This window comes from Mycolicibacterium flavescens, assembly GCF_001722335.1.
Lineage (GTDB): Bacteria > Actinomycetota > Actinomycetes > Mycobacteriales > Mycobacteriaceae > Mycobacterium > Mycobacterium flavescens.
In genome coordinates, this window is the sequence record NZ_MIHA01000009.1 from 1 (window position 1) to 228790 (window position 228790).

Consider the following 228790-nt stretch of genomic DNA (forward strand, 5'->3'; position numbering starts at 1 on the left):
GGGGGCGGGTCGGGCAGCGGGCGGGTCGCGCGGCGCGGCGGGGGAGCGGCCGGCCCGCGCGGTCCCGGCGTGCTCACGTCGCACCGCCGTCGCGTCCGGGACGGTCCCGCCCGCCCCGGCTGAGCACGGGATCGCCGCTGTCGTCGTAGCGCAGCGCGACGTCGAGCGGATCGGGGCGGTCGAGGTCGGCGGGATCGGGTTGGCCGCGGAACCGGTGCCACAGCCGGCGCCCGGCCAGCAGCACCAGCACCGCACCCGCCGACAGCGTGATGAAGAACAGCACCTTGCCGTAGGCGTTGGAATGCACCGACAGGCGCACGGATTCGCCGAGCGGCAACCCGTCGGCGGTGCGCAGCGACACGTCGACCGCGAACCGCTGGGTGAAATGCACCTCGATCGGGACGCGCAGCGGCAAAAAGCCCGGCGGCAGCTCGATCTCGCCCATGTCGGTCACCGTCATCCCGGGCGGGGCGCTCACGTCGAGCCGCACCCGGATCGGCACCGGCAGATCGTTGCGCAGCGCCAGCGGCAGCGGGCTGCGCTCGGTGGCCAGCGTGTAGGAACCGCCGGGGTTGACGATCGTCACCGCGTTGAACATGTCGTCGACGGTGCGCCCGACCGTCGTGAGCCGTTGCTGCGCAATGCCGTTGCGGGTGTCGGGCGGCACGGACTGGCTCAGCGCCCGCAGCATGTCCTCGCGCAGCGGCGCGGTGTAGCCGATCCCGGTCAGGCCGGTGCGCGCGTCGGTGGTCAGCGCCGACGTCAGGCCCCACAGCCGACCGGTGACCGCGGCGATGCCCGACACCACCGCGTCGTCGAACCGGGCGGAGGGATCACCGACCTCGTCGCCGGGCAGCGCCGAGGTCTCGTCCGGCGGCACCGCGTTGCCCTCGGCGATGACGGCGGTCAGCGGGCGCGGCTGCGCGAGTCCGGCGTTGATCGCGGTGGCGACGGCGGAGAACATCGCCCCGGCGTCGTCGGGGCGCAGGTTCCAGGCCAGCGGCGGCACCACGATCTGGGTGCGCGGGGCGACGTCGGGGTTGAGGCCGCGCCACAGCAGCGCGCCGAGTGCGCTCTGCCTGCGCGCGGCCTCCGACTCCGGTCGCAGCGGGATGTCGAGCGCCGGGTCGAGGTAGCCGGGGGTGCTCGGCTCGGCGCCCGCCCCGGCCAGCGCGGCCCCGACGGCGGGGTCGAAGGGGGCGGCCACCAGGTTCGGTGTGTAGCGCACCGGCGCGGTGTCGGCGGTGGACGCGGTGTCGGATCCGTCGGCGTTCGTGTGGCCGGCCGCGATGGCCACGGTCGGGCCCTGCGCGGAGAGCAGGCGCACCGCGGGCCCGGTCAGCGGGCCGTCGGCGATCAGGGTGGCACCGCGCACCGAGGCGATTCCGAGGATCTGGTCGACGATGTCGCCGGCGATGTTGGTGGCGATGTTGGTCAGCCCCGGATCACCCACCCGGCGCAGCGCGTCGAGATCGGCCTGCGCGTAGGGGGTCGGCGCGGCGCAGATCCGTTTGGCCAGCTCCTTGAGCCGGTTGAGCCAGCCGACCGCGGCCTGCTGACCGGTGCCCGGGCGTGTCGGGGTGCCCGGGCCGGCGTCGGGCCCGTCGTTGACGACGTAGCCGCCGGTCATGGCGTTGACGGTGACCAGCAGATCGGGGTCGATGGCCAGGCAGGTGGCCATCCGGACGCGGCCGTCGGCGTCGACCTCGGGGCGGGTGGCGAACTCCACCGCCGACAGCAGCGTGTCGAGGCGACCACCGGGGGCCAGCGACGTGGCGAGTTCGTCGTCGATGAGTCGGACCGGGGTGGCGCCGCCAGGGGCGCCCGCGGCCAGGCGGGGCCGGTCGGCGATCGGCCACAGCACGGTGAGCTGCACCGGTCGCGACGTGTCCGGGGGTTCGACCGCGGTCACCGTGTCGGCGGACCCGGCGGCCGGGTCCGGGGGCACACCGAGCACCGGCAGCAGGAAGCGGGCGTCGTCGAGGCGGGCCGGGGCGCCGTAGTCGGGGGTGCCGTTGACGTTGACCATCACCGGGTACACCCCGGGCTCCTCGATCGACAGCGACGGCCGCTGCGCCGACCGCAGCGGATAGGACAGCACGAACGGAACCTCTTGTCCGCGAGCAAGTTCCGGTGTCAACGTGACGAAGTCGGCGACCGGCTCGAACTGGTCGACGTTGCCGGCGAGGTTGGTGCGCAGCCCGGTCGTGGTGGTCACGGCGGCGGCGTCCTCGAGCCGCACGACGACGTCGCGCACCGCCCGGTCACCGACGTTGAGCACGGCGCCGGTCACGGTGACGACGGGTTCGCTGGTGGTGGTCACCACGTCGGGGGAGACCGCGTCGATGCGCACCTGCAGGAACGGGGTGGTGGTGCTGGGCTGCGCGGCGGTGGTCGGCGGGACGGCGAGAGGGACGGCGGTCAGCGTCAACAACAGCAGCGCGGCCAGCAGGCGCAGCAGCGCGGTGGGGGTCACGGGCCCTGTCCGCAGCCGTTCGTCCGCCGGCCGGGCTGGGTGTGCCCGCGTTCGTTGCCCTGCCTGTCGGCCTTGCCCCAGCGCTCGGCGCCCAGGGCCGAGTCGTCGGGGCGGCGACGGTTGCGGGTGTGCGAATGCGTCTGGGGTCGCCGCCGCGGTGCGGACCGTGGCAGCGGGGGCAGCGCGGACGGCCCGTCGGTGTGCAGTTTGTCGATCAGCTCGTCGGCGACCTCGGCGAGGCGGCGCTCGTCGGCGTAGGCCAGCCGCGACGGCAGCTCGTGCAGCGGGACCCAGGCCACCTCGGTGACCTCGACGTCCTCATCGGACAGTTCGCCGCCGCGGAACCGCATCAGATAGTGGTGCACGGTCTTGTGCACCCGGCGGCCCTCGGTGACGAACCAGTAGTCGATGCTGCCGAGCGCGGCCAGCACGTCGCCGCGGATGCCGGTCTCCTCGGCGACCTCGCGGATCGCGGTCTGCTCGGCGGTCTCGCCCATCTCGATGTGGCCCTTGGGCAGCGACCACAGCATCCGGCCGCGCCGGTCGATGCGCCCGATCAGCGCGGCGACCTGGTTGTCCTTGGGGCCGTCGATGCCGTCGATGACCAACCCGCCCGCCGAGGTTTCGTGGACGGTGCGCAGCCGGTCCGGTGGCCGGCGCGGCCGCGTCTTCTTGGGCTGACCGGGTTTGGGCTCGGCGCCGTTGACGGGTTTGTGGTGGCTGCCGGGTTTCGGCGTCGGCGCGGACTGGTTGACCTGACCGGCCTGGCTGGTTGAGGCGCTGGTGGAGGGCTCGGGAGGTCCTGCCGAGCGTCGGCCGCGGCGGCGCCCTCGGCGCCGTCGTGGTTTGGCCTGTTCGCCGTCCGACACCCAAGCGATAGTAGCTGCCATGAACATTCGCTCCCGCTGCACTCACCGGTCGTGATACAGCCGTTGCCGACTCGTGCTGAATTGTCGGGCTCCCAACGCGGCCGGGGGCCGCCCGATCGTCGCCCGACTACGCTGTCCGAACGTGCCCGAATCCGCCACCGACGCTGAACTGCTTGCCACCGCGCAGGTCGCGCTGAACCGTCACCGCGATCTGCTGCGTGAGGTCGGCGCCTTGTTCGCTGACGCCGGTCACGAGCTCCATCTCGTGGGCGGCAGCGTGCGCGACGCGCTGCTCGGCCGGCTGACCGAGAAGGCGGACCTCGACTTCACCACCGACGCCCGGCCCGAGCAGATGCAGAAACTGCTGCGCGGCTGGGCCGACGCGCTATGGGACACCGGGATCGAGTTCGGCACGCTCGGTGTCGGCAAGGGCGACCACCGGCTGGAGATCACCACGTTCCGCGCCGACAGCTACGACCAGGTGTCGCGCAACCCGGAGGTCCGCTTCGGCGACACCCTCGACGACGACCTGGTGCGCCGCGACTTCACCGCCAACGCGATGGCCGTGCGGATCACCGCGGCGGGACCTGCCGAGTTCCACGACCCGCTGGGCGGGTTGGCGGCGCTGCGCCGCCGCGAACTCGACACCCCGGCCGCGCCGGAGGTGTCGTTCGGCGACGACCCGCTGCGGATGCTGCGCGCGGCGCGGTTCGTCTCGCAGCTGGAGTTCACGGTCGCGCCCCGGGTGATGGCCGCGCTGGTCGAGATGGCGCCGCAGCTGGGCCGGATCACCGCCGAGCGGGTGGCCGCCGAACTGGACAAGCTGCTGCTGGGCGCCGACCCGGTCGCCGGGATCGACCTGATGGTGCAGACCGGTCTGGGCGATGTGGTGCTGCCCGAGGTCGGGGCGATGCGGATGGCGATCGACGAGCACCACCAGCACAAGGACGTGTACTGGCATTCGCTGACCGTGCTCAAGCAGGCGATCGACCTCGAAGGCGACGAGGGCCCGGATCTGGTGCTGCGCTGGGCGGCGCTGCTGCACGACATCGGCAAGCCCGCGACCCGCAAGCACGAACCCGACGGCGGGGTGAGCTTTCACCACCACGAGGTGGTCGGCGCGAAGATGGCCCGCAAGCGGATGCGGGCGCTGAAGTACTCCAAGCAGATGATCGAGGACGTCTCGCAGCTGGTGTACCTGCACCTGCGGTTCCACGGTTACGGCGGCGGCAAGTGGACCGACTCGGCGGTGCGCCGCTACGTCACCGACGCGGGGCCTCTGCTGTCGCGGCTGCACAAGCTGGTTCGCGCCGACTGCACCACCCGCAACAAGCGTCGGGCGGCGCGGCTGCAGGCCAACTACGACGACCTCGAGCACCGCATCGCCGAGCTCGCCGAGAAGGAGGACCTGGCGCGGGTGCGCCCGGACCTCAACGGCAACGAGATCATGAAGATCCTCGGCATCCCGGCCGGGCCGCAGGTCGGCGAGGCGTGGCAGTACCTCAAGGAGCTGCGCCTGGACCGCGGGCCGCTGTCGCGCGAGGAGGCGGAGGCCGAGCTGCTGGCGTGGTGGAACGCGAAGGGCCAGTCGTCCGTCTGATCAGACATGGACTACTGCCTCGGCGACGGCGACGGTACGGCGACGATGTGGTCGGCGCCCGCGGATGTGGACGTCGACGGGGACGGGTCGCTGGACGCGGTCGGGATCGACTTCGACGGTGACGGGTTGCTCGACGACGCGATGGCCGACCTCGACACCGACGGCACCGCCGACCATCTGGTGCGCGACCACGCGGGCGAGGCCGCGTACTTCACCGACGACGGCACCGGCACGTGGGCGGTCAGCGTGGACCCGGTGCGGGGGCTGCGGTGGTTCGGTCTCGACGGCGTCGAGCAGTTCGGCGGCCCGCTGGTCGACGTCGACGGCGACGGCGCCCCTGATGACCGGTTGCTCGACGCCGACGGTGACGGGGTGGCCGACCGCGCGCTCGGTGACGGGGATGCCTACGTCGACGCCGACGCCGACGGCCGGTGGGACGTCAAGCTGACCGACGCCGACGGTGACGGCCGCGCGGATTCGGCGGGTGAAGTCTGAACCTGTTGTGCGGCAGGGCTATCCGCGGCCGGACCCCGGCGGCCCGGCGAACGCCTGCGCGATGCCGAGCCACCGTTCGGCGTCGTCGCCGACCGCGCGCACATCCAGCGCCGCCCGCGGCCTGCGCTGGGTGACCAGCATGCAGAAGTCCTCGGCGGACCCGCTGACCCGCTGCGCGGCGCCGGCCGGTCCCCAGTCCCACGTCGAGCCGTCGGGTGCGCGCAACTCGACCCGGAACGGCTCCGCCGGCGCCGCCAGGCCGTGGACGGCGAACGCGAAGTCGCGGGTGCGCACCCCGATGTGGGCGATCGAACGCAGCCGCGCGGTCGCGGGCCGTCGCACCCCGAGCGTGTCGGCCACGTCCAGGCCGTGCGCCCAGGTCTCCATGAGCCGGGCGGTGGCCATCGACGGCGCGCTCATCGGCGGCCCGAACCAGGGCAGCTTGCGACCGTCCTCGACGGTCAGCAGGGCGTCGTGCAGCTGATTTCGGGTCGCGCGCCAGTCGGCCAGCAGTTCGGCAGGCGGGGTGCCCGCCAGTTGCTCGGCGCCCTCGTCGACGAAACCGGTCGGGTTCTTGCCCGCCTCCTGTAGCAGCGCCGCGAACGCGGCCTCGTCGGTGACGGCGGTCAGCGCGACCCGGTCGGTCCACAGCAGGTGTGCGATCTGATGGGCGATCGTCCAGCCCGGCGCCGGCGTCGGCTCGGCCCACCGCGCGGCGGGCAGGTCGGCGACCAGCGCGTCGAGGTCGTCGCTCTCGGCCCGCAGATCGGCCACCATCGGCGCGGCACCAGCCATGCCGGTCACCCTAACGCCGATGCCGGGCCAGGCCCGCGTGCGCGCCGAGACCGGCGAGGTAGATACCGACCCCGGCGACCGCCAGCAGCGGTTCGCGGCCGTCGAGCGGGATCACCGCCGCCGCGCCCGACAGCGCGAGGATGAACGACATCCAGAACAACGCGTCCTGCACGGTGAAGACGTGGCCGCGCAGCGCGTCGTCGACGTCGATCTGCATCGCGGAGTCCGCGCACAGCTTGACCACCTGCCCGGCCGCGCCGAGCAGGAAACCGCACACCACCATCAGCGGCACGTACAGGCTCGCCCCGGCCAGCTGGACCGCGACGGCGAAGCCCAGCGCGCCGTTGGCCGCGCCGTAGCGCCCGAAGCGACGGATCAGCGCCGGCGTCGCGATCGTGGCCAGGAAACCGCCCACCCCGCCGGCGCTGAGGAACAGCACCGAGGTGCCCAGCCCCGCGACCACATGCGCGTCGTTGTGCCGCACGATCACCAGCACCAGAAGCGAGTTGATGCCGAACACCATCCGGTGCGCGGCCAGCCCCGACAGCGTCGCCGCCACCGTCGGCACCGCCGCGACGGTACGGATGCCGTGTACCCACCCGGTGGCGACCGCGTAGAGCGCCGAGCCGTGGATCGAGCGTTTGCTCTCGTGCGGGCCGAGCACGTCGGGCGGAAAGCGCACCGACAGCAGCAGCGCCAACGCGACCGGCACCGTGACCAGGAAGATGATCGTCGACGCGCCGGTGTCATCGTCGCCGAACAACGTCCGCGGCAGCAGCATGAACAGGGCGCCGAGGAAGGCCGCGGCCGCCCCGGTCGCGGTGGCCACCGAGTTCATCGCCACCACCCGCTCGCGGGGCACGACGTCGGGCAGCGCCGCCGACAGACCCGACGACACGAACCGGGTGAAGCCGTTGACGATCAACGCCCCCAGAAAGATCGGGAGGTCGGCGGCGCCGGCGGCCAGCATGGCGGCCACCGCGACGACGAGCAGCAGCCGGCCGAGGTTGGCGCCGATCAGCACCACCCGCCGGTCCCAGCGGTCCAGCAGCGCGCCGGCGAACGGGCCGAGCAGCGAGTAGGGCAGGTACAGCACGGCGAACGCGCCGGCGATCGCCCACGGTTCGGCTTCGCGCTCGGGGTTGAACAGGATCGCGCCGGCCAGGCCGGCGGCGAACAGGCCGTCGCCGAACTGGCTGACCGCGCGCAGTTCGAGCAGCCGCCGGAACTCGTGCATACCGCGCAGCGATCGCAACAAGTCGACGAGCGCGCGGGGGTCAGCCACCGGTGAGATCACATTTCTGAGCGAGTGAATCGGGACTGGACCCACAGTACAAATATCGCCGCGGGCCGCGCTTGTCCGCCATGACGGCGGCGGCTGGTGCCATGATGGTGGACGTGGCGCAGTCAGAGGATCCGGAGGATTTCGTCGCTCCTGCAGCGCCGCGCGTCCGGGCCGGAACGCTGTTGCTCGCGAACACCGACCTGCTGGAGCCGACGTTTCGGCGCAGCGTGATCTACGTCGTCGAGCACAACGACGGCGGCACCCTCGGGGTGGTGCTCAACCGGCCCAGCGAGACCGCGGTCTACAACGTGTTGCCGCAGTGGGCCAAGCTGTCGGCCAAACCGAAGACGATGTTCATCGGCGGGCCGGTCAAACGCGACGCGGCGTTGTGCCTGGCGTCGCTGCGGGTCGGCGTGGACGCTGCCGAGGTGCCCGGCCTGCGGCACGTGCAGGGCCGGATGGTGATGGTCGACCTCGACGCGGACCCGGACACCGTCGCACCCGTGGTCGAAGGCGTGCGGATCTTCGCGGGCTACTCGGGGTGGACCATCGGCCAACTTGAGGGCGAGATCGAACGCGACGACTGGATCGTGTTGTCGGCGTTGCCGTCTGACGTGCTGGTCGAGCCGCGGGTGGACTTGTGGTCGCGGGTGCTGCGCCGGCAACCGCTGCCGCTGTCGCTCCTGGCGACCCATCCGATCGACCTCAGCAGGAACTGAACCTCAGCTGCACGACAGCGTGCACGTCGCGCACGCCCCGCCGGCGCAGCCGCCGGTCGCAGGCGCGGCTTCACGGCGCGCGACGGACTTCGCGCTCTGCCAGCAGCCGGCGCCGACGGTGCCCAGCGCGCCGAGCACGCAGATCGCCACGACGAACAGCGCGGTGCGGGAATCGGCGGCCAGCGCGACAGCGCCGCCGGCGGCGAGCATCGCGGCGGCCGCCAGCTGGGTCGGCGCCACCGAGCGCAGCACCTCGCGCACGGGATCCTCCGACTGCGGGCGGCTCAGCAACCACAGGCCGAGGGCCGCGGTCACGACGGCGGCGCCCAGACACAACACCGCGGCGACGAACATGGCCTTCAGCTTACGAGGCCCAGCGAGGTGGTCAGGTTGGGGCGTCCCCCGGGCGCCAGGCTTCGCCCGGGGGACATGTCTAACCCCCTAGGCCCACCGGTTGCGGTGCGGCCTGGGCCGGTGCGGGGGCACCGAGCGCGGACACGTTGGTGGTCGCCGGGGCGGGCGCAGGTGCCGGCGCGACGGGCGCGGGTGCGGGTGCGGCGGGTGCGGCGCCCGGGATGCCGATCCGGAAGCCGTTGACGATCGCGTCGGTGGCGTCGGCGGCCGCGACGGCCTGATCGACGCTGGTGGTCACCGACAGCGACACCAGGTAGCGGTCGGGTCCGGCGGTGGCGATGACGTGGCGGCGCGACGTGTTCAGCGTCATCGAGTTCTCCCGGTAGGTGCCCTCGATGAGCGACGACGGCATACCGCCGTGGTCGGCGAACGACGCCGCCGTGGAGCGCCACGCGGGCAGCTGCTGGCTGTCGATGAAGCCGTGGCTGATGGCCTCCTTCGGGTCGAAGTCGCCGATCAGCTTGTAGACCACGATCTGGGCGTTCGACGTGTAGAGCCCGTTGCCGCCGACCCGGTCGGCGATCACCGCGAACGCGTCCGGCACGTTGGGGTCCGGCACGTGTGACCAGCCGCGCGGCATCGGCAGCACGATGTTGAGCGCGGTGAAATCACGGCTGGCCTGCGGCTCCATCCGCACACCCTTCTCGGCGAAGAACTCGCTGAGCGTGCCGGACGTCGCCGGCTGGATCGCGGGCACCGGCGCCGCGGGCACCGCGACCGGGGGACTGGCGACCGGGGCACCGGCGACCGGGGCACCGGCGACCGGGGCGATGCCGGTGGCCGAACTCACACCGGGCTGGGTGAGCGGTGCGGCATTGGGCCCGACGACCACGGTCTGGGTCACGGTGGCGGGGGCAGGCAGCGGGGGTCGCGGGACGAGCGGCTCGGCCGATGCGGTCGTGCCCGCGACACCGAGGACGCCGGCGGTGGCGGCGGCCACACCTGCGGCCAGAATCCGCCAGCGAGGGGCGATCTCGATCATCTGCGTCGGTCCTTCCGAACAGCACGGGGGTCAGGTCAGGCGCTGACTGTAACCACGCCGAAGCGGCGCCCACCAGGGCCGGAATCGACCTGCAACCGTGTCCTGACTTGCCCGCAACGGAACCGAGACCAACCCGTGGCCGATCGAACCCGATTCGGCGGGCTTATACCCTGTTGACGTGACCGACGCGCCGACCACCGAGACCCCGTCCCACCGTTACACCGCGGAACTGGCCGGGCGGATCGAGCGCGACTGGCAGCAGTGGTGGGACGAGCACGGGACGTTCCACGTGCCGAACCCCGTCGGGTCGCTCGCGCCGTCCGACGGCGCCGAGGTGCCCCCGGACAAGATGTTCGTCCAGGACATGTTCCCCTACCCGTCGGGCGAGGGACTGCACGTCGGGCATCCGCTGGGCTACATCGCCACCGACGTCTACGCCCGGTACTTCCGGATGACCGGCCGCAACGTGTTGCACGCGTTGGGTTTCGACGCGTTCGGGCTGCCTGCCGAGCAGTACGCGATCCAGACCGGGACGCATCCGCGGGTGCGCACCGAGGCCAACATCGTCAACTTCCGTCGCCAGCTGGGCCGGCTCGGGTTCGGCCACGACTCACGGCGCAGCTTCTCCACCACCGACGTCGACTACTACAAGTGGACGCAGTGGATCTTCCTGCAGATCTACAACGCGTGGTTCGACCCCGACGTCAACCGGGCCCGGCCGATCTCCGAGCTGATCGCAGAGTTCGAATCCGGGACAAGGTCTTTGGACGACGGCCGCGACTGGGCGTCGTTGTCGGCGGGCGAGCGCGCCGACGTCGTCGACGGGTTCCGGCTGGTGTACCGCGCCGACTCGCTGGTGAACTGGTGCCCCGGACTGGGCACCGTGCTGGCCAACGAGGAGGTCACCTCCGACGGGCGCAGCGAGCGCGGCAACTTCCCGGTGTTCCGAAAACGGTTGCGGCAGTGGATGATGCGTATCACCGCATACTCGGACCGACTGCTCGACGACCTCGACCTGCTGGACTGGCCGGACAAGGTCAAGGCCATGCAGCGCAACTGGATCGGCCGCTCGACGGGCGCGTCTGTCCTGTTCGCCACCGATGCCGGCGACATCGAGGTGTTCACCACGCGCCCGGACACGCTGTTCGGCGCGACGTACATGGTGCTGGCACCCGAGCACGACCTGGTCGACGAACTGGTCGCCGACCGGTGGCCCGACGGCGTCGACGAACGATGGACCTCCGGCGCCGCGACGCCCGCCGAGGCGGTGGCCGCCTACCGGGCGTCGATCGCGGCCAAGTCCGACCTCGAGCGCCAGGAGAACAAGACCAAGACCGGCGTGTTCACCGGTGCCTACGCCACGAATCCGGCGAACAAACAACAGGTTCCGGTGTTCATCGCCGACTACGTGCTGGCCGGTTACGGCACCGGCGCGATCATGGCGGTGCCGGGGCACGATCTGCGCGACTGGGAGTTCGCCAACGCGTTCGGGCTGCCGATCGTCGAGGTGATCTCCGGCGGTGACGTGTCCGAGGCGGCCTACACCGGTGACGGGGAACTGGTGAACTCCGGTGAGCTCAATGGTTTGAGCGTCACGTCGGCCAAGGAGGCGATCACCAACCGGCTGAGCGCCGAGGGCCGCGGCCGCCCGCGCGTGGAATACAAGCTGCGGGACTGGCTGTTCGCCCGGCAGCGTTACTGGGGCGAACCGTTCCCGATCGTCTACGACGAGGACGGGCGGGCGCACCCGCTGCCCGAATCGGCGCTGCCGGTGGAACTGCCCGACGTGCCCGACTATTCGCCGGTGCTGTTCGATCCCGACGACGCCGACAGCGAGCCGTCGCCGCCGCTGAACAAGGCGACCGACTGGGTCAACGTCGAGCTGGACCTCGGCGACGGGCCCAAGCCCTACACGCGTGACACCAACGTGATGCCGCAGTGGGCGGGCAGCTCCTGGTACGAGCTGCGCTACACCGACCCGTACAACGCAGATGAATTGTGCGCCAAGGAGAACGAGGCGTACTGGATGGGTCCGCGGACCGCCGAGCACGGCGCCGACGACCCGGGCGGCGTGGACCTGTACGTCGGCGGCGTCGAGCACGCGGTGCTGCACCTGCTGTATTCGCGGTTCTGGCACAAGGTGCTCTACGACCTCGGACATGTCACCTCGCGCGAGCCGTACCGCCGGCTGGTGAACCAGGGTTACATCCAGGCGTTCGCGTACACCGACTCCCGCGGGGCGTATGTGCCGGCCGCGGAAGTCGTTGAGCGCGAAGGGAAGTTCTACTGGCGTCCGTCCGATGTCGCCGACGGGTCGGCTCCGGGACCCGACGGTGAGATCGAGGTCTTCCAGGAGTTCGGCAAGATCGGCAAGAGCCTGAAGAACTCGGTGTCGCCCGACGAGATCTGCGACAACTACGGCGCCGACACCCTGCGCGTCTACGAGATGTCGATGGGACCGTTGGAGGCGTCGCGGCCGTGGGCCACCAAGGACGTCGTCGGCGCGCACCGGTTCCTGCAGAGGGTGTGGCGGCTGGTGGTCGACGAGGAGACCGGCGCCAACCGTGTCGCCGAGCACGAGGCGATCGACGACGAGACGCTGAAGTTGTTGCACCGCACCATCGCCGGCGTGTCCGACGACTACACGAACCTGCGCAACAACACCGCTGCGGCCAAGCTCATCGAGTACACCAACCATCTGACCAAGCAGGGTGTGACGGCCCGCGGGGCGTTGGAGCCGCTGGTGCTGATGGTGGCGCCGCTCGCACCGCATCTGGCCGAGGAGCTGTGGCGTCGGCTGGGGCACGACACGTCGCTGGCGCACGGACCGTTCCCGGTGGCCGACCCGCAGTACCTTGTCGAGGACACCGTCGAGTACCCGGTGCAGGTGAACGGCAAGGTGCGCGGGCGGATCACCGTCGCCGCCGACGCCGACGCCGATGCGCTCGAGTCTGCGGCGTTGGCCGACGAGAAGGTGCAGGCGTTCCTCAACGGGGCGACGCCGAAGAAGGTGATCGTGGTCGCCGGCCGCCTCGTCAACATCGTCCTGTGATTTCGGCGCGCTACCTGTCGCCCAGCGATCAGTAGCGCCCCCAAGCCACCCGGCAGGGAACCGACCGGGCAGTCGCGCGCGTCCAACCGTGCGTGCTTTCAGAGTTTCTACGAGCGCAGGACGGCGTCATCACGTCGGCGCAGGCACGTCGCGCCGGCCTCAGTGACCAGTCGGTGCAGCGACGCGTGCGGACCGGGCGATGGCGGCGGTGCTCGAAAGGCGTCTACTTCGTCGACGATCGCGAGTTCACCGACGCGGCGCGAGTGCGTGCGGGCGTCTGGGGCTACGGACCAACTGCGGCTGCCAGCGGTCTGACTGCGGCGTGGTGGCACGGTCTGACCCAGTACGCGCCCGACATCGTGGACGTCACCGCAAGCCGGACCGTACATGGTCGCTGCCACACGGGAACTCGCTTACGGCGCCGGGACCTCGATCCGCGCGACGTTGTGGAGTTGCGAGCGCTGCGAGTCACCGCCAAACCGCTGACTGTGCTCGAGTCGGCAATCGTGCGGCCCGGGGGAGCCAAACTGCTGGACAACGCGTTGCAACGGCACGTCGACCTCCGCGACCTGTGGAGCGCTCAAGTCCGCAACAAGGGTCGCTACGGCTCACCGGTGGCGCGGATGCTCCTACAGGCGGCGGCCGACGGCGCCCGCTCCGCGGCCGAACGGCTTCTCGTCAAGTTGTTGATGAAAGCGGGGATCACCGGCTGGAAGGCGAATTATCCCGTCGGACGTTACAAGGTCGACGTGGGCTTCCCAGAAGCGATGCTCGCGTTGGAGACCGACGGCTGGGCGTTCCACTCCGATGCTGAGGTGTTTCAGACCGACCGTAAGCGGCAGAACGCGATCATCCTGCTCGGCTGGCAGATCCTGCGCTTCACGTGGCTCGACCTGACGGTCTACCCGGACCGGGTGATCACGTCCATTCGCCAGGCGCTTCGGTGCGCTGCCAGTCGCTGAGCGATCGGATGCGCACCGAAATCGCAGATTAGCGGGGGCGGACGATCACCTCGTGGACGTGGGCGTCCGACGGTGAGTGCACCGCCTCGGCGATCACCCGCGCGACGCTCTCGACGCTCAGGAACCGCGACGGGTCGTAGTCCCCGCCTTCGTAGGCCACCAGACCCTCCTGCATCTCGGTGGCGATCCGCCCGGGATGCACCGACGTCACCCGCAGCGACGGTTCGTCGTTGCGCAGGGAGTCGGCGAACGACCGCAGCGCGAACTTGCTCGCCGAGTACGACGCCAGACCCGGCGACGCGTTGATCCCCGAACCGGAGTTCACGAACACCACGTGACCGTCCGCCGCACGCAGCGCCGGCAGCAGCGCGAGCGTGAGCGCAACGGCGCCAATGACATTCACCTCCATGCTGGTGCGCCACTCGTCGACCGTCGACTCGGCCACCCGGCCCGGAAACGCGACACCCGCGTTGTGGATCAGTACGTCGAGTTCGACGATCGGCTCCACCGCAGCGTCGATACTCGAAACGTCGGTCAGATCGACGGGCCACGTCGTCGCGCCGAACCGGCCCGCCACCTCGTCCAGTTGAGCTGACGGCCGCCCGGCCAGAAACAGCGTGTGGGTGGGCGCGAGCGCGGTCGCAATCGCCGCGCCGAGCCCTCGCGAGGCCCCGGTGATCATCGCGGTCGGCATGACTGTGACCGTACACAAGCCCCACCACCCTGCGTTTCGGCCTCGCGGGACGCATCATGGAACGGATGCCACCCGACCACAGCTTCGCGCCCACGCAGCTCGCCGCCCGCGCCGCCTACCTACTGCGCGGCAACGACCTGGGCACCATGACCACCGCGGCCCCGCTGCTGTACCCGCACATGTGGAGCTGGGACGCGGCGTTCGTGGCGATCGGGCTGGCCCCGCTGAGCGTCGAGCGCGCGGTCGTCGAGCTGGACACGCTGCTGTCGGCGCAGTGGAGCAACGGGATGATCCCGCACATCGTGTTCGCCAACGGGGTCGACGGCTACTTCCCGGGCCCGGCGCGGTGGGCCACCTCCGCGCTGGCCGCGCACGCCCCGCGCAACCGGCACACCTCGGGCATCACCCAGCCGCCGGTGCACGCGATCGCCGTGCAGCGCATCCTCGACCACGCCCGCACCCGCGGCCGCTCCACCCGCGCGGTCGCCGAGGCGTTCCTGGACCGCCGCTGGGACGATCTGGTCAATTGGCACCGCTGGCTGGCCGAGGCGCGCGATCCGAACCAGCACGGCCGGGTCACGCTGTACCACGGCTGGGAGTCCGGCATGGACAACTCGCCGCGCTGGGACGGCGCCTACGCCAACGTGATTCCCGGCACGGTGCCCGAATACCAGCGCGAGGACAACACGATCGTCACCGACGCCTCGCAGCGGCCGTCGGACCTGGAGTACGACCGCTACCTGTGGCTGCTCGAAGAGATGAAATCGGCCCGCTACGACGACGATCTGCTGCCGAAGGTGATGAGCTTCGCGGTCGAGGACGTGTTCGTCTCGGCCATTCTCGCGGTGGCGTGCGACGTGCTCGCCGAGATCGGCGAGGACTACCACAGGCCCAAGGCCGACGTCCGCGACCTGTACTCCTGGGGCGAGCGGTTCCGCGCCGGCGTCATCGAATCGACCGATGAAAGAACAGGCGCAGCAAGGGATTACGACGTCCGCGCCGACCAGTGGATCGCCACGGAGACGGTCGCGCAGTTCGCGCCGCTGCTGTGCGGCGGGCTGCCGCACGACCGCGAACGCGCGCTGGTGAAACTGCTGGAGGGGCCGCGGTTCTGCGCGCACCCGGATCTCAAGTACGCCAGCATCCCGTCGACCTCGCCGGTGTCGCGCGATTTCCGGCCCCGCGAGTACTGGCGCGGGCCGGTGTGGCCGGTGATGACGTGGCTGTTCTCCTGGTGTTTCGCCCGGCGCGGCTGGGCCGAGCGGTCCCGGATCCTGCGGCAGGAGGGACTGCGCCAGGCCAGCGACGGCACCTTCGCCGAGTACTACGAACCGTTCACCGGTGAGCCGCTGGGCAGTATGCAGCAGTCGTGGACGGCCGCGGCGGTGCTGGACTGGCTCGGGTAACTACTCGGCCAACCGCTCCAGCGGGGCCAGCGCCTTGGTCAGCGTGTCCAACTCCTCCTGGCTGAGCCGCGACAGCAGCGTCGCCAGATAGCCGCGACGGACCTCGAGCGCCTCCTGATGCTGGGCGCGGCCCTCCGGCGTGATGTCGACGAGCACAGCCCGCAGGTCAGAGGGGTCGCGGGAGCGTTTGACCAGCCCGAGTTTCTCGAGCCGGCGGATCGCGACGGTCGTCGTCGGGGTGCGCACCCGCTCGTGGGCGGCCAGGTCGGTCATCCGCATCGGGCCCTGCTCCAGCAGGGTCAGCAGGATCGACAGCTGGGCCAGGGTGAGGTCACCGGCTTCGGTGCGGTTGGTGTCGCTTCGCCGCAGCACGGAGAACACCCGGGACAGCACACGCTGCAGCTCCCCCGACAGTTCCGCGACCTGCGATTCGACCACATCCGCCATAACTTCGGCAGTCTAACCTGTCGGTCGCTGCCACGATGCGTGACGGCGGCGTAAATGTCAGAGAACTTGCGACAAAAACCGCTGCAGACGCTCGGTTTGCGCGTCGTCGAAGAGCTGCTCGGGCGCGCCGGCCTCGACGACCTTGCCGTGGTCCATGAACACCACCGCGTTCGCGGTCGACCGGGCGAAGCCCATCTCGTGGGTGACCACCACCATCGTCATCCCGTCCGAGCCCAGGTCGGCGATCAGCGCGAGAATCCCCTTGACCAGTTCCGGATCGAGCGCCGAGGTGGCTTCGTCGAAGAACATCACCTGCGGGGCCATCGCCAGCGCGCGGGCGATCGCCACCCGCTGCTGCTGCCCACCGGAGAGCGTGGTCGGCCGCACTTCGGCCTTGTGCCGCAGACCGACCCGGTCCAGCTGTGCCATCCCGAGCTCGCGTGCCTGTTCGGCGCTGAGCCGTTTGAGTTTGCGCGGCGCCAGCGTCACGTTGTCGAGCACGGTGCGGTGCGGAAACAGGTTGAAGTTCTGGAACACCATGCCGATTCGCTGCCGCAGCTCGTCGGGGTTGTCGGCGAGCACGGACCGGCCGTCGAGCAGGATGTCGCCGCTGTCGGGTTCGTACAGTCGGTTCAGGGTGCGCAGCAGCGTGGACTTACCCGACCCCGACGGGCCGATCACCGCGGTGGTGGTGCCCGCCGGCACGTCCAGGTCAACACCGCGCAACACCTTGTTCGGCCCGAACGACAGGTGAAGGTCGTTGGCGCTCAACGACACCGGATCGAAGGCCATCAGATCATCTCCTGGGATGTGGACAGCTGCAGCGGATCCTCCTCGGTGGGTTTTCGGCCGCGCCGCAACCGGTCGTCGATGAAGTTGACCAGATGGGTCAGCGGCACGGTCAGCATCAGGTAGAAGAAGCCGGCGGCCACCAGCGGCGACAGGCTGCCGGTCTGCGCGTTGAGGTCGCGGCCGACCTGGAACAGCTCACGCTGGTTGGCCACCAGACCGAGGAAGTACACCAGCGAGGACGCCTTGAGCAGCGAGATGAACTGGTTCATCAGCGCGGGCAGCACTCGCCGCACGCCCTGCGGCACGACCACCAGCTGCATCGCCGACCGATACGAAAAGCCCAGTGCGCGTGAGGCTTCCAGCTGGCCGGGTTCGACGCTCTGGATGCCGGACCGGAAGATCTCGCCGACGTAGGCCGCGGCCATCAAACCGAGCGCGGCGATGCCCAGCGGGAACGGGTTGTTACCCGTCAATCCGCCGACGATCGGGCCGACACCGAGCCCGATCAGCAGGATGATCACCACCTCGGGCAGCCCGCGGAAGATGTCGGTGTACACCCGCGCCGGCCACCGCAGCCAGCGGCTGCCGGAGATGCCCGCCACCGCGAGCAGCATGCCCAGCACCAACCCGATGACGGCGGCCGACACGGTGAGGATCAGCGTGTTCGGCAGACCGGTCTTGAGCAGATCCGGTATCGCCTGCTTGTACAGATCCCAGTCCAGGAACGCGTCTTTGAGTTGCGACAGCGTCGAGGCCGGCGCGCCGCCACCGGCCGCCGGTGCACCCTGCTGCGCCTGGTTCTCCTCGGCGATCGCGGTGAAGTCCGGCAGCTCGGGCATCGGCGCGGCCTTGGACCCGGGCTTCCAGCCCGGCGGCAGTTCGCGCGGCACCCAGTCGGTGTACAGCCGCGCCCAGGTGCCGTCGGCGATCACCGCGTCCAGTCCCGAGTTCAACGCGTCGATCAGCGGCTGGTTGTCCTTGGCGACCGCCCACGCCACGAAATTGTCCAAGCTGAACGTGTTTTCGATGATCTGCGCGGGATCGCCGGGCTGCACGGTGCCCGAGGCCTGCTGCGAGGGCGCCACCCAGGCGTCGATCTGGCGGGTCTTGAGGCTGGTGTAGACGGTGTTGTAGTCGGGGAAGATCACCGGCTGCAGCCGCAGCGTGTCGACGAGGTAGGACTCCTGCACGGTGCCCTGCACGACGCCGATCCGCTGGCCCGGCGCCAGCTGGTCGAACCCGGTGATCGGCGATCCGGTCGGGACGACGAGCGAGAAGTACCCGAAGTCGTAGCCGTTGGTGAAACCGACGGTGCGGCGGCGGGGTTCGGTGGTGGTGATCGACGAGGAGCCGACGTCGAAGCGGCGCGACGCCACCTGCGCGAGCAGCCCGGAGAACTCGGTGCCGACGAACTCGATCCGCAGCCCGAGCTTGCCGGCGACCGCGCGCAGCAGTTCGTTGTCGAAGCCGGTGAACTGGCCGGCCGAGTTGATGCAGATGCTGGGCGGCGCGTCCGACAGCGTGCCGACGGTCAACGTCCCGGGCGTGCTCAGGTTCAGCGCGCCGATGTCGACCGCGTCGAGCGGTTCGACGTCGGGGGTGGTGTAGCGGTCGGTCTCGGGGCCGGTCGCCGCGGCGGCCAGGTTGGTCGGCAGCGCGCTGGCGCTCTCGACGCCCGGCGGGGCGCACTGGTCGACGTTGGCGCCTGCCGGGCCGGCCAGGACCAGCCCCAGGCCGAGCAGCACCGTCAGCACCATCACGAGCGGTCGGGTCAGCCGCGCGAACGGATTCATGTAAGCAACGTAACCGCGAACGGTCAGAATGCGACGGGCGCGGGACGAATGACGCCGCGACGCACCAGTTCGCCCTGCATGATGCGACCCATCAGCGCGCTGCGTTTCACGCATGCGTCGCTCGCGGCCTGCGCGTCGCCGTGGCGGATTGCCGCCGTCTCGTCGTCGTAGAACGCCAGCAACGCGGCGTGGTTGTCCAGGTAGGTGCTCCAGAATGCGCGCGGCATGAACGCCTGCGAGGAGCGGATCATCGCGGCCAGTCGCGGGCCGGCGTAGGCATCGGTGATCACGCCGCGGAACTCCCAGGCGCCGTCGTGAAAGGCGCGGGTCTCCCGCGCGGCGTGCATGGTGCCCGCCAATGCGGCCAGCGACTCGATCACCTGCGGGTCCCGCGCGGCGGCCGCCCGCGCCGACGCCATTCCGGTGAGCATGCCGTGGATCTCGTGGTGTTCGCGCACGACGGCTTCGTCGAAGCGTTCGACGAACGCGCCGCGGTGATAACGGGTGGACAAAATGCCGTCGTGCTCGAGTTGCACCACGGCTTCTTGGATCGGCACGCGGGACAACCCGAGTTCGTGGGCAATCTCATTGCGGTCGACCCGGTCACCGGACCGGAGTTTGCCAGTCAGAACCAGATTGACCACGTGCGCGACCACAAGGTCTTTTTCCTTGACCCCGTACTTCTTGGGCATGGCGGCGACAGCCTCTCACGCAGACTGCCCCGCCGTGGCGATTTCGACGCTTCAGTGTCCGCCGGCGCGGCGCCGGTCGCGCCAGCGGCACAACGCTTCCGCGTCGGTGAGGTCGTAGTCCGGACCGTTCACGCCGACCGTCAGCACCGTCACCCCGAGATCCGCCAACGCATCGGCCTCGGCGATCAACGCCTCGACTCCTTTGCCGGCAACGCCTGCCGACCGTTCGATCGCCGCCGGGTCGCGGCCGACGGCGGCGCAGTGGCCGGCGAGGATCTCGGCCTTGCGCGGATACTCGCTGCTGTCGGAGAAGCTGTGCCACAACGTCGCGTACTCGGCGACCAGGCGCAGCGTCTTCTTCTCGCCGCCGCCGCCGATGAGGATCGGGATGTCGCGGGTCGGTGCCGGGTTGAGTTTGGCCAGCCGCGACGTGATCCGGGGCATCGCCGCGGCGAGGTCGTCGAGCCGGCTGCCCGCGGTGCCGAACTCGTAGCCGTACTCGTCGTAGTCCTTTTGCTTCCAACCCGATCCGATGCCCAGGATCAGCCGGCCGTCGCTGATGTGGTCGACGGTGCGGGCCATGTCGGCGAGCAGTTCGGGGTTGCGGTAGGAGTTGCAGGTGACCAGGGCGCCGATCTCGATGCGCGAGGTCTGCTCGGCCCACGCGCCGAGCATCGTCCAGCATTCGTAGTGGGCGCCGTCGGGATCGCCGTAGAGCGGGAAGAAGTGATCCCAGTTGAACGCGATGTCGACGCCGATGTCCTCGCAGCGGCGGACCGCGTCGCGGATGTGGCTGTACTTCGGGGAGTGCTGCGGCTGCAGTTGCACGCCGATGCGGATTGGTTGGCTCACGCCGTATAAGTAACCCGGATCACACGCCGATATTCCCGCCGGTCTTCCACACCGCGACCACCGACGGGCGGGCGGTGCCGTCCCCGCCGTCCGGCCAGTGCGACAGCGGGTTGTCGATGGTGTGGTCGTCGTGTTCGCCGGGATGCTGCACGCACACCGTCACCAGATCGTCGGTGACGACGGGTCCGCATGTCTCCGCGCCGACCGGCACGGTGAGGAACTGCTTGGTCTCGCCGCGGTTCGGTCCGTCCAGCGCGACGGCGAACAACCCGTCGTTGGAGTCCAACGCGTTGCCGTCGGTGGAGATCCACAGGTTGCCGTGGCTGTCGAAGGCGAGGTTGTCGGGGCACGAGATCGGGCTGACCTTGGTCTTGTCGAAACCGGCGAAGTACGTGTCGGCGGCGGCCGGGTCCCCGCACACCAGCAGCAGCTCCCAGGTGAACGCGGTGCCGGCGTGGTCGTCGGTGATCTCGAGGATCTGTCCGCTCTTGTTCTCGTTGCGGGGGTTGGCCGCGTCGGCCGCAGGTTCACCCGCGGTGCCGCGCTCGTCGTTGTTGGTCAGCGCGACGTACACCTTGCCGGTCTCGGGGTTGGCTTCGACGTCCTCGGGGCGGTCCATCTTGGTGGCGCCCACCTTGTCGGCGGCGATCCGGGTGAACACCGCGACTTCCTGCGCGGAGATCCCGTCGACCAGCGACTCGGCCTGTCCGTCCGGGCCCGAGCGCAGCAGGGGCAGCCAGGTGCCGGTGCCGGCGAACCGTCCGGTCGACGGCAGCGTGCCCGACCCGTCGAGCTCGCCGGCCGGGATGTCGCTGGACAGCTTGGCGACATAAAGCGTGCCCTCGTCGAGCAGCGTCATGTTGTGCGCCATCGCGGCCGCATCGGTGACCGGTCCGGGCCGCAGTTTCTTGCTCGAGACGAACTTGTACATGTAGTCGAACCGCTCGTCGTCGCCGGTGTAGGCGACGACGGTGCCGTCGTCGGTGACGTGGATGTTGGCGCCCTCGTGTTTGAGCCGGCCCAGCGCCGAGTGCTTGACCGGCGTCGAGGCCGGGTCCCACGGGTTGAGTTCGACGACGTAGCCGAAGCGGTTGGGCTCGTTGGGCGTCTGCACCAGATCGAAGCGCGGGTCGAAGGTCTCCCAGCGCAGCGCGGTCGGTTCGACGGAGATCCCGTACCGGTCGCGGCGGTCGGCGACGACCGGGCCCGGGGCGGGTGACCCTTCGGCGGCGCCGAAGTAGTCCTGGAAGTTCTCCTCACCGGAAAGCACTGTGCCCCAGGGTGTCACGCCGCCTGCGCAGTTGGCGAAGGTACCGGCCACGGTGCGGCCGGTCGGATCGGCGGCGGTCTTGACGAAGTCGGTGCCCGCGGCGGGACCGGTCAGTGTCATCGGGGTGTCGGCGGTGATGCGACGGTTGTAGCGGCCCATGACCGGGGTGAGTCCCTGCGGGGTGCGCTCGACCTCGACCACACCCATGCCGACCGCGGCGATCTCGACCTCGAACTGGTCGCGGGTCGGGTTGTCCTTGTCGTAGCGGGGGAACATGAAGATCGGGTCGACGTACTCGAAGTTCGTCACCAGCAGGAAGCGGTTCGGCGCTCCCGGGATCGGCAGCAGGCCGGCGAAGTCGTTGTTGAACCCGAACTGCCCGCGCTGCGCCGCGCCCGTCTGGTTGTTGACGTCGAACTCCGGCGCGCCGTCGAGAATCGGGTCGCCCCAACGGATCACGACGGCCTGCTGGTAGCCGTCGGGGATGACGACGACGTCCCCGCTGTTGGGCGCCACCGAGGTGAAGTTCATCCCGGGCGGGGTGGCATCCGGCGCCGGGGTGGACGACGGCGCGGCTGCTGGGGGATCGTCGGTGCCGCAGGCGGCCAGCGCCGATCCGGCGCCGACGGCCAGCACCGCGATCCCACTGGCGCGCAGCATCGACCGGCGCGACACCGCCCTGACGACGTCGCCGAAGTACTCGTTGTCACTGCGGTTCGGGACGGGCTTGGAGCAGGCGTCGCCGCACCGGTAGAGGCACGTCAGGTGCTGGCGGCGGGACGTGCCGTCGTGGGAGACAAACAGATTCAGCGGGATGAGGGCCACCGCGGGAACGTACGACAGCCCGGTTAGCAGCTGGCAAGCACGAGATGAACAAGGGGTCGGCGCGCCCGAGCGTTTTGCCGCGGATCTGCCGGGCCCGGGTTAACGTCAGTCCAGTTATTTACGGAGGGAACAATAAATATGGGTCAGAGGCGACGGTGGCTGCAAACCGGCGCGGCATCGGCCGGCATGGGGGCCGCGCTGCTGAGCTTTTCGCTGATGGGTCCGCACAGCGCCATCGCCGTGGCTGAGGAGAACCCGCCGTCGGCGGCGGACGCCCAGGATGGCGCGTCGCCGGGCACCGAGTCGCCCGAGCGCGATGCGCCTGACTCGGACAGCGGCGAGACGCCGGGCCCGTCCCAGAGCCCGCCGGTCACTGTGGGGAACTCGCGTGGGGAGGTCGACGACGACGAAGAGTCCACGGGGCTCGCCGACGACGGCGACGACGAGAACGACGACGAGGACGACGCTGTAGACGGCGCCGACGACACGGTCGTCGACCGGTTGGCCCCCGACGATGAGAGCGCGACCGCGGACCCCCTCGCTTCGCACGAGGATTCTCCGAGCGACCCTCCGAACGACGACCCTCCGAACGACGACCCACCGAACGACGACCTTGTGAACGACACCGCCCACCGCGTGACGCCGACCAACCTGGTGCAGCCCGGTGAATCGACCCCGGCAACCACAACTGCGGCAGCCACGACGCCAGCTATCACGGCCCCGCGGGCGCAGCCGCGCACCTGGACCGCCCTGGTCTCCCTGGCGATCGACAACTGGACCAACGCCTCCCTGCGGTGGATCGAGTCGCTGCCGGTGGACAACACCACCAAGGCCACCCTCGAAGGAGCGCTGTGGACGTTGCGCCGCACGTTCCTCAACCGGGCGCCGTCGGTCGCGCCCGTGCAGATCAGCGGCCAGATCGCCGGACCGATCGACGGCACCGTCGCCGCCGTGGACCCCGAGGGCGACCGCATCTTCTTCGTGATGACCCGCGGGCCTCGCGAAGGCACGGTGAAGCTCAACGGCGACGGCTCCTACACCTACACGCCCGGGGAGACCTTCGACGGCGTGGACACCTTCAGCGTCATGGCCGTCGACGTCGGTCTGCACATGAACCTGCTGGACCCGTTCCGGTCGATCGGCACCAACGCGCGCTCGGTGATCAACCAGGGGGCCATCAAGTTCGCGTTCAACTTCACCACCGGCGCGGAGATCTGGACCGAGGAGCGGCGGGCCGCGCTGCGGAGGTCGGCAGACGAATTGCTGCTCTACCTCGTCGTGCAGGCACCGGTCGTCCTCACCTACAACGTCTCCGGACGCGCCGAGGACACCTCCGTACTCGCCTCGGCCGGCAGCCCGTTGATCAGTGAGGAGCCCGGCTTCTGGCGCACCGTCGTCCAGCACAAGCTGCTCACCGGAAGCGACGCGAACGGCGCCGCGGCCGACGGCTCGATCGACTGGAACTTCTGGGAGGCCTGGGGTCTCGGCGATGCCGACGAGATCACCGCGGACGAGTACGACTTCGTGTCGACCGCGATGCACGAGTTTCTGCACTCGTTCGGGTTCTTGACCTACCTGGAGAGGCCCGGCGAAAACGAGGACTGGACTGCCTGGCCGATCTTCGACAGCTTCATCGGCACCGCAGACGGAGTGCGCCCGATCGGTGCGGATTATTTGTGGAACACCGACTACGACGCGATCCTCGTCGGCGGCGACGGGGGGATGTTCTTCGGGGGGCGTCACGCGACGGCCGCCTACGGCGGGCTAGTGCCGTTGTACACCCCCAATCCGTGGCAGAACGGCAGTTCGGGCAGCCATCTGAACGACGTCGTCTTCGCCGGCGGTGACCAGAAGTTGATGAATGCAGCCACCGGCACGGGCCCGGGGGTGCGGGTGCTGAGCGCATTCGAGGTCGGCATCCTGCGCGACCTCGGCTACCACGCGGTGGTGCCGCAGTCACCGGCCTACAGCGCGGCGTTGCTCGGGTTCCTGCTGCTGCGCCGCAGGCGCGGCACGCTGAAGTCAGCCAAGCGCTGACGGACTACTCCGCCAGCACGGCGCGCAGGATCTCGACCAGCTTGCGCGGCTGATCGCTCTGCACCGAGTGGCCGGCGTCGGCGACGACCTGCACATCCTTGAATCCCGGTGCGGTCCGGGCGAATTCGGCGGCGTCGTCGTCATTGACGAAGAACGAGTTGGCGCCGCGCACCAACGTCGTCGGCACGGTGAGCCGGGGCACGTCGTCCCACAGGCCCTCGAAGCCCTCACCCTTGCGCATCTCGTCGTACCGCCACGTCCAGGTGCCGTCCTCTTGCCGTTTGGCGTTGTGGAACACACCGCGCCGCAACGACTCCCGGTCCCGGTGCGGCGCCGCGGCGATGGTCTTCTCCAGCATCGCCTCAAACGACGGGAAGGTGCGGTCGCCCTGCACCAGCGCGACGGTACCCTTCTGCGCCTCGGTCATCTGGGTGTGCCGTTCTGGCGCCGAGGGGGTCACGTCGACCATCACGAGCCGGGGCACCAACTCGGGCGCGGTGACCGCGAGCCGCAGCGCGGTCAGGCCACCCAGCGACATGCCGACCACCAGTTCGGCCGACGGTGCCAACTCGCGGATGACGGGTTCGACCTCGACGGCGTTCTGCCTGGGTCCGTAGTCGCCGTCCTCGCGCCACGCCGAGCGCCCGTGCCCGGGCAGGTCGACCGCCAGCGCGGGTTCACCCAGCCCGACGATCACGGTGTCCCACGTGTGGGCGTTCTGCCCGCCGCCGTGCAGGAAGACCACCCGGGGGGCGGCGTCGCCGAACTGCAGTGCGCTGATCGGGCCGCGGTCGATGCGGCGGGCCGGCGGCACGGTCGCGACCCCGGCCTGGCGGGCGTTCTCGTCGAGGAAGATGAACTCGTCGAGGGTGGCCAGTTCGTCGTCAGGCGAGATCTCGGTCATTAGGTGACCCTACAAAACGCCGACACCGACGCAATGGCGGTCTGCCTCCGCACAAATCCGCCAAAACGTCGGTATCGACGAAAGAGGGTCAGCCCTCGATGAAGGTCTCGAGCTGGGCGCGGGCCACGTCGTCGGGCAGCTGCTTGGGCGGGCTCTTCATCAGGTAGGCCGAGGCCGCCTCGACGGGGCCGCCGATACCGCGGTCGAGCGCGATCTTCGCCGCCCGCACCGCGTCGATGATCACACCGGCGGAGTTCGGCGAGTCCCACACCTCGAGCTTGTACTCCAGGTTCAGCGGCACGTCGCCGAATGCGCGGCCCTCGAGCCGCACGTAGGCCCACTTGCGGTCGTCGAGCCAGCCGACGTGATCCGACGGGCCGATGTGCACGTCCTTGGTCTTGAACTCGCGCTGCAGGTTGGAGGTGACGGCCTGGGTCTTGGAGATCTTCTTCGACTCCAGCCGCTCACGCTCGAGCATGTTGAGGAAGTCCATGTTGCCGCCGACGTTGAGCTGCATGGTGCGGTCGAGCTGCACGCCGCGGTCCTCGAACAGCTTGGCCATCACGCGGTGGGTGATCGTCGCACCGATCTGGCTCTTGATGTCGTCACCGACGATCGGCACACCGGCGTCGGTGAACTTCTTGGCCCACTCGGGGTCGGAGGCGATGAAGACCGGCAGCGCGTTGACGAACGCCACGCCGGCGTCGATCGCGCACTGGGCGTAGAACTTGTCGGCGTCGTCGGAGCCCACCGGCAGGTAGGACACCAGCACGTCGACCTCGGCGTCCTTGAGGGCCTTGACGACGTCGACGGGATCGGAGTCGGAGACCTCGATGGTGTCGGCGTAGTACTTGCCGATGCCGTCGAGCGTCGGGCCGCGCTGCACGGTGACGTTCAGCGGCGGCACGTCGGCGATCTTGATGGTGTTGTTCTCCGACGCGAAGATCGCCTCGGACAGGTCGAAGCCGACCTTCTTGGCGTCGACGTCGAACGCGGCGACGAACTTGACGTCGCGCACGTGGTACGGGCCGAGCCGCACATGCATCAGGCCGGGTACGGTCGCCGTCTCGTCGGCGTCGTAGTAGTACTGCACGCCCTGTACGAGCGACGACGCGCAGTTGCCCACGCCGACAATCGCGACCCGCACCTCTCCGTTTGATGCCATGACGACTTTCCCTTCGTGATCCCTGTCGTGCTTTGGTTCGGTATTTCTACGGCTGCACTGAGCTGTCCGGGCTTCCTTGCCCCAGACGTTCCGCCGCAATCAACTCGTTGAGCCACTTGACTTCGCGCTCACTGGACTCCAACCCGAGCTGATGGAGCTGCCGGGTGTACCGATCGATTGAGCTGCTGGCCCGCGCAACGGCTTCACGCAGACCCTCACGGCGTTCCTCTACCTGACGACGACGCCCCTCCAAGATCCGCATCCGGGCCTCGGCCGGGGTGCGGTTGAAGAAAGCCAGATGGACGCCGAAACCGTCGTCGGAGAAGTTCTGTGGACCGGTGTCGGCGACCAGTTCCGTGAAGCGCTGCTTGCCCTTCTCGGTGAGCTGGTAGACCCGACGCGCCCGACGCATCTTGGGGGTGCCGTCGGGCGCCGCGTCCTCGACGATCAGCCCGTCGGCCTGCATCCGGCGCAGCGCCGGGTACAGCGAGCCGTAGGAGAACGCGCGGAAGGCGCCCAGCAACCCGGTCAGTCGCTTACGCAGTTCGTAGCCGTGCATGGGAGATTCGTGCAGAAGCCCCAGGATGGCCATTTCCAGCATCGCGGGCGCCTCCTCTCGAAATCCCAGCTCGTCCGTTACGGCGGTCCAACACCTCGCACCATAGTATCGCCCCGATATATTCGGCGCGAACAAAGGGTGACGCCGACGGGAACGACGGCGGTCAGCTGTCGGGGTAGCGAACCTGTTTGACCGAGCCGTCGGCGGCCAGCTCGATGTAGCCGCTGCCGTAGTCGCTGGACAGATAGACGTCGATGGACAGCGCGTTCGGGTCGGTCGGATCGCCCGCGGAGTCCACGCTCAGGTAGGTGTTGGTGATGTCGGCCGGTTTCATGTTCAGGGTCTCCGGCGCCCCGCGCAGGACGCCGACGACGGCCTTCATGTCGAACTTGGCCAGATCGATCAGGACCGGATCGCCGGATTTCGAACTCGTCGTCGGGTCGTCCCAGCCGCCGCGGTAGGAGTAGTTCAGCTCGCGCCGGTCCTCGGTCGGGTCCGGCCGGGTCAGCGACGCGTAGTCGGGGTAGACCACCAGCCGGTAGCCGTCGGTGTCGCCGAAGCGCTGCCTCATCTGCTCGAACAGGCCGGTCAGCCCGCCCAGCGAGTGCAGTTCGCGGGGGGCGGTGAGCACCACCGGGGCGACGCCGTCGGGTTTGGCGCCGGGGTCGGAGGTGAAGTTCAGCGGCGACGGCGTGTTGCCGTACAGGCCCCAGCCGATCGCGATCCCGAGAATCACCAGCACCGCGGCCATCGCCACCCGCAGACCCCAGCCGGCGCGCAGCGCGGGCAGCCTGCGCGGTGTCTTGAGCGTCGGCAGTTTGACCGGCGCGTTGTCGATCTGCAGGTCGCTGATCAGCGCCTGCAGCTCGCCGAGCGTGGTCGCGGTGGTCGCGGCCTTGACCCGCTCACCGTGTTCGGCCATCGACAGCTGACCCTCGCTCAGCGCGCTGTCGAGGATCTGGCACGTGTCGTTGCGGTCGCTGTCTTTCGCCCGCGTCCCGGTTGTCTGCCGTGCAGCCACGCGATGATCGTAGAAGCAAAGACCTGCACCTACTCAGCGGACGAGGCCCTGAGACGTCAGCACCGCCAGCAGTGCGCCGTCGGGACCGCGCAGCGAGCCGTACGCGGTGCACGCGCCGTCGGCCACCGACCCGCGTGCTTCCAGCAGCCGCCACGAGGTCGACGCCAGCAGGTGCGCGCCCGGTTGCCAGACCAGGCTCAGGTCCAGGCTCAGCAGCCAGGTGTCGCCGAACCCGGACACCTTGCCTGGTGCGTCGAACAGGTGCGCGTCGGCGTGCAGCACGTCGACGACCTGCGGGTGCACCTGCGGTTCGTCGGGTGCACAGTCCGCGGCGACCCAGAGCGCCACCTCCGGGTGGTGGCGTCCGAACTCGCGGAGTCCCGACGGATAGTCGACGCCGCGGCGGTGCGCGAACTGCAGCGAGCGGTAGGTCTGGCTGATCCAGTCCAGTGACGGGCTGGACGCGGGGTCGGGGAGTTCGGCGCTCGGGTAGCGCTCGAACGGGATGGGCGCGTCGACCGACGGCGGGTTCAGCCAGCCGTCGGCCAGCCAGCTGGAGGCGATCAGGATCGTGCGCCCGGCCTGGCTGACCGTGGCCTCGTACACCGCGGCCGTGCGGCCGCCACGCAGGGTGCGGACGTCGATCTCGACGGGTCCCGGGGCGCCGCCCTCGACGAACGTCACCGACAGCGACGCCGCCGCGGCCCGCCCGCTGTGCGCGAACACCGCCGCCAGCGCCAGCGCCGAGGTGTACCCGCCGAACGCGCGGCCGTCGAAGCACCAGTGCTCGGGCAGGTCGCGCCCGAAGCGACTGGTGTGCTCACCGGTCGATCCACCGTCGAAAGCGAAGTCACGGCCGTCCAGCATCGGTGTCTCTCCCAGCGTCAGTTCCAGCTCACACACCTTAGAGAAGGGCCCGCCGGGGCAGTCACGCCTCCGCTGCCCGAGCACCGACGTACTCTGGTCTTCGTGCGATTGCAGCGACAGGTGGTGGACTACGCGCTTCGGCGGCGGTCCCTGCTGGCTGAGGTCTATTCGGGCCGCACCGGCGTCTCGGAGGTCTGCGACGCCAACCCCTATCTGCTGCGCGCCGCCAAGTTCCACGGCAAGCCGAGTTCGGTGATGTGCCCGATCTGCCGCAAGGAGCAGCTCACGCTGGTGTCGTGGGTGTTCGGTGATCATCTAGGCCCGGTGTCGGGTTCCGCGCGGACCGCGGAGGAGCTGGTCCTGCTGGCGTCCCGATACGACGAATTCTCAGTACACGTGGTGGAGGTATGCCGCACCTGCAGCTGGAATCATCTGGTCAAGTCGTACGTGCTCGGCGCGGTCCCTCCGACCGGAGGTTCTCGGCGCGGCACTCGAACGGCGCGCAACCGTGCGCGCACGGCCAGTGAATAGCGAAGGGCGCCACGACCGGTCAGTCAACGAGGTCCGTTCCGGACGCGAGGCTGATGGCGTGAGCGCGCCCGGACCCGGCGGCGGCCGACGCCGTCCGCCGGATCAGAACCCGCCGCGGCCCAACCGGCCGCCGGCGGCGCCCGATGACCGGCACACCGCGGTGCTGCCGCCGGTGCGCGAGGCCAGGCCCCCGCATCTGCGTGATCCGGTCGACGTCGTCAAGGCCGCGCTCGACGGCACACCGGCGCCCAAGCCGCCGCCTCCGGGCCCGCCGCCACCGCCGCGGCGTCCACCGGGCGGTGGCGGATCGTCGGGAGGTGGTGGCCCTCGGGGTCCGCGCCGCAGCCTGCGCGACCAGATCAACTGGAAGTGGGTGCGTCGCGGGGCGGTCGCGATGGCCGCCGTGTTCATCGTGCTGCCGCTGATCACGTTCGGGATGGCCTACATGATCGTCGACGTGCCCAAGCCCGGCGACCTCCGCACCAACCAGGTGTCGACGATCCTGGCCAGCGACGGCAGCGAACTGGCGAAAATCGTTCCGCCCGAAGGGAACCGGGTCGACGTCAACATCGATCAGATCCCGGTGCAGGTGCGCAACGCGGTGATGGCCGCCGAAGACCGCGACTTCTACTCCAACCCGGGGTTCTCGTTCACCGGGTTCGCCCGCGCGATCAAGAACAACCTGTTCGGCGGCGACCTGCAGGGCGGGTCGACGATCACCCAGCAGTACGTCAAGAACGCGCTCGTCGGGTCGGAGCGCTCGGGCGTCGGCGGGCTGATCCGAAAAGCCAAGGAGCTGGTCATCTCGACGAAGATGTCCGGCGAGTGGTCCAAAGACCAGGTGCTGCAGTCGTACCTGAACATCATCTACTTCGGCCGCGGCTCCTACGGTGTCGCGGCGGCGGCCAAGGCGTACTTCAACAAGCCGGTCGAGGAACTCAACGTCGCCGAGGGCGCGCTGCTGGCCGCGTTGATCCAGCGGCCCTCGGGTCTGGACCCCGCGGTGAACCTCGAAGGTGCGACGGTGCGCTGGAACTGGGTGCTCGACGGCATGGTCGAGATCGGGGCGCTGTCCCCGGAGGAGCGTGCCGCGCAGGTGTTCCCGCCCACGGTGCCGCCCGATCTGGCCCGCACGCAGAACCAGACGACGGGCCCCAACGGCCTCATCGAACGCCAGGTGCAGCGGGAACTGCTCGAGCTGTTCAACATCAACGAGCAGTCGCTGAACACCGAAGGCCTACAGATCACCACGACGATCGACCCGAAGGCGCAGGCCGCCGCGGAGGAGGCCGCCGCGGAGTACCTCGAGGGTCAGGATCCCGACATGCGGACCGCGATCGTGTCGATCGATCCGCGCACCGGAGGCGTCAAGGCGTACTACGGCGGCACCGACGCCAACGGGTTCGACTTCGCGCAGGCCGGCCTGCCGACGGGGTCGTCGTTCAAGGTGTTCGCCTTGGTGGCGGCGTTGCAGCAGGGCATGGGTCTCGGCACACAGGTGGACAGTTCGCCGTTGGAGGTCAACGGGATCAAGATCTCCAACGTCGAGGGCAACAGTTGCGGCACCTGCAACATCGCCGAGGCACTGAAGCGGTCGCTGAACACCAGCTACTACCGGTTGATGCTCAAGCTCAAGAACGGTCCCGAGGACGTCGCCGAAGCCGCGCACGCCGCCGGTATCGCCGAGAGCATCCCGGGGATCGAGCACACGCTGTCCGAGGACGGCCAGGGCGGCCCGCCGAACAACGGGATCGTGTTGGGGCAGTACCAGTCCCGGGTGATCGACATGGCGTCGGCCTACGCGACGCTGGCCGCGTCGGGTGTCTACCACAAGCCGCACTTCGTGCAGAAGGTCGTCAACTCCGAGGGCGAGGTGCTCTTCGACGCGTCGCAGCAGGACAACTCGGGTGAGCAGCGCATCGAGAAGAAGGTCGCCGACAACGTGACCAGCGCGATGCAGCCGATCGCCGCCTACTCCAACGGCCACGCGCTGGCCGGGGGCCGGCCGTCGGCCGCCAAGACCGGCACCCATCAGCTCGGCGACACCGACAACAACCGCGACGCCTGGATGGTCGGGTACACCCCGTCGTTGTCCACAGCGGTGTGGGTGGGTACCACCGACGGCACCAAGCCGCTGGAAAACAAGTGGGGTTCACCGGTTTACGGTTCCGGTCTTCCGTCGGACATCTGGAAGGCCACGATGGACGGCGCGCTGGAGGGCACCGACGAGGAGTCGTTCCCGAAGCCGGAGGAGATCGGCGGGTACGCGGGCGTCCCGCAGGCCCCGCCGCCGCCCCCGTCGCCGACGACACCGACCGACGCGCCGCCGACGCCGTCGCAGACGGTCATCCAGCCGACCATCGAGGTCGCGCCGGGCATCACGATCCCGTGGGGCCCGCCGACCACGGTCCCCGTCGCTCCACCACCGCCGCCGGGCGCGCCGGTTCCCGGTCCGGCACCGGCGCCGGCACCGGGACCGGTCGGTGCTCCCGTGCCGGTGGCGCCCGGCGCCCCGCCACCGCCCCCGTGACCGACGTGGGGGAGGACGAGCACGGCGAGCCGAAATCGGCCGCGCCGCAGACTGTTTCGCCGGGACTCCTGGTGCACGACCGGCGCAGCTTCGATGAGCGGGACCTGCCCAGCCGCACCGACACGATCGGTGCCGCGCTGGCGGGCACCATCGGCGGGCCGGTCGGCAGGCACGCGCTGATCGGCAGGCAGCGGTTCCTGACGCCGCTGCGGGTGATGCTGATCATCGCGCTGGTGTTCCTGGCGCTGGGGTACTCGACGAAGGCGGCGTGCCTGCAGAGCACCGGCACCGGCACGGCCGATCAGCGGGTCGCCAACTGGGAGAACCAGCGCGCGTACTTTCAGCTGTGCTACTCGGACACGGTTCCGCTCTACACCGCCGAACTGCTCAATCGCGGGAAGTTCCCGTACAAGTCGAGCTGGATCGAGAAGGACTCCAAGGGCGAGCCGCACATCCAGTACGACGGCAACATCGCGGTGCGGTACATGGAGTATCCGGTGCTGACCGGCCTGTACCAGTACATGTCGATGTCGTTGGCCAAGACGTACACGGCGCTGACGAAGCTGGTGTCGGTGCCCGTGATCGCCGAGGTGGTGATGTTCTTCAACCTCGCGGCGTTCGGGTTGGCGCTGGCGTGGCTGATCACGGTGTGGGCGGCGTCGCGGCTGGCCGGCCCCAGACGGGTCTGGGACGCCGCGCTGGTGGCGGCGTCGCCGCTGGTGATCTTCCAGATCTTCACCAACTTCGACGCGCTGGCAACGGCTTTCGCGACCGGCGCGCTGCTGGCGTGGGCGCGGCGCAAACCGGTGCTGGCGGGGGCGCTGATCGGGTTGGGGGTTGCGGCCAAGCTGTACCCGCTGCTGCTGTTGGCGCCGTTGGCGGTGCTGGCGCTGCGGACCGGCAAGCTGCGCGAGGTCGGCAAGACCGCGGCGGCGGCGTTCGTCGCCTGGCTGGTGGTCAACCTGCCGATCATGGTGCTGTTCCCGCGGGGCTGGTCGGAGTTCTTCCGGCTCAACACCCGCCGTGGTGACGACATGGACTCCATCTACAACGTGATCAAGTCGTTCACCGGCTGGCGCGGGTTCGATCCCGACCTCGGGTTCTGGGAGCCGCCGACGGTGACGAACACGGTGTCGGCGATTCTGTTCATATCGTGTTGTATCGCAATCGGATACATCGCGTTGACGGCCAGGCAGCGGCCCCGCGTCGCGCAGATCGCGTTCCTGGTGGTCGCGGCGTTCCTGCTGACGAACAAGGTGTGGAGCCCGCAGTTCTCGCTGTGGCTGGTGCCGCTGGCGGTGCTGGCACTGCCGCACCGGCGAATCCTGCTGGCGTGGATGACGATCGACGCGTTGGTGTGGATACCGCGGATGCTCTACCTCTACGGCGAGGCGAACATGGGCCTGCCGGAGCAGCCGTTCACGATCACGGTGCTGCTGCGCGACATCGCGGTGGTCGGGTTGTGCGTGCTGGTGATCCGGCAGATCTACCGCCCGGAACTGGACCTGGTCCGCGCCCGCGGCGAGGTCGACGACCCGGCGGGCGGGGTGTTCGACCGCGCACCCGACGACCCGCCGCGGTGGCTGCCGGACTGGCTGCGCCCGGACGCGTCGAGACTGCGCACCGAGCGCGAACTGGTCGACCAGACCACCTGACCGCGATTCGGTTCTTGGCGCCGAGAGTCGGACTTCTGCCGCAAAATCGGCCGAAATGCGTCAGAAACCCGACGCTCGGCGCAGGCAGGGCGCCTGGCGGACAGCACGATTTCGCAGATCAGCGCGCTTTCCTGTAGCCTGGGCCGGTTGCCGACGCAGGCGACCCTCCTGCCGCGGACAGTCCGTGGCCGATCAGACCGTAGGAGGTGATGAGGTCTTCATGCGTCCATACGAAATCATGGTCATCCTCGACCCCACCCTTGACGAGCGCACCGTAGCTCCGTCGCTGGAAACATTCCTCAACGTCATCCGCAAGGACGGCGGCACCGTCGACAAGGTCGACATCTGGGGCCGGCGCCGGTTGGCCTACGAGATCGCCAAGCACGCCGAGGGCATCTACGCCGTCGTCGATGTGAAGGCCGAGCCCGCAACGGTGTCCGAACTGGACCGCCAGCTGAACCTGAACGAGTCCGTGCTGCGGACCAAGGTCATGCGGACCGACAAGCACTAGCCGAACGGGATGTGTACGTCGTAGCGCTTCCGTAGGCTCGCCTGCGACTACACCGCCAACTTCCAGGAGGACATCGTGGCTGGTGACACCATCATCACCGTCGTCGGAAACCTGACCGCCGATCCGGAACTGCGGTTCACGCCCTCGGGCGCGGCCGTCGCCAACTTCACCGTGGCGTCGACGCCGCGCATCTACGACCGCCAGAGCGGGGAGTGGAAGGACGGCGAGGCGCTGTTCCTGCGCTGCAACATCTGGCGCGAGGCCGCCGAGAACGTGGCCGAGAGCCTGACCCGCGGATCGCGGGTCATCGTGCAGGGCCGGCTCAAGCAGCGTTCGTTCGAAACCCGCGAGGGTGAGAAGCGCACCGTCGTGGAGCTCGAGGTCGACGAGATCGGCCCGTCGCTGCGCTACGCGACCGCGAAGGTCAACAAGGCCAGCCGCAGTGGCGGTGGCGGCGGTGGCTTCGGTGGTGGCGGCGGCGGTGGCGGGGCGTCCCGGCCGGCCGAGCAGCCGAAGGACGATCCGTGGGGCAGCGCCCCGGTGTCGGGTTCGTTCTCCGGCGCCGACGACGAGCCACCCTTCTGAACAACTGATCAGCGAAGAAGTAAGAAAGAGAAACACACATGGCCAAGTCCTCAACCAAGCGGCGGCCGGCTCCCGAGAAGCCGGTCAAGACCCGCAAGTGCGTGTTCTGCTCCAAGAAGGGGCAGACCATCGATTACAAGGACACCGCGCTGCTGCGCACGTATATCAGCGAGCGCGGCAAGATCCGCGCCCGCCGCGTGACCGGCAACTGCGTTCAGCACCAGCGTGATATCGCGATCGCCGTCAAGAACGCCCGCGAGGTCGCGCTGCTGCCGTTCAGCTCGTCGACGCGATAGGCAGGACACGAAGATGAAACTGATTCTCACCGCCGACGTCGAGCACCTGGGTGTGCAGGGCGACATCGTCGAGGTCAAGGACGGCTACGGCCGCAACTATCTGGTGCCCCGCGGCCTGGCCGTCGTGGCCTACCGCGGCGCCGAGCGCCAGGCCGAACAGATCCGCCGCGCGCGCGAGCAGAAGGCCATCAAGGGCCGCGAGCACGCCGTCGAGCTCAAGAGCGCGATCGAGGGCCTGGGCCCGGTGCAGCTGTCGGTCAAGGCGGCCGGCGACAGCGGCAAGCTGTTCGGCTCGGTGACGTCGGCCGACGTCGTCGCCGCGATCAAGAACGCCGGCGGGCCGAACCTGGACAAGCGCACCGTCCAGCTGCCCAAGGCGCACATCAAGACCACCGGCACCCACCCCGTCGCGGTGCGGTTGCACCCCGAGATCGCTGCGTCGGTGTCGCTGGAAGTCGTCGCCGCGCAGTAACCCCAGCGTCGATACGGCCGGGTGGAGGCATGCTGAGCCTCCACCCGGCCGTTGCTGTCCGGGCTGGCGAACTCATCCCGGGTGTTTGCCGCCAGCGAAGCTTACGAGCTGTTAACCTGCATGGCCCCGAACGGCAACACAACACGCCCGACCACGCAACCTCGGGCGACACGCCGGAGCAATTCTCATGCACAGCGTCTGCACCGGTTTATGGTGCGTCTAACTGCGACGATGTAGTAAGCGGTGTGGTTGATTAACAGGTTGTCCCCAACGACTCAACATGGCTGTCCAGACCTATCCACACTCCATCCACAGGGCTATGAACAGGGCCGGGTTGCACCCTCGCCAGCAACGTCTAGCGTAAGCCGTCGGCGGGGAAGCCCGAGAGTTTGTCGGACACCGTCTTTACAGTCGCGACATGCGGATCGAATGCACGTTCGATAGTGAATAGAGGGGGTGAGACGCTTCGTGGCTGTCGTGGATGACCTGGGTCATTCGGACATGGACGCACCGCCGCCGAACGAGGAGTTCGGGCGCCAGCCTCCGCAGGACCAAGCGGCCGAGCAGGCGGTTCTGGGCGGGATGCTGCTGAGCAAGGACGCCATCGCCGACGTGCTCGAGCGGCTGCGTCCGGGGGACTTCTACCGCCCGGCGCACCAGAACGTCTACGACGCGATTCTCGACCTCTACGGCCGCGGCGAGCCGGCCGACGCGGTGACCGTGGCCGCCGAGCTCGACCGGCGCGGGCTGCTGCGCCGCATCGGCGGTGCGCCGTATCTGCACACGCTGATCTCGACGGTGCCGACGGCGGCCAACGCCGGGTTCTACGCGGGCATCGTCGCGGAGAAGGCGCTGCTGCGCCGACTCGTGGAGGCGGGCACCCGGGTCGTGCAGTACGGCTACGCGGGCGCCGACGGGGCCGACGTCAACGACATCGTCGACCGCGCGCAGTCGGAGATCTACGACGTCACCGAGCGACGTGCGGCCGAGGATTTCGTGGTGCTCGAGGAGATCCTGCAGCCGACGATGGACGAGATCGACGCGATCGCCTCGCAGGGTGGGCTGGCGCGCGGTGTGCCGACCGGGTTCGTCGAACTCGACGAGGTGACCAACGGTCTGCATCCCGGGCAGATGATCATCATCGCGGCGCGCCCCGGTGTGGGGAAGGCGCTGGCGCTCGATACGCCGCTGCCGACGCCGACCGGGTGGACGACGATGGGCGACGTCGCGGTGGGCGATCGGCTGCTCGGCGCCGACGGTGAGCCGACGCAGGTCGTGGCGGCGACGGAGGTCATGCTCGGTCGACCGTGTTATGCGGTGGAATTCGCCGATGGCACAACGTTGGTCGCGGATGCGTTCCATCAGTGGCCGACGGACCGCGGGGTGCAGATCACCACGGCGTTGCGGCCGGGGGTCGACGTCATCAGTGCGGCCAGGGCTCCGGTGTTGGCTGCGGTGGGCGGCCGGCGTCCGGCGGCGTGGGGGATCGAGGCGGTGCGCCGCGTGCCCAGCGTGCCGGTGCGGTGTGTGGAGGTGGCCAACCCCGAGCACTTGTACCTGGCGGGCCGGGAGATGGTGCCGACGCACAACTCGACGCTCGGGTTGGACTTCATGCGGTCGTGCTCGATCAAGCACCAGATGCCGAGCGTGATCTTCTCGCTGGAGATGAGCAAGTCCGAGATCGTGATGCGGTTGCTCTCGGCCGAGGCGAAGATCAAGCTGGCCGACATGCGGTCGGGTCGGATGAGCGACGACGACTGGACGCGGCTGGCGCGCCGGATGAGCGAGATCAGCGAAGCGCCTTTGTATATCGACGATTCGCCGAACCTGACGATGATGGAGATCCGGGCCAAGGCGCGACGGCTGTCGCAGAAAAAGGGCTTGAAGCTGATCGTCGTCGACTACATGCAGCTGATGACGTCGGGCAAGAAGTACGAATCGCGGCAGCAGGAGGTGTCGGACTTCTCGCGAAGCCTCAAGCTGATGGCCAAGGAACTCGATGTTCCGGTGGTGGCGATCAGCCAGCTGAACCGTGGTCCGGAGCAGCGCACCGACAAGAAGCCGATGGTGTCGGACCTGCGTGAGTCGGGCTGTCTGACGGCGAATACGCGGATCCTGCGGGCGGACAACGGCGCCGAGGTGACGTTCGGTGAGTTGATGCGCACCGGCGAGCGACCGCTGGTGTGGTCGATGGACGAGCGCAAGCGGATGGTCGCGCGGCCGATGACGAACGTGTTCTACAGCGGGCACAAGGAAGTGTTCAAGGTGCGGCTGGCGTCGGGGCGTGAGGTCGAGGCGACGGCGAACCATCCGTTCATGACGATGGACGGGTGGACCCCGTTGGGAGAGTTGACCGTTGGTGACCGGGTGGCGGTGCCGCGCCGGGTACCGGAGCCGGTGCGCACCCAGCGGATGGAGGAGTCCGAGATCATCCTGCTGGCGCACATGATCGGCGACGGGTCGTGTGTGAAGCGTCAGCCGATCCGGTACGCGAGCATCGACGAGCAGAACCTGGTGGCGGTGACCAAGGCCGCGGAGCACTTCGGGGTGACGGCGATCCGCGACGAGTACGCCGCGGCGCGGGTGACGACGCTGCGGCTTCCGGCGCCGTACCGGTTGACGCACGGCAAGCGCAATCCGATCGCGGCGTGGCTGGACAAGCTGGGGCTGTTTGACAAACGCAGTTACGAGAAGTTCGTTCCGGCAGAGGTTTTCGCGCTGCCGAATGATCAGATCGCGTTGTTCCTGCGGCATCTGTGGGCGACGGACGGTTCGGTGCGTTGGGACAAGAAGTTCCATCTCGGCCGGATTTACTACGCCACGACGAGCCGTAGGCTCGCCGATGACGTGGCGGCCCTGCTGTTGCGTCTCGGCATCGCCGCGCGGACATATCGTGCCCGCAAGACGGGGTATCGGGACTGTTGGCATGTTCAGATCCCGGGCACCCACAACCAGATGCGATTTCTGCAGACAGTCGACGCACACGGCGAAAAGTTCTTCGCAGCAAGGGAAGTCTTCACAGAGTTGAAGAAGGTCGAAGGTGCGGCCGCCTCGGACACCGTGCCGAAGGCAGTGTGGGGGACGGTGCGACAGGCGCTCGCAGAGAAGCACGTCACGCATCGCGAGTTCGCCGATCTGATGAACACGCGGTTCTGTGGGTCGGCGATGTGGAAGCACAATGTCGGTCGGAGGAGGCTGCATCGAGCCGCGGCGATCCTCGACAACAAGGAGCTTCACGACCTCGCTACCAACGACGTGTTGTGGGACAAGATCGTTGAGATCACGAGCATGGGCGAGCAGGATGTTTACGACGGGACCGTCGACGGAACGCACAATTTCGTTGCAAACTTAGTCAGTCTACATAATTCCCTGGAACAGGATGCCGACATGGTCATCCTCTTGCACCGGCCGGATGCATTCGAGCGGGACGACCCCCGCGGCGGCGAAGCGGACTTGATTCTCGGCAAGCACCGCAACGGTCCGACGAAGACGATTACCGTTGCGCACCAACTGCATTTGTCGCGCTTCGCGAACATGGCCAAGCAATAGTTGGTGCGTGTGACTTCTCATACTTCATGACCAAATCCCATGTGAGATGACCACCGACTGACCAATTGGTCACGAAGCGTGAGACAGATTCGTTGCGGGCGCGTTTAGCAGAGAGCGCCGCGAGAGAGGTACCACCGCCGATGGGTAAAGGGGCTCGGAATCGTGAGAGACGTGAGCGAGAGCGCGAGCGCCAAGCCGCACGAGCGGTGAGCAGTGCTGGCGGCGGCTTGTTCGGCATGCAGCCGGTGGGAGGGCCGTTCGGCGTCGCACCCCCGTGGAAGCAGCCGAGCACGCCCGACGAGGCCATTGACGCGATGAAGCAGTTCATGGAATCGATGCCGCGCCTGATCGTGTGCGGGCGCCTGGGCCTCGACCCGCTCACGGAGACGCAGCGACGCGACATTCTCGCCGGTGTCAATCTTTACAACGCCGTCGAAACCGTTGCCGACCTCCAGAGCCGCTGGGACGTCGCGTTCACCACCACGCAGCGCCCGGACCTCGTCGAGGCTGAATTCCTCGCGGGCGGCAACGGTGATGCGTGCAAGCGGGCCCGCAGACGAGTGACGCAGCATCACGATCTGTTGGTATCGCCGCGGGCCACCGCGCAGTTGCAACGGGAGATCATCGAGAACGCGTCGACGGATGAGGCCGCGCCGTCGATCGAGCGCGACACGCTGGTGCACATCCTGCTGTCGATAACGTCTGAGCAGAACGGCAGCGACGAGTTCGCCGGCGACATGCCGACACCGGACGAGATGGCGAAGCTTCAACGCAAAATACCGCAGATGGGCATGGAAGAAATGCTCGAATACGCCAAGAAGCTCATCCCCGACGAGGTCGCGTCGAACCTCTTCAACATGCCCCAGAAGTACGAAATGCTGCTGTCGAACACCTACGACCTGTGGTTCGAGCCGTGGGCCAAGAGGTCGAAGACGACCGGGCTCGGCGCCACCCCCGCCGAAGCCTTCCAAATCGGCACCGGCGTCGAACTGCTCGACCTGCTGCGGCTCGGAAACCACATCGTCAAGCGCAGCGCCGATGAGCACCGGATTAGATTCGAGCGCGAGGAACTGATCGCCGACGGCGTCTCCGAGGCAGCGATCGACTACCTCGTCGAAAACATGGCGCTGCCGCTGGACAAGTACCAGGCTGCGATGAAAAAGGACCGGGAAGCCGGAAACATTGCGCACCAACGGTTCACCTTCACGCAGTACCCGTTCATTGCCATCGACGACAACACTTTCGTCATGATCCGCCACCAGTGGGCGATGGAACGTGTATGCGGGCCGACGCTGTACCACGAGGCTTGGTTCAGCCTGAAGAACAAGTCGAACGGACTCGGCGATCGCTTCAAGAACGCGATGAACGATGCCTTCGAGGTCTTCGTCGGTGGCATCCTGCACCGCACCGCCCTGAAGGGCAGGGGAATTCAGAAAATCGTCGACGAAGCCGACATGCAGGTCGCATGGAAGGAGCAGAAAAGCACGACGCCGTCTGTGTGCGACTGGATGATGCTCGGCGAAGGCCACTGCGTCGTCATCGACGCCACAAACCATGCAGTGAAAGCCGATGCGGCGCAAGGGCTGGCGACCTTCGACGAGTATGCCGCCGACATCGACAAGATCTACATCGAGGGCAAGTTCGAGCAGCTGCTGTCGACAATCGGCCTCGTGAAGAAGCACGGCGGTTGGGGGGGCGAAGTCGTCGACGGTGACACGAATTTCGTGCCGCTCGTCGTCATGCCCGACACCGGCGTCCCCGCCGGCATCATCACGAACTTCGACATCATCGAACGTGGGCGGAAGATGTTCGAACATCTACAGCCGCACGTCTATCCCGCTGGGCTAATCACTGTCTCAGACGTTCAGCTGCTCGAAGGAATGGCCGATTTCGCCAAGAAGATCCCGTCGGGGCCCAAGGATGACCGCAACATGATGAAGCTGATTGCTGGGTGGCGCCACGCGGTCGTATCGCAGGGCGATTCGTCGCTGCAGGTCTTTTTGCACCGCCGCGGCTTCCCACTGCCGCTCAGCGATCACATCCTCAGCAACAGCTGCGAGATGATAGGGCTGCTCGAAGGCAACAAGGCTTGGCGTAAATCGTTGGCGACGGTCAGCAGACCATATTCAAAGACGGCTGTCGTTAGTGGCGACGCTCCGGCGCTTCGGGATCAATAGTCGGATATGACCCGTCATCCGGTGGGGGGACTCGTTGATCATGCTCGTAGTACTGACTGGAGTCCAGTGAGCGGCTGCAGGTGGGCATTTACGTTCTCGAAAGGTTGAGCAGATGAAGGTTGTGTTCCTGCACGGGATTGGGGATGGGGATCCCAACCGCGTCTGGTTAGGTGCGCTGAACGCGGCGCTGGAGTCGGCAGGGCACCCGCCGATCGACGACAGCCAAGTCGTTGCGCCAAGGTACGACTCGCTTCTCACGATCGACGGCATCTCGGCGAAGATGCCAGATGTCACCTATAAAGTGAAGAACGACGACCGAAGCCGTCGTGAGTTCGAACGTCGCCAGGCGGCCGTATACCGGAGGCTGCAGGACGAGCCGGACGCGGTCCCCTTCGGCTTCAACAGCGTTCCAAAGCCGTGGATGAACGCGGCACACGCCTTCGGTGTCGACAATTTGTCCGCGATGGACCTCCCACAAGTTCGGCGGTACGTGACCAGCGAAGGCCTGCGGGGAGCCATTCTGCGTTACATCCTCGACCAGATTCCAACCAAGGGCGAGATTCTCCTCATCGGACACAGCTTGGGCAGCGTCATCGCGATCGACCTACTCGACCATCTACCCGCCAACCTTCAAGTGCGGCGGTTCATCACGATTGGAAGCCCGGCGAACAGCGAAGCGTTGCACCGCGGCAGCGAGCGGCTGCTGAAGAAGTTCCCCTACGCGACAGTCCTCGACTGGACCAACTTCTTCAGTGCACGGGACATCGTTACAATGGGCCGAGGTCTCACCTCAGTGTTTCCCGGAGCACAAGATTGCGCAGTCAATATCACCGGCTTAGACCAACACGGTGCCGACCGATACCTCAGCCATCCGGCCGTTAGCGGACTGATCGCCAACACCTTGTACCCGTCCAAGGAAGCCGTAGTTGCGTCCCGCGCGCTTGCGACGAGGCTTACTGATGATCAGCTTTTCACTCTGATAAAGCTGCGCTTCGCGTCCTGTGTGGCGAAGAACATCAAGGACACCGACCGGGCCCAGCGCTACGAAGACGCTCTGAATGTCATCCGAGACGACCTCGCCGCCCAACTCGACCAGCTAGCCGCGTCCGGTCAACCGCTGCCGGTCGAGTTGCAAGCAGTTGTGCAGGGCCAAGCGCCAGATCTGCCGAACCGACTCGAACTGCGGGAAGCCGTCGTCACCTTGACCACACTGACAGCGACGAACTTCGTGGAGCCCTACGAGATCGATACAGGGGAAGCTCCAAAGGCGGCATTGAAAGCGATGGTGATCAACCTCGGCTTTCAGCCCGGTGTAGCCACCCATATCGCAGAGGCACTCACTGAGGTGGACGATCTCCTGAAGCGCACCGGAGGGATTCCCTGGGGTCGCATCGGAGTGGCCGCGGCAGGGTTGGCGCTGATCGCCGCCGGGCCGATCGGCCTTGCAATGGCCGCTCCTGCAACGGCATTCGGTGGCGCGGCTATAACTGGTGGCCTGGCAGCACTCGGCCCTGGTGGAATGATGGGCGGAATCGCCACTGTCGGCGCCTTGGCCGCCGGCGGCGCCGGTGTCGTAACCGGAGCAGCGCTGGGCGGTTCAAGCGCCGAGATCTTCGCATTGAACGTTACCCAGCTGACGCTGCGCGTCTCGGCGGAGTACGCGCTCAAACGGCTGAATGCTCCCACTGAGGCGGAACTTTGGCCACAGTTAGTCTCACTCGAAACACAGATATCCGCAGAGCTCAACCGACTCAACGCTTTTAGCGACTCTAAGACGCCGCGGATTCACCAGTTGAAGGCCGCGCAGGACGCCGTGACGAAACTACTGGCGTTCGTCGTTGAAAAGGAAATAGGTGGATCTATTGCGATCGCACCTGCGCAATGAACGCAGGGCAAGGCAGCGACCAAGGTCGCAAGGACCTATCCGTATGCTGTGGCGATCCAATCGATTCGTGATGCGGAGGGATACTGCGGTGACCGTCATCCACACCGCGGTTGACCTACGCGTCCTCCCCGCCGATTGTCGCGGGTGAGATCCTGAAGCGATGGGAGACGCTCAGGTATTGCCACCGGACTGGTCGAGGCTCATGCACATCGGAGCCCATCAGGGAGGCATTCCCTTGCGCCCCGATCTTGACGAATTGGGTCTCGATGAAGTCCACCGTGTGTGCAACCGAGCTTGGGCCTACAGCAGAGCTGACTTCGAACCCCGCATCGACCAGGCTCTTGCCGAGAGCCAATGGCGTGAAACGTGCGCATTGGCCGGCTCCATCGCGGAGTCATTGATGCTCAGTGCAGCGAGCTTCGTGGAAGCAGAGTGGCACCAGCGCGCGATTGAAGCCGGTACCGAGCCGTCGGGGATGGCAATCGCGCAGCGCTATATCGCTGATTCGTCAGTGGACAGCACTGTAAGCGTTGGGCACCGCCTCATGAACTTCGTCGCGCGCGTGGCACGAACGAACCCGGAAACCCGTGAAAGGTTCGCTTCGATCCGCGAACTCGAGGCTCTCTCCGACACCTATATCCCGTTTCGTACTGAGACGCCAAAAGCCTGGCTGCCGCCTGGAAGCTGCCGCTCTCAAGAAGCTGCGTAAAGCGATTCCCGCGGTCCATCAAGGGTCCATCGACGCGCTGCGCGCGCTGGTCGCCAGCACGACATGGCAGAAGCTCACCGCCACCCGAGCGGAGAACTTTCACCGATGGCGCAAGGAACATGAATACGTGCTGGGCATCGACGAGACTTCGGGACACATTTCCGACGTGCTCGACGAGGCGGGGAACGTGGTGGGGAAGCGGTTCTTCGGTAGTCGCCGCGGACACCGAATCAGCGACGGCTTGACGGCGCGCACTACGTATCTGGCAGGTGAGGGGGTCCGCGAAGTAGCCCGTGCGGTTGAGGCCGTCATCACCGACACATTGGACAACCTGCCTCAGCTCACAAACGGCTTCGTGCTTGAGATTGACGCCAATGGGCACACCCGCCGCATGGGCGGCATAAGCATCTGACCTGAGGCAGCTGGCATGCTTACGGTCACGCCGATTACCAAGCCGCTGCGCCACGGCATCACAACCTGGAACTTGGCCGTGCGAGGACGGTAACGCACCAGTCTGAGATGAGCGGACTGCGGATCTGGGAATGCCGGTGTTGTCGACATAAAGTTGCGTTCGCGAGCTGCAGCGCTGACTGACCAGGTCGGCCATTATCGGTCGGGCGGCGGCGGACAGTGGGTCACGAGGCGCCTGCTGTCGGTCGCCAGTCGAGGCGGTAAGCGGTCAGCGTAGCCGAATCGATCGTGATGATGGCGCTGCTCACCGTGATTACCGTGCGTTGCAGCTGATTACGTCCCACAAAGCAATACGAAATTGCGACCGAAGCCTGAACACCAAGCCGTCAGGACGACGTCCTGGGAACGCGTAGCGCAAGCACTCCGTGAAGACCTGTGTCGGCACATACTCGATGTGCTCGCGTCCATCGAGTTTGATCGGCAGAACGATGTCTTCGGCGAACCGCCTCAGGAACAGGACTGTGTCGTAACGCTGAGCGACAAGTGCAGGACAGCGGCCGCGGATCCGCGTAATCCTCCCGTAGCGGGACTCACCTACGAGTGGCCCAAACTCGGCCGGTAGTCAGCCGCCTCGGACTCAGCAGCAAGCAACGCAGCCAATTCGCCCTCCTGCTGGGCAACAAACACACCGATCACTTGGCGGCACACCTCCGGCACGCTCACTCCACGCATATCAGCAATACGTTTCAACCCGATCAGCATCGACGTAGACACGTGAAACTGCACGGCGAATTGACCGCATGAGCCATCCTCGGGCGGCAAACCCGGACCTACCACCACAGGATCATTCGCCTCGAATTCGTCCACCTCGGTACGGCGCGCTCTCTCAACAACCCCACCACCAGCGTCGGCCGCAGTGCAGTCGGCGGAGTCCCGGAACTCCTCATGGCTGAACAAACCCATGCCGCCAACGTTAGACCTCGCAGTACTCCGAAGCCGCCAAGTGAGCGGCGCCGCTTGCCGGGGCTGCCAGAAACGGAGGGGCTGCCGTAGAGCTTTCGCTGCAATGCGGGCGAGAGCTGTACCACGAGTAACCTCGTCATATGCCGCGCAAACTCACTGACGACGAGATCACGGCGCTTCTCGACAGCCGTCCGGGCTGGGCGATTCTGACGACCATCGACAAGGACGGATTCCCACACACCGTGCCGCTGGGATACTTCCGGCTGGGCGGCGATGTTGTCATGGGTGTGCGAGATGGCACGCGCAAAGTAGCCAACATAGAGCGCAACCCGGCCGTGAGCGTCATGCTCGAAGACGGCAGAACCATGGCGGATATCCGCGGGGTGATGTTCCAAGGGCACGCACGCATCGTTCGGGACGCCGCTGAAACGCTGGAGCTCGCACGCCACGGTGCCCGGTCACGCGGCGTGCCGGAGTCCGAGTGGCCCACCGCGCCGAGACCGGGTGCCACCTACATCTACGTGACCCCCGCGCGAACCCTGTCTTGGTACTACGGCGACTCGGCGTCGGACGACGACTAGCCGCGGCGGACCTCCACGTCCGCCGCGGGCATCATTCACCTCAGGGCAGTCCCGCGGCATGAGCTGTCCCGCACACACCATGACCTGAGCCGAGAGCCGTCGGTCGTGATGATCGACAGCGCCGTGGTGAACGTGGCGTTGCCGCAGATCGGTGCCGAACTGGGTGTCGGCTTCGGCGAGCCTTGGCACCCGAAAGCGCTAACGCGACGATGTTTTGTGCGTTCAACGGGTCGGGTCGGTCTTCGTGGGCCGGCCGGTCCCACACCATCAGATCGGCAGCAGCGCCGTAAGTGAACTAGAAGAAGTCCGTCACCGCAGCGTCCGGGTCCTTCGCCCGGCGTGTGAACTCGTACGGCAGCAGATACTGCATTAGCCCGGCGTCGTAGTGCACACCCCGCGGTGCCTGCGGCATCAACGAACCCGGCAGGTACCTCCGAGATGAGCACTGCCAGAGAAGCAATTGACTCGGGCTCATCGGTATTGACCGTCTCTCTGGAGAGTGAACCGCCGCGACATGTCCGGAGACTCCACTCTTGGGAAGGATGGGGTCATGTCAGGTGGTTCGTCGAGGAGGTATCTGCTGCGCCGGGAGAACGCCGAGCTTAAGCGAGCCAACGCGATCTTGAAGACGGCGTCGGCTTTCTTCGCGGCCGAGCTGGACCGGCCACACCACTGATCTGTCGATTCATCGATGGTTTGCGCTGGGGTGTCCAGTCGATCTGCGCCGAGCTCGTCGGGCTCGGTGTGCAGATCGCCCCTTTCGACGTACTACGAGCATCTCGAGCGTGAGCCCAGCCGTCGCGAGGTCCGCGACGAGGCGATCAAAGCTCACATCAACCGTGTTCACGGCGCGAACCACGGCGTCTACCGTGCGCGCAAGGTGTGGCTGGCGCTCAACCGCGAGGGCATCGAGGTGGCCCGCTGCACGGTGGAGCGGCTGAGGGCGACCTCGGTCCGCGCGGTGCGGTGCGGGGTAAGGCCACAGCCACCACGATCGCTGATCCGGGCGCGGTGCGGCCGGCTGATCTGGTCGGGCGCCGCTTCGCCCCGCCGGCGCCGAATCGGCTCTGGGTGGCTGATCTGACCTACGTGTCGACCTGGTCGGGGTTCGCCTTCGTCGCGTTTGTCACCGATGCCTAAGCCCGCCGGATTCTGGGCTGGCGGGTGGCATCGACGATGGCGACCACGATGGTGCTCGACTCGATCGAGCAAGCGATCTGTATACGGCAGCAAGACGGTATCCTTGATTTGAAAGATGTTGTTCACCATACGGATAGAGGCTCGTAGTACATCCATCCGGTTCACCGAGCGGCTCGCTGAGGCAGGTATCCAACCGTCGGTCGGTGCAGTCGGCCGCCAGCTGAGTCCTCAATCAGAAAGTCTCCGGACATGCCATGGCGGTTCACACCGCCATCGTTGAACATCTCTGTGCGCTTGGAAGGACTCCTGGAGGAAGTCCGACAAGTAGTTTCCTACTTGGATTGAGCAGCGGGCAAGCGCTTGGTTGCCGCTTCCAAAAAGCGAAGCGGTTGGTAAACAGGCTGCGATGCAGTTGACGTGAGACCACTCGCAAGTATCCAGGCCAGTGTGCAACCGCATGTGGGCCGTGTAGAAGGCATCACTGTCTTAGGCGCGGAACAGCTAGCCATCGAGGAATGGAACGACCTTGTGCGCCACGAGTTCGAGGTGTGCCATCGCGCGCTCGTGGCCGATGTGCGGGATCCGGTACCAGAACACGACCTGGTGATAGGGCGCGCGAGCACGAATGTCTTTCAGGCGCCGGACGATGTTCTCCGGAGTGTCGACGAGCATGGTCTCGCGTCGCCAGGGCGTATCGGAGTCGGTGTCCACGCCGACCTGTGAGCGGTCCCCGGCCCACGTCGCGTACTGGTTGAACTGGTACTCGATTGCGTCCCGGTAGAAGAGGTTCCAATCCCGTTCGGGATCCTCGGACACCCACAGTGGAACGCAGATGGTGAATCGGAAGTCGTCGAGCGACCGACCGTGTCGCGCCAGGGCAGGCGCAAGTCCGTCCTCCCACAACTCCGCGAATTTGGTTTCGGGAGAGAAGAAGTCGACAGGAATGACCCCGTCGGACAGTCGAACAGCTCGGTCAAGCACCTTCGGCGCACCGCCCCCCAGATAGATCGGGATGTCGTCTTGTACAGGGCGGGGCGGCGCCGCGACGTCGGTTCCGTCGGGGCCGTCGGGCAGCGATCCGTCTCGGAGGCCCTGTCGGATGAACGCGAGTCCCCGTTCCATCAGTTCGCCGCGCCGGCGGAAGTCGACTCCGAACAGGTCGAACTCACGCGCGTAACCACCGGCCGCCACGCCGAGCTCCAGCCGTCCCCCCGACAGAAGATCGGCCACTATCGCTTGTTCGACCACCTGGCGCCACGGATGCAGTGGCAGCAGTAGGGCGTTCGTCATGAAGCGGATTCGCTCCGTGGCCACCCCTAGGCCCGCGATGAGCGGAAGCTGCGCAGGCAAGTAGCCGTCCTCGACGCCGTGCTGTTCGGTCGTGGCAAACGTACGAAAGGGCAACTGATCGGCCAGGCGCACCTCCTCGAGGAGTTCTCCGTAGCGCCTCTCGGCTCGGGGGTCGCCGGGTTCCGGCCGAACGTCGGTCCATACACCGACCGCGGGCGCATGGAGCTTCGCCGCGGCGTGGTCGTCTTCCTTCACGGGGATAACGACGGTTCGACGGTCGCGCCTATTCCACGCATGTCGTCGGGTCGGCCGCGCCTCACTCGGGCGCGACTGACGGCCTCATCAGGTCGGCCAGGCCCGCGGCGTACGCCGCGGGGGTGAGGTCCTCGAAGAACAGCCGTTGCACCATGAAGCCGGGGATCAGCCCGATCAACGTGTGGGCGATCCGCGTCGGATCGGTGTCTCTCGGAAAGTGTCCAGCGGCGATACCGCGCTCGACATAGGTGGCCCACGCCCCGCGGCCGCGGGCACCTTCACGTCGGTAAATCGCCATGATCTCGTTGGACCGAGCGGCCTCGGCCCAGGCCTGGAGCGCCACGCGATGGAGTTCGACGCCGCGCTCCTCGCCCAGGGCGACCACCCGCTCCAGCACCATCGCGAGCACCTGATGCGGCGGCGGAACATCGGCGGCGGCTTGATCCAACACGGCGGACAGTCCCTCGCTGGCCACGAGTTCGGCGATCGCCCGGATCAGGTCGTCCTTGCTCTTGAAGTAGAGATACACCGCGCCTGCTGAGAGGCCGGACTCGGCGACCACTGCCGCCATGGACGTCTTGTGGAAGCCGTCGCGAGCGACGCAGCGCAGCATGGCGTCGATGATCTGCTCGCGGCGGGCGGCCCGATGTTCCTCGTTGACCTTCGGCATCCGTGCATCATCCCAAAACGAACATCCGTTCTTGACAGGCAGGACCGTAACGGCGACCATCGCAATAACGAATGACTGTTCGTTTTAGGCTCGAGAATCCGGAGGTTCGATGGCATCACGGATGACAGGCGCGCGCGTGGACCGGCTCTGGCATTACCCCGTCAAGTCGATGATGGGCGAGGAAGTCCCAGAGGTCACGATGGGACTCGGCGGCGTGGTGGGTGATCGCGCCTATGGCTTCCTGGACGTCGAGACGGGCAAAGTGGCCAGCGCCAAGCGGCCAAAGCGCTACGGCGCGCTGATGCAGTGCCGCGCGCGGTACCTGTCGCCGCCGAGGCCCGACGCGCCGGCTCCGCCGATAGAGGTCGCCTTTCCGGACGGCACGGTGGTGCGCGACGACCTGCCCGAGCTAGCGCGCCGAGTTACGGCGCTGCTTGGTCGCGACGTGTCCCCCCTCACCAGTGCCCCGAAGGGCGCCTCAGCGGAGTTGGCCATGCCGGGCATCGCCGACGCCGATCCAGGCCCACTCAAAGCCCTGTTCCGCGAGGAAGGCGGCGAGCAGGTGCGGGACTTCAACGTCGGAATGGCAGCACCGGGCACCATGTTCGACATCGCTGCGCTACACGTCATCGCCGGAAGCACGCTACACGGGCTCGCGGGCCGATACCCGGCCGGCGATTGGGATCCACGGCGATTGCGGCCGAACATCCTCATCGACGACGGCGGCGAACTTCGCGAGGAAGACGACTGGCTGGGCTGCCACCTCCACATCGGCACCGAAGTCGTTGTCCATGTCTTCATGCCGGTGCCGCGGTGCGTGATGACGACCCTTCCGCAACCCGGTCTGCCGAAGGATCTCGGTGTGCTGAAGACGATCGCTCGATTCGGCCGCAAGCAAATAGGTCCATTGGGTCAAGTCGCCTGCGCCGGAAGCTACGCGAACGTGATCAGACCCGGCGTCGTACGCGCCGGGGACCCGGTCGTCCTCGAACGCGTTGAGCCTCGCGAGGACGCGCTCGCAACGGTAATCGAGAAGATATCTGCGAACAGTGGCGATCAACCGTAGATCGGGGGGCCGATCCCGCGGCGACGACGCCCGCTGTGTAAGCGGCCGATGCGCGGTGACGCCTGGACAACTTCACAGACCGACGGTCGGTCTGTTACGGTCGGTTTAATGGACGAAAGCCGCATGCGACACCGCACGCCGCAGCCGGCCACCGTCGCCGGTCTCGACCACCGGGTATCCAAGGGCGTCCGTGCCAGAGATTTCGATGCGAGCGAAGCTGGCCTGACCGCCGTCGCGGTGCTCGGCGCACAACTCCCCGAAGGCGGCGCGGAATGACGATCGAAGAAGCCGTGCAGTTCTCGTCGGATGGAATCCGATGCAGCGGCTTGCTCTATCGCGCAGCATCCGCGGGGTCCGCGCCGTGCGTCGTCCTCTGCCCGGGTTTCGGCGGCACCCAGGACACCCCATCGATGATCGCCGCCGCGACCGCCTTCGCCGAGAGCGGGCTGACTGCGATGACTTTCGATTACCGCGGCTTCGGCCGTAGCGCAGGGGCCGACCGTCAAGTGGTCGACCTCGCCGGGCAACGCGCCGACATCGGAGCCGCGATCAGGTTCGCCCGCGGCCGACCCGACATCGACGCACGCCGAATCGCGCTGTGGGGAACATCGTTGGGCGGTGGGCACGTCATCACCGTCGCTGCCGAAGACCCGGCCGTCGCGGCGGTCGTCGCACAGGTTCCGTTCAACGGCTTCCCGAAACGGGTCGAGGGCCGCTCGGTGACGACAACGCTGCGGCTTTTGACTGCGATCCTGCGCGACCGAGTCCGAGGCCGGCTCTCGCGGGCCCCGTACTACATCCCTGCGATTGGCGCACGAGGCGACTTGGCAGTGATCTCCAGCGACGAGGCCCGGCAGGCGGTGGCGGACATGAACTCCCCGACGTGGCGCAACGAGGTCGCTCCTCGCGCGCTGCTCGACATGATGACCTACCGGCCCGGGCGGCACGCCTCGCGGTTGGCGATGCCCGTGCTGGTGTGTGTCGGCATTCGTGACCGCGAGACCCGGGGCGGCGAGCAGATCGCCGAACTGGCCCCGCGGGGTGTCCTGCGGCGATACCCGCTCTCCCACTTCGACTTCTACCGTCCCGATCTGCGCCGCCGGGTGCTCGACGACCAGGTGGCGTTCCTTTCCGACGCCCTGAGTGAATCGGAGACATCGAACTCGACCGGAGAATCACGATGAGCGACGTCGACGACGTGGTGATGGTCTTCTCATCCGGCTGGACAGTTACGTGTCACACGTCGACGGGGATCACGATCCACTGCCGCTGCGTCGACACCTCGGCCGAATGTTCGACGAAGAGAAGGGCGACCGGGTGAAGGCCGTTCGTATGACAGGGTTTGGCGGAACCGACGTACTGCAGGTGGCCGACGTGGACACGCCGATGCCCGGACCCGGTGAGGTTCTCATCGAGGTGACGGCCGCCGGCATCGCGTTCGGCGACATCATGAAGCGTCAGGGTGTGTTCGGCACCGACATTCCGCTGCCCAGCGGCTTGGGCCAGGAGGTGGCCGGTGTCGTGGCGGGCTACGGTCAGGGCGTGACGGGAATGCCCGTGGGCACCCGCGTCACCGCGCTCGTCGAGCACGGCTACGCCGAATACGCGGTGGCGCCTGCACATTTCGCGGTGCCGGTGCCCGACGGCATCGACGACGCCGGTGCGGCGGCGCTGTGGATCCACGGGATGACGGCATACCAGACGCTGGTGGACGCAGGCGAGCTGCAACCGGGTTCGACCGTGCTCGTCCACGCGGCTGCCGGGGGCGTGGGAACGCTGGCCCTCCAGATCGCCAAGACGCTGGGCGCCGCAACCGTCATCGGGGCCGTCGGGAGGCCCGAGAAACTCGACCACGTCCGTCGGCATCGGGCCGACGTTGCCGTGGACTACTCCGAGCGCTCCTGGCCGCAACGGGTGCTCGACCACACCGCAGGCCGGGGTGTCGACCTGGTGCTCGACTCGGTCGGCGGTGAGATCGCTCGGCAGAGCCTGGAATGCCTTGCGCCCTTCGGGCGGATAGTGACGTTCGGGGCGGCGAGCGGCACGCCAGGCGACTTGCCCGCCATGGCCCTGATGAACGGTAACGCCACAGTTGTCGGCTACTCGCTCAACGGCTGGCTGCGGGATCGGCCGGAGCGAACCGTACAGACGATGCGGCTGCTGCTCACCTGGGCTGCCCAGGGTGAGATCGAGGTGACGATCGGCGGCCGCTATCCGCTCGACCGGGTGGCCGAAGCCCACCGCGCTATCAGCGACCGGCGCACGGTCGGCAAAAGCGTATTGATCCCTCGAGATTCCACGTCGGCGCGGTGAACAGGCGACACTCACGCTTTGTGCAGCGGCGGGTGCTCGAGCACGCGGGGTCGGTACTCGACCAGCTGGGTGCGCCCGTCAAAGGTGCGGTGCTCGATCATCTCCAGGGCAACGTCCGGATAGCCGTCGTAGATGCGCTCTGCGCCCGTGGCCCCGGTGATCACCGGGAACATCACGACCCGGAAGCGGTCCACCAGTCCCGCTTGAAGCAGGGAACGGCACAGGCTGAGGCTCCCGATCGTGCTGAGCAGTCCGGAGCCACTCGACTTCATCTCGCGGACCGCCGCGACAGCGTCACCGCGCACCAGCGTCGAGTTGGCCCACGTGAGCGGCTCCTCGAGTGTTGAGGAGAACACCACCTTGGTCGCTTGCGTGAGCTCGTCGACGGACTCCTCCTCTTCGGGTCTGAACTCGTCCTGGCCACTCGGAACCTCGCCGGCGGCGAAGCCCGACATCAGCCGGTAGGTGTTGGCTCCCATCAGATAGGTGACCTCCGGCTGCTCGCCGAGCCATGCGAGGTACTCCGGGCCCTCCAAACCCCAGAACCCGGGCCATCCCTCGCCCGATGCGTGCCCGTCGAGGGAGGTGATGAAGTCGACCAGAAGCTCCGCCATGACGGTGTCCTTTCTTTCTACGGTGTCACGAATTTGGACTGCCCCGCGTGCTGGAAGTCATCGCCGCCGGGCTGGTCCGGTGTCCCCGGCGGCACCGCCGCACTGGCGCCGCTGCCCCGTCCGCTGATGCACGCGATCGCGGTGCTCGAGCCCGAGCGCGACAGCAGGTTCATCAAAACCCCACTCGTACTCGGCTATTCGGGGTCACGGCCGATACCCGGCCACAGGACCCGGCTGGCCGGTCTCTAGCAGCGGTCCTGACCGCGTCCGGACCAGACCCGTTTCACTCCAATGGCTCGGGAGTGAAGGTGACGTCGACGTTGCCCACGGTCATCGTGACCTGACCCTCCATCACCATCACCTGCGCCGTGACCCGCCGATCGACGGTCTGAGCGAGTTGCCGCACCGGCGCGTGCGGGATCTGCACCACGGACAGGTTCGGCAGCCCCGCCACCTTGGGTCCCACTGTGCGCCACCAGGTGGCGACTCCGGCGGCGTACGGGAACAGCCGCACCTGATCGGCCTGGCTGACCGATTTGCCCAGGGCGCGCGCATCGGGCTGACCGACGTCGATCCACTCCAGGATCCGGCCGGTGTAATCGGCGAGCTGCAAGTCCGGCACGCCGGGGGTGGACAGGCCGGGCCCGAACGCCAACGCACCGTCGACGTCGACGAGCCGATGCGCGCGCAGCCCAAATGCCAACAACCGCACCACCATCCGCTCGTCGGTCTCACTGGGATGACGGGCCACCGTCAACGTGTGATCGGCGTAGTAACCATGGTCGACATCGGAGACGCCGAGTTCGACTTTGTACACCGTTGCAGAAAGGGCCACGTCATAGTGTCCACCCTGACGGTGTTCCCCGAAGAGTTGGGCCCCGTCAGCGGGAACGGGGGTCGGTGACGATCTCGACGAGCGCAGGCCCCGGATGGGCGAGGGCGCCGGCGATCGCCCCGGAGAGCTCGGCGGGATCCTCCACCCGAACACTGTGAGCACCGCAGTTGCGGGCGAACGCCGCGAAATCAGGGTTGTGCAGCGAGGTCTGCCACACGGCGTACTCGGCGGCCCGCTGTTCGTCGCTGATCTTCGCGAGTTCGCCGTTGTTGAGCAGTATGTGGGTGATGTTCATGCCGTACTTGACCGCCGTGGTGAGCTCGGCGAGGTACTGACCGAAACCGCCGTCGCCGGTGACCGTCACGATGGGCCGGTCGGGGGCGGCCGCCCAGGCACCCATAGCGGCGGGGAATCCGAAGCCGATCGATCCGAGGTAGCCCGACATCAGGACGGATTGCTGTTTCGTTTCGAAGTACCGGCCGAACGAGTAGGCGTGATCGCCGACGTCGACTGTGAGGACCGCGTTGGCCGGAACCAGGTCGTTGAGTGCCTCGATGACGGCCGCCGCGGGTACGCCGCAGTCGGCGCGCGCCGCCGCCCGGCGCACCTTCTCGGTCCGCCAGACGCTCCACCGTTCCGCCACCTCCGGGCGCTGGTCGACCAGATTCGGATGTGGGCGCAGCCGATCAGACAGTGCGGCACAACACATTCCGACATCACCGAGAAGCGGAACCGTCACCGGCTTGAACCGGCCGAGAACCAGTGAGTCGGTGTCGACCTGGATCGTCGGCTTATACGGTGAGATACCGGTGTGGTTGGAGAACGAAGCACCGAAGACGAGCAGTAGATCGGCCTTGTTCATCATCCAGGACGCCACCGGTGTGCCCGAGCGGCCCAGCACACCGCAGGCCAGAGGATGTGCATCGGAAATCTGGCCTTTGGCCTTGAACGTCGTCAGCACGGGGGCGTGCAGGGTCTCGGCGAGTGCGATCACGGCAGCCATGTCGTGTTTCGCGCCGGCACCCACGATCACCACGGGACGGGTCGCTGCGGCGATCTGCTCCACGGCCTGCTGTAACGGTGCGGCCGGGGGACAGATCCGCAGATCCGGCATGCGGCCCTGCGGCCCGGACGCCGGCTGATCGGCCGCCTCCAGGGTCTGCACGTCGTCGGGTACGGCCAGATGACCGACGCCTCGTTCGAGGATCGCGTGCTTGAGCGCGAGCGTCATCAGCTCACCGTGTTCCGAGCCGGCCCACACCATCTTGGAGTAGACCGCCACGTCGGCGAAGGCAGCGAGCAGATCGATGTCCTGGAACGCGCCTTTGCCCGCCACCGAGGAGTCGACGTTGCCCGATAGCGCCAGCACCGGAGCGCGGTCGGATTTCGCGTCGTAGAGCCCGGTCAGCAGGTTCGTCGAACCCGGTCCGGCGATTCCGAGGCACGCCGCTGGTCTGCCGGTGAGCTTCCCGTACGCGGCTGCGGCGAAAGCCGCCGCACCCTCGTGGCGGACACCGAAATACCGCAGCCGACCGTCACTTTCCGCGCGGTGAAGCGCTTCGGCGACACCCAGATTGGAGTGGCCGACCATGCCGAATACGGTGTCCACGCCCCAGTTGAGCATCGTCTCGACGAGAACATCGCTGACGGTCCGGGTGTGCGAGGCCGGCGGTGTGGTGGCGACATACACGCCGTCGTGACGAGCCTGCACCGGATACGTCGGGACGTCGAAGTCGGGCCCGCCCGCTGCCTGGCCGGTGAACGGGTCGAAATCGAAGCCATGCCAGGGGCAGCGGATCTTGTCGTTCTCCACAGTGCCCTGACCGAGTGGTCCGCCCTGGTGCGGACAGCGGTTGTCGATGGCGCCGTAGCGGCCGTGCAACTTGGTCACCGCGACGGTCTTCCGCCCGACCGGACAGACCCGCACTTCGCCGTCGACGAACTCGTGCAGGTCGGCGACCTTGTGCCAGTCCACGTTTGGCTGCTCGCTCCCGGATTCGGTAACGGCGTCGAAGGTGTCATCCGTCGTGGTCAAAGCGGCACCACCCCTGCGTAGGGGACTCCGGTCAGATGCGCGAAGTCCCGGTCGAATGTTGCGAGGTCGTCGAGGTTGAAGTCGGCTAGGCGACGGTGTCCGCAGGCTCGGGCCATCACCACCATCAACTCCACGGCGGAGCGCAGATAGCGATTGAGTCGCTGGGCGGCTGCCGGTACCGGGAGCCGTGCCCGCAGTTGCGGATTCTGCGTCGCGATGCCTGCGGGGCAGGCGTTGGTATGACAAGCCCGCATGCCCACGCACCCGATCGCCTGCAGCGCCGCGTTGGACAGCGCGATGGCGTTGGCGCCCAGTGCCAGGGCCTTGACCATGTCCGCCGGGGTGCGCAGCCCGCCCGTGATCACCAGCGTGACGTGACCGGCATCGGAACGGTCCAGGTGCCGCCGTGCTCGCGCCAGTGCGGGGATGGTGGGTACGGAGATGTGGTCGCGGAAGATGGTCGGCGCGGATCCCGTCCCGCCGCCACGGCCGTCGAGAATCAGGTAGTCCACGCCGATCTCCAATGCGGCGTCGATGTCCTGCTCGATGTGCTGGGCGCTCATCTTGTATCCGACCGGGATGCCGCCGGACTCCTCCCGAACCCGGGCGGCGAAGTCCTTGAACTGCGAGAGCGAGTCCCACTCCGGGAACCGGGCAGGCGAGATGGCAGGCGTCCCCGGAGCCAGCCCGCGGACCTCGGCGATGCGGTCCACCACCTTAGACCCGGGCAGGTGGCCACCGGTGCCGGTCTTGGCGCCTTGGCCGCCCTTGAAGTGGAAAGCCTGCACCTTGCGCAGGTGCTCGAAACTCCAACCGAACCCGCCGGAGGCCAACTCGTAGAAGTATCTGGAGTTGGCCTGTTGTTCTTCCGGAAGCATGCCGCCCTCACCGGAGCAGATGCCCGTGCCGGCCAGTTCCGCCCCGGTGGCGAGGGCGATCTTCGCCTCCTGCGACAGCGCGCCGAAGCTCATATCGCTGACGAACAGCGGGATGTCGAGCAGCAGCGGGCGGGCGGTGCGGGGACCGATCACGGTGTCGGTGCTGACCGGTTCGTCGTCCAACAGCGGTAGCCGCCGCAACTGCGCGGGCAACACCTGAATCGAATCCCAGGAAGGGAGGCGGTCGCGGGGCACCCCCATCGCGGCCACCGGGCCGTGGTGGCCCACCCGGCTCAGTCCGTGTGCGGCGAACTCGTGGATCTGCGTGACGAACGGTTCTTCGGGGGTGTCGGCCGTTTTGATCCAGGTGCCCTGGTAGCCGTCGTCGTCGAACTGTTGCGGGTTGGCCTCGGCGAACGCTGAGACCGCAGACTCGTCGACGTAGACCTCGCCGTCGGTCACCCAGGCGCGGAACTTCGTCAGCCCTACTGAAGGGTTGACCGGCGCGATACCGGTGTTGGTGTCATATCGCCAGCCGTGCAGGTCGCATACCAGGAGGTTCCCCTCGATGTGGCCGTCTGCCATCCGCGCACCACGATGTGCGCAGCGACCGTGCAACGCTGAGATGTCGTTGCCGACCCGGATCAGGACCAGGTCCACCCCCGCGACTTCGACACCGTGCGGGGCGCCCTCGGGGATGGCGGCCAATCCGCCCACGTGTACGGCATTGCCCACCGTAGAGTCCATCAGCCCGTCCGTTCGTTTGTGTTCGACGTTGTCATACCCGTGCGGTCCGTGTAACACCAATAGCGGATTGCGCTGAGCCACAGACCGATTCGCTGGCGGCCGGCGATTACAGTTCGCACGACGTACCCGCTGGTGGGACTTCGAGGTCGATCAGGTAGTCGGCGGCGACGGCGTTGACGCACGGATTCGTCCCCGCGGTGACAATCGTGTGGCCTTCGCCCTCCACGGTGAGCAGTGCGCTGCCGAGGGTTTCGGCCAGGCGGACGCCACCGGCGTGTGGCGTGGTGGGGTCGCCGGTGATCGACACGACCAGTGTCTTCGGCAGATCTGCGATGTCGGTGGCGTAGGGATAGCCGAGCGTCGGTTCGGCCGGCCAGTGTTCGCAGCCGTCCCGCGCGCCGGTCAGGGCGACGCCGGGATCCATGAACGGTGCGACGCGGAACACGTCGGCGCGCAACCGGTTACCGGCAGTTTCACTGAGACGGTCCTCGTCCATACAGTTGATCGCGAAGAGCGCCTCGGTGAAGTTGGTCCAGCGACCCTCGGCGTCCCGGAGTGCGAAATCGTAGTTGAGTTGCAGCAGTTCGTCGCCGCGTCCCTGCTGTAGCTGCGCTATCCCGGCGATGACGCGCGGCCACGCGGCCTCGGTGTACAGGCCGGAGATCACGCCCCCGATCGCTTCGTCGTAGTCGAGATCGGTGGTCAGTGCCGGAAGCGGTGTTTCGTACAGTGGGCGCACGATCCGATGGAACGTCGCGGTGGCGCGGTCCGGGTCGTGCCCGAGTGGGCAGACCGTCTGCGTGGCGCAGAACTCGGCCATCTGCTCGAAGGCGCGCTGAAATCCGGCGAACGCGGCGATCCGGCGCTCCGCTGTGCCCTGGTGCGGATCGATCGCGCCGTCGAGCAGCATCGCGCGGACGTTCTGCGGGAACTGTTCGGCGTACACGGCGCCCAACCGGGTCCCGTAACTCTGGCCCAGGAACGTCAGCTTCTCGTCGCCCAGTACGGCGCGCAGCACGTCGATGTCACGCGCCGCATCGCGCGTACCCACGCCCGCCAGGACGTCGAGCCCACCCGAGCGCTCCGCGCACCGGTCAACGATGGCCTTCGTATCCTGTTGCGTCCATTGCACGGTCGTGCCCTGGGTGGTGAGGACGTAGCCGCCGCGGTCGGCCTCGGCGTCGGTGAAGCAGTCGACAGCAGGCTCCGACTTGCCCACGCCCCGCGGATCGAGACCGACGAGGTCGAAGTGCTCGGTCAGCCGTTCCTCACTCAGTCCCAACGACATTGCCGCCGCGGCGAACAGCCCGGATCCGCCGGGCCCGCCGGGGTTGATGACAAGAGATCCGAGCGATTCGCCGCGGGCGGGGACACGCATCACGGCGAGCTGTGCGGTCCTGCCCGAGGGGTCCTGGTAGTTCAGTGGGACCAGCAGACGACCGCATTCGGCGGTGGAGGCGGCGGAGTACACGGCGCTCTCGATGGACGTCGTGGCGTAATCATCGCATGTCTGCCAGGAGATCGCCTGCTCGTAGAACTCGTCGAGACCGGCGTGCCGGGTACGTGCGGGTGCCGACGTACACGCCGCGAGCAGGATCGCGATGCACAGGACGAAGAATCCGGCCGTCTTCTTCGCCGGGTCTCGAGGATGTCGTCCGTGCCGGGTCACTGCGATCTCCAGGATTGTGTGGGCGGGGGGCTGGCTGTGCTGGGTGATGTCGGCCGATGCTCGACGCTGGAGCTCAGAAGACGTACCAAACCGAACAATACGGAACGGTCCGTCTCGTGACAAGACGAACCGTTGCGTATCGGTGGGCGGGCGTTTCGCAGTAGGGTCACGGGATATGTCCGCAAGTCCCAGAGACCCCAGCCGCCGCAATGAGAACTCGCGTCGCGCGATTCTCGAGGCGGCGATGTCGTTGGTCTGCGAGCTGGGGTATGACAACGTCTCGATCGAGGCGATCGCCCGGCGGGCATGCGTGGGCAAACAGACGATCTACCGCTGGTGGCCATCCAAGGGCGCGGTGATACTCGAAGCCGCCACCCAGAGCCTCGATCCCGTCGTCGTATTCCCGGACAGCGGGGATCTGCAGGCCGACCTGAGGCTCCAGCTCACCGGAATCATCGACTTGGTCACCACCACCGGATTCGGGGCGGCGTACTGCGGCGTGATCGCCGCCTGCCAGTCCGATCCCGTCTTGCAACGCGGTGTCCACGAGCAGGTCATCGAACCGAACATCAAGGGCTTTCGGGCCCGGGCCGTGCTGGCGCAGGAGCGGGGCGAGATTCGCGCCGACGCTGACGTGGCGACTCTGCGGGACATGCTCTACGGGGTCATCGAGTACCGGATGTTTCACGACATGCCGCTCGACCACGCGTACATCGACGCAGTCCTGGAGATCGCGTTCCGCGGGGTGCGCTAGCGGGGTCTTGACCCGACCGTGCGGCGTCGCCGGCGACGGCGTGTGAACTAAAACCGCGACCGGGCGTCATGCGTACACCCTAACCACTCGCACTGCAGCAGAGGGTATTTCGATCCGTCGGAGTGGCAACGTTCGCTACGCGGCACGCGGCGGAAGCGCGACGGTGTCGTCGGCCACGTCGATCGTGACCTTGCCGCGCAGCGCATACGACCGCCTGTTCTCCAGGAGTTCGTGAGCTTCGCCCATTCGAGCGAGCGGAAGAGTCGCGCCGATGACGGGCTTCACGAGCCCCCGTTCGACCAGTGTGGTCAGCGCGTCCAACTTTCCGCGGTTCTGTCGCGTAAAGACGAAGTGGTATGCGGCGTTCCTGCCCCATGCCTCGATGAGATTCTGGGGCTGCGCGATGTCGACGATGCTGACGACGCGACCGAAGTCTTTGAGCAGCAGCGGACTTCGCGTGAGCGCGTCGCCGCCGATCGTGTCGTAGACGACGTCGACCCCCGCGCCGCGGGTCAGCTCCGCCACGGTGTCGACGTAGTCCGTCGAGGTGAAGTCGATCGCCGCGTCCGCTCCGAGGGAGCGCACGAACTCGTGGTCGGCCGCCTTCGCTGTGGTGATCACCTGAGCGCCGATCGCTTTCGCGACCTGGATGGCGATCGTCCCGACCCCGCCCGCGCCGCCGTGGATGAGGATCGTCTCTCCGACGGAGAGTTGAGCCCGTGTCACCAGCGACTCCCAGACGGTGCCACCGACGAGCGTCAGGCTCGCGGCCTCCAGATGACTGAGGTTCTCGGGTTTCCGGCCGACGAGATCGACGTCGGCGACGTGCTGCTCGGCGTAGGAGCCGGGGCCGCCGAAGATCCGGGGCGTGTAGTACACGGCGTCGCCGACGCCGAATTCGGTCACGTGGGACCCGACTTCCTCAACCACACCGGAGATGTCGTGGCCGATGATCGCCGGCAGAGGAACGTGGTCCGCGTAGTCTCCGCGACGGATCTGGTAGTCAAGCGGGTTGAGGGCGGTCGCGTGGACACGCACCCGTACCTGGCGCGGTCCGACGCGCGGTACGGATACCTCGCGCACCTCGAATGCGTCGGACCCTCCGAAACGGGTCAGCACGACGGCTTTCATCGGGTCGGTCATGTCGATGTTCCTCACCACGGTTAGGGATGCGCGACGCGCCGGGACCGGCGGTGCCTACAGTGTCGCCGTCGGGACCACCGATAACCAGGGGCGTGATCGCCAATCCTCGCGAGGATAGTGACACGGCCGTCGCGCGGTGCCCCAAGCGGTGACGTCGGTACCCACCCCTCGAGCAATTGGTCACCCCGCACTGTGCCCGGTTCAGCCGACTGACGGCGACCGAAGCGGCTAGCGTGATTTCATCGCTCGCGGTAGCCGCTTCGAGAGTCAGGAAGGCGCGTCTGGCATGGAGAGAAAAACGGTCGAAAAGCCTGAGGACGCGTCGCTACTGAAGGTCCTCGGCAACTGGGACGTGCTGGCACTGGGCTTCGGCGCGATGATCGGTTTCGGCTGGGTGGTGCTCACCGGGGACTGGATCGGGTCGGCGGGCACCCTCGGGGCAGTGCTGGCCATGACGGCCGGCGGCGTCATCATGGCGATGGTCGGCCTCACGTACGCCGAACTCACCGCAGCCATCCCCAAGGCGGGCGGCGAACACAACTTCCTACTTCGCGGCATGGGGCCGCGGTGGTCGTTCATCGGCTCCTGGGGGATCGTCGGTGGATACGTGACCATCGTGGCGTTCGAGGCCGTGGCCCTGCCCAGAACCGCGTTGTACCTCTTCCCGGACCTCAACCAGGTTCGCTTGTGGGAGGTCGCGGGAAGCGAGGTGTATCTGACCTGGGCGCTGGTCGGCGCGATCGCAGCGGTCATCATCACGACCATCAACATCCTCGGCGTCAAATTAGCCAGCGCGGCACAGACATTCGTCGTTCTGCTGCTGCTGATCATCGCGCTGATGCTGGTCGTCGGCTCCTTCACCGGCGGGTCCACCGACGACATGCAGCCGCTGTTCACCGGCGGCGCGGCAGGGTTCTTCGCGGTCCTCGTCGTGGTGCCGTTCCTCTTCGTCGGATTCGACGTCATCCCGCAGTCCGCAGAGGAGGTGAACGTCCCCGCCCGTCAGGTCGGGCGCCTGGTCGTCATCGCGGTGATCCTCGCGACCATCTTCTACCTCATCACGATCGTCACCACCGCGTCCGCGATGCCCCCTGGCGAACTGGCTGAGATGGACATCGCCACCGCAGACGCATTCGGAGTGCTGTTCGGCAACGACTTCATGGCCAAGGTGCTGATCGCCGGCGGCATCGCCGGAATCCTCACCTCGTGGAACTCGCTGCTGCTCGGCGCATCTCGATTGATGTACTCGATGGCGCGCTCCGGCATGCTGCCGGCCTGGTTCGGCAAGCTCCACCCGAGGTTCCGCACCCCGATCAACGCGCTGCTGTTCATCGGCGGGCTGTCCTTCCTCGCTCCGTTCCTGGGCGAGGCGATGCTGGGGTGGCTCGTCGACTCCGGGTCGCCGAGCATCGTCATCACCTACCTTCTGGTCTCGATCGTGTTCCTGATCCTGCGCCGACGCGAGCCGCAGATGGACCGGCCGCTTCGGGTCGGTGGACGTGGAAAGGCCGGTCTGGCGATCGGCGGCGCGGCCGTCGTGCTCTGTGTCGGGTTGCTGAGCCTCTACCTGCCTGGCATGCCCGCGTTCCTCGACCCGCAGCCGTGGATCCTGTTCGGTGCGTGGTGGCTGCTCGGCGCATACTTCCTGTTCCGCATCCCGACGGGCATCGAACCGGGCGAAGACGCCGAACATCGTCTACTGGAAGCGATCAACCGGCGTGCAGACGAAAGGTGAAGCGACGCGACTCATCTCGATCGACCAGATAGCGGCGGCCGCCGATCGGCTCAGACCGGTGGTGCGACGTACGCCGGTGATCGCCTCGCGGGTGCTCTCGGAGCGAACCGGCCAGCAGGTGTACTTCAAATGCGAGAACCTGCAGCGCACAGGATCGTTCAAACCCCGCGGGGCGTACAACCGGATCGCGAACCTCTCCAGCGACGAGCGGGCCCGCGGCGTGGTCGCTGCCAGCGCCGGCAACCACGCGCAGGGCGTTGCCTGGGCCGCGACCGAGCTCGGGATCGCGTCGACGGTCTTCATGCCGGTCAACGTCGCGCTGCCCAAACTGGCAGCGACCAAGGCCTACGGCGCGCAAGTGCACCTGACCGGCGAGACGATCGACGACGCCCTGGTTGCCGCGCGCGAATACTCCGAACAACACGGTGCAGTCCTGATCCACCCGTTCGATCATGTCGACGTGGTGGCCGGGCAAGGCACCGTCGGCCTGGAGATCGTCGAGCAGATTCCCGATGTCTCCACCATCGTCGTGCCGACCGGCGGAGGTGGTCTGCTCGCCGGAATCGCCTCGGCTGCCCACGCTTTGGCACCTCAGGTCCAGGTGATCGGGGTGCAGGCCGCGAGCGCTGCCGCATGGCCGGGTTCGTTGGCCGCCGGGCATCCCGTGCGGGTGGGGTCCATGCAGACCATGGCCGACGGTATCGCGGTGCGGCTGCCGGGGGACGTTCCCTACGCGCATGTGGCGGAGCTCGCCCAGTCGGTTCTGACGGTCAGCGAAGAGGCACTGTCCCGCGCGCTGCTGCTCTGCATGGAGCGCGCGAAACTGATCGTCGAACCCGCCGGTGCGGCGGCCGTCGCGGCGCTGATGACAGGCGACCTCGACCTCCGCGGCCCGGTGTGCGCCGTCCTGTCCGGCGGCAACATCGATCCGCTGGTGCTCACGCATGTGATCACGCACGGCCTGCGTGCCGCGGGCCGGTATCTGGCGGTGCGAGTGACCATTCCGGACCGCCCCGGCGGGCTGAGCCGGTTGCTCAATGTGGTCAGCGAGACCGGGGCGAGCGTGCTCGACGTGGTGCACTCGCGCACCGCGCCGACGCTGGCTCTGGACGAGGTCGAGGTGATGCTCACCGTCGAGACCCGAAGTGAAGCACATCGACAGGCGGTGCTCGACACCCTCAGCGGTGCGGGGTTCACCGTTGACGCGCAGTCGTGAGCACACCCAGCTGGGATTGCGGCCCGGGATGCGGGTGCATCATCAGGCCGGTGCCGCCTCGCCAGTAGGCTCACCGCGTGACCGGCGAGACCCGCCCCGAGCTCCAGCGCGATGCCGAGCGCACCCGCGCGGAGCTACTCGCCGTGGCCACCGAGGTGTTCGCACAGTCCGGATTCTCGGGCGCGCGGGTCGACGTGATCGCCGCACGCACCCGCACCACCAAGCGGATGATCTATTACTACTTTGGCGGCAAAGAAGGCCTCTACATGGCCGTACTGGAGAATGCCTACCGCGGGATCCGCGACGCCGAACAGCGCCTGCAGGTCGACCACGTCGATCCGGTCATCGCGATGCGTAGCCTGGCGGAACTGACGTTCGATCACCACCTCGACCACCAGGCCTTCATCCGCCTGGTCGCCATCGAGAACATCCATCGCGGGGAGTTCATCAGCCGAATCGGGTCGCTTCGCAGCCTCGCCCGACCGGCGACAACGCTCCTCGATGAAATCTTGCAAAGCGGCCGTGACCACGGCGTTTTCCGCACCGACGTCGACGCGCTCGACGTGCACCTCCTGATCAGTTCGTACTGCGTGTTCCAAGTCGCGAACCGGTACACCTTCGGCTTCCTCTTCGACGTGGACTTCACCGATCCGGTGACGCGAGCCCATACCCGCCGCATGCTCGGCGACATCGTCATCGGCTGGCTGACCGCCATCTGACGAGCGATTCCGCTCACATTCCGACGGTTGACGAGACGGGCGACACAGTGCTCTACTGAGTTAACGAACTAGTTAGTACATTGCGTGGAAGGGTGAGCAGTGAGTTGCAGCCCGTACCTGGTGGGTCTCGTCGGACAGGGCGTCCGCCCGTCCCTGACTCCCGCCCTTCACATGGCCGAGGGCCGAGCCAACGGTCTCGACTACGTGTACCGCACCATCGACCTCAACCACCTCGGTCTCGCGGCCGGGCAGATCGGGGAAATCCTGAGGTGGGCGCGCGCACTGGGCTTCAACGCACTCAACGTCACCCACCCATGCAAGCGGCTGGTGATCCCCCACCTGGATACGATCGTCGACGACGCCGCGGAACTGGGCGCGGTGAACACGGTGGTCTTCGAGTCGGACCGCACCGTCGGCTATAACACCGACGCACCCGGTTTCAGCACGGGGTTCGTCGAAGGCCTGCCCGGGGCGGCCATCGCGAACGTGATCCTGCTGGGCGCGGGGGGCGCGGGAGCGGCCGTCGGACATGCGCTCCTGGCTCTGGGCGCCGAGCACCTGACCGTCGTCGACCTCGACGTCGACCGTGCCGTGGCGCTGGCCGGCGAGCTCGCCGAACGGCACCGGGGCGCCCACGTCGACGCCTCCGCATACGACAAGCTGTCGGTCTTGTTGCCGCACAGCGACGGTGTCGTGCACTGCACACCGACCGGCATGGCGGACCACCCGGGCATGCCGTTCGACGCGGCACTTCTGCACCCGGCCTTGTGGGTGGCCGACATCGTCTACCGCCCACTGAACACCGCGCTGCTCACCGTGGCCCGCAACGTCGGTTGCCGAACGCTCGACGGCGGTTACATGGCCGTCCATCAGGCGACCACCGCATTCGAACTGATCACCGGGATCACTCCGGACGCCGAACGAATGTCGCGGCACTTTCGCCACCTTGCCGGGTGACCGCCCGCTTGACAGACCACTGAAGGAAATGAGGAGGAGCCCATGAGCGAGGCCACGAGCAAACCACTCGACGGTGTGCCCGAACGGACGCCCAAGAAAGCTGCGCTGGCCAGCTTCATGGGAAGTGCGGTCGAGTACTACGACTTCTTTGTCTTCGGTTTCGTTGCCGCACTGGTCTTCCCGGAGGTCTTCTTCCCCGAGGGCAACGACACGGTGGCGTTGGCCCAGTCATTCGCCACGCTGGGCGTTGCCTACATTGCGCGGCCCATCGGCGCCTTCGTGATCGGGCACTTCGGTGACCGGCTCGGGCGCCGCAACGTCCTGATGTTCACGCTGGTGCTCATGGGCGTGTCGACGTTCGCGATCGGCTGTCTGCCCACCTACGAGACCGTCGGAGCGCTCGCGCCCATCCTCCTGGTGACATGCCGTCTGCTGCAGGGCTTCTCCGCCGCAGGTGAGCAGGCGGGCGCCAGTTCGCTGACGCTGGAACACTCCCCTGACCACCAGCGGGCCTTCTTCACCTCCTGGACGCTGACCGGCACCCAGGGCGGTCTGATCCTCGCCTCACTCGTCGTCATCCCGATCGTCGCGTTGCCTGACGACGCTTTGTACTCGTGGGGTTGGCGAGTTCCCTTCTGGCTCAGCGCGGTCGTTGTGGTGGTGGCCTACTTCATCCGTCGCAAGCTGCACGAGACCCCGGAATTCGAAGAGGTCAGGGCCTCGGGCACCATCGCCCGGATGCCGTTGGTACCGCTGATGCGCAGCCACTCGCGGGACGTGCTGCGGGTGTTCTTCTGTGCCTTCATCGCCGCCGTGTCAACGGTGTTCGCCAACCTCGCCATCGCCTATGGCAAGGAGATGGGACTCAACGCCGACGTGACGTTGTGGCTGGTGGTGGTCGCAAACGTGGTGGCCCTGTTGACCCAGCCGTTGTTCGGCAAGCTCGCCGATCGCATCGGACGCAAGCCGGTCTTCATCTATGGCGCGCTGTCCTCGGCGGCGATCATGCCGTTCTACCTGCTGTCGATGAGCGGCGACGACGTGGTGCTGATGTTCGCGCTGGCGGTCGCCACCTTCTCGTTCGGCTACGCCGCGGCCAACGCCGTGTGGCCGTCGTTCTACGGCGAGATGTTCTCCACCCAGGTGCGGTTCTCCGGACTGGCGATCGGTACCCAATTGGGCTTCCTGGTGGCGGGTTTCGCGCCGGCGATCGTCACCGCACTTGGCGGCGTGCAGGAGGGCGGCTGGGTGGTCATCAGCGTCTTCACCGCTGTCGTGTGCCTCATCGCCACGGCCTCGGCTCTCACGGCCAAGGAGACGAAGGACGTCTCGACCGAACTGCTGGGCGCGAAGAGTCCCGGCTCGGCGCGGGTACTCGTCGATCACTGAACACCCGCCGACCGGTTGCGACACCGCCGCACCTGACCTTCTGGAGTCCTCACCGTGCCGAACAAGACTGCCATCCCCGACACCGGTTCCGACACCGCGATCGCCAGCCAAGACGCGATCACGGCTCAGATGGCCGACATCGCGTCCGCCTACCCGCAGGCCGGCGTCGAGGAGACGCAACCGCGTCTCGACTACGCGCCGTACCGCAGCAGCCTGTTGCGCCATCCGACCAAGGACCTACACCAGGCCGACCCGGAGGGTGTCGAATTGTGGGGCCCGTGCTTCTCCGAACGCGACGTCCATCCACTGGAAGCCGATCTCACCGTCCAGCACGGCGGTGAGCCGATCGGTGAACGGACCGTCGTGACGGGCCGGGTGCTCGACGGGGACGGCCGGCCGGTGCGCGGGCAACTCGTCGAGATCTGGCAGGCCAACGCCGGTGGTCGTTACATCCACAAACGCGATCAGCACCCCGCGGCGATCGACCCGAACTTCACGGGGGTCGGCCGCTGCCTGACCGATCACGACGGCACGTACCGGTTCACCACCATCAAGCCCGGGCCGTATCCGTGGAAGAACCACCGCAATGCGTGGCGTCCGGCGCACATCCACTTCTCCTTGTTCGGAACGGAATTCACGCAGCGGATGATCACCCAGATGTACTTCCCGGGCGATCCGCTCTTCGGCCTCGACCCCATTTACCAGTCGATCGTCGATCCGAGGGCGCGCGACCGACTGGTCGCCGTCTACGATCACGACGTCACCACGCACGAGTGGGCCACCGGGTACCGGTGGGACATCGTGCTCACGGGTGCGACGCGCACCCCTTTCGAGATCCCCGACCACGCGGGTGATCACCGATGACGCCGCCGCTGACCGCCACGCCCGGCCAGACCGTCGGACCCTTCTTCGGCTACGCGCTGCCGTTCGAGCGGTCCAACGAACTGGTGCCGCCCGGCTCGCCGGACGCGGTGCAACTGTCGGGAGTGGTCTTCGACGGCCACGGCCGACCCGTGCCCGACGCGCTGTTGGAGATCTGGCAGGCCGACGCCGACGGCAGGATCCCCACCGCCGCAGGCTCACTTCGCCGCGACGGCTTCACCTTCACCGGGTGGGGCCGGGCCGGCACCGGCGATGACGGGCGGTACAGCTTCTCCACCGTCATCCCCGGCGCGACTCGACCCGGGACCCCGCAATTCATTCTCGTCACCGTGTTCGCCCGCGGACTGCTCAACCGGTTGTTCACCCGCGCCTACATTCCGGGGGAGCACCTCGCCGACGACCCGCTGTTGGCTGCACTTCCGGCCGAACGGCGCGAGACCCTCATCGCGAACCGCGACGGACGCGGGCTGCGCTTCGACATCCAATTGCAGGAAGCCGCAGGCAAACCGGAGACCGTCTTCCTGCGCTACCCGGGGCACCCGCGATGACCGACCTGTTCTGGCCCGGTGACCACCTCGCTGGCGACCTGATGAGTGACGGAGCCTTCCTCGAGGCCATGGTGGCCGTGGAGCAGGCGTGGCTCGACGCACTGGTCAGGGCGGGGATCGCCCCACCGGAGGCGCGCGCCGACCTCAGCGGCGTCCTCGCCGACGGCGACCTCGGTGCGGTGGCCCGACGGTCCGACGTGGACGGCAACCCCGTCAGTGCGCTGGTCGCGCTTCTGCGCGAGCGTTCGGACGCGGCCACCGCCCGTTGGCTGCACCGGGGTCTGACGAGTCAGGACGTGCTCGACACAGCGCTGATCGTCTGCGCGCGGGACGCCCTCGAGAAGATCGCCGACGAGGGCGCCGAGCAGGTCCGAACTCTGACCGATCTCGCCGAGAAACACCGAGCCACACCAACGCTCGCACGGACGTTGACCCAGGCTGCCCTTCCGACCACCCTGGGCGCCCGGATCGCCCACTGGCTGGACGGCGTGCTGGACGCCGCCGAGCCGCTGGCGGGGCTGAGGTCGTCGTTGCCGGTACAAGCCGGCGGCGCCGCGGGCACCCTTGCGGCCGCGACCGAACTGGCCGGTTCGGTTGACGGCGCCGTCGCGTTGAGCGACGCATTGGCCGAGCACCTCCATCTGGCACCCGCCTTGCCCTGGCACACCACGCGGTCGGCGATCACTCGCATCGGCGACGCGATGGTGACCTGTTGCGACGCTTGGGGCCACATTGCCTCCGACGTCGCGACGGCGAGTCGGCCCGAGATCGGCGAGATGTGCGAAGGACGCGGTGGCGGGTCGTCGACCATGCCGCACAAGAACAATCCGGTCCGCTCGGTGTTGATCCGCCGCGCGGCGGTCACCGCGGGCCCGTTGGCGGCCACCCTGCACGCCGCGTCGGCCGCGAGCGTTGACGAGCGCTCCGACGGCGCCTGGCACGCGGAATGGGCGACGCTGCGGACGCTGACGCGGCACACCGTTGTCGCCGCGGTGCACACGACTGAACTGGTATCGGGCCTGCAGATCGACGAGGACCGCGCCGCAGCCAATCTCGACGCCGCGCCGGGTTTGCTCTCGGAGCAGCGCGACATGACCGAACTGACCGGGCGTGCCGCGCTCCCCGAATATTCGGGCGCCGTGGACCGCTTGGTCGGCGCGACGCTGAGCAGAGCGCGCCGCTTCGTCAAGGAGTCTTCATGAGCCCGGCCGTGGCCACCGTCGACTTCGGCGGGCCCGAAGAGGGTCCGCTGATCCTGCTCGGCCCGTCGCTCGGCACCTCCGCGGCCACCTTGTGGGGTGCCGTCGCCGAACGGCTCAGCGCGCAGGCCCGCGTCGTCGGCTGGGACCTGCCCGGGCACGGACGAAGCCGACCGGGCGGACCGTCGAGCATCGCCGAACTGGCCGCGGCGGTGGTCGAACTCGCCGACCGGCACGGCGCGGAGACGTTCCACTACGCGGGCGACTCCGTCGGTGGCTGCGTCGGTCTGCAGATCGCCCTCGACGCTTCGGACCGGATGGCAACGGCGACGCTGCTGTGCACCGGTGCGGTGATCGGCACGCCGGACGGTTGGCGCGACCGGGCCGCCGCCGTGCGTGCTGACGGCGTGGCCGCGATGGTCGACGCGGCCCCCGGACGTTGGTTCGCGCCCGGTTTCCCCGAGCAGCACCCCGGCGTGTGCGCCGCGCTCCTGGACAGCCTGAGACACACGGACCCGCAGTCCTATGCGCACATTTGCGAGGCGCTGGCTGACTTCGACGTCGTAGCGCAGTTGCCCGACATCGTCACGCCGGTGCTCGCCGTTGCCGGCAGCGAAGACCTCCCCACCCCACCGGAATCGTTGCAACTCATCGCCGCCGGTGTTCGCGACGGCGAGGTCGTCGTGTTGGACGGAGTGGGGCACCTTGCACCGGCGGAGGCGCCGGACCGCGTCGCCGCCCTCATTGCGCAACGGGCCGGACTTCCGCAACGGCCTGCCACCCAGACCCCCGACGACGTCTACCGGGCCGGGATGGCCGTCCGACGGGAGGTGCTCGGCGACGCCCACGTCGACCGCGCCACCGCGGCCGCCGACGAACTGACCACCGACTTCCAGCGCATGATCACCGAATACGCCTGGGGCGGGATCTGGACCAGGCCGGGTCTGGACCGCCGCAGTCGATCGATGATCACGCTCACCGCGCTGATCGCACGCGGCCATCACGAGGAATTCGCGATGCACCTGCGCGCGGCGCGGCGCAACGGGCTGAGCAATGACGAGATCAAGGAGCTGATCATGCAGACCGCCATCTACTGTGGCGTTCCCGACGCCAACAGCGCCTTCCGCATCGCCTCCGACGTGCTGCCGGACGTCGACCGACGTGGTGATGCGTGATGGTACTGATCACCAATGATGCGCAAGCCGCGGTAGCCGGAATCGAAGACGGCGCAACCGTTCTGGTGGGCGGCTTCGGCATGGCCGGCATGCCGACCGTGTTGATCGACGCACTGATCGCCCAGGGCGCCACCAACCTGACCATCGTCAGCAACAACGCCGGCAACGGCGACACCGGACTGGCGGCGCTGCTGGCTGCCGGCCGGGTCGACCGCATCATCTGCTCGTTCCCGCGGCAAACCGATTCCTACGTGTTCGACGAGCTGTATCGCGCGGGCAGGATCGACCTCGAGGTGGTCCCGCAGGGCAATCTCGCCGAACGCATGCGGGCCGCGGGTGCCGGCATCGGCGCCTTCTACTCGCCGACGGGGTTCGGCACCGACCTCGCGGCGGGTCGCGAATCCCGCACGATCAACGGACGCGACTACGTGTTGGAGTACCCCATCCACGGCGACGTCGCTCTGATCGGCGCCTACCGCAGTGACCGGATGGGCAACCTCGTCTACCGCAAGACGGCGCGCAACTTCGGGCCGGTCATGGCGACGGCGGCCGACCTGACGATCGTCGAGGTGTCCGAGGTCGTCGAGACAGGCGCCATAGACCCGGAATGCGTTGTCACACCGTCGATATACGTCGATCGAGTGCTCGATCTCGAAGCGGCGGGTGTCGGCGTATCGGAGGCGTCATGACCATCGCACTCACCGTGTCGCGCACCGTCGAGCACCTTGACCGGCCGGCGTTGGACCGCGACGAGATCGCCCAAGCCGTCGCCTCCGACATCCCGCGTGGCTCCTTCGTCAACCTGGGCATCGGACAGCCGACGAAAGTTTCGGACTATCTCTCGCCTGAGAGCGGAGTCGTTCTGCACACCGAGAACGGCATGTTGGGAATGGGCCCGGAAGCACACGGCGAGGAGATCGATCCCGACCTGACCAACGCCGGAAAGATGCCGGTGACCGAGTTGCCCGGCGCCGCCTACTTCCACCATGCGGACTCGTTCGCGATGATGCGCGGCGGACACCTCGACGTGTGCGTGATGGGCGCCTTTCAGGTGTCCGCGCACGGCGATCTGGCTAACTGGCACACCGGCGCGCCAGGGTCGATACCCGCGGTCGGGGGTGCCATGGACCTGGCGATCGGCGCCAAGGACGTCTTCGTGATGATGAGCCTGTTCGCGAAGGACGGGACGCCGAAACTCGTTGCAAACTGCACCTATCCGCTCACCGGGTTGTCCTGCGTCAGCCGCGTGTACACCGAATCGGCCACATTCGCCGTCCGGCCCGAGGGCGTGCGAGTCATCGCGACCTACGGGGTGTCCTTCACCGAACTCGTCCACCGACTAGAGGTGCCGCTCAGACGGGTGGAGGAGTAGCAACTGATGCCTACCGTGATCGTCATGAACGGGCCGAACCTCAACCTGCTCGGCACGCGGGAACCCACCCACTACGGTTCGAGCACCCTCGATGACGTCGAGAAGCTCTGCCGGGCGGTCGGCGACGACCTCGCCCTGGACATCGATTTCCTCCAGTCCAATCACGAAGGGGTGTTGATCGACAGGATCCACGCCGCCGGAGCCGACTGGCGGTCGGGAAGTCTGCTCGGCGCAGTGTTCAACCCAGGGGCGTACGCGCACACCTCGATAGCGCTGCGCGACGCGATCAAAGGTGCCGAGCTTCCAGTGATCGAAATGCACGTGTCGAACGTTCACCGGCGCGAAGCCTTCAGACACCATTCCTACATTTCATCGGTCGCCACGGGCGTGATCGTGGGTCTGGGAGTCAAAGGCTACGAATTGGCCATCCGATCCCTCGCCGATCAAGGAGAGCAACCGTGACTTTCAGCGCGAAGCGCCATGCGAAAACCATTGCCACTGTTTGTCTGTCGGGAACACTCGACGACAAGCTCGTCGCTGCAGCGCACGCCGGGTTCGACGGCGTCGAACTGTTCGAACCCGATCTCATCGCATCGACATCCAGCGCGAATCAGGTGCGCGAGCAATGCGAAGACCTCGGATTGGAAATCGTCCTCTATCAGCCGTTCCGAGACCTCGACAGCACCGATCCAGAACAGTTCCGCCGTAATCTGAAACGACTCGATCGCAAGTTCGACGTCATGGCCGAGCTCGGTGCCGGGTTGATCTTGGTGTGCTCCAACGCGTCCGCAGACGCGGTGACCGATTTGGACGAGCTGGCAACACAACTGCGTGCCGCGGGTGATCTCGCGCAGCGTCGCGGAATGCGGATTGCCTACGAGGCGCTGGCATGGGGGAGCACCGTCAATCTGTGGCAGCAGTCCTGGGATGCGGTTAGTAGAGCCGATCACCCGGCTGTCGGCCTGTGCCTGGACAGCTTTCACATCCTGTCGAGATCCTCGGCTCTCGCCAACCTCGACGAGGTTCCGGGCGACAAGATCTTCTTCGTCCAACTCGCCGACGCTCCGCACAAGGACATGGACGTCCTGCAATGGAGTAGGCACTACCGACTGTTTCCCGGGGAAGGCGCGTTCGACCTCACCGCGTTCACCAAGGCCGTATTGAAAGCCGGCTATCGCGGCCCCTTGTCGCTGGAGGTATTCAACGATGTCTTCCGGCAAGCCTCACCCGTCCGCACGGCCATTGACGCGGTTCGCTCGTTGGAAGCCTTGGCAGCCGACCTGGACGAACGCCGGACACCCTCACGGATCCACGCCGCGTTCATCGAATTGAGTGTCACTCCGACGAACCTCGCGAGCGCGGAGCGAGCGCTGACAGCGCTGGGATTCTCGCGCGCGGCGAAACACCGTTCGAAGCCGGTCGCCGTCTGGACGCAGAACGACGCCACCATTCTCGTGAGCGTCTCGACCGACGCCGCAGAGGACGACTCCACATCGATCGCGGCGATCGGGTTCGAAACCGACGACCCGTCCCGGGTGGCTGCGGCCGCAGAAGGGCTGCATGTTGCCGCGCTGCCGCGCGTGGTCCGTCCCGGGGAGGCCGACCTGCCGGCCGTAGCCGCACCCGATGGCGTGTCGGTCTTCTTCGTCTCCGCCGATCGCGATCCGTTGGACTGGCGTAGAGATTTCGAATCCGAACCGTCGATCAACGCCGTCTTCGACGGGGGCATCTCCGGTATCGACCACATTTCAGTGACAGCGCCGTTCGACCGGTACGACGAATGCGTCCTGTTCTATCGATCCGTACTCGGGATGCTCACCGAAGAGGTAGCCGAATATCCCGGCCCTTACGGCCTGGTGCGCAGTCATCTGCTGCGGACGCGAGATTCGAGCGGGTTCGGTGTGGCGCTCGACGGCCCGTTACTGCGGCGCGGTAGGTGGTCACCTGGCGTTCAGACTCCCCAGCACATCGCGTTGACGACCCGGGACATCATCGGCACGGTGTCGAAGATGTCGAGCGATGCGCCGATGCTGCAGATCTCGGCCAACTACTACGACGACCTACAGGCCCGGCTCGACCTGACCGACGAGTTCGTCTCTACGCTGATGCGGCACAACATCCTCTACGACCGGCGGGCGGGCGGCGAGTACCTGCACGCCTACACCACGGTGATCGGCTCTCAGGTCTACTTCGAGATCGTCGAGCGGCGCGGCGACTACCGCGGTCGCCCAGTCGCCGACGCCCCGATCCGGATGGCCGCTCACGTCGCCGCACGCCGGGGTAAGGCGACCTCGAACAGCGTTCCACCTTCAGGATAAGACAGGCAGGGGGTCTTGCGGCAAGGGCGCAGTGGTGCTGCATACTTGCGAACCCCAGCAGCCCGTCCGAAGGATCCGCGTGTCGCAATCGCTTGATGAAGGCCCGTTTTTCCATGGCACCACAGCGCAATTGGGCGCCGGTCAGTTTCTCACCGCGGGTCATCGATCGAACTACCGCCCTGAGATCGTGATGAACCACGTCTACTTCACCGCTCTCGTCGACGGGGCGGGCCTTGCCGCCGAGATCGCCGCAGAACTCGCCGGCAAGGGAGCCGTTCCGAGGGTCTATGAGGTTGAGCCGACCGGGGAGTTCGAGGACGACCCGAACGTGACCGACAAGAAGTTCCCGGGCAACCCGATGCGGTCATACCGCAGTTCGGCGCCGCTACGGGTCGTCGGCGAGATCACCGAATGGACGCGGCTGACACCGGATCAGTTGCAGGAATGGCGGGAACGTCTGTCCGCGCTCCTCTCCGACGAACACGCCGAGATCATCAACTGACGCTGCCGGCGACGGGGGGCGACGTGGCGAATCTCGTTGCCAACAACAGTGGCTCACGCACTTCGGCAGGTATACCCGGCAAACTCAGCCCCTGCCGGGACGCACGTGTCGATTCGGGAAACCTCTTGCAACCTACACCGCACTTTTTGTATCGGTGGAGTCGAGGGAGGTTGCCATGTCCATCACAGAATCGAAGATTACCGCCGTGGTTCTGGTGACAACACTGCTGGCGGTTGGTTGTACGCGCGAAGCTTCCAACCCGGCCACCGAACAGACGGAAGCCTCCGGTACGCCCACGGAACAGTCGAAAGTCACCGGTACCGCAAGCGCCTGCAACGTCGTGTCGGCACCCATGACAGCGGTCCGGAGTCTGGCCAACGAGCCGCAGATCGTCATCCCCCAGCCCGCCGGATGGGAGCGCGATCCAGAGAACGAGTCCGAAGAGCGGCGGTTCGCCATGGCTAACGGAAGCTTGAAGGCGGGCCGCATCGCGTCAGCGACGGTGGCATTGAGGACGCTACAAGGCCACCGCGACCCCGCGACGGAGCTGGAAAGCGTGCGTGTCAGGACCGAAAAAGACCCTGGCAACACACATGTGACCGCCACCGACACCGAGGTGTGCGGTTTCCCCGGCCAGACAGTTCACTTCACGCGGACCAGCGACGGGTTGCCGTCGGCCGACGAGACCCTGCTGGTAGTCGTCGTCCCTGCGGCAGACGAAACCCATCAGGTCGCGGTCACGACCAGAACCACCCACGGCGACGATCCTGAGTACCAGCGTGCGATCGGAACGATCCTTTCCGGAGTCCAGGTGCTGACACCCGCTACTGCCTGACGTCTCCGGCGCCGAACGTGAAGCTATGCGCGAGTTTCGGTTGATTTTTCGCGCACAAGCTCACGTTGGCGCTCTACCTGAAACGCAAACGTCGTCGTCTCGGCGACCGACCGCCGTTCGGGCGGCGGAAGCGGCTCACCCACGGATTGCGGCCCCAGCCGGATCAACGCCTGCGGATACGCGGCGCCGTCGAAAACCTCACACGCCAACGCGATCCGGTCGCGTGAGTTCCGCAGCGGCTCCGTCAACGGACACGTCACCAGCCCGAGGGCTGTCGCAGCCAATGTCAGGTCGCTGAGCGCCTCACCTGCGCGCAGCCGCGCCAGGTCGGTGTCGGAGTCGGTCGCCAGCACCAGCATCGCGGCCTCGTCGTCGTCGTGCGCCGGTGAACCATCTGCGAACCGCAACGCGAACTCGGCGTCGCCCAGCCGGGTCCAGCGAGAGGTCGGCACGACCGACACCTCGACGTCGAACCGCGCCGCGCGGACGACGAGCTGCTCGACGGTGCCCGCGGGCAGCGCGCCGCGATAGGGTCGGCGGTCCGCCCGGCGCCGCGAAATCGCTTCGGCCAGCTCGCGGCTCCCGTCACCGCCGGGCCGCACCTCGAGGTCGATCGACGCCAGCACCCCGTCCTCGGGGAACCGACGGATCCGGCTTCCCCACCCGGCCGCGGCGAAGGCGACGACGCAGTGGTGCAGCACGGCACCGCAACCGAGCAGGACGTCGCTCCGGTCCGAGGGGCTGTCCCCGCGGCGGCGTTGCCAGTCGGCGGACAACTGGACACCGCGGTCGTCGACCAGCCATCGCCAGGGCTGGGCGTTGCCCGCCGACGGGGCCCGCGCCGCGAGGTCGAGAACCCGCTCCAGCGTCGAGGCGTCGGGGAAGGCGGCATCCACGTCGTCCATTGTGACCTGTCCTGGGCGTCAACTCAGAACCGCCGTTCACATAATCTCCACTCCTGCGATAACTTCGACACAGATGCCCTCTGCGAATGGACTCAACACATGACCCTGACCGGCGAACGCCAAGAGATCGCACTCGAGGACGTCGAGTTCAATCGTCGCGACGAGCCTGAGCGGCCGCTGCGGCCCATCCCGCCGGGTCGTGACCACTTCGCCGACCAGTGGCGCCAGATGCGTGAGTTCATCTTCGGCGACTGGATCGACATCGACAAAGAGGTCGAACCCAACACCATCACCCGCCTGCGCGACGACTACTTCTGGCAGGCCGACGAGCACATGATCGGCGTGGTCGACGCGTTCGAGCGGATCGGCCACGAGCGGGGCCGGGCAATGTTCGAACAGGCGCTGACCCAAGGGATCGAGACCCTCGACGATCCTCCGCAGGAGTTCGTCGAACTGTTCGAGCACCTCGACCAGCTGCCGAGCCAGTTCGACCTCGTGGCCGCCGAACGCGGCCGCATGCTGGCGATGTCGGCCACCATGGCGGCGACGATGATCATCCGCGGGTGGGCGTTCTACGAGACCGCGATGACCGGCGACATCTCCGCGGCCACCGGCGCCACCGGCCGGTTCGCCGACGACGGGCCCCGGCGCTTCATCGAGACCGCGCGGGTGTTCGCGGAGTTCACGCTGCCCGACATCTTCGACCGGCACTCGGAGGCCTTCCAGGACGTGGTGCGGGTGCGGTTGATGCACGCGATGGTCAGCCGCGGATTGCGTCGCAAATGGGGCGACGACGTCTATCTCAAGTTCGGCGAACCGATTCCGGTCACGTCGCTGCTCGGCTTCGGGAGTGGCATGCTGCTCGGGCGGCTCGTGGACCACGCCTTCGGGCGCAAGCTGACGCGCCGGGAACTCGAGGACCTCGCCGAGTACTCGTCGTTCTCGGGCCGGCTCTGGGGAGCGCCGGAGCGGCTGCAGTCCGCCGACGGCCTCGAGCTGATCAAGTCGCTGAACTATGTGCTGGCCCGCGGCGGCAATCCGTCACCGTGGCGGGCCCAGCTCGTCGACGCGATCGCCGGCCCGGCGCACCTGATGACGCTGACCGAGACCTTCCCCGGCTGGGCCCGCAAGCTGGTGGCGCGGCACGTCAACCAGCTCACCGCCAGCGTCGCCCTGGTCCCGGCCGGTGTGGTGTTCGGATACCAGCAGATCGAGGCGATGATCGCCGGCACCCTGTTCGAACCGCTGGGCTACAACTTTCAACGGCGGATCCAGGTGTTCGAGAACATCGCCCGCGTCAACGTCGGCATCGCGCGGGTCGCCGACCGGCTGCCGTGGACCAATCCGATCCGCGAGCAGAGGAAGCGGACCGGTGCGGCCGCGCGTGAGCGGATCGCCACGCTGAACAAGATCGCCCGCGGCAAGAACATCCCGCTGACCTACACCCATCACGACCGCTCGACGGCCGGAGAGGGCTTCACCGGATAACCCGGCGAAAGTGGATTACCCGCACGCCAAAAGCGCGAATGGCGTGCGGGTAATCCACGTTCGGCACACAGTCGCCAACTGACCAGTCATGCCTGGTTTGGATGAATCGATGCCAAATATAGCTTGGACAGGTATCGCCAACCCCACCTAGCGTGCTCGTGAGTGACCTGCGCCACGGTCGGACCTTAGGAGACAACTCATGGCGATCATGCACAGCACCCGCTTCCGCACCGGACTGGCGGTCGCCGCCGCGGTCGGCCTCACCGTCACCGGATGTTCAGGTGTGCAGAACACGACCGGAAGCGGGTCGGGGGAATCCTGGCCGTCGGGCACCGTGGAGATGTACGTCGGCGCCTCGCCCGGCGGTTCCAGCGACCTGATCAGCCGCGCCGTGTCGAAAGGCCTCTCCGACAATCTCGGCGCCTCCTTCCCGGTCATCAACCGGGAAGGCGCCAACGGTGCGCTGGCCGCCGCGGAGATCGTCAACGCCGAACCGGACGGCTCCAAGATCGCGATCCAGAACGCGTCGTTGTTCACCATCACCCCGCTCGCCGTCGCGCCGGACGAGGTGACCAACATCGACGATTTCGACGTCGTCCAGGGCGTCTCCCGCGACGACTACGTGTTGGTCACCAACCCCGCCAGCGGATTCCGCACGATCGCCGACATGCAGAACGCGCCCGACCGGGTCGTCCGGTACGGCACCACCGGGGTCGGCACCGGAGCCCAGCTGTCGGCCGCCCTGCTGTTCAAGACCAGCAACATCAACGCGCAGGCCGTGCCGTTCGACGGCGGCGCGCCCGCGCTTGCCGCGGTGCTCGGCAACCAGGTCGACGTCGCCAGCCTGCAGGTCGGCGAGGCGATCGAGAACATCCAGGCCCAAAAGCTGGTCCCGCTGGCCGTTTTCGGCCCCGAGCGCATCGAGTACCTGCCCGACGTGCCGACAGCCAAAGAGCAGGGCCTCGACGTCGAGGTGACGCAGTACCGGTTCATGACGGTCCCCAAGGGCACCCCGCAGGAGGTCAAGGACCGGCTCGTCGAAGGGATGCAAGCCACCTTCGCCACCGAGGAATACAAGCAGTTCAACAAGCAGAACAGCCTGACGCCGATGGAGATCCCCGGCGACGAGGTCCTCGAGCATCTGCGCGAAGACAAGCAACGCTACGCCGACCTGGTCGGCCAGTACGGCATCAGCCTGCGGGAAGAGGGCAGTTCGTGACGGAAACCCACGAAAAGCCGCTCGCACCCGTGGATTCGACACACCGCGCCCCCGGCGACATCCTGCACGAGATCGGGGCCGAGGTCGCCCACGAACTGGAGGAGGACCGTCCTCCCCAGGGTGGTCCGCTCTACCAGACGGTCAGCGCGCTGATCGGGACCGGAATCGGCGTCGTCGGTGCACTGCTGTCGTGGGGTTACGGTCTGGGCTCGCTGCACGAACCCGGTCCGGGCCTGTGGCCGTTCGTCGTCAGCGTGCTGATCACCGTGTTGTCGGTGGTGCTGCTGGCGGTGGGCCGCGGGTTGACCGACAGCGAGGCGTTCACCCGCAGCAGCGCGCTGCCCGCGATCGGCATCGTCACGTTCATCGTGTTCGCCGTCATGCTGCCGATGACCGGATTCGAGATACCGGCCTTGCTGCTGTGCGTGGTGTGGCTGAAGTTCCTCGGCGGTGAGACGTGGCGCAGCACGGCGATCATCAGCGTCGCGACTGTCGCGGCGTTCTACGTCCTGTTCCTGTACGGGCTCGGCATCCCGCTGCCCCACCTGATCGCCCTGTAGCGGAAACCACTCCACCATCATGGATTTCAACGCATTCGTCGAAGGCTTCGCGCTCGTCGCCGAACCGAAGAACATGCTGTACTGCCTCGTCGGAGTGCTGATCGGCATGGTCATCGGGGTGTTGCCCGGCCTCGGTCCGGCAGCGACGATCGCGATCCTGCTGCCGATCACCTACACCATCGACCCGGTTGCCGCGATCATCATGCTCGCCGGCATCTACTACGGCGCGCAGTACGGCGGCACGATCACCTCGGTGCTGCTGCGCCTGCCCGGCGAGGCGTCCTCTGTGGTCACGGTCTTCGACGGTTTCGCCCTCGCCAAGCAGGGCAAGGCGGGCACGGCGCTCGGGATTGCCGCCATCGGATCCTTTGTCGGCGCGACGATCTCGATCATCGGCCTGACGCTGCTGGCGCCCGTCGTCGCCGGGTTCGCCTTGAGCTTCGGGCCACCGGAGTACGCCGCGCTGGCGGCGCTCGGCGTGCTGCTGGTCGCGACCATCGGCAGCGGCAACAAGCTCAAAGCGTTGATCGCCGGGGCGGTGGGCCTGCTGCTGGCGACGGTGGGACGCGACAGCTTCACCGGCGCAGAGCGATTCACGTTCGACAGCCTGCAACTGGCCGACGGGATCGACTTCGTCGTCGTGGCGATGGGTCTCTTCGGTGTCGGCGAGATCCTCTACAACCTCGAGCAGCGGCACCGCAAGGCCACCCCGCCCACGAAGGTCGGCAACGTCTGGCCGTCGCGCAAGGATCTGCGCCAGTCCTCGGGGGCCATCGGCCGCGGATCGCTGATCGGCTTCGTGCTCGGCGTGCTGCCGGGCGGCGGTGCCGTGCTCTCCTCGATCGTCGCGTACGCCACCGAGAAGCGGCGCGCCAAGAATCCCGAGCGGTTCGGTCGCGGCGCGGTCGAGGGTGTCGCGGCACCGGAAACGGCCAACAACGCCGCGGCCACTTCGTCTTTCATCCCACTGCTGACCATCGGCCTGCCCGCGAACGCGTCGATGGCCATGCTGTTCGGCGCGCTGCTGATCATGGGCGTCTCGCCCGGACCCCAGTTGGTCGACGAGCGTCCCGACGTGTTCTGGGGCGTCATCAATTCGATGTACCTCGGCAACCTTCTGTTGCTGATCCTGTCGATCCCCCTTGTCGGACTGTTCGTGCGCATCTTGCGGGTCCGCCCGGCGATCCTGGCGCCCATCACCGCGCTCATCACGATCCTGGGCGTGTACACGATCAACAACTCGGTCTTCGACATCTACCTGATGGTCGCGTTCGGGATCCTCGGCTATTTCATGAAGAAGGCCGGTTTCGACCCCGGCCCGATGGTGCTCGCGTACGTGCTCGGGTCGATCATCGAGTCGAGCACGCGCCGGTCGCTGCTGATCTTCGGGGGTGATCCGACGGGCTTCTTCACCCGCCCGATCTCCGGGACGATCTTCGCGGTGTTCATCGCGCTGCTGTTGCTGCCGCTGATCACGACGGTCATCAGGGCGACCCGGCGCAAGACCGCCGACACCGACGAAAAGGTCGGTGTGTGAGCCGGTCTCAGCCACCGCTGAGGCGCCTGCGGGTGTTGCCCAAGTGCACGCGCATCGCCGCGCGCGCGGTGTCGGGATCGCTTGCGCGGATCGCCGCGGCGATGTCCTCGTGTTCGCGCTGCACTCGTGCCACGTGTCCGGCGTCGGTCATCGAGTACTCGTCGCCCAACCGGGTCCGCGGCAGCATGATCATCATCGGGCCCAGCGAGTCGAGCAGTTCGAGGTGGAACCGGTTGGCGCTGACCTCCGCGACCGCCCGGTGGAACCGGTAGTCGGCCTGCACCGCGTCCTCGGGGGCGGCGCCGACGAACTCCGCCAGCGCCGCGCTGATCGTGCGGCGGCCGCGATCGTCGGCGCGGGCGGCCGCCAGCGCAGCGGCCTCGCTCTCCACGCCGATCCGGAAATCCACCATGTCCAGCACGTCGCGCTGCGTGCGCAGCGCGGCCGACTCCACCATGAACGACGACGGCTGCGGCACCGCCAGGACGAAAGAGCCACGGCCCTGGAAGGTTTCGACCAGTCCCTCGGCGCGCAGCCGGGTCACCGCCTCGCGAACCACGGTCCTCGACACCCCGAACTCGTCGATCAGCTCGGCCTCCGACGGCAGCTTCTCACCGGGCGTAAGCTCGCCGGCGAAGATCTTGTCCTTCAGGCCCGCGACCACCCGCTGCGCCAGTGACTTCTCCGTCATCGCGTACCGACCTCCGCGCTCTCCACGGTGAGGGCGCGCATCCGGTCGCTGAGCGTGAACCCGAGCCCCGGCCGCTCCGGGAGGTACATCCGGCCGTCGCGGATCTCGACGCGCTCGTTGAACAACGGGTTGAGCCACTCGAAGTGCTCGACCCACGGTTCAGTCGGGTAGGCCGCCGCCAGGTGCAGGTGAATCTCCATGGCGTAGTGCGGCGCCAGCGCCAGACCGGCGTGCGCGGCCAGCGTCGAGAACCGCAGGAACGGGGTGATACCGCCGATGCGGGGTGCATCGGGTTGGACGATGCCGCGGTAGCCGGCGTCGACGAGGGACATGTGTTCGCTCACCGACGTCAGCATCTCGCCGGTGGCGATCGGGGTGTCGAAGACGTGGCTGAGGTCGGCGTGTCCGACCGCGTCCCAGGCGTCGAGCGGTTCCTCGATCCAGATCAGGTCGAAGGCCTCGAGCTCGCGGCACATCCGCCGGGCGCGGGCGCGGTCCCACTGCTGGTTGGCGTCGACCATCAGGGGCCGGTCGCCGAGGTGCTCGCGCAGCGCCGCGACACGCTTCAGGTCGGTACGCCAATCCGGTTGGCCCACCTTGATTTTGATCCCGCCGATGCCCGACTCCAGCGACGCGGTGGCCTTCGCCTTGATCTCCTCGACCGAGGCCTGCAGGAACCCGCCGGAAGTGTTGTACACCCGGCATGAGTCACGATGGGCGCCGAGCAACTTGGCCAGCGGCAGCCCTGCGCGGCGGGCCTTGAGATCCCACAGCGCGACGTCGAGCGCGGCGATCGCCTGCGTGGCGGTACCGGAACGGCCAACAGACGCCCCCGCCCACAGCAACGACTGGTAGATCTTGTCGATGTCGGAAGGATCCTGGCCGAGTGCGTTCTCGGCGACCTCGGCCAAGTGGGTGTACTGCGCCCGCCCGCCCGCGCGTTTGGAATAGCTGAAACCCATTCCCTCGTAACCGTCTTCGGTGCGGACCTCGACGAACAGCATCACGGTTTCGGTGAGCGGCTTCTGGCGGCCGGTGAGCACCTTGGCATCGCTGACCGGAGTGTCCAGCGGCAGGACGACGTGGGAGAGCTTCAGATGCCGGATTCGGTCGGCCACGGCCTCCCCTTACTTATACGATGACAGTCGCAACTTATCATACAAGCATTCGGAGGGGTCTCAGCGAGCGGTATCCCCGAAAAGTGCTGTGTGCCAGACATGGATGATCGCCGCCCGCAGCGGGCCGACCGCCTCCGGGCCGTCCGCGGATCGCACATAGCGGTCCAGGACCCGTTCGTTCATGGAGATCAGGGTGTGGGCGAGCGCGCCGACATCGGGGATGTCGATGGTCGGCTGGGTGGTGATGAAGTCGCTGACGAGGTCCTCGTAGCGCTGCAACCACCGGTCCCAGATGGCCGTCGCCTCGGGGTCGGCGTCGCGGGCGTCGAGCATCGCCCGGAACAGGGTCCGGTGGGCCTGCCAGGAGTCGAAGGTCCGGGTCATCGCGTCGACGACGATCTGACGCGGGTCGCCGCCGCCGGCCAGCGATCCCTCGATCGTGAAGACGTCGTCCTGGAAGATGCCGATCAGCAGCTCGGTGACGACTTCGTGTTTGCCCGCGAAGTAGAAGTAGAACGCCGGCCGCTTCAGGCCCGCTGCCCGCGCCAGTTCCGCGACGCTGATCTCCGCGAGCGACCGGGTCTGCAGCTGCTCCTCGAAGGCCTCCAGGATTCGGGCCCGGCTCTCGTCGCCGCGCGGTTGCGGTCGGCGCGCGCTGCGTCGCGACGTCGGCGTCGACTCAGGCGGCACCGGCTGCCTCGCGTGCGCAGCCCGCAAGCCGCACCGGACCGAGCTTCTCGACGCGGCGCCGGCCGGCCGGCAGCTCACGCTTGCGCATGTTGCGTTCGTAATCCCAGTAGTCCACCTGCTGGGTGTGCCGCGGTTTGTCGGCGAAGTGGCCGACGTACTTTCGTTCGTCGGCGGCGATGACGCGCTTCATCTCGGCTTCCGACGGGGGCCGGTACGTCCCGGCGAGATACTCGGCGGCCAACCGGGCCTGGCACTCCACGAAGGGGAACAGCGTCGGCACCGCCTGGGCGAACCCGATGAAGAGCAGGTCGTCGATGCCCGGCTTGAAGATCCGCTTGTACAGCGGGAGCCGGTTGTCGGGCGCCTCGATGAAGCTACGGTCGAAGAACGGGAACGTGATGTTGTAGCCCGTCGCATAGATGATCACGTCGGCCTCGACGGTCGAACCGTCGACGAACACCACCGAACGTCCGTCCAGGCGTTCGATGTTCGGCTTCGCGGTCGCGTCACCGGACCCCAACCGCATGAGCAGTTCGGCGGACTGGGTGGGGTGCGCCTCGAGGAATCGGTGGTTGGGTTTCGGTAGGCCGTAGTTCTCGGGATCACCGAACATCAACCGCGCGAACGGTTGCATCGCGCGCCGCTGCCACGACAGCGGGATCACCGGCAGCGAGCGCGCGACCTTGTCGGCGGTCCTGCCGAAGATGTACTTCGGCACAACCCAGGCTCCCGAGCGCGTCGACAGGTAAACCGTGTTGCGCCAAGACTTCTGGGACAGCTCGGAGACGATGTCGGCCGCGGAGTTGCCGATCCCGACGACGACGATGCGTTTGCCGCGCAGATCGAGTGGTTCGGTCGGGTCGATGTAGGCGTGGGCGTGGATGCTCTCACCGGTGAACTCGCCCGGGAAGTCGGGTGTGCGGGGATCCCAGTGGTGGCCGTTCGCGACGACCAGCGCGTCAAACCGTCGCGTCTGACCGTCCGCCGTGTCGAGTTCCCAACCGCCCTGCGGGAGGCGTCGCGCGTGCTTGACCTCGTTCTGGAACTGGATGCGATCCAACAGGCCGAAGGTTTCGGCGTAGTCGTCCAGGTACTCCTTGACCTGGGAGTGATGCGGGAAGTCGGGGAGGTCCGCGCGCATCGGGAAGTCGCGGAACGACAGGCAATCACGGGAGGTGTCGATGTGCAGTGATCGGTACGCGCTGGAATGCCCGTTCGGATTGCGGAACGCCCAGTTGCCGCCGATGCGGTCGGACGCTTCGAAGCAGTCGTACTCGATCCCGGCGTCGGCGAGGTTCTTCCCGGTGGTCAAACCGCTGATGCCCGCACCGATGATCGCCGTCGTTGGTGATGCCGAGGGTGATGTAGCCATGTCGCCTGCCGTTCCTGTGTAGTGCCTCACTCGCAAGGTATCAGTTTTCTGACACCTGTCAAAGAATCTGCCCGCTTAAGATGCCGGGGTGAATACCGACAGAGCACTGCGCGGTCTCATCGCGGTGTTGAGCACGCTCGCGTTGACTGTCGCGGCGGGGTGTTCGTCGGAGTCCTCGCCGACGAACCTCGCCGCGGATGTGCCGGTGCAGACCGGTCAGCAGAGTGTGCTGTTCGACGCGATCGGCGCCTCGAGCCTGGCCGTCGACGCCAAGAACACGCTGTACATGGGCGGCAGCATCGGGATCCTGACCTACACCCGCGGTGAAGAGAGGCCGAAACCGCTGCCGCACACCCGGTTCGGTGTGTCGACGCTCGCGGTCGCACCCGACGGCGCGCTGTATTTCGTCACCCTCGAACACCAGGTCCAGACGCTGAAACCCGGGTCCACCACGCCCGAACCGCTGCCGTTCGGTGAACTCCGGGAGTGGAGCGGTCTGGCGGTGTCCCGGGACGGGACGGTGTACCTGGGCGACAACTCGCGGGACGTGTTGTTGAAGCTCGCCCCCGGGGCGCAGTCGCCCACCGAGGTTCCGGTCAGCGGCGCGAGTGAACTGGGGCACCTGGTGATCGACGCCGACGACAACCTTTACGCGTCGTCGGAGGGCAAGATCGTCAAGATCGCGAAGGACGCCACGACTGCCGAGGTGGTCGAGGGCGCCCCGGCCGACGCCGGCGGTCTCGCGGTCGACGCCGCTGGCAATCTGTACGCCACCGACGTGAAGGCGGGCACGGTGTCCCGGATGCCTGCGGGCGGTGGGGACTGGGTGCAGTTACCGTTCAACGACATTCAGAGTCCGACGCGGATCGCCGTGGACGGCGACGGTAACGTCTACGTCGTCGCGGCGATCAGGGGTGAGGGCCTCAAGGTCGTCAGCCTCACCGCGAAGTAGCGTCCCGGTCAGCCCAGCGAGATCAACCCGATCGCCGCGGCCGTCAGCATCAGGCCGACTACCTGTGGGCGACTGAGCCTTTCGTGCAGGAAGAGCATCGCCAGCAGCACCGGGATCGCCGGGTAGAGGGCGGCGAGCACGGTGGCCAGCGCGAGTAGCTGCTCCTGGGTGGCCAGGAAGTACAGGACGATCGCAACCGAACCCGCCGCCCCCACGACACACGCGGGCAGCACGAACCGGCGGGGCAGGCGCAGGCGTGCGCCGCTGCGCAGGCCCAGCGGAACGATGGTGACCGCGGCCAGGATCCGTGCGGCCAGAATCGGCCACAGACCGCCCTCGAGGTCGATCCGTGAGATCGCGATGAACTGCAGCGCGAAACCGGCGCCGGCGATCAGACCGTCGAGCGTGCCGGTCTCGGCGTGTGACGACTCCGCCTGGCGGCTGCGCGAAACCAGCCACAACGCGGGTAACGCCGCGGCGACGCCGACCCACGCCAGCGCGGTGGGACGGTCACCGAGCAGTGCCACCCCGACCAGGACCGGCAACGCGACGGCGCCGACATCGCTGACGGGCACCACCACGCTCATCCGGCCGGTGCTCAGGCCGCGGTAGAGAAACGCCACCCCCACACCCGTGCCGACTCCGGACAGCGCCCCCCACGCGATCGACTCGAGAGTCAGCTGCGGCGCCGGCCAGAAGACCGCTGCGGCCGCCACCACGACGACGCCGCCGATCTGCCCGTAGAGCGCTACCGCCCAACTGTCGGCCCGGCGCGCGAGCAGTCCGCTGAAGAAGTGGACGAGCCCGAACACCACGGCGGCGCCGAGCGCCAGGGCTTCAGGCATCAACCGGGTATGGCTGGACGTTTCGCATGCGAACTGCATACCCCTCGACCGGGTGACGGTGGACATCGGCCGTCGTGCAGCGCAAGGTTGGCCCGGGAGGTGTGATGAGCGACCAGCGGCAGGTGCGCGTGCGTCGCATCTACGACGAACCTCGGCCCGACGACGGTGCCCGGGTACTGGTGAACCGGCTCTGGCCGCGCGGGATCAGCAAGGAGAGCGCACACCTCGACGAGTGGTGCAAGGACGTCGCGCCGTCGACCGAGCTGCGGAAGTGGTACCGCCACGACCCGGCGCGCTTCGACGAATTCGCCCACCGGTACCGCGACGAACTGCAGCAACCCGCAGCAGCGGCGGCCTTCGCGCACCTCAAGGAACTGGCGGCCGATCGAGGCCTGACGCTGCTCACCGCGACCAAGGATCCCGATATCAGCGAGGCCGCTGTCCTGTGTCGGCTGCTCACCGGCGGCAACGGCTGACACTTAGCACGGAATCGGCGGGCCGCCAAGGTATGTGCCCGAATTCCGTAATGGTCACCCCGCCTGACTATGTAGGTTGTCATCCAGGCCGTGGCGTGCGCCCGGCGATGTGAGGAGTCGTCAGCAGTGGAGCACGTGGATCCGACCGACCGCCTCGGGCGTGGGATGTTTCGCTACGGCATAGCCGCGCTCGCGCTCACCGCGGGCATCGCGTTCGGCGCGACGCCCGGCGTCGCCTGGGCCGATTCGCCCGATTCCGATTCGGGCACCAGCACCAGCACCAGCACCTCGACCGGTCCGGGCGATTCCAGCCCGGCGCAGGGCACCGACTCCGCCGCGAAGGCCGCGACGACGCCGGACACGTCCGGTCCCGACGACGAGGCCGACGGCGACGACGAGACGACCGACGAGTCCTCCGACACGCGGCTCGACGACACCCCCGTCGAGGCCGACGACGAAGCGGAAGCGGAGATCGAGCCGTCGGCACCCGAGGTCGACGTGCCGACTGACGACGACATCGAGCCGCCGGCGCCGGCGCCGGCTCCGGTTCCGGAGACGACGAAAGCGCGCGGTGGCCAATCCGATCCGGCCACGCCGGAAACGCTTGTCGAGCGTGACACCGCCACGCTCGAGCAGGCGCTGGTCACGTCGAGCCGGCTGAAAGCCGAGCCCGTCAGCGCCACGGTGGCCACGCTCGCCGCGCCGGTCCGCACAGCCGCGGTCGCAGCAGCCGACGTCCCGGTGGCCGCGGTCGAGATTACGACACCTGTTGCGCCGCAACCGTTGTCGCCGATCGCCCAGCTGCTGGAGCTGCCGGGCCGCATCGTCAACATGGTGCTGGAGGTGCTGGACTTCACCTCGTACGCCAACAGCCCGACGCTCCCGATCGGCCTCGGCCCGATCAACGACCTGATCTTCGGCGCCTTCCGCGAGGTGGAGCGTCTGCTGGGCCTGTGGGACACCCCGCCGGTGCAGCCGGTGGTGCCCACGCTGGTCTACGACGGGCCGACCGACAGGGTGACTCCGACGGTCGCGCAGTTCCTGCACGCGGCCTCGGCGGCGTACGTGCTCGGGTCCACGCCGGGGGATCTGCAGCCGTTCGTCGTCGACGGCTTCCAGCTCGCCGAGACCAACATTTTCACGGGCATGGTCGGCAAGGCCTGGGTGACGCCGGAAGGTCAGGTGATCATCGCCTACCAGGGCACGACCGGCGGGACGAACCTGCTGTTCAACCCGCTCATGGTGATCCCGCAGTTGATCGCCGATCTGCAGGTGGTTTTCACGCGAACCACCCCGTGGGCGTTCCACAACGCACTCGACTTCGCGCAGCGGGTCCGGGCCGAGGCGGCGCTGCAGGGTTACCGCGACGAAGACATCTTCGTCACCGGCCACTCGCTCGGCGGCTGGGAGGCGCAGTACGTCTCGCAGCAGATCGGGCTGGCCGGCGTCGGCTTCGAAGCCCCCGGCATCAACACCACGGTCGCGGGCAATGGCGCCGACTCGATGTTCGTCAACATCGGGACCTACGGCAGCACCGCGCCCTACATGGCCACCGACCTGCCCGGGCTGCAACCGTTCATGCCGCCCTATGAGCCCGGCGGCGGCAGCAAGCCGCACTACGGGCCGATCGTGATGATCGGGGACCCGGCCGCCATGACGCCGCTGTACAACGCGTCCACGCTGTGGGGTAAGGGTCTGATCGGTAGCGCGATCTTCGTGCTCGACTTCCTGGTCAACTTCTTCCAGTACCACCTGCCCGCCGTGCAGGCCTACCACCTCGACGTCATCCCCGACCCCGGTGTGGTGCCCTTCCTGGGCACCGCGCGCGGCCCGGTGCACGAGGGCTACGGCGAGCTGACGATCCCCATGCTGCTGGCCCGGGCCTCAGACGACGGCATCCTGTTCCAGCCCTGACGCGTACGCTGTGAATAACATGTGTGTAATTCGCAGTTTGCCCAGTTCAGAGCGGGTGTCGGGCTGTGCATGGACGGTGAGTGCGCGGTCGGCGCGCCCGGCGATCGCGACGCACGGACGAGTGGACATCGTCGTGAGCACTTCGTAACCTGTCCCGGGACGAGAACGCCGGGCCAACATCGGTCCTAGTAGCGAAAGATCGTGACAAACCGAATGAGCCGGGTGCGCCAATACCTTCGACGTAGGGTGTGCGTTTCGGCGGCCGTTGCGCTGACGCTGGCCATCTCGATGGGCCACGTCCACGCCGACCCGGCCGCGGACGCGCTGGCCAGACTCAACGAACTGTCCAGTCAGGCGCTGCAGACCCGCGAGGCGGTCACCGCCGCGCAACGCGACGCCGAGGCACGACGGGCCGAGCAGACCGCGGCCGAGGACCGTCACCGTGCCGACCTGGACGCACTTACCGCCGCCAATGCCCAGCTCGCGCCGTATCAGGCTGCGGTCGACCGGATCGCGGCGATGAACTACATGAGCGGCCGCGACGGTCAGATGGCGGCGCTGCTGACCGCACCCTCACCACAACAACTCATCGACCGGCTGTCACTGCAGCGGGTGGTGGCCGCGACGACGGCCGACCAGATGAAGGCCTACAAGGCGGCCAGCGAGCGCGCGGCCGCCGCCGCCGTCGAATCGGAGAAGTCGGCCGCTGACGCCCGCGCGGCCGCCGAACGGGCCGCGGCCGTCGGCGCCGAACTGCAGGGCAAGTGGAAGGAACTGCTGCGCAAGATCGCCGAAGCCGAGGCGCAGTACGCGGCGTTGACCCCGCAGCAGCAGGCCGTGATCGACAATGCAGTGCCGCCACCGCCCCCGCCCGTCGGGGCGCCCGCACCACCGCCGCCGCCACCCGGCGAGCCCGCGTCGCCGCTGGCCGCTGTCGTGCCCGACAACCTGGAGGCGCTGCCCGTCGGGGTCGCGAACGAGGCCGGACTGCAGCCCAACACGATCATGGCGGCCCGGGCGGTCAGCGCACGGTTCCCGCAGATCGGCGACATCGACGGCGTGCGGCCGGACTCGAAGCCGTGGCACCCCCGCGGCCTGGCGATCGACATCATGATCCCCAACCACCAGAGCCCGGAGGGGATAGCGCTCGGCAACGAGATCCTCGCGTTCGCGATGGCCAACGCCGGACGCTTCGGGCTGCAGGACGTGATCTGGCGGGGCACCTATTACACGCCGGCCGGTCCGCAGGCGTCCGGCTACGGTCACTTCGACCACGTGCACATCACGACGCTGCCGCGCTGACTCCCGCCGTCAGGGATGGAAGTTCCACTGGCCGCAGTCCTGGGCCAGTACGTCGTTGACGTCGACGCGGATGCCGCCGACCACCGGCCCCGGATTCGAGGCCGTGTCGATGATGCGCTGATAGAGCACAGCCGCGGGATAGATCTGGCCGCCCGACCAGGACCGGGTCTGCCACGCCCAGACGTGGCCGGGGGAACCCGACCTGCCGATGACACCGTCGGCGGCCGCCCACTGACACGGCCGGATGCCGGCGTAGATGCCGGTGCGCTGCACGCCGAGCACCGAGTTGATCCCGCGGAACCAGGGCAGCACGGTGCTGTTCCAGGCCTGGCGGTCGATGTCGTCGTCGACGCTGAAGAAGATCGGCGCGGTGCGACCGCCGCCGGCGGCGACGTGATAGTGCCAGGCGGTTTTCGCGTCGGCGACGCCGCCGGGATAGCCGCGGGTGAAGTCCGACGGCGCCGTCCCGCCGGGCTTGCCGTACTGGTAGTTGCTGACGATCACCAGGCCGGCGGCGTTCAACGACCGGGCGTAGGGCAGCGTGATCGGTTTGGCGCCGAACGACGACCCGGGCCGTGAGGTCGACACGTAGTTGATGACGCCGGCGTGCCCGGCGGCCCGGATGTCCTGCGCGGGGATCTGGCGCATCGCGAAGTCGATCAGCGTCGGGCGCGCGGCCGCGGCCGCCGGCGCGGTCCGTCCCACCGATGCGGCACCGAGGCCCGCCAGTGCCGACACCGTGGCGGCGTAGCGCAGCGCGTCGCGCCGGGATACCTGCACGGCGCGAAGTTACCAAAGTGACAGCTGTGAACAGTGGAGGCGAGGGCTGACGATGCCGGTTCGTGTCCGATCCGTTGCCCGGAGCGCCGGGTCACCCGGCCGGGGTAACCTCTAGGCCCGAGCCCTTGATCGACGCCTTGGCCCGACTCTCGGCGCGCACCGACCTCTTGCCGCGCACGTAACCGGTCGCCGAGATCGACGCCGCGAGCAACGCGCTCTCACCCTTGACGAACGGATGGAACCCGACGCCGGCGCCGCCGCGGCCCTTCACCGGGATATCGGCGACTTCGGTGACCTTCCAGCTCTTTTCGGCCAACGACAGGATCGCTTCACCGTTGGCGCACGAGACCGGCAGCGCGGCGATGACCTCGTCGCCGTCGGTGGCCAGCTTCACACCCGCAACGCCGTTGCCCGCCACACCCTGCGGGTTCACCGCGGCCGGATCGATCCGCAGGATCTTGCCGCGCCGGGTCACCAGCGCCAGGTGGAAGCCCTCGGGCAGCACACCCGACCCCAGCAGCTTGGTGATGTCGGGCGCGACCGGAATGTCGCGGATCTTGTACGGCAGACCACCGCCGGTGGTGAATTTGATCCGGCCATCGGTCCACACCGCCCACCCGAGGCCGGACGTCAGCAGCTCGCCGTGCCGGTCGGAGAACACGCCGCGGTCGTCGAGGCGCCAGGCGGTGTTGACCTTGCGTTCGCGCGGGCCGTCCTCGCCGGCGCCGGAGGTGACCGGGGTGGCGTCGAGGTCGAGCACGGTGCGACGGTCGAACTCGGGGCCCTTGAACAGCTTGGCGGTCTCGACGAGTTCCTTGTCGATCACCGTTTTGCGCGCATCGGGATTCGACACCAGTTCGGTGAGCTGGGCGAACTCGGCGTCGAGCCGTTCAGCCTCGGCCTGCAGCTCGATCACATCGAGCTTGGTCAGCCGGCGCAGCTGCAACGCCAGCACGTAGTCGGCCTGCACGGCGTCGATCTTGAAGCGGTCCTGCAGCCCCTGACGGGCCTCGTCGACGGTCTCCGATCCGCGGATCACCGCCACTGCGGCGTCGATGTCGAGGTGGATCGTCATCAGCCCGGCCACCAGATGACGCCTCGCCGTCACCTTCTCCAGCCGGTACTCGCTTCGATGCAGAACCACCGAATCACGCAGCGAGAGAAACGCCTTGATCAGCTCACGCACCGACCACCAGCGCGGCACCCGGTTCTCGTCGAGGGCCACCAGGCTCGCGGCGAACGTCGACTCCAGCGGGGTCAGGGCCAGCAGTTGGTCGCGGATCTGTTCGGCGCTGTGGCCGCGTTTGGCGGTGACGACGATCCGTAACCCGTTGCGGCGGTCGGTGAGATCCGACATGTCGGCGACGCCGGACAGCTCCCCGGACTCCACCAGCGCCCGGATCCGTTCCTGCACAGTGTTGCTCGCGACGCCGGGCGGTAGTTCGGTGATGATGACGTTCTTACCGTCCACCGACAGCGTCCCGCGAACCGTGAAGTGCCCGCGGCCGGTGGTGATGTACTCACGCAGCCCAGCCGTGCCGACGACGCTCGCCCCCGAACCCCAGTCGGGTCCGGGAATCATCTTCACCAGGCGGTCGTCGGTCATGTTCGGGGTCTTCAACAGCGCGCGGCAGGCAGCCATGATTTCGCGCGGATTGTGCGCGGGCACCTTGGTGGCCCATCCCTCGGCGATGCCGACAGCGCCGTTGCACAGCAGCACCGGCCACTGGGCGGGCAGCACCGTGGGTTCGATCCACTCGCCGTCGAAAGTCGACACCATCGGCACCGCGTGGCTGTCGAGTTCGGCGGTCAGCGCGGCGCCCGGCGCGGACAGCCGCATCTCGGTGTAGCGGTCGGCGGCCGGGATGTCGCCCTGGATGCGGGGGAAAGCGCCCTGCCCGTCAATGACTTTCACGCGCTGGAAATCGGCGGCCATCAGCGCCGCGGCCCCGTACATCGACGTACCGCCGTGCGGGTGCAGGTTGCCGGTGACGGCCGAGCAGATCTTCGACGACTTCTGCGGTTTGTTGCCGGGCAGCAGCTTGGACTCGTGCATCTGATAGAGCAGACGCCGCTGACCGGGCTTCAGGCCGTCGTAGGCCGACGGGATCGCGCGGTCACTGACGCTGTACAGCGCGAACGTCAGTTGATAGCGGTTCCAGTAGTCGTCGGCGCTCTGGTCGAGGACCAGATCCGGGTTCTGCTCCGGAACGTCGAGGGTTGCGGTCACGGTGGTCTCCTAGGTCAGGTCGAGGGAATTGGTGTCGACACGGGCGGCGATGTCGGCCATCCATGTCCGCCGGCCCTCGGGCGGTCCACCGAACAACGTGTGATGCAACTTCTTCTCGTCATCGTCAGGAAGTACGCGAATCACCGTGCGGCGCTGCGGATCCAGCACGGTGTTCCAGAAGTCGTCGGCATCCATCTCGCCGAGCCCCTTGTTGCGCTGCACCTCGACCCTGCGCTTGGAGGTCTCCTTCAACTTTGCCACGGCAGCGTCGCGCTCGGACTCGTCCTGGCAGTAGATCCGCTGGGTGCCGTCCTTGACCACGAACAGCGGCGGCAGCGTCACGTAGACCATCCCCGCTTCGACCAGCGGCCGGTAGAAGTCCAGGAACATCGAGATCAGGCTCGAGTTGATGTTCCCGCCGTCGGGGTCGGCGTCGGAGGCGAACAGGATCCGGTCGTAGCGGCACAGTTCCGGGTCGCAGTTGTCCCGCACACCGCAGCCCAGGATGCGTTCGATCGAATCGAACTCGTCCTTCGAGCGGGCTTTGTTCAGCGCGAACCCGTACACGTTGGGCGGCTTGCCTTTCAGCGGGAACGCCGCCTGGAACGTCGCGTCGCGCGCGGCTTTGATGGTGCCCAGCGCCGAATCACCCTCGCAGAGAAACAGTTCCGCACCGGATCCGCGGCCGGTCTCACGGCTGGGAAGCAGCTTGGGCGGCAGTGACAGGTTCGTGCCCAGACCCTTGGCCTTCGACGCGGCGCGCGACCGCGCCTTCGCCCCCTCCGCGCTGCGTCGCGCCCGCGCCGACTCCAGCGCCAGCTTGGTCCACAACGACACGGCGTCGGCGTTGGCGGGGTTGGCCGCCCAGATCGTGACGCTGCGGGCCACGTCCGGGGCCATCGCCACGTTCAACGACCGCGACGACACCGCGGTCTTGGCCTGTGAGTCCCAGGCGACATCGGGTGCCCGGGTGTCCACGGCCAAAGCGGTGACCGCGACGAAATCCTGTGGCTCCGGCCCTTCTTCGCCCTTGGCCAATCCCAGGTCACGCATCCGCGACGCCCGGTCGGCCAGCGCTTCGGAAAGCCCCTTCATCGCGGCGGTCAGGTGGGACCCGCCGCCGGGGGTGCGCACGGTGTTGCAGAAGGCGGCCACCGTCGCCGGTTCGGCCGGGCCCGCGGTCAGCGACCACCGGAACGGGGTCGGGCCCCGGCCGGTGGTGTACTCACCGCGACCCTCCACGACCGCGCGGATGTCGGGCGCGGGTGTGCCGGCGGCGGTGCACATCAGGTCCAGCAGCGTGTCGGTGCCCCACGGGCCGGTGAACGGCTCGAGCAGCGCCGGCGGAACCTCCTCGCCCGGCCAGCCCTCGTCGACGACGGTCAGGTGCACACCCGGCGACAGCCGGGCCGCGGCGTGCGCGCGCAGCAGCACCTCGCCGATGTCGATGCTGGTGTCGGGAACCACGGCAGGGTCGAACAGGATTCGGACGGTGGTGCCGTGCAGGTCGGGTTTGCGGTTGCCGGTGCCGCGCAGCTTCTGCGTGTCGGCGCGGGTGAACGGTGCGTCGGCGTCGAACTCCTTGCCCTCAAAGGTGCCGGGATAGCCGCGCCCGAAGCACTGCACGTAGGTCCTGCCCGCCCGGTGCACCGTGACGTCGGTGCGCGCGGAGATGAAAACCGCTGCGGCGGCGCCGATTCCGTTGAGGCCGGCGCCCGTGCTGGTGGCGTCGGTGTGCGCGGAGAACTTGCCGCCGGCCCGCGCCGTGCCGAGCGTCTTGACGATGCCGTTCTTGCCGGTGCTCGGATCGGTGTCGACGGGCAGGCCGCGGCCGTCGTCGGCCACGCTGACCGATCCGTCGGCGTGCAGGGTGATCGTGACCGTGGAGCCGCCGTGGTCGGGAACGGCGACCTCTTCGATGGCGTTGTCGATCAGCTCACGCAGCGCGGTGTTTAGTACGTCGAGCCCCAGGTTGACCGCCGGCCGCAGGCGGGTGTGCTGGACATCATCGAGTTCGGTGATGTCGGCGGCGGTGTAACTCACTGCTGGTCCTTTGTGTCGATACCGAGAAGGGGGCCGCAGGAATCGTAGACGGCGGGACCGACATCTCCGCGTAACCCGAGCGGCGGTCCAGATCACGATGTCGGCACACCGATTGACAACGTACAACCGATCGGTTGTATATTGTCGTGGTGGCCGATCAGGACGAGGACAGGGCGGACGCGTTCTTCCACGCCTTGGCTGACCGGACTCGACGGGACATCCTCCGTCGGGTGCTGGCCGGCGAGCATTCGGTCACGGCGCTCGCGGCGCAGTACGACATGAGCTTCGCCGCAGTGCAGAAGCATGTCGCCGTATTGGAGAAGGCCGGCCTCATCTCCAAGCGTCGCCAGGGGCGAGAGCAATTGGCGAGTGGTGACATGGAGGCGGTGCGGTCAGTCGCGTCGATGCTCACTGAGCTCGAGGACGTCTGGCGTGGTCGCATCGCTCGCATCGATGACCTACTCAGCGAGGAATAACCATGCCTGTCACCAATACCAGTAAGAACATCGACGACCGCACCTTGACGATCACCGCAGAGTTCGCGGCGCCCGTCGAGCGGGTCTGGCAGATCTACGCCGACCCGCGCCAGCTCGAGAAGATCTGGGGGCCACCGGGTTACCCGGCCACCGTGGTCGAGCATGCGCTGACGCCCGGCGGCACGGTCACGTATTACATGACCGGACCCGACGGTGAGAAGTACGGCGGCTACTGGAAGGTCACGGCTGTCGATGAACCGCGCAGCTTCAGTTTCGAAGACGGGTTCGCCGACGCTGACCTCAAGCCGGCCGGCGATATGCCCGTCGCGCACAGCGTCTACACCTTCGAGGCGATAGGTGACAGCGCGACCAGAGCCACCTACATCAGCACATACGAGTCGGTCGAAGGCTTGCAGAAGGTGCTCGAGATGGGTGTGGAGGAGGGCACGGCTCAGGCGCTCAACCAGATCGACGCGCTGCTAGCCAGCTGACACCGGCAGGGCCGCCGCCGCGATCGTCTCGTCCACTTCCTTCGCACGGGTGGCCATCTCGGCGTGTGCCTTGTCCAGCGCGTCGGCCTGATCCTCGTCGGCCTTCATCAGCGTCTCGATGTCGAAGCTGCCCATGTCGAGGACACCCATATCGCGAAAAGCCTTCTGCACCTTGTCGCCCCACAGCCCGATGTCCTTGACGATCGGCACGATGCGGCTGAACAGATGCGAGCGGAACTGGTTCATCATCGGCGCCGTCTCGACCCACTCGGCACACGCCTTGACGTCGAGCCCCAGGGTCTCGAACACCTCGTCGCCGCGCAGCCGGTCGCGCATCAGGTAGCACGCCTCCACGACGAATTCCTCCCGCTCATCGCGTTCGGCCTCGGTCAGCGCAGCGTAGTAGTCCTTCAGCGAGATCCGGCCGAACGCGACGTGTCGAGCCTCGTCCTGCATGACATAGGCGAGCAGCTGTTTGGCCAGCGAGCCCGGTTGCGCCAGATCGCGCTGCACGCCGAACGCGGCCAGGGCGAGCCCCTCGATGAGGACCTGCATACCGAGATAGGGCATGTCCCAACGGGAGTCGCGCAGGGTGTCGTCGAGCAGAGCGGTCAGGTTCTTGTTGATCGGATAGACCATCCCGACTTTCTCGTGCAGGAACCGCGAGAACGCCTCGACGTGCCTGGCCTCGTCCATCGTCTGGGTGGCGGCATAGAACTTGGCGTCCAGATCCGGGACGACCTCGACGATCTTGGCCGCACACACCATCGCTCCCTGCTCGCCGTGCAGGAACTGGGAGAACTGCCACGCCTGGGAGTGCTGGCGCATCTCGGCGCGGCGTCTGTCGTCGGCGGCGTCCCACATCGGGCTGCCGAACAGAGGATGGAACTCGTCGGGCAACCCGATCGGGTTCATCGGGTCGACGTCGAGGGTCCAGTCGATGCGCGACTGGGCGTCCCACTGCTTGTCCTTGCCCTTCTGGTACAGGGAAAGTAGCCGGGCGCGGCCGTCGTCGTACTCCCAGTTGAAGCGGGCCTCGCCGGCGCTGGGAACTTCCCAGGCGTACGGTGCGGGCACCTCGGTGTACTTGTCCCTGGTGGCCATGGCACGCCCCCTCAACCGGATCTGGCGCCGCTATATGACGCAGATCACAATACTCGCAACCTCCGGTGACGCCGTCAAGGTTGCAGCGCCACAATCGAGCGCGGGCGGTGCGGCGTCGACGCGACGCCGGACCGGCGCCGGTCATTCCGTTTCGGGTTCGGCCGCGGGGGCAACGCTCACAACATGAGCAAGACGGTTCGCAAGCTCGCGGCCGCGGCCGCCTCGACCGTGGCAGCCGTGGCTGCCCGTGACCTCTTCCAGCGAAAGCACGCGCTGCTGCGCAACTATCCGCTGGTCGGCCATGCCCGGTACCTCATCGAGGCGATCGGGCCCGAACTTCGCCAGTACGTGGTGGCGGCCAACGACGAGGAGCGGCCGTTCACCCGCGACCAGCGCCGGTGGGTGTACGCGTCGGCGAAGAACGAGAACAACTACTTCGGGTTCGGCACCGACAACGACATCGAGCACACCACCGGCTACCCGGTGATCAAGCACCGCACCTTCGGCCGGGCCGCCCCGCAGTCGGCGCCGGGTGTTCCGCACGACGGCCCCGTGCCGAGCGCCAAGGTGCTCGGGGCCGCGCGCGGCCGAGCCAAGGCATTCCGGCCCAGTTCGATCGTCAACATCTCGGCGATGAGCTTCGGGTCGCTGTCGGGCAACGCGGTCGAAGCGCTCAACCGAGGCTCGGCGATGGCCGACTGCCTGCACAACACCGGAGAGGGCGGCATCTCGCGCTACCACCGGCACGGCGGCGAACTGATCTTCCAGATCGGCACCGCCTACTTCGGCTGCCGCGACGAGCAGGGCCGGTTCAGCCTCGACAAGCTCAAGAACGTGGTCGCCGGCGCGCCCGTTCGGGCGTTGGAGATCAAACTCAGCCAGGGCGCCAAACCTAGCCTGGGCGGGCTGCTGCCCGCGCCGAAGGTCTCGGCGGAGATCGCCGCCGCACGCGGCGTCCCCGAAGGACGCGACTGTGTCAGCCCCTCGCGGCACGCCGAGTTCTCCGACGCCGACAGCCTGCTGGACTGGGTGGAGATGCTCGCCGCCGAGACCGGGCTGCCGGTCGGCATCAAGGCCGCCGTCGGCGATCTCGAATTCTGGTACGAGCTCACCCACCTCATGCAGACGACCGGCCGCGGCGTCGACTTCGTCACGATCGACGGCGGCGAAGGCGGGACCGGAGCCGCGCCGCTGATCTTCACCGACACCGTGTCGCTGCCCTTTCAGCTCGGCTTCGCGCAGGTGTACCGGATCTTCGCCGAACGCGGCCTGCACGAGGACGTCACCTTCATCGGCGGCGGCAAACTCGGCCTCCCCGACAACGCGGTCGTGGCGTTCGCGCTCGGCTGCGACATGGTCAACGTGGCGCGCGAGACGATGCTGGCCGTCGGCTGCATCCAGGCGCAGAAGTGCCACACCGACACCTGCCCCACCGGCGTCGCCACCCAGAACGCCTGGCTGGCCCGCGGACTGGTGCCCGAACTCAAGGCGGAGCGGGTCGCCAACTACATCAACACCCTGCGCCGCGACTTGGTCAAAGTCGCCGAGGCGTGCGGCGTCGAACACCCCGGGCTGATCGGCACGGACTCGATCGACATCCTCGACGGACGGACCGGTTCCGCGCCGTTGCACGAGGTGTACGGCTACGTCCCCGGTATGGGACTGCCGTCCCCGAGCGATCAGCTCGCGATCATCTCGCTCATGACAAAACAACAGCCGCAGGGCGTCTCGGCGCCGCGTTCGCGCGAGGCGGTCGGCTGAGCGTTAACACCGCGTCCCCGAACACCGATACCTCTGGCATGAGACCGTTGTGCGCCGTCGTCGCGCTTGCCGCATCCCTTGTTTGGGCGGCCCCCGCCCACGCGCAGAGCGCCGCACGACTTCCCGCGGTCCCCGTGGTCGCGTCGCCGACGTGTGCAGGCCAGGTCAGCACCGACGCGCAGGTGGTTCCGGTGCAGAAGGACTACCGCGTCAGCGACGGGGTGCGTGTGGCGATCAGCTACGACGCGGGCGTCTACGACGGCAGCTGTTCGCTGACGGTGACCGCCGACTGGACCAACCTCGACACCGGCGGGTCCGGTCACGAGGACATCACCGCGGTATCGACGATCGACGGACACTACGGCTTCATCGGCTACGCCAACGCCACGTTCGCCCCCGGTCCCGGCACGGTCGTCATCACGCTCAGCTCGCATCCCGGTGACGAGATGCGGCTGACCGTCTGATCACGTTCGCGCGGCGAGCTCGGACAGGATCTCCGCGGTCGGCTTCTCCTGGGCCAGGCGATATCCCGTGCCTGCCCACAGGTGGACGAGATCAGACTTGCCCGCCGCGGCCGCGGCCTTGCGCAGCGGACTCGTCAGATGATGGATCGCGGGATAGCCGAGCGGTGCGCGCGCCTCGAACTCGTCGATGAACCGGTTGCGCAGCCCGCGCGCCGGGCGCCCGGTGAACGCGCGGGTGATGACGGTCTCGGTGAACGCCGCATCGGTCAACGCCGCGCGGTGGGTGGCCGATGCGCCGCTCTCCTCGGCGCGCAACAGTGCGGTGCCCACCGCGACCGCGGCCGCACCGGCCTCAAGGACGTCGGCGACGTCGTCGGTGGCTGCCAGCCCACCGGCCGCGATCACCGGCACCCCGACCGCGTCGGTGACCGCTGCGACGAGGTCGACGAGCGGCACCGGAGTCGGCATCCGGTCGGGCGTGAACGTTCCCGAATGTCCGCCGGCGACCGCGGCCTGCACCGCGAGCATGTCGACGCCCGCCGCTGCGGCCGTATGCGCCTCCTCGACCGTGGTGACCGTCTGCACGACAGTGGTACCCGCCTTCTGCAGACCGCGGAGCACGTCGTCGTCGGGTAGGCCGAACGTGAAGCTCACCACCGGTACCGGGTCGGACAGCAGGAGGTCGACCTTCGCGCGGAACGCGTCGTCGTCGTCCCTCGGATCGGTCGGCAGGCTCAGACCGAATCGGTCCGCCTCCCGCTGAACCGCCTCCGCGTAACGCCGATAGGTGTCACGGTCGATCGGAACCGGATTCGGCGCAAACACGTTGACACCGAACGGAACTGACGCCTCCCGCAGCACCGCGATCTCAGCCCGCACCGCGTCCGGGTTCTTGTATCCGGCCGCCAGGAACCCGAGGCTTCCGGCGCCCGCCGCGGCGATGACCATGTCCGTCGTGGTGGGCCCACCGGCCATCGGAGCGGCGAGCACCGGAAGCGTCACGTTCAGGTTCGCCAGGGGACTGCTCATCGGTTCTCCTCCGGACCTCGGTGGCCTGCGCCGACCACGTTACGGAGCGCTCAGACGTAGCGGGCGCGACCGGCCCGGGCGCCCAGCAGAATCTGCAACACGTAGACCCCCGCGAACATCACCCACGGCACCGTCCAGCCGTGCGTGACGTCGTGCAGCAGACCGAACAGGAACGGGCCGAGTCCGGCGATCAGGTAGCCGAAACCCTGTGCCATTCCGGACAGTTGAGCGGTGTCCTCGGCGTTGCGGGCGCGCAGCGCGATCACCGCGAGTGCGAGCGCGAACACCCCCATGCCGATCCCGATCAACAAACTCCACAGCACCGGTTGCGCGGCGGGCGCGATCATCAGACCGACGGTGCCCGCCAGACCGACGACGCCCAACCCGACGATCCAGCCACTCTGGCTGCGACTGCGCGCCGCCAGCGGTGCGATCACCAGCGCGATCGGCACCCCGATCAGCGACGTCAGCCCGACCAGCAGCCCGGCATGGGTCTTGTCGATGCCGCTGTCGATGAAAACCTCCGGCAGCCAACCCATCACGATGTAGGCCATCATCGACTGGCAGCCGAAGAACAGCGTGACCGTCCACGCCAGTCGGTTGCGCAGCAGCGAACGTCGACCCGACATCGGGGTGGTGTTGGCCGCCCAGGTGCGCCCGTGTCGTCGTGATGCGGGCAGCCACGCGATCAGCGCGATCAACGACACCGCCGCCCACGCGGCCAGCGCCGCCCGCCATCCGCCGAGCGGGTCCTCGAGACCCGGAGTCACCGCCGACCCCAACGCGCCGCCGCTCTGCAGCGCGGCGGTGTAGATCCCGGTCATCAGGCCGACCCGCGTGGGGAACGAGTCCTTGATCACGACGGGGATCAGCACGTTGGCCAACGCGATGCCCGCACACGCCACCAGCGTCGCGGCGATCACCACATGCGGGCCGTCGATGATGCGTCCGAGCAGTCCGACGGTGATCACCGCCAGGGCGACCGAGATGGTGCGGCCCAGGCCGATCCGGGCCGCCAGCCGCGGCGCGGCGAGTCCCGCGGCGGCAAAGCACAGTGTCGGAACGGTGGTCAGCAGGCCCGCCCACGTCGCCGACACCCCGAGGTCGGCTCGCATCTCCCCGAGCAGGGGAGCCACGCTGGTGACGGCGGGGCGCAGGTTCAGTGCGGTCAGGACGACGGCCATCGCGAGCAAACCACCGCCGGCGACGCGGCTCAACGCCGGTGCCACCTCGTGTTCGTCCTGTTGGTCGAGCTGCACCCTGCTAATCTGCCATACATCCCATGATTGGTTGAAAGGATCTTTTAGTGCCCTTGGTCACCGCGCGCCGGTCGGGCCTCGTCGAGCAGGTCATCGACCAGCTCCGGGCGTCGGTCACCTCCGGGGAGTGGGCGGTCGGGCAGCGCATCCCCAATGAGACGGTGCTCGTGACTTCGCTCGGCGTCGGCCGGAACACGGTGCGCGAGGCGGTCCGCGCGCTGGCGCACGCCGGAATCCTCGAGGTGCGGCAGGGCGACGGCACCTACGTCCGCGCCACCAGTGAGGTGTCCGGTGCGCTACGCCGACTGTGTGGCGCCGAGTGGCGCGATGTCCTGCAGGTCCGGCGTGCCCTTGAAGTCGAGGGCGCCCGTGGTGCCGCCGCTCGCCGCACCGACGACGACCTCGCCGAACTTCGGACGCTGCTGGCCCGTCGCGATACCTGCCTGGCCGAGGGTGACACCGACGAATTCGCCCGTGCGGACGCCGAATTCCATCTCGCGGTGGTCCGCAGTTCGCACAACGCCACGCTCACCGAGCTGTACCGAGGGCTGATGGAGGCCATCGTGGCCAGCGTGGCCACCGGCCATGAGGCGACGGTTCACGTTGTCGATCACGGCGCGCTGGTGGACCACATCGCCGCCGGCGACATCGAGCAGGCCGCGCGCACGGCGGCCGCGATCATCGACGCGGTACTCGTCGACGTGCCCTGCTGATTTCGCCTCGGGGTGCCTGTTGCCTCACGTAAAGATGCGCGCATTGGTTGCGCAATTCGTCGCCAACCGTTGGCCGCTCTGAGCGGGGTTTATCCCCAAGTGGGAGTTGATCCACAGCCTCGAGATTTTGGCCCCTGCTTGTCGGGGGTCGAATGTATGTTCGAAGTATGTCGGGGACGGAGTCGCAGGACGCGATGGCCGGGTTGCGCGCCGCGGTGGATCGGTTGGCGGGCTGCGATTTCGACTTGTCGACGGCCCCGGAACTGATCGCCGTTCTCGATGAGCTGGAAACGGTGAAGTGCCGCCTGCCCGCGGTCGAGCACCGCGCGTTGGCGCGCCTGCAGACCGAGACCACCCCGGCGCAGATGGGCGCCACCAACTGGCGGCAGGTGCTGTCGGTGCGGTGGCGGATCTCGACCAGTGAGGCCAACCGGCGCCTGGCCGAGGCTGAGCTGTTGGCCCCGCGCCAAGCATTCACCGGAGAGGTGTTGCCGCCGCGTCTGCCGGCCACCGCCGCCGCCCAAGCTCATGGGTTGATCACCGCCGAGCATGTGCAGGTCATCCGCAAGGCGATGAACAAGGTGCCCGGGTTTGTCGACACCGCGACCCGCGAGAGCTTGGAACTGGATCTGGTGCGTTGTGCGGCCACTGCCGGGCCCAGCGCGGTGCAAGACACCGCGACGTTGCGGTTGTTTTTGATGGATCAGGACGGCCCGGTCCCGGATGAGGCCGAACGCGCCCGCAAGCGCAGCGTGACCAAATCCAAACAAGGCGAAGACGGGATGGTCGAGCTGCGCGCCACGATGACCCCGGAGGCGTGGGCGGTTTGGGAGGTGTTGTTCGCCAAGTTCGCCGCTCCCGGTATGTGCAACCCCGCCGATGAGGAGCCGTGTGTGTCGGGCACGCCCTCGCAGGCGCAGATCGACAACGATCACCGCAGCCTGTCCCAGCGCCAGCATGACGCGATGCTGGTGGTCGGGCGGATCGCGTTGATGAGTGGGGATCTGGGCCAGCTCAACGGGTTGCCGGTCTCGGTGATCATCCGCACCACGCTGCAGGATCTAGAATCCCGTGCCGGGATCGGCACCACCGGCGGAGGCACCGTGGTGCCGATCGATGATGTGGTGCGCATGGCCGCTCACGCCCGTCACTATCTGGCAGTCTTCGACCGGGCCACCGGATCAGCGTTGAACCTGTACCGCGCCAAACGCGTCGCCAGCCGCGCGCAGCGGATCATGCTGATCGCCCGCGACGGGGGCTGCACCAAACCCGGCTGCACCGTCGGCGCTTACGGGTGCCAAGCCCATCACGTCATCGACGACTGGACCGACGGGGGTCAGACCAATGTCGATGAGCTCGGCCTGGCCTGTGGGCCCGATAACCGCAGCGTCAACAACGACGGCGGCTGGACCACCCGGATGAGTGAGCGCCATGACGTGGAATGGCTACCCCCGCCACCACTGGACACCGGACAGGCCCGCCTGAACTACCACCACCGCCCCGAACTACTCCTACGCCCCGACGACGACGAGGAACCCTTCGACCCAGCCGCCGAAGCGGCCAAACGCAACCGCCACCTCCACACCGACACCACCACACCCCCAGCAGGCGCCGCCGACGCGGACCGGGCAGATCCCGTCGACGGGGATGACCGGTATGCCGAGGTGCGCCCGGCGCCGACCGGCCTTGCCGATGAGGCGGGCGCGGCCGACCAACCGGGCGACCCCGTCGACCAAGACGACCGCGAGCCCGATCTGAGCCCACCGCCGGCCGACCCCGCCAACGAACCAGTGGGGACCGCAGAACCGGTCAACCCCGTCGACGACCACGACCGCGAGGCCGGTGCCGACGCCCCACCGACTGCCCCCGGCGACCATCCCGGCGGACCCTCACCCCCGGGCGGCCAAGTGGCCTGACGGGCCCAGACCTCCAACCCGGTGACCAGAGAAAGGGTCATCCGGGCTAGAGGCATGTGCCCGTATGGTTTCCGGGCCGCGCAGAGCCGGACGGCGACGTGGAGAACGAATGCCGCCGCGAGCTACCGAACTTGATACTTGCGCGAGTTCGCGGGAGTGAATGTCCCGAGCTAAGGGGAATCCGAATCCGACACCCTCAGCCGCGACCGGCCAGCCACTTCTGCACTAGCTCGCTGTCGTGCGCATCGACCGACCGCAATTCGGTCAGCGTCGGATGCCCGGCGTCAAGCAGCGCGCTGTCGGTGTCGTGCTCGGGTGCATCGGGCACCTCGACCTCGCTCAGGCGCACCCCGCCGTCGCGGACCTCTTCGACCCGCGTCTGCACGGCCCCGCCCCGCGCCAACCTCGCGTGACGAATTGGACCCACCTGCGCCGCAGGCAGATCCGGCACGTTGAGCGACAGCACAGTGCCGTCCGGTGATTCCAGCAGCAGTTCCAGCACGGGCGCGACGAGTCCGGCGGCCGTCTCCCAGTGCCGATCGCCGCTGGGGTGCAAGTCGACATCAAGCGACACCGCCAACGCGCGGGTGTCGCTGATCTTGGCAGTCAATGCCGCACCCACCGTGCCGGAGTGCAGGATGGCCCGACCGACGTTGGCGCCGTGATTGATTCCCGACAGCACGAGGTCGGGACGCGGGTCGAACCATCCGTTGAGCGCGGCGGCCACGATGTGCCCGGGCTGCGCCTGAACCGCCCACGCCGGGACATCGAGACCGGGCAGATCCCGTTGCTCGACGACCGTGCGGCCGTCCTGGCGTACTGCGGTCAGCGCCGCACTTGCGCCGCTGGCCTGTTCGGCCGGGGCGGCGACGATCACGTCCACCCCCGCATCCAGCGCAGCCCGCACCAGCGTGTGCAGACCGGCGGAGTCGATACCGTCGTCATTTGTCACCAGTGCGAGCGGCACCCGTCACCCTCCCGAATCCCCATGACCGCTACTTCCAATCGCACAGCTCCACCCGTTCGGCGAGCGTCTCGACCGCGCGTGCGCCGCCGGTACCCAGCCCGTGCCGCACGACATTGAGCGCCCCACACGCCGCGCCGATCCGCAGCGCCTCCCGCAGCGGGCGACCGCTCGCCAGCGCGCCGACCATCCCCGCGGTCATCGAGTCACCGGCGCCCGCCGAGTCGGCGGGCTCCAGGGTCGGCATACAGATCTCGACGACGTCGTCGCTGTCGGCCAGCAGCGCCAGGGCCGGCGCCGACCCGGCGCGCGACACCACGACCGTGTTCGCCCCCTCATCGCGCATGGACCGCATCGCCGCGACCAGATCCTTGGCTTCCTCCGACTTGGCCCGACCGTCGTCGAGCAGCTCCTCGTGGCTGACCTTGATCAGATCAGGCTTCCCTGCGAGCACCGCCTCGAGCCGCTCGCCCGCCAGGTCGGCGGCTACCTTGCAGCCGTTGGCGCCGAGGTCGGTGGACAGCCGACGGTAGAGGTCGGCGGGCACCACGTCGTCCTCCTGCGGCCCGGACAGCAGCACCCGGCCGTGGGTCAGCCCCTCGGTCAGCGTGAGCTCGTAGAGCGAGTCGAGTTCGTGGCGGTCCAACGGGCTGCCGGCGGACTCCGCGATGACCTCCCGCTCACCGGAGCGACGGTCGTGCACGTACGAGCCGTTGCGGGCGCTGACGGCAACGGTCCGCACCGTGACGTCATTGACGGGCAGCAGGTGCCCGAGGACGTCGCCGGTCTCCCCACCCAGCGCCGAGCACAGCACGACCGGCACGCCGAGCGACGACATCATCCGCGACTGCCAGACCCCTTGCCCTCCGGCGTGGACGTGGATGTCCGCCGCGCCCGAACGCTGTTCTACGGTCACAGTGAGAACCGGTAGCGGCGCGAAGATGACAACCGCGCAACGGTCATCGGATCCGTCGCCGTCCTTACCGCGGGCCTTGCTGTCTGCCATGGGGCACCGGGTACCCACCTCGACGCGTCTCCACCCGCACAATTGACCCGGCTAGAGTGCGGGCATGACGCTGGCTGCTCAGTTGTGGACGGACAACGCCGATGTGGTGGCCGAGGTGCTGGCCAATCCGTTCGTGCAGGGGATCGGCGACGGTTCCCTGGACCGGGACCTGTTCGCCGGCTACATCGCCCAGGACGCGTTCTTCCTCGAATCCTTCGCCCGTGCATATGGTTTGGCGATCGCCCGCAGCGCGGACACCGACAGCCTGCTGTCGTTCGCCGAGCTGCTCAACGGCGTGCGTGAGGAACTGAGGCTGCACGCGTCCTACGCCGCATCGTGGGGGATCGACATGGCCGGCGTCGTGCCCGCCACGGCCACGCTGGCCTACACCGAGTTCCTGCTGGCCACCGCAGCCACCGCCGACCTCGCGGTGGTGTGCGCGGCGATGACCCCGTGCATGCGGCTCTACGCCCACGTCGGGACCTGCCTGGACGCCGATGCCGCCGGTCCGTATGCCCAGTGGGTGCAGACCTACGCCGACCCCGGCTTCGACGAGGTGGCCTCGGTCCTCGAGAGGCTGCTCGACCGGCTCGGCGACGACACCCCCGCCGTGCGGACGGCCTACCGCCGCGCGATGCGCCTGGAGCTGGCCTTCTTCGACGCGGCCTTCAAAGCGGGAGACTAGGTCCGAGCGGTCCGCTGCCGGCCGCGGCCCAACAGCACCACCAGCACAGCCGCCGCCAGCGACAGCGTTCCCACGACCCACATCGCGACCCGGCTGCTCCCGGTCAGATCGGTGAGCCAACCCGTGATGTACGGCCCGCCGAACCCGCTCAGGTTGCCCAGCGAGTTGATCAGCGCGATCCCACCGGCCGCGGCCGCCCCGGTGAGGAAAGCCGATGGCAGCGACCAGAACACCGGCAGCGCGCACATCACCGCGCAGGTGCAGACCGTGACCGCCAGCATCGCCAGGTAGACATTGGTCATGTAGAGCGCCGCCGGGATCGCGATGCCGCCGACGATCGCGGGAATCGCCACGTGCCAGACCCGTTCACCGGTGCGGTCCGAGTGCCGCGCCCATGGGACCATCACGATCGCCGCCACCACGTAGGGGACCGCGGTGACCAACCCTCGCTCGATGACGTCGAGATGCACCCCGTACTCCTGCTGAAAGCCCGCGACGATGGTGGGCAGAAAGAACCCCACGGCGTAGAGACCGTAGGTGATCCCGAAGTAGATGAACGCCAGCGCCAGGATCCGCGGATGGGTCAGCGCGCGCTTCAGTGGCCAGTGCCCGGCGCGCTCGGCTTCGGCCCGCTCATCGTCCAACGTCGTTTGCAGCCAGGTTTTTTCGTCGTTGTGCAACCACTTCGCCAAGTGCGGGCGGTCGGTGAGATAGAACCAGCAGACCACCCCGAGCACAACCGCTGGCAGCCCTTCGACCAGGAACATGAACCGCCAACCAGCCAGGCCGAACACCCCGTGACCCCACTCGATGATCAGCGACGACATCGTCGCGCCGACCGCGGTGGACACCGGCACCGCCATCATGAACAGCGATACCGCTCGCGAGCGCTGCTTCTCCGGGAACCAGAACGTCAGATAGAGGATGATGCCGGGGAAGAACCCCGCCTCGGCGACGCCGAGGAGGAAGCGCAGCACGATCAGCGTCTCGGCGTTGGGGACGAACGCGATTGCGGCGCTGATGATCCCCCAGCTCAGCATGATCCGCGCCAGCCAACGCCGCCCGCCGAACCGGTGCAGCGCGATGTTGCTGGGCACCTCCAGCAGCAGGTAACCGAGGAAGAAGATGCCCGAGGCGAAGCCGAACAGTTGGGCGCTCATCCCGAAGTCGTCGTTCATCCCGTTGGGACCGGCGAACGCGATGTTCACCCGGTCCAGATAGTTGACGAAGTAGAGCAGGATCAGGAACGGGATCAGCCTGCGGGTGACCTTGGTCAGCGTCCGGCTCTCGAGGCCGGGCTCCGGCAGGTAAGTGCTCATTGCGGCCCTTCTCCAGCGCAAGAATCCAGCGCGATCGCACGAAGGCTAGACGTGTGGGCAACGGTGACGAAAGCGTGTATCGGGTGACCGTCAGGGTAACGCGGCCGTTCTCATCAGGTCTCTCCGCCGAGGACCACCCGCGTGTTCCTTGCCGGTGCCATCAGACGTGCGTGCGGGAACAGTTTGATGATGATTGTGTGAAGATTTCCTGAACGGCCGGGAAGCCCGCGGTTGGGCGGCACGATGGGGTGATGGACAGTGCCTCGCAATCGTCGGCCGGCACTGCGGATTTTGGCTACCGCGCCCTCGTGGTCGATGATGAGGAATCTTTGGCCGAAGTGGTGGCGAGTTATCTCGCTCGGGAGCATTTCGAGGTTACGGTCCGCCACACTGGGGTTGAAGCGCTCGACGTGGCACGTGAGGTCGACCCGGATGTGGTCGTCTTGGATCTGGGATTGCCGGGCATTGACGGGTTAGAGGTTTGCCGTCAGTTGCGGACGTTTTCCGATGCCTATGTGGTGATGCTGACGGCCCGCGACACCGAGGTCGACACGATCGTCGGCCTGTCGGTCGGCGCAGATGATTATGTGACCAAGCCGTTCAGTCCGCGGGAGTTGGTCGCCCGGATCCGGGCCATGCTCCGTCGCCCGCGTACCGTCGGCACGCAGGTTCCGACATCCAATCCGAGTGCCGCCGACGTGCCGAAGCCGCGCGTGTTCGGTCCATTGTCAATCGACGTGGCCGGCAGACAGGTGTATCTCGACACCAAGCCAATCACACTGACTCGCACCGAGTTCGACATTCTCGCTGCACTGTCGTCCCGTCCTGGTGTGGTGTGGAGCCGTCGGCAGCTCATCGACGCGGTCTGGGGAGAACCATGGGTGGGGAACAGCCACCTCGTCGATGTCCACGTCGGGCATGTTCGGCGCAAGCTCGGTGACGACCCCGCCGAGCCGAGATTCGTGTTCACCGTGCGTGGGGTGGGTTACCGGATGGGGACGGGGCGATGAGGGCGCCGGCACGCTCCGGCATGCTCCGCCGGCTGCTGCTGGGACAGGCGTTGGTGTTGCTTACGGTCGGCGTAACCACTTGGGCGGTAGCCTCGTTGGTAGGTCCGCCGTTGTTCCGCGACCACCTCCATCAAGCCGGCGTGCCAGATGACTCCAGTGAACAGTTCCACGCCGAACAGGCGTACTGGCACGCCACCGCCATCTCGATCGCTGTCGCGATCGCGGTGGCTGCCTTGACGGCGTTCGTGGTCACCGTCTATCTGAGCCGGCGCGTACAGCACTCGCTCGCTGAAATATCCGCGGCGGCGATCACCGTCGCCGAGGGCCGCTACGACGTCCAAGTGACGCCGCCTCAACTCGGATCTGAATTCGATGGGTTAGCAGCCGCTTTCAACCAGATGGCGCATCGACTGCGGGCGGTGGAATCGACCCGCCGTCGTTTGTTCGGCGACCTTGCCCACGAAATCCGTACCCCGGTCGCCGTGCTCGACGCCTATCTGGAAGCCGTCGAGGATGGCGTGAAGACTCTCGACGCGCGTACCGTCGCGACGCTGCGTGAGCAAACCGGTCGCCTCGTGCGTTTCTCGGCTGACGCCGCCGCCCTCGCGCAAGCCGAAGAGGCGCACACGGCCATCACATCGGAATGGGTCGACTCCGGGCAGTTGGTCGAGGCGGCAATCGCCGCCGTCGCACATCGCTTCGCCGCCGAAAACGTGGCATTGACTTCCCATGTCGATGAGGCCCCCCGATTGTGGGGTGACAGGCAGCGCTTGGGGCAGGTACTGGGGAACCTACTCGACAACGCCCTTCGTCACACCGCCGCCGGCGGCCACGTCACCCTGGCGGTCGCACGTCACGGCAGCGACGCCGTCTTCACCGTCACCGACGACGGCGTGGGTGTCACCGCCGAACACCTCCCACATCTCTTCGAACGCTTCTACCGCGCAGACGTCGCCCGACATCGTGACCGGGGCGGCGCAGGGATCGGACTCGCGATCGCGAAAGCGCTGACGGAAGCCCATGGCGGCCAAATCGACGCGACCAGTCAGGGGCCGGGGAAGGGAACCACCTTCACCGTCACGTTGCCGATCGAGCCACCAACCGCTGCGCGCAATTTCGACCAGCGGGATCTTCCTGTCTCGTAACGGGAACTCACGACATCATCATGTGTGGGCCGTCCCAGCGGCTACAGCGACTTGAGTATCTCGTTCATCGTGTCGATCTCCTTCTGTTGGCTGCTCACGATCGACTTGGCCAGCGCGACGGCATCGGGGAACTGGCCGTCGTCGATCTCGTTCTGCGCCATGGTGATCGCACCCTGATGGTGCTCGATCATCTGGGAAAGGAACAGCTTGCTGGCCTCAACGCCCTGAGAATTCTGCAAGGCTTGCATTTCGGCCGGCGACAGCATCCCTTCCATCCCTTCCATGCCGGACATGCCTCCCATCCCCGGCATCATCGATCCGCTGGGCATCATTGATCCGCCCGGCATAGGTGATCCGCTTGTATCAGGGCCGTGCATACCCCCGTGGCCGGGTGGCATATTCCCCGGTGTGTGGCTCTGACCTGGCATCCCGCTCGCGCCCGGCATGCCGCTCATCTCGGGCATACCCCACTGGTCGAGCCAACCCTGCATCTGTTTGATCTCTGGTCCCTGCGCATCCTTGATCTGCTTCGCTAGATCGACCACTCGAGGATCGATGCCCTGCTTGGCAAGGATCATGTCGCTCATCTCGATCGCCTGCTGGTGGTGCGGGATCATGTGATGGGCGAACATCACGTCGGCTTGATTGTGCGCCGCGGTCGGGGCCGCAATCGAGGTTTGGGCGTTCGTGGGCGATGCCGACGGCGACTCGTTACTCGCAGAGTTGCTGCAAGCAGCGGTGAGCGATGTCGCGGCCAGGACCGCCGCAGCGGCCACCACATACCTGCTTCTTGTCACCAAACGATCCTTTCGTCGTCATCGCACTTCGATTCACAACCAAGCCTCCTCCGAACGATTCGGGCTGCAGTAGTCGTTCTGTGAAGATTCGATGAAGAAGCGCAAAGCGTTCGGACTGACGAAGCAGCGCCGTGACCGGCGATAGCCCACGCTAGACAGCCCTCGACGCCGCTGTCGCGAGGCGGTAACGAGATGGCGTCAAGTCCTCGCGCCGCCGAACCAGCCGATGCGGCGCTGCTACAGTCGGCCGCATTGTGAGGTACACGGTGGCCGTCCCTGCGACACGGGTCCGTGCGGTAATCGCGCTGGCCCTGGCGTTTTGGGTCGTCGCCGTCGCCACCCAGTGGACGCTGCCGGTCGACGACGTCGCCCCGCCGCACGGACCGCATGCGGTTGCGTCCGCTTCCGTAGGGGAACATCCCGTTGTCATCGACCATCCACACATCGGTGATGCGCCGACTCCGCTGCCTCCCGACGCGTTCGCTGAGGCCGTTCTCCCGCGGGCGTCCACCTCGCTCATCGCCCTGGGGTTGACCGCCGCCCTCGCGGTGGTAGCTGTGTGGTGGCGGCAACCTGCATTGGCCGCGATCCGTGGGCCGCCTCGAGCACAGTCGACTGTTCTCTCAGGTCGGGTGATTCTCACTCGGCTCTGCATCGCTCGACGCTGATCCGGTGGCGCCAGACCATGCCGCTTGTTGCGGTTCGGTCGGTGATCGTCGTCCCTTTCAGCTGCCGCGCGCAACCGTCCGCGGCTCAACGCAGAATCGATGCATCTCGATGAATCACGTTCTGACTGTTCACACTCTTGACTTGCATGCCCCGAACCAGAGCTGCCTCGGTCGCTACGAGCGGCCGGGCACCATGGTCGGTCACACTCCGGTGCTGCGTATCGCGGAACCGTTCACGTCGGCGCACCGAGGGTTTTGGGCCAAGCTCGAAGGCTTCAGCCCCGGCGGCATGAAAGATCGTCCGGCCATGTTCATGGTGGAACGGGCACGCGCCAGCGGCGTCCTCCCTCCCGGTGGCCGTATAGTCGAATCCACCAGCGGCACCTTGGGTTTGGGCCTAGCGCTCGCAGGCACCGTCTACCGGCACCCAGTAACTCTCGTCACCGACCCCGGCATGGAGCCGATCATTCAGCGGATGCTGAGGGCGTACGGCGCCGATGTGGATTTGGTGACCGAGCCGCATCCTGACGGTGGTTGGCAGCAGGCACGTCGTGACCGGGTGATGCAGATTCTGGCCGCCGATGAGCACGCGTGGTATCCGGATCAGTACAACAATCCCGACAATGTCGACGCGTACCGCGGACTGGCGTTGGAGTTACAGGCTCAACTCGGCAAAGTCGATCTGCTGGTGTGCTCCGTCGGCACCGGAGGCCACTCGTCGGGAGTGGCTCGGGTATTGCGAGAGTTCAACCCAGACCTGCAATTGATCGGTGTCGACACGGTGGGCTCCACCATTTTCGGACAACCGGCAACAGCACGGCTCATGCGCGGTCTCGGGTCAAGCATTTATCCGAGGAACGTCGATTACGACGCTTTCAACGAGGTTCACTGGGTTGCCCCCGCCGAAGCGGTATGGGCGTGCCGGACATTGGCTGCCACGCACTATGCCAGCGGGGGATGGAGCGTCGGGGCGGTGGCGCTGGTCGCGGGCTGGGCAGCCCGCACCTATCCATCGGATATGACGATCGCTGCGATCTTCCCCGACGGCCCGCAGCGCTACTTCGACACTGTCTACAACGACGATTTCTGCCGCCAGCACGGCGTCCTGGGCGGACCGCCTCCCACCGAACCGGCGGTCATCGACGAACCCACGCGACGTGTGGTGTCCTCATGGACGCGGTGCACAACGGTGGTGGATCCGGTGAGGACAATGCGATGAGGAGCGTCGTCAACGAATTCCGCACCTTCGGCTGGCCGAGCCGGCTGCTGATGATCAATCAATTCGGCATCAACCTCGGCTTCTACATGCTGATGCCCTATCTGGCCGGTTACCTGGCCGGACCTCTCGGGCTGGCCGCGTGGGCCATCGGCCTGGTCCTGGGAGTACGTAATTTCTCCCAGCAGGGCATGTTCATCGTCGGTGGAACATTGGCCGACCGCGTCGGGTACAAGCCGCTCATTGTCGCTGGGTGCCTGCTGCGGACTGTGGGCTTCGGCCTGCTGGTCATTGCCGGCTCACTACCCGCCATTCTGATCGCCTCAGCAGCAACGGGATTCGCCGGAGCGCTGTTCAATCCGGCTGTGCGCGCCTACCTCGCCGCCGACGCGGGACCGCGCCGCGTCGAGGCTTTCGCGCTGTTCAACGTCTTCTACCAGGGGGGGATTCTCGCCGGCCCGCTGGTGGGTCTGGCTCTGATGCTTCTCGACTTCCGCATCGCTGCGACGGCGGCCGCTGCCGTCTTCGCAGTGTTGACGATTGCGCAACTCTTCGCTCTCCCGCAGCACGATGCCACCCGGGACCAAGACGGCTCGTCGATATTGGACGACTGGAGGAGGGTCGTAGCCAATCGCCCCTTCCTGCTCTTCGCAGCGGCCATGATCGGCTCCTACGTGTTGTCTTTCCAGGTCTATCTCGCGTTACCGCTTCAGGCCAAGGAACTGATGCCGGATGCCGAAGCGCCGGTGGTTGCGGGTGTTTTCGTCATCTCCGGGTTGATCGCGGTCGCGGGGCAGCTGAAGATAACCCAATGGTTCACCAAACGGTGGGGGCCTGGGCATTCGCTGGTGATCGGCGTGCTGATTCTCGCGTCGTCGTTCATACCGATGGCCGCGCTGCCCGACGGCCGCCGTGCTGGCGAGATCGCAGCGCTGGTCGCGCTTTTCACCGGTGCTGCGGTATTGGCGGTCGGATCGGCCGCGGTGTTCCCATTCGAGATGGACACGGTGGTCTCGCTGGCCGGTGGCCGCTTGGTGGGAACGCATTACGGGTTCTACAACACGATCGTCGGAATCGGGATCCTCGCCGGCAATCTTGGCACAGGAACACTGATGCAGAAGGCAACCGAGGCGGGAAGACCAGAGCTGACATGGATCGTGTTGACCGTCATCGGTGTGACGGCGGCGTCAGCGCTCTACCGACTGGACCGGGGCGGCCGCCTTCAACCGCGGGTGTCGCTCAACGCGAACGAAACTCAGTAGCACGCCACGCCGCAACGAAACCGGGGTCAGATGTCGATCACCTCTCGACCTTCGTCTATTTCGAGGTCTCGATGCTCGACATCACCAATTGGAGATACGGGCGGTAGAGGTCTTCGCCGTCCAGATGACTGTCCAGGGTGATCCCCTCGTTCGCGGCCAGAATCACTCGAGCCAGGGTGTCGGCCTCCATCGTGAGCGTTCCACCGATCCGAGCGACGTTCTTGCTGATGAACTCGCCGAGTGCGCGGATCGTCTCGAGGCGCTGAGCGGCGACGCGTTTTCTGGCATCGGGGTTGCGCAGCAGGAACAGCTTCAGCTCCAAACCCAGTGCCGCCCGGTCCGTTCCGCTGCTGAGTTGACGCCACCGGCTGGCCAGCTCGTCGATATCGACGTCGTCGAGGCGGTGGAACGACATCATCACCTCGATGAACCCGTCGAGGAAGCGCTGCCGCTGACGGTCCACGACCTCCAGGAACAGGTTCTCCTTGGCGCCGAACTGCGAGTAGATGGCACCGCGAGTGAATCCGGCGGCATCGGCGATCTCCTCCAGCGCAGCGCCGGTCAGCCCCTTACGCGCGAAGACCTCCTCCGCGGCGTCCAACAGAATCTGTCGGGTGTGCTCGGTACGCCGCTCTTTCGTCCACCGCTCGGCCATGGGCTCATCCTCCCACCAGATTGGGCGACGGTGAGCGGTCCTCAGACTCGATGACGCGGATCTGCGAGCCGAACATCAGGTCGGCGTGGAGGTCGACGACGACGCGCCATCCCGCACGAACGCGGTCGAACATCAGCCCGCCGGCGTAACGCACCGCCTCGGCGACGGTGGCGCTGGCCACGTCGAGTCGGTAGTTGCTCACGTATGGCCTCCTCAGGCACTGGAGAATGTGACCCCGACCGCCTTTATACATAGTTGTATCTACAATACGTCTGTGTATATGGTGAGTCACGTCACACGCGGCGGATGCTCGGATCCATCCCACAGCCAAGACAGCGCCCCGCGTGCTCTCGCCGACTGAGGAGGACTGCCTTGATGCCAGCAACGCGACCAGGAGAATGGCTCGACCCGGACTCCGGGCTTGGACTCGGACTGGAAGACATCCAGCCGGACACGTTCAACACGACGATCCGAACCGACCGCTACACCTGTCCCGATTACGCTGCGCGTGAGAGGGAAGCGATCTGGACGCGGACGTGGCAGATCGCGGGCCGTGTCGAGGACCTGCCGAAGCCCGGTGACTGGAAGAAGTACGAGATCCTCGATCAGTCCTTCATCATCGTGCGCGGAAAAGACGAGAAGCTGCGGGGTTTCGTCAACGCGTGCCGACACCGCGGCAACGCGCTGTGCGTCACCGAGACCGGAAATGCCAAGCGCGGGTTCCTGTGCCAGTACCACCTCTGGTCGTACGACCTCGACGGCAGGCTCAAGGGGATGCTGCGCGAGAACCTCGCCGGGCCGATCGACAAAACCGAGAACTCGCTGCTCGCGGTATCGGTCGACACCTTCGCCGGCTTCATCTTCCTCAACCCCGATCCCGAGGCCCAACCGCTGCGGGAGTACCTGGGTGAAGACGTGGTCACATTGCTCGAGCCCTACAACATCGACAAGTTCACCACCGTCATGGACGTCACCGAGGCCATCGAGTGCAACTGGAAGGTCGTCATGGACGCCTTCGAGGAGGGCTACCACATCAACGGCATCCATCCCCAGTTGTTGCAGGTGCTGCACATCAATCCCAGGACGGCGCGTTACCGGTTCTTCGAAAACCACAGTGTCGCAATGGCTCCGTTCGAGGTCACGGGCGCCAGTGCACAGGAACAGGTCGAAGGAATGCTGGCGTTGCCGGAGACCTTCCCGGGGACCGTCGCGGTGATCCCGCGGTTCCAAGAACTCCTCGCGCCCTATCAGGACGAGGACGGAAAGGTCACGTTCCCCGACGACGTCACCCCTCGCCTGCTGCTGCAACAGGCCACCCGCGAGGTGTTGACCGGCATGGGTCTCGACGTCAGCGGTCTGACTGACAGCCAGATGGTCGACAACCAGGGCTGGGTACTGTTCCCCAACTACTTCATGACCGTCCGTGCCGGCGAATGCCACGTGATCATGTCGAGACCGCATCCCGACGGCGACCCCAACCGCTGCATCTGGCATGTGGCCAGCTACATGTACGTGCCGGAAGAGTTCCGCGACGCCGTGCGCGCCGAGGCGATCGTCGTCGACCCACCCGGCAGCCACAAGTACTTCGAGGCGCTCCAGCAGGACTACGAGCAGATGCCGCGCCAGCAGAAGGGGCTGCGCAACGACCGCCTCGACCACATGTCGCTGGTGAAGGAGGAAGTCGTTATCGCGCACTTCCATTCGGTGATCGACCGCTACATGGGCGGGGTGAAGGCATGACGACGGTTGCAGATGTCCTGGCGACAGCGACAGGGCGGACCCGGACCGTACTCGAGTACAGTCAGGTCACCAAGCGACTGGTGGACAGTGCCAAGCAGCCCGGCTTCACCGCCGAAAGCTGGGCGCCGCTCGGAGACCTGATCGCCATCGACGAGTTCGTCCGTATCGGCCCGTTCAAGGAGGTGATGAACTGGGCCGAATACACGGAATTCCTGACGAACTGGGCGAAGTCGTCGGACTGGAACTGTTCTTTCCAAAGAATCACCGAGACAACAGATCTGGTGTTCCTGGAACTCGAAGAACATAGCCGCATCGGCGACTTCAGCAACGTGGTCAACACGCTGTCGGTCTACGAGTTCGACGCCGACCACAAAGTTCGGCGCATCGCCGTCTATCTGCAGATGGAGATGCCCGGCACCGGCGCGGTGCCGAGCTTCGACGGTTGAGCGGAGTGACCCGCTGACATGCCGTTCGAAGACACCACCGCCATCGTCACAGGCGGAGCCGCGGGCCTCGGCCTGGCCATCACCGAGGCGCTCGCTGCGCGCGGCGCGAAGGTCGCGATATTCGACATCACCGCCGATGAGATCGCGACACAAGTCGATCGCCTGCGCGGCGAAGGTGCGAAAGTCGCCGGCTATGTCGTCGACGTGTCCAACCGCGCCGCGGTGGAAGACGCCGTCGCGCAGGTCCGCGCCGACCTCGGCCCCGTGCTGATCCTGATCAACAACGCGGGCATCGAGCAATTCGGCAAGTTCGCCGAGATCACCGACGAGCAATGGGACCGGGTGATGGCGGTGAACCTGCGCGGGCCGTTCATCTGCGCCCAGGTGGTGCTGCCCGACATGCTCGAGGCGCAGTGGGGACGCATCGTCAACATCTCCTCCTCGAGCGCCCAGGGCGGGCAGTCCCGGATGGCTGCCTACGTCAGTTCCAACGCCGGGGTGATCGGGTTCACCAAGAGCCTCGCATTGGAACTCGGACCGAAAGGGATCACGGTCAACACGATTCCGCCCGGCATGGTGGTCACCCCGATGCTCGAGAAGGCAATCGCCGAAGGCCGGTTCACCGCATCTTTGGAGCATTTCGCCAAGATCACGCCGGTCCGGCGAGCCGGTAGACCCGAGGACATCGCCAATGCGGCGATCTTCCTGTGCCAGGACGAATCCTCCTACATCACCGGTCAGATCATCCCTGTCAACGGAGGGCGGCGCACGTGAGTGGCTCCGATGGCTCGCTCCTTGCACCGCTGACGGCCGGCGAATGGGGAGACGACGAGTACGCCGCGTTCGGTGCGTTGATGGCCCTGCCGGGCGAGAAGGTGCCGCGCGCCGGTTCCGGTCATGCCGCCGACCCACTCAAGTTCGACATCATCGGGCTGCTCGCACGCCACCCGAAGATGGCCCGGCGGTTCCTGACCTTCAACGGTTGGCTGCTCCAGCGCGGCGAGCTGCCGCTGCGCCTGCGGGAACTGGCGGTACTGCGGGTGGCGATCACCCGGCGGTCCGCATTCTTCTGGGGTGAGCATTTCAAGGTCGCGACGGAAGGCGGGGTGCCCGAGGAAGACATCGCACGCCTCGCCAAGGGCAACGACGGTTTCGTCGGTGTCGACCGGTTGGTGCTCGACGCCACCGACGAATTGATCCGTCACGGCCGCGCCGAGGAATCGACCTGGCGACGCCTCACCGAGGAACTCGGCACACATCAGGCGATGGAGCTGATCTTCGTCGTCGGCACCTACGCGATGCTGGCGATGGCGTTCGACACCTGGCGTCTGGCCCCGCCCGCAGGCAGTGCGCCTCTGCCCGCCCCACCCGCAACTAACACGGTTCCGCTGTAGTCGCCGCGTTCGGAAAACGTTTCAATCGGCTCCGCATGGGAAACCAGCCGCCCCGAGTAGGCCTGCCGTCGATGGCGGCATTGGAACAGTCGGGGATAGGGAGATTTTCATGGCGGATGACCGCGCACCCAAGGAAGCCGTTAAGGGCATGGTCGAGGAGGCCAAGGGCAAGGCCAAGGAGGCCGCCGGGACCCTGATCGGCAATGAAGAGCTCAAACGCCAGGGCCAGGCCGAACAGCACAATCCGTCCTACATTCCGGGTGCGCCCGGCCCGGAGGCGCCGTCACTCGACGAGCCGACGGCTCCGCGCGACCCGCTGCCGCCGAAGGCCGATCAGGTCGCGCCGAAACTGCGCACGGCCACCGGCACTCCCGCCGAGGGACCGATGACCGCCCGCGGACAGCAGGGCGCGTACCTCACCACCGCGCAAGGTGCGAGGCTGTACGACACCGATCACTCCCTGAAAGCCGGCGAGCGCGGGCCGACCCTGCTGCAGGACCACCACCTTCGCGAGAAGATCACGCACTTCGACCACGAACGCATCCCGGAGCGGGTGGTGCACGCCCGCGGCGCCGGCGCGCACGGCGTGTTCCGCGGCAACGGTGCCGCCGAGAAGATCTGCAAGGCACAGTTTTTGAAGTCCGGCGAGGAAACCGAGGTCTTCGTCCGTTTCTCGACGGTGCTCGGCAACCGCGGATCCGCCGACACGGTGCGCGACACCCGCGGGTTCGCGACCAAGTTCTACACGCAGGAAGGCACCTTCGACCTCGTCGGCAACAACATTCCGGTGTTCTTCATCCAGGACGGAATCAAGTTCCCCGACGTCGTGCACGCCGCCAAGCCGCATCCGGACCGCGAGATCCCGCAGGCCCAAAGCGCACACGACACCTTCTGGGACTTCGTGTCGCTGCACACCGAAGCCCAGGCGCACACCATGTGGAACATGTCCGACCGGGGGATTCCACGGTCGTACCGGATGATTGAGGGCTTCGGCGTGCACACGTTCCGGCTCGTCGGGCCGGACGGATCGACGTCGCTGGTGAAGTTCCACTGGAAGCCGCGACTCGGCGTGCATTCGCAGGTCTGGGAAGAAGCGCAGATCACCGGCGGGGTCGATCCCGACTTCCATCGCCGCGACCTCGCGGACGCGATCGAGAAGGGCGTCTACCCCGAGTGGGACCTCGGTGTGCAGGTCTTCCCGGACACCCCGGAGCAGATGTTCGAGGGCATCGACCTGCTCGACCCCACGAAGATCGTGCCGGAGGAACTGGCCCCGGTGGAGGTCATCGGAACGATGCAACTCAACCGCAACGTGACGAACTTCTTCGCCGAGACCGAGCAGGTCGCCTTCCATCCCGGCCACCTGGTGCCCGGTATCGACATCACCGACGACCCGCTGCTGCAGGCGCGGCTGTTCTCGTACCTCGACACGCAGATCACCCGGCTGGCGGGTCCGAACTTCAGCCACATCCCGATCAACCGGCCGCACGCTCCGGTCAACGACATGTTCCGCGACGGGTACCACCAGTCCGGTGTGCATCCCGGCGTGGCGCCGTACAAGCCGAATTCCCTAGACGGCGGTTGCCCGTTCCTCGCCGGCGCGGACACCGGCGCGTTCATCGAGGTGCCCACCGTCGTTCCCGAATCGACGAAACGCCGCGACGCACCGGCCACCTACGACGACCACTTCAGCCAGGTGACCTTGTTCTACCGCAGCCTGAGCGCGGCCGAACAGGAACACGTCGCCGAGGCGTACACGTTCGAACTCGGCAAGTGCTACGAGCAGGCGATCAAGGAGCGCCAGCTGGTGGCGCTGGCGAACATCGACCCCGACCTGTGCGCGAAGGTCGCCGAGGGTCTGGGCCTCGAGGCGCCGGCGCCCACCGTCGTCCCCGCGGACCCGGAGGTCCTCAGTCCCGCCCTGTCGCAGGTCGGACAGGAATGGCCCGTCGAGGGCCGTCAGATCGGCATCCTGACGGGTCCGGAGTCCGACCTCGCCGGCGTGGCGGCCGCTGTCACGGCGATCGCGAACGCCAAGAACGTGCCGTTCGTGGTCGCCACACACGGCGGCACCCTCGAGCACGACGGCGGCGCCATCCCGGTGTCGCGCACCTACGCGACCGCCCGTTCGGTGGAGTTCGACGCGATCCTCATCGCGGGGTCGCCGGCGAACGCCAAGGCGAAGACGATCGTCGACGAGATGTACCGGCACCACAAGGCGATCGCGATGCTGCCCGAGGGAACCGGGCTGGCCGCCGTGGCAGCGGTTCCGACCGACGGGCCGGGGCTGTTCTCCGGTGACAGCGCGACGACCCTCGTTCAGTCGCTGCTCGACGCGCTCGGCCAACACCGGGTCTGGGACCGGGTCGTCGCCGCCTGACGTGCTGTCCTGACGGTCGACGGCGGCGTCACCGCACCAGCGTGGCGCCGCCGTCGAGCCGGATCTGCTGGCCGGTCATGAAGCGCGACTCGTCGGCGAGCAGATACAGCGCGGCGTAGGCCGATTCCCACACCGTGGCGCGGCCCATCTTGAGCTTGACGACCTCGTTGTGCCTCTCCGTCGCCTCATCGGCGTCAAGCCCGAACAGCGACTGTGAATCCCGGTTGGCCAGCACGGAATTGATCGGTCCGAGCATCAGGGTGTTGACGCGGATACCGAACTCGGCGTACTGCACCGCGGCGATCTCGGTGATCTGATTGAGCCCGGACTTGCCCAACGCGTAGGGCATGATGCCGATGTTGAGCCCGATCTCGTTCTTGACGCTGGCGATCGACGAGATGTTGACGATGCTCCCGGTCGTGTCGCCGTCGTTCTTCTCCATGCATTGCGCGGCAAAGAGATTGCAGTAGTAGCAGCCGAGCATGTTGACGTTGATGCCGTAGTTGAAGTTCTCGACGGTCATCGAGTTCGATTCGAAGTCGAAAGGCGGGTTTGTCGCCACGCTGTAGACCATGCCGTCCACGCGGCCGCTGGTCGCCATTGCCGTGTCGAAAATGCGTTGGCAGTCGTCTTTTTCGGCGACGTTCGCCTCGACGGCGTACGCGCTGCCGCCCTCGGCGCTGATCATCTCGACGGTCTCCTTGACCGCCGCGACGTTCACGTCGACCGCCACTACCTGCGCGCCGTGACGGGCGGCCAGGATCGAGATGGCCCGCCCGTTGCCCAGACCGGGGCCGGGACTCTGACCCGCGCCGACCACGACCACGACCTTGCCGGACAGGTCGAAAGCCTTGCGGTCTTTGCGGTCGAAGTCAGTGGACATGGTTCTCCTCGAGTTTGTGAACGGTAGTTGCGGCGAAGCTCTTCATCACTGTGTCCGCACGTGCAGGTCGACCAGGCCGCGCAGAATGTAGGTCGGCACATAGGTGTAGCGCCGGTCGCCTGCCGGACCGTGCGCGGCGTCGTCGATCCCGATGCCGGTGGTGCGTTCGAGCAGCCGCTCGAGAAGCACCCGCCCCTCGGCGCGGGCCAAGGGGGCGCCGATGCAGCTGTGCACGCCGCGCCCGAATCCGATGTGGCGCCGCGCATTCGGTCGGGCCGGATCGAACGAGTCGGGGTTCTCGAACTGGCGCGGGTCGCGGTTGGCCGCGCCGTAGTGAACCATCAGCGTGGTGCCCGCGGGGACGTGCACGCCGCCGACCGTGGAATCGGCACACGCGAGCCGGAAGTCGCCTTTGATCGGGCTCTCGAACCGCAGCGCCTCTTCGATGAAGTTGGGCAGGGCATCGGATGCGTCGCGCAGCCGCGCCTGCAGCTGCTGGTCCTCGCCGAGCAGTTGAACGGCGGTGGACAGCAGCCGCACCGTGGTCTCCTGGCCCGCCGAGAAGAGGTTGGCCGCCACGCGAACGACATCGATGACCTCGGGGGTCGAGCCGTCCGGGAACGTCGCCAGCGCCATCTCGGTCATCACGTCATCGCGCGGGGTTTCGCGCCGGTCCCCGATGTAGTCGGTGAAGCGCGCGTACAGAAACTCCAGCGGAGAGTGCGCCACGGTGGCGTCGTCACCCGTATTGCCCAGTGCCACATCGCCTGTCAGTTGCGCGGTCAGTTCGTCGTGGTCCTCTTCGGGCACACCCAACAGGTCGGCGATGACCAGCAGTGCGAACGGGCTGGCGACTGCGCCGATGAACTCTCCACCGCCGCCGGCCAGGAACGGGTCGAGGACCCGGTCGGCCAGCCGCCACATGAAGTCCTCATTCTCTTTGAGCCGCTTGGGCGTGATCAGGCGGGAGAGCAGCGAGCGGTGCGCGGTGTGCTTGGGAGGGTCGAACGACGGGAGTTGGTCGCTGAACGGCAGCGCGTCGCGGTGCTCGTCGATCAGCGCCCGCACGCGGGCTTCGTCGAGACCTTCGAGCGCGACCGGGAACTCGGCCAGGAAGCCGGTCGTGGAGGTGCACGAGGAGTACGTGTCGGGATCGCCGACGACGGTGAGAACCTCGTCGTAACCGGTGACGACCATGACGCCGTGTACGGGTTCGCGCAGCACCGGGCTGGTCTCGCGCATACGGCGGAGCACCGGGTACGGGTCGGCGACCAACGCGTCGGGGTGAAAGAAGTCGAGCGCATCCAGGGTCGTCACAGCAGTCCTTCCAGACCAAACGTACAGGGAACTACTGACCAAACGTACAGGACAAAACTGTACGAATGGTCAGCTAAAGTGTGAATGTCAGCAAGCCCACAGGAATGAGGCGCCAGATGAGCACCCACCCGGTCGAGGTCGGCGGACCGACGCGGCAGCGCCTCATCGACGTCGCGATCGAGCTGTTCAAACAGCACAGCGTGGCCGGTACTTCGCTGCAGATGATCTCGGACGAACTGGGCCTGACCAAGTCGGCGATCTATCACCACTTCCGCACCCGCGACGAACTGCTGACCGCGGTGATGGAACCGCTCATCGGTGAAGTGGGCGCGCTCGTCGTCGCCGCCGAGAAGCACCGCGGACCGCGCGCCCGCGCCGATCATCTGCTGCAGGGTTATGCGGCGCTGGCCGCGGCGAACCGTGAGCTGATCCCGTTGTTCACCGGCGACCCGAGCGTCGCTGCACTGCTGCAGGCCCGACCCGACTGGGCGGCGGTCGTCGAGCGGCAGATGATGCTGCTCGCCGCCGTGGAGCCCGGACTCGGGGGCCAGGTGAAGGCCACCCTCGTCATGTCGGGCATCGCCTCAGCCGCGGGTGTCGACTACGGCGACGTCGACGAAGCGACGTTGCGCGACCAGTTGCTCGCGGCCGGCCGGCGCACGCTGGGGCTGCGCGTGCGGTAGGGACGTACGCTGATCGGCGATGCCAGAGGATCCGAGCGGTGAGCAGGAACCGGACTACCGGTTCACGCTGGCCAACGAGCGCACGTTTCTGGCCTGGATCCGCACCGCGCTGGCGCTGATCGCCGGCGGCATCGCGGTCGTGCAGTTCGTGCCGTCCTTCGGGATTCCGGGGGTGCGTCACGGTCTCGGCCTCGCGCTGACCGCGGGCGGGGGTGCGCTGGCGGCGCTGGCGGTGCGGCGTTGGCGACAGGTGCAGTCGGCGATGCGTCGCGACGAGGATCTGCCGCCGACCCGCGTGCCTGCGCTGCTCGGCGGGGCGTTGTTCGTGGTGACCGTCGCGGTGCTGATCGTGCTGATCACCTGGCCGGCCTGAGATGAGTCGACGCGCACCCTCGAAGCCGGGGCTGGCTGCCGAACGCACTCTGTTGTCCTGGGAGAGAAGCTCATTCGGGTTCCTCGTCGGCGGAGCGTTGGTGATGCTGCGCCAGCACGGCCCGCTGGGTCCGGCGCGGACGGCGTTGGCGGTCCTCGCGGTCTCGCTGGCCCTGCTGGTACTCGCGCTGGGGGTGCGGCGGTCACGCCGGTTCCGGATCGTCGGCGACGGGCTGGTCACCTCGGCTCCGCACCTGGAGGTGGTGGCGATCGGTGCAGCGACCGTCGCGTTCGCGACTGCCGTCGTCGTGGTGCTGCTCTCCTGAACTGCGCGGCGAGTGGCCAGTTAACCAGCGCGGCGGGGCGGATTGCGCGCGATAAGTGGCCACTCGCGACAGGAGACAAGGCCAGTCGTTGTTTGCTGAATCCACCTCGGGCGAACGCTGGCCGTCCTACCATCGGGGCACGCACCAGGCAGCTGATCCGGTGGAGGTTCGCATGCTCAAGCTCACGTGCGCGGCGGCCGCGGCCGCTGTCGCTGCCATCGTGTCCGCCCCCGGCGCGGCGGCCCAGGAAGACGACTATCTCGCCGGCCTGGAGGACCGCTACCGGTTCCTCACCGCCGAGCAGATGTTGACCGAGGGCTACCGGGTCTGCGCGCTCACCAGCGCCGGCGCGCTGTCACCGGACGCCGCCGCGATGGTGATGCGCGACCTGGAGGTATCGGTGGGCCCGGCCATGGACATCGTCAGCGGCGCCGTCCTCAATCTCTGCTGACCAGGCCGCAGCCGGCCGTCGTCAGCGGAAGCGCACGTTCAGGGTGGCCAGACCGAAGATCTTCTTGCCCGCGGACTTCGCGCCGACGATGACGACGCCGGAGCGGGTTTCGGGATCCAGCGACTTGACCTTGCCGCTGAACTCGATGTCGGCGCCCTCCTTGGCCGACACGATCGCGGGCTGAGACAGCCGCACCGCGTAGCGCGTCACCGCGCCCGGATCACCCGACCACGTCGAGACGAACCCGGCGCCCAAACCCATGGTGAGCATGCCGTGGGCGATCACGTCGGGCAGGCCCGCGAGCTTGGCGATCTCCTCGTCCCAGTGGATCGGATTGGCGTCGCCGGCGACGCCCGCGTAGTTCACCAGGTCACCGCGGGAGAGCCGGGTGTGGTGGACCGGAAGTACGTCGCCGACCTTCACCTCGTCGAACGACGGCGTTCCCGGCGTGCGGCTCAGTCCACCCTCGGAGACAGTGATCGCCCCCTCGGGACGCACCGTCTTCTCGTACGCCTCGGGGTTGCTGCCGATGTCGAGGATGTTCATGTCGTGCATCATGGCGTTCTGCACGGCGACCTTGACCCCGGCGTCGATGTCCTCGGCCGTCACACCGACGACGGTCGTGTGCAGCGTGTGCACCCGCTCACCGGCGGCGTCGGTGAAGGTGTTGGTGACGGTGATGAAGTCGCGGCCCGCCGTGCGACGCACCGACGACAACTCGACGTCGATGACCAGTTCGTCCCCGGCGACGATCGGGCGGTGCTGTTCGAAGACCTCTTCGGTCTGCAGGTAGGTGTCGTAGCCGACCACGATCTCCTCGAACATGCGGCGGTTGCACTGCATACCCGGGGCCGAGGTGAACGTCAGCGGCGCCACGACGTCGGAGTAGCCCAGCTTGGCCGCGGCGTCGACGTCCCAGTGCGCGGGATGGTAATCCTGCACGGCACGGGCGTATTCGCGCACCTTCTCGCGGCCGACCAGGTAGGTGCCGTCCATCTGGTAGTGGTGGCCGACCCGCGCTTCCAACGCCGAGGTCTCTGCGGAAGCTGTCATAACTGTGCTCAACTCTTCTGCCGGCTTGTCGCGGAGGCCGACCCAAGCACAGTAACGCCCACACGACCGGTCCAGACAATCCGCTCCGCGTTGCCGTGCGGTCAGGCCGACCCGGCGGGTGACGAAAAACCCTGCCGTCGCTGCGACATCCGGCCCGGGTTTGGGAGGGCAGCGGCGGGGTAAAGCAGTGTCCGCCGAGTCTTTCAGAGCGCAGAGACGTATCGGGTGACCGGCCACCCCGATGCTGATCGGCGCGCTCGACCGGCAGTCCGACGTTCACAAGGAGACCCCGTTGCTCCGCATTGCTTCTGTGCCCGCTTCGCACGTTTACGTGCGGCACCTCGGCGATCCGCAGGGGCGCGACGACGTGGTCCGCCTGGCCGACCCGGTACCTGCCGACGGCAGGACCGTACCGGGCGGGTGGTGGCCACCGCTGATGCTCGAGCCCGGGTGGGTCACCGCCAACCACCACCGGTTCGACGTCTTCCACGTCCATTTCGGATTCGACGCCGTCGGCGCCGATGTGCTGACCGCGGTGGTGCAAGGGCTCAAGGCCTTCGACAAGCCGCTGGTGTACACCGTGCACGACCTGCGCAACCCGCACCACCACGAACCCGACCAGCACACGGTGCAGCAGGACGTGCTCGTCGCCGCGGCGGACGCTCTGATCACGCTCACCCCCGGCGCCGCCCGCGAGATCAACCGGCGCTGGGACCGGCGGACCCAGGTGCTGGCCCACCCGCACGTCCTGGACAAGTCGCACATCGAGCGGCCCCGCCGCGCTGCGGACCGCTTCGTCGTAGGGGTGCACGCCAAGAGTCTGCGCGCGAACATGGACACCGTCCCGGTGGTGGCGGCGCTCACCGAGATCCTCGCCGACCTGCCGAACACGTTGCTGCGCATCAATATTCACGATGAGGTCTTCGACCCGGACAACTACTGGTACTCGCCGGATGTGGGTGCGGCACTGTCGGAATTCAATCGGCACGAGCACGTCGACGTCTGTGTGCACCCCTACTTCACCGAGGACGAGCTGTGGGACTACCTGGCCGGACTGTCGGTGTCGGTACTGCCCTACCGGTTCGGCACACACTCCGGGTGGCTCGAGGCGTGCTTCGATCTGGGCACCGCGGTGATAGCCCCGAGCTGCGGCTTCTATGCCGAGCAACGGGAATGCGGAGTGTTCACGTTCGACGAGCACGAGTTCGACAGCGGCACGCTACGCGCAGCGGTGTCGGCCGCGTACGCGCGGTGGCGGAGCGGTCAGCCTGCACCCCGCAGCACGTGGTCGGGTCGGCTGGCCGAACGGACCAGCCTGGCCGAGGCTCACCGCGCGGTGTACGAATCGGTGCTGCGATGACGCGACCACTGCGAATCGCGTTGATCGCGTCGTGCCGATTCCCCATCCGGCAGCCGTTCGCCGGCGGACTGGAAGCACACGTCTGGCATCTGGCCACCGCGCTGGCCGAGCACGGGCACGACGTCGCGCTGTTCGCGGCCCCCGGTTCGGACGTGTCGCTGGGATGCAGCTCACTGAAGGTGTGCGAACTCGAACTCTCAGCAGCCGCCCGCGCCGACGTATCGATGCCCGCGCAGGGCTTCATGGACGATCACCATGCGTACCTGTCGCTGATGGTGCAGCTGGCCGGGTCGCACCGCGACAGCTTCGACGTGATCCACAATCACAGCCTGCATTACCTGCCGGTGGCGATGGCGCCAACGCTGTCCACACCGATGCTCACCACCGTGCACACCCCGCCGACGCCGTGGCTGGAGTCGGCCGTCAAAGCCACCGGCGGCCGCGGGACCCGGTTCGCCGCGGTCTCCGAGCACACCCGGGCGGCGTGGGCTCCGGTCCACGACTCGTTCACGGTGGTCCCAAACGGAATCGACGCTCGGCGTTGGCCTCTGGGCGACGGCGGCGAAAGCGCGGTGTGGTTCGGCCGGATCACACCGGAGAAGGCACCGCATCTGGCGGTCGCGGCCGCGCGCCTGGCCGGTCGCGCGATCAAGCTGGCCGGCCCCATCTCCGATGCCGCGTACTTCGCGACGCAGATCCAGCCCCTGCTCGGCGACGACGTCCGCTACGTCGGTCACCTGACCCAGCAGCGGTTGGCCGACCTCGTCGGCAGGTCCGCGGTGGCGCTGGTGACCCCGGAGTGGGACGAACCTTACGGACTGGTGGTCGCCGAGGCGATGTCCTGCGGCACACCGGTGGTCGCGTTCGGCCGCGGTGGAATCCCGGAACTCGTCACGCCCGAGTCCGGGTGTCTGGTGCCGCCCGGAGACGTGCAGGCGCTCGCCGCAGCCATCCCCGCCGCCGCCCGCCTGTCCCGGCGCCGGGTCCATGAGCACGCCGTCGCGCACTGCTCGGCGACGGCGATGCTGCACGCGTACCTGGCCCTGTACCGACAGATGATCTCAGCCGAAGGCGAACCCGATGATCGGTTACTACATCCACCACCACGGCTACGGCCACCTCGCACGGGCGGTCAGCATCACCTCGCACTTGCGCAGGCCGGTGACAGCCATGACCTCAGCGGTTGTGCCACCTCAGCATCCGTTCTCGGCGGTCGTCACGCTACCGCGTGACGACGAGGCTGAGGAGGTCCACGAGCCGACCGCCAACGGGGCGCTGCACTGGGCGCCGCATCTCGACCGCGGCTACAGCCGGCGGATGCAGCGCATCGCGGCGTGGGTGGCCGACGCCCAACCCGAGGCTGTCGTGGTCGATGTGTCGGTGGAGGTTGCGGTCTTGGTGCGGTTGCTGGGGGTTCCCACCGTCGTGGTGGCGCTGCCCGGTGAACGGACCGACGCCGCGCATCGGTTCGTCCACCAGCTGGCCGACCACATTCTGGCTGCCTGGCCCGCCGAGTTGAACACCCCATCCTGGCTCAAACCCCATGGGAGCAAGGTCAGTTACGTCGGGGGCATCAGCCGTTTCGAACACCGCACACCGAAAGCCCCCTCCGGTGGCGCGCGGCCCCTGGTGCTGGGTGGCGCGGCCGGACCTTTCGGGACGGACTGGGGCGATCTGACCGTCCTCGGCGGCTCGTCAGGCGTCTGGACCGACGATCCCTGGCCGTATCTGTGCGACGCCGACCTCGTGATCAGTCACGCCGGTCAGAACAGCATCGCCGATATCGCCGCCGCGCGCCGACCCGCGGTGATCCTGCCGCAACCCAGACCGTTCGACGAACAGCTCGCCACCGCAACGGTTCTCGATCGGCATGGGCTGGCGGCGGTTTCGGCTCGGTGGCCGTCGGTCGAGGGTTGGCCGGCGCTGCTGCAGCGCGCCCGGTCGATCGATCCGAACCGGTGGAGGCGCTGGCGGGTTGACGGCGCCGCGGCCAGGGCGGCTGCGGCGATCGAATCGACAGCGGCGCGATGCCGCAACCGCCTGGTGCGCAGCGCATGAAGACCGCGGTGATCACCACGGTGCACGGACGACATGTGCACCTGCGCAACCAGATTCGCGGATTACGCTACGCCGACTCTGACTGGGACCACCATGTCGTGGTGGCCCTGGGTGACCCCGGGGTCGGGCGGGAGGCGCGTCGGGACGGACACCGGGTGGAGGTCGTCGAGCTGGCGGCGACATCCCCGCTGCCGTTGGCCAAGGCGCGCAACGCCGGTGCACGCTGCGCGCTGGCCGCCGATGCGGAACTGCTGGTGTTTCTCGACGTCGACTGCATACCCGCCGCGGGCATGATCGCCCGTTACCGCCGGGTGGCAGAGCTTTCCGAGCACCGCGACGCGCTGCTGTGCGGGCCCGTCACCTACCTGCCGCCGGCGGGACCCGGTGGATACAACGTCACCACCCTCGACCGGCAGACGCGTCCGCATCCGGCCCGTCCCGCGCCCGCGGACGGCACGGTCCTGTCCACCACCGACTACGCGTTGTTCTGGTCGCTGTCCTTCGCGGTTCGACGCGCGACCTGGGAGCGCATCGGCGGCTTCTGCGAGGAGTATGTCGGTTACGGGGGAGAAGACACCGACTTCGGGCAGACGGCGGCGGCGCTGGGCGTGCCGATGCGCTGGGTGGGCGGCGCGCACGCCTACCACCAGTACCACCCGGTCGAGAATCCCCCCGTCCGCCATCGCAGTGACATCGTGCGCAACGCACGAATCTTCCATCGCCGCTGGGGAATATGGCCGATGGAAGGATGGCTGACGGAGTTCGCAGAGCGCGGCGTGATCACCCGCGACGCCGACGGCACCCCGCGGCTCACCGGTTAGGCCAACGCGTCGCCGACCTTGTTCAGAAGGTCGGTCAGCCGGCTCTTCTCGGCGGCGCTGAGCCCTGCGAACATCTCCTGTGCGGCGGCGCTGTACTGCGCCCGCCAGCTCCTGGCCTGCTTGCCGCCATCCTTGGTGGTCGTCAACCGCACTGCGCGACGGTCAATTTCGTCCTGCTCGCGGAGCACGAGCCCGTCGCGCACCAGCGCATCGACCAGGGTGGACGCGGTGGCCTGGGTGATACCGACAGCGCGCGCGACGTCGGCTGAGCGGACCGGCTGCATGCGCTCGATCTCGGAGAGCAGCTTCGCGCGCGGGGTCGAGACTTCCCGCCCGCCGAGACGCTCGTCGAAGGCTCGCACGATCGACTTGGCGGCCCGGCCGAAGGCGTCGGCAAGTTCCACGGCAGCCCGCTTTTCGTCCACGGCGAAATCTCCTCCGATCGGTTGACCCAGATTATCAGCCGCCGTATATTTCGACGCACGATAGTTAGACATCTAATGAAAGGTTCTCGATGTCGTCTACATTCCCACTCGGACCGTTCACCGTTCGGCGCATCGGCTTCGGTGCGATGCAGCTGCCCGGGCCCGGAGTGTTCGGCCCGCCCCGCGATCACGACCAGGCCATCGCCGTGCTGCGGCGCGCCGTCGAACTCGGCGTCGACCACATCGACACCGCCCAGATCTACGGGCCCGACGTCGCCAACGAACTGATCAGGGAGGCGCTGCACCCCTATCCCGAGAATCTCAAGCTGGTCAGCAAGGTCGGCGGCCGGCGCGACGAACACGCGAACTGGCTGCCGGCCCAGGATCCCGACGACCTGCGCCGCGACATCGAGACCAACCTGCGCACACTCGGCGTCGACCGGCTGGCCGCGGTGAACCTGCGGATCTTCGGCCCCGACGACGGCGGCGACGCCTACGAGCCAGGCCTGTTCGGGCGCCAACTCGACGCGATGATCGCCGCCCGCGACGAGGGCCTGATCGCCGGGATCGGTCTGAGCAACATCACCCGCCAGCACCTTGAGGTCGCGCTGGAGCACACCGAGATCGTCTGCGTGCAGAACGCCTACAACCTCGCCGAGCGCAGGTCGCAGCCCGTGCTCGACCTGTGCACCGAGCGCGGCATCGCGTTCGTGCCGTTCTTTCCGCTGGGGTCGGCGTTCTTCCCGGACAACCCGGTGCTCGGGCATCCGGCGATCAAGAAGGCGGCGACCGAGCTCGGCCGCACCCCGGCCCAGATCGCGCTGGCATGGACACTCAACGTCGCGCCCAACGTGCTGCTGATCCCGGGCACGTCTTCGGTGGCCCACCTCGAGGAGAACATGGCCGTCGCCGACATCGAGCTGCCCGCGGACCTCGAGATCTGACCGGCCGTGCGCCGACTGTGAATCTGTGGCGAAAATCCGGCCGAAAACTCGCAACCACTTCACAGTCGGCGCGGTAACGGTCGTGAACCCGGATTGGCGCTGGATACCGCGACCCGTTAGTTTCCGTCAGGTGATGTCCTCAGCTGCACGCGTGCTCGCGCGGTGGATTGCCCCCGTTATCGCCGTGGCCGCCGTCGCGGCGCCGGGCCTGGCCCTCGATCCGACGCCGGCCGATCCGGCGGTGCGCCTGACGACTGAGGCCAACCCGTTTGCGGGCAAGCCGTTCTACGTCAACCCGTCGTCGAAGGCGATGCGCGCGGCGCAGGCCGCGGACCCGCCGATCCCCGCGCTGACCGCCGTCGCCAACACCCCGCAGGCCTACTGGCTGGTGCCGGGGTCGTCGGCTTCGACGGTGGCGAAGTACGCCGGCGACGCGCAGGCCGCCGGTGCCACGCCGGTGTTCGCGATCTACGGGATCCCGCACCGCGACTGCGGAAGCTTCGCCGCCGGTGGGCACAGTTCCGGCGCGGCGTACCGCCAGTGGATCGACGGCATCGCCGCCGACATCGGCCCGGCACCCGCGGCGGTGATCCTCGAACCCGACGCGCTGGCGATGGCCGACTGCCTCTCGGGTGATCAGCGTCAGGAACGTTTCGACCTGATCAGCTACGCGGTCGACTCGCTGGGCCGCAACCCGGCCACCGCCGTCTACGTCGACGCCGGTCACCTGCGCTGGCACAGCGCCGAGGAGATGTCGGCACGGCTCAAGCAGGCCGGTGTCGACCGGGCCCGCGGGTTCAGCCTCAACGTCGCGAACTTCTTCACCACCGAGGACGAAATCGCTTACGGCGAAGCCATTTCCGGTCTCACCGGCGGCAAGCACTACGTCATCGACACGTCGCGCAACGGTGCCGGGCCGGCCGAAGGTGAGATGTACTGGTGCAACCCGAGCGGGCGGGCGTTGGGCGTAGCGCCCACCGCGGTGACCGCGGGCCCGCACGCCGACGCCTACCTGTGGGTCAAACGCCCCGGCGAGTCCGACGGCACCTGCAACAAGGGCGACCCGCCGGCCGGGGAGTTCATCAACCAGTACGTCATCGACCTGGCGCGCAACGCCGGCTACTGACAGTCAATCGATCTGCTCGTCCTCGTCGGCTTCGGTCGGCAGGGCTTCGGCGCCGGGCGTGGCCGGGGTGGTCAGGATCTCTTCGGTCTCACTCGGGCGGTTCTCCGGTGACATCGGGTCTCCTCACGTGGTTCGCGCGCGACAATCGCGGGCGGATCTGTAACGGTGCCCCCGGTTCGTACCCAGCTCACCGCGGTTTCAAGCAGGCGTTCGTTTGAGCGTCGGCGTCGCTGGAAATGAACGAGTCATGATCAGAGCGACAACCGCGGGAGTTCTCGCGCTCGGCGTCCTGACGCTGCCCGGATGCGCAGCGCTGGAGAACCAGGACGCCAACAGCGCCGCGACCACGAGCACCCGCGCCCCGGTGACAAACCCCCGCACCGAACCGCTGACCGCCGCCTCCAACCCGCCGCCGTCGAACGAACGGACCCCACCGATCGGGGACGTCTCGCTGGCGGTCGAGGACCGCGGCGACCTCGGCGAGATCATCGTCGACAGCAGCGGCCGCACCCTTTACACGTTCTCGAAGGACGCGCCGAACGAGCCGACCTGTTACGGCGAGTGCGCCGACACCTGGCTGCCGCTGCTGTCCGACAGCGACCCGGCCGGGGGTATCGGCATCGACGTGGCGTCGGCGAAGACCACCCCGCGGCGCGAGGGCAGAGACCAGGTGACCTACCGGGGGATGCCGCTGTACCGGTACGCGGGTGACAAGCTCGACATCGACGCCAAAGGACAGGGTCTCGACATGTTCGGCGGGGAGTGGCGCGTCCTGACCAAGGCCGGCGAACCGCTGAACTGAGGAATAGCGCCGGACCCACCGGTGTTGTCCGGCCGAGGGCAACCACAGTTAGGTTTGGGCATGGAATTCGGCATATCGACGTTCGTCAACGACGACACCATCGACACCGTCTCGTTGGCGAAGGCGATCGAGGAGCGTGGATTCTCCGCGCTGGCCATCGCCGAACACACCCACATCCCCGCCAGCCGGGAGTCGGCCTACCCCATGGGCGGTGATCTCCCGAGCATCTACTACCGCACGCTGGACCCGTTCGTCACCCTGGCCGCCGCAGCGGTCGTCACCTCCCGCATCGAGCTGATCACCGGGATCGCCCTGCTCATCCAGCGCGACCCGATCATCACCGCCAAGGAAGCGGCCAGCATCGACCTGCTCTCGGGCGGCCGGTTCGTGTTCGGCGTCGGCGCCGGCTGGAACCTCGAGGAGATGCGCCACCACGGCACCGACCCGAAGACCCGCGGCGCGCTGCTCGACGAACGCATCGAGGCCATCAAAGTGCTGTGGACCGACGAACCCGCCGAGTACCACGGCCAATTCGTCGACTTCGATCCCTCCTATGTGCGGCCCAAGCCGGTTCAGAAGCCCCACCCGCCGATCGTCATCGGCGGTGATTCCGACGCGACGGTCAAGCGGGTGATCCGGCACCGGGCGGGCTGGATGTCGAACCCGCTGCCGGTGCCGCGGCTGGCCAAGCGCATCGAGGCGATGCGCGCCGGCGCCGATCACGACGTCCCGCTCACCACTTTCGGAACTCCGGTGGACCCCGGCTACTGGGACGAGTTGCAGAAGCTCGGCTACCGGCAGGCCAACCTGTTGCTGCCGACCAAACCCCTCGACGAATCACTGCGCAAGCTCGACGAGTATGCCGAGAGGGTCGCCGAGTACCGCGGCTAGCACCTCTACTGTGGGCGTATGAGCAACGCTGCTGACGCCGAACGGGTCGCCGAACTGGCGCGCGAGGTCGTCGACCGGCACGACCCCAAGACGGTGCCCATCCCCGAATTTCTCGGTGCCTGTTACGACGCGGGCCTGTCGTGGGTGCACTTCCCCGATGGTCTCGGCGGCCTCAACGTCTCCCGCGGGCTGCAGGCGGTCGCCGACCGCATCCTGCAGGGCGCCGGCGGCCCGGTCCCGCTCGGCCTGAACCCGATGGGCTACGGGATGGCGGCCCCGACCATCCGCGAACACGCGCAGACCGAGGACGTCAAACGGCAGTGGCTGCGGCCGCTGGCCACCACCGAAGACCTGTGGTGTCAGCTGTTCTCCGAACCCGGCGCCGGATCCGACCTGGCAGGGCTGGCCACCTCCGCCGTCCGCGACGGCGACCAGTGGGTGATCAACGGCCAGAAGGTGTGGACCAGCCTCGCGCACCGCGCCCGGTGGGGGCTGCTGTTGGCGCGCACCGACCCCGACGTGCCCAAGCACAAAGGGCTGACCTACTTCGTCATCGACATGCACGGCGACGGGGTCGAGACCCGCCCGCTGCGGCAGATGACCGGGCAGGCCGAGTTCAACGAGGTCTACTTCACCGACGCCCGCATCCCCGACCAGCACCGCCTCGGCGACGTCGGCAACGGCTGGAACGTCGCGATGACGACACTGATGAACGAACGTACCGCGTTGGGCGGCAGCGGAAGTCGCCGCGGAGCAGGCACCATCGCCGACGCCACCGGGCTGTGGGCGTCGCGGCCCGAGCGCCGGACCGCGGTGCTGCGCGACCGGCTGACCCAGCTGTGGCTGCGCTCGGAGGCGCAGCGGCTGACCTCCGAGCGGTCCCGCGCGGCCGCGACCGTCGGCGGACCCGGCCCCGAGGGGTCGGTCGGCAAGCTGGTGGGCGCGGAGCTCAACCAGGACATCTACCAGTGGTGCATGGACTTCCTCGGGCCCGAAGGCCTGCTGTACCACGGCTACGACCCGGGCTCCCGCAGCGACGACGGCGACTGGCAGGGTCCCATCCAGCAGCGGTTCCTGCGCAGCCGCGCCAACACCATCGAGGGCGGCACCTCCGAGGTGATGCGCAACATCCTCGGCGAACGCATCCTCGGGTTGCCCGGCGATCTGCGTGCCGATGCCGGTATGGCGTGGAAGGAGGTGCCCCGTGGCTGAGGAGCTTGCGGATCAGCCCGACAAAGGGGCTGAGGAGCTTGCGGACACATCTGAGTACAAGTTCACCGAAGAGCAGGGCCAATTACGGGCAGCCGTAAGGAAATTCAGCGCCGACCACTTCTCCGAGGAGAAGGTCCGCGCGCAGATGGAGTCCGACCCGCCTTTCGACGCGAAGGTGTGGGCGCGGCTTGGCGCCGAGTTGGGTGTGCTCGGGTTGGCGGTGCCCGAAGCCGACGGTGGCGCCGGCGGGACGCTGGTCGACCAGGCGGTGGCCGTCGAGGAACTCGGCGCGCGGCTGGCGTGCGGACCGCTGTTCGGCACCGTGTACCTCGCGATCCCTGCGCTGGTCGCCGCCCCCGCCGGTGAGGTGCGCGACGAACTTCTCGCCGACCTCGTGGAGGGTCGCCGCACCGCGGCGGTCGTGGTGCCGGACCGGGCCGGTGTGTTCGACCCCGACGCGGTGACGGTCGAGGTCGCGGGGGAGACGTTGTCGGGCACGGCAACTCAGGTGGTCGACGGCGGAGTCGCCGACGTCCTGCTGGTCGCGGCGCGCGGGCCGCAGGGAGTCGGCCTGTACGCCGTCGACGCCGCACAGGTGCAGCGCAGCCCGCTGGCCACCCTCGACCTCACCCGCCCGCAGGCCGACGTCGTGTTCGCCGATGCGGCGGCACGGCTGGTGGCCGGTGCGGAGGAGGCGCCGCGAGTGCTCGAGCACGCGCTGCAGGTCGGTGCGGCGCTGCTGGCTGTCGAACAGGTCGGCGCCGCCCAGCATCTGCTCGACCTGTCCGTCGACTACGCCAAGACCCGGTGGCAGTTCGGCAGGCCGATCGGCTCCTTCCAGGCCGTCAAGCACCGGCTGGCGAACCTGCTGGTCGACGTGGAGCACGCCAGATCGACTGCGTATCACGCGATTTGGGCGCTCTCCGACGGGTCCGACGACCCGGCGCTGGCGACGAGCATCGCGCAGGCGGTGTGCTCGGCGGCACTCACCCACGTGGCGACCGACACGATCCAGGTGCACGGCGGCATCGGTTTCACGTGGGAACACCAGGCGCACCTGTACTACAAGCGCGCCACGACCGACGCCGTGCTGCTGGGCAGCGCCGAGCAGCACCGCGATCGCATCGCGGCGATGGTGCTCGACGCTGCCGATGCGGACCGGGTGCCGCGGGTCGCCGACGGCCGCCCGGCCTGACCGACCGCCCAGACACTTTTAGTGAAGGGCACTTCACTGTATGGTGGCGGGCGTCACCTAGTTCACTAGGTGAAACAGATGGTCGAACGCGCGGGAGGGCCGAATGGACGTCACCACGGATCGGCCCGCCGGCTCCCGGTTGGGCGGCGCGGCGCGGACCGGTCAGGCACTCGTCGAGGCGGCGGCCGCGGTGCTACCGCTGCGGTGGGTGCGTGCCGACTTCCCGCTGACCGCGTCCGACGTCGACCCCGGTTTTCTCACCCGTGCGCTCAGCGGTGTCGCCGCACCGGCGTCGGTGCTGTCCGCCCGCCCGGTCGGCGGTACCAACGGCACGACCGACCGCGCCCGCCTCGAACTGACCTGGGACCGCGACGGCGACCTGCCCCGGCACGTGTTCATCAAGAGCACGCCGTCGAGCGCGAAGAACCGGACCATGGTCGCCGCGTTGGCGCTGGCCCGCAACGAGGCGCTGTTCTACCGGCACGCCCGCGCCGCGCTGAGTGACCGGATCGCCCCCCGCTGCTTCGCCGCCCATGCGGGCATGGGCGCCCGCCATCTGCTGGTGCTCGAAGACGTCACCGACCGCGGCGGCGACCCGAAGGCGCTGTGCGACGACATCGACTTCGGCTATGCGCGGGCGATGATGGTCGCGCTGGGGGAACTGCACGCCGCGTTCTGGGAGTCGCCGCGACTGCACGGCGATCTGCGGTTCGTCCGCCCCGAACGGGACCGCCCGGGATTTCCGTTGCTGCTCCGGCAGTTCCGGCAAGTGCGGTCCAAGCTGCTGAAGTCCGACGAGTACCGGCTGCCGCCGGAAGTGCGCGAGATGGCGGCGTTCGTCAACGCCAACGACTGGGCGCTGCACGCGAATTGGGAGAAGGGGCCGCAGACCGTGATCCACGGTGACACCCACCTGGGAAACACGTTCGGGCTCGACGACGATGGGGTGGGTCTGCTGGACTGGCAGGTGCTCTACCGCGCGCCGGGCATCCGCGACGTCGCCTACTTCCTCGTGACGTCGGTGCCCGTCGAGGTGCGCCGCGCGCACACCGACGAACTGCTGCAGACCTATCTCGACGCGCTCGCAGCCAACGGCGTCGCCGATGCGCCGACCCCGCAGCAGGCGTGGGATGCGCTGCGGCTGTTCGCGTTCGACGCCTGGGACTCGTGTGCGATCACGCTGGTGTGGCCGGGCCTGCAGGCCCCGGAGAACGTGGAGAAAAGTGTCGAACGCGCGAACGCCGCGATTGTCGACCTCGACGTCATGCCGGTGCTTCGCCGGAGCGTCTGAATTGTCAGTGACCCGTAGAGGAGAATCCTGGTGAAGACAGATCGTCAACGAGCGCGCCGGGTGATCGGCTGGACCCGTATCGGCCTGGGCGCCGCGCTGTTCGCGGTGCCGCGCGTGGCGGCCCGCTCGTGGCTCGGGCCCGACGGCGACAACGCGGGCGTCGGCCTGCTGTTTCGCAGCATCGGGGCACGCGACCTGGCGCTGGGCGCGGGACTGCTGGCGGCCCCGGACGGTGACAAGTCGTGGTCGCGCGCCGGGGTGGTGGCCGATATCGGCGACGTGGCCGGTTCGCTCGTCGCGCTCGGTCCCGTGCCGACGCGCCGACTGCTGCCGGGCACGCTGCTCGCGGTGGCGTTCGTCGCCGCCGGCATCTGGCTCGAGTCCGAGGACTGAGCCCGCCCCGGCCGTCTTCGCTATCGTGAGCGTTGCGATGGCGTGAGGTGGCGGGTGGCAAGCATCAAGGACGTGGCCGCGGCGGCGGGTGTGTCACCGACGACGGTTTCGCACGCCTTGAACAACCGCGGCCGCATCGCCGAAGAGACCCGAGTCAAGGTCCTCGAGGCCGCCACGCAACTGGGCTACCAGGCCAACGCCCATGCCCAGCAGCTGGTCACCCGGCGCAGCCGCATCATCGCGATCCAGATGCCGGACGTCGGCGACGAGCCCGGTCCCGCGCTGCCGCTGTCGGCGTACTTCCTCGAACTCATCAACGGTGCGGCCGCGGCTTCCGACCGCGCGGGTTACGCACTGGTGGTCACGCCGTCCGGCGGCAAAGCCACCATCCTGAACAGCTTTTCGATCGACGGCGCCATCGTGGTGGACCCGCAGGGCGGTGAAGCGGTGTTCAGCACCGGGGCCCCGGTGGTCACCGTCGGGGTTCCGCCGAGCACCACCCACCACGTCCTCGCGGTCGACAACGACCACGCGGGCGCGGCGCGCGTCGTGCTGGAGCACTTCGCCGGCCTCGGCTACCGGCGGCCCGCGCTGGTCGCCGACGACTCGCGGCGGTCCTACGTCGACGATGTGCTGTCGGGCTACCGGGCGTGGGTGGCCGAGCACGGCGTCGCCGACACCGTGGTCACCATGGGCTCGGCCGACAAGGACACCGCCGACGACGTCGTCGCGCAGTTGCGCGAGGCGCAGGTCGACGCCGTGTACGCCAGTTCCGACGACCTGGCGCTCGCCCTGCTCGACGCCGCCTCGCGCGCCGGCCTGGCCATCCCCGGCGAGTTGGCCGTCGCGTCGGCCGTGGACAGCCGGTCGCTCACGCTCACCTCGCCGCAGATCTCGGCGACCAACCTGTTCCCGTATCTGACGGGTTCGACCGCGGCCGAACTGCTGATCGAGCGGTTGGACAAGGGCTCCACGGTCGTCGGCACGCGGATGATCCCGACCGGTTTCGTGGCCCGGGCGTCGACCGCCGCGCTCGCGGTCTGAACACGTCGTGACATGCGTCTTCGTGTGATGTGCTTGACACGTACGTCAACTCGTGACTACGGTCACACCCGTACTGCCAAAACCCTTTGGCAACCGTAGACAGCTAGCCTCCGGAATCACACAACGAGCTCCCGCAGGCACATTCGTATCGGTGCCAAAACGTTTTTGCGAAGGAAGGTTCCCATGCCCAACGGTCCGGACGCCCGAGCCCGCGCCAATCGTGCCGCCGTCGACGCGCTGCTCGCCGCGGACCCGGTCCTGACCGGGGTCGAGAGCGCAGCGTCCGCGATGGGGCTCCCGTCGACCACGATCCTGACCTCCGGACCGACGATGCCGTTCGCGTCGTACACCGGCGGTCAGCGCGCCGCGGTCATCGGCGGAGCACTGTACGAAGGACTGGCCCCCGACGCGGACGCGGCGGTCGCGGCTTTCGAGAGCGGGGCCATCCAGGTGCGCGGCTGTCAGGAGTTCGGCTGCGTCGGATCGCTGGCCGGGGTGACGACCGCGTCGATGCCGGTCGCCGTGGTCACCGATGCGCGTACCGGTGAGCGCGCGTACTGCACCCTGTACGAAGGCGACAGCGCCGACCGGCTCAACTACGGCACCTACACCGACGCGACCCGGCGCAACCTCGAGGATTTGCGACTGCGCGTGGCCCCCGCCATTGACGGTCTGGTAAAAGCACAGACAGAGGCGCTGCGGCTCAAACCGATCATGACCCGCGCCCTCACGATGGGAGACGAGCTGCACAGTCGCAACGCCGCCGCGACCCTTCTGTTCCTCAGGAGGCTGCTCGTGGGCGCGAAGGAGCTGGGGCCCGACATCGACGCCGCCCTCGAGTCGCTGTGCGACGACTACTTCTTCCTGCGCCTGTCGATGGCCGCGAGCAAGGTGATGGCCAACGCGATGCGCGGCTTCGAAGGCTCGAGCGTGGTCACCGCGATGGCCTTCTCATGCGCTCAGTTCGGCATCCAGACCTCCGGCACCGGCGACACCTGGTTCACCGGCCCGCTGCCCACCTTCGAGGACTACCGGATCGAGGACGGCTTCGGCCCCGACGACATGGAGTTCATGGGCGGGGAGAGCATCATCACCGAGGTCATCGGGCTCGGCGGGCTGTCGCAGGCCGCCGGCCTGCCGCTGCTGCGCTCCAGCGGCCGCGACGTGTCGCGGATGATCGCCCGCACCACTGCGATGTACGACATCACCGTCGCCGAGAGCCCCGAGTTCCTGATCCCGGTGCTGAACTACCGCGGTGCCCCGCTGGGCCTCGACGTCGAAAAGATCGTCTCCCGCCCGGATGTGACGCCGTACCTCGACATCGGCATCGCCGGGCGCTCGGGCAGACAGATCGGCGGCGGCGTCGCCCGTGCACCGGTCGAACCATTCCAGAAAGCCTGGGACTCGCTGGTCGCGAGCTGAGCCCGAGAGAACCACCTGATGCGCAACCACATTCCGGTCACGACGGCGGGTCACCTTCGTGGCGCACACCGAGCGGTCCCGCCGGTGAACCTCTAACCCCCCTCACGAGATTCGGTGAAGCGAAGGAAACCCAAGATGGATCAACTGGCGCACGACACGGCGGCCGCGCCGACAAAGGTCGACGCCGTCGGCAAGGTCGAGAGTTACGGGATCGAGTACATCCCCGACGAAGACCGGCACTCGCGGCCGCGAAACCTGCTGTGGATTCTGTTCGGCGGCAGCATGACGTTCGGGATCATCGTGATCGGCTGGGTGCCGGTCTCGCTGGGCCTGGGCTGGTGGGCGTCGGCGAGCGCGATCGTGGTGGGCTCGGCGATCGGCGCGACCCTGATGGCGCCGATGTCGCTGCTCGGCCTGCGCAGCGGCAGCAACAACCCCGTCGCCAGCGGCGCGCACTTCGGCGCGCTGGGGCGAATGATCGGCTCGGCACTGGGCATCACCGCAGACATCGTCTTCGCCGCACTGTGTATATGGGCGGCCGGAGAGGTGCTGGCGCGCAGCGTGGTTCGTATCTTCGGCATCGAAGACCAGGCCACCACGATCGCGTTGCTGATCGTTGCCTACACCCTGGTCGCGATCGTCATGACCGTGATCGCGGTGATGGGCCACGCGAACATGGTGTCGTTCACCAAGTGGATGGTGCCCACCGCCGGCCCGATCATGCTCCTCTACTGCTTCGTGGCCGCTCCGAACTTCGACCCGAACTACGCCGGCGGCGACTACGTGCTCGGCAGCTTCTGGCCGACCTGGATCCTGGGCATGCTGGCCTGTGCGGGCACGATCAACTCCTACGGTCCGTACGTCGGTGACTGGACCCGGCACATCTCCACCAAGAAGTTCCGGCCCCGCGACTCGGTCGGCGCGGCCTGGATCGGCGGATTCTTCGGCATGGGTGGCGCGTTCATGTTCGGCGCCTACACCGCGGTGACGTTCAAGGACCCGATCAACGCCTATGCCACCGAGTTCGCCAACAACGTGCCGTTCTGGTTCCTGTTCTTCGCCCTGTACCTCGCGTTCATCCCGGGCACCGCGCAGGCCGTGATCAACATCTACAACATGGGCCTGGACTTCTCGTCGATCGTCCCGGGCCTGAGCCGGGTGCGGGCCACGGTGTACCTGTCGATCGTTTCGACCGTGCTGGTGTTCATCGGCGCGTTCTACCAACAACTCTCGGCGATCGTGAGCTCCTACCTGGCGATCCTGATCGTGCTGGGCGCGCCGTGGAGCGTCATCAACCTGATCGGCTACTTCAACAACCGCGGGTTCTACGACCCGGACTCGCTGCAGGTGTACAACCGCGGCCAGATGGGCGGCCGGTACTGGTCGTCGGTGGGCCTGAACCACCGCGCCGTGATCGCCTGGCTGGCGGCGGTCTGCATCGGGATGCTGTTCATCAACACCGGCTGGTACGCGGGACCGGGCACCAAACTGTTCGAGGGCGCCGACATCGGGTTCGTGGTCAGCACCCTGGTCGCCGCGGTCGTGTACGTGGCATTCCTGAAGTTCAATCCCGAGCCGGCGTACGTGTTCGGGCCCCGCGGCGCCCGGATAGCGAGCGCCCCGCCGGAACGCTACGGCGACTTCATGCCCATCCAGGAGATGGACATGAGCAAGGTGCGTTGGCGTCTGGGGTGACCCCCGCCTCCACCACTCCCATACCGAAATCAACGACGTATCAACGAAGAAAAGGCAATACAACATGGACACGCTCAAGTCACTGGACCCTGCCCACAACGACATCGCCAAGGACCTGGCCGACACCGGGGTCCGCTACGTCACGGCCTCGTGGGTGGACATCCTCGGCAGGTCGCGGGCCAAGAGCCATCCGGTGGAGCTGCTGCCCGAACTGCTGGCCGGCTTCGCCCGGTACACGCCGCGCGGCATCAACGGAATCGGTGTGATGAACCCGGTCGAAGAAGAGGTCACCGCGATCCCCGACCTCGACACGCTCACGGTGCTGCCGTGGGACACCCGCTTCGCCTGGATGGCTGCGGACATGTGGTCCGACCGCGGCGAGCCGTTCCCGTCGTGCCCGCGGTCCATCCTGAAGCGCCAGATCCAGCGCGCCGCGGACCAGGGTTACCAGTGCACGCTGGGCATCGAACCCGAGTTCTACGTCTACCGGCCCGAGAACCTGCACTCCGGCGGCTTCGGTGACCTGACCGCGACCGGGGCGATCGAGCCGAGCCCCGCCTACGACGTGGAAACCACCTACGACGTCGCGGATTTCCTCGACGACGCGGTCGCCACGATGGAGAAGATCGGGCTCAAGGCGTTCGCGCTGGGCGCCGAAGGCGGAGTCAACCAGTTCGAGATCGACTTCTACTACAAGGATCTGCTCGAGATGGCCGACCGCGTCACGCTGTTCCGGCTGATGATGCACCAGGTCGCCAAGCGGCACGGGTTGGCCGTCAGCTTCATGCCGAAGCCGTTCGCCAACCTGTGGGGCTCGGGAGCCCACTTCAACCTCGGTCTCTACGAATACGGCAAGCCGGAGGAAAGTGTGCTGCGCATCGGCGGGTCCAGCGTCGCCGGTGAAGACGAGTGGTCCAAGGAGTCGAAGTACTTCGTCGGCGGGCTGCTCAAGCACGCCCGCGCCCTGACCGCGATCACCAACCCGCTGGTCAACTCCTACAAGCGGTTGACCCCGCGGCTCGTCGACGGCTCGGTGTCCTGGGCGCCGATCAAGATCGCGTACGGACCGAACAACCGCTCCTGCATGATCCGGCTGCCCGAGAACCGTCCGGCCATCGAGGTCCGCAACCCCGACGCGTCGGCCAACGTGTACCTCGCGGGTGCGTTCCTGCTCGCCGCCGGCCTCGACGGCATCGCCAACGAGATCGACCCCGGCCCGGAGATGACCGAATTGGCCTCGGAGCGAGACGAAATCGAGCGCCTGCCCCGCACGCTGCTGGAAGCGGTGGAAGCCTTCGAGGAAGACGAGCTGACCCATGAGGTGTTCAGCGAGGACTTCATCAAGGACTACACGGCGACCAAGCGTGACGAGTGGGAGAAGGACCACCTGCCCGTCGGCGACGCCGAGCGGACAGATCACCTGGTCTACTTCTAGCCCCCCGGTACGTCCGGTCGGGTTCGGTCAGCAGCGGACCCCTCGTCGCGCTGGCACCGAGCCCGGCCGGACCCCCAAGGAGATGACGGCAATGACGGTGACGGCAGAGAACTGGCTCGAAGGGCTGGTCGACGAGATCCGGCCGGCGCTGTACGGCGGCGCGGTGTCGGGATACCTACCCGAATTCGAGGCCGCCCGCGTCGACGACCTGGCGATCGCCATCGACTACGGCGCAGACGGCATTCTCACTGCGGGACAATGTCACTCGCTGTTCACCGCGCAGAGCGTGGTGAAGGTGTTCACGCTGCTGCTGGCGCTGCACCACCGCGGCGAGGACTACGTGTTCGAGCGCGTCGGATGCGATCAGGGCATCGGCTCGTACAACTCGCTGGAGACGTTCATCCGGGGCTCCGGTGTGCCCGTCAACCCGTTCGTCAACGCCGGTGCCCTCGTGGTCGTCGACATGCTGCCCGGCTCCGACCCCGACAGCCGGGTCCGAAACGTCGTCGACTTCATCCGCGCCCTGTCGGGCAACACCTCGATAGGCGTCAACACCGGTGTCGCGCGTTCGGAACACACGCTGGCCGACCGCAACCGGGCGCTGGGCTACTTCCTGCGCAGCCACCGGCTGATCTCAACCGACGTCGAGGAACTGCTGTGGGCGTACTGCCAGATGTGCGCGATCGAGGTCGATGTCGTCGACCTGGCGCGCGCGGCCCGGGTGCTGGCGCAGGCCCGCGACGTCGTGGTCGAAGGCCAGGTGCTGCGCGCGGCCCATCTGCGCCTGGTCCGGCGGCTGATGCTGTTCGCCGGGATGTACGAGGCGTCCGGCCAGTATGCGTGCGACGTCGGGATACCCGCGAAGTGCGGGGTGTCCGGCGCCACGATCGGCGTGGTCTACCAGCGCATGGGCATCGGCGTCTACGGGCCGGCGCTGGACCGGTCCGGAAACAGCGTCGGCGGCCTGCGGGTGCTGCGGCAGCTGTCGGGCACCCTCGACTTCGACTGACGACGCCGGTTCACTTGCCGAAGCCGGCCTTACGCAGCGCGTCGGCCATCGACCCGGTCGGTGCCGCGGCCCGGCGGCCGGCGTCCTTGTCGCGACGCGGCGGCTGCGTGCGGCGCGGTGCCGGCCCGCGGTCCGGGCGCTTGTTCTTGGCGGGCTGCGGGGTGTCGTTCAGGCGCAGGCTCAGCCCGATCCGCTGGCGGTCGACGTCGACGTCGACGACCTTGACGCGGACCACCTGACCGGAGCGCACCACCTCGTGCGGGTCGGCGACGAACCGGTCGGACATCGCCGAAACGTGCACGAGGCCGTCCTGGTGGACACCGACGTCGACGAACGCGCCGAACGCCGCGACGTTGGTGACCACGCCCTCGAGCACCATGCCCACCTTCAGGTCGGCGATCTTCTCGACACCGGCGGCGAACGTGGCGGTGGTGAACGCCGGCCGCGGGTCCCGGCCGGGCTTCTCCAACTCGGCGAGGATGTCGGTGACCGTGGGCACGCCGAACCGGTCGTCGGCGAACTCGGCGGGTTTCAGCGTCCGCAGCGCCCGCTCGTTGCCGATCAGCTCGGCCAGCGTGATGCCGGACCGGTCCAGGATGCGCCGGACGACGGGATAGGCCTCGGGGTGCACACCGGAGGCGTCGATCGGATCGTCGCCGCCGCGGATCCGCAGGAACCCCGCGCACTGCTCGAAGGCCTTGGCGCCCAGCCGCGGAACCTCCAGCAGCGCTTGGCGATTGCGGAACGGACCGGATTTGTCGCGGTGCGTGACGATGGCCTCGGCGAGGCTCTCCGACACCCCCGACACACGGGACAACAGCGGCACCGAGGCGGTGTTGAGATCGACGCCGACCGCGTTGACGGCGTCCTCGACCACGGCGTCGAGGCTGCGGGCCAGGGTGCCCGGTGTCACGTCGTGCTGGTACTGGCCGACCCCGATCGACTTCGGGTCGATCTTGACCAGTTCGGCCAGCGGGTCCTGCAGGCGCCGCGCGATCGACACCGCGCCGCGCAGGGTCACGTCGAGGTTCGGGAGTTCGTGCGCGGCGTACGCCGATGCCGAGTACACCGAGGCGCCCGCCTCGCTGACCATCGCCTTGGCCGGCGCGTCGGCGCCTGCGGCGCGGATGTCGGCGATCAGTTCGGTGGCCAGCGCGTCGGTCTCCCGCGACGCGGTCCCGTTGCCGACCGCGATCAGCTCGACACCGTGGCGGGAGACCAGCGCGGCCAGCACCGCCTTCGCCGAATCCCATTGCCGCTGAGGCTGATGCGGGAAGATCGTGGTGGTGTCGACGACCTTGCCGGTGCCGTCGACGACGGCGACCTTCACCCCGGTCCGGTAACCGGGGTCCAGGCCGAGGGTGGTGCGGTTACCGGCCGGTGCGGCCAGCAGCAGGTCCTTGAGGTTCTTGGCGAACACCGCGACCGCCTCCTCCTCAGCGCGCCTGCGCAACCGGACCCGCGCGTCGACCCGCGCCGAGATCATCAGCTTGGTGCGCCAGGCCCACTCCACGGTGCCCACCAGCCACGGCGTCGCGGCGGCCGTCGAGGTCATGTCGACCCCGAGGGTCTCGGCGATCATCACGTGGTAGCCGGCGTCGTCACCGCCGTCGAAGGTCAGCGCCAGCACCTCCTCCTTCTCACCGCGCATGACCGCGAGCACCCGGTGCGACGGCATGCTCTCCAGCGGCTCGCTGAACTCGAAGTAGTCCCGGAACTTCTGTGCTGCCGGGGTTTTGGCGACCTCGTCGCTGAGCGGGCCGGTCCGCAGCGAGCCACCGTTCCAGAATTTCTCGCGGACGGCGCCGACCAGTTCGGCGTCCTCGGCGACCCGCTCGGTCAGGATGTGCCGGGCGCCGTCGAGTGCGGCCTCGGCGGTGGCGACCTCACCGGTGACGAACTCGGCGGCCACCTCCAGCGGGGCGCGGGTCGGGTCGGCCAGCAGGCGGTCGGCCAGCGGCTCCAAACCGGCCTCGCGGGCGATCTGCGCCTTGGTCCGGCGTTTCGGCTTGTAGGGCAGGTAGATGTCCTCGACCCGCGACTTGGTCTCCGCGGCCAGCAGCGCGGCCCGCAGCTCGTCGGTGAGTTTTCCCTGCTCGTCGATCGAGGCGAGCACCGCAGCCCGCCGGGTGTCGAGTTCCCGCAGGTACTGCAGCCGCTCCTCGAGCGTGCGCAACTGGCCGTCGTCGAGGCTGCCGGTCACTTCCTTGCGGTACCGGGCGATGAACGGAACCGTCGCACCCTCGTCGAGCAGCCGGACGGCGGCCGTGACCTGGGCCTCGTCGACCGCCAATTCCTCAGCAAGGCGGGCATTTACAGATTTCTGCGGTGAGCTCTGGAGCACGGGAAGACTCTACAGGTCGGCCGGCTCAACGACGCAACGGAACCGCGGCCTGGAAGGCCGCCGCCTTGCCGTCCGACTGCCACCGCAGCCAGTTCTCCCACCGTCGCAGGTTGGACCGCTGCCACCGCGCATCCACCCTTGGCGACACCCGCCGCGCGAGTTCCAGCGCAAGGACGACGGGTGCCCGCGCCAGCAGCAACAGAACTCCGGGAACCGCCGAGGGCAGCCGGTAGCGCCTGCGGTTCCACGGCAACATGTACAGGCCGAGATAACCGGCCTGCACGCGGTAGTGGTATTCGGCGCGCAGCCGGGCCAGCCCACGATGCTGGGGCGCCGGCCTGAACGCGGGCACGAACGACTCCACCAACTCGACGCCGCTGTGACCGCTGTCGTAACTGCGCGCCGCGTCGGCCATGAACAGGATGCGCCAGGCGTCGGCGACGGTCTCGGGAAAGTAGCCGTCGCAACGCACCCCGACCAGGTACCCGCAGTAGCGGTTGAAGTGCAGCACCGCGCGCATCTCGCGCCGCGACGTGAGGTGGCCCAGCGGGTAGAGCCCGAGCGCCGGGGCGACGCTTCCGCCCAGCAGGGTCAACAGCATCGCCGACTGGCTGATCGGCAACCCCCACCGTGCGGTGTTCCACTCCGGGTGACGCCGCACCCGGTCGCGGACGCTGACGTGCATGATGCGTACGTGCAGTGAGATGTTGCGGCCTTCCGAGCCCGGCGTGAGGATCGCACCGGGCCGGCACACCTCGATCCACCACCGCGAGGTCTCCAGGTAGCGGTGCAGCGCACGTTCACCCGCGTAGCCGCCCGACAGCGAGAGCGGCACGGCGAGCCAGCCCTCGGTGTAGGTGTCGTTGGTGCCGGCGTTGCCAAGGGCGCCCAAGGCATAAGCCCACCGCCGCCACACCGCTGCGCCCTGCTCGACGAGGTCGGGGTCGACCCACTCGGGCACCTGCTCGAACTCCTCGAACAGCGCTCGCATCGATTCGGGCGCCTCGGGTACCGCATCGATACCGTCGCGCTGCGCAGCCTCGACCAGGTCGCGGGCTCTCCGCGCGCCGAGGTCACCGTGGTAGGTCTCGGCGACGAACCGCTCCGCGACCGGGTCGCCTTCGGTGAGCCCGGCGATGAAGGCGCGAGCGACGTCGTCGGAGGGATACAGGTCGATGCCGGTGAGCCGCTTGACCAGAGCGCGCTGCCGCCGGCGACGGTCGCTCAACTGCGGATACCGAAAAGCGGTGGGGGAGGACGCCGGCATGTGTTCAGTCTTAGCGCATGACGCCGCTCCGTAGGCTGGAGTCGTGTTCTTCTTCCTGTTCGGATACGGCGTCAAGCAGAAGTATCTGGGCGCCGGTCAGGTCCGGACCTGCCCGCGCTGCCACAACACGACGCAGTGGAGCAGGATGCGCGAGTTCAAGCAGTTCTCGCTGTTCTTCATTCCGGTCGCGCGGTGGCGGCGCCGGGAGTTCGAGGTGTGCGGGATCTGCGGAGCGGCCCTTGCAGGTTGAGCAGTTGCGCCACCGCGACCACCGCGGCCCCGGCCAGCGACGCGACAAGCACCGACGTGGTCTCGTTGAGCCGCACGGCGATCCCGACCAGCGCCCAGATGATCACCAGTGCGTAGGCTAAATCCTTGTGCCGCAACGTCATCACGACGCCGAGCGCAGCCGCGACGAGGATCATGATCACACCCCACGTCGGCTCTGAGATGCCGAACCCGTTCCAGCCGGCGTCGTCGAGCGTGATCGTCGCGTTGGCGATCGTGGCCACCGAGATCCAGCCCAGGTACACCCGGAACGGGATGTGCACGGTCCACCGCTCGAGCGTCGACGTCGCCGGGCGGGCCACCTGCAGGCGGTAGATCACGATCAGCGCGCTCAGCAGCACCACCATCAGCAGCATGCTCAGCGGGAACATGTTGTGGTGCCAGGCGAACAGCCAGCAGCAGTTGGCCAGCGCGGTCAGCAGATACCACGGGGCGATCGCGCCGGCGGCGCCGCTGTCGGGGCGACCCTTGACCGCCGCGACGACGAGATACGCGCTGTAGGCGATCAACCCCAGATAGATCAGGCTCCAGATGGAGAACACGTAGCCGGCGGGCACGAAGGACACCTCGACGCGGCGGGTGACGTCGCCCGTGGTCTGTCCGTTGATCGGGAGGCTGTTGGCCAGATAGTTGACGAACAACGTGGCCGCTGTGGCCAGGCAGACCGCCACCGGCAGCACCAGCGACGAGGTCGGACGACGGACGGTGGTGCTGGTCATCACTACTCCTCTGGGCCAGGTCTGCGGTATATGCCCGCTAACCGTTAGTCCGAACCCTGTCCGTCATCGGTGACAGTGAGGCCGAGTTTCACCGCATTGTCGAACTCGTCGTCGACGAGGACGACATCGCGCCCGGCCCGGTCGAGGAACGAGGCCGCGATCGAAGACCGGTAGCCCGACGCGCAGTGCACCCAGACCGTCGAGGACGGGACCTCGTGGAGCCGTGTCGGCAGTTCGTGCAGCGGAACGTTGAGCGCGTCCGGGATGTGCTCGGCGCCGTATTCGTGGTTCTGCCGAACATCGAGGACTTCCACCGATTTCGCCTCGCGCTCGTGGGCCAGCCGAGTGAAGTCGACGACCGGATACGAGCCGAGCGCACTTCCGTCACGGAGCTCGTCCATGTCGCCGGCGGCGGCACCAGTCAAGCGGTCCACTCCGATGCGCACCAGTTCCCTTTTGGCGTCGGCGATCTGGTCGGGTGTCTCACCGATCAACGTCACCGGCGCGTCCCACTCGTAGAGCCACCCGAAGTAGCTGACGAAGGAGCCGGACAACTCGAACCCCAAGGTACCCCGAATATGTCCGGCAGCGAATGCGGTCCGGTTACGGAGATCGACAACCCATTCACCGGCCTCCAGGCGGCGGCGCAACTCAGTCGGGTCGATCGGCTGGGGTGGCGTAAGATCCACCGGTGGCGGTCCTTCGCTGTTGATAGCCCCCATGTGCGCGTAGTACGAGGGGTAGGCCGACAATCCCGCAAGCAGTTCCTCGACGAAGCTCTGTTCGTCCTGGGTGAGTGCGGGGTTGTCGCGCCGCTGCTCGCCGATCGTGGATTCATCGCCGGAAGCCGGTGTGGCCGAACAGAAGCTGCCGAATCCGTGGGTGGGATAAACCGGGGTCTCGGGCGGCAGCTGCGCGGCGAGCCTACGAACGGAAAGAAATTGCGCCCGGGTGAGTTCTTCGGTGTCATCCGGGCTGATCAGATCGGTCCGTCCGGTGGTGCCGAACAACATCGAACCTCCCGTGAAGACGCCGAGAACCTCGTCGGCGTCGTCGCGGAGCACATAGCTGACGTGATGGTGAGTGTGGCCCGGCGTGTGCATCACCTCCAACCGGATGGGCCCGGCGTCGATGATGTCACCATCGCTGACGGCGCGACGGGCGTAGCGGACGTCGTCGCCGGCCGGCACCACGTACTCGGCGTCGACCGTGCGCGATAGTTCGAGCCCTCCGGTCACATAGTCGTTGTGCAGGTGCGTTTCCAATACATGTGTGATGCGGACCTTGCTGTCGTGCGCCAGCGAGAGCACCCGGTCGATGTCGCGCTGCGGGTCCACCACCACGGCGATGTCGTCGTGGGTGATCAGATAGCTGCGGTCACCGAGGCCGGATGTTTCGATGATCGAGACGTTCATGATTTTCCTTTCTGTGGTCAACGTAGGACTACGGTGTCGACGAGCACGTATGCGGCGACGACGAATACGAGGTAGGCGAACCAGCGCTGCAGACGGTCGGTGTCGACTCGGGCGCCGAAGTATCCGGCGACCAGCGAGGCGGCCATCGCGGTGGCGACGAACGCCGCGGTGAGTGACCAGTCGACGCTGACCCCCTGGAGGTGCGAGAAGATGCCGGCTGCGGAGTTGGCGACGATGATCACAAGTGAAGTGCCGATGGCGGTGGACATTTCGACCCCGAGCACTACCACCAGGGCAGGAATGATGAGGAAGCCGCCGCCGACGCCGAACAAACCGGTCAGCACGCCGACCACCAGGCCGGCCCCGATCGACCGCGGCGCGCAGCGTCGCCAGTTGACCTGACCGGATCTGACTTCGCATGCGGTGCCGGTGTTGGCCTGGTCGGTCAGCATACGCAGGCCGGCGACGACCATCACCACCGCGAATCCGATCAGCACTGCAGACTCGGGCAGGTGTCTGCTGACGGTGCTGCCGACAACGGTGGCCGGGACCCCGGCCGTCGCGAAGATTGCGGCCATTCGCCATCGAACCTGTCCGGCGCGGATTTTCGGTAGCACTCCGACCGCCGAGGCAGCGGCGACGACGATCAGCGAGACCGGGATGGCCTCTTCGACGCCCAGACCCAACCCGTAGACCAGCGCCGGGACCGCGAGAATCGATCCCCCGCCGCCGAGCAGGCCCAACAGGACGCCGATCAGCGCACCGAGGGTCAGGCCGATCCCCAAGCTCATGAATGCCCTGTACCCCGCTACCGACGCCACAACCTGCGCGTGGCCCGGCGCGGCGGTTCGGACGCCCGTCGACAACGGCATTGCTGGGGGGCCGGCACGGCGCGCATCACGTCATCGACGTGCCGGCCGCAACCGTCCCACGTCGTCTTATTGCAGGACGGGCATCGAATCGCGTAGCACATGCTGATGTTCCCTTCGTGACGTGGTGTCAGACCGCGGCATGGGTGTGCGCCCACGCGTTGTACCCGCCGAGCAGATCGGAGACCTGATCAAAGCCGTTGGCGCGCAGGAGTGATGCGGCCACGCTGGAGCGCCAGCCCCCCGCGCAGTGCAGGACGATCGGCCTGTCGGTCGGTACTTCGCCCATGCGGGTCCGCAGTTGTGCCAGCGGGATGTGCATCGAGCCTCCGATGGCGCCGGCTTCGCGCTCTCCCGGGTTGCGAACATCGATCACTGTCACGCTGTTCTCGCCCACCGACTCTTCCAGTTCGGCAACCGTGGTCCGAGATGCGGGCTGCAGCAGGTCGGCCAGTCCGTCAGGGAAATGTCCGTCGTGGCCGACGTTGAGGTATCCGATGGCATTGTCCGATCCGATTCTGGCCAGCCGTAGCGCGGCCGCCTGCTCCTGCCCCGGGTAGGTGATCAGCGCGACCGGCTCGCCGACCTCGGCCACCATGCCCGCGGTCTCGGCGAATCGGCCGTCGAAGCCCACGTTCACCGACCCGCGCAGGTGCATCGCGGCGAAGTCATCGACGCTGCGGGCGTCGAGCACCCGCACACCGGCGGCCAGCGCGGCGCGAATCTGACCGGACGATATCTCGGGTACAGTCCGCCCCTGCTGCAGCAGCGGGTGGATCCGCTTGTTCATGGCGGCATCGGAGGCGAAGTATGCGGGCGCGGCGGGCTGACCCCGCGTGATCATGGTGACGAACGCTTCTTCGCTCATCGGTTGCACCGACGGATTGCTCCTTCGCTGTTCGCCGATCGTCGATGTGAGCTCTGACGACAGGTTCTTCCCGCATGACGAGCCGGCGCCGTGTGCCGGCAGCACGCGTACGTGGTCGGGCAGCTTCAGTAGCTTGTCGTGGATGGTATGAAACATCGCCCGCGCCAGGTCGCTGGTCGAGCTGTCCCCGATGTTGACCAGATCCGGTCTGCCGACGTCACCGATGAACAACGAGTCCCCTGTCAGCACGGCCGTCGGCTCGGCGCCGGCGCGCTCGCGGACCAGCACACTGATCGACTCCCAGGTGTGTCCGGGTGTCGCCAGGATCTCCAGATCGACATCGCCCAGTGACAGGTGTTCGTTGTCGGCCAGTCGGCGAATCGGGTAATCGGTGTCGGCAGACTCGCCGAAGCCGATCCAGGAGCCGGTCGCATCGACGAGCTCGAGGTGGCCGGAGACGAAGTCGGCGTGGAAGTGGGTGTTGATCACGCCCTCGATCGTGAGCCCGTACCGGTGTGCGTCGGCCAGGTATTCGCTGATGTCGCGGCGCGGATCCACCACGATCGCGCGTCCGGTCGACTCGTCACCGATCAGGTACGACGCATGTGACAGGCATTCGATGTAGTACTGCTCGAGGATCATGTCCGAGCCCCTTTCAATAATCAGGCGATGAGGCCGAATACCCCTATGGGTATATTGGACAATACCCCATGGGGTATATATTCCGCATGTGACGCGGAGTCAGGAGAAGTGGAGGAAACGTGGTTGGTGACCAGGAAGCCATCGCCGCCGTGCTCAACCGGCTGCGGCGTGCCCAAGGACAACTGGCCGGCGTGATCGCGATGATCGAGCAGGGCCGCGAATGCAAAGACGTGGTAACTCAGCTCGCGGCGGTGTCGCGGGCGCTCGATCGCGCCGGCTTCAAGATCGTCGCCACGGGTTTACGCGAATGCGTGACCGGCGACCCGGAGGGTAATGAGAAGCCCATGACCGAGGCTGAACTGGAGAAGCTCTTCCTCGCTCTGGCCTGACCGTCCCAGACAGACAAACCAGACAGACAAAGGAGTCATCATGAGTATTGCCCTGGCCACCCACCTCAGGGCGTCCTTCGACGATGCCGTGGCGCTTACCCGTGAGGCACTGGCCGACCAAGGATTCGGTGTGCTGACCGAGATCGACGTGAAGGCGACGCTGAAGAACAAACTCGACGAGGACATGGAGAACTACCTCATCCTCGGCGCATGCAACCCGCCGCTCGCGCACCGGGCGATCGACGTGCAGCGTCAGATCGGGCTACTGCTGCCGTGCAACGTCGTCGTACGCACCGATCCGGGTGACCCGGAGACGACGCTCGTCGAGGCGATGAACCCGCAGCTGCTGGTCGACGTCACCGAGGAACCGGGGCTCAAGCCGATTGCCGATGAGGTCGGAAGCAAGCTGAAAGCGGCGATCGACGCCTTGTCTCGGTGAGGGGCGAGCCGAGCGTTCGCAAAAGCCACACCGTCGCGACCTAGGCGAGCGCTGCCAGCGCGGTCTCAGGGTCGTAGCCACCGAACCCGCTCAATTCGCCACCGCGCAGCCGATTCGCCCAGCCCGGGTCGGCGAGCAGCGCGCGTCCGATCGCCACGATGTCGAATTCGTCGGCGTCGAACTGCGCGACCAGGTGGTCCACCGGGGCGGGCGCGATCACCTGGCCCCGCTTCTCGCTGCGGAACTGCGTCGCCAGTCCGACCGAACCGACCGTGATCACCGGTAGCCCGGTCACCTTCCTGGTCCACCCGGCCAGGCTGGCCTCGCCATGTTCGGGGAACGCGGGCGTGTAGTGCCTGCGGGTCGAGGGATGCAGGACGTCGACGCCGGCGTCGGCCAGCGGAGCGAGCAATTCCTGCAACTGGCGCGGGTCCTCGGCGATGGTGGCGGTGTAGTCGGCGCCCTTCCACTGCGAGAACCGGAAGATGATCGGATAGTCCGGGCCCACCGCGGCGCGGACGGCGGCCACCACCTCGGCCGGGAACCGGGTCCGCGCGGCCAGCGAGCCACCGTAGCCGTCGGTCCGCAGATTGGTGCGCTCCCAGAAAAACTCGTCGAGCAGGTACCCGTGCGCACCGTGCAGTTCGACGGCGTCGAAGCCGATCTCCCTGGCAGTGCGGGCAGCATCGGCGTACATCGCGGCGACTCCGGGAAGTTCGTCGGTCTCCAGAGCGCGCCCCTTCGGCTTGCCGAGCCCGTCGACGCCAGAGGGGCTGACGGGGTCAACACCGTCGGCGTCCGCGCGTTCAGCGCCCTGATGCCACAGCTGCGCGGCGATCCGGCCGCCCTCCTGGTGCACACCGTCGACGACGCGCCGCCAGCCGGCGAGCACTTCGTCACCGGCGAGCGTCGGGATGCTGAACGGGTAACCGGCCGCCGGATCCGGTAACCGGACCCCCTCGGTGATGATCAGACCGACCCCGCCGGCGGCCCGGCGCCGGTAGTACTCGGCGACGTCAGCGCCCGGAACCCCGCCGGGCGACGCCTGACGGGTCATCGGCGCCATCGCGAACCGGTTGGGCACCGTCAGAGAGCGCACGGTGAGGGGTCGGAAGAGGTCGTCAATCGCCACGAACCGATCCAACGCGACGCCGACGCCGGTGATTCCATCGCCCGGGGAGGGGCCGACTCAGCGGTCGACGAGCAGGGCCTCGAACGCGACCCGGTCACCGCGGTACAGCGCCCGCACCAGTTCGATCGGCTCGTCGTGTTGGTCGACCGTGCGGCGGTTGAGCAGCAGCACCGGCATCGCGGTCGTGGTGCCCAGCAGCAGCGCCTCGCGCGGGGACGGCAGCGCGGTCTCGATCCGCTCGAGCGCGGCGCCGAACGTCACGCCGGATTCCCGCAACGCCGAATACAGCGACGTGCCCGGATCGAATGTCGTTCGCAGCCAACCGAACCGGGACACCGCAAGATAAGTGCTCTCCAGCCCGATGCGTTCCCCGTCGGCCAGCAGCACCCGCTCGAGCCGCATCACCTTCGCGCCGCGCCGGATGCCCAGTGCGCGTGCCGATTCCTCGTCGGCGCGCACATCGTCCCAACTGATGAGCTGCCGACCCGGAACCCGGCCCATCCGCTCTGCGCCCTCGGTGTAGGACCGCAGCGACAGCGGCTGCACGAGTTTCGGCCGCGACACGACCGTGCCTCGACCGCGACGTTCGATGCGCCCCTCGACCAGCAGTTCGTGCAACGCCTGGCGCACGGTCTCGCGGGCGACGTCGAAACGAGCCGCCAGCTCCCGCTCCGCGGGCACCGGGTCACCGACATCGAGCCCGGCGAGCAGATCGTCGAGCTCCGTGCGGACCCGGTACGCCTTCGACGTGCGCGTCGCCCCGGTCATCGGCCCGCGGCGACGGCGAGGCGTTCGGCGATGCCGATGAGCGCGTCGAGCTCGATGCCCGGCGCGCCGGGCTGTTTGGCGGCATCGTCATATGCCCGCAGCCGCAACGCATCCGGCCACCACGGATGCCGGGCGAACTCCACGTCGGCGGCCGCGCCGCCCTGGCATGCCAGCGACGCGACCGACACCGCCGACAGCGTCTGCCCGTAACCCGGCCGGGTCGCGACGAGATAGCGCTTGGCGGCGACGTGCGCACCGGCCAGCCATCCGACGCGCGCGCCGAACCGCGGCGCCAGCCAGTCGCGGGCGATCACGTCGTGGGCCCGCGACCCGTCGGCCAACAACGGGCTGTGCCCGACGTCGTGCAGGGCCGCGGCCAGCACGAGCCCGTCGTCGGCGCCGTCGGCCACCGCCAGCGCCGCCGACTGGCACGCATGGTCGAACTCGTCGACGGCGTCCTCGTCCCAGACCCCGCGCAGCGACTCGAGCACCGCCACCACCTGATCGCTTCCGCTCACGCGCGGAAACCTACCAGAAATTGGTCTATACCAATCGTTCATCGTGCGTTTTTCCGGACGTCAGCGGCCGGTCGCCGCGGGGTCGTCCGCCCGCGTCATTGTCCGGCTGTGCGACTCATCATCATCGGCGGCGGAATCCTCGGCACGGCACACGCTTTCGAGGCGGTCCGGCGCGGGCACGAGGTCGTGCACCTCGAACGCGAGGCAGAGGCGCGCGGCGCCACGGTCCGCAACTTCGGCCTGGTCTGGGTGTCCGGCCGGGCCTCCGAGGAACTCGAGATCACGCTGCGGTCGCGGCAACTCTGGGAGGAGATCGGCGCCGACGTGCCCGGCGTGGGTTTCCGGGCCAACGGATCGCTGACCCTGCTGCGCACGCCCGCCGAAATCGCGGTCGCCCACGAGGTTGCCGAACGCCCGGACGCTCCCGCCCGCGGCTTCACCGTTCTCGACCCCGACGAGGCGCGCGCTCTGAACCCGGCGCTGCGCGGCAAGTTCCTGGCGGCGCTGCACTGCTCGCGCGACGCCACGGTCGAGTCGCGCCAGGCGATGCCCGCGCTGCGTGCCCACCTCGAGGCGACCGGCCGGTACATCTTCCTGCCCGGTGTCGAGGCCCGCGCCGTGGACGGCACCCGGGTCCGCGACGACCACGGGCGACTGCACGACGGTGACCTCGTCGTGTTGTGCACCGGCGCCGCCCACAGCGGGCTGGTCCGCGAACTGGCCGGTGAACTGCCGGTGCGGCGGGTGCGCCTGCAGATGATGCAGACCGCCGCGCTCGGCGAACCGCTGACCACTTCCATCGCCGACGGCGACAGCCTGCGCTACTACCCGGGATTCGCCGGTGAGGCGCTCGACGGGCTCAACCGCACCCAGCCGCAGGATGTCGTCGCCGAGCAGCACCACATGCAGCTGCTGTGCGTGCAGCGCCTCGGCGGCGGCCTGACCATCGGCGACACCCACGAGTACCGCGAACCGTTCCCGTTCGACGTCGGCGAAGGCCCCTACGACTACCTGGTCGCCCTGGTCGAGGAACTGCTCGGCCGGCGCCTGCCACCGGTGCACCGGCGGTGGGCCGGCGTCTACAGCCAGAGCACCGACGCCGGCCAGATCGTTTGTCGCCGAACCCCGGCCGAGGGCGTGCACCTGGTGACCGGGCCCGGCGGCCGCGGGATGACGTTGGGGCCGGCGCTGGCCGAGCAGACCGCCGACCTGATCGGCCTGTGAGTGATTGGCCTAGACCAGATGGATGTCCGCTGTTCATCCGGAATTCCGTTCTCCGGAACCCTGCGGTCCGGCCCGCACCCGAAGGTGAGTACATGCGAATCGAACTAGCCGTCTTCGACATGGCCGGCACCGTGGTCAGCGACGACGGGCTGGTGCTGCGGTCGTTCGAGGAGGCCGCCACCGCGGTCGGCGTCCCCGCCGAAGGAGCGGAGCGCGACGCCGCCCGCCGATACGTCCTCGACACCATGGGCCAGTCCAAGATCGCGGTGTTCACCCACCTTTTCGGCGGCCGCGCCGAGGAAGCCAACGCGGCGTTCGAGAAGGCCTACGAGAGCCTCATCGACGGCGGTGTGCGCCCGATCGCCGGTGCCGCCGAGACGTTCTCGTCGTTGCGCGACGCCGGCGTGCGCATCGCGCTGACCACCGGGTTCAGCTCCGCGACGCAGCACCGCATCCTCGACGCTCTCGGCTGGCAGGACGTCGCCGACGTCGTGCTCGCGCCCGGCGCCGGCGTGCGCGGGCGGCCGAGCCCGGATCTCGTGCTGACCGCGCTGATGCGCGCCGGTGTCGACGACGTCCGCCACGTCGCGGTCGCCGGCGACACCGCCAGCGACATCGCCACCGGCCTGAAGGCGGGCGCCGGCGTCGTCGCCGGGGTGCTCACCGGAGCGCACGACGCGCAGACCCTGCGCGAAGCGGGCGCGACCCACGTACTGGACTCCGTCGCCGACCTGCCCCCGATCCTCCTGAGTTGACGTAACCGAAGCCGAAAAGGATTGTTCGACATGCCATCACACCACGTATCCCGCATCGCCACCGCCGCCGCCTGCGTGGCGCTCACCCTTGCCGGATGTTCGAGCGACGACTCCGGAGCCGGCGCCGCCAACGAGGCCGGCTTCCCCGACACCATCACCCTGGCGGCCATCCCCGCCGAGAACTCCACCGACATGCGGGCCAGTTATGAGCCGCTGATCAAGATGCTGGAGCAGGAGACCGGATCGACGATCGAGTTCGTCCAGGCCTCCGACTACGCCGGTGTGGTCGAGGGCATGATCGCCGACAACGTCGACCTCGCGTTCTTCGGCCCCTTCGCCTACGTCGTCGCCACGGTCAACGGCGCCAAGATCACCCCGCTGGGCGCGGTCATCGAAGAAGAGGGAGCCGAGCCCGGGTACCAGTCCTACGGCCTGGCCCGCTCCGACAACGCGGCGGTCAACGGCCTGCCCGACTTCGCAGGCAAGAAGGTGTGTTTCGTCGATCCCGGTTCCACGTCGGGCTTCCTCTACCCGTCGGCGGGCCTCATCGAGGCCGGGGTGATCAAATCGGGCTCTGAGGCCGACATCTCGGCCGCGATGACCCCGATCTACGCCGGCGGCCACGACGCCTCGGCGCTGGCCATCAAGAACGGCGACTGCGACGCCGGCTTCGCCTTCGACAGCATGGTCGACGAAACCATGGTCGCCAAGGGTGATCTGGCGCCCGGTGACCTCAAGACCGTGTGGAAGTCGGAGATGATCACCGGTTCGGTGTTCGCGGCCAACGAATCGCTGGGCGCCGAGGCCATCGACAAGCTGTCGGCGATCTTCACCGAAAAAGCCAACGCGAAGGCGTTCGAAGAGGCCGGCTTCTGCACCGGCGACGACTGCCTGATCACCGACGAACGCGCCTGGGGGGTGGTGCCGGTCGACGACTCGGCCTACGACGGCGTGCGCAAGGTCTGCGAGGTCACCGGCTCCGAAAAGTGCAAGGGCTGACCGCCATGGACGTCGTCGACCCCGCCCATGCGGTCGCAGGCGACGATGTGGTGGTCGCGGTGCGCAACCTCACCAAACGATTCGGTGACACGGTGGCACTCGACGACGTCTCGCTCGACGTGCACCGCAGCGAACTGCTGGTGCTGCTGGGCTTGTCCGGATCGGGCAAGTCGACATTGTTGCGGTGCCTCAACGGTTTACACCCCGTCGACGCCGGTCAGGTCAACGTCGGCGGCACCCGGGTGGACCGGGCGTCGGCCGCCGAACTGCGCGCGCTGCGCCGCCGGGTGGGCTTCGTGTTCCAGCAGTTCAACCTCGTCGGCCGGCTCAGTTGCCTGGAGAACGTGCTGATCGGCGGGCTCGGCCGGCTGTCGCTGCCGCGTTACGGCGCGCTGACCTACCCGCGCGGCATGCGCGCCGAGGCCCTGACCCACCTCGACCGGGTCGGGCTCGCCGACTTCGCCTCGCGGCGCGCCGACACGCTCTCCGGTGGCCAGCAGCAGCGGGTCGCGGTCGCCCGGACACTGATGCAGCGGCCGGCGCTGCTGCTCGCCGACGAGCCGGTCGCCTCGCTGGATCCCGAGAACGCCGGCGTCGTCATGGATCTGCTGTTCCGGATCTGCATCGAAGAGAAGCTGACCGTGGTGTGCACACTGCACCAGGTCGACCTCGCGCTCGGCTGGGCACACCGACTGATCGGGCTGCGCAACGGCTGCAAGGTCCTGGACCGGCCCGCGGTGGGCTTGAACCGCGACGACGTGATGGGCATCTACCGGCGTGTCGAACCCGAGGTAACCCGCACACCGTGAACACGTCGCTGGCGCAGCGCCCGCCGGCCTCCGGCGCCCCGCGCATCCGGCCCGGTGCCCTGCACATGGTCGCGGTCGCCGCGCTGGTCGTGACGCTGGTCTCGGCGTGGTTCATCGACTTCCTGCCCGCGAACCTGATCGGCGGTGCCGATGAGGTCGTGGCGCTGATCGAGCGCATGCTGCCGCCGAGGCTCGACGATCCCGGCCGGATCGGGACACTGGCCGTCGAGACGCTTCTGATGGCGGTGCTGGGCACCGTGCTGGCCGCGATCGCGTCGGTGCCGTTGGCGTTCCTGGCCGCTCGCAACACCACGCCGCACCCGTTCGTGTACACGGTGGCGCGGGCGGTCATCACGTTCTGCCGGGCGATGCCGGATCTGCTGTTCGCGGTGCTGTTCGTGCGCGCCTTGGGTATCGGTGTGCTGCCCGGCATCCTGGCGCTGGGGCTGCACTCGATCGGCATGCTCGGCAAGCTGTTCGCCGACGCCATCGAGGCCAGCGACGCCGGCCCGCGGGAAGCGTTGCGCAGCACCGGGGTCGGCTACTTCCGGGAGATGCTGAACGCCGTCGTCCCGCAGGTGGTGCCGGCCTGGATCGGGGCGTTCGTCTACCGCATCGACATCAACCTGCGGATGTCGGTGGTGCTCGGGTTCGTCGGCGCCGGCGGGATCGGGTTCGCGCTGCAGGACGCGCTGCGCGGGCTGATCTATCCGCGGGCGCTCGGCATCGTGCTGGTGATCCTCGCCATCATCGTCGCGATGGAACTGGCCGCGATCGGTATCCGCCGGATCCTGTTGACCCCGTCGGCCTCTGATCCGCGGCGGGACCGCGCGGCACGGTTCGGGTTGTCGCTGACCCTGATCGCGGCGACGGTGGCCTCGCTGATCGTCCTGAAGATCAACCCGGTGTCGTTGTTCACCTGGGTCGGCCCGTCGGTCGAGGTGTTCGCCCGGATGGTGCCGCCGAACTTCGACGCGCTGGGCGTCGACCTGTTCGACGCCGCACTGCAGACCATCGCGATCGGCGTGGTGTCGACGGCCATCGGCGTCGTGCTGTCCATTCCGGTCGGAATCCTCGCGGCGCGCAACGTCGCACCGAACGGCCTGTGCTACTGGGTGGCTCGCGGGTGGATCCTGGCGGTCCGCGCGGTGCCGGAGTTGATCCTGGCCGTGGTGTTCGTCGCTGCGCTGGGCCTCGGCCCGATCGCGGGCACCTGCGCGCTGGCGATCGGATCGGTCGGGTTCCTGGCCAAACTGGTCGCCGACGCGGTCGAGGAGATCGACCCCGGCCCGATGGAGGCGGTGCGCTCGGTCGGCGGCGGCTGGTGGAAGACGTTGACCGCCGCGGTGATTCCGCAGTCGATCCCGGCGATGGTCGGTTCGAGCCTGTATCTGCTCGACGTCAACGTGCGGACGTCGACGATCCTGGGCATCGTCGGCGCCGGCGGTATCGGGTATCTGCTGTTCGAGTCGATCCGCACCCTGAACTTCGACGTGGCCGGCGCGATCGTGCTGGTGATCTTCGTCATCGTCTACAGCATCGAGAGGCTGTCGGGGTGGATCCGGTCGCAACTGGTCTGAGCCGCGCCGCGGTGTGGACCGGCACCGGCGTCGAAATGCGCGACGTGCAACTGCCGGACGGCGAGACCGTGGTCCGCATCCGGCTCGCCACCGTGTGCGGGAGCGACCTGCACACCGTCGCGGGCCGGCGCGCCGGACCGTGCCCGAGTGTGCTCGGCCACGAGGCGGTCGGCGAGGTGGTGGCCATCGGGCCGCGCACGGAGCTCTCCGTGGGGGAGCGGGTGGTGTGGTCGGTCACCTCGAGCTGCGGCGCCTGCGCACGCTGCCGATCGGGGCGCACCGCGAAATGTCACGCGGTTCGCAAGGTCGGCCACGAGCCGTTCGACGGTGACTGGCCGCTGTCCGGCAGCTACGCCGAGCACATCGTGTTACCGACAGGCGTTGCGGTGCAACGGGTTCCGTGCAGGCTCGACGACCGGGTGGTGGTGCCCGCGGCGTGTGCGACGGCGACCGTGATGGCGACGTTGGAGGCCGCGGGTGCATTGCGGGGTCGTCGGGTTCTCGTCGTGGGGGCCGGCATGCTCGGGGTCACCGCCGCCGCGGCGAGCACCGAGGCCGGCGCCGAGGTGACGATCGTCGACGTCGACGAGGTGCGGGTCCGGTCGGCGCAGAGATTCGGCGCTGCCGCTGATGCCGGCGGGGTCGTCGACGTCGCGATCGACTTCTCCGGGTCGTCGGCCGCCGCGGCCGCCGCGCTCGGGCGCCTCGACGTCGGCGGCACGCTGGTGCTCGCCGGCGCCGTCCTGCCCGGTGCGCCGCTGCCGGTCGACCCGGAATCGGTGGTGCGCAACTGGTGGACGATCACCGGCGTGCACAACTACGAGCCCCACCACCTCGAGCAGGCCGTCGCGTTCCTGCACCGGACCGATGAGCTTTATCCGTGGGCGTCCCTGGTGGCCGATCCGGTCGGCCTCGACGCCACGGGATCCGTGCTCGCCGCGGCGCCGGTCGGGGCGCTGCGGGCCTCGATCGCCCCGTGAGAATCGTGCCGAGTGTGGGCTCGTGTCACGCGAACTCGCGAAAAGCGTGACGCAATCGCACGCTCGGCGGGACCCGGGTCAGCCGGCGTTGGACGCCAGCAGGGGCGGCGCCGGCGGGGTCGTGGGCTGCGCCGAGCGGTCCCCGGCCCGGCGGGCCAGCTTCTCGAGGTTCTTGATCAGCACGCTCTTACCGTCGATGCGCAGCCAGCCGCGGTGCGCGAAGTCGGCGAGCGCCTTGTTCACGGTCTCGCGCGAGGCGCCGACGAGCTGGGCGAGCTCCTCCTGGGTCAGGTCGTGGGCCACCCGCAGCCCGGCCCCCTCCTGCTGCCCGAACCGCTGGGCGAGGGCGAGCAGCTGCTTGGCGACCCGGCCGGGCACGTCGGTGAAGATCATGTCCGTGTAGGTGTCCTGGGTGCGACGCAAGCGGCGGGCCAGCACCCGCAGCAGCTGCTCGGAGATGCCCGGCGAGTCCGCGATCCACGTGCGCAGGGCACCACGGTCCATGGACACCGCCTGCACCGCGGTGACGGCGATGGCACTCGAGGTGCGCGGACCCGGGTCGAAGATCGCCAGCTCGCCGAACATGTCCGACGGGCCCATGATCGCCAGCAGGCTCGAGCGGCCGTCGGGGGTGCGCTGGCCGATCTTCACCTTGCCGTCGACGACGATGAACAACCGGTCGCCGGGTGCGCCCTGTGCGAAGATCTCCTCACCGCGCCGGAACTGGATCGGACGCAGGTGTTCCATCAGCGACGCGACGGCTGCGGGCTCGACGCCCTGGAAGATCCCCGCTCTGGCGAGGATGGCGTCGGTGCTGGCGAGAGGCATGGCGGTCCTGATCTGTAGAGATGATTGACGCCGATGATACCTCTATTTGTTTAGCTGTATCGGTGTTCCGGTCCAGCTGGTTGAGCGTCAGTCGAGCCGGCCCGCGTCCACCAACCGCAGCACCGCCGCACCCGCCTCGTCGGACTCGGCGAGATCGACCTCCACGGTGAAACCCCAGTCGTGATCGCCCGCGGGGTCGTCGAGGATCTGGCGGACCCGCCACACGTCGGGCTCGCGGTCGATGATCAGCAGCGCCGGACCGCGCGCGTCGGCGCCCGTGCCGACGTCGTCGTGTTCGTCGTAGTACTCCGCGCCGACCTGCTGCCAGCGGTCCGCCGTCCACCCCGACCCGCGGTCCAGCTCGCCGAGGTCGGACCAGCGCCGCCGGGCGAACAGTTCGACCCGGCGGAACAGCGCGTTGCGCACCATCGCGGTGAACGCCCGCTCGTTCCCCGTCAACGGGCGTGGCTTGGCCGGCACCGCGACCGGCGCGTCGTGCGGCTGGTCCGGGCTGGTCAGCTGCTCCCACTCGTCGAGCAGGCTCGAATCCACCTGGCGGACAAGCTCTCCGAGCCATTCCACGATGTCGGTGAGTTCCTCGGTCCTGGCCGCGGCGGGCACCCCGGACCGCAGCGCCTTGTACGCGTCGGACAGGTACCGCAGCACCGCTCCTTCGGAGCGGGTCAACCCGTAATGGCTGACGAACTCGCGGAACGTCATCGCGCGCTCCCACATCTCGCGCACCACCGACTTCGGGGACAGCCGGCCGTCGGCGGCCCACGGATTGCTCCGCAGGTACACCTCGAAGGTGTGGCCGAGCAGTTCGTCAAGCGGTTTCGGGTAGGTCACGTCGTCGAGAAGCTCGATGCGTTCGTCGTATTCGATGCCGTCGGCCTTCATTTCCGCCACCGCTTCGCCGCGGGCCTTGTTCAGCTGCGCGGCGAGGATCTGGCGCGGGTCCTCCAGCGTCGCCTCGATGACCGAGACCACGTCGAGCGCGAAGGTGTCCGCGTCGGGGTCCAGCGCCTCGACCGCGGCGAGCGCGAACGTCGACAGCGGCTGGTTCAGCGCGAAATCCGGTGGCAGATCGACGGTCAGCCGGTAACGCCGACCGTCGGGCTCGGGCGCGTCCAGCCGTTCGATCACCCCGGCCTGCAGCAGCGAGCGGGCGATGCCGACGGCCTCGCGGATGTGCTGCAGCTGGCGTTTGCGCGGTTCGTGGTTGTCGGTGAGCAGTCGTCGCATCGCGGCGAACGGGTCCCCGGGTCGGGCCACCACGTCGAGGATCATCGCCGTCGACACCCGAAGGTTGCTGGTCAGTGGTTCGGGGGTGGCGTCGACCAGCCGCTTCATCGTCGACTCGCTCCACGGCACCATGCCCTCGGGTACCTTGCGGCGCACCAGTTTTCGCCGCTTCTTCGGGTCGTCGGCCACCTTGGCGAACTGTTTGAGGTTCTCCACCTCGTGGTCGGGTGCCTGCACGACGACGGTGCCCGCGGTGTCGTATCCGGCGCGGCCTGCCCGCCCGGCGATCTGGTGGAACTCGCGGGCGTTGAGCAGTCGGGTGCGCACACCGTCGTACTTGGACAGCGCCGAGAAGACCACCGTGCGGATCGGCACGTTGATACCGACGCCGAGCGTGTCGGTGCCGCAGATGACCTTGAGCAGACCGGCCTGGGCCAGCTGCTCGACCAGCCGCCGGTACTTCGGCAGCATCCCGGCGTGATGCACCCCGATGCCGTGCCGCACCAGCCGCGACAGTGTCGACCCGAACGCGGTGGAGAACCGGAACGCGCCGATGTGCTCGGCGATCGTCGCCTTCTCCTGCTTGGTGCACACATTCACGCTCATCAGCGCCTGCGCGCGTTCCAGCGCCGAGGCCTGGGTGAAGTGCACGACGTAGATGGGCGCCTGCTTGGTGTCCAGCAGATCGCCGATGGTCTCGTGCATCGGCGTCGTCGCGTACGAAAAGAACAGCGGCACAGGGCGTTCAGCGTTGGCGACCAGCGCTGTGGGCCGCCCGGTGCGCCGCGTCAGGTCCTCGCGCAGGAACGTGACGTCGCCGAGGGTGGCCGACATCAACAGGAATTGGGCCTTCGGCAGCTCCAGCAGAGGCACCTGCCACGCCCAGCCTCGGTCCGGGTCGCCGTAGAAGTGGAACTCGTCCATCACCACCAGGCCGATGTCTGCGTCTGTACCCTCGCGCAGCGCGATGTTCGCGAGGATCTCGGCGGTGCAGGCGATGATCGGCGCGTCGGCGTTGACCGCCGCGTCGCCGGTGAGCATGCCGACGTTGTCGGCGCCGAACACGTCGCACAGCGCGAAGAACTTCTCGCTCACCAGGGCCTTGATCGGGGCGGTGTAGTAGCTGCGGCGCCGTCCCGCCAGCGCCGCGAACAGCGCGCCGGTGGCCACCAGCGACTTGCCCGACCCGGTCGGCGTCGCCAACACCACGTTGGCGCCGCTGACCAGTTCGATCAGCGCCTCCTCCTGCGCGGGATACAGCGTCGTGCCGTTGGCCTCGGCCCACGCCGCGAAGGTCACGAACAGTTCGTCGGGGTCCTGCGACAGGCGTTGCGCGGCGGCGGTCAGGGAGGGCTCAGGCACCGCGATGCACCGGCCCGAGCCGGTCGGCGATCTGCTCGACGGCGAACTCGACGTCGGTGAGCCTGGCCTGCAGCCGCTCCGGCACCCACGCCAACGCGATACGCGCTGGCGGCCAAGTGCTTTCGTCGACCGGAATCAACTTGAACTCCGGTGGTGAGAACATCTTGCCGATGAACGACTCCGGGGCGTAGCTGACCACCGCGACCAGGTGGCGGTTGAACACCTGGGTGGCCATCTCGACCTCGCCGCCGCGCTGGTTCGTCGTCCGCACGATCCGGTGCACGCCGCGGCTGTTGAGCTGCCGGATCAGGCCCGCCAGCACCACCGGGTTGGGCCGGGCCACGTCGATGGCGACCTCGCGGTCCCGCAACTCCTCGATGGTGACCTGGTCGCGGGCGGCCAGCGGGTCGTCGAACCGGACCGCGATCGCGCCCTGGTAGCTGGCCACCACCTTGTAGCGCAGCCGCTTGTCGCTGGCCGGTAAGTGGATCAGCCCCAGCTCGGCGTGCCCGCCGATCAGCTTCGCCGTCACCTCGGCCGCCGAACCCGGAACGCTGAACTGGGTGGGTTCGGGCAGCGTCGCGAGCACCGACTCGAGCTGGGTCAGCAGATCCGACGGCGCATACGCGGTGGCGCTGACCCGCATCGGGGCCAGGCCCCGCACGCCCTGCACGGCCGTCTGTTTGAACTCCTCGACCTGGCGCAGGATCTCGCGCGCCGGCCCGATCAGCCGCTGACCGAGCGGGCTGAGCCGCACCTCGTGGTAGCCGCGTTCGAACAGCGGGCCGCCGAGTTCCTTCTCGAACAGCTTGATCTGTTTGCTCAGCGGGGGCGGGGTGATCATCAACTTGTCCGCGGCCCGTTTGAAGTGCAGCTCGTCAGCGACAGCCACGAAATATCTGAGCCTGGTGAAGTCGATGTCCATTCCTGCCGCACTCGAGCGTGGTAGAGCTACCCCCGAATGCTACGAGATCGCCTCACCGCCTCATTCCTCGAGCGCCGGGACCTCCAGCACGCCCTGCGCGCACAGGTCGGCGATCTCACCGGGATCCAGGCCGAGCAGTTCGGCCGCGATCTCCACGGTCTGCTCCCCCAGCAGCGGCGCCTGCCCCAGCGGCGGGTCGGCCACGTGGTCGCAGTGGACCTGCACGTTCTCCATCCGGAACGGCACCGTCCCGTGCGGGTGCAGTTCCTCGCGGAACGCGCGCCGTTGCTCGTAGTACCCGAACGACGGCAGCTCGTCGGCGTGCAGGACGGCACCGGCGGGCACACCGGCGGCCTGCAGGCGCTCCATCGCGTCGAACCGGGAGCGCTGCGACGTCCAGGCGCTCAGCACCTGCGGATCGACCGGGTCGTCGCCGGGCAGGCCGATCACCCAGCGCAGCGCCTGCAGGTCGGCCTCGTCGCGCACGGTGATCGCGAGCCATTCGTCCCTACCCGCCGCCGGGAACAGACCCCACGGGTAGTCGCGCGTGCGCGGTTCGGCGCGGGTGTGCCCGCCGCGCACCAGCGCGTCCGCGGCGATGTCGGCGGCGAGGTGGCTGAGCATCACCTCGGCCTGCGAGATGCTCGCCGCCCCGCCGGCGCCGGTGCGCTCGCGGCGCAGCAGCAGCGCCAGTGCCGACAGTGTGCCGATCCGCGCCGCGACATGGTCGGGGTAGACGGTGACGGTGTCACAGAACGTCTCGGGGTCTTCCGGATCGGCCCACAGGTTGGTCACGCCGACCGCCGCGCGCACCAGCGGGCCGTAGCCCAGCCGCTTGGCCCACGGGCCGGTCGGGCCGAACGCCGAGCTGTCGACCACCACGATCTCGGGATTGATGCGGCGCAGCGTCGCGTAGTCCATGCCGAGCGCCTCGGCGACGCCGGGCTTGTAGTTCGACAGCACGACGTCGCACTGCTCGACCAGGCGGTGCGCGAGGGCGCGGCCATCCTCGGTGCGCAGGTCCAGCCCGATCGAGCGTTTGTTGCGGTGCCCGGCCGCGAACGGCTGGGTCATCGACGTCAGCTTGCCGACGCGCAACCCGTCGGGATGCGCCGAATGCTCGATCTTGACCACGTCGGCGCCCAGATCGCCGAAGAGCCGGGCGGTGTCGGCGCCGACCACGATGACGCCGAGGTCGAGGACCCGGATGCCTTCCAGCGGCAGGCCCTCTCCCCGGCGGGCGCGCGCGCTCAGCAGCGGTGCCCCCGCCGGGCGCGGCGCCGGTGTCGGCGCCTGGTTCAGCGCGCTGGCCCGGTGACCGTCGATCTCGCTGACGCCCACCGGGATCGGGGCAACCACACCGGGCGCCAACTCGACGTCACCGAAGAAGCCGCGCGCGGTGAAGTGCTCGGCGCCCAACGCCTCGGCGAGGGTGAGCACCGAAGCTGTCGGCACTCCGTGCGCCTGGCCCTGCGCCTCCAGTTCGGCGCGGGTCTTGTCGGCGCAGAACGCGGTGATCGCGGTGAGCAGTTCCGGTGAGCGGAAACGCTTTCCGAGCTTGTCGAAGGACGGGTCGGCGAAATCCTCGGGGCGGCCCAGCCATTCGAACATGCCGCGCCACTGACGTGTGGCCAGGATGCAGATCCGGACGTGGCCGTCCTTGCACGCGATGATCGGGTAGCGCATCTGCTCGGCGGTCCAGTCGCGCTGCTGGGCGCTGACCGCGACACCCGCCGACGCGCTGCCCGCCGACCCGAACGGCGGGTCGAGGGTCTGCATCGCGCCGTCGAGGACCGAGAAGTCGATCAGGTCGCCCTCGCCGGTGCGCAGCCGGTCCAGGTAGATCGCGGTCGTCAGCACCGCGGCCTGCGCCGCGGCGACCTGGTACGGCAGCTCCGCGGGCGGGATGACCGGTTCGCGGCCCGGCACGCCCGAGCGCGACAGTTCACTGGTCAGCGCGTGCAGCACCGGGGTGGTGGCCTGCCACGTGCGGTAGTCGGTGTCGCGGCCGAAGTCGCTGATCGACAGGATCACCAGCGACGGGTGCCTGCGGCGGATGTCGCGCACCTCCAGCGTCGCCTCGGCCAGCGAACCGGGCGCGGTGTTCTCGATCAGGATGTCGGTGTCGGCGAGCAAGCTGTCGAACTCGGCGGAGGCGGGGTCGACGTCCGTCGTCGCCATCCCGTGCCGGTTGATCGCCGTCTGCACCACAAGCCCGTCGACGTGCGGGCCTACGACGTGCGGGCCTACGACGTCGGCGCCGGTCATCGCGGTCGGCTGCGCGACCCTGACGTGGGCGCCGAGGTCGGCGAACAGGCGGCCGACCGCCGTCATCGGGCCAAAGGTCAGGTCGAGGATCCGGACCCCGCTCAGCGGCGGGTCGTAGGGGTCGGACATGTCAGCTCCGGCGGGCCTGGCGGAACGGGATCTCGCGGTCCGGGTCGGGTTCGCGGGGCAGCCCGAGGACGCGTTCGCCGATGATGTTGCGCTGGATCTGGTCGGTGCCCCCGCCGATCGAGGTGAAGAACGCGTTGAGCGTCAGGAAGTTGACGTCGTCGGCGACCGGGTTGTCCGGGCCGGCGAGCAGCGCCCGGGCGCCGACGATCTGCGTCTTCATCGCGGCCTCGGTGTGCAGAATCTTCGACATGGCCAGCTTGCCCAGCGACATGATCGAACTCGAGGTGCCCAGGTCGGCCGACGCTTTGGCGCGGGCGTTGTTGAGCTTGTTGAGTTCGCGCATGGCCAGCACCTTGGCCAGCGGGTAGCGCACGGCCGGATCGTCGAGGACGCCGTTCTCGCGGGCCAGCTCGATAAGGCTGTCGGCCTTGCGGTTTCGCGACCCGCGGCCGCTGTCACCCATGATCGAACGCTCGTAGGCCAGCGCGGTCTGCAGGGCGCGCCAGCCGTTGCCCTCACCGCCGAGCAGGTAGTCGTCCGCCGCGGCGGCGTCGTTGATGAACACCTCGTTGAAGTGCGACTCGCCGGTGATCTGCACCAGCGGGCGCACCTCGATACCGGGTTGCTTCATCGGCATGATGAACAGGCTCAGGCCTTTGTGTTTGGGCACGTCCCAGTCGGTGCGGGCCAGCAGCAGCGCGTAGTCGGCGGTCTGCGCGCCCGACGTCCACACCTTCTGCCCGTTGACGATCCACCGGTCGCCGTCGCGTACCGCGGTGGTACGCACGCTCGCCAGGTCCGAACCGGCGCCCGGTTCGCTGTAGAGCAGGCAGGTGCGTGAGCGCTCGACCAGGAAGTCGCGCAGCAGGTCGTGTTTGACCTTCTCGGTGCCGAGCGCGAGGATCGTGTTGGCCGGAATGTTGTACTTGTCCTGCCGTGACCCGGGGGCCTTGACCGCGGCGAATTCCTGGCCGATGACTGCTGCCAGCTTGTTGGGGTAGCCGCGGCCGAACCACTCGGTGGGATAGGTCGGCACCGCGTATCCGGCGTCGAGCACCTTCTCCAGCCACGCGATCCGCTCCGGCGACGACACCCACGGGTCGCTGCTCTTGGGCAGCGGTTCGTAGTTGTCGCGCAACCAGTCTCGGACCTCGGCGCGCAGCTCGTCGGCGCTGGGGTGATCGGTGGTGGTCATTCCTCAGGCGCCTTTCGAGACGAGGTAGCGTTCGCGGTGCAGGCGGGTGCCGCCGAACAGGTGCAGCCCGGTGCGGGCCCGGCGCAGGAACAGATGCGCGGGGTGTTCCCAGGTGAACCCGATACCGCCGTGCATCTGGATCGCGTTCATGGTGATGGTCTCGTAGGCCTCGGCGCAGGCGAAACCGGCCAGTGCGACTGCGCTGTCGGCGGTTTCGTCGCTGCTGTCGATCTGCGCGGCGGCGTGCTGGGCGGCCGAGGTGGCGTTCTCGACTTCCAGCAGCAGGTCGGCGGCCATGTGCTTGAGCGCCTGGAAACTGCCGATCTGCCTGCCGAACTGGACCCGGGTCTTGAGGTACTCGACGGTCATGTCGAAGATCCGCCGCGAGCCGCCGGCCTGCTCACCGGCCGACGCGATCACCGCGTAGTCCAGTGCCTGCTGCACGACCTCCCAGCCGGCGGTGCCGATCCGGCGGGCCGGGGTGTTGTCGAACGTGAACACCGACAGCCGCACGGTCGGGTCGAAAACCGTTGCCGCGGTGCGGGTGAATCCTGCGGCGTCCGGGCCGACCTCGTATACGCCGACACCGTCGGCGGTGCGGGCCACCACCAGCAGCACGTCGGCCACCTGACCCCAGGTGACGAAGTGGGCGGCGCCGGTGAGGTTGCCGTCGGCGTCCGCACGCACGTCCACGCCGTCGGGGGTCCACGTGCCGGCGGCGCCGGTCAGCGCGACGGTCCCGATCGCGGTGCCGTCGGCCAGCCCGGGCAGCAGCCGCCGCCGGTCGTCGTCGGAGCCGGCGGCGTTGAGCAGCGCGACGGTCAGCACGGCGCTGGAGATGAACGGGGCGGGCAGCAGCGCGGCGCCGGTCTCCTCGGCGACGGCTTCGAGTTCCTGCGCGCCGAACGCCAGGCCGCCGTACTCGGCGGCGACCAGCATGCCCAGCACCCCCTGCTCGGCGAGTTGGCGCCACAGCGCGCGGTCGAACCCGTCGTCGGTGTCCATCACCCGCCGCACGTCCTGCTCGGTGCACTTGTCGGCGAGCAACTCGCCGACCGCGGTGCGCAGCTCGGCGCGTTCGGCCACGCTGATCGTCATACCAACCGCCTCTCGTCGCTCCTCATGCTCTGATCTGTCGGGCCCGGTGTAAATCACGAATGTCGACACCGGCGGATTTCCGTTTGCGACATGCCCCCGGCGGGACGGATTTCCCAAACGAGCATGTACCGGTGAGCCGTTCGGTCGTTTACAGGCGCCGACGGGCCCGCAAACAATCGACGCATGAGCGTTCCCACGGCCGCCATCGCCGGCCTCGGCATCACCGAGCAGGGCAAGGTGTACGGCAAGACCGCCAAGCAGTTCGCCGCCGAGGCGGTGCGCCTGGCCGCCGCCGACGCCGGGCTCGAGCTGGCCGACATCGACGGGCTGCTGGTGTCGGGCGGTATCAAGGCGCGCGTCGGCGTCGAGCTGCAGCACGCGCTGGGGCTGACCGACCTGCGGCTGCTCACCGCGATGCAGGGCTACGGGTCGACGGCCGGTCAGATGGTGCAGTACGCGTCGATGGCCGTGCAGTCCGGGATGGCCGACACGGTCGCGATCGTCTGGGCCGACGCGCCGCTGAAGGAGAAGTCCAGCGCCTCGGCGGCCTACTCCGGTGGGCGGTCGCTGCCGCGCGGATTCGACGGGATCACCGCCTCCAACGGCGTCATGTCGCCGACGACGATGTATGCACTCGCCGCGCGTCGACACATGAAGAAGTACGGTACGACCTCAGATCAGCTGGGGCATATCGCGGTGGCGCAACGGGATTGGGCGCAGCGCAATCCGCTCGCGCAGTTCTACGGGACGCCGTTGACGCTCGAGGAGTACCACGCCAGCCGCTACATCGCCGAGCCGTTCCACCTCTACGACTGCTGTCTGGTCAGCAACGGCGGCGTCGCGGTGATCGTCACCTCGCTGGAGCGGGCCCGCATGCTGCGTCAGCCGCCGGTGCGCGTATTGGGCTGGGCGCAGGCGCATCCCGGCCGGGCCGGTGTGCGCAACGACGACTTCGGGTTGGTCAGCGGCGCGGCGCAGGCCGGGCCCGCGGCGCTGAAGATGGCGCAGACCACGCTCGACGAGGTCGGCGTCGCGCAGATCTACGACTGCTACACGTTCACCGCGTTGCTGACGCTGGAGGACTACGGCTTCGTCCCGAAGGGCGAAGGTGGGCCCGCGATGGCCGAGCCCGGCATGATCGGGCCGAACGGCAGGCTCAAGTTCAACACCGGCGGCGGTGAGCTCAGCGCGTTCTACATGTGGGGGATGACGCCGGTGCACGAAGCCGTGGTGCAGGCCCGCGGGCAGGGCGGTGAGCGTCAGGTCGACGACCACGACCGGGTGCTGGTGTCCGGCAACGGCGGCATCCTCGACTACCACTGCACCCTGGTGCTGGGCACGGACAACTAGGAGCCTCATGCCACTCTTTCCCGTTCAGCGCGACCGGCTTTCGGCCGAGTTCTTCGACGGCGCCAAGCGTGGCGAGTTTCTGCTGGTGCGCGACAACGAGACCGGTGAGGTTCTGGAGCCGCAGTTCGACGTGTCGGTGGCGCCGCAGCGCTACACCCGGTTCGCGGCCGCCGGCACCGGCACCGTCGTCAGCTGGTCGGTCCTCCATCAACGCGCCGGCGACGCGGTGCACCGGCTGCCGGTCGGGATCGTCGAACTCGACGAGGGCCCGTGGTGGTGGACGTCGTTCCCCGACGCCGACCCCGATGCCGACCTGTTCGGCGCGCGGGTGCGGGTCGCCTTCCAGACCCTCGGTGAGGGCGACGCCGCCGAAGCGATCCCGTATTTCGTGCCGGCTTGATCCGGCGAGCAGACGCAGAATCGCACGAATCCGCCGCAGAGTGGGCGATTCTGTGTCTGCTCGCGGGTGAGGGTCAGCGGCCGCGCCAGCGCGGTGGGCGCTTCTCCCGCCACGCGGTGATCCCCTCGCGAACGTCGTCGGTGGCGGCCGCGACCTTGCGCATGGTCTCCCCGAAACGCACCGACTCGATCCAACCCATGTTGGCGGTGCGCCACGCGACCTCCTTGGTGGCGCGCTGCGCCAGCGGTGCGGCCTCGGTCAGCGTGCGCGCCCACGCGCGGGCCTGTTCCTGCAGGTCCTCGGGTTCGACCAGGCGCCACACCAGGCCCATCTCCTTGGCACGCTCGGCGCTGACCGGCTTACCGGTCAGCAGCAGTTCCATCGCGTCCGCCCAGCGCACCCGCTCGGGCAACCGGATGGCGCCGACGATCGTCGGCACCCCGATCGACACCTCCGGGAACGCGAATGTCGCTGTCGTCGAGGCAATCACGAAGTCGCAGAACAACACTCCGGTCACCCCGTAGCCGATGCACGGCCCGTTGACCGCGGCGATCGTCGGTTTGAACAGCTCCATCCCGCTCTCGAACGAGTTGATCGTCGGCTTTTCCCAGAACGTGCCCGCAAAGGTACCGACCGATCCCTCCCCGTCCTTGAGGTCGCCGCCGGCGCAAAACACGTCGCCGTTGGCGGTCAGGATCGCCACCCACGCGTCCTCCTCGTCGCGGAACCGCTCCCAGGCGGCGTTCAGTTCCTGCCGCAGGGCACCGTTGATGGCGTTGCGGGCCTCGGGCCGGTTGAGCGTGATGGTGGCGATGTGGTCGTCGAGCGCATAGGTCACGAGGCTCATGGACCAACCCTAGGCGGGCGATGTCGAGAACCGCGTGACGGCTCCGTCCCCCGGGTGCGCGACCAACTAGGGTCGCGATCGCAACACCGGAAGGACGAGTCATGGCCAAGTATCTGATGCTCAAGCACTACCGGGGAGCGCCGGCGTCGGTCAACGACGTGCCGATGGACCAGTGGACGCCCGACGAGATCACCGCGCACATCCAGTACATGAACGACTTCGCCGCGCGCCTGCGGGCCAGCGGCGAGTACGTCGACAGCCAGGCCCTGCAACCGGACGGCGCCTGGGTGCGCTCCGACGGGCCGGGTAAGCCGCCGGTGGTCGACGGCCCCTTCGCCGAGACCAAGGACCTGGTCGCCGGCTGGATGATCATCGACGTCGACAGCTACGAGCGCGCCGTCGAACTGGCCGGCGAACTCTCAGCGGCGCCCGGCGCCGGTGGCCGGCCCATCCACGAATGGCTCGAACTGCGGCCGTTCATGAGCCACGCGCCGACGGTCACCGACTGAGCCGGTGAACCAGGCCGAGATCCGGGAGTTGATCCCCGCGGTGCTCGCCGCGCTGGTCCGACGCGGCGCGGACTTCGCCTCCGCGGAGGACGCGGTCCAGGAAGCGCTGATTAGTGCCGTCGAAACATGGCCGCACACAATGCCTTCCGACCCCACGGGGTGGCTGATCACCGCGGCGTGGCGGCGGTTCATCGACCTGACCCGCTCGGAGGCGGCCCGGCGACGGCGCGAGACCCGGGCCGCCGACGAACCCGGACCGGGACCCGCCGTCACCGTCGACGACACCTTGCAGCTGTACTTCCTGTGCGCGCACCCCAGCCTGCGCCCGGCGTCGGCGGTTGCGCTGACGCTGCGGGCCGTCGGCGGGCTCACCACCCGGCAGATCGCGCAGGCGTACCTGGTTCCCGAGGCGACGATGGCGCAGCGGATCAGCCGCGCCAAACGCACCGTCAGCGAGGTCCGGTTCGACCGTCCCGGCGACCTGAGCACCGTGCATCGCGTGCTGTACCTGGTGTTCAACGAGGGCTACACCGGCGACGTCGACCTCGCCGCCGAGGCGATCCGCCTGGCCCGCCAGCTCGCCGCGGCCTCCGACGATCCCGAATCGGCGGGGCTGCTCGCGTTGTTCCTGCTGCACCACGCGCGTCGCCCGGCCCGGGTGCGCGCCGACGGCAGCATCGTGCCGCTCGCCGAGCAGGATCGCAGCCTGTGGCGACGTGACCTGATCGGCGAGGGCATCGCGGTGCTGCAGGCGGCGCTGGCCCGCGACCGGCTCGGCGAATACCAGGCGCAGGCCGCGATCGCCGCGCTGCACGCCGACGCGCAGACCGCGGCCGAGACGGACTGGGTGCAGATCGTCGAGTGGTACGACGAACTGGTCCGCCTCACCGACAGCCCGGTGGTGCGGCTGAACCGGGCGGTCGCCGTCGGTGAGGCCGACGGGCCGCGGGCCGGGTTGGCCGCCCTCGCCGAGCTCGACCCGGCGCTGCCGCGCCACACTGCCGCGGCCGCCTACCTGCACGAGCGCGCGGGCGACTTCGCTACGGCCACAACGCTGTACGTCGATGCCGCCGCCAAGGCGCAGACACAAGCCGAGCGCGACCACCTGACGCTGCGCGCGGCGTCGCTGCGGCACCGGAGCTAGACCGGCGCCAGCCGATTCGCCCAGGGCAGCGCCTGCTCGAGCTGGGCGGCCAGCCGGATCAGCAGCGACTCGCCGCCCAGCGGCGCGACGAACTGCACCCCGAGCGGCACACCGTCGGCGGTCCAGTGCAGCGGCAGCGAGATCGCCGGGCGCCCGGTGAGGTTCGCGAGCTGCGTGTACGGCACCCAGTTGAGGTTCTTGTCGACCATGTCGTCGACGATCCCGGTGTGGCGCAACAGACCTGCGGTGCGCGTCTTGAGCAACACATCGGAGGCCCGCTGCAGCAGCGCAGGCAGGTCGAACTCGCCGATCTTCGGCGGCGGCGTCGCCAGCGTCGGGGTGAGCAGAAGGTCGTAGGACTCGAAGAACGTGGTCAGCCGGCGGGTGTGTTCGTGGCGGCGCTGCACCGCGTCCACGTAGTCGACGCTGCCGGTGGCTCGGCCGATCGCGGCCAGGATCAACGTATCCCGCTCGAACGCGTCGTCTCCGGCGCCGGTCAACCGCTTCGCCTCGTCGAGTTCCCACGCGGTGTAGACGAACCAGGTGAGCAGGAAGTCGCGGGCCAGCGCGGCGTCGTCGAACGGCGCCTGGGGCAGTTCGTCGACGTGGTGGCCGAGATCGGTCAACGCCTGCACGGTGCGGTCGACGGCCGCGAACGCCTCGCGGTGCGGTTCGGGGTTGATGGCCGAGGGCACCCGCACCCCGATCCGCAGGGTGCCGGGGTCGGCGCCGACGGCCGAGGTGAACGACGACTCCGGCAGCGCGGGCTGATACGGCGCGCCGGGTTCGCCGCCGATGATCACGTCGAGCATCGCGGCGGTGTCGCGCACCGTGCGCGACACCACGCCCTGCACCGCCGCGCCGTGCATCGATTCGCCGACCGCCGGTCCGGACGGGGTGAGACCGCGACCGGGCTTGAGTCCGACCAGGCCGCAGCAACCCGCGGGGATGCGGATGGATCCGCCGCCGTCGTTCGCGCCTGCGCACGGCACGATGCCGGCCGCCACCGCGGCCGCCGATCCGCCCGAGGACCCGCCGGGCGAGCGGGTGAGGTCCCACGGGTTACGCGCCGGTCCCCAGGCGTCGGGTTCGGTGATGCCCTTGGCGCCGAACTCCGGGGTGTTGGTCTTGCCGAACACGACCAGGCCGGCGTCGAGCCAGCGTCGCACCACCGTGGCGTGCTCGGGTGCCGGCGTCGACATCAACGCGCGGGAACCGGCCGACGTCGGCAGCCCCGCGTAGTCCTGCGCGAGGTCCTTGATCAGGAACGGCACTCCGGCGAACGGTCCCTCGCGTCGCTGCGACGCGTCGGCCGGGACGTCCCTGATGATCGCGTTGATCCGCGGGTTCACTTCTGCCGCCCGGGCTTTGGCGATGTCGAGCAGCTCGGCCGCCGTCACCTCCTTGTCGGCGACGAGCTTGGCCAGTCCGACGGCGTCGTGTGCGCGGTATTCATCGAAGTCCACGGCTCGACCGTACGGGTCCCGGCCGCGGACGTGCGACCTACCGGGACGCAGCGCTCCGCACAGGGGTGCGCGGTCGCGCGCAGCTGACGCCCGCCGCTGGGCGGTGGGTCTCGGCGCGGCGCCGGTCCTCGCGGGCGATGCGGCGGTCGAGTTGACGCGCCTGGCGTTTGGTCAGTGAGCGGCTCTTGCCGCTGAGAGCGTCGAGTTGCTGCCAGCTCAGGCCGTCGAGATCACCGTCGTGGTCATGGGTGGCGATGACGACGCAGCCGCGTAGCAGCGGCACGGTCTTCGCGGTGAACGCGGTGGTCGCCAGCAGTAACTCGGTGGCGGTGCGGTTGACGCGCCGCTGGCAACCGGCGGCCGAGGGGCTGAACCAGAAGTCGTACTGCCGGTCGGTGCTGGTCAGCGACTGCAGTCCGTGGTCTGTGATGAGGCGGTCGATATCGGCCGGGGTGTACGCGCGGGTCTCATATGCGGCGCCGGAGGCGCTCAAGTACAGAACTGTGTTCATGGCGTTGTTCCATTCGACTCTTTCTTCGGTTCCGTGACCGGCGCGATGTGGCCGACCTGTTACGGAAGTTACCCGTGTGACAAACGGGACAAACCTTGATAACCGTTCCGCATCATCTTTTTGTTCCGGGTTTTGCGCTGTGCGTCGAATTCCACGCCAGGGCTGCGGTCGGGGGCCTGAGCACGACCCTGCTGCAGATCTCGACGGGTCTCAGGCGCTGGGCTGGCCCTCGCCGTGGTCGACCAGCCGCTCCAGGGTGTGCTGCCAGTTGGCCGACCGGACGTGGTTGCACATCGCGCGGGTCACCAGGTACAGCGAGGCAGCCGCGCCGGCGACGAACGCCCAGAGCGCGCCGCCCGCGAGCACCGCGCCGAAAACCGCGCCGCTGCCGTCGTACACAGCGGTGCTCACGGCCAGCGCGACCGGGACAGCCACCACCGACACGAACACGGCGAGCAGCAGGACCACGGCTTCGATCTGATCGGTCCTGCGCACCAACGGTTCTCCCCCGCGCAGGTAGGTGAAAACCGGCCACGACGGCAGACCGAGACGGAACGTGGTCATCGCCTCGTCGTTGGCGGCTTCGATGTCGGCTGGACGCCCCTCGGCGGCGTCATGGCGGTGCACGGTCATTCCCCTTCCTGTCGCGCGATGGTTTGCTGTTCTGTCCATGATCGGCCCGAACAGCGCTGCTGGGCTTGCCCGGGTCAGACAACAAGGCGGGGGTCCTTTGTGGGCGGCCGACAACCCGGGTGCGATCGCACGGCCCGGTAGCGTCGATGGCATCCCCCTTTGCCGATCGAGACTGAGGTGTCATGGCGGATACGCCGGCAGAAGTCGTGGAAACCACCCCGCCGAAGCGGCACTTGCAGCGCCGGCGGCGCTGGCGACGAACCCTGATCGTCGCCGCGGTCCTGCTGACCCTGTTCGGTGTGCCGTGGTGGCTGCTGCTGGCCTCCGGCGCGGCCTGGCCGGCGGCGGTGTTCGTCGTCGGTACCGCGCTGTTCGCCGCGGCGCTTGTCGGGTTGCCGACCCTGATGATGCTGGGCCACGGCCGGCGTCATATCGACTGGGCCGCCGCGACCGGTGATGCGCTGCTGGGCATCGGCTGGGTGCTGTTCGTGTGGTCGGTGTTGGGACAGGTGCTTCGGCTGGTGCTGCACCTCGCGGGGGTCAGCGATCCTGCAGCGGCGAGGATCACCACCGCGGCGGTGATCGCGGTCGCGGTGGCGCTACTCGTCTGGGGGAACCGCGAGGCGCTGCGGGTGCCGCGGGTCAAGGACGTCGACGTTTTCATTGGCGGGCTCGGCCGCGGGCTCGACGGTCTGCGGGTGGTGCTGATCACCGACACGCACTACGGCCCGCTCGACCGCGCGCGATGGTCGGCGGCGGTGATCGACCGCGTCAACGAACTCGGCGCCGACGTCGTCTGCCATGTCGGCGACATCGCGGACGGCACGGTCGAGGTCCGCGAACCGCAGGCCGAACCGCTGGCGTCGGTGCGGGCCGCCTCGGCGCGGGTGTACGTGACCGGGAACCACGAGTACTTCAGCGAGGCCCAGGGCTGGCTCGACTACATGGACCGGATCGGGTGGACGGTGCTGCACAACCGGCACATCGTCGTCGAGCGCGGCGGCGACGCGATGGTCATCGCCGGCGTGGACGACGCCACCGCCGGCTCCTCCGGACTGCACGACCACGGCGCCGACCTCGCCTCCGCGCTGGCCGGCGCCGACCGGGCGCTGCCGGTGCTGCTGCTCGCACACCAACCCAAACAGGTCGCCGACGCGGTGCGGGCCGGCGTCGATCTGCAGGTCTCCGGGCACACCCACGGCGGCCAGATCTGGCCGTTCAACTTCCTCGTGCGACTCGAGCAACCGGTGGTGCAGGGGCTGAGCCGGCACGGTGAGCGCACGCAGCTCTACACCAGTCGAGGTACCGGCTTCTGGGGTCCGCCGTTCCGGGTCTTCGCCCCGAGCGAGATCACGCTGCTGACGCTGCGCCGAATGGAGTGAACGTTTTCGGCGGCGATGCCGTCTTGATTACTGCAACGTGACGGAAATGGAGCAGTGATCATGGGCGAAACCGCCGACGGGGCAGGCGTATCGGGCGACCAGGCGGGTCTGGTCGACCGGGTGCGGTCCAATCAGGCGCGGCTACGGGCAGCGCTGCGCCCGCACTACGACTTCGTGGTCTGCGGATCGGGATCGTCGGGGTCGGTGGCGGCCCGTCGTCTCGCGGAGAACGCTTCGGTGCACGTGCTGCTGCTGGAAGCCGGCGGCGACGACGACGTGCCCGCCGTGCGCAACGCCGGCCAGTGGCCGTTGAACCTGGACACCGAACGGGACTGGCAGTTCGTCGCTGCCCCCAATCCCCACCTCAACGGCCGGTCCATCCCGATGAACATGGGCAAGGTCCTCGGCGGCGGGTCGAGCATCAACGTGATGGTGTGGTCCCGCGGGCACCGAAACGACTGGGACTACTTCGCTTCCGAAGCGGGCGACCCGCGGTGGGGGTATGAGTCCGTCCTCGACATCTACCGGCGAATCGAGGACTGGCAGGGGGTGCCCGACCCGCACTACCGCGGGACCGGAGGCAACGTGTTCGTGCAGCCCGCGCCGGATCCGAGCCCGGTGGCGCCGGCACTCGTCGCCGCCGCAGCGCACGCCGGCATACCGACGTTCGACCATCCGAACGGCAAGATGATGGAAGGTGAAGGCGGAGCGGCGATCTGCGACATCCGGGTGCGCGACGGTATTCGGCAGTCGGTGTTCCGCTCGTACACCTACCCGTACATGGACCGGCCGAACCTGACCGTGTTGACCGGCGCGCTGGTGACCCGGGTGATATTGGACGGCGGCCGGGCGACCGGCGTGGAGTTCGTCCGCGACGGGCAGACCCACCGCGTCGGCGCGACATCGGAGGTGGTGCTCAGCCTGGGAGCGATCCACACGCCGAAAGCGTTGATGCTCAGCGGGATCGGCGACTCCGGCCAGCTGAGCGGATTCGGTATTCCGACCGTCCAACACCTGCCGGGGGTGGGGCAGAACCTGCAGGACCACCCGGGTATCGGATGTGTCTGGGAGTACCGCGAGCCGATCGCGCCGCGCAACGCCGGAAGCGAGGCCACCTATTTCTGGAAGAGCGACCCGAGCCTGGACGCTCCCGATCTGCAGGTCTGCCAGGTCGAGTTCCCGCTCGCGAGCGCCGAATGCGCGCGGCAGTGCGATATGCCCGAAGCGGGCTGGACGCTCTACACCGGGCTGGTCCGCCCGCAGAGTAGAGGATCGGTGCGGCTGAGCGGACCGCGTCCGAACGACCCGGTGCGCGTCGACCCCAACATGCTCTCCGACCCAGCCGACGTGCGCGCCGCGATCGCCGGCGTCGAGTTGAGCCGCGAGGTCGGCAACGCCGCGCCGCTGGCGCCGTTCGCGAAACGCGAAGTGATGCCGGGGGATCGGACGGAGACCGAGCTACTGCGGTTCATCCGCGACGCCGCGGCGACCTACTGGCACCAGAGCTGTACCGCCAAGATGGGCCGCGACGAGATGTCGGTCGTCGACGCCGAACTGCGCGTGTACGGCATCGACGGGTTGCGCATCGCCGACGCGTCGATCATGCCGCGGGTCACCACCGGCAACACCATGGCGCCGTCGGTGGTGATCGGCGAGCGCGCCGCCGAGCTCATCGGTGAGACGCACGGGTTGTCGTAGCGCCGGGGGTCGGCCGGACGGTCACGAGCGTCGGGTTTTAGGCGTGTTTCGGCCGGTTTCGCGCGATAGTTTCGACGCTCGGCGGGGCTGGGTGTGGCTGGGGTGGCGCGGTGGTCGCGAGCGTCGGGTTTTTGGTGTGTTTCGGCCGGTTTCGCGCGATAGTTTCGACGCTCGGCGAGGCTGGGGTGCGGCTGGGGTCGGCCGGACGGTCGTGAGCGTCGGGTTATTTGCGTGTTTCGGCCGGTTTCGCGCGATAGTTTCGACGCTCGGCGGGGCTGGGGTGCGTCAAGGTTCGGCGCCGGGGACAGCCGAGAGTCAGCCGAACTCCAGCATCGTGTAGGCGCCGCGATAGTTGCGGACAGGCGTGAAGTGCCAGAACGCGGGAAACACCTTGTCGAAGAAGAAGCCACGCCCGCGGGGCATCGGCAGATCGTGCACGGCGCGGACACCCGGCACCGTGTTCGCCAGGTCGGCGAGCTCGTCCGCCGACAGGCTGAACGGCATCGGCGGCACACGGTAACTCTTCGACGATCGCAGCCCTTTCGGCGCGAACCGCTTCACCATCACCGGCGGTAGATCGAACAGCATCCGTCCACCCGGAAAGCGCTTGGCGCAGTTGGTGATCAGGTCCATCGCCTCCGCGGGCTGAAGATACATCAGCAGTCCCTCGGCGGTGATGAACACGCCCTCGCTGGTGTCGACGCGGTCCATCCAGCTGTAGTCCAGCGCCGATTGTGCGAGCACCTCGATCCGCGGCGACGACGGCAGAAGCTTGGTGCGCAGTTCGACGATCGGTTCGAGGTCGACGGTGAGCCACCGGAACTGCGCGTCGGGGATCTGCGCGTTCAACCGCCAGAACGTGGTCTGCAAGCCCTCGGCGAGCGCGACGACGGTAGCGCGCGGATGCGAGCGCAGGAACTCCGCCGTGGCGCGGTCGAAGGCCAGCGAGCGCAGCGCCAGCTCCTGGCCCTTGCGGCCGAACTTGTCGAAGTCGAAGTCGATGGCGTCGACAAGTCGGATCGCCATCGGGTCGTCGATGATGGCCCTCGGGTGGCGCGCCTGATGTGCGCGCCCGTACAGGGTCAGCAGCGCGGTCTCGGAGACCCCGCGCAGGTCGCTGGCGTCGATGCGGTCGTCCACCACATCGAACCTACCGAACGGGTCGTCACACCAGATAGATCACGAACACCGCGACCAGCAGCAGACCCAGCCAGGCGTCGGTGGACCGCCGAAGCCAGCGCGGTGCGGTGCTCACCTCCATGAAGTTGCGGAAGATCAGTCGGACCTTGACCGCGGTGAGTACCAGCACCAGCGCGGTGATCGGCGCGCTGGCGCGCACGGTGTCGGTGAAGTGCGCGGGCGCCAGCCACCAGGCCCCGATGGTGATCGCCGTCAGCACGACCCATGTCCAGGTCATGGTGCGCGCCTCGCCGGTGGTCTCGGTCATGATCACCTCATCACGTAGAGCAGGCCGAAGATGACGACCCACAACAGGTCGACCATGTGCCAGTACACCGCGCCGGACTCGACCATCGAGGTGCGACGCCGGCCCGGGTTGCGCAGTTCCCGGACCACCACGCCCAGCACGATCAGCCCGATCAGCACATGGACCAGGTGCACGCCGGTCAGCACGTAGTAGAACGCGTAGAACATCTCCGAATTCGTATGCCCGGCCGAGATCTTGGCCGCCCACTCGTATCCCTTGACCACCATGAACAGCACCCCGCAGGCGCCGCCGGCGTACACCAACCGGATCGCTTTGGCGGGATGGCCCGCCCTGGCGGCCAGCACGCTGCGCGCGATGAACCACGAACTCGTCAGCAGGATCACGGTGTTGAGCACGCCGAGGTTGATGTCGAGGTGCTGCTGGGCGGCCAGGAACTCCGCGGGGTTCATCGCGCGGTAGACCATGAAGATGACGAAGTAACCGGCGAAGATGATCAGGTCGCCGAGCACCATCACCCACATGTCGACGTCTCCGGGCAGCCGCCCGGCGGCGCGACGGTCCACCGTCGACGAGGTCAGCGAATCAGGTTGTGTCACCGTGTTTCCCGTCAGTCCAGACCCGGCGCGTCGACGGGTTCGCGGGCGGTGGCCCGTCGTAGCAGCATGATCAGTGCGCCCAGCCAGACGGTGAAGACCACCACCGACCACCAGAACGCCAGGGACCCGTTCCAGGCGAATGGCCCGCTGTAGAAGACGAACATCTGCGTCGCGATGACCTCGGTCACGATCTGCCAGATCGTCACGTAGGCAAACCATTTCGGGAAGATCTCGTTCTTGTCGTAGAGGATCGCGATCGCGAACACCAGGTAGGCGGCCGAGAAGCAGCCCAGCGATCCGTTGTACGACAGCATGCCGAGGTCGTAGAGCATGCTGACGATCTCGGGGTCACGATCGGCGCGGAACGCGGCGGTCAGGAAGCACACCGCGACGAGGAGGAAGCCCGGCAGCGCCCCGACGCCCATGCCGCCGATGTAGCCGTAGGCAAAGACCGAGCCCACCGACATGCGCTTGATGTGGTAGGCGACCAGCCCGTTGGTCACCGCCGCGCCGCCGAGCAGGATCAGCAGCAGGCAGAACCCGATCTGGATGGTCAGCCCGTTCTCCGCGAAGAAGTTGACCTTGTCGGCGGCGCTCACATCCGGCCGCGGCGGCGGTGTCACCCGGGCGAGTACACAGATGATCACACCGAACACCGCGTACCAGGTGGGGAAGAACCAGCACACCCACCGGACGTCGCGCTTACCGCCGGCCGCCTCGCCCGTCGGGTCGGCGGACCGGCGTGCGGTCAGGATGCTCACCGGATGACTTCTTCCTCGCGCGCCTGGCGCAGCACCGCCCGCCGCAGCACGAAGAACATCACGATCACGAACGCCGCGAAGGCGCCGTTGCGCAACCAGAACGACAGCAGGCCGTCCCAGGCCAGCGGGCCGCTGTCGAACACCGCCGCGCCGGCGGCGGGGATCATCGCGATTCCGGTGGCCAGCGAGTAGTGCCCGACCCAGCGCGGAAAGACCGGATCGGGGCCGTCGTCGAAGTAGACCGCCACCGCGAGCAGGACGAACTGGGTGACGACCATCCCGACCGGCGCGATGAACACGATCCAGGCGAAATCGTTGAGCACCATCACCAACTCCGGGTTGCGGCCGGGCCGGAACGCCGCGACCAGGAAGAAGATGTTCGACAACGCGAAAATCGTTGCGCCGCTGACGACTGCGGTGAGGTAGCAGTAGGCGAAGACGTGGCTCTGGGTCTTCATCCGCTTCATCTGCACCACGATCACCATGAAGAACGGCAGGATCATGATCCCGCACAGGTTGAACGTCACCTGGCTGAAGCGGATCCAGGCGGTGTTCTCGGCGTAGAACGCGGCGACCTGTTCGGCGGACAGCGTCGGCGACAGCGGCGGCCAGAAGCCCGGGAACGCCAACAACGCGACCAGCAACACCGCCCCCACCGCCGGACCCGTCCACAGGCTCACCCACTGCGCCTTGATGTTGCCCGCCTTCGGCAGGTCCTGGACCTGCTCGAGGATCTGCACGAGTGTCCCTCCGTATGACTCAAGTCAGATAACTGACACCACACCGGCGGGCCTGAGCAGCGCGAAACACCTTGCAGTAGCCGGTACTGTCGGGTCGACGGTAGCGGCTTCGGGTCGAGAACGGAAGAACATTTCTGATTTGAGTCAGAACGCTACGCGCTATGGTGCCGGGGGAGTGGTCACGAGAGACGGAGCCGGCCGGTGCCGAAGACGGACAAACCCGAACGGGTGAGCAAGGGGTTGCAGACCCGCGAGCGGCTGCTCGGCGCGGCGATCGCCGAGTTCAAGCGCGCGGGGATCGCCGCCGCGGACGTCGGTGCCGTCGTCGCCGCCGCAGGCGTCGCGCATGCCACGTTCTACTTCCACTTCCCGACCAAGGAGCACGTCCTTCTCGAACTCGAGCGCCGCGAACAGGAACGCATGGCCGCCGAGCTGACCCGCTTCTACCGGCGCGACCACGATGTCCGCGCCACACTGGCCAAGGCGGTCGACGGGCTCGAGGCGCTCGAGCGTCGGCTGGGCGCGCGGCTGTTCAAAGACTTTCTGGCACTGCATTTCTCGACCACCCGCCCGCCGTCGGAGGAATGGTCCACGCATCCGGTGATCGTGGCGGTGGTCGAGGAGCTGCAGCGTGCCCAGCAGCGCGGCGAGATCCCGGCCGAGGTGGACGTGATGCTCAACGGGGTGTCGTTTCTGGTCGGGCTCTACGCCCTGCTGATCACGATGCCCGAGGCGCGCGAGATCCGCCGCCCGGTCATCGAGGAGTACCTGACCACGTACATGTACGGGTTGCGGGTGCTGAGTCCGCCCCGCGGGTGAGCCCACCGTGCGATGATGCGGCCACGTTTGTCGAACGGCGGCGTGGGGGATGTACACACCACGTTTCCTCAGACTCAGCGCGCTTCGACAAGGGGGCCTCATGCAGCCGATATCGCCGACCGACGCGATCTTCCTGATCGGCGAATCGCGCGAGCACCCAATGCATGTCGGGGGCCTACAGCTCTTCCAGCCGCCCGAGGACGCCGGGCCGGAGTTCATTCGCGGACTGTTCGACGCGCTGCTGGCCCAGACCGACGTGCAGCCCACGTTCCGCAAGCATCCGGCGTTCTTCGGCGGAGTGACCAACCTCGTGTGGTCGTCGGACCGCGACATCGAGCTGGACTACCACCTGCGCCGGTCGGCGCTGCCGCGGCCGGGGCGGGTGCGTGAGCTGCTGGAGCTGATCTCGCGGCTGCACGGCACGCTGCTCGACCGGCACCGCCCGCTGTGGGAGGCGCACCTGATCGAAGGTCTCGACGACGGCCGGTTCGCGGTGTACACGAAGTTCCACCACTCGCTGATCGACGGTGTGTCGGCGATGAAGCTGATGCAGCGGGTGCTGTCCCCGGACCCGGCCGACACCGAGGTGCGGGCCCCGTGGAGCCTGCCGCCGAGGCGTCGCGAGGGAGGGGGCGGACGGGGTCCGTCGCTGCTGCAGACGGTCGGGCAGGTCGCGGGCTCGGTGGCCGGACTCGCGCCCACCACGGTGTCGCTGGCCCGCTCGGCGCTGTTCGAGCAGGAGCTGACGCTGCCGTTCCGGGCGCCGAAGACGATGCTCAACGTGCGCATCGGCGGTGCGCGCCGGGTCGCGGCGCAGTCCTGGTCGCTGGAGCGGATCAAGAACGTCAAGGCCGCGGCCGGGGTGACGGTCAACGACGTCGTGCTGGCGATGTGCGCCGGTGCGCTGCGGGCGTATCTGGCCGAGGTGGACGCGCTGCCGGACACCCCGCTGGTGGCGATGGTTCCGGTCAACCTGCGCACCGAGCAGGACGCCGACGGCGGCGGCAACCTGGTCGGGGCGATCCTGTGCAACCTGGCTACCGATGTCGAGGACCCGGCGCGACGGCTGGCGACCATCGCCGCGTCGATGCGCGACAACAAGAAGGTCTACTCCGAGCTTCCGCGCGTACAGCAGCTGGCGGTGTCGGCGTTCCTGATCAGCGGCCTGGCCTTGGGTCTGCTGCCCGGCTTCGTCGGCACCGCGCCACCGCCGTTCAACCTGGTCATCTCGAATGTGCCCGGCGCGCGGGAACCGTTGTACTGGAACGGCGCTCGCCTCGACGGCAACTACCCGTTCTCGATTCCGCTCGACGGGCAGGCGCTGAACATCACGTTGGCCAACCGCGCGGAGCACCTGGACTTCGGGCTGGTCGGTGACCGCAGCAACGTCCCGCATCTGCAGCGGCTGCTCGGTCACCTCGAGACGGCGTTGAAGGATCTCGAACGCGCGGTCGACGGCTGATACTTTCCCCGGCGCGAGCAGACGCGAAGTGACCCGAAAACGCGCAAGATCAGGTCAATTTGCGACTGCTCGCCGGGAAAACGGTGTGGAGCACCCCCGGGCCGCGCTTAGGCTCGAAGCCTGGAGGCAAGGGGGGCGCCGGATGGACCGTCGAACAGCATGTCGGGGGGCGGCGGCCGCCGCCGCGGCGATGATCACCGCCGGACTCGCGGCGCCGAGCGCCGCCGCGGCCACCGCGTACACAATCGAACCGCTCAACTACAACTTGGTCACGACGACACCGACGTTGTTCGGCGGGGCGGTGTGCGTCACCTACGACTGCGAGAAGGTGCCGACGGCCGCGGCGCTCGACCTCTCACACCAGCGCGGCGTTTTCGGCGAGCGCGGGCCGATCTCCGCGGGAGCCCGCACGCTGAACGACCGGCTGACCGCCGACCCCGACGAGAAGCTGGTGTTCGGCTTCTCGCAGGGCGCGCAGATCGCCGGGTTCTGGCTGCGCAACTACGCGCCGACGACCACGGTGAGCCCGCAGAACACCAGCTTCCTTCTGGTCGGAGACCCGGAGAACACCTACGGGGTGCCGTGGGCGCCGCGGGTGCCCACCAACACCGGTTTCGACGTCACCGAACTCTGGGCGCAGTACGACGGGTGGGCGGACTGGCCCGACCGCTTCGACCTGCTGGCCATCGCCAACGCGGTCTACGGGATGTTCTTCGTGCATCCGACCGCCTACGACGACCTCGACCTGGCCACCGCGGAGGCCGACGGCAGCGTGGTGACCTGGCAGACCAACGGCATCACCTACAAGATGGTCGTCGACGAGACGCTGCCGATCCTGGACCCGCTGCGCAACCTCGGGCTCGGCTTCATCGCCGACATGGTCAACGACAGCTGGCGCGCCCACATCGAGAAGCAGTACGACCGCCCGTCGACGCAGGACGAGGCCGACGAGATGTTCGGCGCCCCTGCCGAGGACGCCCCCGCCGAGGACGACACCGCCGAGGACGACACCGCCGAGACGGCCCGGTCGGTGTCGCGGAAGGCCGACGACCTCGACGCGGACGAGCCTGACGATGAAGCGGTCCGGCCGGCCGCCAGGGCCGAGGCGCTGACGTCGTCGCGTAGGGCAACGGCCACGGACACGACGGACGAATCCGAAGCCGAGGATGCCGACGACGACGAGGGCCCCAGCAGAGCCGCGCGTCCGACGGTGAAAAGCGTTGACCAAGAGAAGAAGGCCGTCGACGGGTCGGCGCGCGAGGTGAAGACCGACAGCGGCGACAAGGACGGCAAGCCCGGCGGCGACAAGGACAGCGAGGACTGACACCGCGCTTGCCCGCGCGCAGATGCGGGTATAGGCCAGCAGGTGGCCGACGAAAACGGGGCGCTGACATGCCCCAAGCGGATGACGTTCGGGCCGTGCGGTGGCGTACGCCCGGACGGTCAGTGCGAGATGCGCGCGGGCCCATGCATATTCGGCGACGTGGTGCCGTGGTCGGGGGAGCTGACCGAACCCCCGCCGGTGACCGCTCCGCTGGTGCTGACCGACTTCAGCTGCCTGCCGTTCGACGAGAAGGACGTCGCGGCGACGGCCGCGCTGCTCGCACCGTCGTGTGACGCGGTGCTGGTCGGCGAACACCAGAACCGGCCCGACTTCCCGCCGACGTTGATGGGTGCGCTGCTTCTCGACGCGGGCGTGACCCCCTGGATCACGCTGTCCTGCCGCGACCGCAACCGGGTGGTGCTCGAGCAGGAGCTGCGCGGCCTGCGCCAGATCGGGGTGACGACCGCGATGTGCGTGACCGGTGACGGCCGCGCCTACGACGTGCGCCCCGACGTCACACAGACCTTCGACCTGGACGGCCCCCGGTTGGTGTCGCTCGCGGCGTCGCTGGGCGTGGCCGCCGCGGTGCCCGAAACGCCCACCGCGCCGCCGGTGGCCGCCCGGCCGCGGCGGCTGGTGGAAAAGCAGCGGGCCGGCGCCGGCATCGCGGTGCTCAACCATGTGCCGTTCCCGTACATGGTCGCCGACTTCATGACGGCGGCCCGCGCAGCGGGGCTGACGATTCCGGTGATCGCCGCGGTCGCGGTCTTCACCGATGAACTCTCGGCCGCCGTCCTGCAGGGCCTGCCCGGGCTCGAACTCGACCCGGCGGTGACCGAAACCGTTCTGGGCGCGGCTGATCCGGTCGCGGCCGGGATCGACGCGGCGGTCGAGGAAGCGCGCCGGCTGTTGTCGATCGACGGGGTGGCGGGCGTCAACGTCTCCGGCCTCGCCTCGGCCTCGGGCACCCGCGTCGGCGCCGAGATCAAGGCCGAGGTCGGCCGCCGCATCCAGGCTCAGACGGCGAGCCTCAACCGGTGAGAGAGGTGGCGCGATGAGCGAGGCGATGGAGGCCGAGTTCGACACGGTCGCGGAGTGGACGGCGACGGTGGCCGCCGCGCTGGGCCCGCAGTACTACGTGCCCGCGGGCTGTCGCGGCAGCGGAAGCCCGGCCGCTCTGGACTGGCTCATCGAGAACCTGCGGCTGCGTCCGGGCGACGAACTCCTCGACAGCGGAGCCGGCGTCGGCGGTCCGGCCGCCTACGCCGCGCAGGAACGGTCGGTGCGGCCGGTGCTCGTCGAACCGGAGACCGGGGCGTGTCGCGCCGCGCGCCGGCTGTTCGACCACCCGGTGCTCTGCGGCTCGGGGTCGGCGCTGCCGTTCGGCGACGCGACCTTCGACGCGGCGTGGTCGCTGGGCGTGCTGTGCACGATGACCGATCAGCTGGCCCTGCTCACCGAACAGCGCCGCACCGTGCGACCGGGCGGGCGGATCGGGTTGCTGGCCTTCGTCGCGCACCGCGCGATCCCGGCAGATGTGCTGCCCGACAACCACTTCCCGACCCCGCAACGCCTCGCCGGCCTGATCCGGGACGCCGGGTTGCGCGTCGAGGAGCAGATGACGACGGCCGACCTGCCGCCCATCCCCGACGAGTGGAGCGAGCGCGCCGACACGGTCGAGGAGGCGTTGGCGAAACGCTACGGCCACACCGAGGCGTGGCAGCTCGCCGAACAGCAGAGCGGTGAGATCGGCAAACTCCTGGGGGACGGGACGCTGACCGGCGAGCTACTCATCCTGCGCGGGGCCTGAACACCCTGTCGTCACCCCTCCGGTAAGGGTTGCGATATACGGTGCCCGTATGAATCGAGTGTCAGTGATCACCGGCGGCGCGGGCGGGATGGGGTTGGCGACGGCGACGGTGGTCGGCCGAGACCACGCTGTCGTGCTCTGCGACAACCGCACCGACCGGCTCGACGATGCGGCCCGCACGCTCGACGGACTCGGCATCCAGCCCACCGTGTTCGCCGGCGACGTCACCGACCGCGCGGCGGTGGACCGGCTGTTCGACACGGCGACCGGCCTCGGGCAACTGGTCTCGGTGATCCACACCGCGGGCGTCAGCCCGAGCATGGGCAGCGCCGAGTACGTCATGCGCACCAATGCGATCGGCACGGTCAACGTCAACGAGGCGTTCTACGCGACGGCCGGCGAGGGCGCGGCGATCGTCAACGTCGCGTCCATGGCCGCCCACATGCTGCCCGACGAGATGATCCCGAGAAACCGGTTCCCCCAAGCGCTGTCAGATCAGGATGCGTTCATGGCCGACATGCTGACCGCGTGCGCGGTCGTCCCCGAGGACGCGCAGTCCGGGATCGCCTACGCGCTGAGCAAGAGCTTCGTGCGCTGGTACAGCAGCGCCCAGGCCGAACGGTTCAACGGCAAGGGCCTGCGGATCGTGTCGGTGTCGCCCGGGTCGATCGACACCGAGATGGGCCGGCTGGAGGAGAACGCCGGCGCCGGAGCGATGGTCGCCGACGCGGCGGTGCCGCGCTGGGGCCGACCCGAGGAGATGGCCGAACTGCTTGCGTTCTGCGCCGGCGACAAGGCCGGATACCTCACCGGCACCGACATCCTCAACGACGGCGGGGTGATCGCGTCGATGACCGAACGCGCCCGGAAAGCCTCAGCCTGACCCGCTAAGCGTCCGGCACCGGTCCGGCGAGCTTGCCGGGACGGGCCCACAGCACCATCACCAGGCACAGCGCCGCCGCGACCCCGAACGCGATGTAGACGTTGAACATGTCGGCGGTGCCGCCGAGCAGCGCGGCGGCGATGGGACGCGAACCCAGGAAGCCGACCAACCACAGCGCCATGATCCGGCCCCGTAGCGCCTCGGGCGCGCGTTCCTGCACGACGGTGCCCAACCCGGTCATCGCCCACCCGAAACCCAGCCCGGCCAGCGCGAACCCGGCGACCGCCACCGGCGTCGACAGCGCGACCGCCAGCATCGCGCAGCCGATACCGAGGCCCACCAACCCGATCGTGGACACCTTCGCCGAGGCCAACCGGCCCCGCATCAGAGCCAGCACCGCCATGCCGAGCGCCGCGCCTACCCCGAAGACCGCCGACAGCGTGCCGACCAGCTGCGCGTCGCCGCCGAGTTCGTCGACGATCGACGGGGTCAGGGTGATCGACGAGTCCGAGGCCAGGCCGACCATCGCCACCGCCAGCAGCGCCAGCAGCAGAGGGCGGTCGCGCCACACGTAGCGCACGGCGACCCGCACGCGGTAGTCGGTGTCGGCCTCGAGCGTCGGCGGCGCCGGGAACCGGACCGCCAGGATGAACAGCGCGAACACGAAATGCAGTGCCGCGCTGACGGCGAACGCCGTTGCCGCCCCGACGTGCGCGGCGATGTAGGCGCCCGCGGCAGGCCCGACGATGCGGCCCACGGTCATCGGAAAGCTGTTCAGCGCCATCGCCGTCGACAGTTCACCGTCGCGGATGATGTTCGGCACGATCGACTGCATCGCCGGACCGCCCACCACGAACCCGAAACCGACCAGCAGCGTGCCGGCGAGCACCCCGAGCGCGGCCGACATGCCCTGCTGGTTCGGCTCGACAAAGAGCCACCCCGCGGTCGCCCCCGACCCGAGCACACACAGCACCCGGCCGAGCAGAATCTGGCGCGCAGGATCCCCGGTGTCGGCCCACTTACCGCTGGTGGGGCTCAGGATCAGTTGCGGGGCGAACTGCACGACGCCGACCATGCCGACCATCAGCGCCGAGCGGGTCGCGTCGTACATCACGATCGCCGCGACGATCCCGTGCGTCCACACCGCGACGACCGAGAAGATCTTGCCCCAGAACAGCGACCCGAAGACGGGATCGATGATCAGCCCGAACGCGCCGCGCGCACGGGTTCCGGCCGTGGTCTCCGCGGTCATCGGACCGCCGGGCGTTCGAAGCGTTCGGCGAGCCGGTCGAGAAGGTCCACGAGGGTGTCGACGTTCGCGTCGGGCCAGTCGGCGATGGTCTCGGCGACCAGTTCGCGGCGCCGGTCGGTGACGGTCTCCAGCGCGCGACGCCCCTCGTCGGTGAGCACCAGGGTGCAGCGGCGCTGATCGTCGGCGGCGTACGCCTTGGTGACCAGGCCCGCGGCCACGACGGCGCCGACGGACCGGCTGGCGGTCGAGTGCTCGACGGCCATGAACTCGGCGACGTCGCCGATCGACGCGCCGCCGGCCTGCTGACTCTGTTCGACGGCCCGCAGCACCCGCAGTGTCGACGGGTTGGTGACCGGGCCGGAGCGGTCGAGGATCCGGTTCCGCCAGCTCGGCCGCTGCCGGGCCACCGCGATGCGGGTCAGCAGCTCGTCGAGACGGTCGTAGCGGGACACGGACACAGAAACATGCATAGCACATGCATGTATTCGGCAGGAAATCCTCAGCCACGCGGTGCCAGGATGGCTGCGTGACGTTCTCACCGCTGCACGACCCCGGCTGGCGCGGCTTCGCCAGCGACAACTACGCCGGTGTGCACCCCGAAGTGCTGGCCGCGATCGCCGCGGCCAACGGCGGGCATCAGCCCGCCTACGGGCAGGACGCCTACACCGCCCGGCTGCAGCAGGTGATCGCCGAGCAGTTCGGTGAGCACGCCGAGGTGTACCCGGTGTTCAACGGCACCGGCGCGAACGTCGTCGGGTTGACCAGCGTGCTGCCGCGCTGGGGTGCGGTCGTGACCAGCGCCACCGCCCACATCCACACCGACGAGGCCGGGGCCCCGGAGCGGATGACCGGGCTCAAGCTGCTGACCGTGGCGACCCCCGACGGCAAGCTGACCCCGGAACTCGTCGCGCGTGAGGCGTGGGGCTGGGGCGACGAGCACCGGGCGCAGCCGCTGGCCGTCAGCATCACCCAGACCACCGAACTCGGCACCGTCTACACCCCCGCGGAGGTCCGCGCGCTCGCCGACCACGCCCACGAGCACGGGATGGCCGTGCACATGGACGGCTCCCGGCTGTGGAACGCCGCAGCGGCCCTGGGCGTGCCGTTCCGCGAGTTCACCAGCGACGCCGGTGTCGACGTGCTGTCGCTGGGCGGTACCAAGAACGGGTTGCTCGGCGCCGAGGCGGTGGTGATCCTCGACCCCGGCCGGGCCAGCGGTCTGACGTATCTGCGCAAGCTGACCATGCAGTTGTCGAGCAAGATGCGGTTCGCCTCGGCGCAACTGCTGGCCCTGTTCGACGACGGGCTCGGTGTGCGCAGCGCGGCGCACGCCAACGCGATGGCGGCGCGACTGCGCTCGGCGCTCGACACCCGGATCGCCGACGGCGCCCTGCCCCGTCTGGCGTTCACTCAACGCACCGAGGCCAACGCGATCTTCGCGACCCTGCCGGTCGATGTCGCCGACCGCATCCGGCAACGTGTCCGGTTCTACGACTGGGACCGCAGCCGCGGTGAGGTCCGGTGGATGACGGCGTGGGACACCACCGCGGACGACGTCGACGCGTTCGTCGCCGTCATAGCCGAGGAGATCTGCGGCAAAGACGCGCTGGCATGATGCCGGGGTGACTTACCGCCCGCCCGCGCTCGCCGACATCGTCACCACCCTCGACGTGGACCGGCGCACCGACGACCACTTCGTCGCCACCCAGCTCGACAATCCCGCCCACCACATCGTCGGCGGCCACATCGCCGGGCAGGCGCTGGTGGCGGCGAGCCGGACCGCGCCGGGACGGACACCGCACAGCGCGCACGTGTACTACATCCGGGCCGGGGATGCCCGCTACCCCGTCGATCTGCACGTCGACGTGGCCCGCGACGGCGGCACACTGTCGACCCGGCTGGTCACCGCCCGCCAGGACGGACAGATTCTGCTCGAGGCGCTGGTCTCGCTGAGCGGACCCGTCGAATCGCTGGCCTACCAGCAAACGATTCCCGATGTGCCGCAACCGGATTCGCTGCCGCCGGTGCAGCAGCAGCTGGCCGCGTTCGCCGACGAACTCGGCGGGCACTGGGTGCGTCCACAACCGTTCGACCGGCGCTACGTCGACGCCCCGCCGCGGCTTGCGATGGATCTGCCCGAACCCTCATCGCGGATGCGGATGTGGTGGCGGCCCGCCGAAGAAGTGGCCGTCGACGAGGTGCTGGCGTGCGGGCTGCTGGCCTACCTGTCCGGAACGACGATGCTCGAGGCGGCGCTGGCGATGCGGCGGGCTACCCCGATCGGGACGTTCAACGCTTTGATCGACCATGCGCTGTGGTTCCACCGGCCGGTCGACCTGTCGGATTGGGTGCTCTCCGACCAGCATTCGCCGAGCGGGATCGCCGGCCGCGGGTTGTCCACGGCGACGATGTACAACCGTTCGGGCGAGCTGGTGTGTCTGGCCACCCAGGAGGTCTACTTCGGTAGCCGCTGACTAGCGGCCCGTGGCTCCGTCAGCCTGTTCACGCAGGATGTCCATGTGACCGGCGTGCCTACCGGTCTCCTCGATCATGTGCACCAGCGCCCAGCGCATCGACGGGGCGTCCTTACCCTTGGCCGGCCGCGGCGCCCGCGACTCCAGGTCGGTGCAGGCCGCGATGACGTCGTTCGCGCGGGAGATCACGCCGCGGTACGTGTCGACCAGCTCGTCGACGGTCTCGTCTGCGGTCGCGTGAAATGTTGCGGGCCAGTCGCTGACGGGCTCACCGAGGAACGTGTACCGCTCCACGTGTGTCAGGTGTTTGAGCAGGCCGAGCAGATTGGTGCCGGACGGGACCCCCGGTGTACGGACCGCCGGTTCGGGCACTCCCTGCACCTTGCCGACGACGCAGCCGCGCAGGTAGTCGAGAAACCCGACCAGGACCTCCTTCTCGGCCAGCCCCGTCCGCGGCGGTGGGCTGTCGCGTCGTCGTTGCGGCATGGGGAAACTATGTCACGCCGTCGGCGGCGATGAATTCCGCGCCGCACGGCGGTCTGCCATGGGTGACAAGATCGCCGCTACGGAGGTACGAGTGGAACAGTTGCTGCGCGTCCAGAATTTCAACGTGTCCCGGGACGGGTACGGCGCGGGGGAGAACCAGAGCTTCGAGCGCCCGTTCGGACACGCCGACCCCGCCACCATGTTCGCGTGGTGTGGCGCCACCGCGAGCTGGCCGAACCGCACCGAACCCGGGGGCAGCCGCGGGCTCGACGACTACTTCACGCGTGACTACAGCCGCAACATCGGCGCGGAGATCATGGGACGCAACAAGTTCAGCCCGCACCGGGGGCCATGGCAGGATCTTGACCGGCAGAACCTCGACTGGCAGGGATGGTGGGGCGACGAGCCACCGTTCCACACGCCGGTGTTCGTGATGACGCATCATCCGCGCCCGTCGTTCACGCTGTCGGACACGACGTTCCACTTCGTCGACGCCGATCCGCATACGGTCCTGGCACAGGCGCGGGACGCCGCGGACGGGCGCGACGTGCGGCTCGGCGGCGGCGCCGCCACGACCAGACAGTTTCTCGACGCCGGTCTGATCGACACCCTCCACGTCGCGGTGTCTTCGGTGGACCTCGGCGGCGGCTCGCGACTCTGGACCTCGCCGGACGACCTCGACGACCGGTATCACCACGACGTGGTGCCCAGCCCGAGCGGTGTGACACACCACCTGTTCTGGCGGCGCTGAGGGTTCAGCCCTGTCCGGCGGCCTGCTGGACGTTGTCGGTGCCGTTGCCGGGGTCGACGTCTTCGGGGCCGCGCGGCAGCCGGTCCACCGCGTACTGCGCGGCCTGGTCGACCATGCCGTTGAAGATGTAGCCGCCGTGCGCACCGTTGTCGTTGCCGGTCGGTGAGCACACCGGATCGGCCGGGATGCACAGGTCCAGTGTCTTGTCCGCGTAGTGCGAGCCCACCGTGATCGGCGGCGCCCCGGTGTAGATCATTTGCAGGAAGCCGCTGGAGGGTTTGCCGAAGAGAGCAACGGCGGCAACGTGATCCGACACCGACGGCGGCATCGGCCCAGTCATCCCGGGAGGCGGGACGTAGCCTTCGGGCATCGTGTCCTCGGTGATGTAGGCGGCGACGGCCGCGCCCTGCGAGTAGCCGCCGAGCACCACTTCGGTGTCCGGGCAGTTCGCCGCCGTGGCGGTCACCTTGTTGCTGGCGTCGATGACGCCGTCGGCCGCCGTGGCAAAGTCAAGCGACGCAGGGTAATTGACCGCGTACACGTCGACCGACTTACCCGGCGTCTTGGCGCGCAGCGAATCCACGAACGCCTGTCCGGTAGCGCCGACGCCCGGTGCCTCGAACGTGCCGCGTGCGAAAACGACCTGCACATCGGGGCACGGCGCCGCCTGACTCGGTGCCGCGACGGCGACCGAACCAGCCACCACCGCAACGGCAGACGTCGCACCCGCAAAGAACCCAACACGTTTCATTCCGACCCGCCTCTGTTTTTCGAGTTGACCCCGCGACCGGCTCCGTTGACCCCAGCGGAACTGCGCCGGCGTACCCGAGATCGGTTTTACCAAAACCTGGACGTGCGTGCCGATCCGGCGGGAGGGCCGGTCCGTCCCGCCCGGACATCCAGGAATCGACCGCTCGCGGTCCTGTACAGTTCTCGCCAGCGCGGACCACGGAACTCGAGTTCCGCCGAGCCGCACGGTCGAGCGAGGAGGGTCAGGTGTTCCGGGCTTTGAAGAGGTTCTGGATGCCGCTGCTGCTGGTGGTGGTGGTCGCGCTGGGTGCCTATGCCATCATTCGGATCCGCGACTCGGCCGGTGCCCATCCTCCGAACGCAGCAGAGACGTCCGCGATCACCTCGAATTTCAATCCGAAACACATCACCTATGAGGTGACCGGGGCCGGAGGGACCGCCAACCTCAACTATCTCGATGAGAACGGTCAGCCACATCTGATCGAAAATGCCCCACTTCCATGGTCATTCACGATCGTGACGACGTTGCCGTCGATGTCGGCGAACATCATCGCGCAGGGTGACCGCGACGTCAGTGATCTGCAGTGCCGGGTGACCGTCGACGGCGAAGTGCGCGACGAGCGAGCAAGCACCGACACGGTCAAGCCGTTCATCTACTGCTTGGTGAAATCCGTATGAGAGCGGCGAGGCGACGATGCGCCCGGACGGCGCGCGGAAGGGCGACCGAATGAGCAACACGCACGCGAAGCCCCGTCGACCGTTCCTGGCGCGCATGATCCGGACTTTCTCGGTGCCCATCATCGTGTTCTGGGCGCTCGCAACCGTTGCGGTGGGGATCCTCGTTCCGTCCCTGGACGACGTCGCCGCGACCCGCTCGGTGCCTATCAGTCCCACGAATGCGCCGTCCTATCAGTCGATGCTGAATATCGGCAAGGTGTTTCAGCAGTACGATTCGGACTCCTCGGCGATGGTCGTGATCGAGGGCGACGAGGCACTGGGCGATGCAGCGCACAAGTTCTATGACGAGATCGTTGCCAAGCTGGAGGCCGATCACGAGCACGTCCAGAACGTTCAGGACTTCTGGAGTGATCCGCTGACCGCGGCCGGTTCGCAGAGCGTGGACGGCAGGTCCGCGTATGTGCAGATCTTCCTCAACGGCTCCCAGGGCACCAGCGCCAGTCACGATTCCGTGGAAGCCGTCCGTGACATCGTTGCGTCGGTGCCCGCCCCGCCGGGTATCAAGGCGCATGTCGCCGGCAACACGGTCCTCAACGCCGACACCCGTGTCGCCGGCCATCAGAGCATGGCGACCATGGAGTTGGTATCGGTCGGGGTCATCATCGTGATGCTGCTCCTGATCTACCGATCTGTCGTCACGATGGTCATCTCGATGGTGGTCATCGGCCTGGAACTTCTTTCCGCGCAGGGCTTCACCGCTTTAGCGGGCTACCTGAACATCATCGGCCTCACGCCGTATGCGGTCAGCATGGTCACAATGCTCTCGCTGGCCGCCGGCACCGACTACGTGATCTTCCTGCTGGGTCGATATCACGAGGAAAGATCCAGAGGACTCAGCCGCGAGGACGCGTATTACGTCGCCTATCACGGTGTGTCACACGTGATCCTCGGGTCCGGTCTGACCATTGCGGGCGCCTGCATGTGTCTCACCCTGACCACGCTGCCGTACTTCCAGACCATGGCCCTGCCTTGTGCGATCGCGGTCCTGGTGATCATCGCGGCGGCGCTGACGCTCGCGCCTGCGGTCCTGACCGTCGCATCGAAGTTCGGTCTGCTCGATCCCAGACGCGAGCTCTCGCAAAGGGGGTGGCGCAAAGTCGGAACTTCCGTGGTGCGGTGGCCGGTTCCGATCATCTTCGTGACCAGCCTGGTCGCCATCGTGGGCTTCGTGAGCCTGCTGACTTACGTGCCGCAGTACAACGACCAGAAGTTCACGCCCGAGGACATGCCCGCAAACGTCGCCATGGGCGTCGCCGACCGACACTTCTCGCAAGCCCGGATGAACCCCGAACTGTTGATGCTCGAGGCGGATCACGATCTGCGCAACTCCGCGGACATGCTGGTCATCGACCGCGTCGCCAAACATGTGGTTCACATGCGTGGTATCGACCGAGTGCAGACAATCACCCGACCGCTGGGTGCGCCGATCGAGCACAGTTCCATACCCTTCCTGCTCGGTGCGCAGAACGCCGGCACATTGCAGGCGGCGAAGTTCAACAACGACAACTCGGCTCAGATGCTCGAGCAGGCGGACGAGCTGAGCAGAACAGTCGCCAACATGGAACGCATGTACACCATCACCAAGGAGATGACCGAAACCACACACAGCATGGTCGGCAAGACCCATGAGATGGTGGAAACCACCAACGAATTACGCGACAGCATCGCGAATTTCGATGACTTCTTCCGGCCGCTGCGTAACTACTTCTACTGGGAACCGCACTGCTACGACATCCCGATCTGCTGGTCGCTGCGTTCGATCTTCGATTCACTGGACGGGATCGACGCACTCGCCGATCAGATCCAGAGCCTGACGGTCGACCTGGACCGTCTCGACGAGCTGCTGCCGCAGATGTTGCCGGTCCTGCAAGAAACCATCAGCTCGATGAAGACGATGCGTGACTTCATGTTGGCCACCCACAGCACCATGGCCGGAATGCAGGCCCAGCAGCAGGAGTTGGCCAAGGGCGCCACAGAGATCGGCCTCTTCTTCGATGAAGCCAAGAACGACGACTTCTTCTACCTGCCGCCAGATGTGTTCGAAAATCCGGACTTCGAGCGCGGACTCAAGATGTTCCTGTCACCCGACGGCAAGGCGGTCCGCTTCATCATCACCCATCAGGGTGATCCCGCCTCGGTCGAAGGCATTGCGCACGTCGAGGATCTCAGGGGTGTCGTCGCCGATGCCGTCAAGGGCACACCACTGGCCAACGCGAAGGTCTCGCTGGCCGGCACCGCCTCGCTGTACGCCGATATGCAGGACGGCGTGGTCACCGATCTGATGATCGCGGTTCTGGCGTCGATGATCCTGATCTTCTCGATCATGCTGCTGATCACTCGCAGCGTCGTGGCCGCACTGGTGATCGTCGGCACCGTGGCCGCCTCTTTGGGCACCGCCTGCGGCCTGTCGGTACTGCTGTGGCAGGACATACTCGGCCTCGGTGTGCAGTGGATCGTGATCCCGCTGTCGATGGTGATCCTGTTGGCGGTCGGCTCGGACTACAACCTGCTACTGGTGTCGCGGCTCAAGGAAGAAATCCACGCCGGGCTGAATACCGGAATCATCCGCGGCATGGGCGCCACAGGTCGCGTCGTCACGGCGGCCGGGCTGGTGTTCGCGTTCACCATGATGTCGATGATCGTCAGTGATCTGCGGGTGGTGGGTCAGCTCGGGATGACGATCGGTATCGGCTTGATCGTCGACACATTGATCGTGCGCGCCTTCATGACGCCGTCGATCGCGGCCGCGCTCGGCCGGTGGTTCTGGTGGCCGCTGAACACCTTCGAGATCGTCGACAGGACCAGCCGACGAAGGGCTGCGCGATCGGCCGATACCGCGCCGATACCGCGACCCTCTTCGCCATGACCCCTAGGCTCGTCAGTGATGGCAGAAAAGGAGCCGAAGTTACGCAGGCGCACTGAGGGGCGGCTGGATCGGTCGAGGGATCCCGCGATACTCGACGCGGCGCTGGCCGCTCTGAAGGAGCACGGTTACGACGCCACCAACATGAACGACATCGCCACGCGCGCAGGCGTCGGCAAAGCCGCGATCTACCGCCGGTGGTCGTCGAAGGCGGCCCTGATGACGGACGCGCTGGTGTACTGGCGCCCCAATCTGCTCACTGACGAGGCCCCGGACACCGGTACTTTGCAGGGCGATCTCGAGGCGCTCATCGAACGTGCGGAGCGCAACGAGGACGCGACCGTCACCTACGACCTGATCCTGCGCGTTGCCCTCGAGGCGGTGCACGACCGCCAAATGGCGCTGGCATTGGACGATCTGATGTTGTTGCGAGGACGGCGGATGATCTCGGCGATTCTGCGGCGGGCCGCCGACCGCGGCGAGATCAGTGCGGACCGCGATTGGACGCTGGTCGCCGATGTGGTCACCGCGATGAGCCTGATGCGCGTTGTCAACGGCCAGCACGCGGACGCCGCCTTCGTGCGCGAGGTCATTCACACGTTGGTGCTGCCGGCTGTGCGTGAACGCGGCTGAAACTCAGCGGCCGGGATCGACGGGCCCCAGCGAGCCGAGCCGGAACATCCGGACCCGTCCGGTGACCTGCGCAGAACACTGCGACAGCAGGGGATCGGACAGTTCCTCGTGCAGAACCACCTCGATCGGGCCGGCGTCACCGGCGAGCAGCACCCGGATGTGGTGGTCGGCGCGCTCGACATCGATCGGGTGCAGTGCGTCGATGCGGTTGTCGCCGAGTTGTTCTCGCGCGAAGTACTGCGCCGCCTGCACGGCATGGGGCAAACAGGTGCGCCCGCGCAGATGACGGTTGTCGAGCCGGCCGTCGAGGTACAACCGGATCAACTCCGCCGAGTCCGCCGTGTCGACCCGCCCGTAGCACAGCCCCTCGGGCAGCACCAGCATCGTCGCCGCGAACCGGTCGCCACCCAGATGTGAACACTCCCAGGTGAACTCGGGATACTCGGCGGCGATCGCGCGGCACGCGCTGCGGCCCCGGACCGCGCAGCACTGGTCGTGCTTGCCGTGTGAGCAGATCGCCACCACCGGATCCGTGGTCAGCTCGCCGTCGCTGCCGTCGAGCGCCAGGTCGAGAAAGTCGCCCGGACCGTCGACCTCGCCGCGGTACAGCGCTTCGTGCCCGACGTCGGAGTGCGCGATGAACCACCGCCACTGCCGGGCGTCCGGCCGCCGTCCGTGCTTGCGGATCGCCGCGATCCGCATGCCGGCCTTCTCGATGCGGTGCACGACCGCGCGTCCCAGTCGCGGGTCGATACAGTTCGGCGACTGCAGAAACGCCGACGGGCCCCACGCGCCGGCCAGTTCCAGAAGCACCCATTTGGAGCCCGCGGACGCGGTGCCGTACATCGGGTCGTCGCGGGCGAGCGACTGATCGCTGCAGGGGATCCGTTTCGCCGCGGTCATCCGTGGCTGCTGGGCACCGGGACGACGACCGCCTCGCGAAGCAGTCGGCGGATCAGGACGGTTCCGTCGGCGGCGTCGAGGCCGGGCAGGTGCTCGGCGTCGGCCGCCAGGCCGCGGTGCAGCGCGACCAGCGCCTCGCCGCAGATCCGGGGGAACGTGATCGTGCGGTCGGCGAGCCGCAGCACGACCCGGTCGCCGGACTCGTCGAGGGCGCCGATGAGGCCGTGCCGCCACCGCACCGCCACGGATGCGGATTCGGCGGCCGCCAGGGTGGCCAGCGGGCGCACCGCGACCGGGCGGGTCCGGTCGGCGTGCCGGCGTTCGAGATGCGCAGCGGCACCGGCGCTCAACGCGCTCGCGTCGTCGCGCAACGCCCCGACCATCTCCGCCATCACCTTGCTCACCGTCGCCATCGTCTCATCCGCCTCCGTGGGGTCGGCCCCGAGCGGCAGCGCCCTGCGGAACGCCTCGCTCCCGGCCAGCTGCTCGACCACCGAACGGGCCACGTCGAGCACCGTCACCGGGGACACCCCGATGGTGAGGTGGATCGACGTGGAGTCCAGCGCCTGCGCCGAGTGCACCCACCCGCGCGGCAGATACAGCGTGTCGCCCTCGTCCAGCACCGCGTCGATGACCGGTGCCTGCTCGACCCGCCGCCCGATCGCGGCGCGGTGCTGGGTCCACGGCTGCGACGGCAGCGGATTCGCATGCACCGGTTCGTGCACGACCCAGCGCTTCTGCCCGGACACCTGCAGCACGAACACGTCGTGCACGTCGTAGTGCGGGTCGAACCCCCGGTTCACCGGCGGGGTGATGTAGGCGTTGGCCTGGACCGGGTGCCCCAGGTCGTCGACGGCCGCGCGGACGAAGCCGATCAGCGGAGGCCACAGGCGGTGCAGGCCCTGCAACACGATCGTCGCGCCCGCGGCGAACTCGCCGAGCACCTTCGCCGAGTCGACCTGATCGGTCACCTCGGCACCGAAGCCGGCCGGCCCGAGATAGCAGTCCCGGGCCAGCAGCCCGCCCTCCTTGGCCAGCCGGATGAACGGCGACCGCACCCCGCGCTCAGCGATCAACTCGTCGACGGTGTCGGGGCTGAGCAGATCGCTGAAGTCGCGGGGCAACGCGTCGGCCCGGGTGAGCAGCGGAGCGCGGCCCCAGTGTTCGTCGGCGAATCGCCGAGGCTCGACCGCGACGCAACGCGTCAGCATCGAGCTGGTGTCACGCGGTGCCGTCGGCGCCGCCGTCGTGGCCGTCGGGGTTGGAGCCGCCGTCGGCGACACCTTCGCCGCCCGCGCTACCGTCGGCGCCGCCGTCGTGGCCCTCGGGGTTGGAGCCGCCGTCGGCGACACCTTCACCGCCCGCGGTGCCGTCCGCGCCGCCGTCGTGGCCTTCAGGGTTGGAACCGCCGTCGGCCGGGCCTTCGCCGCCTGCGCCCGAGGTGGTGATGTCGTCGTCGTCGAGTGCCATCGTGTGCTCCTTTTTCGGTTGGGCTGATACCGCAGCGTGCGCTGGTGGTGTTGCCCCAACCGCACCCGGACAAACCACGGGCCGCGGTTATGGTCGAGCGGTGACGATTCCCTACGACGAGTCGCTGCGCGAGCGGGTCCGGTCGAACCTGACCGGACACGACCGCCGCGCTGTCACCGACCCGAACAAGCGGCACGCGGCGGTGGCCGTGGTGCTGGTCGATTCCGAAGTCGGCGAGGACCGCGTCGACCCGGCCGACGTCGACAACTGGATCGGCGGTCGGCCGATGCCCTCGGACCTCGACGGCCGGATGGTCGACGTGTCCGGCGGGGCCGCGTTCCTGCTGTGCCGCCGCGCGATGCGGCTGAACTCGCACGCCGCGCAGTGGGCGCTGCCCGGCGGGCGGCTCGACCCCGGCGAGACCGCGATCGAGGCGGCGCTGCGCGAACTCGACGAGGAGGTGCGGGTGCGGCTGCCGCACTCGACGGTGCTGGGTCTGCTCGACGACTATCCGACCCGGTCCGGTTACGTCATCACCCCGGTGGTGATCTGGGGCGGCGGCCGGCTCGACCCCGACCCGGCGCCCGACGAGGTGGCCGCGGTGTACCGGGTGGGGCTGCACCAGCTGCAGCGAGAGGATTCGCCGCGCTTCGTCGACATCCCGGAGAGCCCCCGGCCGGTCGTGCAGATCCCGCTGGGCAACGACCTGATCCACGCCCCGACCGGGGCGGTGCTGCTGCAGCTGAGGTGGCTGGGCCTGGAAGGCCGCCACGACCCGGTCGACGAGCTCGAACAGCCGGTGTTCGCCTGGAAGTGACGCGTCGACGCACAATCCAGGTGCGCTTACCCGGCGACGCGGGTACCTCACGTAGATCGAGAGACGGGGTTGACTGTGAAACTGGAATTGAGTGAGTCCGATGCGGCGTTCCGCGACGAGATGCGGCGGTTCTTCACCACCGAGATCCCGGCCGATCTGCGTGAGCGGATGCAGGCCGGGCACCCGAACTTCCCCGACGACATGGTCACCAGCCAGCGGATCCTCAACGCCAACGGGCTGGCGGTGCCGAACTGGCCGGTCGAATGGGGCGGACAGGACTGGACACCGCTGCAGCGCCAGATCTGGCTCGACGAGATGCAGTTGGCCGGCGTGCCCGAACCGCTGGCGTTCAACGCCAAAATGGTCGGGCCGGTGATCGCGCAGTTCGGTTCCCAGGCGCTCAAAGAACGCTTCCTGCCGCCGACCGCCAACCTCGACATCTGGTGGTGTCAGGGCTTCTCCGAACCCGAGGCCGGCTCGGATCTGGCGTCGCTGCGCACCACCGCGGTACGTGACGGCGACAGCTACGTGGTCAACGGCCAGAAGACGTGGACGACGCTGGGGCAGCACGCCGACTGGATCTTCCTGCTGGCCCGCACCGATCCGGACGCGCCGAAGCGGCAGGCCGGGATCTCGTTTCTGCTCGCCGAGATGTCCACGCCGGGAATCACGCTGCGGCCGATCAAACTGATCGACGGCGGCTACGAGGTCAACGAGGTGTTCTTCGAGGACGTCCGCATACCCGTCGATCAGCTCGTCGGCGAGGAGAACCGGGGCTGGACCTACGCGAAGTTCCTGCTCGGCAACGAACGCACCGGCATCGCCCGGATCGGGCTGACCAAGCTGTGGATGGCCCAGATCAAGAAGCGGGCCGCGCAGGTCACCGTCGACGGCGCGCCGCTGCTGCACGACCCGCTGTTCGCCGCGCGTGTCGCCGAGATCGAAAACGGGTTGCTGGCACTGGAACTGACGCAGATGCGGGTCAGCGGTTCCGAGGCCGACGGGAAGCCCAACCCGGCGTCGTCGATCCTGAAACTGCGCGGCAGCCAACTGCAGCAGGCCGCCACCGAGCTGATGGTGGAGGTGGCCGGTGAGGACGCGCTGCCGTTCGCCACCGACGACGGGGTGGCCGCGCCGCAGTGGGCGCAGGACGCGGCGCCGCGCTACCTGAACTACCGCAAGACGTCGATCTACGGCGGCACCAACGAGATTCAACGCAGCATCATCGCCTCGACCATCCTGGGATTGTGAGCCGGCCATGGACTTCGACCTGACCGAAGAACAGCAACTGCTGCGCGACGTCGCCCGCGACGTGTTCGCCGCCGACGCCGTTGAGGAGGGCCGGCGCGCAGAGGTGTGGGCCCAGCTCGCCGAAATCGGGATCCTCGGACTGGGTTTCGATCCGACCGAGGCCGGCCAGATCGAGATCATGGTGGTGCTGACCGAGCTCGGCAGGCGGTTGGCGCCGGAACCGGTGGCCCAGGCCGCGCTGGTGCCGGGCGGGCTGATCGCCGAACTGGGCACCGAGCGTCAGCGTGAGATCGCGGCGGCCGTCGCCTCCGGGTCCACGCTGCTGGCGTTCGCGCACACCGAAACCGGGATGCGTTCGGTGGACACCGCGCTGGGCACACAAGCTCGGCGCTCCGGTGACACCTGGACCCTGACCGGCCGCAAAGGGCCGGTGCTGGCGGGGGATTCGGCGGACACCGTCGTCGTCAGCGCGAACCTGCCCGACGGCGGCACGGGCCTGTTCCTGGTCGACGCCGACGCGGCGACGCGGCGGCCGTACCGCACGTTCGACGGGCGCGGCGGGGCGCAGATCGACTTCGAGGACACCCCGGCCGAACCGCTCGGCGACGGCGGCGACGCCACCGAGCACATCACCCGGGCGGTGATCCGGTTCCAGTCCGCACTGTGCGCGGAAGCCGTCGGCGCGATGGAGGAGGCGCTGCGGATGACCACCGAATACCTCAGCAGCCGAAAGCAGTTCGGCGTCCCGCTGAGCACCTTCCAGACGCTGACCCAACGCGCCGCGGACATGTACGTGTCGCTGGAGCTGGCGCGCAGCATGAACTACTACGCGGCGATGTCGATCGCCGACGGCCGGTTCGACCCGGTGATCGCCGCGCGCGCCAAACTGCAGATCGGCCGGTCGGGCCGCCACATCGCCCAGGAGGCCATCCAGATGCACGGCGGTATCGGGATGACCGCCGAGTACCCGGTCGGCCACTACGCGGCGCGGCTCACCGCGATCGAAGCCACGTTCGGGACGTCCGACGACGCGCTGCGCACGTTGACCCGCCACATCGACGACTACGAGACCGTCTCGCTCTAGCTTCTCCCGCGAGCGCACACCTTCTACGGTTTGCGCACCGAATGCACAGGAAAGGTGCGCATGTTCATCGTCATTCTCGGGTCGGTGCTTGCGCTGATGCACCTGTACCTGTGGCTGCGGTTGGTGCGCGACACCACCCGGGCGGGACGGCTGCGCTGGGTGCTGACCGGCGTGTTGCTCGCGTTGGCGGCGGTGCTGGTCGCGGCGCTGATGCTGCCGCGGGTGGTGGGCCCGGCGGAGGCGGGGTGGTTCGCCTGGCCCGGCTACCTGTGGTTCGGGCTGGCCGCGTACCTGTTCCTGGCGCTGCTGGTCCTCGAACCGGTCCGGTTGATCCTGCGCCGACGTGCCCGCCGTGAAACCCGTTGCGAGGCAGCCGATTTGACCCGTCGGCTGTTCCTGGCCCGCGCGGGCGCCGCGGTCGCGGGGGTCACGTCGGTGGCGGTGGTCGGTTACGGCACCGTGCGCGCCGTCGGCCCGCCCGACGTGCTGCAGGTCCCGGTGCGGCTGCGCGGTCTGGACCCCGCGCTGCGGGGTTTCCGGATCGCGGTGGTGTCCGACATCCACCTCGGCCCGCTGGCGGGCCGGGCGCACACCGAGCGTCTGGTGTCGATGATCAACGAGGCCGACGCCGACCTGGTGGCGATCGTCGGTGACGTGGTCGACGGCACGGTCGACCAACTCGGTTCGGCGGCAGCGCCGTTCAAGGACCTGGTGAGCCGCGAGGGCACCTTCTTCGTCACCGGCAACCACGAGTACTTCGTCGACGACACGATGTCCTGGCTGCGTGAACTCGAACGTCTCGGGGTGCAGCCGCTGCGCAACGAGAACACCCCGATCCGCCGGGGCGGCGCGGTACTCAACGTGGCCGGGGTCAACGACCTGGCCGGGCGGCGCTACGACGACGGCCCGGACTTCGACCGCGCGCTGGCCGGGGTGCACCCGGACGGCCCGACCGTGCTGCTCGCGCACCAGCCCGTGCAGGTCGAGCAGGCCGCCGCGCGCGGGGTCGACCTGCAGCTGTCCGGTCACACGCACGGCGGGCAAATGTGGCCGTTCCACTACCTGGTGCGCGCCGAGCAGCCGTCGCTGGCCGGGCTGTCCACCGTCGACGGCACCCAGTTGTACGTCACCCGCGGCGCCGGCTTCTGGGGCCCGCCGGTCCGCGTCGGCGCACCACCGGACATCACCGTGCTGACCCTGGAGCGTGAGCCCTGACACGTGCCGGGCGTCCCTAGACTTCGGGCATGTCCACCCCCGCGCGACCGGTGCCGCACGACGGCCTGCTGCGGATCGAGGACTGCCTCGACGACGACGGCGCCGTGGTGGTGCCCGCCGGGGTCAACCTGATCTCGCTGATCGACCGCAACATCGCCAACGTCGGCGACGCGCCGGCCTACCGCTTCCTCGACTACAGCGGCGCCAACGAGGGCGTCGCGACCGAGCTCACGTGGACCCGGCTCGGGCAGCGGCTGCGCGGCGTCGCCGCCCGGATCCAGCGGGTCGCCGCGCGAGGTGACCGGGTCGCGATCCTCGCGCCGCAGGGCCTCGACTACGTCACGGCGTTCTTCGGCGCCATCAAGGCCGGCACGATCGCGGTGCCGCTGTTCGCCCCCGAACTGCAGGGCCACGCGCAGCGCCTCGACACCGCGCTGCGCGACTCGCAGCCCTCGGTGGTGGTGACGACCTCGGCCGCGGCGGCCAACGTGCGCAGCTTCCTCGCCGACCTCGACGGCGTACCGGCGCCGCGCGTCGTGATCCTCGACGAGATCACCGACACCGACGAGTTCGAACCCGTCGACCTGGATCTCGACGACGTGTCGCACCTGCAGTACACCTCCGGTGCCACGCGCGCGCCTGCCGGCGTCGAGATCACCCACCGCGCCGTCGGGACCAACCTGATCCAGATGATCCTGTCGATCGACCTGCTGGACCGAAAAGTACACGGGCTCAGCTGGTTACCGCTGTTCCACGACATGGGGTTGTCGATGATCGGCTTCCCCGCGGTGTACGGCGGGCACTCGACGCTGATGTCGCCGACGGCCTTTCTGCGCCGCCCGCACCGGTGGATCAAGGCGATGTCCGACGGCGCACGGGAGGGTCGCGTGGTGACCGCCGCGCCGAACTTCGCCTACGAGTACGCCGCGCAGCGCGGCCGGCCCGGCCCCGGCGAGAACCTCGACCTGAGCAAGGCGGTGCTGATCCTCGGCTCCGAACCGGTCGACATCGACGCGATCACCGCCTTCAACGAGGCGTTCACCCCGCACGGGTTGCCGCCCAACGCGTTCCGGCCGTCCTACGGGATCGCCGAGGCAACCTTGTTCGTCGCGACGATCGCCCCGCAGGCGCGCGCCGCCGCGGTGTACCTCGACCGCGGTGCGCTCGGCGAGGGCCGCGCGGTGCCGGTGCCCGCCGACGACGAGGGCGCCGTCGCGCACGTGTCGTGCGGACAGGTCGCCCGCAGCCAGTGGGCCGTCATCGTCGACCCTGACACCGGAGCCGAACTCGCCGACGGACACATCGGCGAGATCTGGCTGCACGGCGACAACATCGGCCGCGGCTACTGGGGCCGACCCGAGGAGACCCGCCGCGCCTTCGGTGCCCGGCTGACCTCCCGGCTGCCGACTCGCAGCCATGCTGAAGGCGTTGCTGCCGAAGCGAACTGGCTACGCACCGGCGACCTCGGCTGCTATCTCGACGGCGAACTGTACGTGACCGGCCGCCGCGCCGACCTGATCGTCGTCGACAGCAGGCAGCACTACCCGCAGGACATCGAGGCCACCGCCGAACGCGCGTCGTCGATGGTGCGGCCCGGGCACGTCACCGCGTTCACCGTCGACGGTGACCTGGTGCTGGTCGCCGAACGGGCCAGCGGCACAGCGCGAATGGACCCCGCGCCGGCGGCGGCCGCGATCCGCGATGCGGTGCGGGCGCGGCACGGTCTGCCGGTCGCCGACGTGCAGTTCGTCGCCGCGGGCGCGATCCCCCGCACCACCAGCGGCAAGCTGGCGCGCGGCGCGTGCCGCACCGAATACGTCGACGGACGCCGCTGACTCAGCCGACGCCGAGACGCTCGCGCAGCGTGTCGGTGAAGAACCGGGCCGTCGAGACCGGCCGGAACTGACGCGCGGCCGCGGTCAATGCGTCCTGCTGCTGGACGCTGAGCTCGATGTCGGCCGCGGCGACGTTGAACTCGAGCTGCTCGACGCTGGAGGCGCCCGGGATCGCGACCACGTTCGGCAGGTGCAGCAGCCACGCCAGCGCGACCTGCGCGGGCCGGGCGCCGACCTCGACGGCGACGTCGCGCAGCGTCTGCAGGAGCGGTTCGGCGCGGCGCAGGTTCTCCGTGCCGAACAGCGGGTTGGCCGCGCGGACCCCGCCGGGCCGGTTGTCGGGTCCGTACTTGCCGCCGAGCAGCCCCTGCGCGAGCGGGCTGTAGGCGATCACGATGCGGTTCTCCCGCTCGGCGAACGGCACGAGGTCGCCCAGCGCCTGCGGATGGGCCAGCGAGAAGTGCACCTGGTTGCTGATCACCGGCCCGCCCAGCGCGGCGTCGGCCTTGCACCAGCGCTCCAGCGAATAGTTCGACACCCCGGCCGCGCCGATGACACCCTCGTCGAGCAGATTCCGCATCCCCGGCATGATCACCGAATCGGGCACCACCGGATTGGGCTGGTGGACCTGGTACAGCGGGATGGTGCGCACACCCAGCCGCTGCGCGCTGGCCCTCGCCCGCTGCCTGACCACGGCGGGCACCGGCGCGACCGGGAACACCTTGCTGGCCAGCGCCACGTTGTCGCGTTCGGCGCCCAGCGCCTCGCCCAGGATCCGCTCGCTCTTGCCGAACCCGTAGATCTCGGCGGTGTCGAACAGCGTCACCCCCAGCGCCAGCGAGCGCTGCACGATCTCGCGGGCCGGCCCGGAGGCGTAGCTGTCGCCGTAGCCCCACTCCCGCGACCCGAACTGCCAGGTCCCGAGCCCGATCCGGCTGACCCGGCCCACTCCGTCGACGTCGATGTACTTCACCGGGCCCACAGTACGGACGGTCTGCATGGTTTTGCGCCCCGATACCGGGGGTATCTGAGGCGGACGTCGCACCAGCGGCGCAGCAACCTGGATTCAGTGTGGAGGCGGAGCGCATGCTCGAGTTCATCTGCCCGACCTGCGGGCACTTCAGCTTGGAAGAAGCCGCTTGTGATTCCTGCACCGGCCGCGCCGGCGAAGGCAGCACTGACCTCGCGATGGCCGGGTAGACGCGATGTCGCTTCCCCGCTCGCTGCATCCGCTCGACCTGGTCATGGCGTCGACGAGGCTGTACGCGGCGCTGCCGGTCGTCGGCAGGCACCTCGAACCGTTCGCCGGTCTGACCGCGATGGCGATGTACGGCCACCACTACGCGCCCGCCGCGGTGCGCGGGATGGTCGCACGCCGTCTCGGCCCGGCGGCGAGCGCGCCCGTCGACGGCCTCACCGAACCGGGCAGCGGTGGCCGGCGGGTCCCGCCCTACCTGGCCTTCCGCGCTCAGCGGCAACGCTGCCTGTACCGCAGTTCGGTCCGGTACGGCGACCACCCCGCGCAGTTGCTCGACGTGTGGCGCCGCCCGGACCTGCCGCCCGACGCGCCGGTGCTGATCTTCGTGCCCGGCGGGGCCTGGGTACAGGGCTCGCGGGTACTGCAGGGGCACACGCTGCTGCACCACCTGGTCAAGCAGGGCTGGGTGTGTCTGACGATGGACTACCGGGTGTCTCCGGTGAACCGTTGGCCCCGGCACATCGCCGACGTCAACGCCGCGATCGCGTGGGCCCGCGCCAACGTCGACAAGTTCGGGGGCGACCGCAACTTCGTCACGATCGCGGGGTGCTCGGCGGGCGGGCATCTGGCCGCGCTGGCCGGCCTGACGCCGGGTGACCCCGCATTCCGCGGGGAACTCACCGAGGACGCCGACACCTCGGTCGACGCGGTCGTCGGGATCTACGGCCGCTACGACTGGCAGGACCGCTCGACCCCGACGCGGAAGAACTTCGTCAACTTCCTGGAGCGAGTCGTGGTGGGCCACAAGCAGTCCCGCCGCCCTGAACTGTTCGAGGCGGCGTCACCGACGGCGCGCATCCACCGGGACGCCCCGCCGTTCTTCCTGATCCACGGCGAGCAGGACACCATCATCCCGGTCGGGGAAGCGCGCGCCTTCCGGGAGGCGCTGAGCGCGGTGTCGCGAAACCCTGTGGAGTACAGCGAGATCGGCCGTGCCGGACACGCCTTCGACCTCGTCGACAGCTCCCACGCGCGTCGCCTCGCGGTCGAGGTGGGCCGGTTCCTGGGCGGGGTGCGCGACCGGCAGCTGCAGCAGACCACCGCCGCGGCGGTCTAGGTCCACCGCGGCCGCGTTTTCCGGCACGTTTCCTCAGATATGCGCATCGTCATCACCGGGGCGTCCGGCAACGTCGGCACCGCCCTGCTGCAGAAGCTCAGCGGCTCCGACCACGAGCTGGTCGGGGTGGTCCGCAGGCCGCCGGAGCCGCGCGGGGTGTACGAGTCGGTGCGCTGGCACGCGCTGGACCTGGCCGCGCCGGACGCGGATGTGGCGTTGCGCGACGTGTTCGCCGGCGCCGATGCCGTCGTCCATCTGGCCTGGGGTTTCCAGCCGACCCGCAACACCGAGTACCTGACCCGCATCGGCGTCGGCGGGACGTCGGCCGTGCTGTCGGCCGCGCACGCCGCCGGTGTCCCGCAGTTGGTGCACATGTCGTCGGTCGGCGCGTACGCGCCGGGCCGGTACGGGGAGCGGGTCGACGAGTCCTGGCCCACCACCGGCGTGCGCACGTCGCCGTACAGCCGCGACAAGTCGGCGGCCGAAGCGCTGCTCGACGACTACGAACAGCAGCACGGCGAGGACGCGGTGACGATCGCGCGGATGCGCCCCGGCTTCATCGTCAAGCGCGCGGCCGCCAGCGGTCTGATGCGCTACGCGCTGCCCGGCTACGTGCCGATGTTCGCGGTGCCGCTGCTGCCGGTGCTGCCTCTGGACCGGCGGTTGTGCATCCCGCTGATCCACGCCTCGGACGTCGCCGACGCCTACGTGCGGGTGCTCGAGCGCGGAGCGCGGGGCCCGTTCAACCTGGCCGGGGAACCGCCGCTGGGCCGCGACGAAGTCGCCGAGGTGCTGGGCGCCAAGGCCGTGCACCTGCCGTCCGGGGTGCTGGGCGCGCTGGTCGACCTGAGCTGGCGGGCGCGGCTGCAGCCGATCGACCGCGGGTGGCTGGACATGGCGTTCACCGTGCCGCTGCTGGACTGCGGACGGGCCCGGTCCGAGCTGGACTGGCAGCCGCAGTGGTCGTCGGTGGCGGCACTGCGCGATGTCATCGGCGGGGTGGCGCAGCAGGCGCACGCCGACAGCCCGCCGCTGCGCCGGCGGTCGCTGCTCGAACAGGCCCGGCGCGACCTCACCGAGGGGCTGCTGACGACCAGGCACCTGCCGTAGATGACCGAACAGGTGGTGATCGTCGGCGCCGGGCCGTGCGGGTTGGCGATCGCGCGGCAACTGCGGCACGAACAGAAGATCGACGCGCTGGTGCTCGACCGCGCCGACGCGCCGGCCTCCTCATGGCGGCGCCGCTACGACGGGTTCCGGCTCAACACCTGCGGGCTGTGGTCGCATCTGCCCGGTCAGCGCATCCCGCTGCGGTACGGGCGGTGGCCCGAACGCGACGACATGGTCGCCTACTTCGACGACTATGCGGCACGGCAGGGTCTGCGAATCCGGTTCGGCGTCAACGTCACTGGGATCTCACGGGCCGAGAATGGCTGGGCGGTTCACGCCGACGGTTGCGTCGTCGCCGCCGAAGCCGTCGTCGTCGCCACCGGGAACTACCACACCCCGACCCTGCCGGCGTGGCCCGGACTCGAGACGTTCACCGGCACCGTGCTGCATTCCGAGGACTACCGCAACGCCGCTCCGTTCGCCGGCCGGGACGTGCTGGTCGTCGGCGCGGGCAACTCGGCCGCCGACATCGCCGTGCAACTGACCCGGACCGCGGCGCGCCCGGTCCGGATGGCGGTGCGCACCCCGCCGCACCTGGTGCCGCGGGCGGCCGCCGGGATTCCGATCGACGCGTTCAGCGCCGGGTTCGACCGGTTACCGGTGCCGGTGCTCGACCATGCGGCCGCGGTGTTCCGGCGCGCGTGGTTCGGTGACCTGACCGGCGCCGGGTTGCCGCAGCCGCGGCGGGGGATCTACACCGCGCTGCTGCGCGACGAGCAGGTCCCGACGCTGGGTGACCAGTTGGTGCCGCGGGTGAAGGCGGGTGAGATCGAGATCGTGGCGCGCGTCGAGGCCTTCGACGGTGACCGGGTGCTGCTGGCCGACGGGACCGCGCTGACCCCGCAGGTGGTGGTCGCGGCGACCGGGTACCGGCGCGGGCTCGAGCCGCTGGTCGGTGAGCTGGCAGTGCTGGACGACGACGGGCGCCCGCGGGTCAACGGGCCGGCCGGTGCGGCGCCGGGACTGTGGTTCGCCGGTTTCGACGAGCCGCTGGTCGGCCCGCTGCAGTCGTTCCGGTGGCAGGCCACGCCGATGGCGGCGGCGATCACGCAGTATCTGCGTGACGAAAAGCATTGCCCGCCAACCGATCAAGATCAGGAACCGCCGATCGTTGACCGGGTATGACGTCACCGACACAGGATGCGCGACGGGTGCCTGCGGACCTGGCCGACCGGCTGCTCGACATCCGGCGGATCTACCACGAACCCGGCATCGAGCGGTTCCCGCGGGCGCAGCAGGTGCTCGACCGGTACCCCGACGCCGAGCGCATCGAGGTGCCCTCGCACCAGGCGATCCCCGGGCTGTACGGCAACGAGGGCAACGTCGAGGACTGGGTGCGCAACAAGCGTGAGGTGCTGGTGCTCGGCGAGAAGAAGAGCCTGAGCGCGCGACGCAACGAACGCTCCAGCGACTGGATCGCGCCGTCGACGGCGAACGGGTGCGCGATGGCGTGCTCGTACTGCTACGTGCCGCGGCGCAAGGGTTACGCCAACCCGATCACGGTGTTCGCCAACATCGAGAAGATCCTCGGCTACCTGCAACGGCACGCGGCCCGCCAAGGCGTCAAGGCCGAGCCGAACCAGTGCGATCCCGTCGACTGGGTGTACGACATCGGCGAGAACAGCGACTGTTCGGTCGACGCGATGGTGTCGGACAACGTGCGCGACCTCGTCGACCTGTTCGCCCGGCTGCCCAACGCCAAGGCCAGCTTCGCGACCAAGCTGGTCAACCGCGCGCTGCTGGACTACGACCCGCGCGGCGGCACCCGGGTGCGGTTCAGCCTGATGCCCGCCGAGACGTCACGGGTGGTCGATGTCCGGACGTCGAAGATCGCCGACCGGATCGCGGCCATCGACGACTTCGTCGAGGCGGGCTACGAGGTGCACCTGAACTTCAGCCCGGTCATCGTGCACGAGAACTGGCTGGCCGACTGGTCTGAGCTGCTCGATCAGATCGCCGACGGCACGTCGGAGCGCACCCGGGGGCAGCTGGCCGCCGAGGTCATCTTCCTCACCCACAACGAGGGCCTGCACGACGTCAACCTCGGCTGGCACCCCACAGGCGAGGACCTGTTGTGGCGGCCGGACCTGCAGCAGCTCAAGCGCAGCCAGAGCGGGCAGTGGAACGTGCGCTACAAGACGCCGTGGAAAGGCCGCTGGGTGACCGAGCTGACCGAGCTGATCGCCGCGAAGCTGCCGACCTGCCGGGTGCGCTACGCGTTCTGACAATCGGCGCGCCGAGTGTGAAGCCATGGCGATTTCGCGGCCCAGAAATCGCAACCACTTCACATTCGGCGCGAATCCGGGATGAGTCGGCGCGGTGCCATCCGTTCTGGCGGGCAGGAACACCGACACGGAAGGCTCATCATGAAGATCGTTGTCATCGGCGGAACCGGTCTGATCGGATCCAAACTCGTGCACATCCTGGGCGAACAGGGCCACGACGCCGTCGCCGCGGCACCGTCGACCGGGGTCGACACCATCACCGGGGAGGGGCTGGCCGACGTGATGGCCGGCGCCGACGTCGTGGTGGACGTGTCGAACTCGCCGAACCTCGACGACACGGCCAAGGAGTTCTTCCGCACGGCCACAACGAATCTGCTTGCCGCCGAACAGGCCGCCGGCGTCGGCCACCATGTCGCGCTGTCGGTGGTCGGCACCGCCGAGATGGCCGAGCAGAGCGGCTACTTCCAGGCCAAGCTCGACCAGGAACAGCTGATCGGCCAGGGTCCGGTCCCGTACACGATCGTGCACGCCACCCAGTTCTACGAGTTCCTCAAGACGCTCGCCGACTCGGCCACCGACGGCGACACCGTGCGGATGCCGCCGAAGTACTTCCGGCCGATGGCCGCCGCCGACGTCGCGAAGGGCCTGGCGATCGCCGCGGTCAACCCGCCGGTCAACGGGATCACCGAGATCGGCGGGCCGGTCGAGGTGCTGCTGCCCGACATGATGCGCATCGCCCTGGCCGCCCGCGGTGACCACCGCACCGCGGTGTCCGATCCGTCGTCTAAGTACTGGGGCATCGACCTCGGTGAGCGCACGCTGGTGCCCGGTGAGGACGCCACCCTGTTCGACACGAGCTTCGAGGACTGGGCCCTGCAGACCGCCGCCTCGTCCTAGGCGCGTAGACCCACCAGCGCACCGGTCGCTACCATCAAGATCGGCTCCGGAGCACGCGGGGTTCACATCAGAACACGCGGTGGAGGGCATGTCTGGCCAGGATGCGGAACGACGCCTGCGCGGCCGCGGCCGCGAGTGCGAGGTCCTGCACAACCTGATCGCCGACGTCCGCTCCGGCGGCAGCGGAGTGCTCGTGCTGCGCGGTGAGGCCGGCGTGGGAAAGACCGCGCTGCTCGAGGAGGTCCACGAGCAGGCGTCCGGCTTCCAGGTGGTGGCCGTCTCCGGCGTGGAGTCCGACATGGAACTCGCGTTCGCCGGGCTGCATCAACTGTGCGCCCCGCTGATGCGCCACATCGAGGAGCTGCCCGAACCGCAGCGCGAAGCGCTCAACGTCGCTTTCGGGCGCGGTGTCGGCGAAACCCCGGACCGGTTCCTCGTCGGGCTGGCGGGCCTGAGCCTGCTGGCCGCCGCGGCCGACGAACAACCGGTGCTGTGCGTGGTCGACGACGCGCAGTGGCTCGACCAGGTGTCGCTGCAGACCCTGGGCTTCATCGCGCGCCGGTTGCTCGCCGAACCCGTCGCGCTGGTGTTCGCCGTCCGCGACCATCCCGAACTCCTTACGGGGCTACCGGAATTGGTGGTTGACGGCCTGTCGGACACCGCGGCGCGCGAACTGCTGGAATCGGTCATGATCGGTGCGATCGACCCCAGGGTCCGCGACCGCATCGTCGCCGAGACCCGCGGAATCCCGTTGGCGATCCTGGAGGTTCCGCGCAGCGTGTCGGCGACCGAACTCGCCGGCGGATTCTGGATCTCGGGTAAGCGGTCATCGGCGGCCGCCGTCGAACACGGTTTCGTCCGGCGCGTCCAGGCGCTGCCGCAACAGACCCGCCAGCTGCTGCTGCTCGCCGCCGCCGAACCGATCGGCGACGCCGCGCTGTTCATGCGCGCCGCCGCCCGACTGGGCATCCCCGTCGACGAACTCGCCCCCGCCGAAGCCGACGGGCTCATCGACTTCGGCTCGCGGATGCGGTTCCACCACCCGCTGATCCGTTCGGCGTCCTACCGCGCCGCCGACCTCGCCGACCGTCGCGCGGCGCACCGCGCGTTGGCCGAGGCCACCGATCCGCAGACCGACCCCGACCGGCGCGCCTGGCACTTCGCGAACGCTGCTGCGGGACCTGATGATTCGGTCGCCGACGCCCTGGAGCAGTCGGCCGCGCGCGTGCAGAGCCGCGGTGGGATAGCGGCCGCCGCGACGTTTCTGGAGCGCGCCACGGCGCTGACCGCCGACCCGGCGCTGCGGGTGTCGCGGGCGCTGGCCGCGGCGCACGCCAAACGTGACGCCGCCGCCTCGGACGCCGCGCACGAACTGCTCGCGATCGCCGAACTCGGCCAGCCGACCGAGCATCAGCGCGCAATGATCGGGCGGCTGCGCGGGCAGATGGATTTCGTGCGCAGCCGCGCCGGCGGGCCCGGCGCCCCTCAGCTCGCCGAAACCGCGCCTGCACTGCTGGACGCGGCGCGCCGACTCGACGGCATCGACGACTACTCGTCGCGGGAGTGTTATCTCGAGTCGATCGCCGCGCTGATGTACGCCGGGCGACTCGCCGATCCCGACGCGCTGGCCGCGACGGCCGAAGCGGCGCGCACCGCGTTGCGCGACAAGACCGAACTGCCGCGCGCTGTCGACCATCTGCTGCGCGGGGTGGCCGAACGCATCGCGGGCGGGCCGCGCGACGGCGCCACCGGAATGCGCGTCGCGCTGCAGGCGATGTGCGACCAGGCCGAGGCCGACGACACCGCGGTCGGCCGGTGGCTCAAGGTGCCCGGCTTCCCGATCATGCAGGAGACGTGCGCCCACGAGCTGTGGGATGAGGTGAGCCTGCTCAAGCTGTCGACCGCCGCGGTGCGCTACGCCCGCGCCACCGGCGCACTGGCCGGGCTGCCGCGGGCGCTGATCTACCGCGCCGGAGTGCACTTGGTCGCCGGTGAGTTCGCCAGCGCCGCACAGCTTCTCGAAGAGGCCGAATCGATCACCATGGCCACCGAGCACATGTCGCCGATCCGCTACCATTCGCTGCTGCTGGACGCGTGGCGCGGTGACGCCGCCGCGGCCGGACGCCTGCTGGAGGCGGCGGCCGCCGACGGGGCGGCCAGGGGCGAGGGTCGGCTGCTCGGGCTGACCGGATACGCCGCCGCGGTACTCTACAACGGCCTGGGGCGCTACCGGGAGGCGTTCGCGGCCGCGTCGGAGGCGTGCGAGTACGAGGACTTCGGTATCTACGGGTGGTGTTCTTTCGAACTCATCGAGGCCGCGACCCGTACCGGCGCCGACGCCGCAGCCCGCCAGGCCCTCGACCATCTGACCGAACGCGCCGGCGCGAGCGGAACCGACTGGGGGCGCGGCGTTCTGGCGAACGCGCAGGCGATGCTCGCCGATGACTCCTGCGCCGAGGAGCTGTTCGTCGAGGCGATCGAGCGGCTGGGCCGGACCCGCATCGTCGTGCACCAGGCGCGGGTCCGGCTGCTGTACGGGGAGTGGCTGCGCCGGGTCAACCGTCGCACCGACGCGCGGACTCATCTCACCGAGGCGCACGAGATGTTCACCCGGATGGGGGCGGGAGCCTACGTCGAACGGGCGCGACGGGAGCTGGTGGCGACCGGTGAGAAGGTGCGTAAACAGCAGGTCAGCACCAGCGGCGACCTGACCGCGCAGGAGGCACAGATCGCCCGGCTGGCCGGCGACGGCCTGACGAACCAGGAGATCGGCGCGCAGCTGTTCATCAGCACGCACACCGTCGAATGGCATCTGCGCAAGGTGTTCGTCAAACTCGGGATCAGCTCGCGCCGCCAACTGCGGACGGTGAGCTGGGCCAGCTGACTATTCGACCAGCTTGCCCTGAGTGGACACGTGCCGCATCCGCGCGGCGATGTCGGCCGGGATCTTCGCGACCGGTTCGGCTTCGATGCGCCCGGGGCCGGACCAGACCAGGTTCACGGCCAGCCGCTCGTCGAGCTCGGGGTGGTCCGAACGGTTGTGGCATCCTCTGGTCTCGCGGCGTTCGAGGGCGGCCTCCACCGTCGCGCGGGCCGCGACCAGGCTCGATTTCAGGTCGAATGCGTGTGCCAGATCGTGGAATCCGGCGATGTCGGGATGCACGCCCAGACCCGCGGCGCGCTCTTCGATCTCGGTGATACCGCGCAGCCCGGCCTGCAGACCCGACTCGTCGCGCACGACGCCCGCGTACTCGGTCATCGTGTTGCGCAGTGAGCGCTGCAGAGATCGGACGTTCTCAGCTCCGTTGACCGACAGCACCTCGTCGATCTCGTCGCGCGCGGCCGAAACCGCTACGCGACACCGCATGTGGGCGCCCAGGCAGGTGGAGTAGGCGGCTGCCGCGCGACCGGTGATACGGCCGTAGACCAGCAGCTCGATCAGCGAGTTGCCGCCGAGCCGGTTCGCCCCGTGCAGTCCGCTGGAGGCTTCGCCGATCGCGTAGAGACCCTCGACGTCGGTGCGGTGGTCTTCCGGGCGCACCCACACTCCACCCATGGAGTAGTGGGCGGTCGGCGCGATCTCGATCGGGTCGGTGGTGATGTCACGCAACTGCAGGTCCATCAGGGTCTGATAGACCCGCGGCAGACGCGCCATGATCTGCTCGCGTGGCAGATGAGAGACGTCGAGCCACACCCCTCCGCGCGAGGTGCCGCGGCCCTCCTTGATCTCGGTGTAGGCGGCGAGCGCGACGCGGTCGCGGGTGGACAGTTCCATCCGCTCGGGGTCGTAGCGCTTCATGAACCGCTCCCCGAGATCGTTGCGCAGGATTCCGCCTTCGCCGCGCGCGGCTTCGGAGACCAGCGTGCCCGCCGAGTCCTCGGGTTCGATCAGGCCGGACGGGTGGAACTGCACCAGTTCGGGGTCGCGGATGCGGCCGCCCGCCTCGACCGCCAACCGGAAGGAGTCGCCGGTGTTCTCGTCGCGGCGCGAGGAGGTGCGGCGCCAGATCCGGGTGTGTCCACCGGCGGCCAGGATCACCGCGTCGGCGTAGATCGTGTAGCGGGTGCCGTCGCCGAGGTCGAAGCCGTACGCGCCGAAGATGACGTTGTCGCGCACCAGCAGCTTGGTGATGTAGGCGGTGTCCAGTATCGGGATACCGAGAGCCGCAACCTGTTTGACGAGGGTGCGCTGCAGCTCGAGCCCGGTGTAGTCGCCGGCGAACGCGGTGCGGCGAAACGTGTGGGCGCCGAAGAACCGCTGCGAGATCCGGCCGTCCTGCTCGCGGGCGAACGCCATACCGTAGCGCTCCAGGTCGCGGATCGACTCCGCGGCGCCCTCGGTGACGATCTGCACGGTCACCGGGTCCGCGAGCAGGTAGCTCTCGGTCAGCGTGTCGGCCGCGTGCTGCTGCCAGGAGTCCTCGGCGTCCATGGTGCCCAGCGCGGCGTTGATACCGCCGGCGGCCAGCGTGGTGTGCGCATCGGTTCGGGGCCGTTTGCCGACCAGCAGCACCGCGACGCCGCGCTCGGCGAGTTCGATCGCGGCGCGCAGACCGGACCCGCCGGTGCCGATGACGAGTACGGAGGTCGCGATCTGCTGCTCGGTGCTGCCCATGCGCACCAGAACGTCTGCGCGGCGACGCGTTCATCCCGCCGTACGCAGAGTCCGTAATTCCGTGGCACCACGGGCTTTCAAGGGTTCGCGCCTGAGCTCCGCGCGGGAAGCTGGAAGCACCAGCCGAAAGGCTCCGGAAAACGAAAGGCAGGCGACGATGAACGTTTACGACGCGGTGGCGAGCAGGCGCGCGGTGCGCGGCTTCATCGACGAGCCCGTCCCGATGGATGCGCTCGAGCGGGTGCTGGCGGCCGCGGCGTGGGCGCCGTCGGGAGGAAACCTGCAGCCGTGGCGCATCTACGTGGTGACCGGGGAGCCGCTGGAGCGGCTCAAGAAGCTCGCCACCGACCGGGTCGCCGCCGGCGACCCCTGGGATGAGCGCGAGTTCGAGATGTACCCGCGCGACCTCAAGTCGCCGTACGCCGAGCGCCGCTCCCAGTTCGGCAAGGAACGCTACAGCGCACTGGGCATCGAACGCGAGGACTGGGAGGCCCGGCAGCGCGCGGCAATCGCGAACTGGGAGTGCTTCGGCGCGCCCGCGGTGCTGTTCTGCTATATCGACCGCAACCTGGGCCGGCCGCAGTGGGCCGACGTCGGCATGTACCTGCAGACCGTGATGCTGCTCCTGCGGGCCGAGGGTCTGCACAGCTGCCCCCAGATGGCGTGGTCGCAGGTCCGCAAGACCGTCGACGACACGGTGAACCCGCCCGAGGACCTGATGCTGTTCTGCGGTATGTCGATCGGCTACGAGGACCCCGGGGTCAGCTTCATCCGTACCGGGCGGGCCCCGCTCGAGGAGACGGTGTCGTTCATCGACTAGCGCCCCGGGTGGCTACGGGTCAGGGGGCCACTGACCCGGGACCACCGACTACGGACCACGGACTACGGATTCTCAAGGGTCCGCTTCTGCGCCGCACCCGCAAATGTAGGTGGTGTCAGCCCCGAGATGGGCTTCACCAGCAGAAACGGGAGGATCGTCATGAAGGTTTTCGTCATCGGTGACACCGGGCTCATCGGGAGCGGCGTTGTCGCCGCGCTCGGTCACGAGATCCACCGCACCGCGTTCGGCGGCCGGCTCGCCGAGCATTCACCGGCCACCGTCCGTTGAGCACCCGGGCGCAGAGGAATCGAGGAATCATGACCGTCACCACCCTTCCCACCGCGATCCCGGACCGTGAGCTGGCCGCCAGGTTCGCCCGCGAGGCCGAGCCGCTGTTCGACGTGCTGGCGCGCGGCGCGCGACGGCTGACCCGCAACGACGCCGACGCCGAGGACCTGCTGCAGGACGCGCTGCTGCACGCCTACGCCGGATTCGCGTCGTTCAAGCAGGGCAGCAACCTCAAGGCCTGGCTGTTCCGCATCCTCTACAACCGGTGGGTGAGCTGCTACCGCGCCAAACAGCGCCGGGTGTCCGAGGTTTCGGCCGACGCGCTGACCGAGCGCGACCTCGTCGGCAACACCGACCGGGGTTGCACCCCGTCAGCGGAGGCCGAGGTGCTCGACGTCCTGCCCGACGACCGGGTCCGCGTCGCGATGGCCGCGATGCCCGACGGCTTCCGCGAGGTGCTCTACTACGCCGACGTCGAGGGCTACACGTACGCCGAGACCGCGGCGATCCTCGACATCCCGATCGGAACCGTGATGTCACGAATCTCGCGCGCCAGAGCGCGGTTACGCATCGCCCTGGCGCACCGCTACACCGAACCCGCCGAATCAGCAATCGCATAGCAAGGAAAGAGCACCAATGGAATTGGCATACAAGACCGCACTGATCACCGGCGGCACCGCAGGCATCGGGTTGGCCTGCGCGCGGCTGTTCGCACGAGAAGGCGCGACGGTCGTCATCACCGGACGCGACGCCGAACGCGGCAAGCAGGCCGCCGCGGGCATCGGCGGGAGCGTGCGTTTCGTGCAGGCCGACCTGTCGGACATGGCGTCGGTGCGGGCTCTGCTCGACGAGGCCGGCGAGATCGACATCCTGGTCAACAACGCGGCCAACTTTCCCGCCGCGCTCACCGTCGACCAGCAGATCGACGCCTACGAGCGGACTTTCGACACCAACGTCCGCGGTCTGTACTTCCTGGCAGCCGGCCTGGCGCCGGGGATGCTGGGGCGCGGTCACGGCTCGATCATCAACGTGACGACGATGGTCGCGCGCAAGGGTGTCCCGGGCGCCGGTGTGTACAGCGCCTCCAAAGCGGCGGTCGAATCGCTGACCCGCACCTGGGCCGCCGAGTTCGGCGCCGGCGGTGTCCGCGTCAACAGCGTCGCGCCCGGGCCCACGAAAACCGAAGGCGTGGAGGCCGAGTGGGGCGAGACCAACGAGGAACTGGGCCGCGCCCTACCTCTCGGGCGCACCGCGCGGCCGCAGGAGATCGCCGAAGCCGTGCTGTTCCTCGCCTCGCCACGCGCCAGCTTCATCACCGGATCGGTGCTGCACGCCGACGGTGGCGGCTCGGCGGTCTGAACAACTACAGCGAAAGAGGTCGGCAATGACGAAATATGACCCGTCGTGGGAGAACTCACTCACCGTGCTGCAGGAGGTCAGCCCGCCGTTCATACCCGAACAGGCGCATGCGATGACCGTCGTCATCGACTACCCGCCGGGCAGCGCGGGCGCCCCGCCGCACCGCCATCCGGGCGGTCCCGCGTTCGGCTACGTGGTGGAAGGCGAGATGCTGTTCGAGCTCGAGGGACAGCCGCCGCGCGTCGTGCGCGCCGGAGAGGCGTTCTGGGAACCCGGTGGTGACGTCATCCACTACTCGGATGCCAACAACCGCGACGACGTGCGTTGCCGATTCACGGTGACGATGCTCTGCGTGCCGGGCCGGCCGATGCTGGTCCTCGTCGACGACGACGAACTCGAGGCACGCAAGCATCTGCGGGTGCCCATCGATGCTGAACAGGAGTGAAGGTGATGTCGAAGATACTGTTGCAGACCACGATCGGACGAAATCCCGACGACTGGGACATCTCCCGGTTCTCGCTGCTGGCCGCCGAACTGCGGGCGGCGGGGCACGACGTGGTCGCCCGCGACCGGGTCGCCGGCGAGGACCCGGTGCTCAGCCGCGTCGACGAACTCGGTTTCGATCAGCTGTGGCTGATGGCGGTCGACGTCGGCGACGGGCTCACCCCCGCCGACGCCGCGGCGATCGCGCGGTTCCGGTGCAACGGGGGCGGGGTGTTGACCGCGCGCGACCACCAGGATCTCGGCTGCTGCCTGAACCAGCTCGGCTCACTCGGACTGGTCAACGAATTCCACGACGCCAGCGTGGATCCCGCGACGATGTGCGACGACGTCGACACGCCCACCATCTCGTGGCCGAACTACCATTCCGGCGCCAACGGCGACTACCAGCAGGTGTTGGTACCGGAGCGGGTGCACGAACTGTTGCGCACCGACCGGACCGCCAGCGGGCGCATCGAGTGGTTCCCGGCGCATCCGCACGAGGGCCTGGTGTCGACCGCCGGGGTGCCCGAAGCCGCGGTGCTGGCCCAGGGGCGCAGCGCCACCACAGGCCGGGTGTTCAACCTCGCCGTCGTGATCGACGGTGAGCGCGGCTCGGACGGCATGCCGATGGGCCGCGCGGTGGCCGAGTCGACGTTCCACCACTTCGCCGATTACAACTGGGACATCGATTGCGGGGCACCGTCGTTCGTGACCGAGCGGCCCGGTTCGCAGGTCAGGGAGGACCCGTCGCGGCTGGTGGTGTTCAAGGACTACGTCCGCAACGTGGCCGCGTGGTTGCATTCCCGGGTGTCGGTGGCGGTCTGACCTTAACGCTTGCGGGCGCCGGCGCCGTAGATGATGTCGCTGCGGGCGGCGTCCCAGTGGTTGCGGAACACCACGTCGTCGATCGGGCGGCGGCGCACCGGGCCGTGCCTGCCGCGGGGCCAGCCCACCACGACGTGGCCGGCCAGCACCCACTCGCCGGGCACTCCGACGGCTTCGCGGAGCAGCGCCTCACCGTCATAGGAGGCCCAGCTGGTGAAGCAGGCGCCGAGGCCCTGCGCGCGGGCCGCCAGGTAGAAGTTCTGCATCGCCGGGAAGATCGACCCGCCCTGTAGGAACTCCGAGGAGAACTCGTTTCGGAACGCGGTGAACAGCACCGAGGTCAGTTCACCGGCGCGGTCGTGCAGTTCGTAGGTGGCCCGGTTGTTGCGCGCGGCGCGGCTGTGGTCGTCGTCGGCGGGGCGGCTCATGCCGTAGATGGTCTCGATCGATCGCAGCGCCAGCCGGGCGGCTTCGGCGACGACGGCCCGCTGTTCGGGTGAGTCCAGCACGACGAATCGCCACAGCTGCGCGTTGGCGCCGTTCGGGGCCCAGGTCGCGGCCTGCAGGCAGCGGTCCAGCGTGGCGTCGTCGACCGGTTCACAGGTGAACCGGCGGATGGCCCGTGCGGTGGCCAGCGTCTCCCACACGTCGTCGGTCGGTTCGCGCATGCTCCTCCGTCCGCGGTCGGCTGCCGCGCGTCGACCTTATCGGGGCCCCGGCAGTTGACCGTCCTTTGCGCACATTCACGGCGGCGCGAGCGTGCACGAACTGCCGAAGATCCGCGGCGTGTCATGTGCAGACATGCCCGCTCGCGGGTACTTGATGCACAGCATGATCACGATGGCTAGGAGGCTGTGATGGCTAAGGACCACGGGTCGAGCATCAAGAACGACAAGCAGTACGAGGGCCTGCGCGAGAAAGGCATGAGCAAGTCGCGCGCGGCGGCGATCGCCAACACGCCCAGTGCATCCAAGAAGGGCGGCAAGAACTCCGGCGGCGGTAAGAAGAAGAGCTGACGATGAGTTCGCCGGGCTGAGCCGGTCTGAACCTGCAAGCGCACACACCCGCAGGAGGAGGACCATGTCCGTCACCACCGAACCCGCCGCCCTACCACCCGTCGTCGACCAACAGAGCTGGCGCGCGGCGCTCGACGAACTGCGCGTCCGCGAGAAGGCCGCCACCCGCGAACTCGACGCGATCGCCGCGCAGCGCCGACGGCTGCCGATGGTGCGGCTGCCCGACTACACGCTGATCGGCGAACACGGCCCGGTGCGGCTGGCCGACGTGTTCGAAGGCCGCTCGCAGCTGATCACCTACCACCACATGTGGACCGACGGCGCCGAGTGGCAGTGCGGCGGCTGCACCGGCTTCACCTCCCAGTTCACCCGCCTGGAGTTCCTCGACAACTACGACGCCCGCTTCGTCATCGTCACCAACGGCCCGATCGAGGAGGCGCTCGCCTACCGCACCAAGGTCGGCAACACGATGGACTGGTACTCGTCGTCGCAGAGCTCGTTCGGCGCCGACGTCGACGCCCCGCCCGGCGGGGGCTTCGCGGTCAACGTGTTCCTGAAAGCGCCGGGTCCGTCGGGAGAAGACGCCGTCTACCGCACCTGGCACACCAACGGCCGCGGCACCGAACAGCTCAGCCACTCGTTCGCGCTGATCGACCTGCTGCCGTGGGGCCGTCAGGAGCAGTGGCAGGACTCGCCAGCCGGGTGGCCCCAGCGACCGACCTACGAAGGTTGGCTGGACTCGCCCGACATCGCCCGGGCGTACGGCCCGCGCGACTGAGCCGGCCATTTTTGCGTCCAGGGCTGTGCGCACGCCGCGACCACAGCCCTGGCGGCAAAATTCAGCACAACCCGGGCGATGGCATCCTGGCTGCATGGGGCTGATCATCCGGCTGGTCGAGCTGCTGCTGCTGCTCGTCCCGCTCGCCGGTGTGCTGTACGGCGGGTGGCGCGCCGTCTCGGCGGTCCGCGCGCGCCAGGACGGCGTCCCGCAACGGCCGGAAACCGAAGCGCCGCCGCGGCCGGGCCCCGGGGTGCAGTGGCAGGCGATCGCCCGCGCGGTCAGGGCGCACGACAGCACCGACACCCGCTGGCTGGAGTACGAAC

At 68.2% G+C, this 228790-nt stretch carries 217 protein-coding genes and 2 pseudogenes (1 of these 219 cut by a window edge); 135 read left to right on the forward strand and 84 right to left on the reverse strand.

The window, feature by feature from the left end; all coding sequences use genetic code 11:
* Positions 1–73 precede the first annotated feature (73 nt).
* Both BHQ18_RS13605 and BHQ18_RS13610 read right to left on the reverse strand, forming a co-directional pair.
* On the reverse strand, positions 74–2476 hold the full coding sequence (locus BHQ18_RS13605) for a DUF6049 family protein (protein ID WP_069414163.1): 2403 nt from the start codon (positions 2474–2476) through the stop codon (positions 74–76).
* A complete protein-coding gene (locus tag BHQ18_RS13610; protein WP_109789289.1) occupies positions 2473–3345 on the reverse strand; it encodes an NUDIX hydrolase in 873 nt (290 codons plus the stop codon). The genes BHQ18_RS13605 and BHQ18_RS13610 overlap by 4 nt, the downstream gene beginning before the upstream one ends.
* Positions 3346–3487: 142 nt before the next feature.
* On the opposite strand from BHQ18_RS13610, the gene BHQ18_RS13615 reads away from it, so the two are divergent.
* A complete protein-coding gene (locus BHQ18_RS13615) occupies positions 3488–4945 on the forward strand; it encodes a CCA tRNA nucleotidyltransferase (protein ID WP_069414164.1) in 1458 nt (485 codons plus the stop codon).
* A 6-nt stretch (positions 4946–4951) separates the two neighbouring features.
* Positions 4952–5440, forward strand: coding sequence for a pullulanase (locus BHQ18_RS13620; RefSeq protein WP_069414165.1), 489 nt, complete (start codon positions 4952–4954; stop codon positions 5438–5440).
* A gap of 18 nt (positions 5441–5458) precedes the next feature.
* Here the strand turns inward: BHQ18_RS13620 and BHQ18_RS13625 are convergent, their stop codons facing one another.
* Both BHQ18_RS13625 and BHQ18_RS13630 read right to left on the reverse strand, forming a co-directional pair.
* Complete coding sequence (locus tag BHQ18_RS13625) at positions 5459–6235, reverse strand: TIGR03084 family metal-binding protein (protein WP_069414347.1); 777 nt, start codon at positions 6233–6235, stop codon at positions 5459–5461.
* Between the two features lie 10 nt (positions 6236–6245).
* Positions 6246–7520, reverse strand: coding sequence for an MFS transporter (locus tag BHQ18_RS13630; protein ID WP_069414348.1), 1275 nt, complete (start codon positions 7518–7520; stop codon positions 6246–6248).
* A gap of 104 nt (positions 7521–7624) precedes the next feature.
* Here BHQ18_RS13630 and BHQ18_RS13635 point away from each other — a divergent pair, with 104 nt between their 5' ends.
* Positions 7625–8239: a YqgE/AlgH family protein gene (locus BHQ18_RS13635; RefSeq protein WP_205866101.1), complete on the forward strand. Its 615-nt coding sequence runs from the start codon at positions 7625–7627 to the stop codon at positions 8237–8239.
* A 3-nt stretch (positions 8240–8242) separates the two neighbouring features.
* Here the strand turns inward: BHQ18_RS13635 and BHQ18_RS13640 are convergent, their stop codons facing one another.
* A complete protein-coding gene (locus BHQ18_RS13640) occupies positions 8243–8593 on the reverse strand; it encodes a hypothetical protein (RefSeq protein WP_069414166.1) in 351 nt (116 codons plus the stop codon).
* A gap of 79 nt (positions 8594–8672) precedes the next feature.
* Positions 8673–9635, reverse strand: coding sequence for an LpqN/LpqT family lipoprotein (locus BHQ18_RS13645; protein WP_069414167.1), 963 nt, complete (start codon positions 9633–9635; stop codon positions 8673–8675).
* 178 nt (positions 9636–9813) lie between these two features.
* On the opposite strand from BHQ18_RS13645, the gene leuS reads away from it, so the two are divergent.
* The 3 genes and pseudogenes from leuS (at position 9814) to BHQ18_RS30935 (ending at position 13649) form a co-directional block, all read left to right on the forward strand.
* A complete protein-coding gene (gene leuS, locus BHQ18_RS13650) occupies positions 9814–12687 on the forward strand; it encodes a leucine--tRNA ligase (protein ID WP_205866095.1) in 2874 nt (957 codons plus the stop codon).
* A 92-nt stretch (positions 12688–12779) separates the two neighbouring features.
* Positions 12780–12854: pseudogene (locus tag BHQ18_RS30930) on the forward strand (hypothetical protein); the annotation flags it as partial.
* A gap of 285 nt (positions 12855–13139) precedes the next feature.
* Positions 13140–13649, forward strand: a complete 510-nt coding sequence (locus BHQ18_RS30935; protein ID WP_372516658.1) for an endonuclease domain-containing protein — start codon at positions 13140–13142, stop codon at positions 13647–13649.
* 28 nt (positions 13650–13677) lie between these two features.
* Here BHQ18_RS30935 and BHQ18_RS13660 read toward each other — a convergent pair whose 3' ends face one another.
* Complete coding sequence (locus BHQ18_RS13660; RefSeq protein ID WP_069414170.1) at positions 13678–14343, reverse strand: SDR family oxidoreductase; 666 nt, start codon at positions 14341–14343, stop codon at positions 13678–13680.
* 65 nt (positions 14344–14408) lie between these two features.
* On the opposite strand from BHQ18_RS13660, the gene ggh reads away from it, so the two are divergent.
* Positions 14409–15749 (forward strand): glucosylglycerate hydrolase, encoded by a 1341-nt coding sequence (ggh, locus tag BHQ18_RS13665; protein WP_069414350.1) that lies wholly within the window; start codon positions 14409–14411, stop codon positions 15747–15749.
* On the opposite strand, the gene BHQ18_RS13670 is transcribed toward ggh, so the two are convergent.
* The 6 genes from BHQ18_RS13670 to BHQ18_RS13695 are packed head-to-tail and all read right to left on the reverse strand — an operon-like array spanning position 15750 to position 22420.
* A complete protein-coding gene (locus tag BHQ18_RS13670; protein WP_069414171.1) occupies positions 15750–16196 on the reverse strand; it encodes a MarR family winged helix-turn-helix transcriptional regulator in 447 nt (148 codons plus the stop codon). It lies immediately after the preceding gene.
* A 57-nt stretch (positions 16197–16253) separates the two neighbouring features.
* Positions 16254–16988 (reverse strand): amino acid ABC transporter ATP-binding protein, encoded by a 735-nt coding sequence (locus BHQ18_RS13675; RefSeq protein WP_069414172.1) that lies wholly within the window; start codon positions 16986–16988, stop codon positions 16254–16256.
* On the reverse strand, positions 16988–18745 hold the full coding sequence (locus BHQ18_RS13680; protein ID WP_109789297.1) for an ABC transporter substrate-binding protein/permease: 1758 nt from the start codon (positions 18743–18745) through the stop codon (positions 16988–16990). Before BHQ18_RS13680 ends, BHQ18_RS13675 begins: the two co-directional genes overlap by 1 nt.
* Positions 18746–18804: 59 nt before the next feature.
* On the reverse strand, positions 18805–19473 hold the full coding sequence (locus BHQ18_RS13685; RefSeq protein WP_069414174.1) for a GntR family transcriptional regulator: 669 nt from the start codon (positions 19471–19473) through the stop codon (positions 18805–18807).
* Between the two features lie 51 nt (positions 19474–19524).
* Entirely contained in the window at positions 19525–20325 is an 801-nt protein-coding gene (locus BHQ18_RS13690) for an LLM class F420-dependent oxidoreductase (RefSeq protein ID WP_069414175.1), read from the reverse strand.
* A 19-nt stretch (positions 20326–20344) separates the two neighbouring features.
* The gene (locus BHQ18_RS13695) at positions 20345–22420 is read right to left on the reverse strand and encodes a PhoX family protein (RefSeq protein WP_069414176.1); all 2076 of its coding nucleotides are present in this window, start codon (positions 22418–22420) and stop codon (positions 20345–20347) included.
* Between the two features lie 138 nt (positions 22421–22558).
* On the opposite strand from BHQ18_RS13695, the gene BHQ18_RS30125 reads away from it, so the two are divergent.
* Positions 22559–24457, forward strand: a complete 1899-nt coding sequence (locus BHQ18_RS30125; RefSeq protein WP_165614562.1) for an Ig-like domain-containing protein — start codon at positions 22559–22561, stop codon at positions 24455–24457.
* 4 nt (positions 24458–24461) lie between these two features.
* Here BHQ18_RS30125 and BHQ18_RS13705 read toward each other — a convergent pair whose 3' ends face one another.
* The 5 genes from BHQ18_RS13705 to BHQ18_RS13725 form a co-directional block, all read right to left on the reverse strand.
* Positions 24462–25361, reverse strand: a complete 900-nt coding sequence (locus tag BHQ18_RS13705; protein ID WP_069414178.1) for an Rv0045c family esterase — start codon at positions 25359–25361, stop codon at positions 24462–24464.
* Positions 25362–25449: 88 nt separating this feature from the next.
* A complete protein-coding gene (locus BHQ18_RS13710; protein ID WP_069414179.1) occupies positions 25450–26526 on the reverse strand; it encodes an inositol-3-phosphate synthase in 1077 nt (358 codons plus the stop codon).
* Positions 26527–26572: 46 nt separating this feature from the next.
* Positions 26573–27127, reverse strand: coding sequence for a PadR family transcriptional regulator (locus tag BHQ18_RS13715; RefSeq protein WP_069414180.1), 555 nt, complete (start codon positions 27125–27127; stop codon positions 26573–26575).
* Between the two features lie 121 nt (positions 27128–27248).
* On the reverse strand, positions 27249–28106 hold the full coding sequence (locus tag BHQ18_RS13720) for a DUF1707 SHOCT-like domain-containing protein (protein WP_069414181.1): 858 nt from the start codon (positions 28104–28106) through the stop codon (positions 27249–27251).
* Positions 28107–28139: 33 nt separating this feature from the next.
* The gene (locus BHQ18_RS13725; RefSeq protein WP_069414351.1) at positions 28140–28973 is read right to left on the reverse strand and encodes a thioesterase family protein; all 834 of its coding nucleotides are present in this window, start codon (positions 28971–28973) and stop codon (positions 28140–28142) included.
* A 102-nt stretch (positions 28974–29075) separates the two neighbouring features.
* On the opposite strand from BHQ18_RS13725, the gene BHQ18_RS13730 reads away from it, so the two are divergent.
* From BHQ18_RS13730 to BHQ18_RS13780, 12 genes are all read left to right on the forward strand, one after another.
* Positions 29076–29504 carry a DUF5318 domain-containing protein gene (locus BHQ18_RS13730; protein WP_069414182.1) on the forward strand — a complete coding sequence of 143 codons (429 nt, stop codon included), beginning with the start codon at positions 29076–29078 and terminating at the stop codon, positions 29502–29504.
* A complete protein-coding gene (locus tag BHQ18_RS13735; RefSeq protein WP_084294050.1) occupies positions 29497–32034 on the forward strand; it encodes a transglycosylase domain-containing protein in 2538 nt (845 codons plus the stop codon). The genes BHQ18_RS13730 and BHQ18_RS13735 overlap by 8 nt, the downstream gene beginning before the upstream one ends.
* 71 nt (positions 32035–32105) lie before the next feature.
* On the forward strand, positions 32106–33689 hold the full coding sequence (locus tag BHQ18_RS13740; protein WP_234794181.1) for a glycosyltransferase family 87 protein: 1584 nt from the start codon (positions 32106–32108) through the stop codon (positions 33687–33689).
* 220 nt (positions 33690–33909) lie between these two features.
* The gene (gene rpsF, locus BHQ18_RS13745) at positions 33910–34200 is read left to right on the forward strand and encodes a 30S ribosomal protein S6 (protein WP_069414353.1); all 291 of its coding nucleotides are present in this window, start codon (positions 33910–33912) and stop codon (positions 34198–34200) included.
* Positions 34201–34275: 75 nt separating this feature from the next.
* Positions 34276–34785 carry a single-stranded DNA-binding protein gene (locus BHQ18_RS13750; RefSeq protein ID WP_069414184.1) on the forward strand — a complete coding sequence of 170 codons (510 nt, stop codon included), beginning with the start codon at positions 34276–34278 and terminating at the stop codon, positions 34783–34785.
* Positions 34786–34823: 38 nt separating this feature from the next.
* The gene (gene rpsR / locus BHQ18_RS13755) at positions 34824–35081 is read left to right on the forward strand and encodes a 30S ribosomal protein S18 (protein ID WP_069414185.1); all 258 of its coding nucleotides are present in this window, start codon (positions 34824–34826) and stop codon (positions 35079–35081) included.
* A gap of 13 nt (positions 35082–35094) precedes the next feature.
* Entirely contained in the window at positions 35095–35553 is a 459-nt protein-coding gene (rplI, locus tag BHQ18_RS13760) for a 50S ribosomal protein L9 (protein ID WP_069414186.1), read from the forward strand.
* 468 nt (positions 35554–36021) lie between these two features.
* Positions 36022–39102 (forward strand): replicative DNA helicase, encoded by a 3081-nt coding sequence (locus tag BHQ18_RS13765; RefSeq protein WP_205866097.1) that lies wholly within the window; start codon positions 36022–36024, stop codon positions 39100–39102.
* 206 nt (positions 39103–39308) lie between these two features.
* Positions 39309–41279: a hypothetical protein gene (locus BHQ18_RS13770; RefSeq protein WP_205866098.1), complete on the forward strand. Its 1971-nt coding sequence runs from the start codon at positions 39309–39311 to the stop codon at positions 41277–41279.
* Between the two features lie 112 nt (positions 41280–41391).
* Positions 41392–43164, forward strand: a complete 1773-nt coding sequence (locus tag BHQ18_RS13775; protein WP_069414188.1) for a lipase family protein — start codon at positions 41392–41394, stop codon at positions 43162–43164.
* A gap of 160 nt (positions 43165–43324) precedes the next feature.
* Positions 43325–43873 carry a hypothetical protein gene (locus BHQ18_RS29875; RefSeq protein ID WP_131815686.1) on the forward strand — a complete coding sequence of 183 codons (549 nt, stop codon included), beginning with the start codon at positions 43325–43327 and terminating at the stop codon, positions 43871–43873.
* Positions 43874–44000: 127 nt separating this feature from the next.
* Positions 44001–44285 (forward strand): hypothetical protein, encoded by a 285-nt coding sequence (locus tag BHQ18_RS13780; RefSeq protein ID WP_069414189.1) that lies wholly within the window; start codon positions 44001–44003, stop codon positions 44283–44285.
* A gap of 593 nt (positions 44286–44878) precedes the next feature.
* Here the strand turns inward: BHQ18_RS13780 and BHQ18_RS13785 are convergent.
* A complete protein-coding gene (locus tag BHQ18_RS13785; RefSeq protein WP_069414190.1) occupies positions 44879–45247 on the reverse strand; it encodes a hypothetical protein in 369 nt (122 codons plus the stop codon).
* A 140-nt stretch (positions 45248–45387) separates the two neighbouring features.
* On the opposite strand from BHQ18_RS13785, the gene BHQ18_RS13790 reads away from it, so the two are divergent.
* Together BHQ18_RS13790 and BHQ18_RS29575 are read left to right on the forward strand one after the other, a co-directional pair.
* A complete protein-coding gene (locus BHQ18_RS13790; RefSeq protein ID WP_069414191.1) occupies positions 45388–45828 on the forward strand; it encodes a pyridoxamine 5'-phosphate oxidase family protein in 441 nt (146 codons plus the stop codon).
* 577 nt (positions 45829–46405) lie between these two features.
* Positions 46406–47182 (forward strand): annotated as a pseudogene (locus BHQ18_RS29575) (IS3 family transposase); the annotation flags it as partial.
* A gap of 287 nt (positions 47183–47469) precedes the next feature.
* Here BHQ18_RS29575 and BHQ18_RS13805 read toward each other — a convergent pair.
* Both BHQ18_RS13805 and BHQ18_RS13810 read right to left on the reverse strand, forming a co-directional pair.
* The gene (locus BHQ18_RS13805; protein ID WP_069414192.1) at positions 47470–48513 is read right to left on the reverse strand and encodes an LLM class flavin-dependent oxidoreductase; all 1044 of its coding nucleotides are present in this window, start codon (positions 48511–48513) and stop codon (positions 47470–47472) included.
* A gap of 61 nt (positions 48514–48574) precedes the next feature.
* The gene (locus BHQ18_RS13810; protein ID WP_069414193.1) at positions 48575–49183 is read right to left on the reverse strand and encodes a TetR/AcrR family transcriptional regulator; all 609 of its coding nucleotides are present in this window, start codon (positions 49181–49183) and stop codon (positions 48575–48577) included.
* Between the two features lie 109 nt (positions 49184–49292).
* Here BHQ18_RS13810 and BHQ18_RS13815 point away from each other — a divergent pair, with 109 nt between their 5' ends.
* The 4 genes from BHQ18_RS13815 to BHQ18_RS13825 all read left to right on the forward strand — a co-directional run bounded on the left by BHQ18_RS13815 (position 49293) and on the right by BHQ18_RS13825 (position 52562).
* A complete protein-coding gene (locus BHQ18_RS13815; protein WP_084294053.1) occupies positions 49293–50249 on the forward strand; it encodes an MOSC domain-containing protein in 957 nt (318 codons plus the stop codon).
* A 108-nt stretch (positions 50250–50357) separates the two neighbouring features.
* Positions 50358–50525 (forward strand): hypothetical protein, encoded by a 168-nt coding sequence (locus tag BHQ18_RS30130; protein ID WP_165614563.1) that lies wholly within the window; start codon positions 50358–50360, stop codon positions 50523–50525.
* Complete coding sequence (locus BHQ18_RS13820) at positions 50522–51433, forward strand: alpha/beta hydrolase (protein WP_109789292.1); 912 nt, start codon at positions 50522–50524, stop codon at positions 51431–51433. Before BHQ18_RS30130 ends, BHQ18_RS13820 begins: the two co-directional genes overlap by 4 nt.
* A gap of 106 nt (positions 51434–51539) precedes the next feature.
* Positions 51540–52562 (forward strand): quinone oxidoreductase family protein, encoded by a 1023-nt coding sequence (locus tag BHQ18_RS13825; protein WP_084294054.1) that lies wholly within the window; start codon positions 51540–51542, stop codon positions 52560–52562.
* A gap of 11 nt (positions 52563–52573) precedes the next feature.
* Here BHQ18_RS13825 and BHQ18_RS13830 read toward each other — a convergent pair whose 3' ends face one another.
* From BHQ18_RS13830 to BHQ18_RS13850, 6 genes are all read right to left on the reverse strand, one after another.
* On the reverse strand, positions 52574–53176 hold the full coding sequence (locus BHQ18_RS13830) for a dihydrofolate reductase family protein (protein WP_069414195.1): 603 nt from the start codon (positions 53174–53176) through the stop codon (positions 52574–52576).
* Positions 53177–53193: 17 nt separating this feature from the next.
* Complete coding sequence (locus BHQ18_RS30300; protein ID WP_205866099.1) at positions 53194–53349, reverse strand: hypothetical protein; 156 nt, start codon at positions 53347–53349, stop codon at positions 53194–53196.
* Between the two features lie 110 nt (positions 53350–53459).
* Entirely contained in the window at positions 53460–54011 is a 552-nt protein-coding gene (locus tag BHQ18_RS13835; protein ID WP_069414196.1) for a YaeQ family protein, read from the reverse strand.
* A gap of 46 nt (positions 54012–54057) precedes the next feature.
* A complete protein-coding gene (locus BHQ18_RS13840; RefSeq protein ID WP_069414197.1) occupies positions 54058–55986 on the reverse strand; it encodes a thiamine pyrophosphate-dependent enzyme in 1929 nt (642 codons plus the stop codon).
* Between the two features lie 56 nt (positions 55987–56042).
* Positions 56043–57671, reverse strand: a complete 1629-nt coding sequence (locus BHQ18_RS13845; protein ID WP_069414357.1) for a glutamate synthase-related protein — start codon at positions 57669–57671, stop codon at positions 56043–56045.
* A gap of 106 nt (positions 57672–57777) precedes the next feature.
* Positions 57778–59340, reverse strand: a complete 1563-nt coding sequence (locus BHQ18_RS13850; RefSeq protein ID WP_069414198.1) for an alpha/beta hydrolase — start codon at positions 59338–59340, stop codon at positions 57778–57780.
* Between the two features lie 175 nt (positions 59341–59515).
* Between BHQ18_RS13850 and BHQ18_RS29880 the strand changes: the two genes are divergently transcribed.
* Complete coding sequence (locus BHQ18_RS29880) at positions 59516–60094, forward strand: TetR/AcrR family transcriptional regulator (RefSeq protein ID WP_069414199.1); 579 nt, start codon at positions 59516–59518, stop codon at positions 60092–60094.
* A 135-nt stretch (positions 60095–60229) separates the two neighbouring features.
* Here BHQ18_RS29880 and BHQ18_RS13860 read toward each other — a convergent pair whose 3' ends face one another.
* A complete protein-coding gene (locus BHQ18_RS13860) occupies positions 60230–61237 on the reverse strand; it encodes a zinc-dependent alcohol dehydrogenase family protein (RefSeq protein WP_069414200.1) in 1008 nt (335 codons plus the stop codon).
* A 286-nt stretch (positions 61238–61523) separates the two neighbouring features.
* Between BHQ18_RS13860 and BHQ18_RS13865 the strand changes: the two genes are divergently transcribed.
* The 15 genes from BHQ18_RS13865 to BHQ18_RS13935 all read left to right on the forward strand — a co-directional run bounded on the left by BHQ18_RS13865 (position 61524) and on the right by BHQ18_RS13935 (position 76084).
* The gene (locus BHQ18_RS13865) at positions 61524–62972 is read left to right on the forward strand and encodes an APC family permease (RefSeq protein ID WP_069414201.1); all 1449 of its coding nucleotides are present in this window, start codon (positions 61524–61526) and stop codon (positions 62970–62972) included.
* 13 nt (positions 62973–62985) lie between these two features.
* A complete protein-coding gene (gene ilvA / locus BHQ18_RS13870; RefSeq protein WP_069414358.1) occupies positions 62986–64188 on the forward strand; it encodes a threonine ammonia-lyase in 1203 nt (400 codons plus the stop codon).
* Positions 64189–64265: 77 nt separating this feature from the next.
* Positions 64266–64907, forward strand: a complete 642-nt coding sequence (locus BHQ18_RS13875; protein ID WP_069414202.1) for a TetR/AcrR family transcriptional regulator — start codon at positions 64266–64268, stop codon at positions 64905–64907.
* Between the two features lie 99 nt (positions 64908–65006).
* The gene (locus BHQ18_RS13880; RefSeq protein ID WP_069414203.1) at positions 65007–65864 is read left to right on the forward strand and encodes a shikimate dehydrogenase; all 858 of its coding nucleotides are present in this window, start codon (positions 65007–65009) and stop codon (positions 65862–65864) included.
* A 42-nt stretch (positions 65865–65906) separates the two neighbouring features.
* Complete coding sequence (locus BHQ18_RS13885; protein WP_069414204.1) at positions 65907–67253, forward strand: MFS transporter; 1347 nt, start codon at positions 65907–65909, stop codon at positions 67251–67253.
* 129 nt (positions 67254–67382) lie between these two features.
* Positions 67383–68117: a protocatechuate 3,4-dioxygenase subunit beta gene (pcaH, locus tag BHQ18_RS13890; protein ID WP_084294071.1), complete on the forward strand. Its 735-nt coding sequence runs from the start codon at positions 67383–67385 to the stop codon at positions 68115–68117.
* Positions 68114–68683, forward strand: coding sequence for a protocatechuate 3,4-dioxygenase subunit alpha (gene pcaG, locus BHQ18_RS13895; protein WP_069414206.1), 570 nt, complete (start codon positions 68114–68116; stop codon positions 68681–68683). The genes pcaH and pcaG overlap by 4 nt, the downstream gene beginning before the upstream one ends.
* Positions 68680–69885 carry a lyase family protein gene (locus BHQ18_RS13900; protein ID WP_069414207.1) on the forward strand — a complete coding sequence of 402 codons (1206 nt, stop codon included), beginning with the start codon at positions 68680–68682 and terminating at the stop codon, positions 69883–69885. Before pcaG ends, BHQ18_RS13900 begins: the two co-directional genes overlap by 4 nt.
* Positions 69882–71057, forward strand: a complete 1176-nt coding sequence (pcaDC, locus tag BHQ18_RS13905; RefSeq protein ID WP_069414208.1) for a bifunctional 3-oxoadipate enol-lactonase/4-carboxymuconolactone decarboxylase PcaDC — start codon at positions 69882–69884, stop codon at positions 71055–71057. Before BHQ18_RS13900 ends, pcaDC begins: the two co-directional genes overlap by 4 nt.
* Positions 71057–71746, forward strand: coding sequence for a 3-oxoacid CoA-transferase subunit A (locus BHQ18_RS13910; RefSeq protein ID WP_069414209.1), 690 nt, complete (start codon positions 71057–71059; stop codon positions 71744–71746). The genes pcaDC and BHQ18_RS13910 overlap by 1 nt, the downstream gene beginning before the upstream one ends.
* Entirely contained in the window at positions 71743–72429 is a 687-nt protein-coding gene (locus BHQ18_RS13915) for a 3-oxoacid CoA-transferase subunit B (RefSeq protein WP_084294056.1), read from the forward strand. The genes BHQ18_RS13910 and BHQ18_RS13915 overlap by 4 nt, the downstream gene beginning before the upstream one ends.
* Before the next feature lie 6 nt (positions 72430–72435).
* The gene (gene aroQ, locus BHQ18_RS13920) at positions 72436–72891 is read left to right on the forward strand and encodes a type II 3-dehydroquinate dehydratase (protein ID WP_069414210.1); all 456 of its coding nucleotides are present in this window, start codon (positions 72436–72438) and stop codon (positions 72889–72891) included.
* Positions 72888–74747: a sugar phosphate isomerase/epimerase and 4-hydroxyphenylpyruvate domain-containing protein gene (locus tag BHQ18_RS13925; protein WP_069414211.1), complete on the forward strand. Its 1860-nt coding sequence runs from the start codon at positions 72888–72890 to the stop codon at positions 74745–74747. The genes aroQ and BHQ18_RS13925 overlap by 4 nt, the downstream gene beginning before the upstream one ends.
* A gap of 79 nt (positions 74748–74826) precedes the next feature.
* Positions 74827–75249: an NAD(+)--rifampin ADP-ribosyltransferase gene (gene arr / locus BHQ18_RS13930; protein ID WP_069414212.1), complete on the forward strand. Its 423-nt coding sequence runs from the start codon at positions 74827–74829 to the stop codon at positions 75247–75249.
* A 175-nt stretch (positions 75250–75424) separates the two neighbouring features.
* Positions 75425–76084: an LpqN/LpqT family lipoprotein gene (locus BHQ18_RS13935; RefSeq protein WP_131815688.1), complete on the forward strand. Its 660-nt coding sequence runs from the start codon at positions 75425–75427 to the stop codon at positions 76082–76084.
* Positions 76085–76107: 23 nt separating this feature from the next.
* On the opposite strand, the gene BHQ18_RS13940 is transcribed toward BHQ18_RS13935, so the two are convergent.
* Positions 76108–76980 (reverse strand): nitroreductase family protein, encoded by an 873-nt coding sequence (locus BHQ18_RS13940; protein ID WP_109789299.1) that lies wholly within the window; start codon positions 76978–76980, stop codon positions 76108–76110.
* 108 nt (positions 76981–77088) lie between these two features.
* On the opposite strand from BHQ18_RS13940, the gene BHQ18_RS13945 reads away from it, so the two are divergent.
* The 4 genes from BHQ18_RS13945 to BHQ18_RS13960 all read left to right on the forward strand — a co-directional run bounded on the left by BHQ18_RS13945 (position 77089) and on the right by BHQ18_RS13960 (position 81793).
* A complete protein-coding gene (locus tag BHQ18_RS13945; RefSeq protein WP_069414214.1) occupies positions 77089–78477 on the forward strand; it encodes an oxygenase MpaB family protein in 1389 nt (462 codons plus the stop codon).
* 199 nt (positions 78478–78676) lie between these two features.
* Positions 78677–79696 carry a Bug family tripartite tricarboxylate transporter substrate binding protein gene (locus BHQ18_RS13950; protein ID WP_069414215.1) on the forward strand — a complete coding sequence of 340 codons (1020 nt, stop codon included), beginning with the start codon at positions 78677–78679 and terminating at the stop codon, positions 79694–79696.
* On the forward strand, positions 79693–80256 hold the full coding sequence (locus BHQ18_RS13955) for a tripartite tricarboxylate transporter TctB family protein (protein WP_234794172.1): 564 nt from the start codon (positions 79693–79695) through the stop codon (positions 80254–80256). The genes BHQ18_RS13950 and BHQ18_RS13955 overlap by 4 nt, the downstream gene beginning before the upstream one ends.
* Before the next feature lie 19 nt (positions 80257–80275).
* A complete protein-coding gene (locus BHQ18_RS13960; RefSeq protein WP_069414216.1) occupies positions 80276–81793 on the forward strand; it encodes a tripartite tricarboxylate transporter permease in 1518 nt (505 codons plus the stop codon).
* A gap of 7 nt (positions 81794–81800) precedes the next feature.
* Here the strand turns inward: BHQ18_RS13960 and BHQ18_RS13965 are convergent, their stop codons facing one another.
* From BHQ18_RS13965 to BHQ18_RS13980, 4 genes are read right to left on the reverse strand one after another with little or no spacing between them, the layout of a single operon-like run.
* Positions 81801–82484, reverse strand: coding sequence for a FadR/GntR family transcriptional regulator (locus tag BHQ18_RS13965; RefSeq protein WP_069414217.1), 684 nt, complete (start codon positions 82482–82484; stop codon positions 81801–81803).
* Positions 82481–83602, reverse strand: a complete 1122-nt coding sequence (locus BHQ18_RS13970) for an L-talarate/galactarate dehydratase (protein ID WP_069414218.1) — start codon at positions 83600–83602, stop codon at positions 82481–82483. Before BHQ18_RS13970 ends, BHQ18_RS13965 begins: the two co-directional genes overlap by 4 nt.
* A gap of 60 nt (positions 83603–83662) precedes the next feature.
* Entirely contained in the window at positions 83663–84292 is a 630-nt protein-coding gene (locus BHQ18_RS13975) for a TetR/AcrR family transcriptional regulator (RefSeq protein ID WP_069414219.1), read from the reverse strand.
* Positions 84282–85664: a flavin-containing monooxygenase gene (locus tag BHQ18_RS13980; protein WP_069414220.1), complete on the reverse strand. Its 1383-nt coding sequence runs from the start codon at positions 85662–85664 to the stop codon at positions 84282–84284. Before BHQ18_RS13980 ends, BHQ18_RS13975 begins: the two co-directional genes overlap by 11 nt.
* Positions 85665–85752: 88 nt before the next feature.
* Between BHQ18_RS13980 and BHQ18_RS13985 the strand changes: the two genes are divergently transcribed.
* Complete coding sequence (locus tag BHQ18_RS13985; RefSeq protein WP_131815689.1) at positions 85753–86616, forward strand: NHL repeat-containing protein; 864 nt, start codon at positions 85753–85755, stop codon at positions 86614–86616.
* Between the two features lie 8 nt (positions 86617–86624).
* Here BHQ18_RS13985 and BHQ18_RS13990 read toward each other — a convergent pair whose 3' ends face one another.
* The gene (locus BHQ18_RS13990) at positions 86625–87461 is read right to left on the reverse strand and encodes a DMT family transporter (RefSeq protein WP_069414222.1); all 837 of its coding nucleotides are present in this window, start codon (positions 87459–87461) and stop codon (positions 86625–86627) included.
* Positions 87462–87565: 104 nt separating this feature from the next.
* Between BHQ18_RS13990 and BHQ18_RS13995 the strand changes: the two genes are divergently transcribed.
* The 3 genes from BHQ18_RS13995 to BHQ18_RS14005 all read left to right on the forward strand — a co-directional run bounded on the left by BHQ18_RS13995 (position 87566) and on the right by BHQ18_RS14005 (position 91153).
* Positions 87566–87937, forward strand: coding sequence for a DUF488 domain-containing protein (locus tag BHQ18_RS13995; RefSeq protein ID WP_069414223.1), 372 nt, complete (start codon positions 87566–87568; stop codon positions 87935–87937).
* 126 nt (positions 87938–88063) lie between these two features.
* A complete protein-coding gene (locus BHQ18_RS14000) occupies positions 88064–89851 on the forward strand; it encodes a hypothetical protein (RefSeq protein ID WP_411550518.1) in 1788 nt (595 codons plus the stop codon).
* A gap of 213 nt (positions 89852–90064) precedes the next feature.
* Positions 90065–91153 carry a coiled-coil domain-containing protein gene (locus BHQ18_RS14005; RefSeq protein WP_069414224.1) on the forward strand — a complete coding sequence of 363 codons (1089 nt, stop codon included), beginning with the start codon at positions 90065–90067 and terminating at the stop codon, positions 91151–91153.
* Between the two features lie 9 nt (positions 91154–91162).
* On the opposite strand, the gene BHQ18_RS14010 is transcribed toward BHQ18_RS14005, so the two are convergent.
* The 3 genes from BHQ18_RS14010 to BHQ18_RS14020 form a co-directional block, all read right to left on the reverse strand.
* A complete protein-coding gene (locus BHQ18_RS14010) occupies positions 91163–91933 on the reverse strand; it encodes a DUF1906 domain-containing protein (protein WP_069414225.1) in 771 nt (256 codons plus the stop codon).
* Between the two features lie 91 nt (positions 91934–92024).
* Positions 92025–94163 carry a DNA gyrase subunit A gene (locus BHQ18_RS14015; RefSeq protein ID WP_069414226.1) on the reverse strand — a complete coding sequence of 713 codons (2139 nt, stop codon included), beginning with the start codon at positions 94161–94163 and terminating at the stop codon, positions 92025–92027.
* Positions 94164–94172: 9 nt separating this feature from the next.
* The gene (locus tag BHQ18_RS14020) at positions 94173–96206 is read right to left on the reverse strand and encodes a toprim domain-containing protein (protein WP_069414227.1); all 2034 of its coding nucleotides are present in this window, start codon (positions 96204–96206) and stop codon (positions 94173–94175) included.
* A gap of 149 nt (positions 96207–96355) precedes the next feature.
* Here BHQ18_RS14020 and BHQ18_RS14025 point away from each other — a divergent pair, with 149 nt between their 5' ends.
* Both BHQ18_RS14025 and BHQ18_RS14030 read left to right on the forward strand, forming a co-directional pair.
* The gene (locus BHQ18_RS14025; RefSeq protein ID WP_069414362.1) at positions 96356–96682 is read left to right on the forward strand and encodes an ArsR/SmtB family transcription factor; all 327 of its coding nucleotides are present in this window, start codon (positions 96356–96358) and stop codon (positions 96680–96682) included.
* Between the two features lie 2 nt (positions 96683–96684).
* Positions 96685–97173 carry an SRPBCC family protein gene (locus tag BHQ18_RS14030; RefSeq protein ID WP_069414228.1) on the forward strand — a complete coding sequence of 163 codons (489 nt, stop codon included), beginning with the start codon at positions 96685–96687 and terminating at the stop codon, positions 97171–97173.
* Here BHQ18_RS14030 and BHQ18_RS14035 read toward each other — a convergent pair.
* A complete protein-coding gene (locus BHQ18_RS14035) occupies positions 97162–98277 on the reverse strand; it encodes a ferritin-like domain-containing protein (RefSeq protein ID WP_069414229.1) in 1116 nt (371 codons plus the stop codon). The genes BHQ18_RS14030 and BHQ18_RS14035 overlap by 12 nt on opposite strands.
* 183 nt (positions 98278–98460) lie before the next feature.
* Between BHQ18_RS14035 and BHQ18_RS14040 the strand changes: the two genes are divergently transcribed.
* Both BHQ18_RS14040 and BHQ18_RS14045 read left to right on the forward strand, forming a co-directional pair.
* Positions 98461–100038, forward strand: a complete 1578-nt coding sequence (locus BHQ18_RS14040; RefSeq protein ID WP_069414230.1) for an FMN-binding glutamate synthase family protein — start codon at positions 98461–98463, stop codon at positions 100036–100038.
* Positions 100039–100076: 38 nt separating this feature from the next.
* The gene (locus tag BHQ18_RS14045) at positions 100077–100502 is read left to right on the forward strand and encodes a hypothetical protein (RefSeq protein ID WP_069414231.1); all 426 of its coding nucleotides are present in this window, start codon (positions 100077–100079) and stop codon (positions 100500–100502) included.
* Here BHQ18_RS14045 and BHQ18_RS14050 read toward each other — a convergent pair whose 3' ends face one another.
* Positions 100503–101531, reverse strand: a complete 1029-nt coding sequence (locus BHQ18_RS14050; protein WP_069414232.1) for a nitronate monooxygenase — start codon at positions 101529–101531, stop codon at positions 100503–100505.
* 50 nt (positions 101532–101581) lie between these two features.
* Positions 101582–102790 (reverse strand): CynX/NimT family MFS transporter, encoded by a 1209-nt coding sequence (locus BHQ18_RS14055; RefSeq protein ID WP_234794173.1) that lies wholly within the window; start codon positions 102788–102790, stop codon positions 101582–101584.
* 47 nt (positions 102791–102837) lie between these two features.
* Between BHQ18_RS14055 and BHQ18_RS14060 the strand changes: the two genes are divergently transcribed.
* Entirely contained in the window at positions 102838–103503 is a 666-nt protein-coding gene (locus BHQ18_RS14060) for a FadR/GntR family transcriptional regulator (RefSeq protein ID WP_069414234.1), read from the forward strand.
* 152 nt (positions 103504–103655) lie between these two features.
* Positions 103656–105419 carry an HNH endonuclease signature motif containing protein gene (locus tag BHQ18_RS14065; protein ID WP_084294058.1) on the forward strand — a complete coding sequence of 588 codons (1764 nt, stop codon included), beginning with the start codon at positions 103656–103658 and terminating at the stop codon, positions 105417–105419.
* A gap of 196 nt (positions 105420–105615) precedes the next feature.
* Here the strand turns inward: BHQ18_RS14065 and surE are convergent, their stop codons facing one another.
* Positions 105616–106386 (reverse strand): 5'/3'-nucleotidase SurE, encoded by a 771-nt coding sequence (gene surE, locus BHQ18_RS14070; RefSeq protein ID WP_069414235.1) that lies wholly within the window; start codon positions 106384–106386, stop codon positions 105616–105618.
* Between the two features lie 28 nt (positions 106387–106414).
* On the reverse strand, positions 106415–107389 hold the full coding sequence (locus BHQ18_RS14075; RefSeq protein ID WP_069414236.1) for a 1-phosphofructokinase family hexose kinase: 975 nt from the start codon (positions 107387–107389) through the stop codon (positions 106415–106417).
* A 64-nt stretch (positions 107390–107453) separates the two neighbouring features.
* On the opposite strand from BHQ18_RS14075, the gene BHQ18_RS14080 reads away from it, so the two are divergent.
* Entirely contained in the window at positions 107454–108074 is a 621-nt protein-coding gene (locus tag BHQ18_RS14080) for a TenA family protein (protein ID WP_069414237.1), read from the forward strand.
* On the opposite strand, the gene BHQ18_RS14085 is transcribed toward BHQ18_RS14080, so the two are convergent.
* Positions 108071–109393, reverse strand: a complete 1323-nt coding sequence (locus BHQ18_RS14085) for an MFS transporter (protein WP_069414238.1) — start codon at positions 109391–109393, stop codon at positions 108071–108073. The two genes, BHQ18_RS14080 and BHQ18_RS14085, sit on opposite strands and share 4 nt — an antisense overlap.
* A gap of 251 nt (positions 109394–109644) precedes the next feature.
* On the opposite strand from BHQ18_RS14085, the gene BHQ18_RS14090 reads away from it, so the two are divergent.
* The gene (locus tag BHQ18_RS14090; protein ID WP_069414363.1) at positions 109645–110403 is read left to right on the forward strand and encodes a response regulator; all 759 of its coding nucleotides are present in this window, start codon (positions 109645–109647) and stop codon (positions 110401–110403) included.
* Positions 110400–111548, forward strand: a complete 1149-nt coding sequence (locus BHQ18_RS14095; protein WP_069414239.1) for a sensor histidine kinase — start codon at positions 110400–110402, stop codon at positions 111546–111548. The genes BHQ18_RS14090 and BHQ18_RS14095 overlap by 4 nt, the downstream gene beginning before the upstream one ends.
* Before the next feature lie 41 nt (positions 111549–111589).
* On the opposite strand, the gene BHQ18_RS14100 is transcribed toward BHQ18_RS14095, so the two are convergent.
* Complete coding sequence (locus BHQ18_RS14100) at positions 111590–112327, reverse strand: DUF305 domain-containing protein (RefSeq protein ID WP_234794182.1); 738 nt, start codon at positions 112325–112327, stop codon at positions 111590–111592.
* A 284-nt stretch (positions 112328–112611) separates the two neighbouring features.
* On the opposite strand from BHQ18_RS14100, the gene lpqS reads away from it, so the two are divergent.
* The 3 genes from lpqS to BHQ18_RS14110 all read left to right on the forward strand — a co-directional run bounded on the left by lpqS (position 112612) and on the right by BHQ18_RS14110 (position 115491).
* Positions 112612–113013: a putative copper homeostasis (lipo)protein LpqS gene (gene lpqS, locus BHQ18_RS30990; RefSeq protein ID WP_459167236.1), complete on the forward strand. Its 402-nt coding sequence runs from the start codon at positions 112612–112614 to the stop codon at positions 113011–113013.
* 109 nt (positions 113014–113122) lie between these two features.
* Positions 113123–114232: a PLP-dependent cysteine synthase family protein gene (locus tag BHQ18_RS14105; protein ID WP_069414241.1), complete on the forward strand. Its 1110-nt coding sequence runs from the start codon at positions 113123–113125 to the stop codon at positions 114230–114232.
* Positions 114229–115491, forward strand: a complete 1263-nt coding sequence (locus BHQ18_RS14110) for an MDR family MFS transporter (protein WP_069414364.1) — start codon at positions 114229–114231, stop codon at positions 115489–115491. The genes BHQ18_RS14105 and BHQ18_RS14110 overlap by 4 nt, the downstream gene beginning before the upstream one ends.
* Positions 115492–115546: 55 nt before the next feature.
* On the opposite strand, the gene BHQ18_RS14115 is transcribed toward BHQ18_RS14110, so the two are convergent.
* Together BHQ18_RS14115 and BHQ18_RS14120 are read right to left on the reverse strand one after the other, a co-directional pair.
* Positions 115547–116146 (reverse strand): TetR/AcrR family transcriptional regulator, encoded by a 600-nt coding sequence (locus BHQ18_RS14115; protein WP_069414242.1) that lies wholly within the window; start codon positions 116144–116146, stop codon positions 115547–115549.
* 4 nt (positions 116147–116150) lie between these two features.
* On the reverse strand, positions 116151–116348 hold the full coding sequence (locus BHQ18_RS14120) for a hypothetical protein (RefSeq protein WP_069414243.1): 198 nt from the start codon (positions 116346–116348) through the stop codon (positions 116151–116153).
* Positions 116349–116521: 173 nt separating this feature from the next.
* On the opposite strand from BHQ18_RS14120, the gene BHQ18_RS14125 reads away from it, so the two are divergent.
* The 5 genes from BHQ18_RS14125 (at position 116522) to BHQ18_RS14145 (ending at position 122106) form a co-directional block, all read left to right on the forward strand.
* Entirely contained in the window at positions 116522–117886 is a 1365-nt protein-coding gene (locus tag BHQ18_RS14125; protein WP_069414244.1) for an aromatic ring-hydroxylating oxygenase subunit alpha, read from the forward strand.
* Positions 117883–118332 (forward strand): hypothetical protein, encoded by a 450-nt coding sequence (locus tag BHQ18_RS14130; protein ID WP_069414245.1) that lies wholly within the window; start codon positions 117883–117885, stop codon positions 118330–118332. Before BHQ18_RS14125 ends, BHQ18_RS14130 begins: the two co-directional genes overlap by 4 nt.
* Positions 118333–118350: 18 nt before the next feature.
* Positions 118351–119106 (forward strand): SDR family NAD(P)-dependent oxidoreductase, encoded by a 756-nt coding sequence (locus BHQ18_RS14135; protein WP_069414246.1) that lies wholly within the window; start codon positions 118351–118353, stop codon positions 119104–119106.
* Positions 119103–119726, forward strand: a complete 624-nt coding sequence (locus tag BHQ18_RS14140) for a carboxymuconolactone decarboxylase family protein (RefSeq protein WP_069414247.1) — start codon at positions 119103–119105, stop codon at positions 119724–119726. Before BHQ18_RS14135 ends, BHQ18_RS14140 begins: the two co-directional genes overlap by 4 nt.
* A gap of 109 nt (positions 119727–119835) precedes the next feature.
* The gene (locus BHQ18_RS14145) at positions 119836–122106 is read left to right on the forward strand and encodes a catalase (protein WP_069414248.1); all 2271 of its coding nucleotides are present in this window, start codon (positions 119836–119838) and stop codon (positions 122104–122106) included.
* A gap of 28 nt (positions 122107–122134) precedes the next feature.
* Here BHQ18_RS14145 and BHQ18_RS14150 read toward each other — a convergent pair whose 3' ends face one another.
* Together BHQ18_RS14150 and BHQ18_RS14155 are read right to left on the reverse strand one after the other, a co-directional pair.
* Positions 122135–122989, reverse strand: a complete 855-nt coding sequence (locus BHQ18_RS14150; protein WP_069414249.1) for an SDR family NAD(P)-dependent oxidoreductase — start codon at positions 122987–122989, stop codon at positions 122135–122137.
* Positions 122990–123034: 45 nt separating this feature from the next.
* Positions 123035–124306, reverse strand: coding sequence for a cytochrome P450 (locus tag BHQ18_RS14155; RefSeq protein ID WP_069414250.1), 1272 nt, complete (start codon positions 124304–124306; stop codon positions 123035–123037).
* A 116-nt stretch (positions 124307–124422) separates the two neighbouring features.
* Here BHQ18_RS14155 and BHQ18_RS14160 point away from each other — a divergent pair, with 116 nt between their 5' ends.
* From BHQ18_RS14160 to BHQ18_RS14175, 4 genes are all read left to right on the forward strand, one after another.
* Positions 124423–124989: a TetR/AcrR family transcriptional regulator gene (locus tag BHQ18_RS14160; RefSeq protein WP_069414251.1), complete on the forward strand. Its 567-nt coding sequence runs from the start codon at positions 124423–124425 to the stop codon at positions 124987–124989.
* Positions 124990–125008: 19 nt separating this feature from the next.
* Positions 125009–125362 carry a YidH family protein gene (locus tag BHQ18_RS14165; RefSeq protein ID WP_069414252.1) on the forward strand — a complete coding sequence of 118 codons (354 nt, stop codon included), beginning with the start codon at positions 125009–125011 and terminating at the stop codon, positions 125360–125362.
* A gap of 1 nt (position 125363) precedes the next feature.
* Positions 125364–125687 (forward strand): DUF202 domain-containing protein, encoded by a 324-nt coding sequence (locus BHQ18_RS14170; protein WP_069414253.1) that lies wholly within the window; start codon positions 125364–125366, stop codon positions 125685–125687.
* Positions 125688–125859: 172 nt separating this feature from the next.
* Entirely contained in the window at positions 125860–126138 is a 279-nt protein-coding gene (locus tag BHQ18_RS14175) for a DUF732 domain-containing protein (RefSeq protein ID WP_069414365.1), read from the forward strand.
* A gap of 21 nt (positions 126139–126159) precedes the next feature.
* Here BHQ18_RS14175 and BHQ18_RS14180 read toward each other — a convergent pair whose 3' ends face one another.
* Positions 126160–127191 carry a fused (3R)-hydroxyacyl-ACP dehydratase subunits HadA/HadB gene (locus tag BHQ18_RS14180; RefSeq protein ID WP_069414254.1) on the reverse strand — a complete coding sequence of 344 codons (1032 nt, stop codon included), beginning with the start codon at positions 127189–127191 and terminating at the stop codon, positions 126160–126162.
* A 310-nt stretch (positions 127192–127501) separates the two neighbouring features.
* On the opposite strand from BHQ18_RS14180, the gene BHQ18_RS14185 reads away from it, so the two are divergent.
* Genes BHQ18_RS14185 through BHQ18_RS14200 form a run of 4 tightly spaced genes read left to right on the forward strand, consistent with a single transcriptional unit; the run spans position 127502 to position 131430 of the window.
* Positions 127502–128551 (forward strand): glycosyltransferase family protein, encoded by a 1050-nt coding sequence (locus BHQ18_RS14185; protein WP_234794174.1) that lies wholly within the window; start codon positions 127502–127504, stop codon positions 128549–128551.
* Complete coding sequence (locus BHQ18_RS14190) at positions 128548–129783, forward strand: glycosyltransferase family 4 protein (RefSeq protein WP_069414255.1); 1236 nt, start codon at positions 128548–128550, stop codon at positions 129781–129783. Before BHQ18_RS14185 ends, BHQ18_RS14190 begins: the two co-directional genes overlap by 4 nt.
* A complete protein-coding gene (locus tag BHQ18_RS14195) occupies positions 129722–130609 on the forward strand; it encodes a glycosyltransferase (protein WP_069414256.1) in 888 nt (295 codons plus the stop codon). The genes BHQ18_RS14190 and BHQ18_RS14195 overlap by 62 nt, the downstream gene beginning before the upstream one ends.
* Entirely contained in the window at positions 130606–131430 is an 825-nt protein-coding gene (locus BHQ18_RS14200) for a glycosyltransferase family 2 protein (protein ID WP_069414367.1), read from the forward strand. The genes BHQ18_RS14195 and BHQ18_RS14200 overlap by 4 nt, the downstream gene beginning before the upstream one ends.
* On the opposite strand, the gene BHQ18_RS14205 is transcribed toward BHQ18_RS14200, so the two are convergent.
* Positions 131427–131927 (reverse strand): MarR family winged helix-turn-helix transcriptional regulator, encoded by a 501-nt coding sequence (locus tag BHQ18_RS14205; RefSeq protein WP_234794175.1) that lies wholly within the window; start codon positions 131925–131927, stop codon positions 131427–131429. The genes BHQ18_RS14200 and BHQ18_RS14205 overlap by 4 nt on opposite strands.
* 17 nt (positions 131928–131944) lie before the next feature.
* Here BHQ18_RS14205 and BHQ18_RS14210 point away from each other — a divergent pair, with 17 nt between their 5' ends.
* The 13 genes from BHQ18_RS14210 (at position 131945) to glsA (ending at position 146314) form a co-directional block, all read left to right on the forward strand.
* Entirely contained in the window at positions 131945–132799 is an 855-nt protein-coding gene (locus BHQ18_RS14210; RefSeq protein WP_069414258.1) for an oxidoreductase, read from the forward strand.
* A gap of 130 nt (positions 132800–132929) precedes the next feature.
* Positions 132930–133925 (forward strand): glycoside hydrolase family 6 protein, encoded by a 996-nt coding sequence (locus BHQ18_RS14215; RefSeq protein WP_234794176.1) that lies wholly within the window; start codon positions 132930–132932, stop codon positions 133923–133925.
* Between the two features lie 247 nt (positions 133926–134172).
* Positions 134173–134727 (forward strand): COG4315 family predicted lipoprotein, encoded by a 555-nt coding sequence (locus BHQ18_RS14220; RefSeq protein ID WP_069414259.1) that lies wholly within the window; start codon positions 134173–134175, stop codon positions 134725–134727.
* 60 nt (positions 134728–134787) lie between these two features.
* Positions 134788–135618: an LLM class F420-dependent oxidoreductase gene (locus tag BHQ18_RS14225; protein WP_069414260.1), complete on the forward strand. Its 831-nt coding sequence runs from the start codon at positions 134788–134790 to the stop codon at positions 135616–135618.
* A gap of 18 nt (positions 135619–135636) precedes the next feature.
* Positions 135637–136830 carry an acyl-CoA dehydrogenase family protein gene (locus BHQ18_RS14230; protein WP_069414261.1) on the forward strand — a complete coding sequence of 398 codons (1194 nt, stop codon included), beginning with the start codon at positions 135637–135639 and terminating at the stop codon, positions 136828–136830.
* Entirely contained in the window at positions 136823–138025 is a 1203-nt protein-coding gene (locus BHQ18_RS14235) for an acyl-CoA dehydrogenase family protein (RefSeq protein WP_069414262.1), read from the forward strand. Before BHQ18_RS14230 ends, BHQ18_RS14235 begins: the two co-directional genes overlap by 8 nt.
* Before the next feature lie 103 nt (positions 138026–138128).
* Entirely contained in the window at positions 138129–139316 is a 1188-nt protein-coding gene (locus tag BHQ18_RS14240; protein ID WP_084294061.1) for a phosphotransferase, read from the forward strand.
* Between the two features lie 30 nt (positions 139317–139346).
* Positions 139347–139709: a hypothetical protein gene (locus BHQ18_RS14245; protein ID WP_069414263.1), complete on the forward strand. Its 363-nt coding sequence runs from the start codon at positions 139347–139349 to the stop codon at positions 139707–139709.
* A gap of 54 nt (positions 139710–139763) precedes the next feature.
* Complete coding sequence (locus BHQ18_RS14250; RefSeq protein ID WP_069414264.1) at positions 139764–140753, forward strand: LacI family DNA-binding transcriptional regulator; 990 nt, start codon at positions 139764–139766, stop codon at positions 140751–140753.
* A 183-nt stretch (positions 140754–140936) separates the two neighbouring features.
* Positions 140937–142175, forward strand: coding sequence for a YlbE family protein (locus tag BHQ18_RS14255; protein WP_069414265.1), 1239 nt, complete (start codon positions 140937–140939; stop codon positions 142173–142175).
* Positions 142176–142310: 135 nt separating this feature from the next.
* Positions 142311–143870, forward strand: a complete 1560-nt coding sequence (locus BHQ18_RS14260) for a purine-cytosine permease family protein (RefSeq protein WP_069414266.1) — start codon at positions 142311–142313, stop codon at positions 143868–143870.
* A 64-nt stretch (positions 143871–143934) separates the two neighbouring features.
* Positions 143935–145305: a glutamine synthetase family protein gene (locus BHQ18_RS14265; RefSeq protein WP_069414267.1), complete on the forward strand. Its 1371-nt coding sequence runs from the start codon at positions 143935–143937 to the stop codon at positions 145303–145305.
* 91 nt (positions 145306–145396) lie between these two features.
* The gene (gene glsA / locus BHQ18_RS14270; protein ID WP_069414268.1) at positions 145397–146314 is read left to right on the forward strand and encodes a glutaminase A; all 918 of its coding nucleotides are present in this window, start codon (positions 145397–145399) and stop codon (positions 146312–146314) included.
* Between the two features lie 10 nt (positions 146315–146324).
* Here the strand turns inward: glsA and BHQ18_RS14275 are convergent, their stop codons facing one another.
* Together BHQ18_RS14275 and BHQ18_RS14280 are read right to left on the reverse strand one after the other, a co-directional pair.
* The gene (locus tag BHQ18_RS14275; RefSeq protein WP_084294062.1) at positions 146325–148658 is read right to left on the reverse strand and encodes a Tex family protein; all 2334 of its coding nucleotides are present in this window, start codon (positions 148656–148658) and stop codon (positions 146325–146327) included.
* A gap of 25 nt (positions 148659–148683) precedes the next feature.
* Positions 148684–149925: an oxygenase MpaB family protein gene (locus BHQ18_RS14280; protein WP_069414270.1), complete on the reverse strand. Its 1242-nt coding sequence runs from the start codon at positions 149923–149925 to the stop codon at positions 148684–148686.
* Positions 149926–149968: 43 nt separating this feature from the next.
* On the opposite strand from BHQ18_RS14280, the gene BHQ18_RS29125 reads away from it, so the two are divergent.
* Positions 149969–150175 carry a zinc-ribbon domain-containing protein gene (locus BHQ18_RS29125; RefSeq protein WP_084294063.1) on the forward strand — a complete coding sequence of 69 codons (207 nt, stop codon included), beginning with the start codon at positions 149969–149971 and terminating at the stop codon, positions 150173–150175.
* Here the strand turns inward: BHQ18_RS29125 and BHQ18_RS14285 are convergent.
* The 4 genes from BHQ18_RS14285 to BHQ18_RS14300 form a co-directional block, all read right to left on the reverse strand.
* Positions 150102–150932, reverse strand: coding sequence for a TspO/MBR family protein (locus tag BHQ18_RS14285; RefSeq protein WP_069414271.1), 831 nt, complete (start codon positions 150930–150932; stop codon positions 150102–150104). The two genes, BHQ18_RS29125 and BHQ18_RS14285, sit on opposite strands and share 74 nt — an antisense overlap.
* A gap of 44 nt (positions 150933–150976) precedes the next feature.
* Positions 150977–152347 carry an MBL fold metallo-hydrolase gene (locus tag BHQ18_RS14290; protein WP_069414272.1) on the reverse strand — a complete coding sequence of 457 codons (1371 nt, stop codon included), beginning with the start codon at positions 152345–152347 and terminating at the stop codon, positions 150977–150979.
* 17 nt (positions 152348–152364) lie between these two features.
* A complete protein-coding gene (locus tag BHQ18_RS14295; protein WP_069414273.1) occupies positions 152365–153138 on the reverse strand; it encodes a sulfite exporter TauE/SafE family protein in 774 nt (257 codons plus the stop codon).
* Between the two features lie 208 nt (positions 153139–153346).
* Positions 153347–154726, reverse strand: coding sequence for a rhodanese-like domain-containing protein (locus BHQ18_RS14300; RefSeq protein WP_069414274.1), 1380 nt, complete (start codon positions 154724–154726; stop codon positions 153347–153349).
* 119 nt (positions 154727–154845) lie between these two features.
* On the opposite strand from BHQ18_RS14300, the gene BHQ18_RS14305 reads away from it, so the two are divergent.
* Together BHQ18_RS14305 and BHQ18_RS14310 are read left to right on the forward strand one after the other, a co-directional pair.
* The gene (locus tag BHQ18_RS14305; protein ID WP_069414275.1) at positions 154846–155115 is read left to right on the forward strand and encodes a metal-sensitive transcriptional regulator; all 270 of its coding nucleotides are present in this window, start codon (positions 154846–154848) and stop codon (positions 155113–155115) included.
* A 40-nt stretch (positions 155116–155155) separates the two neighbouring features.
* Positions 155156–155554 carry a DUF302 domain-containing protein gene (locus BHQ18_RS14310; RefSeq protein ID WP_069414276.1) on the forward strand — a complete coding sequence of 133 codons (399 nt, stop codon included), beginning with the start codon at positions 155156–155158 and terminating at the stop codon, positions 155552–155554.
* Positions 155555–155594: 40 nt separating this feature from the next.
* On the opposite strand, the gene BHQ18_RS14315 is transcribed toward BHQ18_RS14310, so the two are convergent.
* From BHQ18_RS14315 to BHQ18_RS14325, 3 genes are read right to left on the reverse strand one after another with little or no spacing between them, the layout of a single operon-like run.
* Complete coding sequence (locus tag BHQ18_RS14315) at positions 155595–156686, reverse strand: NADH:flavin oxidoreductase (protein WP_069414277.1); 1092 nt, start codon at positions 156684–156686, stop codon at positions 155595–155597.
* Between the two features lie 57 nt (positions 156687–156743).
* A complete protein-coding gene (locus tag BHQ18_RS14320) occupies positions 156744–157454 on the reverse strand; it encodes a GntR family transcriptional regulator (RefSeq protein WP_069414278.1) in 711 nt (236 codons plus the stop codon).
* Complete coding sequence (locus BHQ18_RS14325) at positions 157451–157972, reverse strand: HD domain-containing protein (protein ID WP_234794177.1); 522 nt, start codon at positions 157970–157972, stop codon at positions 157451–157453. The genes BHQ18_RS14320 and BHQ18_RS14325 overlap by 4 nt, the downstream gene beginning before the upstream one ends.
* Positions 157973–158080: 108 nt before the next feature.
* Here BHQ18_RS14325 and BHQ18_RS14330 point away from each other — a divergent pair, with 108 nt between their 5' ends.
* From BHQ18_RS14330 to BHQ18_RS14355, 6 genes are all read left to right on the forward strand, one after another.
* Positions 158081–159196, forward strand: coding sequence for a TIGR03364 family FAD-dependent oxidoreductase (locus BHQ18_RS14330; protein WP_069414280.1), 1116 nt, complete (start codon positions 158081–158083; stop codon positions 159194–159196).
* Between the two features lie 92 nt (positions 159197–159288).
* Complete coding sequence (locus BHQ18_RS14335; protein WP_069414281.1) at positions 159289–159951, forward strand: phosphonatase-like hydrolase; 663 nt, start codon at positions 159289–159291, stop codon at positions 159949–159951.
* A 30-nt stretch (positions 159952–159981) separates the two neighbouring features.
* A complete protein-coding gene (locus BHQ18_RS14340; protein WP_069414282.1) occupies positions 159982–160950 on the forward strand; it encodes a phosphate/phosphite/phosphonate ABC transporter substrate-binding protein in 969 nt (322 codons plus the stop codon).
* Positions 160951–160955: 5 nt separating this feature from the next.
* Entirely contained in the window at positions 160956–161759 is an 804-nt protein-coding gene (gene phnC, locus BHQ18_RS14345) for a phosphonate ABC transporter ATP-binding protein (protein ID WP_069414370.1), read from the forward strand.
* A 65-nt stretch (positions 161760–161824) separates the two neighbouring features.
* A complete protein-coding gene (gene phnE, locus BHQ18_RS14350) occupies positions 161825–163339 on the forward strand; it encodes a phosphonate ABC transporter, permease protein PhnE (RefSeq protein WP_084294075.1) in 1515 nt (504 codons plus the stop codon).
* Positions 163315–164319: a zinc-binding dehydrogenase gene (locus tag BHQ18_RS14355; protein WP_069414284.1), complete on the forward strand. Its 1005-nt coding sequence runs from the start codon at positions 163315–163317 to the stop codon at positions 164317–164319. The genes phnE and BHQ18_RS14355 overlap by 25 nt, the downstream gene beginning before the upstream one ends.
* A gap of 78 nt (positions 164320–164397) precedes the next feature.
* On the opposite strand, the gene BHQ18_RS14360 is transcribed toward BHQ18_RS14355, so the two are convergent.
* From BHQ18_RS14360 to BHQ18_RS14385, 6 genes are all read right to left on the reverse strand, one after another.
* The gene (locus tag BHQ18_RS14360) at positions 164398–165147 is read right to left on the reverse strand and encodes a Crp/Fnr family transcriptional regulator (protein ID WP_069414285.1); all 750 of its coding nucleotides are present in this window, start codon (positions 165145–165147) and stop codon (positions 164398–164400) included.
* 87 nt (positions 165148–165234) lie between these two features.
* The gene (locus BHQ18_RS14365) at positions 165235–167754 is read right to left on the reverse strand and encodes a DEAD/DEAH box helicase (RefSeq protein WP_205866100.1); all 2520 of its coding nucleotides are present in this window, start codon (positions 167752–167754) and stop codon (positions 165235–165237) included.
* Complete coding sequence (locus BHQ18_RS14370) at positions 167747–168679, reverse strand: LysR family transcriptional regulator (protein ID WP_069414287.1); 933 nt, start codon at positions 168677–168679, stop codon at positions 167747–167749. The genes BHQ18_RS14365 and BHQ18_RS14370 overlap by 8 nt, the downstream gene beginning before the upstream one ends.
* A 60-nt stretch (positions 168680–168739) precedes the next feature.
* Complete coding sequence (locus BHQ18_RS14375; protein ID WP_069414288.1) at positions 168740–171076, reverse strand: CaiB/BaiF CoA-transferase family protein; 2337 nt, start codon at positions 171074–171076, stop codon at positions 168740–168742.
* 1 nt (position 171077) lies between these two features.
* Positions 171078–172271, reverse strand: a complete 1194-nt coding sequence (locus tag BHQ18_RS14380; RefSeq protein ID WP_069414289.1) for an acyl-CoA dehydrogenase family protein — start codon at positions 172269–172271, stop codon at positions 171078–171080.
* A gap of 3 nt (positions 172272–172274) precedes the next feature.
* A complete protein-coding gene (locus BHQ18_RS14385) occupies positions 172275–173369 on the reverse strand; it encodes an acyl-CoA dehydrogenase family protein (RefSeq protein WP_069414290.1) in 1095 nt (364 codons plus the stop codon).
* A gap of 183 nt (positions 173370–173552) precedes the next feature.
* Between BHQ18_RS14385 and BHQ18_RS14390 the strand changes: the two genes are divergently transcribed.
* On the forward strand, positions 173553–174719 hold the full coding sequence (locus BHQ18_RS14390) for a thiolase family protein (protein ID WP_069414291.1): 1167 nt from the start codon (positions 173553–173555) through the stop codon (positions 174717–174719).
* Between the two features lie 7 nt (positions 174720–174726).
* Complete coding sequence (locus tag BHQ18_RS14395; RefSeq protein ID WP_069414292.1) at positions 174727–175119, forward strand: Zn-ribbon domain-containing OB-fold protein; 393 nt, start codon at positions 174727–174729, stop codon at positions 175117–175119.
* A gap of 73 nt (positions 175120–175192) precedes the next feature.
* On the opposite strand, the gene BHQ18_RS14400 is transcribed toward BHQ18_RS14395, so the two are convergent.
* Positions 175193–175966 (reverse strand): enoyl-CoA hydratase/isomerase family protein, encoded by a 774-nt coding sequence (locus BHQ18_RS14400; RefSeq protein WP_069414293.1) that lies wholly within the window; start codon positions 175964–175966, stop codon positions 175193–175195.
* A gap of 101 nt (positions 175967–176067) precedes the next feature.
* On the opposite strand from BHQ18_RS14400, the gene BHQ18_RS14405 reads away from it, so the two are divergent.
* On the forward strand, positions 176068–176475 hold the full coding sequence (locus BHQ18_RS14405; protein ID WP_069414294.1) for a YciI family protein: 408 nt from the start codon (positions 176068–176070) through the stop codon (positions 176473–176475).
* Between the two features lie 4 nt (positions 176476–176479).
* A complete protein-coding gene (locus tag BHQ18_RS14410) occupies positions 176480–177619 on the forward strand; it encodes an RNA polymerase sigma factor (protein WP_069414295.1) in 1140 nt (379 codons plus the stop codon).
* On the opposite strand, the gene BHQ18_RS14415 is transcribed toward BHQ18_RS14410, so the two are convergent.
* The 3 genes from BHQ18_RS14415 to BHQ18_RS14425 all read right to left on the reverse strand — a co-directional run bounded on the left by BHQ18_RS14415 (position 177616) and on the right by BHQ18_RS14425 (position 180229).
* The gene (locus BHQ18_RS14415) at positions 177616–179085 is read right to left on the reverse strand and encodes an amidase (RefSeq protein WP_069414296.1); all 1470 of its coding nucleotides are present in this window, start codon (positions 179083–179085) and stop codon (positions 177616–177618) included. The two genes, BHQ18_RS14410 and BHQ18_RS14415, sit on opposite strands and share 4 nt — an antisense overlap.
* A gap of 37 nt (positions 179086–179122) precedes the next feature.
* Entirely contained in the window at positions 179123–179596 is a 474-nt protein-coding gene (locus tag BHQ18_RS14420; protein WP_069414297.1) for a hypothetical protein, read from the reverse strand.
* Between the two features lie 210 nt (positions 179597–179806).
* Complete coding sequence (locus tag BHQ18_RS14425; protein ID WP_069414298.1) at positions 179807–180229, reverse strand: hypothetical protein; 423 nt, start codon at positions 180227–180229, stop codon at positions 179807–179809.
* A gap of 182 nt (positions 180230–180411) precedes the next feature.
* Here BHQ18_RS14425 and BHQ18_RS14430 point away from each other — a divergent pair, with 182 nt between their 5' ends.
* Both BHQ18_RS14430 and BHQ18_RS14435 read left to right on the forward strand, forming a co-directional pair.
* Entirely contained in the window at positions 180412–181611 is a 1200-nt protein-coding gene (locus tag BHQ18_RS14430) for a metallophosphoesterase (RefSeq protein WP_069414299.1), read from the forward strand.
* A gap of 60 nt (positions 181612–181671) precedes the next feature.
* Entirely contained in the window at positions 181672–183309 is a 1638-nt protein-coding gene (locus BHQ18_RS14435) for a GMC family oxidoreductase (protein ID WP_084294077.1), read from the forward strand.
* A 315-nt stretch (positions 183310–183624) separates the two neighbouring features.
* Here BHQ18_RS14435 and BHQ18_RS14440 read toward each other — a convergent pair whose 3' ends face one another.
* The 5 genes from BHQ18_RS14440 to BHQ18_RS14460 form a co-directional block, all read right to left on the reverse strand.
* Positions 183625–184449 carry a class I SAM-dependent methyltransferase gene (locus BHQ18_RS14440; RefSeq protein ID WP_372516650.1) on the reverse strand — a complete coding sequence of 275 codons (825 nt, stop codon included), beginning with the start codon at positions 184447–184449 and terminating at the stop codon, positions 183625–183627.
* A 25-nt stretch (positions 184450–184474) separates the two neighbouring features.
* Positions 184475–184756, reverse strand: coding sequence for a cytochrome C oxidase subunit IV family protein (locus tag BHQ18_RS14445; RefSeq protein WP_069414372.1), 282 nt, complete (start codon positions 184754–184756; stop codon positions 184475–184477).
* 2 nt (positions 184757–184758) lie between these two features.
* Positions 184759–185277: a cytochrome c oxidase subunit 3 family protein gene (locus tag BHQ18_RS14450; RefSeq protein WP_109789300.1), complete on the reverse strand. Its 519-nt coding sequence runs from the start codon at positions 185275–185277 to the stop codon at positions 184759–184761.
* A gap of 86 nt (positions 185278–185363) precedes the next feature.
* Positions 185364–186113, reverse strand: coding sequence for a hypothetical protein (locus BHQ18_RS14455; protein WP_069414302.1), 750 nt, complete (start codon positions 186111–186113; stop codon positions 185364–185366).
* The gene (locus BHQ18_RS14460; protein WP_069414303.1) at positions 186110–186853 is read right to left on the reverse strand and encodes a hypothetical protein; all 744 of its coding nucleotides are present in this window, start codon (positions 186851–186853) and stop codon (positions 186110–186112) included. Before BHQ18_RS14460 ends, BHQ18_RS14455 begins: the two co-directional genes overlap by 4 nt.
* A 201-nt stretch (positions 186854–187054) precedes the next feature.
* Here BHQ18_RS14460 and BHQ18_RS14465 point away from each other — a divergent pair, with 201 nt between their 5' ends.
* The 6 genes from BHQ18_RS14465 to BHQ18_RS14490 all read left to right on the forward strand — a co-directional run bounded on the left by BHQ18_RS14465 (position 187055) and on the right by BHQ18_RS14490 (position 193151).
* Positions 187055–187672 carry a TetR family transcriptional regulator gene (locus BHQ18_RS14465; protein WP_069414304.1) on the forward strand — a complete coding sequence of 206 codons (618 nt, stop codon included), beginning with the start codon at positions 187055–187057 and terminating at the stop codon, positions 187670–187672.
* Positions 187673–187772: 100 nt separating this feature from the next.
* On the forward strand, positions 187773–189134 hold the full coding sequence (locus BHQ18_RS14470) for a WS/DGAT/MGAT family O-acyltransferase (protein WP_069414305.1): 1362 nt from the start codon (positions 187773–187775) through the stop codon (positions 189132–189134).
* 142 nt (positions 189135–189276) lie between these two features.
* A complete protein-coding gene (locus tag BHQ18_RS14475; RefSeq protein ID WP_084294064.1) occupies positions 189277–190458 on the forward strand; it encodes a PE-PPE domain-containing protein in 1182 nt (393 codons plus the stop codon).
* Between the two features lie 81 nt (positions 190459–190539).
* Positions 190540–191499 carry a methylenetetrahydrofolate reductase gene (locus BHQ18_RS14480; RefSeq protein ID WP_069414307.1) on the forward strand — a complete coding sequence of 320 codons (960 nt, stop codon included), beginning with the start codon at positions 190540–190542 and terminating at the stop codon, positions 191497–191499.
* 13 nt (positions 191500–191512) lie between these two features.
* Complete coding sequence (locus BHQ18_RS14485; RefSeq protein WP_069414308.1) at positions 191513–192268, forward strand: class I SAM-dependent methyltransferase; 756 nt, start codon at positions 191513–191515, stop codon at positions 192266–192268.
* Positions 192269–192317: 49 nt separating this feature from the next.
* Positions 192318–193151, forward strand: coding sequence for an SDR family oxidoreductase (locus BHQ18_RS14490; protein ID WP_069414309.1), 834 nt, complete (start codon positions 192318–192320; stop codon positions 193149–193151).
* Between the two features lie 4 nt (positions 193152–193155).
* Here the strand turns inward: BHQ18_RS14490 and BHQ18_RS14495 are convergent, their stop codons facing one another.
* Together BHQ18_RS14495 and BHQ18_RS14500 are read right to left on the reverse strand one after the other, a co-directional pair.
* Positions 193156–194403 (reverse strand): MFS transporter, encoded by a 1248-nt coding sequence (locus BHQ18_RS14495; protein ID WP_069414310.1) that lies wholly within the window; start codon positions 194401–194403, stop codon positions 193156–193158.
* On the reverse strand, positions 194400–194873 hold the full coding sequence (locus BHQ18_RS14500) for a MarR family winged helix-turn-helix transcriptional regulator (protein ID WP_069414311.1): 474 nt from the start codon (positions 194871–194873) through the stop codon (positions 194400–194402). Before BHQ18_RS14500 ends, BHQ18_RS14495 begins: the two co-directional genes overlap by 4 nt.
* Positions 194874–194929: 56 nt before the next feature.
* Here BHQ18_RS14500 and BHQ18_RS14505 point away from each other — a divergent pair, with 56 nt between their 5' ends.
* The gene (locus BHQ18_RS14505) at positions 194930–196018 is read left to right on the forward strand and encodes a threonine aldolase family protein (RefSeq protein WP_069414312.1); all 1089 of its coding nucleotides are present in this window, start codon (positions 194930–194932) and stop codon (positions 196016–196018) included.
* Positions 196019–196025: 7 nt separating this feature from the next.
* Positions 196026–196877 carry an acyl-CoA thioesterase gene (locus BHQ18_RS14510; RefSeq protein ID WP_069414313.1) on the forward strand — a complete coding sequence of 284 codons (852 nt, stop codon included), beginning with the start codon at positions 196026–196028 and terminating at the stop codon, positions 196875–196877.
* On the opposite strand, the gene BHQ18_RS14515 is transcribed toward BHQ18_RS14510, so the two are convergent.
* Positions 196878–197363: a DinB family protein gene (locus BHQ18_RS14515; RefSeq protein WP_069414314.1), complete on the reverse strand. Its 486-nt coding sequence runs from the start codon at positions 197361–197363 to the stop codon at positions 196878–196880.
* A 91-nt stretch (positions 197364–197454) separates the two neighbouring features.
* Between BHQ18_RS14515 and BHQ18_RS14520 the strand changes: the two genes are divergently transcribed.
* Complete coding sequence (locus tag BHQ18_RS14520) at positions 197455–198114, forward strand: dihydrofolate reductase family protein (protein ID WP_069414373.1); 660 nt, start codon at positions 197455–197457, stop codon at positions 198112–198114.
* Between the two features lie 4 nt (positions 198115–198118).
* On the opposite strand, the gene BHQ18_RS14525 is transcribed toward BHQ18_RS14520, so the two are convergent.
* Positions 198119–198865 carry a cutinase family protein gene (locus tag BHQ18_RS14525; RefSeq protein WP_069414315.1) on the reverse strand — a complete coding sequence of 249 codons (747 nt, stop codon included), beginning with the start codon at positions 198863–198865 and terminating at the stop codon, positions 198119–198121.
* 245 nt (positions 198866–199110) lie between these two features.
* On the opposite strand from BHQ18_RS14525, the gene BHQ18_RS14530 reads away from it, so the two are divergent.
* From BHQ18_RS14530 to BHQ18_RS14540, 3 genes are read left to right on the forward strand one after another with little or no spacing between them, the layout of a single operon-like run.
* Positions 199111–199542: an MmpS family transport accessory protein gene (locus tag BHQ18_RS14530; protein WP_069414316.1), complete on the forward strand. Its 432-nt coding sequence runs from the start codon at positions 199111–199113 to the stop codon at positions 199540–199542.
* A gap of 49 nt (positions 199543–199591) precedes the next feature.
* Positions 199592–202468 carry an MMPL/RND family transporter gene (locus BHQ18_RS14535; RefSeq protein ID WP_084294066.1) on the forward strand — a complete coding sequence of 959 codons (2877 nt, stop codon included), beginning with the start codon at positions 199592–199594 and terminating at the stop codon, positions 202466–202468.
* Between the two features lie 18 nt (positions 202469–202486).
* Positions 202487–203098 carry a TetR/AcrR family transcriptional regulator gene (locus BHQ18_RS14540; protein WP_069414317.1) on the forward strand — a complete coding sequence of 204 codons (612 nt, stop codon included), beginning with the start codon at positions 202487–202489 and terminating at the stop codon, positions 203096–203098.
* A gap of 3 nt (positions 203099–203101) precedes the next feature.
* Here BHQ18_RS14540 and BHQ18_RS14545 read toward each other — a convergent pair whose 3' ends face one another.
* The 3 genes from BHQ18_RS14545 to BHQ18_RS14555 are packed head-to-tail and all read right to left on the reverse strand — an operon-like array spanning position 203102 to position 205471.
* Positions 203102–204001, reverse strand: a complete 900-nt coding sequence (locus BHQ18_RS14545) for a ferredoxin family protein (protein WP_069414318.1) — start codon at positions 203999–204001, stop codon at positions 203102–203104.
* Complete coding sequence (locus tag BHQ18_RS14550; RefSeq protein ID WP_069414319.1) at positions 203998–205212, reverse strand: cupin domain-containing protein; 1215 nt, start codon at positions 205210–205212, stop codon at positions 203998–204000. The genes BHQ18_RS14545 and BHQ18_RS14550 overlap by 4 nt, the downstream gene beginning before the upstream one ends.
* Positions 205213–205222: 10 nt before the next feature.
* Positions 205223–205471 (reverse strand): BatC protein, encoded by a 249-nt coding sequence (locus BHQ18_RS14555; protein ID WP_069414320.1) that lies wholly within the window; start codon positions 205469–205471, stop codon positions 205223–205225.
* Between the two features lie 100 nt (positions 205472–205571).
* Between BHQ18_RS14555 and BHQ18_RS14560 the strand changes: the two genes are divergently transcribed.
* The 5 genes from BHQ18_RS14560 (at position 205572) to BHQ18_RS14580 (ending at position 211673) form a co-directional block, all read left to right on the forward strand.
* Positions 205572–206288: an NUDIX hydrolase gene (locus BHQ18_RS14560; protein WP_069414321.1), complete on the forward strand. Its 717-nt coding sequence runs from the start codon at positions 205572–205574 to the stop codon at positions 206286–206288.
* A 120-nt stretch (positions 206289–206408) separates the two neighbouring features.
* Positions 206409–207539, forward strand: a complete 1131-nt coding sequence (locus tag BHQ18_RS14565) for an acyl-CoA dehydrogenase family protein (RefSeq protein ID WP_276046042.1) — start codon at positions 206409–206411, stop codon at positions 207537–207539.
* Between the two features lie 7 nt (positions 207540–207546).
* Positions 207547–208623 (forward strand): acyl-CoA dehydrogenase family protein, encoded by a 1077-nt coding sequence (locus tag BHQ18_RS14570; protein ID WP_069414323.1) that lies wholly within the window; start codon positions 207547–207549, stop codon positions 208621–208623.
* Positions 208624–208683: 60 nt separating this feature from the next.
* Positions 208684–209838 (forward strand): metallophosphoesterase, encoded by a 1155-nt coding sequence (locus BHQ18_RS14575; RefSeq protein WP_069414324.1) that lies wholly within the window; start codon positions 208684–208686, stop codon positions 209836–209838.
* 29 nt (positions 209839–209867) lie between these two features.
* The gene (locus BHQ18_RS14580) at positions 209868–211673 is read left to right on the forward strand and encodes a fatty acyl-AMP ligase (protein WP_069414325.1); all 1806 of its coding nucleotides are present in this window, start codon (positions 209868–209870) and stop codon (positions 211671–211673) included.
* A 1-nt stretch (position 211674) separates the two neighbouring features.
* Here BHQ18_RS14580 and BHQ18_RS14585 read toward each other — a convergent pair whose 3' ends face one another.
* Positions 211675–212646, reverse strand: coding sequence for an aldo/keto reductase (locus BHQ18_RS14585; RefSeq protein WP_069414374.1), 972 nt, complete (start codon positions 212644–212646; stop codon positions 211675–211677).
* A gap of 232 nt (positions 212647–212878) precedes the next feature.
* Between BHQ18_RS14585 and BHQ18_RS14590 the strand changes: the two genes are divergently transcribed.
* From BHQ18_RS14590 to BHQ18_RS14615, 6 genes are all read left to right on the forward strand, one after another.
* A complete protein-coding gene (locus BHQ18_RS14590) occupies positions 212879–213988 on the forward strand; it encodes an alpha/beta hydrolase (protein WP_084294067.1) in 1110 nt (369 codons plus the stop codon).
* A gap of 39 nt (positions 213989–214027) precedes the next feature.
* A complete protein-coding gene (locus BHQ18_RS14595) occupies positions 214028–215098 on the forward strand; it encodes an NAD-dependent epimerase/dehydratase family protein (protein WP_069414326.1) in 1071 nt (356 codons plus the stop codon).
* The gene (locus BHQ18_RS14600; protein ID WP_069414327.1) at positions 215099–216283 is read left to right on the forward strand and encodes a flavin-containing monooxygenase; all 1185 of its coding nucleotides are present in this window, start codon (positions 215099–215101) and stop codon (positions 216281–216283) included.
* Positions 216280–217383, forward strand: a complete 1104-nt coding sequence (locus BHQ18_RS14605) for a spore photoproduct lyase family protein (RefSeq protein ID WP_069414328.1) — start codon at positions 216280–216282, stop codon at positions 217381–217383. Before BHQ18_RS14600 ends, BHQ18_RS14605 begins: the two co-directional genes overlap by 4 nt.
* 141 nt (positions 217384–217524) lie before the next feature.
* Positions 217525–218280, forward strand: a complete 756-nt coding sequence (locus tag BHQ18_RS14610; RefSeq protein WP_069414329.1) for an SDR family oxidoreductase — start codon at positions 217525–217527, stop codon at positions 218278–218280.
* 88 nt (positions 218281–218368) lie between these two features.
* Entirely contained in the window at positions 218369–221164 is a 2796-nt protein-coding gene (locus BHQ18_RS14615) for an ATP-binding protein (protein WP_069414376.1), read from the forward strand.
* On the opposite strand, the gene BHQ18_RS14620 is transcribed toward BHQ18_RS14615, so the two are convergent.
* Positions 221165–222895 (reverse strand): L-aspartate oxidase, encoded by a 1731-nt coding sequence (locus BHQ18_RS14620; RefSeq protein WP_069414330.1) that lies wholly within the window; start codon positions 222893–222895, stop codon positions 221165–221167.
* Between the two features lie 157 nt (positions 222896–223052).
* Between BHQ18_RS14620 and BHQ18_RS14625 the strand changes: the two genes are divergently transcribed.
* The 6 genes from BHQ18_RS14625 (at position 223053) to BHQ18_RS14645 (ending at position 226670) form a co-directional block, all read left to right on the forward strand.
* The gene (locus tag BHQ18_RS14625) at positions 223053–223715 is read left to right on the forward strand and encodes a nitroreductase (protein WP_069414331.1); all 663 of its coding nucleotides are present in this window, start codon (positions 223053–223055) and stop codon (positions 223713–223715) included.
* A 159-nt stretch (positions 223716–223874) separates the two neighbouring features.
* On the forward strand, positions 223875–224003 hold the full coding sequence (locus tag BHQ18_RS30760; protein ID WP_264010270.1) for a hypothetical protein: 129 nt from the start codon (positions 223875–223877) through the stop codon (positions 224001–224003).
* A gap of 29 nt (positions 224004–224032) precedes the next feature.
* Positions 224033–224623 (forward strand): sigma-70 family RNA polymerase sigma factor, encoded by a 591-nt coding sequence (locus BHQ18_RS14630; RefSeq protein WP_069414332.1) that lies wholly within the window; start codon positions 224033–224035, stop codon positions 224621–224623.
* Between the two features lie 16 nt (positions 224624–224639).
* A complete protein-coding gene (locus BHQ18_RS14635) occupies positions 224640–225362 on the forward strand; it encodes an SDR family NAD(P)-dependent oxidoreductase (protein WP_069414333.1) in 723 nt (240 codons plus the stop codon).
* Between the two features lie 25 nt (positions 225363–225387).
* Positions 225388–225807 carry a cupin domain-containing protein gene (locus BHQ18_RS14640; protein WP_069414334.1) on the forward strand — a complete coding sequence of 140 codons (420 nt, stop codon included), beginning with the start codon at positions 225388–225390 and terminating at the stop codon, positions 225805–225807.
* A gap of 5 nt (positions 225808–225812) precedes the next feature.
* Positions 225813–226670: a hypothetical protein gene (locus BHQ18_RS14645; protein ID WP_069414377.1), complete on the forward strand. Its 858-nt coding sequence runs from the start codon at positions 225813–225815 to the stop codon at positions 226668–226670.
* Between the two features lie 2 nt (positions 226671–226672).
* Here the strand turns inward: BHQ18_RS14645 and BHQ18_RS14650 are convergent, their stop codons facing one another.
* Complete coding sequence (locus BHQ18_RS14650; RefSeq protein ID WP_069414335.1) at positions 226673–227338, reverse strand: nitroreductase family protein; 666 nt, start codon at positions 227336–227338, stop codon at positions 226673–226675.
* A 189-nt stretch (positions 227339–227527) separates the two neighbouring features.
* Between BHQ18_RS14650 and BHQ18_RS30135 the strand changes: the two genes are divergently transcribed.
* The 3 genes from BHQ18_RS30135 to BHQ18_RS14660 all read left to right on the forward strand — a co-directional run.
* Positions 227528–227686, forward strand: a complete 159-nt coding sequence (locus BHQ18_RS30135; RefSeq protein WP_165614564.1) for a DUF7218 family protein — start codon at positions 227528–227530, stop codon at positions 227684–227686.
* A gap of 64 nt (positions 227687–227750) precedes the next feature.
* Entirely contained in the window at positions 227751–228464 is a 714-nt protein-coding gene (locus BHQ18_RS14655) for a DUF899 domain-containing protein (protein ID WP_069414336.1), read from the forward strand.
* 94 nt (positions 228465–228558) lie between these two features.
* On the forward strand, positions 228559–228790 hold the start of the coding sequence (locus tag BHQ18_RS14660; RefSeq protein WP_069414337.1) for a hypothetical protein. Its footprint extends 422 nt past the window's final position; 232 of the gene's 654 nt are visible here — the first part of the coding sequence; it begins with the start codon at positions 228559–228561; its stop codon lies beyond the right edge, outside the window.

What these genes read in the sequence shown, in the direction of transcription:
- BHQ18_RS13810 (WP_069414193.1), bottom strand. Translation starts at nt 49,183, where the DNA reads ATGCCGAAGGTCAACGAGGAACATCGGGCCGCCCGCCGCGAGCAGATC.
- BHQ18_RS14220 (WP_069414259.1), top strand. Translation starts at nt 134,173, where the DNA reads ATGATCAGAGCGACAACCGCGGGAGTTCTCGCGCTCGGCGTCCTGACG.
- BHQ18_RS13675 (WP_069414172.1), bottom strand. Translation starts at nt 16,988, where the DNA reads ATGGCCTTCGATCCGGTGTCGTTGAGCGCCAACGACCTTCACCTGTCG.
- BHQ18_RS13685 (WP_069414174.1), bottom strand. Translation starts at nt 19,473, where the DNA reads ATGCCCAAGAAGTACGGGGTCAAGGAAAAAGACCTTGTGGTCGCGCAC.
- BHQ18_RS30125 (WP_165614562.1), top strand. Translation starts at nt 22,559, where the DNA reads ATGGGTCAGAGGCGACGGTGGCTGCAAACCGGCGCGGCATCGGCCGGC.
- BHQ18_RS14430 (WP_069414299.1), top strand. Translation starts at nt 180,412, where the DNA reads ATGGCGGATACGCCGGCAGAAGTCGTGGAAACCACCCCGCCGAAGCGG.
- BHQ18_RS14265 (WP_069414267.1), top strand. Translation starts at nt 143,935, where the DNA reads ATGGACACGCTCAAGTCACTGGACCCTGCCCACAACGACATCGCCAAG.
- BHQ18_RS14300 (WP_069414274.1), bottom strand. Translation starts at nt 154,726, where the DNA reads ATGATCCTCGAGCAGTACTACATCGAATGCCTGTCACATGCGTCGTAC.
- BHQ18_RS14385 (WP_069414290.1), bottom strand. Translation starts at nt 173,369, where the DNA reads ATGACGATCAGCGTGGCCGAACGCGCCGAGCTGCGCACCGCGGTCGGC.
- BHQ18_RS14630 (WP_069414332.1), top strand. Translation starts at nt 224,033, where the DNA reads ATGACCGTCACCACCCTTCCCACCGCGATCCCGGACCGTGAGCTGGCC.
- BHQ18_RS14285 (WP_069414271.1), bottom strand. Translation starts at nt 150,932, where the DNA reads ATGACCAGCACCACCGTCCGTCGTCCGACCTCGTCGCTGGTGCTGCCG.
- BHQ18_RS14360 (WP_069414285.1), bottom strand. Translation starts at nt 165,147, where the DNA reads ATGCCTCTCGCCAGCACCGACGCCATCCTCGCCAGAGCGGGGATCTTC.
- BHQ18_RS14280 (WP_069414270.1), bottom strand. Translation starts at nt 149,925, where the DNA reads ATGCCGGCGTCCTCCCCCACCGCTTTTCGGTATCCGCAGTTGAGCGAC.
- BHQ18_RS13830 (WP_069414195.1), bottom strand. Translation starts at nt 53,176, where the DNA reads ATGGCGGAGCTTCTGGTCGACTTCATCACCTCCCTCGACGGGCACGCA.
- BHQ18_RS30135 (WP_165614564.1), top strand. Translation starts at nt 227,528, where the DNA reads ATGGCTAAGGACCACGGGTCGAGCATCAAGAACGACAAGCAGTACGAG.
- BHQ18_RS13995 (WP_069414223.1), top strand. Translation starts at nt 87,566, where the DNA reads ATGAGCGACCAGCGGCAGGTGCGCGTGCGTCGCATCTACGACGAACCT.
- BHQ18_RS13725 (WP_069414351.1), bottom strand. Translation starts at nt 28,973, where the DNA reads ATGCTGGACGGCCGTGACTTCGCTTTCGACGGTGGATCGACCGGTGAG.
- BHQ18_RS14095 (WP_069414239.1), top strand. Translation starts at nt 110,400, where the DNA reads ATGAGGGCGCCGGCACGCTCCGGCATGCTCCGCCGGCTGCTGCTGGGA.
- BHQ18_RS13680 (WP_109789297.1), bottom strand. Translation starts at nt 18,745, where the DNA reads ATGGTGCTGACGGTGCTGCTCGGCCTGGGGCTGGTCCTGGCCGGCCCG.
- BHQ18_RS14650 (WP_069414335.1), bottom strand. Translation starts at nt 227,338, where the DNA reads ATGCGCGAACCGACCGACGACGTGTGGGAGACGCTGGCCACCGCACGG.
- BHQ18_RS30300 (WP_205866099.1), bottom strand. Translation starts at nt 53,349, where the DNA reads ATGAACCTGCTGTCGCGCTCGGGCTCGAGCACCGCGATCGCGTGCATC.
- BHQ18_RS13915 (WP_084294056.1), top strand. Translation starts at nt 71,743, where the DNA reads ATGACCATCGCACTCACCGTGTCGCGCACCGTCGAGCACCTTGACCGG.
- BHQ18_RS13950 (WP_069414215.1), top strand. Translation starts at nt 78,677, where the DNA reads ATGGCGATCATGCACAGCACCCGCTTCCGCACCGGACTGGCGGTCGCC.
- BHQ18_RS14380 (WP_069414289.1), bottom strand. Translation starts at nt 172,271, where the DNA reads ATGACCACCACCGATCACCCCAGCGCCGACGAGCTGCGCGCCGAGGTC.
- BHQ18_RS14645 (WP_069414377.1), top strand. Translation starts at nt 225,813, where the DNA reads ATGTCGAAGATACTGTTGCAGACCACGATCGGACGAAATCCCGACGAC.
- BHQ18_RS14200 (WP_069414367.1), top strand. Translation starts at nt 130,606, where the DNA reads ATGAAGACCGCGGTGATCACCACGGTGCACGGACGACATGTGCACCTG.
- BHQ18_RS14535 (WP_084294066.1), top strand. Translation starts at nt 199,592, where the DNA reads ATGAGCAACACGCACGCGAAGCCCCGTCGACCGTTCCTGGCGCGCATG.
- phnE (WP_084294075.1), top strand. Translation starts at nt 161,825, where the DNA reads ATGGTCGCGGTCGCCGCGCTGGTCGTGACGCTGGTCTCGGCGTGGTTC.
- BHQ18_RS14130 (WP_069414245.1), top strand. Translation starts at nt 117,883, where the DNA reads ATGACGACGGTTGCAGATGTCCTGGCGACAGCGACAGGGCGGACCCGG.
- BHQ18_RS14555 (WP_069414320.1), bottom strand. Translation starts at nt 205,471, where the DNA reads ATGGCACTCGACGACGACGACATCACCACCTCGGGCGCAGGCGGCGAA.
- BHQ18_RS14160 (WP_069414251.1), top strand. Translation starts at nt 124,423, where the DNA reads ATGAGCACCCACCCGGTCGAGGTCGGCGGACCGACGCGGCAGCGCCTC.
- BHQ18_RS14295 (WP_069414273.1), bottom strand. Translation starts at nt 153,138, where the DNA reads ATGAGCTTGGGGATCGGCCTGACCCTCGGTGCGCTGATCGGCGTCCTG.
- BHQ18_RS14495 (WP_069414310.1), bottom strand. Translation starts at nt 194,403, where the DNA reads ATGACCGCGGAGACCACGGCCGGAACCCGTGCGCGCGGCGCGTTCGGG.
- BHQ18_RS13860 (WP_069414200.1), bottom strand. Translation starts at nt 61,237, where the DNA reads ATGACCGACCCGATGAAAGCCGTCGTGCTGACCCGTTTCGGAGGGTCC.
- BHQ18_RS14405 (WP_069414294.1), top strand. Translation starts at nt 176,068, where the DNA reads ATGGCCAAGTATCTGATGCTCAAGCACTACCGGGGAGCGCCGGCGTCG.
- BHQ18_RS14180 (WP_069414254.1), bottom strand. Translation starts at nt 127,191, where the DNA reads ATGACAGCTTCCGCAGAGACCTCGGCGTTGGAAGCGCGGGTCGGCCAC.
- BHQ18_RS13910 (WP_069414209.1), top strand. Translation starts at nt 71,057, where the DNA reads ATGGTACTGATCACCAATGATGCGCAAGCCGCGGTAGCCGGAATCGAA.
- BHQ18_RS14470 (WP_069414305.1), top strand. Translation starts at nt 187,773, where the DNA reads ATGCAGCCGATATCGCCGACCGACGCGATCTTCCTGATCGGCGAATCG.
- BHQ18_RS14125 (WP_069414244.1), top strand. Translation starts at nt 116,522, where the DNA reads ATGCCAGCAACGCGACCAGGAGAATGGCTCGACCCGGACTCCGGGCTT.
- BHQ18_RS29875 (WP_131815686.1), top strand. Translation starts at nt 43,325, where the DNA reads ATGGGAGACGCTCAGGTATTGCCACCGGACTGGTCGAGGCTCATGCAC.
- pcaH (WP_084294071.1), top strand. Translation starts at nt 67,383, where the DNA reads ATGGCCGACATCGCGTCCGCCTACCCGCAGGCCGGCGTCGAGGAGACG.
- rpsR (WP_069414185.1), top strand. Translation starts at nt 34,824, where the DNA reads ATGGCCAAGTCCTCAACCAAGCGGCGGCCGGCTCCCGAGAAGCCGGTC.
- BHQ18_RS13635 (WP_205866101.1), top strand. Translation starts at nt 7,625, where the DNA reads ATGGTGGACGTGGCGCAGTCAGAGGATCCGGAGGATTTCGTCGCTCCT.
- BHQ18_RS13715 (WP_069414180.1), bottom strand. Translation starts at nt 27,127, where the DNA reads ATGCTGGAAATGGCCATCCTGGGGCTTCTGCACGAATCTCCCATGCAC.
- BHQ18_RS14165 (WP_069414252.1), top strand. Translation starts at nt 125,009, where the DNA reads ATGCCAGAGGATCCGAGCGGTGAGCAGGAACCGGACTACCGGTTCACG.
- BHQ18_RS13620 (WP_069414165.1), top strand. Translation starts at nt 4,952, where the DNA reads ATGGACTACTGCCTCGGCGACGGCGACGGTACGGCGACGATGTGGTCG.
- BHQ18_RS14260 (WP_069414266.1), top strand. Translation starts at nt 142,311, where the DNA reads ATGGATCAACTGGCGCACGACACGGCGGCCGCGCCGACAAAGGTCGAC.
- BHQ18_RS14005 (WP_069414224.1), top strand. Translation starts at nt 90,065, where the DNA reads ATGAGCCGGGTGCGCCAATACCTTCGACGTAGGGTGTGCGTTTCGGCG.
- BHQ18_RS13980 (WP_069414220.1), bottom strand. Translation starts at nt 85,664, where the DNA reads ATGGCTACATCACCCTCGGCATCACCAACGACGGCGATCATCGGTGCG.
- BHQ18_RS14600 (WP_069414327.1), top strand. Translation starts at nt 215,099, where the DNA reads ATGACCGAACAGGTGGTGATCGTCGGCGCCGGGCCGTGCGGGTTGGCG.
- BHQ18_RS14420 (WP_069414297.1), bottom strand. Translation starts at nt 179,596, where the DNA reads ATGAACACAGTTCTGTACTTGAGCGCCTCCGGCGCCGCATATGAGACC.
- BHQ18_RS14575 (WP_069414324.1), top strand. Translation starts at nt 208,684, where the DNA reads ATGTTCATCGTCATTCTCGGGTCGGTGCTTGCGCTGATGCACCTGTAC.
- BHQ18_RS14475 (WP_084294064.1), top strand. Translation starts at nt 189,277, where the DNA reads ATGGACCGTCGAACAGCATGTCGGGGGGCGGCGGCCGCCGCCGCGGCG.
- BHQ18_RS14115 (WP_069414242.1), bottom strand. Translation starts at nt 116,146, where the DNA reads ATGGCCGAGCGGTGGACGAAAGAGCGGCGTACCGAGCACACCCGACAG.
- BHQ18_RS14655 (WP_069414336.1), top strand. Translation starts at nt 227,751, where the DNA reads ATGTCCGTCACCACCGAACCCGCCGCCCTACCACCCGTCGTCGACCAA.
- BHQ18_RS14375 (WP_069414288.1), bottom strand. Translation starts at nt 171,076, where the DNA reads ATGTCCGACCCCTACGACCCGCCGCTGAGCGGGGTCCGGATCCTCGAC.
- BHQ18_RS14195 (WP_069414256.1), top strand. Translation starts at nt 129,722, where the DNA reads ATGACCTCAGCGGTTGTGCCACCTCAGCATCCGTTCTCGGCGGTCGTC.
- BHQ18_RS14110 (WP_069414364.1), top strand. Translation starts at nt 114,229, where the DNA reads ATGAGGAGCGTCGTCAACGAATTCCGCACCTTCGGCTGGCCGAGCCGG.
- BHQ18_RS14090 (WP_069414363.1), top strand. Translation starts at nt 109,645, where the DNA reads ATGGACAGTGCCTCGCAATCGTCGGCCGGCACTGCGGATTTTGGCTAC.
- aroQ (WP_069414210.1), top strand. Translation starts at nt 72,436, where the DNA reads ATGCCTACCGTGATCGTCATGAACGGGCCGAACCTCAACCTGCTCGGC.
- pcaG (WP_069414206.1), top strand. Translation starts at nt 68,114, where the DNA reads ATGACGCCGCCGCTGACCGCCACGCCCGGCCAGACCGTCGGACCCTTC.
- BHQ18_RS14175 (WP_069414365.1), top strand. Translation starts at nt 125,860, where the DNA reads ATGCTCAAGCTCACGTGCGCGGCGGCCGCGGCCGCTGTCGCTGCCATC.
- BHQ18_RS13645 (WP_069414167.1), bottom strand. Translation starts at nt 9,635, where the DNA reads ATGATCGAGATCGCCCCTCGCTGGCGGATTCTGGCCGCAGGTGTGGCC.
- BHQ18_RS13670 (WP_069414171.1), bottom strand. Translation starts at nt 16,196, where the DNA reads ATGGCGGATGTGGTCGAATCGCAGGTCGCGGAACTGTCGGGGGAGCTG.
- BHQ18_RS14080 (WP_069414237.1), top strand. Translation starts at nt 107,454, where the DNA reads ATGACGCTGGCTGCTCAGTTGTGGACGGACAACGCCGATGTGGTGGCC.
- BHQ18_RS14290 (WP_069414272.1), bottom strand. Translation starts at nt 152,347, where the DNA reads ATGAACGTCTCGATCATCGAAACATCCGGCCTCGGTGACCGCAGCTAT.
- BHQ18_RS14610 (WP_069414329.1), top strand. Translation starts at nt 217,525, where the DNA reads ATGAAGATCGTTGTCATCGGCGGAACCGGTCTGATCGGATCCAAACTC.
- BHQ18_RS14640 (WP_069414334.1), top strand. Translation starts at nt 225,388, where the DNA reads ATGACGAAATATGACCCGTCGTGGGAGAACTCACTCACCGTGCTGCAG.
- BHQ18_RS14545 (WP_069414318.1), bottom strand. Translation starts at nt 204,001, where the DNA reads ATGACCGCGGCGAAACGGATCCCCTGCAGCGATCAGTCGCTCGCCCGC.
- ggh (WP_069414350.1), top strand. Translation starts at nt 14,409, where the DNA reads ATGCCACCCGACCACAGCTTCGCGCCCACGCAGCTCGCCGCCCGCGCC.
- BHQ18_RS14635 (WP_069414333.1), top strand. Translation starts at nt 224,640, where the DNA reads ATGGAATTGGCATACAAGACCGCACTGATCACCGGCGGCACCGCAGGC.
- BHQ18_RS13705 (WP_069414178.1), bottom strand. Translation starts at nt 25,361, where the DNA reads ATGACCGAGATCTCGCCTGACGACGAACTGGCCACCCTCGACGAGTTC.
- BHQ18_RS14450 (WP_109789300.1), bottom strand. Translation starts at nt 185,277, where the DNA reads ATGTGGGTGATGGTGCTCGGCGACCTGATCATCTTCGCCGGTTACTTC.
- BHQ18_RS13885 (WP_069414204.1), top strand. Translation starts at nt 65,907, where the DNA reads ATGAGCGAGGCCACGAGCAAACCACTCGACGGTGTGCCCGAACGGACG.
- BHQ18_RS13710 (WP_069414179.1), bottom strand. Translation starts at nt 26,526, where the DNA reads ATGGCATCAAACGGAGAGGTGCGGGTCGCGATTGTCGGCGTGGGCAAC.
- BHQ18_RS14255 (WP_069414265.1), top strand. Translation starts at nt 140,937, where the DNA reads ATGCCCAACGGTCCGGACGCCCGAGCCCGCGCCAATCGTGCCGCCGTC.
- BHQ18_RS13790 (WP_069414191.1), top strand. Translation starts at nt 45,388, where the DNA reads ATGCCGCGCAAACTCACTGACGACGAGATCACGGCGCTTCTCGACAGC.
- BHQ18_RS13625 (WP_069414347.1), bottom strand. Translation starts at nt 6,235, where the DNA reads ATGGCTGGTGCCGCGCCGATGGTGGCCGATCTGCGGGCCGAGAGCGAC.
- BHQ18_RS14500 (WP_069414311.1), bottom strand. Translation starts at nt 194,873, where the DNA reads ATGCATGTTTCTGTGTCCGTGTCCCGCTACGACCGTCTCGACGAGCTG.
- BHQ18_RS14225 (WP_069414260.1), top strand. Translation starts at nt 134,788, where the DNA reads ATGGAATTCGGCATATCGACGTTCGTCAACGACGACACCATCGACACC.
- BHQ18_RS14205 (WP_234794175.1), bottom strand. Translation starts at nt 131,927, where the DNA reads ATGTCTAACTATCGTGCGTCGAAATATACGGCGGCTGATAATCTGGGT.
- BHQ18_RS14170 (WP_069414253.1), top strand. Translation starts at nt 125,364, where the DNA reads ATGAGTCGACGCGCACCCTCGAAGCCGGGGCTGGCTGCCGAACGCACT.
- rplI (WP_069414186.1), top strand. Translation starts at nt 35,095, where the DNA reads ATGAAACTGATTCTCACCGCCGACGTCGAGCACCTGGGTGTGCAGGGC.
- BHQ18_RS14540 (WP_069414317.1), top strand. Translation starts at nt 202,487, where the DNA reads ATGGCAGAAAAGGAGCCGAAGTTACGCAGGCGCACTGAGGGGCGGCTG.
- BHQ18_RS13785 (WP_069414190.1), bottom strand. Translation starts at nt 45,247, where the DNA reads ATGGGTTTGTTCAGCCATGAGGAGTTCCGGGACTCCGCCGACTGCACT.
- BHQ18_RS14595 (WP_069414326.1), top strand. Translation starts at nt 214,028, where the DNA reads ATGCGCATCGTCATCACCGGGGCGTCCGGCAACGTCGGCACCGCCCTG.
- BHQ18_RS29880 (WP_069414199.1), top strand. Translation starts at nt 59,516, where the DNA reads ATGTCCGCAAGTCCCAGAGACCCCAGCCGCCGCAATGAGAACTCGCGT.
- BHQ18_RS30760 (WP_264010270.1), top strand. Translation starts at nt 223,875, where the DNA reads ATGAAGGTTTTCGTCATCGGTGACACCGGGCTCATCGGGAGCGGCGTT.
- BHQ18_RS14625 (WP_069414331.1), top strand. Translation starts at nt 223,053, where the DNA reads ATGAACGTTTACGACGCGGTGGCGAGCAGGCGCGCGGTGCGCGGCTTC.
- BHQ18_RS14035 (WP_069414229.1), bottom strand. Translation starts at nt 98,277, where the DNA reads ATGGCCACCAGGGACAAGTACACCGAGGTGCCCGCACCGTACGCCTGG.
- BHQ18_RS14485 (WP_069414308.1), top strand. Translation starts at nt 191,513, where the DNA reads ATGAGCGAGGCGATGGAGGCCGAGTTCGACACGGTCGCGGAGTGGACG.
- BHQ18_RS13820 (WP_109789292.1), top strand. Translation starts at nt 50,522, where the DNA reads ATGACGATCGAAGAAGCCGTGCAGTTCTCGTCGGATGGAATCCGATGC.
- BHQ18_RS14135 (WP_069414246.1), top strand. Translation starts at nt 118,351, where the DNA reads ATGCCGTTCGAAGACACCACCGCCATCGTCACAGGCGGAGCCGCGGGC.
- BHQ18_RS13900 (WP_069414207.1), top strand. Translation starts at nt 68,680, where the DNA reads ATGACCGACCTGTTCTGGCCCGGTGACCACCTCGCTGGCGACCTGATG.
- BHQ18_RS14040 (WP_069414230.1), top strand. Translation starts at nt 98,461, where the DNA reads ATGAGCAAGACGGTTCGCAAGCTCGCGGCCGCGGCCGCCTCGACCGTG.
- rpsF (WP_069414353.1), top strand. Translation starts at nt 33,910, where the DNA reads ATGCGTCCATACGAAATCATGGTCATCCTCGACCCCACCCTTGACGAG.
- BHQ18_RS14340 (WP_069414282.1), top strand. Translation starts at nt 159,982, where the DNA reads ATGCCATCACACCACGTATCCCGCATCGCCACCGCCGCCGCCTGCGTG.
- BHQ18_RS30130 (WP_165614563.1), top strand. Translation starts at nt 50,358, where the DNA reads ATGGACGAAAGCCGCATGCGACACCGCACGCCGCAGCCGGCCACCGTC.
- BHQ18_RS14320 (WP_069414278.1), bottom strand. Translation starts at nt 157,454, where the DNA reads ATGACCGGGGCGACGCGCACGTCGAAGGCGTACCGGGTCCGCACGGAG.
- BHQ18_RS13660 (WP_069414170.1), bottom strand. Translation starts at nt 14,343, where the DNA reads ATGCCGACCGCGATGATCACCGGGGCCTCGCGAGGGCTCGGCGCGGCG.
- BHQ18_RS14190 (WP_069414255.1), top strand. Translation starts at nt 128,548, where the DNA reads ATGACGCGACCACTGCGAATCGCGTTGATCGCGTCGTGCCGATTCCCC.
- BHQ18_RS13960 (WP_069414216.1), top strand. Translation starts at nt 80,276, where the DNA reads ATGGATTTCAACGCATTCGTCGAAGGCTTCGCGCTCGTCGCCGAACCG.
- glsA (WP_069414268.1), top strand. Translation starts at nt 145,397, where the DNA reads ATGACGGTGACGGCAGAGAACTGGCTCGAAGGGCTGGTCGACGAGATC.
- BHQ18_RS14030 (WP_069414228.1), top strand. Translation starts at nt 96,685, where the DNA reads ATGCCTGTCACCAATACCAGTAAGAACATCGACGACCGCACCTTGACG.
- BHQ18_RS14435 (WP_084294077.1), top strand. Translation starts at nt 181,672, where the DNA reads ATGGGCGAAACCGCCGACGGGGCAGGCGTATCGGGCGACCAGGCGGGT.
- BHQ18_RS14620 (WP_069414330.1), bottom strand. Translation starts at nt 222,895, where the DNA reads ATGGGCAGCACCGAGCAGCAGATCGCGACCTCCGTACTCGTCATCGGC.
- BHQ18_RS14210 (WP_069414258.1), top strand. Translation starts at nt 131,945, where the DNA reads ATGTCGTCTACATTCCCACTCGGACCGTTCACCGTTCGGCGCATCGGC.
- BHQ18_RS14390 (WP_069414291.1), top strand. Translation starts at nt 173,553, where the DNA reads ATGAGCGTTCCCACGGCCGCCATCGCCGGCCTCGGCATCACCGAGCAG.
- BHQ18_RS14490 (WP_069414309.1), top strand. Translation starts at nt 192,318, where the DNA reads ATGAATCGAGTGTCAGTGATCACCGGCGGCGCGGGCGGGATGGGGTTG.
- BHQ18_RS13990 (WP_069414222.1), bottom strand. Translation starts at nt 87,461, where the DNA reads ATGCCTGAAGCCCTGGCGCTCGGCGCCGCCGTGGTGTTCGGGCTCGTC.
- BHQ18_RS13845 (WP_069414357.1), bottom strand. Translation starts at nt 57,671, where the DNA reads ATGGACTCTACGGTGGGCAATGCCGTACACGTGGGCGGATTGGCCGCC.
- BHQ18_RS14550 (WP_069414319.1), bottom strand. Translation starts at nt 205,212, where the DNA reads ATGCTGACGCGTTGCGTCGCGGTCGAGCCTCGGCGATTCGCCGACGAA.
- BHQ18_RS13965 (WP_069414217.1), bottom strand. Translation starts at nt 82,484, where the DNA reads ATGACGGAGAAGTCACTGGCGCAGCGGGTGGTCGCGGGCCTGAAGGAC.
- BHQ18_RS14590 (WP_084294067.1), top strand. Translation starts at nt 212,879, where the DNA reads ATGTCGCTTCCCCGCTCGCTGCATCCGCTCGACCTGGTCATGGCGTCG.
- BHQ18_RS14230 (WP_069414261.1), top strand. Translation starts at nt 135,637, where the DNA reads ATGAGCAACGCTGCTGACGCCGAACGGGTCGCCGAACTGGCGCGCGAG.
- BHQ18_RS14580 (WP_069414325.1), top strand. Translation starts at nt 209,868, where the DNA reads ATGTCCACCCCCGCGCGACCGGTGCCGCACGACGGCCTGCTGCGGATC.
- BHQ18_RS14370 (WP_069414287.1), bottom strand. Translation starts at nt 168,679, where the DNA reads ATGGACATCGACTTCACCAGGCTCAGATATTTCGTGGCTGTCGCTGAC.
- BHQ18_RS13865 (WP_069414201.1), top strand. Translation starts at nt 61,524, where the DNA reads ATGGAGAGAAAAACGGTCGAAAAGCCTGAGGACGCGTCGCTACTGAAG.
- BHQ18_RS14045 (WP_069414231.1), top strand. Translation starts at nt 100,077, where the DNA reads ATGAGACCGTTGTGCGCCGTCGTCGCGCTTGCCGCATCCCTTGTTTGG.
- BHQ18_RS14310 (WP_069414276.1), top strand. Translation starts at nt 155,156, where the DNA reads ATGAGTATTGCCCTGGCCACCCACCTCAGGGCGTCCTTCGACGATGCC.
- BHQ18_RS14425 (WP_069414298.1), bottom strand. Translation starts at nt 180,229, where the DNA reads ATGACCGTGCACCGCCATGACGCCGCCGAGGGGCGTCCAGCCGACATC.
- BHQ18_RS13775 (WP_069414188.1), top strand. Translation starts at nt 41,392, where the DNA reads ATGAAGGTTGTGTTCCTGCACGGGATTGGGGATGGGGATCCCAACCGC.
- BHQ18_RS14240 (WP_084294061.1), top strand. Translation starts at nt 138,129, where the DNA reads ATGGACGTCACCACGGATCGGCCCGCCGGCTCCCGGTTGGGCGGCGCG.
- BHQ18_RS14515 (WP_069414314.1), bottom strand. Translation starts at nt 197,363, where the DNA reads ATGCCGCAACGACGACGCGACAGCCCACCGCCGCGGACGGGGCTGGCC.
- BHQ18_RS14050 (WP_069414232.1), bottom strand. Translation starts at nt 101,531, where the DNA reads ATGAGCAGTCCCCTGGCGAACCTGAACGTGACGCTTCCGGTGCTCGCC.
- pcaDC (WP_069414208.1), top strand. Translation starts at nt 69,882, where the DNA reads ATGAGCCCGGCCGTGGCCACCGTCGACTTCGGCGGGCCCGAAGAGGGT.
- BHQ18_RS13640 (WP_069414166.1), bottom strand. Translation starts at nt 8,593, where the DNA reads ATGTTCGTCGCCGCGGTGTTGTGTCTGGGCGCCGCCGTCGTGACCGCG.
- BHQ18_RS13945 (WP_069414214.1), top strand. Translation starts at nt 77,089, where the DNA reads ATGACCCTGACCGGCGAACGCCAAGAGATCGCACTCGAGGACGTCGAG.
- BHQ18_RS14105 (WP_069414241.1), top strand. Translation starts at nt 113,123, where the DNA reads ATGAATCACGTTCTGACTGTTCACACTCTTGACTTGCATGCCCCGAAC.
- BHQ18_RS14075 (WP_069414236.1), bottom strand. Translation starts at nt 107,389, where the DNA reads ATGGCAGACAGCAAGGCCCGCGGTAAGGACGGCGACGGATCCGATGAC.
- BHQ18_RS14400 (WP_069414293.1), bottom strand. Translation starts at nt 175,966, where the DNA reads ATGAGCCTCGTGACCTATGCGCTCGACGACCACATCGCCACCATCACG.
- BHQ18_RS14395 (WP_069414292.1), top strand. Translation starts at nt 174,727, where the DNA reads ATGCCACTCTTTCCCGTTCAGCGCGACCGGCTTTCGGCCGAGTTCTTC.
- BHQ18_RS14445 (WP_069414372.1), bottom strand. Translation starts at nt 184,756, where the DNA reads ATGACCGAGACCACCGGCGAGGCGCGCACCATGACCTGGACATGGGTC.
- BHQ18_RS14145 (WP_069414248.1), top strand. Translation starts at nt 119,836, where the DNA reads ATGGCGGATGACCGCGCACCCAAGGAAGCCGTTAAGGGCATGGTCGAG.
- BHQ18_RS14150 (WP_069414249.1), bottom strand. Translation starts at nt 122,989, where the DNA reads ATGTCCACTGACTTCGACCGCAAAGACCGCAAGGCTTTCGACCTGTCC.
- BHQ18_RS13825 (WP_084294054.1), top strand. Translation starts at nt 51,540, where the DNA reads ATGTTCGACGAAGAGAAGGGCGACCGGGTGAAGGCCGTTCGTATGACA.
- BHQ18_RS14605 (WP_069414328.1), top strand. Translation starts at nt 216,280, where the DNA reads ATGACGTCACCGACACAGGATGCGCGACGGGTGCCTGCGGACCTGGCC.
- BHQ18_RS14085 (WP_069414238.1), bottom strand. Translation starts at nt 109,393, where the DNA reads ATGAGCACTTACCTGCCGGAGCCCGGCCTCGAGAGCCGGACGCTGACC.
- BHQ18_RS14335 (WP_069414281.1), top strand. Translation starts at nt 159,289, where the DNA reads ATGCGAATCGAACTAGCCGTCTTCGACATGGCCGGCACCGTGGTCAGC.
- BHQ18_RS14065 (WP_084294058.1), top strand. Translation starts at nt 103,656, where the DNA reads ATGTATGTTCGAAGTATGTCGGGGACGGAGTCGCAGGACGCGATGGCC.
- BHQ18_RS13815 (WP_084294053.1), top strand. Translation starts at nt 49,293, where the DNA reads ATGGCATCACGGATGACAGGCGCGCGCGTGGACCGGCTCTGGCATTAC.
- BHQ18_RS14570 (WP_069414323.1), top strand. Translation starts at nt 207,547, where the DNA reads ATGGACTTCGACCTGACCGAAGAACAGCAACTGCTGCGCGACGTCGCC.
- BHQ18_RS14615 (WP_069414376.1), top strand. Translation starts at nt 218,369, where the DNA reads ATGTCTGGCCAGGATGCGGAACGACGCCTGCGCGGCCGCGGCCGCGAG.
- phnC (WP_069414370.1), top strand. Translation starts at nt 160,956, where the DNA reads ATGGACGTCGTCGACCCCGCCCATGCGGTCGCAGGCGACGATGTGGTG.
- BHQ18_RS14525 (WP_069414315.1), bottom strand. Translation starts at nt 198,865, where the DNA reads ATGAAACGTGTTGGGTTCTTTGCGGGTGCGACGTCTGCCGTTGCGGTG.
- BHQ18_RS13935 (WP_131815688.1), top strand. Translation starts at nt 75,425, where the DNA reads ATGTCCATCACAGAATCGAAGATTACCGCCGTGGTTCTGGTGACAACA.
- BHQ18_RS14565 (WP_276046042.1), top strand. Translation starts at nt 206,409, where the DNA reads ATGCGGCGGTTCTTCACCACCGAGATCCCGGCCGATCTGCGTGAGCGG.
- BHQ18_RS14480 (WP_069414307.1), top strand. Translation starts at nt 190,540, where the DNA reads ATGACGTTCGGGCCGTGCGGTGGCGTACGCCCGGACGGTCAGTGCGAG.